The 230686-nt window shown below is 41.1% G+C and carries 162 protein-coding genes (1 of these 162 only partly in view); 115 read left to right on the top strand and 47 right to left on the bottom strand.

The window, feature by feature from the left end; genetic code table 11:
• The 3 genes in view from D1164_RS00585 to D1164_RS00595 are tightly spaced (at most 43 nt apart) and all read left to right on the top strand, a layout consistent with a single transcriptional unit that may run on beyond the window.
• A protein-coding gene (locus D1164_RS00585; RefSeq protein WP_119347988.1) for a CIA30 family protein crosses the window boundary here: on the top strand, nt 1-583 show its end. It extends 2348 nt beyond the left edge of the window; the window shows 583 of its 2931 coding nt (coding positions 2349-2931); its start codon lies beyond the left edge, outside the window; it ends in the stop codon at nt 581-583.
• A 10-nt stretch (nt 584-593) separates the two neighbouring features.
• Entirely contained in the window at nt 594-1802 is a 1209-nt protein-coding gene (locus D1164_RS00590) for a hypothetical protein (protein WP_119347989.1), read from the top strand.
• 43 nt (nt 1803-1845) lie between these two features.
• Nucleotides 1846-4800, top strand: a complete 2955-nt coding sequence (locus D1164_RS00595) for a hypothetical protein (RefSeq protein WP_119347990.1) — start codon at nt 1846-1848, stop codon at nt 4798-4800.
• A gap of 26 nt (nt 4801-4826) precedes the next feature.
• Here D1164_RS00595 and D1164_RS00600 read toward each other — a convergent pair whose 3' ends face one another.
• A complete protein-coding gene (locus D1164_RS00600) occupies nt 4827-5696 on the bottom strand; it encodes an AraC family transcriptional regulator (RefSeq protein WP_119347991.1) in 870 nt (289 codons plus the stop codon).
• Nucleotides 5697-5915: 219 nt separating this feature from the next.
• Here D1164_RS00600 and D1164_RS00605 point away from each other — a divergent pair, with 219 nt between their 5' ends.
• From D1164_RS00605 to D1164_RS00685, 17 genes are all read left to right on the top strand, one after another.
• Complete coding sequence (locus D1164_RS00605; RefSeq protein ID WP_119347992.1) at nt 5916-7502, top strand: hypothetical protein; 1587 nt, start codon at nt 5916-5918, stop codon at nt 7500-7502.
• 21 nt (nt 7503-7523) lie between these two features.
• Nucleotides 7524-8957, top strand: a complete 1434-nt coding sequence (locus tag D1164_RS00610; RefSeq protein WP_119347993.1) for a Gfo/Idh/MocA family oxidoreductase — start codon at nt 7524-7526, stop codon at nt 8955-8957.
• Between the two features lie 21 nt (nt 8958-8978).
• Entirely contained in the window at nt 8979-10469 is a 1491-nt protein-coding gene (locus D1164_RS00615) for a hypothetical protein (protein ID WP_206610883.1), read from the top strand.
• Nucleotides 10470-10515: 46 nt separating this feature from the next.
• Nucleotides 10516-11922 (top strand): twin-arginine translocation signal domain-containing protein, encoded by a 1407-nt coding sequence (locus tag D1164_RS00620; protein WP_119347994.1) that lies wholly within the window; start codon nt 10516-10518, stop codon nt 11920-11922.
• A 45-nt stretch (nt 11923-11967) separates the two neighbouring features.
• Entirely contained in the window at nt 11968-13032 is a 1065-nt protein-coding gene (locus D1164_RS00625) for a twin-arginine translocation signal domain-containing protein (RefSeq protein WP_119347995.1), read from the top strand.
• A gap of 25 nt (nt 13033-13057) precedes the next feature.
• On the top strand, nt 13058-14461 hold the full coding sequence (locus tag D1164_RS00630; RefSeq protein ID WP_119347996.1) for a neutral/alkaline non-lysosomal ceramidase N-terminal domain-containing protein: 1404 nt from the start codon (nt 13058-13060) through the stop codon (nt 14459-14461).
• Between the two features lie 208 nt (nt 14462-14669).
• Nucleotides 14670-15245 (top strand): GNAT family N-acetyltransferase, encoded by a 576-nt coding sequence (locus D1164_RS00635; RefSeq protein ID WP_119347997.1) that lies wholly within the window; start codon nt 14670-14672, stop codon nt 15243-15245.
• 63 nt (nt 15246-15308) lie between these two features.
• Nucleotides 15309-16061 (top strand): PIG-L deacetylase family protein, encoded by a 753-nt coding sequence (locus tag D1164_RS00640; RefSeq protein ID WP_119347998.1) that lies wholly within the window; start codon nt 15309-15311, stop codon nt 16059-16061.
• A gap of 34 nt (nt 16062-16095) precedes the next feature.
• Nucleotides 16096-17028 (top strand): sugar phosphate isomerase family, encoded by a 933-nt coding sequence (locus tag D1164_RS00645; RefSeq protein WP_119347999.1) that lies wholly within the window; start codon nt 16096-16098, stop codon nt 17026-17028.
• Between the two features lie 11 nt (nt 17029-17039).
• On the top strand, nt 17040-18449 hold the full coding sequence (locus tag D1164_RS00650) for an APC family permease (protein WP_119348000.1): 1410 nt from the start codon (nt 17040-17042) through the stop codon (nt 18447-18449).
• Nucleotides 18450-18466: 17 nt separating this feature from the next.
• Nucleotides 18467-19660 carry a carbohydrate kinase family protein gene (locus D1164_RS00655; protein WP_119348001.1) on the top strand — a complete coding sequence of 398 codons (1194 nt, stop codon included), beginning with the start codon at nt 18467-18469 and terminating at the stop codon, nt 19658-19660.
• An 81-nt stretch (nt 19661-19741) separates the two neighbouring features.
• Nucleotides 19742-21004: a Gfo/Idh/MocA family protein gene (locus D1164_RS00660; RefSeq protein WP_119348002.1), complete on the top strand. Its 1263-nt coding sequence runs from the start codon at nt 19742-19744 to the stop codon at nt 21002-21004.
• A 160-nt stretch (nt 21005-21164) separates the two neighbouring features.
• Complete coding sequence (locus tag D1164_RS00665) at nt 21165-22178, top strand: Gfo/Idh/MocA family protein (RefSeq protein WP_119348003.1); 1014 nt, start codon at nt 21165-21167, stop codon at nt 22176-22178.
• Between the two features lie 22 nt (nt 22179-22200).
• A complete protein-coding gene (locus D1164_RS00670) occupies nt 22201-23643 on the top strand; it encodes a neutral/alkaline non-lysosomal ceramidase N-terminal domain-containing protein (protein ID WP_172594281.1) in 1443 nt (480 codons plus the stop codon).
• Nucleotides 23644-23664: 21 nt separating this feature from the next.
• A complete protein-coding gene (locus tag D1164_RS00675; RefSeq protein ID WP_119348005.1) occupies nt 23665-25092 on the top strand; it encodes a sulfatase family protein in 1428 nt (475 codons plus the stop codon).
• Between the two features lie 5 nt (nt 25093-25097).
• Nucleotides 25098-26300, top strand: a complete 1203-nt coding sequence (locus D1164_RS00680) for a mannitol dehydrogenase family protein (protein ID WP_172594282.1) — start codon at nt 25098-25100, stop codon at nt 26298-26300.
• 23 nt (nt 26301-26323) lie between these two features.
• Entirely contained in the window at nt 26324-28516 is a 2193-nt protein-coding gene (locus D1164_RS00685) for an alpha/beta hydrolase (RefSeq protein WP_119348007.1), read from the top strand.
• Nucleotides 28517-28535: 19 nt separating this feature from the next.
• On the opposite strand, the gene D1164_RS00690 is transcribed toward D1164_RS00685, so the two are convergent.
• A complete protein-coding gene (locus D1164_RS00690) occupies nt 28536-32777 on the bottom strand; it encodes a hypothetical protein (protein WP_147371974.1) in 4242 nt (1413 codons plus the stop codon).
• Nucleotides 32778-33191: 414 nt separating this feature from the next.
• Here D1164_RS00690 and D1164_RS00700 point away from each other — a divergent pair, with 414 nt between their 5' ends.
• From D1164_RS00700 to D1164_RS00710, 3 genes are all read left to right on the top strand, one after another.
• Nucleotides 33192-33902 (top strand): ThuA domain-containing protein, encoded by a 711-nt coding sequence (locus tag D1164_RS00700; RefSeq protein WP_119348010.1) that lies wholly within the window; start codon nt 33192-33194, stop codon nt 33900-33902.
• A 46-nt stretch (nt 33903-33948) separates the two neighbouring features.
• The gene (locus tag D1164_RS00705; protein ID WP_119348011.1) at nt 33949-35271 is read left to right on the top strand and encodes an MFS transporter; all 1323 of its coding nucleotides are present in this window, start codon (nt 33949-33951) and stop codon (nt 35269-35271) included.
• Nucleotides 35272-35477: 206 nt separating this feature from the next.
• Entirely contained in the window at nt 35478-35723 is a 246-nt protein-coding gene (locus tag D1164_RS00710) for a GlsB/YeaQ/YmgE family stress response membrane protein (RefSeq protein ID WP_119348012.1), read from the top strand.
• 51 nt (nt 35724-35774) lie between these two features.
• On the opposite strand, the gene D1164_RS23690 is transcribed toward D1164_RS00710, so the two are convergent.
• Together D1164_RS23690 and D1164_RS00715 are read right to left on the bottom strand one after the other, a co-directional pair.
• The gene (locus tag D1164_RS23690; protein WP_172594261.1) at nt 35775-35942 is read right to left on the bottom strand and encodes a hypothetical protein; all 168 of its coding nucleotides are present in this window, start codon (nt 35940-35942) and stop codon (nt 35775-35777) included.
• 33 nt (nt 35943-35975) lie between these two features.
• On the bottom strand, nt 35976-37298 hold the full coding sequence (locus D1164_RS00715) for an MATE family efflux transporter (protein ID WP_119348013.1): 1323 nt from the start codon (nt 37296-37298) through the stop codon (nt 35976-35978).
• A gap of 171 nt (nt 37299-37469) precedes the next feature.
• Here D1164_RS00715 and D1164_RS00720 point away from each other — a divergent pair, with 171 nt between their 5' ends.
• The 10 genes from D1164_RS00720 to D1164_RS00765 all read left to right on the top strand — a co-directional run bounded on the left by D1164_RS00720 (nt 37470) and on the right by D1164_RS00765 (nt 53657).
• Nucleotides 37470-38828, top strand: coding sequence for a sugar porter family MFS transporter (locus tag D1164_RS00720; protein ID WP_119348014.1), 1359 nt, complete (start codon nt 37470-37472; stop codon nt 38826-38828).
• Between the two features lie 12 nt (nt 38829-38840).
• Nucleotides 38841-39737, top strand: coding sequence for a carbohydrate kinase family protein (locus tag D1164_RS00725; protein WP_119348015.1), 897 nt, complete (start codon nt 38841-38843; stop codon nt 39735-39737).
• Between the two features lie 37 nt (nt 39738-39774).
• Entirely contained in the window at nt 39775-42852 is a 3078-nt protein-coding gene (locus D1164_RS00730; RefSeq protein WP_119348016.1) for a SusC/RagA family TonB-linked outer membrane protein, read from the top strand.
• Between the two features lie 12 nt (nt 42853-42864).
• The gene (locus D1164_RS00735; protein WP_119348017.1) at nt 42865-44577 is read left to right on the top strand and encodes a RagB/SusD family nutrient uptake outer membrane protein; all 1713 of its coding nucleotides are present in this window, start codon (nt 42865-42867) and stop codon (nt 44575-44577) included.
• A 16-nt stretch (nt 44578-44593) separates the two neighbouring features.
• Nucleotides 44594-46012, top strand: a complete 1419-nt coding sequence (locus D1164_RS00740; protein ID WP_172594283.1) for a DUF4960 domain-containing protein — start codon at nt 44594-44596, stop codon at nt 46010-46012.
• Nucleotides 46013-46079: 67 nt separating this feature from the next.
• On the top strand, nt 46080-47639 hold the full coding sequence (locus tag D1164_RS00745) for a glycoside hydrolase family 32 protein (protein ID WP_119348019.1): 1560 nt from the start codon (nt 46080-46082) through the stop codon (nt 47637-47639).
• Between the two features lie 14 nt (nt 47640-47653).
• On the top strand, nt 47654-49033 hold the full coding sequence (locus D1164_RS00750; RefSeq protein WP_119348020.1) for a serine hydrolase domain-containing protein: 1380 nt from the start codon (nt 47654-47656) through the stop codon (nt 49031-49033).
• Nucleotides 49034-49105: 72 nt separating this feature from the next.
• Nucleotides 49106-50731 carry a glycoside hydrolase family 32 protein gene (locus tag D1164_RS00755; RefSeq protein ID WP_119348021.1) on the top strand — a complete coding sequence of 542 codons (1626 nt, stop codon included), beginning with the start codon at nt 49106-49108 and terminating at the stop codon, nt 50729-50731.
• A gap of 20 nt (nt 50732-50751) precedes the next feature.
• Nucleotides 50752-51831: an alanine racemase gene (locus tag D1164_RS00760; RefSeq protein ID WP_119348022.1), complete on the top strand. Its 1080-nt coding sequence runs from the start codon at nt 50752-50754 to the stop codon at nt 51829-51831.
• An 8-nt stretch (nt 51832-51839) separates the two neighbouring features.
• Nucleotides 51840-53657 (top strand): serine hydrolase domain-containing protein, encoded by a 1818-nt coding sequence (locus D1164_RS00765; RefSeq protein ID WP_119348023.1) that lies wholly within the window; start codon nt 51840-51842, stop codon nt 53655-53657.
• A gap of 276 nt (nt 53658-53933) precedes the next feature.
• Here the strand turns inward: D1164_RS00765 and D1164_RS00770 are convergent, their stop codons facing one another.
• Nucleotides 53934-56729, bottom strand: coding sequence for a hybrid sensor histidine kinase/response regulator transcription factor (locus D1164_RS00770; RefSeq protein ID WP_147371976.1), 2796 nt, complete (start codon nt 56727-56729; stop codon nt 53934-53936).
• Between the two features lie 208 nt (nt 56730-56937).
• On the opposite strand from D1164_RS00770, the gene D1164_RS00775 reads away from it, so the two are divergent.
• The 3 genes from D1164_RS00775 to D1164_RS00785 all read left to right on the top strand — a co-directional run bounded on the left by D1164_RS00775 (nt 56938) and on the right by D1164_RS00785 (nt 60490).
• Nucleotides 56938-57537 (top strand): superoxide dismutase, encoded by a 600-nt coding sequence (locus D1164_RS00775; protein ID WP_119348025.1) that lies wholly within the window; start codon nt 56938-56940, stop codon nt 57535-57537.
• Between the two features lie 243 nt (nt 57538-57780).
• Nucleotides 57781-59397, top strand: coding sequence for a ribosomal protection-like ABC-F family protein (gene abc-f, locus D1164_RS00780; protein ID WP_119348026.1), 1617 nt, complete (start codon nt 57781-57783; stop codon nt 59395-59397).
• A gap of 100 nt (nt 59398-59497) precedes the next feature.
• On the top strand, nt 59498-60490 hold the full coding sequence (locus D1164_RS00785) for a PAS domain S-box protein (RefSeq protein ID WP_119348027.1): 993 nt from the start codon (nt 59498-59500) through the stop codon (nt 60488-60490).
• 25 nt (nt 60491-60515) lie between these two features.
• Here D1164_RS00785 and D1164_RS00790 read toward each other — a convergent pair whose 3' ends face one another.
• From D1164_RS00790 to D1164_RS00905, 23 genes are all read right to left on the bottom strand, one after another.
• Nucleotides 60516-61553, bottom strand: coding sequence for an SDR family oxidoreductase (locus D1164_RS00790; RefSeq protein ID WP_119348028.1), 1038 nt, complete (start codon nt 61551-61553; stop codon nt 60516-60518).
• Between the two features lie 279 nt (nt 61554-61832).
• Nucleotides 61833-63230: a right-handed parallel beta-helix repeat-containing protein gene (locus D1164_RS00795; protein ID WP_119348029.1), complete on the bottom strand. Its 1398-nt coding sequence runs from the start codon at nt 63228-63230 to the stop codon at nt 61833-61835.
• Nucleotides 63214-63966 carry a hypothetical protein gene (locus D1164_RS00800; RefSeq protein WP_119348030.1) on the bottom strand — a complete coding sequence of 251 codons (753 nt, stop codon included), beginning with the start codon at nt 63964-63966 and terminating at the stop codon, nt 63214-63216. The genes D1164_RS00795 and D1164_RS00800 overlap by 17 nt, the downstream gene beginning before the upstream one ends.
• 14 nt (nt 63967-63980) lie before the next feature.
• Entirely contained in the window at nt 63981-65243 is a 1263-nt protein-coding gene (locus tag D1164_RS00805) for a Gfo/Idh/MocA family protein (RefSeq protein WP_119348031.1), read from the bottom strand.
• A gap of 84 nt (nt 65244-65327) precedes the next feature.
• A complete protein-coding gene (locus D1164_RS00810) occupies nt 65328-66692 on the bottom strand; it encodes a Gfo/Idh/MocA family protein (RefSeq protein WP_119348032.1) in 1365 nt (454 codons plus the stop codon).
• 38 nt (nt 66693-66730) lie between these two features.
• Nucleotides 66731-67648 (bottom strand): bile acid:sodium symporter family protein, encoded by a 918-nt coding sequence (locus tag D1164_RS00815; protein WP_119348033.1) that lies wholly within the window; start codon nt 67646-67648, stop codon nt 66731-66733.
• Between the two features lie 14 nt (nt 67649-67662).
• A complete protein-coding gene (locus tag D1164_RS00820) occupies nt 67663-68934 on the bottom strand; it encodes an Nramp family divalent metal transporter (RefSeq protein WP_119348034.1) in 1272 nt (423 codons plus the stop codon).
• Between the two features lie 32 nt (nt 68935-68966).
• A complete protein-coding gene (gene larA, locus D1164_RS00825; RefSeq protein ID WP_119348035.1) occupies nt 68967-70256 on the bottom strand; it encodes a nickel-dependent lactate racemase in 1290 nt (429 codons plus the stop codon).
• Nucleotides 70257-70301: 45 nt separating this feature from the next.
• Nucleotides 70302-71150, bottom strand: a complete 849-nt coding sequence (locus D1164_RS00830) for a sugar phosphate isomerase/epimerase family protein (RefSeq protein ID WP_119348036.1) — start codon at nt 71148-71150, stop codon at nt 70302-70304.
• Nucleotides 71151-71159: 9 nt separating this feature from the next.
• Entirely contained in the window at nt 71160-72038 is an 879-nt protein-coding gene (locus tag D1164_RS00835; protein WP_119348037.1) for a sugar phosphate isomerase/epimerase family protein, read from the bottom strand.
• A gap of 29 nt (nt 72039-72067) precedes the next feature.
• Nucleotides 72068-73636 (bottom strand): hypothetical protein, encoded by a 1569-nt coding sequence (locus D1164_RS00840; protein WP_119348038.1) that lies wholly within the window; start codon nt 73634-73636, stop codon nt 72068-72070.
• Nucleotides 73637-73645: 9 nt separating this feature from the next.
• On the bottom strand, nt 73646-75130 hold the full coding sequence (locus D1164_RS00845; RefSeq protein ID WP_206610884.1) for a hypothetical protein: 1485 nt from the start codon (nt 75128-75130) through the stop codon (nt 73646-73648).
• A gap of 104 nt (nt 75131-75234) precedes the next feature.
• Nucleotides 75235-76776: a hypothetical protein gene (locus D1164_RS00850; protein WP_119348040.1), complete on the bottom strand. Its 1542-nt coding sequence runs from the start codon at nt 76774-76776 to the stop codon at nt 75235-75237.
• Nucleotides 76777-76845: 69 nt separating this feature from the next.
• Nucleotides 76846-79167 (bottom strand): alpha/beta hydrolase family protein, encoded by a 2322-nt coding sequence (locus D1164_RS00855; protein ID WP_119348041.1) that lies wholly within the window; start codon nt 79165-79167, stop codon nt 76846-76848.
• Nucleotides 79168-79290: 123 nt separating this feature from the next.
• A complete protein-coding gene (locus D1164_RS00860; protein ID WP_119348042.1) occupies nt 79291-80706 on the bottom strand; it encodes a Gfo/Idh/MocA family protein in 1416 nt (471 codons plus the stop codon).
• 39 nt (nt 80707-80745) lie between these two features.
• On the bottom strand, nt 80746-82377 hold the full coding sequence (locus D1164_RS00865; protein WP_119348043.1) for a RagB/SusD family nutrient uptake outer membrane protein: 1632 nt from the start codon (nt 82375-82377) through the stop codon (nt 80746-80748).
• A gap of 11 nt (nt 82378-82388) precedes the next feature.
• Entirely contained in the window at nt 82389-85751 is a 3363-nt protein-coding gene (locus D1164_RS00870) for a TonB-dependent receptor (RefSeq protein WP_119348044.1), read from the bottom strand.
• Between the two features lie 88 nt (nt 85752-85839).
• Entirely contained in the window at nt 85840-86901 is a 1062-nt protein-coding gene (locus tag D1164_RS00875) for a FecR family protein (RefSeq protein ID WP_119348045.1), read from the bottom strand.
• Between the two features lie 465 nt (nt 86902-87366).
• A complete protein-coding gene (locus D1164_RS00880) occupies nt 87367-87954 on the bottom strand; it encodes an RNA polymerase sigma factor (RefSeq protein ID WP_119348046.1) in 588 nt (195 codons plus the stop codon).
• A gap of 299 nt (nt 87955-88253) precedes the next feature.
• Nucleotides 88254-89123 carry a UTP--glucose-1-phosphate uridylyltransferase GalU gene (gene galU, locus D1164_RS00890; RefSeq protein ID WP_119348048.1) on the bottom strand — a complete coding sequence of 290 codons (870 nt, stop codon included), beginning with the start codon at nt 89121-89123 and terminating at the stop codon, nt 88254-88256.
• A gap of 7 nt (nt 89124-89130) precedes the next feature.
• Entirely contained in the window at nt 89131-90129 is a 999-nt protein-coding gene (locus tag D1164_RS00895; RefSeq protein WP_119348049.1) for a mevalonate kinase family protein, read from the bottom strand.
• An 18-nt stretch (nt 90130-90147) separates the two neighbouring features.
• A complete protein-coding gene (locus tag D1164_RS00900; RefSeq protein WP_119348321.1) occupies nt 90148-92052 on the bottom strand; it encodes an AMP-dependent synthetase/ligase in 1905 nt (634 codons plus the stop codon).
• A 507-nt stretch (nt 92053-92559) separates the two neighbouring features.
• Nucleotides 92560-93606: an aldose epimerase family protein gene (locus tag D1164_RS00905; protein WP_172594284.1), complete on the bottom strand. Its 1047-nt coding sequence runs from the start codon at nt 93604-93606 to the stop codon at nt 92560-92562.
• 165 nt (nt 93607-93771) lie between these two features.
• On the opposite strand from D1164_RS00905, the gene D1164_RS00910 reads away from it, so the two are divergent.
• The 3 genes from D1164_RS00910 (at nt 93772) to D1164_RS00920 (ending at nt 97807) form a co-directional block, all read left to right on the top strand.
• Nucleotides 93772-94785 (top strand): GntR family transcriptional regulator, encoded by a 1014-nt coding sequence (locus tag D1164_RS00910; protein WP_119348051.1) that lies wholly within the window; start codon nt 93772-93774, stop codon nt 94783-94785.
• Nucleotides 94786-94912: 127 nt separating this feature from the next.
• Nucleotides 94913-96202 (top strand): galactokinase, encoded by a 1290-nt coding sequence (locus D1164_RS00915; protein ID WP_119348052.1) that lies wholly within the window; start codon nt 94913-94915, stop codon nt 96200-96202.
• Nucleotides 96203-96337: 135 nt separating this feature from the next.
• Nucleotides 96338-97807, top strand: coding sequence for an MFS transporter (locus D1164_RS00920; protein ID WP_119348053.1), 1470 nt, complete (start codon nt 96338-96340; stop codon nt 97805-97807).
• An 87-nt stretch (nt 97808-97894) separates the two neighbouring features.
• On the opposite strand, the gene ettA is transcribed toward D1164_RS00920, so the two are convergent.
• The 3 genes from ettA to D1164_RS00935 are packed head-to-tail and all read right to left on the bottom strand — an operon-like array spanning nt 97895 to nt 103283.
• The gene (gene ettA, locus D1164_RS00925; RefSeq protein ID WP_119348054.1) at nt 97895-99580 is read right to left on the bottom strand and encodes an energy-dependent translational throttle protein EttA; all 1686 of its coding nucleotides are present in this window, start codon (nt 99578-99580) and stop codon (nt 97895-97897) included.
• 42 nt (nt 99581-99622) lie between these two features.
• Nucleotides 99623-101485 carry a chloride channel protein gene (locus tag D1164_RS00930; RefSeq protein WP_241558236.1) on the bottom strand — a complete coding sequence of 621 codons (1863 nt, stop codon included), beginning with the start codon at nt 101483-101485 and terminating at the stop codon, nt 99623-99625.
• Nucleotides 101412-103283: a chloride channel protein gene (locus D1164_RS00935; protein WP_241558237.1), complete on the bottom strand. Its 1872-nt coding sequence runs from the start codon at nt 103281-103283 to the stop codon at nt 101412-101414. Before D1164_RS00935 ends, D1164_RS00930 begins: the two co-directional genes overlap by 74 nt.
• A gap of 73 nt (nt 103284-103356) precedes the next feature.
• On the opposite strand from D1164_RS00935, the gene D1164_RS00940 reads away from it, so the two are divergent.
• Complete coding sequence (locus tag D1164_RS00940; protein ID WP_119348056.1) at nt 103357-103950, top strand: RNA polymerase sigma-70 factor; 594 nt, start codon at nt 103357-103359, stop codon at nt 103948-103950.
• Here the strand turns inward: D1164_RS00940 and D1164_RS00945 are convergent.
• From D1164_RS00945 to D1164_RS00960, 4 genes are all read right to left on the bottom strand, one after another.
• Entirely contained in the window at nt 103937-104932 is a 996-nt protein-coding gene (locus tag D1164_RS00945) for a N(4)-(beta-N-acetylglucosaminyl)-L-asparaginase (protein WP_119348057.1), read from the bottom strand. The genes D1164_RS00940 and D1164_RS00945 overlap by 14 nt on opposite strands.
• Before the next feature lie 145 nt (nt 104933-105077).
• A complete protein-coding gene (locus D1164_RS00950) occupies nt 105078-105710 on the bottom strand; it encodes a hypothetical protein (protein ID WP_119348058.1) in 633 nt (210 codons plus the stop codon).
• A 152-nt stretch (nt 105711-105862) separates the two neighbouring features.
• Nucleotides 105863-106255, bottom strand: a complete 393-nt coding sequence (locus D1164_RS00955; RefSeq protein ID WP_119348059.1) for a response regulator — start codon at nt 106253-106255, stop codon at nt 105863-105865.
• Nucleotides 106256-106273: 18 nt separating this feature from the next.
• The gene (locus tag D1164_RS00960; protein ID WP_119348060.1) at nt 106274-108646 is read right to left on the bottom strand and encodes a PAS domain S-box protein; all 2373 of its coding nucleotides are present in this window, start codon (nt 108644-108646) and stop codon (nt 106274-106276) included.
• A gap of 323 nt (nt 108647-108969) precedes the next feature.
• Here D1164_RS00960 and D1164_RS00965 point away from each other — a divergent pair, with 323 nt between their 5' ends.
• Nucleotides 108970-109560: an RNA polymerase sigma factor gene (locus D1164_RS00965; RefSeq protein WP_172594285.1), complete on the top strand. Its 591-nt coding sequence runs from the start codon at nt 108970-108972 to the stop codon at nt 109558-109560.
• A gap of 24 nt (nt 109561-109584) precedes the next feature.
• Here the strand turns inward: D1164_RS00965 and D1164_RS00970 are convergent, their stop codons facing one another.
• From D1164_RS00970 to D1164_RS00980, 3 genes are all read right to left on the bottom strand, one after another.
• Nucleotides 109585-111267: a dipeptidase gene (locus tag D1164_RS00970; protein WP_119348062.1), complete on the bottom strand. Its 1683-nt coding sequence runs from the start codon at nt 111265-111267 to the stop codon at nt 109585-109587.
• Nucleotides 111268-111357: 90 nt separating this feature from the next.
• Nucleotides 111358-112425, bottom strand: a complete 1068-nt coding sequence (locus tag D1164_RS00975) for an anhydro-N-acetylmuramic acid kinase (protein ID WP_119348063.1) — start codon at nt 112423-112425, stop codon at nt 111358-111360.
• Nucleotides 112403-114106 carry a M23 family metallopeptidase gene (locus tag D1164_RS00980; RefSeq protein WP_119348064.1) on the bottom strand — a complete coding sequence of 568 codons (1704 nt, stop codon included), beginning with the start codon at nt 114104-114106 and terminating at the stop codon, nt 112403-112405. The genes D1164_RS00975 and D1164_RS00980 overlap by 23 nt, the downstream gene beginning before the upstream one ends.
• 375 nt (nt 114107-114481) lie before the next feature.
• Here D1164_RS00980 and D1164_RS00990 point away from each other — a divergent pair, with 375 nt between their 5' ends.
• The 5 genes from D1164_RS00990 to D1164_RS01010 all read left to right on the top strand — a co-directional run bounded on the left by D1164_RS00990 (nt 114482) and on the right by D1164_RS01010 (nt 117592).
• A complete protein-coding gene (locus D1164_RS00990; protein WP_119348066.1) occupies nt 114482-114775 on the top strand; it encodes a hypothetical protein in 294 nt (97 codons plus the stop codon).
• Nucleotides 114775-115083 (top strand): cell division protein ZapA, encoded by a 309-nt coding sequence (locus tag D1164_RS00995; protein WP_119348067.1) that lies wholly within the window; start codon nt 114775-114777, stop codon nt 115081-115083. Before D1164_RS00990 ends, D1164_RS00995 begins: the two co-directional genes overlap by 1 nt.
• A gap of 105 nt (nt 115084-115188) precedes the next feature.
• Nucleotides 115189-116751, top strand: a complete 1563-nt coding sequence (gene rny / locus D1164_RS01000) for a ribonuclease Y (RefSeq protein WP_119348068.1) — start codon at nt 115189-115191, stop codon at nt 116749-116751.
• Between the two features lie 88 nt (nt 116752-116839).
• Entirely contained in the window at nt 116840-117166 is a 327-nt protein-coding gene (locus D1164_RS01005) for a DMT family transporter (protein WP_119348069.1), read from the top strand.
• A gap of 57 nt (nt 117167-117223) precedes the next feature.
• Entirely contained in the window at nt 117224-117592 is a 369-nt protein-coding gene (locus D1164_RS01010) for a YccF domain-containing protein (RefSeq protein ID WP_119348070.1), read from the top strand.
• Between the two features lie 234 nt (nt 117593-117826).
• Here the strand turns inward: D1164_RS01010 and D1164_RS23695 are convergent, their stop codons facing one another.
• Both D1164_RS23695 and D1164_RS01015 read right to left on the bottom strand, forming a co-directional pair.
• Complete coding sequence (locus D1164_RS23695) at nt 117827-117985, bottom strand: hypothetical protein (RefSeq protein WP_172594286.1); 159 nt, start codon at nt 117983-117985, stop codon at nt 117827-117829.
• A gap of 461 nt (nt 117986-118446) precedes the next feature.
• On the bottom strand, nt 118447-119880 hold the full coding sequence (locus tag D1164_RS01015) for a sulfatase family protein (protein ID WP_206610885.1): 1434 nt from the start codon (nt 119878-119880) through the stop codon (nt 118447-118449).
• 137 nt (nt 119881-120017) lie between these two features.
• On the opposite strand from D1164_RS01015, the gene D1164_RS01020 reads away from it, so the two are divergent.
• Nucleotides 120018-122018, top strand: coding sequence for a DUF3078 domain-containing protein (locus tag D1164_RS01020; RefSeq protein ID WP_119348071.1), 2001 nt, complete (start codon nt 120018-120020; stop codon nt 122016-122018).
• 149 nt (nt 122019-122167) lie between these two features.
• Nucleotides 122168-124003, top strand: a complete 1836-nt coding sequence (locus tag D1164_RS01025; RefSeq protein WP_119348072.1) for a right-handed parallel beta-helix repeat-containing protein — start codon at nt 122168-122170, stop codon at nt 124001-124003.
• 30 nt (nt 124004-124033) lie between these two features.
• On the opposite strand, the gene D1164_RS01030 is transcribed toward D1164_RS01025, so the two are convergent.
• Genes D1164_RS01030 through D1164_RS01040 form a run of 3 tightly spaced genes read right to left on the bottom strand, consistent with a single transcriptional unit; the run spans nt 124034 to nt 127212 of the window.
• Entirely contained in the window at nt 124034-125191 is a 1158-nt protein-coding gene (locus tag D1164_RS01030; protein WP_119348073.1) for a hypothetical protein, read from the bottom strand.
• A 57-nt stretch (nt 125192-125248) separates the two neighbouring features.
• A complete protein-coding gene (gene argF / locus D1164_RS01035) occupies nt 125249-126247 on the bottom strand; it encodes an ornithine carbamoyltransferase (protein ID WP_119348074.1) in 999 nt (332 codons plus the stop codon).
• A gap of 11 nt (nt 126248-126258) precedes the next feature.
• Nucleotides 126259-127212, bottom strand: a complete 954-nt coding sequence (locus D1164_RS01040) for a carbamate kinase (protein WP_119348075.1) — start codon at nt 127210-127212, stop codon at nt 126259-126261.
• A 276-nt stretch (nt 127213-127488) separates the two neighbouring features.
• Here D1164_RS01040 and D1164_RS01045 point away from each other — a divergent pair, with 276 nt between their 5' ends.
• Together D1164_RS01045 and D1164_RS01050 are read left to right on the top strand one after the other, a co-directional pair.
• Complete coding sequence (locus D1164_RS01045; RefSeq protein WP_119348076.1) at nt 127489-129879, top strand: FtsK/SpoIIIE family DNA translocase; 2391 nt, start codon at nt 127489-127491, stop codon at nt 129877-129879.
• 9 nt (nt 129880-129888) lie between these two features.
• Nucleotides 129889-130539 carry a LolA family protein gene (locus D1164_RS01050; protein ID WP_119348077.1) on the top strand — a complete coding sequence of 217 codons (651 nt, stop codon included), beginning with the start codon at nt 129889-129891 and terminating at the stop codon, nt 130537-130539.
• Here D1164_RS01050 and aroQ read toward each other — a convergent pair.
• On the bottom strand, nt 130532-130951 hold the full coding sequence (aroQ, locus tag D1164_RS01055) for a type II 3-dehydroquinate dehydratase (protein WP_119348078.1): 420 nt from the start codon (nt 130949-130951) through the stop codon (nt 130532-130534). The two genes, D1164_RS01050 and aroQ, sit on opposite strands and share 8 nt — an antisense overlap.
• A gap of 140 nt (nt 130952-131091) precedes the next feature.
• On the opposite strand from aroQ, the gene xerD reads away from it, so the two are divergent.
• The 32 genes from xerD to D1164_RS01220 all read left to right on the top strand — a co-directional run bounded on the left by xerD (nt 131092) and on the right by D1164_RS01220 (nt 176910).
• Entirely contained in the window at nt 131092-131991 is a 900-nt protein-coding gene (gene xerD / locus D1164_RS01060; protein WP_119348079.1) for a site-specific tyrosine recombinase XerD, read from the top strand.
• Nucleotides 131992-132203: 212 nt separating this feature from the next.
• The gene (pckA, locus tag D1164_RS01065; RefSeq protein ID WP_119348080.1) at nt 132204-133811 is read left to right on the top strand and encodes a phosphoenolpyruvate carboxykinase (ATP); all 1608 of its coding nucleotides are present in this window, start codon (nt 132204-132206) and stop codon (nt 133809-133811) included.
• 193 nt (nt 133812-134004) lie between these two features.
• A complete protein-coding gene (locus tag D1164_RS01070; protein WP_119348081.1) occupies nt 134005-134598 on the top strand; it encodes an RNA polymerase sigma factor in 594 nt (197 codons plus the stop codon).
• A gap of 281 nt (nt 134599-134879) precedes the next feature.
• A complete protein-coding gene (locus D1164_RS01075) occupies nt 134880-135911 on the top strand; it encodes a FecR family protein (RefSeq protein ID WP_119348082.1) in 1032 nt (343 codons plus the stop codon).
• Nucleotides 135912-136079: 168 nt separating this feature from the next.
• Entirely contained in the window at nt 136080-139532 is a 3453-nt protein-coding gene (locus D1164_RS01080) for a TonB-dependent receptor (protein WP_119348324.1), read from the top strand.
• 18 nt (nt 139533-139550) lie between these two features.
• Entirely contained in the window at nt 139551-141038 is a 1488-nt protein-coding gene (locus D1164_RS01085; RefSeq protein ID WP_119348083.1) for a RagB/SusD family nutrient uptake outer membrane protein, read from the top strand.
• Nucleotides 141039-141120: 82 nt separating this feature from the next.
• On the top strand, nt 141121-142569 hold the full coding sequence (locus tag D1164_RS01090; RefSeq protein WP_119348084.1) for a glycoside hydrolase family protein: 1449 nt from the start codon (nt 141121-141123) through the stop codon (nt 142567-142569).
• 11 nt (nt 142570-142580) lie between these two features.
• Nucleotides 142581-144029, top strand: coding sequence for a glycoside hydrolase family protein (locus tag D1164_RS01095; RefSeq protein WP_172594287.1), 1449 nt, complete (start codon nt 142581-142583; stop codon nt 144027-144029).
• Between the two features lie 97 nt (nt 144030-144126).
• A complete protein-coding gene (locus D1164_RS01100) occupies nt 144127-145431 on the top strand; it encodes a sialidase family protein (RefSeq protein ID WP_119348085.1) in 1305 nt (434 codons plus the stop codon).
• Between the two features lie 456 nt (nt 145432-145887).
• Nucleotides 145888-147093, top strand: coding sequence for a sialidase family protein (locus D1164_RS01105; protein WP_206610886.1), 1206 nt, complete (start codon nt 145888-145890; stop codon nt 147091-147093).
• A gap of 113 nt (nt 147094-147206) precedes the next feature.
• Entirely contained in the window at nt 147207-149636 is a 2430-nt protein-coding gene (locus tag D1164_RS01110; protein WP_119348086.1) for a sodium:solute symporter family transporter, read from the top strand.
• Nucleotides 149637-149646: 10 nt separating this feature from the next.
• A complete protein-coding gene (locus D1164_RS01115) occupies nt 149647-150462 on the top strand; it encodes an HpcH/HpaI aldolase family protein (protein WP_119348087.1) in 816 nt (271 codons plus the stop codon).
• Nucleotides 150463-150471: 9 nt separating this feature from the next.
• Nucleotides 150472-151428 (top strand): aldo/keto reductase, encoded by a 957-nt coding sequence (locus D1164_RS01120; protein WP_119348088.1) that lies wholly within the window; start codon nt 150472-150474, stop codon nt 151426-151428.
• A gap of 28 nt (nt 151429-151456) precedes the next feature.
• Nucleotides 151457-152380, top strand: coding sequence for a Gfo/Idh/MocA family protein (locus tag D1164_RS01125; RefSeq protein ID WP_119348089.1), 924 nt, complete (start codon nt 151457-151459; stop codon nt 152378-152380).
• A 20-nt stretch (nt 152381-152400) separates the two neighbouring features.
• Nucleotides 152401-153177, top strand: a complete 777-nt coding sequence (locus tag D1164_RS01130; protein WP_119348090.1) for an SDR family oxidoreductase — start codon at nt 152401-152403, stop codon at nt 153175-153177.
• 91 nt (nt 153178-153268) lie between these two features.
• Nucleotides 153269-155581, top strand: coding sequence for an aminotransferase class III-fold pyridoxal phosphate-dependent enzyme (locus D1164_RS01135; protein ID WP_119348091.1), 2313 nt, complete (start codon nt 153269-153271; stop codon nt 155579-155581).
• Between the two features lie 15 nt (nt 155582-155596).
• The gene (gene nagA / locus D1164_RS01140; RefSeq protein WP_119348092.1) at nt 155597-156766 is read left to right on the top strand and encodes an N-acetylglucosamine-6-phosphate deacetylase; all 1170 of its coding nucleotides are present in this window, start codon (nt 155597-155599) and stop codon (nt 156764-156766) included.
• A gap of 29 nt (nt 156767-156795) precedes the next feature.
• Nucleotides 156796-157740, top strand: coding sequence for a 6-phosphogluconolactonase (locus D1164_RS01145; RefSeq protein ID WP_119348093.1), 945 nt, complete (start codon nt 156796-156798; stop codon nt 157738-157740).
• 169 nt (nt 157741-157909) lie between these two features.
• Complete coding sequence (locus tag D1164_RS01150; RefSeq protein WP_119348094.1) at nt 157910-159100, top strand: cupin domain-containing protein; 1191 nt, start codon at nt 157910-157912, stop codon at nt 159098-159100.
• A 19-nt stretch (nt 159101-159119) separates the two neighbouring features.
• The gene (locus D1164_RS01155; protein WP_147371978.1) at nt 159120-160454 is read left to right on the top strand and encodes a hypothetical protein; all 1335 of its coding nucleotides are present in this window, start codon (nt 159120-159122) and stop codon (nt 160452-160454) included.
• Complete coding sequence (locus tag D1164_RS01160) at nt 160451-161827, top strand: FGGY-family carbohydrate kinase (protein WP_119348096.1); 1377 nt, start codon at nt 160451-160453, stop codon at nt 161825-161827. The genes D1164_RS01155 and D1164_RS01160 overlap by 4 nt, the downstream gene beginning before the upstream one ends.
• Nucleotides 161828-161898: 71 nt before the next feature.
• A complete protein-coding gene (locus tag D1164_RS01165) occupies nt 161899-162684 on the top strand; it encodes a DeoR/GlpR family DNA-binding transcription regulator (RefSeq protein WP_119348097.1) in 786 nt (261 codons plus the stop codon).
• Nucleotides 162685-162755: 71 nt separating this feature from the next.
• The gene (locus D1164_RS01170; protein WP_119348098.1) at nt 162756-163352 is read left to right on the top strand and encodes a KpsF/GutQ family sugar-phosphate isomerase; all 597 of its coding nucleotides are present in this window, start codon (nt 162756-162758) and stop codon (nt 163350-163352) included.
• 33 nt (nt 163353-163385) lie between these two features.
• Nucleotides 163386-164087, top strand: a complete 702-nt coding sequence (locus D1164_RS01175; protein ID WP_119347964.1) for a triose-phosphate isomerase — start codon at nt 163386-163388, stop codon at nt 164085-164087.
• 43 nt (nt 164088-164130) lie between these two features.
• Complete coding sequence (locus D1164_RS01180; RefSeq protein ID WP_119347965.1) at nt 164131-164631, top strand: secondary thiamine-phosphate synthase enzyme YjbQ; 501 nt, start codon at nt 164131-164133, stop codon at nt 164629-164631.
• Between the two features lie 641 nt (nt 164632-165272).
• On the top strand, nt 165273-165824 hold the full coding sequence (locus D1164_RS01190; RefSeq protein WP_172594288.1) for an RNA polymerase sigma-70 factor: 552 nt from the start codon (nt 165273-165275) through the stop codon (nt 165822-165824).
• A 64-nt stretch (nt 165825-165888) separates the two neighbouring features.
• The gene (locus tag D1164_RS01195) at nt 165889-166854 is read left to right on the top strand and encodes a FecR family protein (protein WP_119348101.1); all 966 of its coding nucleotides are present in this window, start codon (nt 165889-165891) and stop codon (nt 166852-166854) included.
• Between the two features lie 228 nt (nt 166855-167082).
• The gene (locus tag D1164_RS01200; protein ID WP_119348102.1) at nt 167083-170520 is read left to right on the top strand and encodes a TonB-dependent receptor; all 3438 of its coding nucleotides are present in this window, start codon (nt 167083-167085) and stop codon (nt 170518-170520) included.
• A gap of 19 nt (nt 170521-170539) precedes the next feature.
• On the top strand, nt 170540-172207 hold the full coding sequence (locus D1164_RS01205) for a RagB/SusD family nutrient uptake outer membrane protein (RefSeq protein ID WP_119348103.1): 1668 nt from the start codon (nt 170540-170542) through the stop codon (nt 172205-172207).
• 220 nt (nt 172208-172427) lie between these two features.
• Nucleotides 172428-173882: an alpha-L-fucosidase gene (locus D1164_RS01210; protein ID WP_119348104.1), complete on the top strand. Its 1455-nt coding sequence runs from the start codon at nt 172428-172430 to the stop codon at nt 173880-173882.
• 126 nt (nt 173883-174008) lie between these two features.
• Nucleotides 174009-175505, top strand: a complete 1497-nt coding sequence (locus D1164_RS01215; RefSeq protein WP_119348105.1) for a glycoside hydrolase family 88 protein — start codon at nt 174009-174011, stop codon at nt 175503-175505.
• A 136-nt stretch (nt 175506-175641) separates the two neighbouring features.
• Complete coding sequence (locus tag D1164_RS01220; protein ID WP_172594289.1) at nt 175642-176910, top strand: FG-GAP repeat domain-containing protein; 1269 nt, start codon at nt 175642-175644, stop codon at nt 176908-176910.
• A gap of 856 nt (nt 176911-177766) precedes the next feature.
• Here D1164_RS01220 and D1164_RS01230 read toward each other — a convergent pair.
• Complete coding sequence (locus D1164_RS01230; RefSeq protein WP_119348108.1) at nt 177767-178792, bottom strand: GntR family transcriptional regulator; 1026 nt, start codon at nt 178790-178792, stop codon at nt 177767-177769.
• 190 nt (nt 178793-178982) lie between these two features.
• Between D1164_RS01230 and D1164_RS01235 the strand changes: the two genes are divergently transcribed.
• From D1164_RS01235 to D1164_RS01270, 8 genes are all read left to right on the top strand, one after another.
• Nucleotides 178983-182039 carry a SusC/RagA family TonB-linked outer membrane protein gene (locus D1164_RS01235; protein WP_119348109.1) on the top strand — a complete coding sequence of 1019 codons (3057 nt, stop codon included), beginning with the start codon at nt 178983-178985 and terminating at the stop codon, nt 182037-182039.
• Between the two features lie 14 nt (nt 182040-182053).
• The gene (locus D1164_RS01240; RefSeq protein ID WP_119348110.1) at nt 182054-183826 is read left to right on the top strand and encodes a RagB/SusD family nutrient uptake outer membrane protein; all 1773 of its coding nucleotides are present in this window, start codon (nt 182054-182056) and stop codon (nt 183824-183826) included.
• Nucleotides 183827-184252: 426 nt separating this feature from the next.
• Complete coding sequence (locus tag D1164_RS01245; protein WP_119348111.1) at nt 184253-186502, top strand: beta-galactosidase; 2250 nt, start codon at nt 184253-184255, stop codon at nt 186500-186502.
• Nucleotides 186503-186742: 240 nt separating this feature from the next.
• A complete protein-coding gene (locus D1164_RS01250) occupies nt 186743-188278 on the top strand; it encodes a glycosyl hydrolase family 28 protein (protein WP_119348112.1) in 1536 nt (511 codons plus the stop codon).
• Between the two features lie 99 nt (nt 188279-188377).
• Complete coding sequence (locus tag D1164_RS01255; protein ID WP_119348113.1) at nt 188378-189130, top strand: fibrobacter succinogenes major paralogous domain-containing protein; 753 nt, start codon at nt 188378-188380, stop codon at nt 189128-189130.
• Nucleotides 189131-189328: 198 nt separating this feature from the next.
• Nucleotides 189329-190633, top strand: coding sequence for a Gfo/Idh/MocA family protein (locus D1164_RS01260; RefSeq protein WP_119348114.1), 1305 nt, complete (start codon nt 189329-189331; stop codon nt 190631-190633).
• 8 nt (nt 190634-190641) lie between these two features.
• The gene (locus D1164_RS01265; protein ID WP_119348115.1) at nt 190642-191556 is read left to right on the top strand and encodes a sugar phosphate isomerase/epimerase family protein; all 915 of its coding nucleotides are present in this window, start codon (nt 190642-190644) and stop codon (nt 191554-191556) included.
• 407 nt (nt 191557-191963) lie between these two features.
• A complete protein-coding gene (locus tag D1164_RS01270) occupies nt 191964-195239 on the top strand; it encodes a glycosyl hydrolase (RefSeq protein ID WP_206610887.1) in 3276 nt (1091 codons plus the stop codon).
• A gap of 47 nt (nt 195240-195286) precedes the next feature.
• Here D1164_RS01270 and D1164_RS01275 read toward each other — a convergent pair whose 3' ends face one another.
• A complete protein-coding gene (locus D1164_RS01275) occupies nt 195287-195961 on the bottom strand; it encodes an HAD family hydrolase (protein ID WP_119348116.1) in 675 nt (224 codons plus the stop codon).
• 327 nt (nt 195962-196288) lie between these two features.
• On the opposite strand from D1164_RS01275, the gene D1164_RS01285 reads away from it, so the two are divergent.
• The 24 genes from D1164_RS01285 to D1164_RS01400 all read left to right on the top strand — a co-directional run bounded on the left by D1164_RS01285 (nt 196289) and on the right by D1164_RS01400 (nt 228411).
• Nucleotides 196289-197527 carry an MFS transporter gene (locus D1164_RS01285; protein ID WP_119348117.1) on the top strand — a complete coding sequence of 413 codons (1239 nt, stop codon included), beginning with the start codon at nt 196289-196291 and terminating at the stop codon, nt 197525-197527.
• Between the two features lie 247 nt (nt 197528-197774).
• On the top strand, nt 197775-199220 hold the full coding sequence (locus tag D1164_RS01290; RefSeq protein ID WP_119348118.1) for a hypothetical protein: 1446 nt from the start codon (nt 197775-197777) through the stop codon (nt 199218-199220).
• A 58-nt stretch (nt 199221-199278) separates the two neighbouring features.
• A complete protein-coding gene (locus D1164_RS01295; protein ID WP_119348328.1) occupies nt 199279-201138 on the top strand; it encodes a class I mannose-6-phosphate isomerase in 1860 nt (619 codons plus the stop codon).
• Nucleotides 201116-202018 carry an ROK family protein gene (locus D1164_RS01300; protein ID WP_172594291.1) on the top strand — a complete coding sequence of 301 codons (903 nt, stop codon included), beginning with the start codon at nt 201116-201118 and terminating at the stop codon, nt 202016-202018. Before D1164_RS01295 ends, D1164_RS01300 begins: the two co-directional genes overlap by 23 nt.
• Nucleotides 202011-202382, top strand: a complete 372-nt coding sequence (locus tag D1164_RS01305; RefSeq protein ID WP_172594292.1) for a (Fe-S)-binding protein — start codon at nt 202011-202013, stop codon at nt 202380-202382. The genes D1164_RS01300 and D1164_RS01305 overlap by 8 nt, the downstream gene beginning before the upstream one ends.
• The gene (locus D1164_RS01310) at nt 202375-202692 is read left to right on the top strand and encodes a heterodisulfide reductase-related iron-sulfur binding cluster (RefSeq protein WP_119348121.1); all 318 of its coding nucleotides are present in this window, start codon (nt 202375-202377) and stop codon (nt 202690-202692) included. Before D1164_RS01305 ends, D1164_RS01310 begins: the two co-directional genes overlap by 8 nt.
• Nucleotides 202692-202991 (top strand): hypothetical protein, encoded by a 300-nt coding sequence (locus D1164_RS01315; RefSeq protein ID WP_119348122.1) that lies wholly within the window; start codon nt 202692-202694, stop codon nt 202989-202991. Before D1164_RS01310 ends, D1164_RS01315 begins: the two co-directional genes overlap by 1 nt.
• A gap of 384 nt (nt 202992-203375) precedes the next feature.
• Nucleotides 203376-203951: an RNA polymerase sigma factor gene (locus D1164_RS01320; RefSeq protein WP_119348123.1), complete on the top strand. Its 576-nt coding sequence runs from the start codon at nt 203376-203378 to the stop codon at nt 203949-203951.
• Nucleotides 203952-204021: 70 nt separating this feature from the next.
• Nucleotides 204022-205056, top strand: coding sequence for a FecR family protein (locus D1164_RS01325; RefSeq protein ID WP_119348124.1), 1035 nt, complete (start codon nt 204022-204024; stop codon nt 205054-205056).
• Between the two features lie 139 nt (nt 205057-205195).
• Nucleotides 205196-208633 (top strand): TonB-dependent receptor, encoded by a 3438-nt coding sequence (locus D1164_RS01330; RefSeq protein ID WP_119348125.1) that lies wholly within the window; start codon nt 205196-205198, stop codon nt 208631-208633.
• Between the two features lie 33 nt (nt 208634-208666).
• Nucleotides 208667-210499: a RagB/SusD family nutrient uptake outer membrane protein gene (locus D1164_RS01335; protein WP_119348126.1), complete on the top strand. Its 1833-nt coding sequence runs from the start codon at nt 208667-208669 to the stop codon at nt 210497-210499.
• Between the two features lie 188 nt (nt 210500-210687).
• Nucleotides 210688-213069 carry a glucosidase family protein gene (locus D1164_RS01340; protein ID WP_119348127.1) on the top strand — a complete coding sequence of 794 codons (2382 nt, stop codon included), beginning with the start codon at nt 210688-210690 and terminating at the stop codon, nt 213067-213069.
• Between the two features lie 34 nt (nt 213070-213103).
• The gene (locus D1164_RS01345) at nt 213104-214735 is read left to right on the top strand and encodes a beta-N-acetylhexosaminidase (protein WP_119348128.1); all 1632 of its coding nucleotides are present in this window, start codon (nt 213104-213106) and stop codon (nt 214733-214735) included.
• Nucleotides 214736-214897: 162 nt separating this feature from the next.
• Entirely contained in the window at nt 214898-217600 is a 2703-nt protein-coding gene (locus D1164_RS01350; RefSeq protein ID WP_206610888.1) for a hypothetical protein, read from the top strand.
• 209 nt (nt 217601-217809) lie between these two features.
• Nucleotides 217810-219975 (top strand): hypothetical protein, encoded by a 2166-nt coding sequence (locus D1164_RS01355; protein ID WP_172594293.1) that lies wholly within the window; start codon nt 217810-217812, stop codon nt 219973-219975.
• Between the two features lie 142 nt (nt 219976-220117).
• Entirely contained in the window at nt 220118-220288 is a 171-nt protein-coding gene (locus D1164_RS23700) for a hypothetical protein (RefSeq protein ID WP_172594294.1), read from the top strand.
• Between the two features lie 36 nt (nt 220289-220324).
• A complete protein-coding gene (locus D1164_RS01365) occupies nt 220325-221227 on the top strand; it encodes an acyltransferase family protein (RefSeq protein ID WP_119348131.1) in 903 nt (300 codons plus the stop codon).
• A gap of 86 nt (nt 221228-221313) precedes the next feature.
• Complete coding sequence (locus D1164_RS01370; protein WP_119348132.1) at nt 221314-222489, top strand: alpha/beta hydrolase family protein; 1176 nt, start codon at nt 221314-221316, stop codon at nt 222487-222489.
• Between the two features lie 69 nt (nt 222490-222558).
• Entirely contained in the window at nt 222559-225429 is a 2871-nt protein-coding gene (locus D1164_RS01375) for a glycoside hydrolase family 2 TIM barrel-domain containing protein (RefSeq protein ID WP_119348133.1), read from the top strand.
• A gap of 43 nt (nt 225430-225472) precedes the next feature.
• Nucleotides 225473-226324, top strand: a complete 852-nt coding sequence (locus D1164_RS01380; RefSeq protein WP_119348134.1) for an RteC domain-containing protein — start codon at nt 225473-225475, stop codon at nt 226322-226324.
• A gap of 313 nt (nt 226325-226637) precedes the next feature.
• A complete protein-coding gene (locus tag D1164_RS01385) occupies nt 226638-226877 on the top strand; it encodes a hypothetical protein (protein ID WP_119348135.1) in 240 nt (79 codons plus the stop codon).
• A gap of 115 nt (nt 226878-226992) precedes the next feature.
• Nucleotides 226993-227289: a helix-turn-helix domain-containing protein gene (locus D1164_RS01390; RefSeq protein ID WP_119348136.1), complete on the top strand. Its 297-nt coding sequence runs from the start codon at nt 226993-226995 to the stop codon at nt 227287-227289.
• On the top strand, nt 227286-227762 hold the full coding sequence (locus D1164_RS01395; RefSeq protein ID WP_119348137.1) for a hypothetical protein: 477 nt from the start codon (nt 227286-227288) through the stop codon (nt 227760-227762). The genes D1164_RS01390 and D1164_RS01395 overlap by 4 nt, the downstream gene beginning before the upstream one ends.
• Nucleotides 227686-228411, top strand: coding sequence for a P-loop NTPase family protein (locus D1164_RS01400; RefSeq protein ID WP_241558238.1), 726 nt, complete (start codon nt 227686-227688; stop codon nt 228409-228411). The genes D1164_RS01395 and D1164_RS01400 overlap by 77 nt, the downstream gene beginning before the upstream one ends.
• 73 nt (nt 228412-228484) lie before the next feature.
• Here the strand turns inward: D1164_RS01400 and D1164_RS01405 are convergent, their stop codons facing one another.
• On the bottom strand, nt 228485-228889 hold the full coding sequence (locus D1164_RS01405) for a DUF4143 domain-containing protein (RefSeq protein ID WP_172594295.1): 405 nt from the start codon (nt 228887-228889) through the stop codon (nt 228485-228487).
• A 125-nt stretch (nt 228890-229014) separates the two neighbouring features.
• Here D1164_RS01405 and D1164_RS01410 point away from each other — a divergent pair, with 125 nt between their 5' ends.
• Nucleotides 229015-230571, top strand: coding sequence for a sulfatase family protein (locus D1164_RS01410; RefSeq protein WP_119348139.1), 1557 nt, complete (start codon nt 229015-229017; stop codon nt 230569-230571).
• Nucleotides 230572-230686 lie beyond the last annotated feature (115 nt).

The following is a 230686-nucleotide window of genomic DNA, read 5'->3' on the forward strand; positions in this document are numbered from 1 at the left end:
TAACCTCAGAACCGGAAATCCAAAACATATTGGATATGCCGGCGTCAGAGGCGATCATTTTATTGATATCGACTTTACTGGCTGGAAGTATTTTGAACTGGTCGAAGTTGAGTCGGAAAGATTTAGTGATTATATATGGGAAACACATGTGGAAACCCGGGAAATTCCTGAAGGTTTTAATGTGTATAACTCCTATAAGGGGACTGTAAAAATGAGCAGTGTCGATAAGCTGCAATTGTGGTATAACAACCTGCCTGCCAACAAGAAAGTTAATTGTATAATTGGCCCGGTTAAAGCGTTACCCATGGTTCCGGTAACTATTGCCAACCCGGCCCTTACCATCAACGGGGAGACAATCGTTTTTCCCGTAGAAATGGAATCGGGAATGTATCTGGAACTGGATTCCGACAATGTTTGCAGGTTATACAGTTCAAAAGGGAAAGTCCTGCAGGAAGTGCAATTACGTGATAAAATACCCGAATTGAAACCGGGGAGCAATAACGTTTCGTTTTCCTGTGAAGGGACAGAAGGGGTCAGTTCGCGGGTGAAGGTTACGGTAATTGGCGAAGGAAAACCATTGTAAATAAACAGATATGAGAGTCAGTCGTCGTGCGTTTTTTCGGAATGCCACAGCCGCAACGGGCGGAATTGTACTGTGCGGACTTCATGGCAACCTGGGGGCTTCAGCAGCTGTACCCAATTTAATAAAAATTGAAACGCCTTTTCATGGCGCTGTTTTAAACTCCCGGCATGGTGTAAAAGCCGGGGAAGGATTAAAAATTGAAGTACAGGGAGAGGCTCCTTTGAACGGAACTGTCACTGTAAATGGGGTACAGGCACGACGCGAGAAGACCAAATTTATGGCCGATGTCATTCTTCGCAATACGGAAACCGAAATTACAGCCATTTCAAACGGAGTGTTTGGAACCAATAAACACACCATAAGAGTGGTATGGGATAAAAATTCATTCCCGCGCTATGGATTTGAAATAGACGACAACATATTCTTTTTTCGCGACATCGCAAAAGAAAAATATCGCTCGCTATTCGATTGTTTTTACCTGAAAGGATTGCGGAAACTGCATCAGAAGTATGGAACAAAAGTGTTGCTGAATATCTATTTTTCAGATGGGCAGGAATATACAAAGTCGCCTGAATTTACACTGGAGCAGTTTTCCGATCGGTATAAAAGTGAATGGGAGGATAATGCCGATTGGCTGAAGCTGACGTTCCATGCCTGGGCTAACCTGCCCGACCGCCCGTATCAGGATGCCCCGGTCCAAAAGTTAACCAGTGACCTGGAGAAGGTGAGCGAGCAGATTATCCGTTTTGCCGGCGAGCAAACCTACACACCTCCCACCATTGTCCACTGGGGTATGATGCCGTCTCATGCCTATAAATCAATGGCTGAGAAAAACGTGAAAGTGTTACGCGGCTATTTTATTTCCAGAGAGAATGGTAAATGGGATGTTAACCATAATATGGATGCTGTACGATCGGAATATATCTCACACCATCATCTCCTGAAAGATTTTGACAGTGGTATTGTGTTCTCGAAAATCCATCTGGTGTGCAATTCTACTCCGGTAGAAAAAATTGTTCCTACCCTGCAGCCCCTGTTAAACCACCCGCAAGGTGCGGAGATTTTGGATCTGATGACCCATGAACAGTATTTCTGGCCTTTTTATGCGAATTATCTGCCCGATCATTTTGAACGGCTCGACAAAACTATCGGATGGGCAGCAGAACACGGTTACAAACCTGTTTTTTGGAACGACGGATTTCTGGGAGCGCCGGCATAAGAACCGTCAGGTTCATTTATCATAACAAGTAAATGCAATAAAAATGAAACAACTTTTCACTATCGGATTATTTATAATTGTTGCAGCCCTTCTGTCAACACACTGTTCTTATAAAACAAAGACTGAGAGTGGCAATGCCGTTGCTTTTGGCGACAGTATCTACATGCAAAGTTTGCCGCCTCAGCCAGACGAAACGGCCTGGAAATTTATTGATGAGCTTAAAGCTCCCATGTGGACAGAGCATGAGTGGGAGTCGAAACTTCCTGCTTCCGGACAAGCCGATCTTTCCGGAGGAGTCATTCTTAAAAAAGAATTCCCGGATCCCAAAGGGTACCTTGAAACAGCCTATGAAGATCTGCGTTTGTTTCTTGCGGCAGGAGATGTGCCAACGGGCAGCGGAGAGTATTTAATTGAATTTTTATCCTCGTCCGACTTAACGGGAGAGGCTTTCCGTTTGGAAGTTAATGCCAGTAATTGCCGGCTATGGGCAGGGGATGTGGAAGGTATCCGTCGCGGTATTTTTTACCTGGAAGATGAAATGCTCCGTTTACGTGCTCCTTTTTTGCCTTTGGGAACAATGGAAAAAGAGCCTGCCATTAAAAGCAGGATATCCCGTTGTTTTTTTGGTCCCATCAAACGGCCACCTGCCATGCGCGATGAATTAATGGATGCGGTGGATTATTATCCTGATAATTACCTGAACCGACTGGCTCACGAGGGGGTCAACGGTTTATGGCTTACCATTGAGTTTCGCGATCTGGTTTCCACCCGGTTCACGCCCGATAATGGGAAAGATGCGGAGCAGCGCCTGAAAAAATTGAGCCGGACAGTAGAAAAATGTTTACGGTACGGAATAAAAACCTATATCTTTTGTATTGAGCCCCGCGCCTGGGAGGCAAACGATCCGGTGTTAACGGATTTTCCGGAGTTGGGAGGGCACAAATCGGGAAACAGGTCGTTTTTTTGTCCGCTGGGTAAAGAAGCGGATGAGTACCTGTATGAATCAGTGAATAAGATTTTTAAAGCTGTTCCTGAACTTGGGGGAATCATAAATATTACCCACGGCGAAAGGGCCACTACCTGCCTGAGTGCCGTCTCCTCATTCAGCGATCATACTGGCCGGATAAACTGTCCGCGATGCAGCGACAAGGAACCGTGGGAAATACTTTACGCGTCCCTGTCGTCTATGCAACGGGGAATGCATGACGTTAATCCCGATGCCGAATTGATAAGTTGGCTGTATATGCCGCAGCCCCAAAGATTTCATCCCGGAGATGTTTATAAATTGGGGAATTGGGTTTATGATCTTCCTGTACATACTCCCAAAGGGGTGGTTCTTCAGTTTAATTTTGAATCCGGAGTGGAAATGGAAGTATTTGGCAAAAAGCTGGTGGGTGGAGATTACTGGATATCAAAACCCGGCCCCAGCGATAGGTTTGAAGATATTGCCCGTATTGCGCGGGAGCATGACACACGGATGTCGGCGAAAATTCAAACCGGAAACTCCCATGAACTGGCAACAGTTCCTTTTGTTCCGGTGCCTTCCCTTTTGTACGAAAAATTTGCTGCCATGCAGAACCTGGGAGTGACCCACACCATGTTATGCTGGTATTTTGGAAATTATCCGGGGTTAATGAACAAAGCGGCAGGGGAGCTTTCTATGAAACCTTTCCCTGAAAATGAAACGGAATTTCTTGGTCAGCTCGCTTCTGTATATTGGAAAAATGAAGATGTACCTAAAGTCGTTGAGGCATGGAAACATTTTAGCAGCGGATATGAAAACTATCCGCTAACCAACCATTTTCAATATTACGGCCCCATGCACGACGGACCGGTATGGCCACTGTTGCTGAAACCTGCCGACGCTCCGCTGGCGCCCACCTGGCAAATTGGCTCAAGTACCACCCTTAAACCCTGGCCTCCCAGCGGCGACAGGGTTGGCGAATGCATCGGTGGTGTTTTGACGCTGGAAGAGGTCGTGGAACTTTGCCGCCGCATGACAACATCATGGGATAAAGGGGTAGAAATATTTAAAGAGATGGAAATGAATTATCTGGGCGAAAGGGAAAGAATGTTGGATATCGGGGTGGCAAAAGCCCTGGGAATTCAATTCAGAAGCGGATACAATATTTTGAATTTTTACTTGTTGCGCGAAAAAATGTTGCGGATGGAAGGCATGGAGCGGCTGGAGATACTAAATCAGTTAACGGATATTATTGAAGAGGAAATAGCGCTGGATGAACAGTTGTTGGCTCTTTGTAAAGAGGATTCAAGACTTGGATTTCATTCGGAGGCAGAAGGATATAAATATTTTCCTGAAAAAATTGAATGGAGAATGGCAGAACTGAAAAAGGTTCTGGAAAATGACGTGCCTGCTTTTGAAAAGATCATTAAAAAAGGGGAACTTTTATTCCCCGAATATACGGGGAAAAGACCGGAGGGAGCTATTGCGAACTGTATCCAAATTTCGGATGTTTCGCCAGATGCAACTATTCAGGTACCTTCCGGGTTGCAGTGGCAAGAGCTGAACGAAGGGGCGGATACAGCTCAATTGCAATGGGCATCGGCCCGGGATTCCGAAGCATTGTATGTCTGGGTAACTGATAAAACACCTTCGAACCAGGCGTCGCTTGAAAATCCGGTTTCCAATGTGCGGATTAAGGTAGAACCCGGGAGACTTTATCCTGCTTTTCATTTTTCTTTCCATAAAATGACAGAAGAGAATGCAGGTGACCCGGTACGAAATTTGGGATACTCATTGGTTTATACCGCTGGTTTCAGAGAAGTGGAAGCAGAGGGGCAGAAATATGTTGTTGCCCGGATACCGTTCCGCATCTTGAGAACAGAGCCGGCAAAAAATAAGCCTTTACGTGTTGACGTAATTGTGCAAAAAAGTGGAGAGGGTAAATGTTCCTGGCGTCCGGATAATCCGCTTACCCCACGGTTAATTCTCGGAAATGATAACCCGGCGGATTTGGGCTGGCTGATTTTCAATTAATTTACAGGAGTTGCCAAAAAAACTTATTAATGGCGAACCACCATGTTTTGTTCCTGGAACCGGGATGGTGTTTCGCCTTTAATTTTTTTAAACTGCCGGTTAAAATTGGAGAGGTTTTCAAATCCGGACTCATAGGCAATTTCTGAAATGTCCTGTGTTGCATCCATTAATAATCTGCATGCGTAGCCAATCCGTACATTCATTAAGTATGATTTAAACGGCATTCGGTATGTATATTTAAAGGTATTGTAAAATGTGGTGTACGACATGTTTGTAATTTGTAGTAAATCACTGATCTGCATCTGTTTTTGAAAATTCTGAAGAATAAATTGTAATGCTTTTTGCATGGGGCTGTTACTATTTAGCCGGAATGTTTCAAGAAAGGCAGGGCTGGCCAGAGGGTTTAGCTCATCCGTGGCTGAGAGTAGTTTAAATATGGAGAACAGCGTATAAAGTTGTTCTGTGTCGTTCATGTTTAACATGTCATACATCCGTGAGATAATATGTCCTTTGCATTGTCCGTAAATTTCAAAACCCCGGGAAGAATCAGATAAAAAATTTTTTAAAGGTTTATTTTCCGGAATTTCAAAAAATTTATCACCAAGAAAGTCATGTGAAAATTGAACAACGATACCTTCGCCCAAAAATTGATCTTCACCCCGGTAATATTCCTGATCGCAAAGCCATTCATGAGGAATATCGGAACCTACAAAAACAAGATCATTTTCTTCAAAGCGATCGATATGGTCTCCAACCATCCGTTTGCCCTTTCCTTTTTTTATAAATACAAGTTCGTATTCCGGATGGTGGTGCCAGGGCGAGAACGGTTTTTCTTCGTGATAAAGGATAAACGATTTGGCTGGTTCTTTAAACAGTCTTATCTCATGTACTTTCATGATTATGGTTCATTTGTAATATAAAATTACTCTTTTTTAGGATAAAATGGATTGAATTGCCCTTTTTTTCTGAAGAAAAGTATCATTAATGTGAAGATTAGTATTACTTTTTATACCATTTATTATATAGGTTCACATGTTCTTAAAAGCCATTTCTTTTGGGCTTTCATTTGTAAGTTATGATGAAGCAAAAATAGAAACGAAATACATCCTTTACCTATGGATAAAAAAGAATCTCGGAGATATTTTATAAAAAAATCGGCCGGAATAGCCGCCGGATTTATGGTTCCCGGCTTTGCTCCTTTTCGTTTACTGGGAAATGATAAAAACGGGAACGCTCCGGGACTTGCCGGAGATAATGAGACGGGCCTGTTTTCAGGATTTGCAGAAAGAGATATTACGCCGGAAATTGGCATGGAACAGCCCGGCGGATACGGAAAATCGTTCCACAAAACGTTTCACGATCCGTGTAAGGTAAGAACAGTTGTTTTTTATGATGGCAAAAAAAAGGTTGCTATTGTGGGTATTGATGCACTAATGGTACATCGGTCGCTGGTTCTTTCGGTAAGAAAAAAAGTAGCGGAGAGTTGTGGAATTCCGGCAGAATCGATTTTAATAGCAGCCTCTCACTCTCATTCATCCGGACCTACAGGAATGATTCAGCCCGGGCAATACGATCATGCGGATCCACTGGCCAAATCGCTGGCCTACGAAAAATCGTCGTGTGCCGATCCCAAATACCTGAAACTGGTGGAAGAAAAAATGGTGGAGGCGATATGTCAGGCCAACAACTCATTGGAGGAATCCCGTTTGGGGGTTGGTACAGGCCGGGAAGAGGAGGTTGCATTTAATCGCCGCTTTCACATGGGAAATGGATTGACCTATACTCACCCTGGTCAGGGAAATCCTGATATTATTAAATCTGCCGGCCCGGTTGACCCAGAGGTGGGTGTGATAGGAGTCTGGAATAATCAGGGCGAATGCAAAGGCTGTATTATCAACTTTGCCTGTCATGCTACCACCAACCCGGGAGGGATATCGGCCAACTGGATATACTATCTTGAGCAGACCATTCGGGGGGCCATGGGACCCGATTGTATTGTTGTTTTCCTGGCAGGTGCCAGCGGCGATGTAACGCAGGTCAATAACCTGAACCCACACCGGAATCGGGCAGGAGAAGATTGGGCGCGTTTTGTGGGTGCCCGTGTGGGAGCCGAAGCCGTGAAAGTACTGCTTAGTATGCCCCGCGGAGAAATGATGCCCCTGGATGCGCGGTCAAAAGTAATGGAGATAAAACGCCGCAACCCTGATCCGGAGCGCGTGAAGCAATGTACTCAACTCGTTCAAAAGTCGCCGGAAGAGGTAGGAAGTACTGAATGGACATTTGCCAAAGAGATTGTTTTGCTGGATGCACTAATAAAAAATGAACCGGTCGAACAGGTCGAAGTGCAGGCACTGCAGGTAGGGCCAGCTGTTTTTATTACCAATCCTGCCGAATATTTTTGCCAGTTTGGACTTGACATAAAAAGTAAAAGTCCGTTTACATTTACTTTTCCAGTTTCATTAGCCAACGGCTCTGTTGGGTATGTTCCCACAGAAGAGGCTTTTGGATCAGATGGAGGGGGGTATGAAACACGTCTTACTTCATACAGTAACCTGAAGATAAATGCAGGCAGTAAAATAGCTGAAACAGGAGTGAAATTGTCGCGCCAAATGATCCCGGGAGTGGCACCCGACTATGAAAAAGCGCCGCCTTTTAGTGGTACCCCCTGGAGGTATGGGAACGTAAAACCTGAATTAAAATAAAATCAAAAAATTTCTAATCCAATGAAGACAAATCGCAGGAACTTTATTAAAGCTGCCGGAGTTGCCGGCACAGGAATGGTAACAGGGGCAATGGCTTCATGTGCCGGTAACCAGGCAAATGGTGCCAATCCAACGGCACCTCATGAGATATCCCAAAAAGAATATAAGCAGAAGTTTAACATGAGTGGTTATGCCGCACCTTCGCTGGACGTTGTCCGGGTGGGTTACATTGGCATTGGAGGAAGAGGTTTGGGAGCTGTCAGAAGGATGCGGCTGATTGAAGGTGTTGAAATAAAGGCGCTGTGTGATATACTGGATGACAGGGTAATGATGGGACAGAAAGCGTTGGAAGAGATGGGAATGCCTCCGGCAAAAACGTATACAGGCGATGAAAACATCTGGAGGCAGATGCTTCAGGAAAATGAGCTTGACTTAATATATATTGCAACACCAAGGCACCTGCATCCCGAAATGTGTATTTTATCGATGGAAACAGGCAAGCACGCAGTGACAGAAATACCTGCCGTGCCCACCGTTGAAGATGCGTGGAGGCTGGTGGAAACCTCAGAGACAACCCGTAAACATTGTTCAATGCTTGAAAACTGCACGTATGATTTTTGGGAGTTGCTGATCCTAAATATGGCCCGGCAGGGGTTTATGGGAGAGGTCGTTCATGTTGATGCCGGATATATACACGATCAGCGGGAACTAAATGTCAGTAAAGCCAAGGCGTGGCGTATCGAAGAATTTATTAATCGAAACGGAAATATATATCCGACCCATGGATTGGGCCCGGCATGTCAGTTATTAAATGTAAACCGGGGAGACCGGCTTGATTACCTCATTTCAATGTCGTCAAACGATTTTACAATGGGGCCCAAAATTGATGAACTGGCCAAAGAAGATGACTACTATAAAAAATATAAAGGTCAGTGGCAGTTGGGCAATGTGAATACTTCGACCATTCGGACGAAAAAGGGAAAAACAATCATGCTACAGTATAATGTGAGCAATCCCAGACCCTATGACCGTCTTCAGCAGGTTATTGGCACAAAGGCAATTTCAAAAAAATATCCTTTCCCTTCCCGGATTTCTGTCGGACACGAATGGCTCAGTGAAGAAGAAACCGGGGAATTGGTTGAAAAATATACCCCGCGCCTTGTGAAGCTGGTAGGAGAAATGGCTAAAAAAGTCGGAGGCCATGGTGGCATGGACTTTTTAATGGAGTGGCGCCTTATTGATTGCTTGAAAAACGGCCTGCCTCTTGATATGGATGTTTATGATGCTGCTGCCTGGAGTTCTGTGGTACCGCTAAGCGAATGGTCAGTGGCTCATTCTTCCTGTCCGGTGAAATTTCCCGATTATACCTGCGGCTCTTTTGAAACAAATACTCCTGTCGATTTAGAAATACTGAAAGGAGGAAATACAGGGATAAAAAATATCCCCGGAAGTTGAACAACATTTAAAACCAGAACGATGAACTGTAAAACGATTATATCATGTTTCCCGGGGCGTGTCCTCCTGTTACTTATGGTTATCATTGTGCACCATTTGCCTGTTGAAGCCAGTACGCAGACAAAGGATAAAGATTCCGCGGAGAAGGTATTTAGGGCGGGAGCAGCTACAAGCAATATAACCCCCCACCTTGGTGGGGGTATTATAGGAGGCTGGGGAATTCCTGAAGCAGATTACATACATGATGAATTACATGCCCGCTGCCTGGTACTTGACGATGGGGCCACAAAACTGGTTTTTATTATTGCAGATGTTTTAGGGCTGCATCAGGATTTAACCGAAGAAGCCAAAAAACTGATATTTGAAGAAACAAATATTCCCCCGGAGAATGTACTCATATCAGCCATTCACACTCATTCAGCCACCAGTGCAATGGGGGTGGGGGATAAACGGAGAAAATGGTCTGAGGGGGAACCATTCGACGATTATCAAAAATTTTTGATGAGGCGTTTTGCCGATGCTGTCAGAATAGCTTTGAAAAACCTGGAGCCTGTGCACATTGGCTGGGGAGTGGGAAACGTTCCCGAACATGTGTTTGTCCGCCGCTGGATGATGAAAGAACCGGTAATAAATCCGTTTGGGGAATATGATAAAGTGATGATGAACCCCGGGGTGGCAAACGACAACAAACTGGAGCCGGCCGGGATACCAGACCCGGAGGTTTCATTTCTATCTGTCCGGTCTTTGGACGGCAGGCCTGTTGCCTTATTGGCAAATTATTCGCTCCATTATGTTGGAGGGGTTCCTTCCGGACACATTTCAGCGGATTACTTCGCCGTGTTTGCCGATCGCATTCAGGAGTTGTTAAAAGCAGACAGGCAGGATCCCCCGTTTGTCGGTATGATGTCAAACGGTACCTCCGGAGATGTTAACAATATCAATTATGGAGGGCCTGCAGAACATAATCCTCCTTATCATAAGATGCGTCGTGTAGCCGAAGATGTCGCACGAGAGGTTTTCCGCGTACATAATTCTGTACAGTACCATAACTGGGTTCCCCTAAAGGCTGCCCGTGAGGAACTTACCCTTGAAGTGCGTAAGCCGGATAAAAAAATGGTTGAACGTGCCAAAAGTATTCTGGCAAGCCCCGATACAGTAAAACCTGTTCACCGGCATGAGGAAACGTATGCCGGGAGGATTCTTAACCTGCTGGACTGGCCGGATCATGTTGACATTGTGTTACAGGTTTTTCGTATCGGAGATTTGGGGGTGGCCGCCATCCCGTTTGAAACGTTTGCTGAAACAGGCATAGAGATAAAAGCGAAGAGTCCCTTCAAAACAACTTTTACCATTGAACTGGCAAACGGGTATTACGGATACCTTCCTACGCCCGGGCAACACAAGTTGGGGGGATATGAAACATGGCTGGGCACAAATAAAGTGGAGAAAGGAGCCTCCGAAAAGATTGTTACCAAGCTGATGGAGCTGTTTGTGTCAATGCAACAAAACTGATATGGATTTGTAAACGGATAAATTTATTCAATTAAAAACTGGAACTATGACTCACCGCAGAAAATTTATCAAACAGGTAGCCGCCGCCGGTATTGCCGGGACTGTCTCTCCTTTTGCTGTATTCCAAAAGCAACAATCTCCAGCTGTTCCGGGGCAGGGATTTAACGAAGAAGAAAATTCGTTATATGTAGGATGGGCTGTGGCAGATATAACCCCGGAAAGGCCTGTGGCACTGATAGGGCAACTGCATAAACGAATCTCTGAATCAGTACAGGATCCTTTGACTGCTACAGTGCTTGCACTGGAAACCCTGGATAGCCAGGGTGGAAAAGAGCAGGCGGTTATGGTTTCCTGCGATGTGATTTATATCCGGGCGCAGACACAAAAAAAACTTCAAAACGCCGTGGCAAAAAGATTGGATGGTTTTGAACCGGCCAAATTATTCCTGAATGCAACCCACACCCACACTGCCCCCGGGTTTATTGATGGGGAGTTTTATGGGTTATACGACACCAGCGATAATGAAAACATAATGAAACCTTCCGAGTTTGAAGCCTTTTTTATTGAAAGAGTGGCAGATGCAGTGGTTTCAGCCTGGGAAAACAGAAAACCCGGCGGCTTCTCCTGGGGGCTCGGAAATGCCATTTTGGGGCATAACCGAAGGACTGTAAAATCGAACGGGACAGCCAGGATGTATGGCGTTAATGACTCCGACTTTGCGCATTATGAAGGGATCAATGATAACCGGGTACAAATGCTGTTCTTCTGGGACAGGAATAAGGAGCTTACCGGAATCGTTCTCAATACCGTTGCAACCGCTCAGGTAACGGATAGTACAAACTATATTTCTGCCGATTTTTACCATGAAGTACGGCAAACCATCAGGAAAAAATATGGGGAGGATATTTTTGTTTTTATACAGATTGGCGCAGCAGGGGATATTACCCCGGTAAGCCATGAATATACTTACAAAAGGGCAGAAGTGGTGATGTTGAAAAGGAAGGGTATTTCTGCCCGTCAGGAATTGGCAAACAGGGTGCTTCAGGCAGTGGATGAGGTGATGCCTGTTGTCAGGGATAATATTGATGAAAAGGTTGTTTTTAAACATACGGTGGCAAAAGTGGAATTGCCGGTAAAAAATCCTCCTTCTCCGCCATTTTATTTTACCGATAGTGTAAAACCGGCAGAGTTTCATGTGTTGCGCCTTGGAGATATTGCCATGGCTACCAATCCGTTTGAATTATTTATCGATTACGGCATCTCAATCAAAGCCCAAAGTAAAGCCATTCTTACTTTTCTCGTTCAGTTGTCATGTCAGCATAGTGGCTATCTGCCCAGCGAGAGGGCCGCACAGGGCGGTGGATACAGTGCTGAAAGATACCTCGTTGGCCCCGAGGGCGGACAGAAACTTGTTGACGAAACTGTTAAACGAATCAATCAAATGTGGGACTAAAAAAATCAATCAAAAAGAATAATCATAAACTATAATTTTAATCAAATGTCAAATCGTAGAAATTTTATCAAACAAGTGGCAGCTGCCGGCGTTGCAAGCAGCATACCTTCTTTCTTAATGGCACAACAACAATCTAATCAGGACAGGATATGGGCAAACCTGTTGCACCTGAGTTACAATATGTGGGAAGACACGGTTCCCCTGAAATACAGGGACGAGAATTATAACTGTGCCAGCTGTCAGGAAGCCAGGGAATGGGCGCATCCTTACAGGCCGTTCCTTACTTTTGACGATCCCACATGGGATACATTGCTAAAGGAAATGGCTGCCGTTGGAATGAACATGGTTATTATCGATCTTGGCGATGCAGTTCAATATGAAAGCCATCCTGAAATTGCTGTCAAAAATGCCTGGACAAAGGAAAAATTGAGATCGGAGCTGGCTAAAATGAGAAAGTTGGGCCTGGAACCTATTCCGAAACTGAATTTTGCAACGACCCACGATATCTGGTTGGGAGAATATTCACGAATGGTTTCAACGAAAAAGTATTACGATGTATGCCGCAATCTGATTAGCGAGGTAATAGATCTGTTTGATTCCCCCCGCTTCTTTCATTTGGGAATGGATGAGGAAACTCCCAGTTACCAGCGAAGGTTTGACTATGCTATAGTACGCCAGAATGACCTGTGGTGGGGAGATCTCTATTTTTATATCGGAGAAGTGGAAAAGAAAGGGGTACGTTCCTGGATATGGTCAGATTATGCCTGGCATCATCCCGAGCTCTTTTTCAAAAAAATGCCCAAATCAGTCCTTCAGAGTAACTGGTACTACGGGACAAACTTTGACCTGAAAAAGCTTGATGAACCGACGAAAAGTTATGTGAAATTATACAATGATTTGGAAGAATATGGATATGACCAGGTACCGACAGGCAGTAATCACTCCAATGAGCTGAACATGGAAGCAACGGTAGATTATTGTAAAAAAGTGATAGATCCTTCCCGTTTGTACGGTTTTATGACAGCTCCCTGGCGGCCGACTATGGCAGAGTGCCTTGACAGGCATAAAGAAGCGATAGCTCAAATTGGGAGAGCCATAAAAAAGTTCTAATTGGAAGTTATTCAAAGCAAGAATAATGAATGTGTTAAAACGTTTTCTTTTAATTGTGTATTCCGGGCTGCTTTTCTGTGTCGGCTGTAGCCAACCAACTAACGGCGGCAGCTTAAATGTTGGCGTGGCAAAAGTGGACATTACTCCGCCTGTCGGATACCCGGTACATAAAGTCACGAGCGAAGGAGTGCTGGATCCTCTTGAAGCCAGGGCAATTGTTTGGAGCGATGGTGATCGTCAGGCTGCCCTGGTAATGGCCGATCTTTTTTACATTCCGTTAAGTCTTTCGGAGGTGGTTCGCAAACGGGCCTCTGAGAAAACCGGTATCCCCGTTTCCAATATTTGCCTGGCCGCTACACATACCCATGCTGATCCAACATGCTATACCGAAGTTGAAGAGTATGCACAATGGCTGGAGTCCGGCAAACCTTTACCTGGGGATAAGTATTCTTATGCCGAACAACTTGTGGAGAGACTGGTAAATTCCATTGCGGAAGCACAGGCGAACCGTAAACAGGCAACTATAAAGTCGGGAGTTGTAAATACGGAGGGAGTGGCCTTTAACCGCCGGCATCTTATGAAAGACGGGACGGTAAAAATGAACGGTGGTTTTTTGAACCCCGACATTATCGGTGCGGTAGGCCCTGTGGATCCGGAACTGGGGATTATTTTATTTACAGCAGAAGGCGATGAAAAACCTTTTTCCTCCTTTTCAACATTTGCCATGCAACTGGCAACAATAGGCGGAACAACAAAGTTTAGCAGTGGCTATCCTCATTTTCTGGAAAAAGGATTACAACGGCATTTTGGTGACGGGTACCTATCCGTTTTTGGCGAGGGACCCTGTGCCGATGTCAACCATTGGGATATATCTAAGCCGGGGCCGCAAATAGGATATGAACTGGCAACCAGGCCCATTGGAGAAAAGCTGGCAGCCGGTTTCCTTGAAAAGTATTCCGGATTAAAAGAAAATAAGGCCGCCCTTGCCGTAAGCAGCAAAGTTGTTGAGGTTCCAATCCAAACTTACAGTGCTATGGATTTGAACTGGGCCAAAAGCTTTAAAGGGAAACCTGCGTCTGCTTTGGTTACTGCCCGTGTGAAAAAGATCCTTGCTCTTGATGAACTTCGCCAAAAGTATGGCGAAACAATGCCGCTCGAAGTCCAGGTTTTTAAGCTGGGAGATGAGACCGCAATTGTTGCATTGCCCGGACAAATTTTTGTTGAACTGGGCCTGGAACTTAAACAATCCTCTCCGTTTGAGACAACCCTGGTTGTTACACTGGCAAATAATCACGAGGAGTGTATCCCGCTAAGAAAAGCTTTCGCGGAAGGAAGTTATGAGATCGTTTACTCGCTGGTCGATTCCGGCGGAGGAGAAATGTTGGTGGAAACAGCCCTCTCTTTATTGAATGAAATTAAAAGAAGATAAAAGAATAGTAAATCAAATATTCAACAAGTAATATTATTTATTGTGAAATAAAAATTAGCGGTAGATGGAGAATAAAAAGTTAGAAGGCTGTGAAAAAGAGTATTGCCTTGAGGATAAGAATGGAAATTCTATTATCCTAACGGATGATTTGAATAGCTAATAATGAACTTTAGTTGAATATTTATTCGAATGAAAAATAAATTTTGGAATGAAATTAAATGAAAAGATTATAGTAACAAGTAGGAATCATAAACAATTTATTATTCGTCGTCTTTTAATAACTGATCGAGTAGTATTACAAAATTTTGGTAATTCTTTATCAGAAAAATCCACTGCTTCTTTTTTTCCCCACTCATATGACGACAAAACTGTCGAAGCAATTCTGTCACGCTCTGAAATCGGAAAAGATCTAACACTTGGCCTTTTCAATAAAGATGAAATGGCAGCATATTTTTTTCTTTGGTATTTTGACGAACCCATTCCTTTGTTAGGAATTGGCATTTTAGATACATTTCAAGGACAGGGTTTGAGCAAAAAAATAATACAGATTCTTATAAATGCAGCTTGTAAAAAAGGTTGTGATGGTATTGAACTCACCACATTACCGGATAATCATATAGCATTTTCTCTTTACGAAAGTATGGGCTTTAGGCATTATGCCGATGTTGAAAACGTTGCTGGTGACGGACGTGTGCTCATGGAACATGCTATGTTTTTACAATTTAATCCGAATGTAGCCCCCTCAACAGATTTACACAAACCACCGGTAGATTTTACAACTTAGTTTTATTTAGCTGTATGCAGGTGAATCAACAGGAAATATAGTTCATTTAAATTATTAAATAGTATGGAAAAAAGAGTATTGGGTTTGTTTGCCCATCCGGATGATGCTGAGTTAATGTGTGCCGGAACCCTTTCGCTGATGCGGAAACTGGGTTGGGAGGTTCATATAGCAACCATGGCCCCCGGTGACAAAGGTACAGTGGAATATAACCGGGCCGAAATAAGCGCTATCCGAAAAGCGGAAGCAAAAAAATCTGCCGAATTAATAGGAGGCACCTATCATTGCCTTGAATTTGAGGATGTTTATATACTGTATGATCGGGAAACCGTTAACGCCGCATCAGCGTTGATCCGGAAGGTTAAGCCAAGCATTGTTTTTACGGCAAGCCCCTCAGATTATATGGTGGATCATGAGATGACCAGTATGGTTGCCCAGACCGCATGTTTCTGCTGCGGAATAAAAAACCTGGAGGTAGAGGAACCCACGTTCGAACCGGTCCCTTACCTGTACTATTGCGATGCCATGGAAGGCAAAGACAAACTGGGACAACCGTTACAACCATCCATGTATGTTGATATTTCAGAAGATATGCCGGTGAAGGAAAAGATGCTGGGATGTCATGAAAGCCAGCGTAACTGGTTGCTGGAGCATCATAAAATGGATGAATACATCCTGGCCATGAAACGGTTTGCTGCCATAAGGGGGAAAGAGATAGGGACAGAATATGCGGAAGGATTCCGGCAGCACCTGGGGCACGGATATCCGCAGGATAATATTCTGCAGGAGATTCTCGGCAAACATATCAGGGTAATATAAACAATCATTTTTAACAAAATAAAAAAAGAATAGAATGGCACGAAAACAAAGTATGCTGGCACCGGGGTGGTGGGATTATACTACCCTCGAAGATGATTTGCTCAAAGATGTGGCAAAGCTAACCCCCAACGATCTTCTTCAGCTATCCCGTCCCGGTTTCAAGGTCGTTTTTTATGACACACTGGAAGATTTTTACCTGGCCGAAGCGCTGGAGTACATCACCGCCTGGAAACAGGCAACGGCATCTGCCCCTGTTGGTATTTGCGGCCCCATTGGCCCAACGGAGCAATTACCGCTGGTTGCCCGTTTGGTAAATGAACTGCAGTTGGATTTATCCAATGCTCATTTCTGGGGTATGGACGAATGGTTTGTTGATGGGAAAGAGATCAGCCCGGACAGTCCCATATCCTTTGAGAGGGCAGACCGTGAGATGTGTTTTGACCGGATGGATAAAAAGTACAGAATCCCGGACTCTAACCTGCATTTTCCCAAGGCAGACACCCGGGAATATATCAGTAGCTGGGACAGTGGCATCCGTTGTGCTGTAATGCAGGGAGGCCAGGGAGATGTAAAACACTGGGCATTTAACGACCCTGCAAAAAGGGAAGGCAAATATGCAGATGCACCCCCCACGCCGGAGGAATTCCGGAAGTTGACAACACGGGTAGTGGATCTTCATCCGGTAACGTGTATGCAAAATGCCCGGACAAGCGCAGGGGGCGTAGTAACAGGTATTCCGGCGCAGGCGATAACTGTTGGCCCGACCGAAACCTGGAAGGCAGAAAAAGTATCGATTTGGCAGGCTGGGGTACACGACAATCCTTTTGGTCAGCGACTGACCGCTTTTATGATTGGAAAAAAGATAATGGATTCATCCGTTCCCATGTCCTTACTGGCCGATCATCCCAATGTGCAGTTTAATTACTACAGAGGAGGGATTGGCGCCTGCGGAACTGAAATGCATTGAACAGTAATTTTATGAGCGATAGTTCGACGGTATTACCGGAGGGGAAAGCCCCTTCGTTACAACGGGTTTTGGGGTTATGGGATTTGGTTTTTTACGGTATTGTTCTGAACCAGCCCGTGGCCGCCGTTGGTTTGTTTGGGTTGGTAGCTGTTTTGTCGGGCGGGCATATGGTTACCACCCTTTTGTTAAGCATGGTGGCCATGCTTTTTACTGCCTCAAGTTACGGGCGCATGGCTGCCCTGTACCCCTCTGCAGGTTCAGCGTATACTTATGTAGGGAGAGGGCTTAATCCATATCTTGGCTTTATGGCCGGGTGGGCTATGGTGTTATGTTATATGGTAATACCTATCATTAATACTGTTTTTGGGGTTTTGTCGCTTCAGCGGTTGTTTCCCGGTATTCCTTTTTCTCTGGGGGTGGTTGCTTTTATATCATTTATAACCATCCTTAATTTGCTTGGGGCCCGCACAAGTATAAATGCCAACAAAACGATGCTTTATATTATGCTCGTTATTATAACGGCTTTTATTATCCTTGCCATACGGTATATTCTTCATAAAACGGGAACAGAAGGGCTGTTTGCCACAAAGCCCGTTTATAACAAGGAAACGTTTAGTGTGAATTCCTTGTTTGCAGGAACAGCCCTGGTTGCGCTTACTTATGTTGGTTTTGATGGTATCACCACACTGGCTGAAGAGGTGAAGAATCCGAAACGGAATATTCTGATGGCTGTTGTAATCGTATGCCTTTTTACCGGTCTTTTCAGCAGTTTGCAAATGTACCTGGCACAGCAGGCAGCGCAGTCAATGTGGTTGGATAATGTGACTCAGGCTGTTCCGTTTTATGAAAGAATACCTTCGGAACACATTGAAACAGCATTTATGACAGTTTGTTTGGAAGTAGGAGGAGTATTATTATTTAATGCTATGACAATCACTATGTTTGTTGCTTGTTTGGGGAGCGGGATGGCCGGCCAGTTAGGAGCGGCCCGGTTGCTTTATGGTATGGGAAAAGAAAACGTTCTGCCCGCACGGTTTTTTTCCTACCTCGATAAAAAACATAATTCTCCTGCTTTAAATATTTTGGTAATCGGTATTTTGTCACTTGTTGGGGCCATGGTACTGAACTACCAGCGAACTGCGGAGCTGATAAATTTTGCCGCCCTTATCGCATTTATGGGAGTGAACATAGCTGCTATCAGACAACTGTATTTTAGAGTGCCCCGAAAAGAACGGAATCTGATAACCGGGTTTATGATGCCTGCTGCCGGATTTCTTTTTTGTCTGTGGATATGGATGAGCTTACCCGGAAGTCCGAAAATATTAGGAGGTATATGGTTACTCATCGGTGTTATTTACCTGGCAGTATCCACCCGGGGATTTCGAAAACAGCCGGTGGCGCTTGATTTTAAAGAGGTATAAAATGAGAGAAAGAAGATATGGAAAAAATTACTGTTTCGGGAGTAGGCTGTTGTCTGGTCGATCGTGTCTATAATAATGTCTCCTTTTCCTCCGGGATTTTTTCCTCCTGTCTTTCGAAGGAAAGGGGCGACGGAGGTTTAGTTCCCGGGCATCTGGTATTTAAAGAAGAGTTTGAGGGGTTTGTAAAAAAAGATTTGCAGGTAACTCTTGGCGAAATTACAGGGAACAAATTGCCGGACAAGCTTAGTATTGGAGGCCCCTGCATTGTGGCGATGATACATGCTGCCCAGATTTTGGATAATAAGAACTGCGACTTTCGTTTTTACGGATGCGGGGGAAAAGATACTGATGGCGAATTTTTAGTGTCAGCGTTGAAGCAGACTCCTCTTGATGTCAGCCAGTATGAGTTAACCGGTTCGGTAACCCCGTCAACAATAGTGCTTTCAGATCCTGATTATGATCAGGGAAACGGGGAGCGCGTTTTTATCAATTCCATCGGAGCTGCCTGGGATTATTCACCGGATAGCCTAAACAATGATTTTTTTTCTTCTGATATTGTTGTGTTTGGAGGGACAGCCCTTGTTCCGCAAATTCATGATCACCTTACCGGGCTGTTGGCAAAAGCCAAAACCAAAGGGTGTATTACCGTCGTAAACACAGTTTACGATTTCAGGAACGAAAAGGCAAACAGCGGGAAGAAATGGCCGCTGGGAGAAAGCGACGAAAGCTACCGGCATATCGATTTATTAATTACTGATTCGGAAGAAGCTTTTCGCCTCAGCGGAAAAAAATCTATACCCGATGCCTTGCAGTTTTTTCGCGACCAGGGAACGGGGGCAGTCGTTGTAACAAATGGCCCCAATAATCTGGCAGGATTTTCGGCAGGGAATGCCCTGTTTGACAAACAGGAGTATTTCGAAATGCCGGTCTCTGCTGCTGTTTCAGAAGAATTACAAAAAGGACGTAAGGGAGACACTACGGGATGCGGCGATAATTTTGCAGGCGGGGTAATGGCCGGTTTGGTACTTCAGCTTCAATCCGGACAATTCCCAGTTGACCTTCGGGAAGCGTGTGCCTGGGGGGTTGTGTCTGGGGGGTATTCCTGCTTCTATGTTGGGGGAACTTATCTTGAGAAATATCCCGGAGAAAAGCGCAAGTTGCTTGCTCCTTATTATGAAAAGTATAAAATGCAAATTCGGGTCGGAGGATAAAATAGGGTATGTATAAAGTAGTATTACGAGAGTAAATGTAGTTGGAAAAAATACAGAAACTTAGTTTTAAAATTTATTCGTATGGAAAATTTATCAAGACGAAAATTTATTAAAAGCAGTGCCATTGTTACATCGGGCGTAGGTGTTTTGCCCAATTCATTAACTATACTGAAAAAGGGGAGGGCCCTGGGAGCCAACGATCGGATTCGCATCGGAATTATTGGATGTGGTTCACGTGGAAATAATGTATTTATGGACGGTGTGTATAAACATGCCGACAAAATGAATGTAGAGATTGTTGCCCTTTGCGACCCCTGGCGTATTGCCCGGGAGGAGGCCAATCAAAAAGTGAAAAAATGGTTTGGACGGGATGCAAGGCAGGTCGTTTCTTACCGGGAACTATTTGAGTTGGACAATGTTGATGCGGTGATGATAGCCTCTCCCGACCACCTGCATACTACGCATCTGGAAGCGGCAGCCAGGGCAGGGAAACATGTTTATGTGGAGAAACCTCTTGCCATGGATATGGATAGACTGATCAAGGCTGTTGATGCGGTTGACGAGGCCGGCGTGGTAGTGCAGGTTGGAACCCAGTTACGCAGTTACCCCGGAATAATGGGGACCCGCGAGCTTTTCCGTCAGGGAAAATTGGGCAAACTGTCGCGGATTGAGGAGTGCCGTAACAGTAAAAGACCATACTGGTATAATTACCTCAGAGATGTTAAGGCAGAGGATGTGGACTGGAAAGAGTTTTTGGGCGATCGCCCGTTCCGGCCTTTCCGGTCTGACCTGTATTCGGCCTGGTATGGTTATTACGATTTTTCGCATGGTCCTATTCCGAATTTAGGAGCTCATTTTATTGATATTGTACATTTTGTTACCGGCGCTAAATTCCCGGAATCATGTGTGTGCCTGGGTGGTACTTTCACATGGAAAGACGAACATGAGTTTACTGCCCCTGATTGTATTCAGGCAACATGGATTTATCCGGAAGGTTTTCTGGTAAGCAGTTCAAATAACCTCGGCAACGGGAAGGGAAGCGTCCGTAACTTTTACGGAGACAAAGGTTCACTCAATATGGCAAGTTGGGGGAGCCCCACTTACAGCGATGAAGACTCGCCCCGCCCGGATGGAACCATAAATGGCGAGAAACCAGTGGTTAAGGTTGAAGGGCCTGATCATTTTCTTGATTGGTTGCAGTGTATCCGTAATGGTCAGAAAACGATTGCACCCATTGAGGCAGGCTACCAGCATGCAGTGGCCGTGTTAATGGCAATGAAATCATACGAAACAGGCCGTAAAGTAATTTATGATGCGAAAAAACGGAAAATTCTCTCTGCGTAATTGTTTCAAAACTTTCTGTTGAGGAAAACCTGTTGGTTTTTTATACAAAAAAAGATAAATCATTCTGTTTGTAACAGATAAAAAACGTAATTTAAATTTTTATTTTTGACTTTAGACCGTTTAGTAACAGTTCTTTTAGTGAATTTCAAAATTATAAATCATGAAGAAATATAATGTAGGTATTATTGGCTATAGTTGGGCTGCAGGAGCCCATATCGAAGCGATTAATCAAACCTCTCTGGCACAGGTTACTGCCATTTGTTCTTCCCGGAATCTTAATTCAAAGGAGATAAGTGCCAAACACGGTGGAACAATTAAATGTTATACCGATTTGGCAGAAATGCTTGCTGATCCGGAACTCCATATCATTTCGATTTGCAGTTATCCGGCCGAACATGCCGAGCAGGCGATTATGGCTGCAAAGGCTGGCAAACATCTTATCATTGAAAAGCCGGTGGCATTGTCATGGGAAGACTGCCTGGCTGTTCAATCAGCTGTGGAAAGTGCCGGGGTTAGAACCTGTGTTTGTTTTGAGTGCCGTTTCTCCAGCCAACTGGAAACCACCAAGGCAATCATTGATAAGGGGCTGTTGGGGAAAATACACTACGGTGAGGTAGATTACTATCACGGAGTTGGCCCCTGGTATGGCCAGTTCAGGTGGAATATAAAGAAGGAAGCCGCCGGAAGTAGTCTGTTGTCTGCCGGATGTCATGCGTTGGATGCCCTGCTGTTTCTCATGGGAAATGATGTGGAGAGCGTGCATAGCCTGGCTACGTATTCTGCAAATGAAGATTTCGCCAAATATGAATATCCCACTACCTCGGTTAGTGTTCTCAAATTTGACGGAGGAAGGATTGGAAAGGTATCTTCAGTAATTGATTGTTTACAACCCTATTATTTCCATATCCATTTGATTGGCAGCGAAGGTAGTCTGCTCGACAATAAATTCTACTCGACCCAAATGGGAGGGCTTAATAAGAATAAATGGAGCGAATTGTCAATGAAAATGCTTGATTCGGGCGATGTTTCCGATCATCCTTACCAGAAACAGTTTGAGACCTTTTTTCAGGCTATTGACGAAAATAAGGAAATGCCGCTTACCAGTCTGACTGATGCTTTGCACACGCATGAAGTGCTGTTTGCAGCGGATCAGTCGGCGGAGCAAAATGGATAGATGCTTCTTCAAAAACAGAAGTATGAATACAAAGGTTTTACTTCTTCTGTTGCTGTTTTTTACATGCTGTGTAAAAGTGAAGAAGGATACTACTCCCTTTCTGATAGGGACGGGAGTAGTTGAAATTACTCCTCCGGAGGGGTTTCCGCTTTATGGGGTACCGGCGGTGAAAAGTACCGGGGTAAAAGACCCGTTGTACGCAAAAGCCATTGTGTTTTCCCAGGGGGAAGCGCAGGGAGTACTGCTTGTGTGTAACTTGTTGGGTATTCCCAGGGATTTGAGCCGGATTGTCAGGGAGCGGGCTTCCGATCAAACCGGCATTCCTTTTCAAAATATCAGTATTTCAGCAACACATACCCATACCAGTCCCGGCATAACAGCGGCGTTTAAAGAATATGCTTTACGTGAATTGTCGGGCCGGTTAACAGAAGAGGATCAAAAAAGTTACTTTACATTCCTGATCAAAGGAATGACCGAAGCCATTGTGTTGGCAACCAAAAATCAACAGGAGGTTGAAATTGTTTCGGGAAAAGGACATGCCCCCGGTATATCTTTTAACCGGCGGTATTTAATGACTGATGGCCGTGTACGTTTTAACCCGGGACATCAAAATCCAGGGATTGTTCGTCCTGCCGGGCCGGTAGACCCGGATGTCCATTTTGTTCTTTTGCAGCCTAAAGATACCGTTGCCAATTCTGCTTCACTTACTGTTTTTGCCAGTCATTATGTGCGGGGAGGTACCGAATTTAGCTCCGATTATCCCTTTTATTTGCAGGAGCAACTCAAAACCATTTTTGGCAGGGAGCATATTTCCGTATTCGGGTTGGGGGCCTGTGGCAACATAAATACCGTAAACCCGGAGGAGGAAGCCGGAGAAGATCCGGATGTAAAAGTGAAAAGAATCGGAAACATACTTGCCCATGCGGTAGAGAACGCGCTTCCTGGCGCAAGACAGGGAGAGCCTGATTTCTGTGTCGTATCCCGGGTATTGTATCTTCCGATGCAGGATTATACCGGGGAAGAACTGCTCTGGTCAAAAGAGGGCACGGAACCTCTTTATCCGGAACGGGATTTTTTAACAAAAAGGCGTAAACTGAAGATTTCTGAATGGGGGGTTCAGCCTCCCCTTGAACAACTGCGTATCCATGAGGCTGTTACTCCTGCCGTTTCAGGAGAACCGTATCGTTTGCCTGTGGAGATACATGTTTTCAGGCTTGATTCGGAAACGGCGATTGTTACTATGCCGGGAGAACTTTTTTCCGAATTGGGGCTCAGTCTTAAGAAACGATCTCCCTTTGCTAATACGATGTTAATTGAGCTGGCAAATGCCGATATCGCTTACATTCCAACTTTGCAGGCATTTAAAGAAGGTGATTACGAGGCTGTTAATTCCCGGCTGGCTCCGGGGGCAGGCGAAGAGATGGTGAATCAGGCATTGGAAATATTGGAAGGTTTTAAAAAGTAATCTTTGCTAAAACATAAAATTATGTTCAAAAAAATAATTCAGCTTAACAGTTGTATCTTATTATTTTGTTGTTGTGTTAGCTGCAATAATAATTCTGCAAAAATAGAAACACCAAACATTATATTTATTTATGCTGATAACCTGGGGTATGGAGACATTGGATGTTTTGGTTCCCAGATACATAAAACGCCTCACATTGATAAAATGGCAAAAGAGGGGATGCGGCTTACTTCGTTGTATTCTTCATCTCCTGTTTGTACACCGTCGCGGGCCAGCCTAATGACCGGCTGCTATGCGCAGCGCGTTGATATGCATTGGGATGACAGGAACGGAGCCGTATTACGCCCTGTTTCCCCCAAAGGGATGAACCCCGAAGAAATAACGATTGCTGAAATCCTCCGGGACAGGGGGTACGCAACGGCATGTATTGGCAAATGGCATTTAGGGGATCAACCGCAATTTCTGCCCGTAAATCAGGGGTTTGATTATTTTTTCGGAATTCCTTACAGTGAAGATATGATTCCCTCCATCTCTTCGGAGTGGCCTGAGTTGCCGCTTCTTAAGAATGATAAGGTAATTGAAGCTCCGGCCGATTTGACAACAACTACCAGCAGATACGTGAGGGAAGCCATCCGGTTTATTTCGGAGAACAAAAACAAACCATTCTTTTTATATTTCCCGGAAAATCTTCCCGGAAGCAGGATGGTGCCGGTGGTAGATGAGCGTTTTTGCGGTAAATCGGTTAACGGAGCCTGGGGAGATGCTGTGGAGGAGATTGATTGGTCTGTTGGGGAGATAATGAAAACATTGGAGGAATATGGGCTTGAAGAGAAGACCATCATTGTATTTACTTCGGATAACGGGGCACCGCAAGGAGGTCGGGAAACCAGAAGTGGTATGGGCAGCAATGAACCGTTCTCCGGTCCAGGATATACTACAACGGAAGGGGGAATGCGTGTTCCCTGCATTGTAAAATGGAAGGGGAAAATTCCGGCCGGCCAATCCAATAATGAATGGTGTACAATGATGGACTGGTTCCCTACATTTGCCGAAGTTTCCGGAGCGAAAATACCCGAAGATCGGATTATCGACGGTAAAAATATCTGGCCGCTCCTTTTGGGAAATAAGGAGGCAAAAACACCCCATAAAATTTTCTATTACTATTATACAGGTGATTTGCAGGCTGTTCGGGAAGGAAAATGGAAACTTTATCTGTCTGCCGGAAAGGAAAGGGATGAGCCGGATGCGAACAGCAAGCTGAAGTTGATTGATTTAAGCAGAGACATTAAAGAGTTGAATAATGTGAGTGAACAATTTCCGGAGGTCGTAAAAAGATTGGAATTGCATGCAAAGCAAATATCCGGAGAACTTGGAAACGGAACAAAAAAAGGAGAGAAAATAAGGCCTGCCGGCTATGTTGAAAACCCGAAGGGTTTGATTATGAAATGAAAACTATGAATGATAAAATAATAATTTTTGGTGCCGGAAAAATCGGACGCTCGTTTATCGGGCAACTTTTCAGTACCGGAGGTTTTGAAGTTGTATTTGCAGATATTGCACTTCCGGTTATTCAGGAGATGAATGCCAGGAAACAGTATGAGGTGGTTATCAAATCGGAGGAGGAAAAGGTGATAACAGTTCGGAACGTGCGGGCGGTAGATGCCCGCAATACAGAGCTGGTAGCAAAAGAGATCAGCGAAGCGCGTATTTTGGCCGTTTCGGTGGGAAAAAATGCCTTACATGCCATTCTTCCGTTAATCGCCAGGGGAATAGAAAGAAGGTACGCCAACAATAAATCCAATGCGATTGATATTATCATTGCCGAGAATATGCTTGATGCTTCTTCCTTTTTCAGGGAGAAGCTACAGCGCTGTTTGCCCCAAGGTTTTCCTATCGACCAGTTTGTTGGGTTGGTAGAAACCAGTATCGGAAAAATGGTGCCTATCGTTCCCCAAAAGCTTGTGGAAGAGGATCCGTTGAGGGTATTTGCCGAACCTTACAATACGTTAATTTTAGACAGGAAAGCATTTCGAAACCCGATTCCTGAGGTAGAGGGATTAGCGCCAAAGGAAAACATAAAAGCCTGGGTGGACAGAAAATTGTTTATTCATAATCTGGGGCATGCCGCTACCGCCTACTGGGGGTACTATTATAATCCCCTTCACCAGTATATTTGGGAAGCGTTGGAAGTGCCGCTGATTTATAAAACGGTGAGAAAGACAATGCTGCAGGCAGCCGATTTGTTGGAGAAAAAGTATCCGGGTGAATTTACCCGGACTGACCTGGCCGATCATGTGGATGATTTACTTGAGAGGTTTCAAAATAAGGCATTGGGGGATACAATTTTCAGGGTTGGGTGCGATTTGAGTAGAAAACTGGGAGCCGACGACCGGCTGGCAGGAGCCATTAAATTGGCTGTTTCGCTAAACCTTCCCTATGATAATATCCTTAATACCCTTGTGGTTGGGTGCCATTTCCGGGCAAAGGATGAGAATGGATTACTGCATCCGGGTGATGAGGCGTTTATGGAAACTTATAAAAACGGAATATCCCGGGTATTAGAGAGCGTGTGTGGTTTTAATGAAAGTAACTATTTTCACATTCTTATCGAAGGACAGCAAATAGAGAAGAAATTGTATTTATTACGTGATTTTTGAAAGTACCATTTTTATATCATAATATGAACCAATACGTTTTTAAAGCAGGTAGAATCCCCTTTTCGATAATTTTTATAACGGTGTTAATACTGTGTTCTTTTGGCAGGGATGCAAATGCACAGGATGAGTATCAGGTGCTGGAGCGCTGGCTTCAATACAGCGATTCCCCGAATGCATTGTACCATCATCTTACAGGTGATGCATACGGTCTGCTGGACTCCCGGGAGGAAAAAATATCCGGACTGGATGCACCAGAGCAATGGCAACAGAGGCAGACAGAAATGAAACAGCTTTTGCGAAAAACCGTGGGGCTGTTTCCTGAAAAAACACCGTTGAATGCCCGGCTTACCGGAGAAGTTAAAAAGGATGGTTACCGGATAGAAAATATTATTTATGAATCGCTACCCGGTTTTTATGTTACGGCATCACTGTTTATACCTGATAATTTAAAAGGCCCTGCGCCGGCAATACTTTTTTGCTCCGGGCACAGCACGGAGGTATACCGGAAACAATCTTACCAGCTTCCTCTTTTAAATCTTGTAAAAAAGGGATTTGTTGTTTTGGCGATTGACCCTCTCGGACAGGGAGAGCGCCTTCAGTATTTCAACCCTGAAACGGGAAAATCCATTTTGGGAGGTTCTACCAGGGAACATTCCTATCCTTCTGTACAAACAGCGCTGATTGGCCAGCCGGTTGCCCGCTATTTTACCTGGGACGGTATTCGGGGCATCGATTACCTCGTCAGCCGGAAGGAAGTGGATGCCCAACGGATAGGAGTACATGGAATATCGGGTGGTGGTACCCAAACGGCCTATATTTCGGCACTGGACGAACGGGTAACGGCATCGGCGCCTGCCTGTTACATCACCAGCTTCCGGCGGTTGATGGAGTCAATTGGGGTGCAGGACGGGGAGCAGAATTTTTACCGTGGAATCCTGAATGGGATTGACCATGGCGATTTTATCGTGGCACGGGCTCCGAAACCTACCCTGATAATGGCTACCACCCATGATTTTTTTAATATTCAGGGAACACGTGAAACCTACGAAGAGGTAAAAAAGGTTTACACTATTTTGGGTAAGGCTGATAATATGGAGTTGGTGGAAGATGATTACGGACATGGTTATACGAAGATAATCAGGGAAGGGATGTACGCCTTTTTCCAAAAGCACCTGAATAATCCGGGGCCTTTTGAGGAAGAGGAGGTGGAATATCTTACCGAAAAAGAGTTGCAAAAGACGCCGACAGGACAGCTTGCTACGTCACTTAAGGGAGAAACTGTTTTTAGCCTGAACCGCAGCGAAGCCGGTAAATACATTGATGAACTGGAGGAATCGAGGAAAGAGTTGGGAGCCCACCTTCAAAAGATTCCTGCACAGGCCCGGCACCTGTCGGGTTATAAAAAACCGTCGTTGTCTGATAATCCGGTGTTTACCGGCAGGATTCAGAAGGAAGGATATGTTGTTGAGAAATATTTTGTAAAAGGGGAAGGAGACTACGTTCTTCCTTACCTGTTATTTATTCCGGAGAAAAAGAATGGGAATGCCGTTATTTATTTGCATCCGGAAGGAAAAGCAGGGATGGTGAAAGAAGAGGATGAAATGGCATTTTTGCTTCACAATGGTTTTACCCTGCTTGCTCCCGATTTGCCGGGTACCGGGGAGTTGGGAGGAGGCGCCCTGAAGGGGGATGCCTACATCGATAATGTCTCTTACAATTTGTGGTATACTGCCATGCTGATCGGAAGGAGCATCGTGGGGGTACAGGCTTCGGATGTGGTAAAACTTTCATATTTATTGCAGCAAAGCCATGGAGTTACAGATATTTATGGTGTTGCCCGGGAAGAGATGTCCCCGTTACTTTTGCATGCAGCGGCATTTGATTCCGTAATTTCCCGCGTAGTGTTGATTAATCCGTATTCCTCTTATCGTTCTTTTGTCGAAAACCGGTTTTATACTCCCCGTTTTGTTTACAGTCTGGTGCCGGGAGCGCTCACCGGTTACGATCTTCCTGATCTGGCTGCAAGCCTGGCACCAACGAAACTTTTGATTACAGGAATGACGGATGCCAATAGTCAGGCGGATGATGAAGCGCTTTCCAAAGATTTGAAAATAGTAAAAGATGCTTATCGACTGTCCGGTAAAGGAGATCAGTTGGAAATTATAAAGCAGACGACTGGGAGTCCGGAAATATTATTCGGAGATTGGATTAAATAGTGGGGGAATATGGGGAAAGTTATTCCGGCTCTTCCAACCCCAACACTTTTTTCGCTCCGGAGTAGATTGATTTCCACCAATAGTTAAGAACAGAGCGCTGTTCATCGCGCACATAGGAGATCTCCACCGGATAGAGTTTGTCGTTTTTAGGGCTTTGGGAGTTGAAAGCCATTTTGTTAGCCAGAAAGGAGGCAAATTTCGCCTTTTGTATTTTGTCGTTACTATAGTCTAACACGGCAATTTTCAGATTGTCGTAATCGAAATAAAGGAATCCGTCTGCCTGGGCTTCGTTGAAAGAGAGCTCGAATTCCAACTGGTTTAGCTGCCCTTCTTCAATGGCTAATGGAGCAGAAGTTGAGATCATGGAATTCAGCGGTACGAGCGACATGGGTTGCAGGAAACCTTTAGCCGTATGCACATATTCCGGGCTGTTCAGGTCGAAGGAAAACCGCACAGAAAGTAGCGACTGTCCGAGAAGTTGTGCCCTGGCATCCAGGGTTAAATTACTGTTTTGCTGCAATACTTTCTTTATGTTTGAAACGCGTCCTCCGTTAAATGCCAGGTTGTTAAACTCGATGGTTCCCGGCTCGTCCGTAATTCCCATCAACTCACTGTATGTGAGGTTTGTTGGGAGGAGTATAACAGAGTCAAAAATAAAGGGTTGCTCAATCCGCTTCAGTAAGTCCTGTGGCCAGGGTGGTCGCTGGTCAGGATCAAGCGGGTAACGTTTATTCCGGAATATACTTATTCTGCCAGGGCCAATTTTCAAGGCCGCGGCATCCAGTATATTCTCCTGCAGCCACCGTTTTTCATTGAGGTTTTTCAACTCGATAAAAGAGATGTGGGCTTTTGCTACATCGGTTTGAAACCCCTTTTGAAGGGGAAACGATTCCGGTTCGATAAGCGGAATAATTCCGATACTTTTCAGAAGCACCTGGTGGCGGGCTGAATTGTAAATAAATGAGTCGGCAGAGAACTGGTACAACCCGTCCGTACTTTTGGTGGCAAGGTGGGTAGTCGAAATTTCAAACTCCCTTGAGTTTAGCAGGTTGGCTGGAGGCTGGTTTTCACCAATCAGAATGTCACTAAACCCAATATTGATTTTTTGGTTGAAGAATTGTTTTTCAAGCCAGTTGAAATGGAGGTCGGCATTGCTGAGCCGGAGGTGATCCACTTTTATTTGATTTACTACATTTTCCACGTAAGGGTAAAGATCCAGCGTTTGTAAAAATTCTAACGTGTCGTCGTTCACCTGCCGGTTTATTTCAATGGATATTTTGGGACTGTCGATGTCAATATTTTTGAGCGCAAAACTGTTGTCATTTAAAACGGCATCTAAATCAAATTCAGAAAGATGAATGGTGGGGGCTGTAATGGAAAAACGGTTTTGTTTCGCGCGGGGCAATAACGGGTTTACTTTCAGGTTTGAAATAGCAATGGATTTTTGTGTGCGGTCCAAATCAATTCGTTCTATTGTAAGGTTATGGTCCCGGTCTATGGGCGCCCTGAAATCAGAAACGGTAAGCTGTATATTATTACTGGTGAGCTGCACCTGGTTTTGTGCATCGTTTTTTACCAGGATGCCGGGCATGGAAAAATCGAACAGGAATCGGGCCTGCGGGTGATGGTCGATTCCCCGGGTTTGGTGTGTGATGGCCTCTCCGTCGGTAATTTTTAGTTCGTTCAAACGGAGCGATTCCACAAAGGAGGGCAGGGGAAAACGGTAAGCATTCAGGTCGAGGGGTTTGGCCATGCCTTCCTGCGTATAAATTTGAAACCGGGGAGAGAGGAGTTCCAGTTTTTTGATTTCTGGCTCTTGCGAATACCAGGCTTTTTGGAAATCGAATCCTTCAATTTTGAGTTCAGGGATGGCTACCTGGTATGTAGTGGCCAGTTCGTGGTATTTCTCCGATGTAATCAGCGGATAAAGCAGTGCATCTTTTACACGCACCGAAGATTGGGCTGAAGACAATCGTATCTCACTTCCTTTCAGTACATGTACGTTGTCTGATAATTCAAACTCCTGATCTTTGATGGTTACATCGAAATTATCTGAAAACAAAAGACGCTCTTTGCCCAGTTCTTCCTTGTTTAACCTGAAGTTCTCGAGCGAGGCCGAAAATTCATTGTCAAACGAAGTCGTCCGGCCGCGCCGGGTGTGGTTTACCCACGTGAGCTTTCCGTCAGGGACAGTGAAATGTTTGATGTCAAAATCTTCCAGATAGTTGAAGATAAGTTGGTAAAACTCGGTGATTTCCACCTTCTTTTTGCCGGCTCTCAATACGCCGAAATTCTCAAAATAAATATCAGGATTGGATATGCTGAACTTCGAAATATATAGTTTTTTGTAAAAAAACGCATCGCGCAGGCTCACTCCGCTGAGGTTAATTTTTGGGATGGAGATATGAAATAGCTCCGATCGGTTGAAGCGTTGCATATCGAGGAGATTTACATCGTCGATGACCGGTTGAAGGTCGAGGTTTTCAATTTGCACCCGCTGGTTGGTGCTCGAAATAGAAACATTTTTTACCCGTAACTTGTGCAAGTCATCTATCAGTCTCATCTGGTAATCAGAGAAATGCAGGTCGAAGTTCGTGGCATAAAAAAATTTGTCGGTGCGCTCCAGGCTGGCTGAGTCGAGACTGAAATCTGTCAGGCTGAAATCGAAACGGGTTTCAAAATATCCCTGTACATTTCCTCTGTAACTGTTTTTTATGTCTAATCTCCCGTCATTTATGTACACCAGGTTGGCATAAACTCCCCTCAGGTAATCGGTCACCAGTTCAAAGAGCAATCCCGCGTCCACCTGCTTTTTTCGCTTTACTTTTTCGAGGTGATACAATAAATGTACATCAGGCTCAATCACTTCAATCCGCGAAGTGGGCAGCGTGCGGGTTTGATACACATTCCGTAAATCTACCTCTTCGATATTCAGCGCCTTACATTCGATGTTTACCTCAGTGCGGGTGGTGGTTTCCTTTATATTTTCCGGGTGAATGTGAATTTCTTTGGCACTCAGCCGGTCAGAAAAGGTGGAAACAAACAGCGAGTCGGCCCTGAAATGGTGTTCATCATCTTCCAGCCGCAGGTGGTAACCGGCAACTTTCATTTCAAGATTATCGGAATGAAGGAGTTTTTCCGGGTTGGCGGCAGAAGTGGAATCCAGCACAAATCCTTCGAGGGTAATGTCAATGGACTCAAATTGTTGCCGGTAGTCCTGGTAATCGGGCTGCCTGAAAATTTTGAGGTGGGCGCCCCGCAGCAAAAATGTGTCCACCTCCAGTTTTCTGAAATGATTTTGAACCAGCGTATATAAGTCGAAATTATCAAAGTCTTCAGGATTCAGTCGATCCGGATTTTCTTTCTGAAAGAATTGTATCTCCGGATTGTCGAACTCAAGAAAACTGATTTTGATGGAATCGTTGAGGGCAAAACGTGTAATGCTCTGGCTTTTAACATATACATTGGGTACTGTTACTTCAAACAGGTTGTTGCCTGTTGTGCGGGAAAGGGGCGAAAGGTTGAATCCGGCTACGCGGATAACGGAAGTTTTGAGTGAATACAACAAGGTGTCGATGGTTAAAACATGCAGACTGTCACCCATTTCGTTTCTAAAGTCGTTCATCCGGATAAAAACGTCATCGGTTTCAAAAAAATGGTCGTCCCTTAAAATCATTGCTGTATCGGTTCTAAACCCAAGTACGTCAATAGAAACTTTTTCGGTGCGTGAGATAAAATTGGCTTTCCCCGCTGCTCCGTATAAATCAAAATCAGCTTCCTCCATTTCGATTTTCCGGATATCGACTTCCCGCACCCATTCAAACAACGGGCGTATCTGGGAAACAATGCCTGCTGCCATTTTTAGCGAATCGTTTTGCAGTAACTCTTCTCCTTCCATTTCGATATCGGGTTTTACGATGCGCATCTTTTGACAGGAAAATTTTTTATCGCGGACTAATGCCCGAAGGTTAATGCCCTCCATAACAATATCGGATGCTCCGAGGGTAAATAGTGTTTTTGAATGAAGATTCTCTCCGATTGTCGCGGCCTCGTCGGGGGTTAATAACAGTTGACTGAATCTGACTGAAAACGGGAAAACCTTCCATTTCATTTCGCCTATGGAAAGGGCATACTGGCCCCCCGATTTTTTATCTGTGAAATCGGTGAGCTTTTTAATGACAAACTGCGGAAAACGGATACCGGCTATTATTATAGTAAATAGCACCAATCCCAGCAGGATGACCGAAAACCACCCTGCCATTTTTTTTATTTTTTCCCTGCGTGCAGTCATTGGATAAAAATGGGATTTTTTTTTAAGATAAACGAATTTCCAAATGGTTGCGTTTGACGGGGAAGTTATGGAACATATTTCCGGTAAAATATCATGTTTAAATTTCTCTGTGCACCGCACCTGCTTTCCCTTCCACGTGCCCGTACTACTGCAAATATTGCCCGGTGTTACTGCTTACATTTCAAATGGTGTCTCATTTATTTTCCTGAAAATGTTGCAGGACACCAAACACCTGTCCGGTAACTTATGGCCTCTCTGAATTTAGTAGATGTTTAAAAATGAGGTGCAAAGCATCAGAATATTAAAGGATATTTTGTTGTAATTTATACTGAAAGTAAATTAAATTTTTATTTTTACTTTCTCTAACAAGTTAAGGCAACAACCATGAGACTGATTTTGACCTTTGCTGTTTCACTTCTGGTTTATTTTTCCCTGAATGCCCGGCCTGTAAAAATAATGTTAGTGACCGGAGGCCATTCATTTGATACCCTTCAGTTTTTTCAATTGTTTGATTCGTTGGAAGATGTTGATTACACACACTTTCCTCAGCCCGAAGCTAACAGGGCCATTGCCCGCGGAGAGGCGCAGCATTTTGATGTGCTGGTTTTTTATGATATGTGGGAGGATATTTCGGAAACGGAAAAACAGGCCTATCTGGATTTGACCAGGGAGGGAAAACCTTTCCTTTTTTTGCACCATGCGTTGGTTTCGTACCAAAACTGGCCCCGGTTTGAAAAGCTTATCGGAGGGAAATATATCCAAAAGGGAAAAGGGGTTGCGGTCTCTGAACAATCAACTTATGAACACGATGTGTGGGTTTTTATTCAGGTGCCACACAACCATTCTGTTACCAAAGGATTTAGTAGTTTGCATTTTTTTGACGAAGTGTACGGAAACTTCCGGGTTTCTGAAAATGTAATACCCCTTTTAACCACTACCCACCCGAAAAGTGAAAAGATAATCGGCTGGGAAAACCATTTTAACGCGTCGAAAATAATTTACCTTCAGCCCGGTCATGATTACCGGACTTATGAAACGGAGGATTACAGGAGGCTGTTGCTTCAGGCTGTTCGGTACCTTACTGACGGGAAGTAGCAGCGAACGATACATTTTTACATCTTAAACCAATGATTACCAAGTTATGAAAGATCTAAATCAAAAAAGGCTTTTTATTGCAAGTTGCCTGGCCCTTCTGGTCACTGCAATTACATTTGCTATCCGGGCAAGGATTGAGGGAGTTTTTACCGGCGATTACGGATTGACAGCCGAGCAGGTTGGGCGTGCTTTTGCGCCTGCATTCTGGGGGTTTGCTGTTGCCATGTTTGCCGGAGGTTATTTTATCGACATTGTAAAAACCAGAACAGTTATCTGGATGGCATTCGGGATGCACCTGGTGGGTATTGTATTGTTGTTACTGGCAAAAGATTACACTTCGTTGTTCATTTCCAATGTATTTATCGGTTTGGGCAACGGAAGTGTGGAGGCAGCGTGTAATCCGCTGGTTACAACCCTCTTCCCCGATAAAAAGTCGAAAATGCTGAACCGGTTCCATGTGTGGTTTCCTGGCGGAATTGTAATCGGAAGCCTGCTGGCTGCCCTGGTAATTGATCAACTGAACTTATCCTGGCAGGTGCTTGTGGCGTTACTGTTTATCCCGTTGGGTATCTACGGATTTTTGTTCCTGGGACAAAAAATTCCGGAAACTGAACGGGTGGCATCGGGTGTAAGTTATAAGGAAATGATGCGTAACGTAGGAGCTCCGGTAACCATAACCCTGGCTGTTGTTTTTATGATTCTGGCTGCCAACGTTCAGTCTATATCTCATGCCATTACCGGCAGTTATTATTTGCCACTTCTTATAATTGGGGTAATTGCCGTTTTGATAATCATAGAAGGCAAAGCAGTCAATAAAATTACGTTGCTGTTTCCGTTTATTTTTGCCTGCATGCTGCTTACTGCTTCCACGGAGTTGGGAACAACGCAGTGGATTAATGCATTATTGGCAAATAAAGGCGTTCATCCCATGATAATTCTGGCTGTGGTAACCGGTTTAATGGCCGTTGGCCGTTACTTTGCGGGAGGGTTGATTCACCGGTTGAACCCTCCGGGAGTTCTTTTGGGATCTGCGATTTTCTCTGTGGCGGGTTTATTGTTGCTAAGTGTGACCAACGGCGCTTTTATGACGGTAGTATCTGCGGCCGTTTTTGCTGTTGGCGTTTGTTATTTCTGGCCCACAATGATTGGTTCCGCAGCTGAGTATGCACCTAAAACCGGGGCTTTGGGAATGTCGATCCTGGGTGGTGCCGGATTTGTTGCTACCTCAATGGTGTTGCCCATTATGGGAGAGTCTATTGAAACGGCCGGTCCGCAGATGACATTGCGGAATATGGCAGTGCTTCCGGCAATTTTGGTACTCGCATTTATTCTCCTTTCTTTTTGGGTGAAAAATAAAAAGAAGGCTTGAGGCAGGTGTTGTATCCTGTATCTAACGGTACATACTTTATGAACGTTTAATCCCCGGGCACAACGCTATGCGCAAGAAAGTTGTGAACACTGTGCAGGGATAAAGGAAAGAATTGTTCCTGATGTGGTTCTGCCGTTTTTTTTTACCACTTCTTTATTTTGCGGGAGTGTTTTTGTAACTTATGAAAGAATTTAAATATTCTTACTATGTTATATGTTTTGTTAGTCGGATTGGTAGCAGGTGCCCTTGCGGGGCTTATTGTTCGCGGAAAAGGGTATGGCTGTCTTTTGAATATAATCGTTGGTGTTATCGGCGCCTGGTTTGGTAACTGGCTGCTACACGAGTTTGGAATTTTTATCGAAAGTGGGTTGATGGGAAATTTGCTAACCGCGGTAATTGGCGCGGTGGCATTGCTTGCCCTGGTTGGCCTAATCCGGAAAATAGCCAATTAACTGATTCTTTTTCCGGCCTGCATTAATTGGTTAAGCCCTTACATTATTTTTTTACGTACCGGTTTCAGGTTTTGCGCCTATTGGTTCGCCCACAATCAGTGTTATCGAAATGAATGCCACAATGAGCAATGCCGATGGCCAAAATACGGGAGCATCCACATCGAAGTACTTCTTGCTGCTTTTTATTGTCGGGTGAATCCCTTTACGCGTATTTCCCAAAATACGAAAATCAGGATGAAAGTCAAAAACAATTTAGTTCTTTCTGTCTGCTCCGCTCCGTATTTTGAGGGAAATAGCTTTTTTGAAAAGGAATGTTTGAATGATTCCTCTTGCAAACATAAAAAGAGACATGGCCAGCCAAAGTGCATGATTCTCCCATACAGGATGAAGAAAATAGTAAACCGGGGCAAAAAAGAGAAAAGTGGAAGCCAGCAGTGTATTGCGCATTGCACGAGAGGCAGTGGCTCCGATATAAATGCCATCCCATATAAACGAACCGAAACTGGCCAACGGAACAAGAATTACCCAAACTAAAAAAGGTTGGGCCTTTTGAAGGACCTCCTCCTGCGAGGTGAGCAGGTGAAGAATAAAATTAACGCCGGCAAAGTAGAAAAGGGTAAACAGCAAAGCCAATCCGGTGCCCCAGATAAAAAGCAGTTTCACTACCTTCAACAGGTGATTCTTTTGTTTCGCTCCGATAAACTTACCCACCAACGCTTCCCCTGCAAACGCAAATCCATCGATAAAAAAGGAAAAAAACAGCAGCAGCTGAATAAGGAGCGAGTTGACGGCCAGTATGGTATCGTTGGAGCTGGCAGACTTGGAAGTGAAAAAGGTAAATACCAGGATAATACAGAAACTCCGGATAAAAATATCGCCATTTACACGGAAAAAAGCCGATAGCCGTTTTAAGTCGAAAACATTTTGAAGCCGGAGGTAGAAGAGGAGGTTCCGGTATTTTTTCAGGAACAGTATGATGGCTAAAGCCATTCCGATGTATTGCGAAAGAGCCGTTCCCAAAGCCACGCCGTCTGATTTCATATTCAGCCCAAAAACAAACAGCACGCTTAGCAAAATATTGGCCACATTGGCTGAAATGGCAATTATCATGGGGTAGCGGGCATTTTGCATTCCCAAAAACCACCCGCTGAAAACAAACTGGGCCAGGGCGGCGGGGGCAGCCCACACCCGGATGAGGAAATATTGACGGGCAAGCGTTTCTACTTCTTCGCTGCCGCCAATCACTTCGAAACTCACCCATACGATGGGTACTTGCAGTGCCAGGATGATTAGCCCGGTGAAAAGTGCAACGGCCAGCGCCCTTACCAGAATGGTGACGGTTTCGGAAATGTTTTTTTCTCCGAAAGCCTGGGCGGCAAAGCCCGAAGTACTCATGCGCAGAAATCCGAATCCCCAGTATATAAAATTGAAAATAACGCCTCCCAGCGCAATGGCGCCTATGTATATCTCCGAGCCAAGATGTCCCATTAAAGCCAGGTCTACCAGCCCCAGCAGCGGGACTGTAATATTGCTGACAATATTTGGAATGGCAAGCCGGAGAATATCGCGGTTCATAACAAACAATTTTGAGGGGCAAAGGTAACATTTGTATTATCGGGGTAACATGTTTTCATCTTTTATTGATTTCCGGCTGAAATGTAACATTCTGAAGTGATTTTGTAACATGGGTGAAAGAGCAGAAGGTATCATGAATCTACATTTGGGGCAAAATGAATCTGTAATTTTATGAAGAAACAAAATGTAATCGCTGTTGCGTTGATAATTGCCCTGGGGGGATTTCTGTTCGGGTATGATATTGCAATGATGTCGGGTACTACTGCACAATTGGAAAAAGTATTTAACCTGAATAATTTTTGGTTGGGTTTTACGGTCGCTGTTGCAATTATCGGAACCATCATTGGCACGTTAATAATAGGTAAACCTGTGGAAAAATTTGGGCGGCGCAAATCTTTAATTGTGCTTTCCGGCCTTTTTATTCTTTCAACTATAGGAAGTACAAATGCGTTAAACTGGGAAATGCTTTTATTTTTCCGTTTTAGTACAGGGGTGCTGTTAGGTTGCATCACCGTGGTTACCCCTATGTTTATTGCCGAGATTTCACCTGCAAAAAGGCGTGGACAATTGGTTTTGCTTAACCAGTTTTTTGTGGTGACGGCCATCTTTTTGGCATTTGTGGTCAATTATTTTCTTTTGAAAATGTTTGGAGATACCTCCTGGCGATGGATGATTGGGGTTGAGTCTATTCCGGCTGCCATCTTTTTTGGATTGCTTTTTTCTGTGCCTGAGAGTCCCCGCTGGCTTATCAATCAGAACCGTGATGATGAAGCTTTGGTCGTTTTTGAAAGAATAAAAGCGGAGAACCCGGAGAAGGAAGTTACAATAGTTAAAGCTTCCGTAGAAAAAGAGATGTACCTGGCCCATGGGAAATTATTTGTAAAGGAGAACAGACTTCCTGTTATGATTGCCATTTTAATGGCGGCGTTTAATCAACTGGCAGGCATTAATGCGATAATGATATATGCTCCGCGGGTATTTGAAATGGCCGGTTTTGGCATAAATTCAGCTTTGTTACAATCTGTTTCAATTGGCGCTACTAATTTGCTGTTTACCATTCTGGCCATATTTCTGATTGATAAGTATGGCAGACGGACCCTTTTAATGATTGGATCTGTGGGAATGGTATTTTTCCTGGGTATGCTTTCGAAGTCGTTTTTCACAGGTAATTTTAGTGAATTGGACGGATATGGTGTGATGGTTTATCTGATGGGCTTTATTGCCTTCTTTGCCTTTTCTCAGGGAGCCGTATTGTGGGTTGTAATTTCTGAAATATTTCCGAATAAGGTACGTTCGAAGGGGCAGGCACTGGGCAGTTTTACACATTGGATATTTGCGGCTGCTTTAATTTGGGGTTTTCCTGTATTTGCGAAAATGCCCAATATTGGAGGCGGTCCTTCATTCGCATTTTTTGCCGTGATGATGTTGCTGCATTTCTTTTTCGCATGGAGAATCCTACCCGAAACCAAAGGGAAATCACTGGAAGAAATTCAGGCTGTATTAATAGAAAAAAGAGAATCATTACAATAAAATCAGTAGTCTATGGAATTTAAAAACAAATATGTTTTATGTATTGGTGAGGTGCTGTGGGACAGATTACCGTCAGGGACAAAGCCTGGTGGAGCTCCTATGAACGCGGCGCTTCATTTAAATGCTATTGGACAGAATGTGTCCATTGCCAGCCGTATCGGGAATGACCAGGCCGGGGATGAACTGAAAACATTCCTGGAAAAATCGGGCATGAGTACTGCATTGATACAGGTTGACAAACAGCTCCCTACCAGCGAGGTATTAGTGCATTTGGATGAAAACAACAACGCCACTTACGAAATTTGCGAGCCCGTTGCCTGGGATAATATAGAGGTAACAGATTCTTTGTTGAAGCATGCGGAAAAATCCGGGATATTGATTTATGGCTCGCTGGCTTCACGTAATCAGGAAACTCGTCATACTATGATGAAATTACTTGAAGGTGAAGCCGTAAAGCTGATTGATGTTAACCTTCGGGCACCATACAATAGCAGGGAGATTGTTGAACCATTACTGCAGAAATCGGACATTATTAAACTCAATGACGATGAATTATTACGGGTTGCAACTTGGTACAACAAACAAAGCATGGACGAACGGGAACTCACCCGATGGTTGTCGGAAAAGTATAATGCAAAAATGGTTTGTGTGACAAAAGGTGAAAAGGGAGCACTGTTGTTTTGCGAAGACTGTTTTTATGAGCATCCGGGTTTTACAGTCAATGCGGTTGATACCGTGGGAGCCGGAGATGCTTTTCTGGCAGGACTAATTGCCTCCCTGTTAAACAATAAATCGTATCCTGACTCCCTGGCTTTTGCCTGTGCAACAGGTGCTTTTGTTGCCTCAAAAGCGGGTGCAACACCTGAATATAACATGCAGGAAATTGAACAAATATTATTATCTAATTAATGAATTTATGATGAATAAAACAGTTAGGTTTCTAAAAATGACCAAAGTATTGTTGGTAATTCTTATGTGTTTGTGTTCATTTGAAATTATTGCCCAGGAAGTGACCGTCGCGGGTAAAGTAATGGATGAAGAAGGCAATTTATTACCGAATGTTTCCATTGTGGAAAAAGGGACCACCAAAGGGACAATCACTAATTTGGAGGGTGAATATTCTATATCGGTTACTCCCGGTGTGACATTACAGTTTTCTTTTTTAGGTATGCGGCAAAAGGAAATTGTTGTTGACGGTCAAACCACAATAAATGTAGTTCTGAAGGAAGAAACTATCGGACTTGAGCAGATTGTTGTTACCGGATATCAGACACAGCGTAAAGCTGATTTAACAGGGGCTGTATCGGTAGCAGAAATAGATGAAATAGAAGATTTGCCTCCGGGCAATATCATGAAAAACCTGCAGGGAAGGCTCCCGGGTATTTCAATATATACGAATGGACATCCCGGCTCCCCGGCAACAATTCGGATAAGGGGTATTGGTACCTTAAATAACAATGATCCGTTGTTTGTCATTGATGGCGTTCCGACTAAAAAAGGAATGCACGAATTAAATCCGAATGATATTGAATCTCTTCAGGTGCTAAAAGATGCATCTGCCGCCAGTATATATGGCTCCCGTGCTGCCAATGGAGTAATTATTATTACGACAAAGAAGGCAAAATCAAACAGGATGAGAATAGATTTTGACTTCAGCGCAACGTATCAGCAATATGAAAATCATTTGGATATGATGAATACAAGGGAACGTGCGGAAGTAGCATGGAGGGCTGCTGTTAATGACGGAATTGAGCCGAACGATCAACTCTATCTTTTTGATACAGGAGTTGATGGGGAAGGTCATCCGGTGTTAAATGGTGTTTTGTTTCCTGAATTTATCGATCCGCAGAGAACTATGAGGCCAGGTGATACGGACTGGTTTGACGAAGTAAGTTCACCTTCTTTGTTGCAGTCTTATAACCTCACAATTTCAAATGGCAATGAAAATGCCAATTTTCTGATTTCGTTGGGGCATATGAATAATGATGGTATCATTAAGGGGTCTAATGTAGAACGGACAAATTTACGCCTGAATTCTGAATTCCGGTTTTTAGATAATAAACTGAGGATTGGCGAAAATTTACAGATATCCCGACAGGCGGAAGTGCTTATTCCTTCAGATGATATTATGTTTCTTGCCCTGGTCCAGCAGCCCATTGTTCCGGTTTATACAACGGATGGTGGTTGGGGAGGACCTGCTCCCGGAATGTCTGACAGGCACAACCCCGTTCGTTTGATAGAGGATAATTTACAGAACAGGGGTACTTATGTAAGACCTTTTGGTAACATTTATGTTGAAGCAGAACCCATTCCCGGATTAAAGTTAAGAAGTAGCTTTGGAATTGATTACGGGATGCATTACAGCCGGACGCTGCAAAAGAGTTATCGTTCGGGTTTTTTGAGCGAACCGAACAACAGAGTTTCAAATAGTATGTGGTTCAACGGCAGTTGGGTGTTTCAGAATACTGTAAACTATGATTTTACCGTTCAAAAACACACGTTTAGTCTATTGGCTGGTATTGAGCAGATTAAACACAATAGTGAAGAGTTTTCTGCCTCTCAGCGCGGGCTTGCAATAGAAAAAATTGATTATGCTTTTTTGAATGCGGCAACCGAACTCCCGGTTAACGGAGGTTCAGGGGGGCGTTATGCGCTGCAATCATTTTTTGGCAAGGTAAATTACAGCTACGACGATAAATACCTTGCCTCCTTTACCATGAGGAGAGATGGATCTTCGCGGTTTGGTGAAAACAACAGGTATGGTAATTTCCCCGCATTTTCTGTTGGCTGGAGGGTTTCAGAGGAAAGTTTTCTTGATAAGGCAGAATTCATCTCTGATCTGAAGGTCAGATTTGGATGGGGACAAAACGGAAATCAGGAAATTTCAAATACAGCAATCCATAATTTATACATTGCCCAGTATGCCACCAATGCAACATGGAGCCCGGATGGTGGAACGGCTTATGATATTGATGGAGCCGACAGGGGAGAATTGCCTTCCGGTTTTCGGCTGACACAACAGGCCAATCCAAATCTAAAATGGGAAACAACTACCCAAACGAATTTTGGTATTGACTTTTCTCTTTTTAATAGTCAGTTATATGGGTTGGCAGACTATTTTATTAAAAAAACCGAGGATATTCTTATTAGTCCGCCTTATTTGGGAGCGATTGGTGAAGGAGGTGGCCGATGGGTTAACGGAGCTTCCATTGAGAATAAAGGAATTGAGATGGTTGTTGGGTATTTGAAGCAGGTTGGAGAAGTCCAGATTGATATTTCTGCCAATGCATCAAATTACAAGAACGAGGTGGTGTATTTGCCCGAAGAAGTGGTCAATGCTTATGGCGGAAACGGAAGGGATAAAAATATTCTGGGCAGATCCATAAATTCGTTGTTTGGGTATGTTCACGACGGTCTTTTTACTACCGAGGAAGAAGTGAATATGCATGTTGATCAACCCGGGAAAGGGTTAGGCCGGATTAAATATGTTGATGTCAGTGAAGATGAGGTAATTAATGATGATGACAGGGACTGGATAGGTATTGGCGACCCACTTTTAGCGTATGGATTGAATGCTGATATTACCTGGAGGCAATTTAACTTAAAGTGTTTTTTCCAGGGAATTACCGGAATCGATGTTTTTAACGATACAAAAATATATACCGATTTTACGACAGTACAGGGAACCAATTATGGAAGAAGAACCTTGAACGCCTGGTCTGAAAGTAATCCGAATTCCACTATTCCGGCGCTTTCATTATCGGATAATAATAACGAAGCACGAACATCTACCTATTTTATGGAGAGCGGATCGTATCTGAAGTTAAGAAACCTTCAGATAGGGTATTCTATTCCTCCGTCTCTGTTAAGCAAATATTCTATTCGGAATATCCGGGTATTTATCCAGGGACAAAACCTTTGGACTATAAAAGATAAAAGTTTTACAGGGCCGGATCCTGAAAATCCCGGAAACGGTTATCCTATTCCAGCAATGTACACTTTAGGTGTTAATATTTCACTTTAAACTATTGAACCAATGAAAAAATTACAGTTTATATTTTTGATTCTATGGAGTGTCTTTCAAACTTCATGTAACAAGGATTTTCTCGATGTACCTCCGTTGGGAACAATCTCTGACGCGCAATTGAATACTCCTGAGAACATTGAAAAATTAATCATTGCAGCTTATTCCAGCCTGGGGAATGATCATTACACGGCTCCAAATTCCCTGTGGCCTTATGGCGATTTAAGAAGTGGTGATGCTTATAAAGGGGGAGCAGGCCCCACTGATTTAGGCGATTTTCACTTCTTTGAAACCTTTGTTTTTTATTCGCCGGACAACGGGCTTGCCGACATCAAATGGTTCAGACAATATGTGGCCATTTCCAGGGTGAATAATGCCTTACGCCGAATTAACGAAATGGACGAAGAAGAGTTTCCGCTAAAAAAGGTTCGTCAGGCCGAGTTAAAGTTTTTGAGAGGTCATTTTTTCTTTGACCTGAAAATTCTGTTTAAACACATCCCTCATTTTGATGAAACAGCTACCGTTGATGATATCAATAAAGCAGGCAATGATTTGTCTAATAATGAACTTTGGGATAGGATTGCAGCCGATTTTAGGTTTGCTGCTGAAAACCTGCCGGAAAGTCAAACACAAATAGGAAGGATCAACAAATTCCAGGCAAAAGCTTATTTGGCAAAGGTTTTATTGTATCAGGCCTATGAACAGGATGAAAACCATAATGTTACCGGAATTAATCAGGACAAGTTAAATGAAGTGGTTACATTGATTGATGAAGTAATTGCTTCAGGGAAATATAAATTGACAGATGATTTTGCTGAACCCTTTTTGTGGGAATTTGAGAATGGCCCGGAATCTGTATTTGCCATTCAGCGTTCAATTGATGACAATACGCCGCAAGGCGGAAGAGTGGATTTTTCTGCCATGCTGAATAATCCTATGAATCCGGAATTCGGATGTTGCTGGTTTCATATCCCTTCACAGAACCTCGTAAATGCTTTTCAAACCAATTCAGAAGGACTGCCCTTATTTGATACATTTAACAATAATGATGTTAAAAATGTGCAGGATTTAAAGAGCGGGAATATAGATCCCCGTTTAAATCATACCGTTGCATTTCCCGGTGTTCCCTGGAAGTACGATCATAATCACATTTATCAAACCAATTGGGCAAGAACTGTAAATATTTATGGTTATTACTCCTCATTAAAAGAGAATGTTTCGCCGGATTGTGATTGTTTTGTAAAACTTCCGCCGTTCATGTCCAGTTCCAAGAATACAATACTTATACGATTTTCAGATGTATTGTTGTGGAAAGCTGAAGCTTTAATAGAGTTGGGCAGGCACGGTGAGGCGTTGCCCATAATAAACCGGATAAGGAGCAGGGCAGCTTCAAGTATTCAGAGACTTACGCTTCCTGATGAAACACTCATTGGAAATTATAATATTTCCATGTATGGGAGTACCGGTTGGACCCAGGACTTTGCAAGGCGGGCCCTGAGATGGGAAAGGCGATTAGAACTTGCCATGGAAGGCCACCGGTTTTTCGATCTGGTTAGATGGGGTATCGCATCGGAGTATATCAATAATTATTTTGAAGAAGAGAAGAGTAAAAGAGAGTATTTGAGAGAGGCATACTTTGAAAAGAACAGAGATGAGTACCTTCCTATCCCACAGCAACAGTTAAATTGGAGTAAAAATCTTTATGAACAAAATGCAGGTTGGTAATATAAAAATGTGTGCCATGAAATATTTAAAATTGAATTATCTGATAGTTTACTTTCTACTGGTCGTTTTTTCTTCGTGTGAGGAATATGTAAGCTCTCTAAAACTCGATGCTGATGTTACAATACATGAGTTTACGATGAATAACAAGCAGGGTGAAATCAGTGAAGAGAATAAAACCATTGTTGTATATGTGCCGGCGGGGACCGATGTGACACAGATGTCCCCCAATATCTCATTGGATACTGACGCGGTATTGCTACCCGATGTTACATCAGGATACGATTTTTCTCAACCTGTTAAATTGAAAGTCATTAATGGAGATGTTTACAGCGAATATACCATTCACGTATTATTTATAGATCTTACCTTTTCTTCATTTTATTTGAATGGAGTAAGAGGTACCATAGATAATAATGCAAATACAGTCACCGTAACACTTCCTGTAAATACAGATTTAACGAACCTGGTTGTAACAGCTGATGTCAATGAGAATGCAGTCATTTCACCTGATATAACGTTAGGTTTGGATTTCACCAATCCGGTGGAGCTGACAGTTTCTAATCAGGGCGAATCCAAAACCTACACCATAATGGTGAAACTTCAGGAAACCTATATGGGTTTTCTGGGTACCTATGCAGACTCTCTTTCTATTACCGAAGATGATGAAAAAGCAGCCGCTGAATGGTTTTTTGACAATTTTGAAAATGGGCGGTACGTCAGTTTTGACGCAATAAAAAGTGGTTCTGTAGATCTCAGCCAATACCAGGTATTATGGTGGTATCATGATGCTTCCCCGGATATACCTGAGATAGCTTTAGATGCAGAAGTGTTGGGTGCCATTACTGATTTTTATAAAGCCGGAGGTGACCTGTTATTGAATACACATGCTGTTGGGTATTTATGGCCCATGGGACGTATAACCAATAATTATGCAAAAGTAGTTGGTTCCGGCGGAGGTTGGGATCTTAATGACAGCTGGTATGTTGGAGTCACCGTTGGAGGGAACCTGCAACCGTACGATAAAAGTTCGCATCCCGTTTACCAGGGGCTTTCTACTGTTGTTCAGGGCAATGGCGATATTTGGATTCCGCTTACCTCTCCGGGATGGGTAGAAGATCACAACCATGTGATTATAGAAATAGCTCCTTTTCACGGATTTGACTATGGAAATGCCGGCGCTTATAATGCATTTAGAAATGCCAATCAGGTAGAGTGGCTGGGCGTTTGGGCCGGTAACCGGGATTATTATATGGCAGGCGTTATGGAGTTCCTGCCGACAGAAGAATTCCAGGGAAGAGTTATTGCACAGGGACTTGGAGCATTTGAGTTTAATAAAAATGCCCAGGGAGAATTAAATCCTGATGGAACAAACTTATACCAGAATAATGTTGAAAGATTTACGAAGAATGCGTTAGAATATCTGTTAACGAATTAGTAATGAAAGAGTATTTCCCGGAATTGTCCGGGAAATACTTTGTTTATGTTTAATCATATAAATAGTAATGATGAAGTTATCAGGGGAGAGAACAGGTTTATTTTTGTTGATATTTTGGGTGTCACTTGTTATGTACTCCTGTAGCTCAGGTGAAGATGATGATCCCATAGATGAGCACAAGAATTTAGAAGTGAGAAGTACACGGCCTTTTTACCATTTAACACCACCAACAGGCTGGATGAATGATCCCAATGGGATGGTTTTTTTTAAAGGGGAGTACCACATTTTTTATCAGCATAACCCAGACGACATAGTATGGGGCCCCATGCACTGGCGACATGCTATCAGTTCCGATCTTTTTCACTGGAAAGATCAGGGGATTAAAATTGAACCGGATGAGATAGGCACCATATTTTCCGGAAGTGCGGTGGTCGACTGGCAAAATACCAGTGGTTTTCAGACAGGGGATGAAGAGGTTTTGGTAGCCATGTTTACTCATGCCGGTAATTTGCAGGTGCAGAGCCTTGCCTACAGTAACGACCGGGGACGTACCTGGGAAAAATACGACAACAACCCGGTACTTTCAAAGGTCGGTGATTTCAGGGACCCTAAAGTATTCTTCTATTCGCCTGAACAAAAGTGGATACAGGTGATTGCCGCAGGGGATCGAATTCAAATTTATTCTTCTTTGAATATGGTTGATTGGGTTTTTGAAAGTGATTTTGGACCAGGTATTGGTTACACAAATGGCGTATGGGAATGCCCGGATCTTTTCCCGCTTAAAAGTGAAGATGGAACAGAAAAGTGGATCATGATAGTGAGCGTGGGGGGAACCTCAGAATATAGCGGAGTGAATGGCGGGAGTGCTACTCAGTATTTTGTAGGAGATTTTGATGGAAATAAGTTTACCCATGAAAATGACGAAATATTATGGGCCGATTATGGTATTGATAATTATGCAGGCATCACCTGGTCTGATATTCCAAATGAAGATGGAAGAAGGATTTTTATCGGATGGATGAATAATTGGCATTATGCCGGACTCATCCCGGCCACAGAATGGAGAGGAGCAATGACTGTCCCAAGGCAACTGGGACTGAAAAAAAACTCAGATAACGAGTATTTCATGACTTTTGAACCAGTAGAGGAATTGCTGGGGGTAGCAGGGAAAAATGAAACCTATAACGAAGCGGTTCAGGAAATAAACATAGAAGATAATGAAATAATACAAAGTGGAAGTTTCAAAATTAAAACCCAAATTAATCTATCCAATAACTCCTTTTTTGAGTTGAAAATATATAACAGCAGGGAGGAGGTCCTGTTGAAATACGATAAGAATCAGGCCGTTTTTAGTATAGATAGAAGTTTTTCAGGAAATACTCATGTTCACAATCTTTTTGTCAAAACAATAAAGTGTGATTACGCCATAAAAGATAATATCCTTCCCCTCGAAATACTTCTCGACCAGTCTTCAATAGAGGTATTTGTCAATAACGGGGAAAAGGTTATGACAGCACTTATCTTTCCGCGTTACGAGTTTAATGATTTGAAAATTACCGGAAGCGGAGGAAGCGAACTGATACAGGGGCTGGAATTGGTGTCCATTAAAAAAACAGTTGATAATTAGTAAAAACGAGAGCGATGAAATATAAGAATATTTATTATTTGTTGGTTTTTATCATTTTTATCGGGGCAGGATGTTCGGATGATGATAACTCTCCTGGAGAAGGTAATCAGGAGAATGAATTGAAAACATTTGCTCTGGATGAGAGCCGAAATAATATCCCTGTAACCTCGGAGGGCTCTATCGATGGTAATATGGTAGAGGTATTTTTACCGCCCGGAACTGATATCTCTGCTTTAGTAGCCGATTTTACACTTTCCGATAATGCAAAAGCTTTTATTGAAAATACGGAAGTTGTTAGCGGAAAGTCGGTTATTGATTTCCGGGAGGTGGTTGAACTAACGGTAATTTCAGAGAGTGGATTATCCCGGGTATACAAAGTTGGTATAAAACAGGATTATGAATCTGTTGACGAGGAAGCAGAGTATATAATGAATAAATATAATATTCCGGGTCTTCAGTTGGCTGTAACTTATAAGGAAAGGCTGGTTTATTTGAAATCATACGGGATAGCCGATAAAGAAACGAATGCACCTGTAACCAATGAATCCTTATTCCGGGTTGCCAGCGTTTCAAAGTCGGTTACTCTTGCTGCCATATTAAAGCTGATTGAAAATAATAAGTTGAGTTTTGACGATAAAGTATTTGGAAGCGAAGGTATTCTTGCTTTCGACTACGGAACACCACCTTATGGTCAGCATGTGGAATCAGTAACCGTTAAACATTTAGTAGAACATAAATCAGGGTGGACCAATTACCCCTTTGATCCTATGTTTGGTTACCCGGGGTATAATAATGAAGAACTTTTAAACGAAATGTTAGACAACAGATCTATCGCCAATACTCCGGGAACCGTTGAGAATTATTTGAATTTTGGCTATTTCGTTTTGGCCAGGGTTATTGAAAAAATAACCGGGCTTCCGTACGAAGAATATGTTCAACAGGCCATACTTGAACCCTGTGGTATTAGTAATATGAAAGTGGGTAAAACGTTGGTCACGGATCGGTTTGAAAAGGAAGTGGTTTATTATGATCAGGAAAACTATAGTCCTTACCTTATTGATGTCGCACGGATGGATGCCGGCGGCGGATGGATAGCCAGTGCAGAAGATCTGACCCGCTTCCTGGTCAGGATGGACAGAAACAATTCGAAGCCGGACATTTTATCCGCCACTAGTCTGAATTACCTCTATCTGTCCTATGGAACATGGGTTTTTAATGGTTCCATGTCAGGTACCGCTTCATCGTTATCCAGAATCAATGACGATTTGGGAGGTTCGGTAGTGGTAAATACCAGAGCTATACCCGATACGGAAATGCTGTCAGCTATAAATAATTTACTCACTGTTCGTATCGCAAGTATAACCAAATGGCCTAAGTATGATCTTTTCGACTGATGACAGAGAGCATGCAGGCATTTGCCAATTAAACGAAAGATTTTAAGAGAAACACTTAATCGAACAAAATATATGAGATATCTGAATTTTGGAATAAAAGGCTATTTACATCGTGCGGGGCTAATGATATTTACGTCATACATCATATTGTCGATTGCAGGATGTACCCGTTCGTCTGAAAAACAGTCCTCATTGGGAGCAGATGAAACCCACAAAGAGAAGTTCCGTCCACAGTACCATTTTACCCCTAAAGAGATGTGGATGAATGATCCCAATGGTATGGTCTATTTTGAAGGAGAATATCACCTTTTTTATCAGCACTATCCTGACAGTGTTGTTTGGGGGCCCATGCATTGGGGGCATGCTGTCAGTAAGGATCTGGTACATTGGGAACATCTTCCCATCGCACTTTACCCCGACAGTTTGGGATACATATTTTCGGGGAGTGCTGTAATAGACTGGAATAATACAAGCGGATTTGGTTCAAAAGATAATCCTCCCATGGTGGCCATTTTTACTCACCGGCACCTGAATGGCAAACCGCGCGGTTTTGAAAGCCAGTCTGTTGCCTTTAGTGTGGATAAGGGAAGAAGCTGGACGAAGTATAAAAATAATCCTGTGTTGGTAGATGAGAACAGCCTGGGTTTTCGGGATCCAAAAGTATTCTGGCACACGAATACCCAAAAATGGATTATGATTCTCTCCGCTGAGGATAAGGTAAGGTTATTTTCTTCAGCAAACCTGATTGACTGGAACCCGGAAAGTAGCTTTGGAGAAAATATCGGAGCTCATGGCGGAGTTTGGGAATGCCCGGATCTGTTTGAACTTCCGGTGGAAGGGACACAGGAGTCAAAATGGGTAATGCTGGTAAGTATTGGCAATGGCGGGCCAAACGGCGGGTCAGCAACGCAATATTTTATTGGCGATTTTGACGGGACACATTTTACTCCGGTGAACGAAGATATAAACTGGCTTGACTACGGCAAGGATAATTATGCCGGAGTTACATGGTCTGATTTGCCCGACAACAGCAGAAGGGTTTTTCTTGGCTGGATGAGCAACTGGCAATATGCAAATGTAGTTCCTACGCATCCCTGGAGAAGTGCCATGACAATTCCCCGGGATCTTTATTTGAAATGTACAGAGGATACATATCGACTGGTATCCTCGCCGGTGCCCGAACTTATTGACTTGAGAAATAATGTAGAAGTAGTTTCCTCGCAGGTAATTTCAACAAATCTTGATTTGAACCTTAAAAATAATCAGCTGTGCCAGTCTGAATATATTTTTGAATTCGAAAATGCAACAGACAATGAGACTTTAAAGGCTGATTCTATAATTGTAGAATGGTCTAATGTGGAGGGAGAAAGGCTGGAGGTTGGCTATTTGTTAAAGAAGAATGTAGTCTTTATAAATCGCACCGTATCTGGACTGACAGATTTTTCAAATGAGTTTCCGGTAAAACAAACCGCTCCTTACAGCAGTGACAGAAGTTTGAAACTTCATGTGTTTATGGATTGGTCATCCACAGAGGTTTTTGTTAATGACGGAGAGGTTGTGATGACTTCGTTGTTTTTCCCTGATAAACCGTATGAAGATGTCCGGATATATTCTAAAGGCGGAGAGATAACGTTAAAAGAAGCGAAGATATGGGAATTAAATTCTGTTTGGAACGAGGATAAACGTCTGGCAGATTAATATAGAATGATACCTTAAGAATGAAAGATCTTACATTGAGTAAACCAACCTTTATTATTGATAAAAAGAAGTCAATAGATAAAATAGAGGCAATGTTTAAGAAGGCTACCCGCCAGGGAGTTCAACTCCGACCACATTTTAAAACACATCAAAACTATGAAATCGGGACATGGTTTAGAGAGGTTGGTGTCCGGGCAATTACTGTTTCTTCCTGTGAAATGGCGGAATATTTTGCATTCGATGGTTGGAATGATATTACCATAGCCTTTTCTGTAAACCTGAATGAAGCAGATAAGATAAATTCGCTATCGTCAAGAATCAATTTGAATATCTTACTGGAAGATATTGAGGTGGTAACTAGTCTGGAAGAAAAGCTTACCAATAAAGTGGGCGTATTTGTAGAAATTGATACAGGCTATAAAAGGGCAGGGCTTAATCCTGCGGATACGGAAACAATTGGGCAACTTTTGAAAAAAATAAGCACGTCAGATAAATTGATTTTTAAGGGCTTCTTAACTTTTGCCGGGCATAGTTATTTTGCGCAAGGGGAAGCGGAAATTCAGCGTGTATTCAATCAATACATGGATGATATGTTACGCCTGAAGGAGAAATTTGGAAGGGCATTTCTCTCCTTAAAACTTTCGGCCGGAGACACTCCTACATGTAGTATTGTCAGTAACTTCAGAGGAGTTGATGAGATACGCCCCGGGAATTTTATATTTTACGATTTGATGCAGGTATTGATAGGTTCCTGCAAAAGAGAACAGGTTTCAGCAATCGTTGCATGTCCGGTAGTTGCCATCCATAAAGAGAGGCAGGAGATCATTATTTTTGGCGGAGCTGTACATTTTTCCAAAGAGATGCTAACAACGCCTGAGAAAGGTGCTTTTTATGGCGATGTGGTGGAGTTGAGCGGGAAAGGTTGGAAGACTGAAGAAACAGGAGCATATGTATCCTGGATGTCGCAGGAGCATGGTGTTGTCAAAGCGCCTGCATCCTTTTTCGAGAGAATAAAAGTTGGGGAATTTATTGGGGTTATACCCGTTCATAGTTGTCTTGTGGCCAACCTGATGAAGGGATCTACCCTGATAATAAATTGACACTATATATGAAGCGACTGAAAATAAGTATTTTGCTATTATTCGTGATATGCTTTGGGTTTCATTGGAATAGTAAGGCCCAGCCAAGTACGGAGAATTTATTTTTAGGGGTGGAGACGTCGAAAGATATTTTTCCGGGACAAAACCATCGGTTCTCAATAGAACTGGACAGCGGTTTACAGGCAAGCGGGCATATTAAACAAAACGGTGTAAACCTGAACATTTCGGTATTCTCACCAACGGGAAAAGTTCTTCTCTCACAGGATTTACAGAAGAATGTCCATTCGGCTGAACCTTTTAGTTTTGAAACCACCGAAAAGGGGAAATACCTTGTTGAGCTTTTGCCTGTACAAGGGAATATTATACATCTGGAAAATGATAAAAACAGGTTTGTTTGGGATGGAGAAAGAAGAGTTCCTTACGAGGCAATAAATCAACAAGGTACTTATTCGATTTTGGTAGAGAAGGCAGATAAAGGGAAAACTTTTTCCGAACGGATAGATGAACTTTTCAGGTTTTATGACCGGAAAGAATACCCGGGAGTGGCAATGGCTATTGTAAAGAATGACGAAGTTATTTATTCTAAAGGCTATGGGGTGGCAAATGTTGAATATGATATCCCGGTAACTGTTTCTACCGTCTTTCATATCGCTTCTGTTTCCAAACAATTTACAGGGTTTGCCCTGGCAACGCTGCATCACGAAGGTATGATTTCCCTGGATGATGCTATTCAGGAATACATTCCTGAGTTGCAAATAGAAAGTAAGATTACCATACGGCAGATGCTTAATCATACAAGTGGATTAAGGGATCAATGGATGTTAATGGCCCTTGCCGGATGGAGGATGGATGATGTGATTACCCAGAATCAATTGTTGAAAATGATTTATAATCAAAAAGACCTGAATTTCAAACCCGGTGAAAAGTATAGTTATTCCAACACCAATTATACGTTGGCAGCACAAATTGTGCACAGGGTAACCGGGAAAACACTGAGAGAGTGGGCCTCAGAGAGGATATTTAAACCTTTGGGAATGGATAATACTTTTTTTTATGATGATCATGAAGAAATTGTAAAAAACAGAGCCTATTCCTATGATGACAGATCCGGAAGCCTCAAAAAAAGTAATCTGAATTTTGCGAATACCGGGGCCACCGGACTTTTTACCACAGCCGGTGATTTTTCCAAATGGCTTATCAATTTTAATGAAGAAAATGTAGGCAACCAGGCTATTTTTGACTTGTTCACAACGAAAGGGATACTCAATAACGGAACAGAAATCCATTATGCCCTTGGGTTGGCATTGGGAGAATACAAGGGGCATCCTGTTATCGATCATTCAGGTGTTGATGCGGGCTATCGGTCATTTATGATGTTTTTCCCCAAAGATACATTGGGTATCATTGTATTGAGCAATATTGCATCGTGCAATACGATTCAACTTGCCATGAAAGTGGCTGATATTTGCTTCGATATTAAGACGAAGCCGGAAGTTGTGTGCCATGAAAGTTCGGAAACAATCGTCCCTTATGCAGATACTAAGGAGATTGATAAAAACATTTTGGAACAATATACAGGGAATTATTATTGTAGCGAGTTGGATACCCGGTATCATTTTTCTATTAAGAATGAAAAACTAGTGGCCAGCCATAAAAGACTGGAGGATATCGAATTTCTGTCCAAAGGAGCTGACATTTTTAAAGGTACCTACTGGATTTTTGACCATGTTGAGTTTGTTCGGGATAAGGAGGGCAAGGTTTATGGTTTTAATGTATCTAATGAGGGGGTTGAAAAAATTACGTTTATTAAAACGGACGGTTTTTAAGGTTGTTTGAACATGTGGGCAGGAAAATGACCAGAAGGAAAATATTCAATTCGGGTTGGCCGAAACGGAGTACGTTAATCTCTTCCGGATGACTTCTTTCAACAAAAAATAATCTTCACAAATAAATTTTAAACAACCCCTGAAATTTACGGTAAATTACTGCATGGTTGTGCCGCTGAAATATCCGCCATTTCCTTTCAATCTTTCTGCACAGAACTTATTTGTACAATGACATATTTTTCCTGGAAACAGGAATAAAATGCAGGGTAATGGAGGCTAATACTCTGTTCTTTGCCGGAATTCGCTTGGCGACATTTTAAACTGATCTTTGAAGCAGCGTGTGAAGTAGGATGGGGAAGAGAACCCTGATTCATACGCAATTTCTGCAATCGATTTGCCACTGTTTTTCAGTAGTTCGAGAGATTTTCGAAGCTTGACAGAATTGGCAAACTCACTGACAGACATGTCCGTCAGTTTTTTAATTTTCCGGTAAAGGTGTACCCGCGACATGCCGGCTCTTTGTCCTAACTCGTCCACACTCAAATCTTCCTTCCCTATGTTTTGTTCGATAATCCGGGTGAGCTCATTAATAAACTTGCGGTCCATGCGGCTTAAGTTCCCAAAATCTTCCCTAAAATCAAGACTGACTTTGTAGTGTTCCCTTATTTTCGACCTCAACTCAAGCAGTTTTTTTACTCTTATTTGCAGGTGTTTGCTGTTGAATGGCTTGGGAATGTATGAATCAGCGCCTTCTTCCAGCCCTTCCAGTTTATGTTCCAGCTCTGCTTTGGCCGTAAGCAGAATAATGGGAATGTGGCAGGTTTTTATATCTGTTTTTAGCAGGCGTGTTAACTCAAGTCCGTCCATTTCCGGCATCATTACATCACTAATGATAAGATCCGGTTCTTCCTTCAGAGCCATTTCAATGCCTGATTTACCATTGGCAGCTTCCACAATCTGATACTTATTCCCCAAACTGAAACGGATGAAATCTCTTACATCTGCCATGTCTTCTACTAATAAAATGAGCGGCTTCTCAGCCTGATTCATTTTATTTTCGATATCACCCGGTGAGGTTACTAATTTGGGAGTAGAAACATGGTAGTTTAGCAGATGCTTCGGTATTGTTTCCTCAGCCACCATCTCTTCCGGTCTCAAATGTTGGTTCCCCAGTGGTAAGTATATATAGAATGTGGTGCCTTTCCCTTCGTCACTTTCCACTTTAATTCGGCCATGGTGTATCTCAATAAATTCTTTTGACAGGCTCAATCCCAAACCAGTTCCGTTAAAGGTTTGCGATTTGCCAACCTGGTAAAAACGATCGAAGATTTTATCCAAATGTTTTGTGGCAATGCCGGTGCCTGTATCAGATATTATTATCTGAACTTCATCCGGATTTATGCCGGGAGTTTGAGAGCGATGTTTTTTTAAGGTTATTGAAATTTCACCTCCATCGGAAGTAAATTTGTAGGCATTGGAAAGAATGTTAAAGAAAACTTTATCCATTTTATCACGGTCAAACCAAACAAATAAGTGTTCTTCTTCCGAGATAAATGAGAACCTTATATTTCGACTTTGTGCCAGGGATGAAAATGATTCTTCAATTTCTTTTAAAAAGAGTATCAAATCGTTTTCTGAGGCTACCAAATCCATCTTTTTGTTTTCCAGTTTTCTAAAATCCATTAACTGGTTGACAAGCCGCATAAGCCTGATGGTATTTTGGTGCATAAGCCGAAACTGGTTTTGGTGCATCTCACTATATTGAGAAGATTCCATCATATTTTCCAGGGGGCCTTTAATGAGAGTTAACGGGGTTCTGAATTCATGCGAAATATTGGTAAAAAAGCGGAGTTTAGCCTGGGTTGCTTCTTCCAGTTGTTCGCTTATTTTTATCAGCTCATCGCGTTGTTTTAAGATGGCGGTATTTTGTTTTTCAATTTCCCGGTTTTGTACCTCCAGTTTTTCGTTGGCCATTTTTTTATTTCTGAAGGCATTGAGAATTACAATGGCCAATATTACAATCATTACGAGCAGGGTAATGGCAAGCAGGAGCATCAGGCGCTGGCTCTGATACCTCGATATTTGAAGATCAAGCACCGAACGTTGAGCTTCTATTTTTTGCTGGAGTGCTTCAATCTGTTCGCTTTGAAGTTTTAAGACCTGTGCATTGTTGGAATCGATTACAATAGTTTGCATCACATTATCGCGTACAAACGGCTGTTGATTTAAAATTTTATACGCAGTTTGAATGGCTTCTTCTCCTCCGGTTGGATAAAGGAATGTGGCATCCAGTTTGCCATTAATTATGGCTTCTATTCCACCTCCCACACCAGGCAGGCCGTCAATTCCCAAAAAGAATAAGTCTTTTTGTATTCCCTGCTCATAAGCAACCTTATACGCTTCCCGTGCCATTACATCATTATGGGCAAACACCAGATCAAAATCCTTTTCTGTTTTAAGCACCTTTTGCATGGCCTCCCTTGCGCCTTCTTCGTTCCATTCTCCTGATGCGGAAAAAACAATATTTATTTCAGGATAATTGGAAATGACATCTTCAAAACCTTTCCTCCTTTCTGTAGCCGGCGACGATCCCTCCAACCCGGAAATTTCCAATATTTTTCCCTTCCCTTTCAGTAATTCCACCGTATATTTCCCTGCCTCTTGTCCGATTCGGTAGTTGTCTCCTCCAATATATGCGGTATATTTGTTCGATTCAATCTTCCTGTCAACAACAATGACCGGGATGCCTGAATCAAAAACTTTTTCTACAATGGGAGTTATGGGTGCCGATTCGTTGGGCGATACAATGAGGAGATCTATACCTTCTTGTAGAAATGATTCGATCTGTTCAATCTGTGTTTGGTTATCCTCTTTGGCATCTTTTATATAAAGCTCCATTTCCGGATGAAAAGAAAGCTCGATCTGCATAAGCCTTTGCTGGGTTTGTCTCCATAAATCAGTAGTGGTGCACTGAGAAAAGCCAATGGTATATTTTTTTGCTCCAACTGAAAATACATTGAATAGCAGCGTAAGAAGAAGAATAAAGGTTAGGAAAGTCTTTCTTTCAGTCAATTGGTATTGTTTTAAAATATTTATTCAAATATGACAAAAATAACAGTAATATGTAAGGGTAAAATAAATTATTACTCTTGTTGGTGAACAATAGAATACTTAAATGTGTTTTTATCTCAAAATATTTGCAAGGACAGAAAATGGAACCTATATTTGCAGATAAGGACAAAAAAGTATTTTAATAATTTTAAAAAAGACACATAAAGATATGGCATTTGAATTACCAAAATTAAGTTACGATTATTCAGCTTTGGAGCCGCATATTGATGCGCGCACGATGGAAATACATCACACAAAACACCACGCAGGTTACACAACTAATCTGAACAATGCAGTTTCAGGAAGTTCTCTTGAAGGAAAAAGCATTGAAGAAATATTGAAAGGTGTTTCGGGGCATTCCACAGCTGTTAGAAATAATGGAGGAGGATATTACAATCATAATTTGTACTGGGAGGTATTAGCTCCGGGTGGACCGGAAGGTCCTCAGGGTGAATTGCTCAGTGCAATAAACGATTCATTTGGTTCAGTACAAAATTTCCAGGAGGCTTTTGTTCAGGCTGCTTTAACGCGGTTTGGATCAGGTTGGGCATGGTTGGTTCTTCAAGATAAAAAACTGGTGGTTTCGTCTACGCCCAACCAGGATAATCCGCTGATGGATGTTGCAGATGTTCAGGGAATGCCCATTCTGGGTATTGACGTGTGGGAACACGCCTATTACCTGAATTATCAAAACAGACGTCCGGATTATGTAAATGCATTTTGGAATCTCATCAACTGGGACGAAGTTACCAGGCGGTTTAAAGGTTAGTTGATTTTTGGTTTTTTTCCCCGGGACGAGGTCCCGGGGTTTTTCTTGCATTTTTGTGTAGTATTATGTTAATTAACGGTGTCGTAAATTGTACTACTATTCATAGGGTAAAATTCTTTTCGGCGTTTTTAAAAAATAGTATCTTTGTAGTTCACTAAAAAACAAGTAAGATGAATACAATAATTTCTTTCGGAAATCTCAAAAACACATTTTTTAATCCGGTAAAAACAAAAGAAAGAAATTATGCTTACTGCTCAAAATATCAGTTATATACATCCCGACAAAGAGTTGTTGTTTGAAAACATCACTTTTTCAATATCCAAACAAGACAAAGTTGCATTAATTGGAAATAATGGTTCAGGCAAATCGACCTTTTTAAAAGTCCTTGCCGGCATTTTGTCGCCCGCAGGCGGAGTCCTTCTTCAGAGTTCCACTCCCTATTATGTTCCGCAGCATTTCGGGCAATTTAATGATCTTACGGTTGCCGGAGCCCTGCAGATTGAGAATAAGCTGGAGGCACTAAGAGAAATTCTGAATGGGAATGTATCTGAGAAATACATGACTTTGCTGAATGAAGACTGGACAATAGAAGAGAGGTGCCAAAAAGCAATGGCCTATTGGGGAATTCAGGATATTCCCCTCATGGAAAAGATGAATAAACTGAGTGGTGGTGAAAAAACAAAGGTTTTTCTGGCCGGTATTTTCATCCATAAGCCCGGCATTGTGTTGCTTGACGAGCCGACAAACCATTTGGATCTGCAAAGCAGGGAGCTGCTATACCATTATGTCAGTTCATGTTCCGAAACGCTGGTTGTTGTGAGTCACGACCGGCTTTTACTCGACCTGGTTCATACGGTGTATGAACTCGAAAAGGGTGGTGTTATCGCCTATGGTGGAAATTTCAGCTTTTACAGGGAGCAAAAAGAAATGGCAGAACAAACTGCTGTTCATCAGGTAAAAGAAAAGGAAAAAACGCTGAGGAAAGAGAAAAAGCTCATGGTAAAGTCTTTGGAAAGACAACAGCGAAAGGAAGTGAGAGGCAGCAAGAAGCATGAAAAGGAAGGCGGTCCCCGTATTCTGGCGCATCTCTTGAAAAATAAGGCAGAAATGACCTCGGCCCGGTTAAAGGATACACATTCAGGCAAAATTGAAATAATCTCAAACGAACTGGCTCAGGCAAGGATGCAACTGCCTGAAATGCGAAGAATAAAAATGGATTTTGAGAATTCATCGCTTCATTTTGGAAAAATACTTGTTACCGCAAAAATGATCAATTTTGGTTATCAGAATCAAATGTTGTGGAATGAACCACTGAGTTTTCAAATCAGAAGCGGGGAACGGATAAGCTTAAAAGGAAAGAATGGCTCGGGGAAAACCACTCTGATAAAGATTATTTTGGGTGAAATTCAACCGTCCTGCGGGATAATCACACGCGCCGGACTGAAGTCAATCTACATCGACCAGGATTATTCACTTATTAAAGACCATCTGACCATTTATGAGCAGGCTTGTCAATATAACTATTCTGCGCTGGAGGAGCATGAGATTAAAATCCGGTTAGCCCGCTACCTGTTTCACCGCGAAGTTTGGGATAAGCCATGTTATACCCTGAGCGGCGGTGAAAAAATGCGGCTGATGCTTTGCTGCCTGATGATAAGCAACAGGGCTCCGGATGTGTTCGTTCTGGATGAACCAACCAATAACCTAGACATTCAAAACACGGAAATGCTTACCTCTGCCATACAGGAATACTCCGGAACATTGCTGGTTGTTTCCCACGACAGTTGGTTTTTGAAAGAAATAAACATTGGACGAACGATTGACCTGGATGCATCTTTAGAAAAGAATGTGTTTATATGATGTCTCTTTTCGGGGTAGTTGGCGGCAAGTATGAATAATTTGGTTTTTGTGCTTTTATTCCGATTGGTTACATTTATACCTTTTAAAGCCAATAATGTAAATGGCAGCAAGCAGCAAAATGGAAGAAATTGACGATCAGCTTCGGGAACTGGAAAGCCAGCTTTCGGATTTGAAATTTAAACTGGAGGAAACCCGGGAATTGCACCGGGAGGAGCACGAAAAGCGTGAGTTTTTCCAGTTGGTGGCCGATTTTACTTTCGGTTGGGAGTTGTGGTTCGACCCTTCCGGAAAGATCAATTATTGCTCTCCTTCCTGCCTCGATTTGACTGGTTTTACAGCTAACCAGGTAATGACAGCTTCTTCGGTTTCAGAGTTGCTTGTTTTTAACCCTGATCGTGAACGGTTCGATGAGTTTCTTACCAACTCTCTCAATCAGTTACTCGTAAATCCCTCGCTTGAATTCCGGATTTTGACACGCACCCGCCAGTTACGCTGGTGTTCGGTAAACGTGCGTGGCGTTTACAACCGTCAGGGACGCTACCTTGGTATCCGTGCTTCCGTTCACGATATTACAAAGCTAAAACAGGCCCTGGGGCACATTAACGATCTTTCGGCGGGGAAACAGCTGGAAAATCGCAACCGGCAGCGACTCCGCTCCGAACTGGAAATAAAAGAACGGGAACTGGTTGCTTTCCTGCTACAGCTTTCCAGGAAAAATGAACTCATTGCCCGCATTACCCAGGAACTGCGCAGTATTGAAGGTGCAAGTGCAAAGAATAGCCGGGAAAAAATCGAAAAGCTTTTGCAACTGCTGGAGAAAACTCCGGTTGCCAATGTTGACTGGGAAATGGTAGAATTACAGCTCGAAAAGTTGCATCCCGGTTTTATGGGGCGACTGCTGCTGAAGCATTCCAAACTCACTCAAAAAGACAGGAAACTTTGTGCCTGTTTGCGGCTGGGCCTTACCAGCAAAGAGATCGCCGGTTTGAATAACCTCACTCCGCAAAGTGTGGAAATTGCCCGAGTGCGACTGCGTAAAAAATTGAAACTACGTCATGAAATCAGGCTGACGAATTACCTTTCCCAGGTTTAACAGGATTGCCGGTCTCTTTCCCGGTTTATTCGGTTAGCCTCAGTTTTATCACACTTTCGGCACAGGAAAGAACGGCTTCGTGGTTGGGCAGGGGCTCCCATCCCAACAGTTTTTTTGCTTTGGAATTATCGACTTTTCGTTCTAGTCCCAAGTCAATTAGAACCGGCTGGACTGATTTGTCAAATGTGGCAAAAAGACGGATCATAAAATTTGGGAGAACTTTTGAAGGAATTTTTTTCTCCGGGTAGGCCTCTTTTAACATTTGGGCCACTGTCCTGAGTTTTAAAAATCCGGCCGAACCAATAAACCTTTCATTGGCAGCTTCCGGCACTTCCATGGCACGGATCAAAAGGTCAGCAACCGAACGTACATCAACGATCTCGAAACCAATGTCGGGAAGAGCGGGAAAGCTACCATCCAACATTTTAATTACAATATTGGCCGAAGTCCCAAAGTCTTTTCCCAAAACCGGCCCCAATATGGCACCCGGGCAAATGGTAGACAATTCAAGCCCGTTTTTCTCCTGGTTCATAAAATCCCAGGCTGCCTTTTCTGCGATAGTCTTACTGCGAAAGTAAGGCGTTGTGTCCTTCTTGTTTGTATCGTTTGTCCAGTGCGATTCATTAAATGTGCCGCTGCGCTGTTTTTTTTCTTTGCCATAAGCAACAGCCGCCATAGAAGATGTAAGAACAACCCTCTTAACATTAGCTGCTGATGCTGCTTCCAGTATGTTTAGCGTACCTTCATATGCAGGAATAATCAGCTCGTTTTCATCTTTGGGAAGTTCCCTTGGAAACGGGGATGCAATGTGCTGTACAAAATCCACATCGGCAGTTAGTTTTTTCCATATGTTCTTGTCTGTTAAATCGGCTTCCTCAAAACTAAGCTTTTGGGTTTCCGGGTAAGTGTGTTTGGTAATGATTTTTTTTATGGTATCTGCCCGGTTTATGTTGCGCAGGGTTCCAACAACCTCATAGTTTTTTTTCAGTAACTGAATGGCTGTATGCAAGCCTACAAAGCCTGTAATGCCTGTGAGTAAAACTTTGCCTTTTGTTTTTTCCATGCCTTTAATTATTCGATGAAGCGTAAAAATAAGTTTCCCGGTTCACATTTCCATAATTAATTGGCAGAAAAGGAAATGTATATTTCGAAGGACTGTCCTTTCCTGAAATAGCTTGACAGATTTAACTTTTATTTCTGATAGATGTAAATGTTTATTCTGCATTTACTGGTTTACAAAACTATTCAATTTTTTATTCCTGCAAATTCTTTCCTGTATACATTTAATTCCTGCCGAAGAGTACGTTTTTCTTTGTTAATCCTGGTTGACGGGACGTTTGTATCAAAGCGATTGATTATTTATAAGGTTAGCAGTGCCAGAAACTACATCGATAACACCATTTGTATAGTTATTAATTATAAGGTTCCCTTTACCACCCTGAATTCTGATAGACACAGGGTTTCTGCTATCAGGACGATCGTCATTAATATAATTACCGGATACCTTACCATTCTCTGAATCTTTTAATAAGATACCTTCCCCGTTGCAATTTAGTATCGTTGAATTCATGAAATTATAATTACGGCATCGCTCCAATATTATATTTGTTGGACTGACTGAATTATTACTGAGATGAAATCCATTTACTGTAATATTACGACTGTCCCTAATTATTACACTGTTATTACTTTCTGTGCCATAATCAGGATTTCTATCTAGTATATTTGTGCCAAAAACTATATGATCACTATGTTCTACTAGAATGTTAGAAGAGAACCCTTCTCCAAATGCGTTGCCAGTAATGATTATTCCCCGGGCATATTTAATATGTAAATTTTGCTGAGTATCACTCAGTATATTGTTGGCAATTGTAAAATAACCCGTTTTGTGTCTGGTCTCTGTTCCATGTCCAATAAATCTTATGTTTGCTGACCCTATCCCATTATGATTATGCTGAATGGTGCATCCGATTATCGAACCCTCCCGCATTGAGCCTTCCGTTATATCTATTAATACATTGGCCGATGGTGGGCCGTTTATGTCTATATTACTTTCAATATCACAACTGCCTATCTGGAAATTTCGAATTTCTCCTTTATGTACTACTATACCTCCGCCTCCATTATAACTAATATGACAATTTGTAATATTTATCTGATGAAGGTTAAGTTCATCAAGAAAGATACCAACTCCTCGATTGTTATACAAATTGCATTCGGAAATAATTATGTTACGGTTTCGTTTAGACAGATGAATGCCATGGAGGGTCTCCCGAACAAGAACTCTGGTAATAATAAGTTGCAATGTTTCAATGGCTTCAATCCCTTTTGATATAGGATGTCTTCCGATAATTTCAATGCCATCGATTATGGGCATTCGTTGATTATGCCACACATTCTGTTTTACGGTGTAGGGATCAGCGGTACCCGTGTGGGTTCCAACAAATTTAAATGCTGGACCGGCTCCGTTCATCATAACCTTAGCAGTACCATTACCAATTATGGCAATAGGCCCTGATTGGTTAAGATCAATCAAGATGGGGGCAGTAAGCCTATATACACCTGAAGGGAAAGAGATTTGTCCAATTCCGGAATCAACTGCTTTCTGAATAGCTTCTGTATCATCTGATATACTATCTCCTTTTGCTCCAAAGTCCTTTACATCCATGGCGTTGCAAACTCCAAAAATAAATAATGAACAAAAGAATAGTACAACTTTATTATTAATAGTCCTTTTCATTTTTATAAACTTTTATTTTTACTTTATCTATTAGTTTAGGCTTTGGACGAATAACTGATATTTGTATGCTGTCAAATATATTTTTTGCTGTTGTAATGCCATCGCCTACCGGTTCAATTTTGTTCTCTCCATCTAACCATTTTGATTGAGCAACAATATCAGGTGTGTAAATCATCCCTTCTGCTGCAATTATTTCAGCTTTATATAGCAATGCAGGTTGGCCGGTGGCAAATTCATCCTCCTCGAATGTTTGAAGATTAAGTTCAGGGAATGCTTCATTATAGTCACCCGCCAAATTCACCTCGATCCAGCAAAACCACTTCGTACCGGGCTTTACTTCAATACGTATAGAAAAATAATCTTTTTTTGGAGTTGCCCCTGTCACTGCCATAAATTTTTCATCTTCAATAATTGTAAAGGGAGTATTTTCTTCCATAAAAAGATCATACCATCTTGGTAAAGCAACAGGAACATGCGTTTTGCCTTCCCAATCGCCAGTACTAGCACGATGAGTTACAAAAACAGTTTTTAGTTCATGTGTCCTGATATTTTCAATCCAGATAGCGAATTGAGGTGGCTCTGCGTAAGTTGAAAGCGCTATTATATCTAAATTTTGGCAAATATCAATCTGAATTTTTGTCCTGTTCAAAGTCTGAAAAATTAGCAATCCTGCCATAATAAGGAGGAAGGCCAGACCTGTAAAGAATACAAATAAAATATTTTTATATTTTATCATTAAATCTATATTTCTTATTCATTAATAACTTCCGCTATTTCATAGCCCTCTCTATAGATTCTGTTATCTAGAAAATTGGCTTCTTCTGAGTTTGTTATTTTTTTTCCGTCAAAGAGAAGATGTTTTTTTCCTGCTCTGTAAGACAAATTGGCAAGATGCACTAAATTTGCACTGCAATGGCCTTGTTTAATATCACCATTTGGTATTTTCCGGGTACGAACTGATTCTAAAAAATTTTGTTGATGGGCTTCATCAGGGAAATATCCATATTCTTCATCCAAAACTTGTGAATCATTCCCTATAACCTGCCAGCCACCACCATGTCTTCCCAGATACATCATCGCTTCGGTACCATAAATTTCAATGCGGGTGCTGTTTAATTGCCAGTTTGGGAATAAGTTCCCATGTCTAATCTCAGTGGAGGTCTTTGAAAGGTAATTTCCGTACTTGGAGCTTTCACAGGTCATAAGAAAATTTCCATAATCAAAAGTTATGGTTTGGTAGTCGGGGACTTCCCTGTTATCATCAAATAAAACCCTACCCCCGGCACAATACACTGAATTAGGAAAATCAGGATCTCCAATTACCATACGTGCCAAGTCTAAAACATGTGAAGCATCACCTGCCAGAACTTGTCCCCCCGAATAAGCCCACCAATCATACCAAGCCTTGTGCCTGCTAACGTTATAGGGAACCATAGAAGCAGGGCCGAGCCAAAGATCCCAGTTTAACCCTTCCGGTATTTCTGAATTAGGTTTTAAAATCCAAGGACTACCCCCTGGGAGCATGCAATAGGTTTTTACCAAAACAATTTTTCCTAATTTACCGCTTTGAATATAATCGCGAGCCGAAAAAGAATAAAGTGCACTGCGGTTTTGTGTTCCACATTGGATAATCCTGTTGTATTTTTTAGCCGCCTCAATCATTTTTTCTCCTTCCGAAATTGAAAGTGATATGTTTTTTTCTACGTACACATCCTTACCTGCCTGGCAAGCCCATACTGTTGCCAATGCATGCCAATGCTCAGGGGTCGCAATTATTACTGCATTAACATCTTTATCATCATAGACATGGCGCATGTCTTCCACATATTTAGGCTTTTTTTTCTGTCTTTTTTTCAATACGCTGATTGCTCTACCCCCACGACCTTTGTCAACATCGCAAACATATTTAACCTCAACGCCAGAACAGTTTTCCTGAGTACTAAGGATTAACTGTGTTCCTCTGGCTCCGGCACCAATAAGCGCTAAAATTATTTTGTCATTTGTATCAGCCATTATATACTTCCTGTAATTATTTTGTTTGAATATTGTTAGAGTAGATAGTTCCTGTTTTTAAATTATTTTTCTTTTAAATAAGAATTAAATTTTATCAGGTATTTTATAGTTCTCTCTGTACGTAGTTTTTATATATTCATTCGCTTTTTTATCGTTTGTAAACTGCTCATTTTTACTATCAAAATACAGTTGTTTGTTTCCTGTACGATATGCAATATTTGCCAGGTGGACGAGGCAGGCACTTAATTGTCCCTGTACAACATCTCCATTTGGTTGTTTGCGACTTCTTATGGATTCGATGAAGTTTTGCTGGTGGTCCATATCAGGCATTGTACCACCATCCTGGGCAATTATTTCCGAATTTTCACCAATAACCTGCCATCCGCTGCCATGAGGGCCAAGGTACATCAAACCTTCCGTACCATATATTTCAATCCTCATTGCATTAATTCTCCAATCAGGGAAAAGATTGGAATTCATTAGGATATTATTAGGTGTTTTCTTCATGTAATTTGTTGCATTTCCACTATCGCATGTCATGGTGAAGCCTTCAAAATCATATGTGATTGAAATAAATTCAGGGGTTTCCTTTTCAGACCCCCAAGGCCAGTTGCCACCATAGGCAAAAACCGATTTTGGTTGCGGAGGATCCCCTATTACAAAACGAGCCAGGTCCATAACGTGGCTTGTCTCGTCCGATAGTACCCCACCTCCGAAAGCCCAAAAATCGAACCAGCCACTACGTTCTTCTGAAGTGGTTATTGCCGGATTGTAAGGACGATAAGGGGCAGGCCCCAGCCATGCGTCCCAATTAATCCACCCGGGAGCTTTCTTGTTGGGTTTTGGTATCCATTTTTTACCACTAAGTAGGTTGAAACATTTTACATGTATTATTTTCCCTAGTTTACCACTCTTTATATAGCTACGTGCGGAAAAAGCTGATGATGCACTGCGGTTTTGAAATCCAATTTGTACTATTCTTTTGTATTTCTCCACTGCTTCAATCATTTTACGCCCTTCCCATATACTTATAGTAGGATTCTTTTCTACATATACATCTTTCCCTGACTGACAGGCCCAAATAGTTGCTAAAGCATGCCAGTGATCAGGAGTAGATATCCACACGGCGTCTATATCTTTATCATTGAAAACCTCCTTCATATTTTTAACAAACACAGGCCTGTATCCCAATTCTTTTTCAATCTCCTTTATGGCCTTGGTCGCTTTTAATTCGTTAACGTCGCAAATTGTTTTTATCTCAACATTTTCATTACATCTGCAGGTGCAAATTATGGAACGAGTACCCCGCGTGCCAGAACCTATAAGACCAAGTATAATCTTGTCGTTAACCATATGACAAGAATGCAATGGGAAAATTGATGCTCCAAGTGATATTCCCGTAATACCAGTAACAGTAGTATTGATGAAATTTCGTCTGTTTATGTTCATCGTTTTTAAGATGGCGTATTAATTTTATATCCTCGAATTCATTGCTTTTGTTGATGAAATTGAATGAATCTTCTAAATATTATTAATAAAGTATTCCATGGGAACTCTGAGAGAATCATCAAAATCAGGACGGTAGGATTAAAATAGATTGAAGCTAGAACGATAGCCATACTATTATTCATATAAGCAGCACTAACTGATATAGCCACTTTGTCTTCCAAATTTTTCTTATGGCCCGCTAAAAATCCTAAAATATGAAGCAGGATAAAAACCACATACAAAAATCCAGCCTGCCAAAGAATATTCATGAAATCATTGAATATGATATTGCGTTGTGATCCGATTACCACATATACCATCAGGGAAAGCATTAAAATATTTAATGATGTAAACAAGTGGGTTCTTTTCTCTATTTCTTTAGGAGAATATCTTTTTATAACCTGAGAAAGAACCATTGGGAGGAATACTATGAGTGCCAGATCTTTAAAGACCAACCCAAGGTCGAATGATATGTTATCAAAATTTATTATCCGGAATAACAGAGGAATAGTAAAAGGAGCAACCAGTGAGGTTAGAATTGCTAGGCTTGCCGATAATGCTGTGTTACCCTTAACAACGTCAGTCAGCGCAGGGGTTGCCACGCCAGCTGGCATTGCTGTAAGTAACAAGACACTAATAGCCAATTCACGGTCAAAAATATTGGTGATCCCAAACAGCAACAACGGTATAACTACCATGAAGGATATGACAAGGAATATCATTTGCCTGTAATTTTTCATTCTTTTAAATACCTGAGCAACATCTATCTTTAAAAAAACGAAGAATAGCATTACCATCAAAAATGGTTTTAGCAGCGACATTAAAAAGACATTAAAAACAGGATAAGTTAGACCGAGTAGAATTCCAGCCATAAAAAAAGCCCAAAAATATTTTTCTATAACTAAATTTTTCTCCATGTAGTTCTTTAAAATCAAAAAATAGAATTAAAGGATGTAATTAGCCCAATAACTGATTGATAAGAGATTATTAATGAGAAAATAAATGTCAACAGAAGTCCGGTGTTTAACCAATAACCAGCTTTATATTCTCCCATCAAATCCTTTCTGTTCAGCAAATAAATGATTGCCAGAACGACAACCGGCAATACAAAAATCTGAAATAACTGGCTAATTAACATAGCAAAAACCGGCCGTACACCTAATAAAGGCACGATTAATCCGAATAAAATAGCAATTCCGGTAAGAATCCGAAACTGGAAACCTTTATAATTAATGGATTTATTTCTGTAGTCTCCAATTAACAACGGTGCCAGCATTGCTATTGGAAATATTGAAGACAATGCGGCACCCAGAATTCCCATAACAAAAATGGAAAGCGCAAAACGACCAAGCAATGGTTCTACTAGTGTAACCATCGTGATTACTTCCTCCACAGGCTTGTTGATAACGTAAAGTGTTCCTGCGGCACATGCCATAATAGCCCCACTCACTAAAAATATTAATATCACGGCAACAATTGCGTCTTTTCTCTGCTGTTTCATCTGTTTTAACTTCCACTTTTTTTCTTTGAGTAAAGTACTACGCACAACAAAGGTTGGGGCAGTCAGGGTGGTGCCGACAAGGGCCGCAATAATCATCGGCGCATTTGTATTATCAGGAATAGTAGGGATAAGCCCTTTTGCCAATTCCCCCGGTTCAGGTAAAACCAGAAACATAGTGAGGATAAAGCTTAGTCCCATGGCGGATACAAAGACAATTAGCACTTTCTCGAAAAATGAGTATTCGCCCAATAAAATCAAGATATATAAGATGATTATAATTGAACCTGCAACCCAAAGAGGATTCCACCCATTTCCCCCAAACAGGAGTACGGACCATTCCTTGATTAGGTTAGCTATTATTCCCATGATCCCAATCAAGGCCAATATTTCAACGATTATTAATCCGACAAGTGTAATTAATGCAAGAAGAGATCCAAATTGCTTAAAATGTTTTTTATAGCTGTACAATGCCCCCTCTCCTGTGACCAGCGCATACCGGCCATAGGCTTCCAGCATTACAAAGCTGAATATACAGGAAAGTGCCAGCGCCCACAGAAAAGACAAGCCAAATCGTGAGCCTGCCGAAGCCATAGCTACCACACTGCCCGTACCAACACTATATCCAACCAGAAAAAAACCAGGCCCCACGGAAACCATAAGGTTCCATAAACGTTTTAAAATAAAGCCTTTATTATTTAACATGTTTCCGGATTTTATATTGACTTTTTAAGATATCAAATGATATCCTCTAACTGAAGGGACGAAGTTTCTTCTTCTATTTCCCATACAGGGAGTATTTCTCCACTGTTATTAACGATTCCTATTTTTAAATTCCTGTCTAGTTCTATACGCTTACTAATGTATTTTTGTAGATCGTCTACCGCTAGGTAGTAAAATCCCATCATGTTGGCCAACATGGGTTGATTCATTGTTAATGTCATTTTATAGTTACGCTTGACATAATTTAGGTACATACATTCAGAAGCAGCGAAGCGATCGCCAATAACATCATCATCCAGCATTTTCCATAAGGTACTGTCATCATGTCTGGCCAAACGACACATTTCTTCTTCGTGGGTAGGGGCAATACCTTCTTCACATGGTGACAATAGGATGATTTCTCCACCTGGTTTTGTGGCTCGTTCAGCAGAGAACATGCCTTTATCTGCCTGGGTAAGATCATAGTCAAACGGAAAAGAACTGCTCAGTGTGATATCTGCTTTTTTGCGGAATTTTACCCCATTAATTGTTAAACCCCATTTAATAATTTCCCTATGTGCATGAATAAAATGACCGGATACTGCTTTTACCAGCTTGTTTTTTTCATTTAATATTACATTTACTATAAAATGTAATCCTACTTCTTTTGCAAAATCTTCCATCTCCTCACGCATGGGCGTTAATACCTTTCCCAGTTGTGCTTCTGTCGCCCCTAACAAATGCATTGCATTGACTGTTTCTGTCCCTGCTACCCCTGGCAGAAGCATCTTGGCCCCACCGCTCCAGCCGGTAGGATGGTGGGGCAGGGATGCACCAACCGCAATCCGTATGTCTGCATCAAGTACGTTTTTATTAACGAGAATCCTGGTTCCTCTTCGCGTCAGACCCTTGTTGACTAAATTACTGTGGCAGTTATGATTTTGGATTTCAACTCTGTTTACAATATCCTCTCCAAACCTTTCCAGTATTTCTTCTTTAGTCATATCCCTGTGTGTTCCGGTGGCAATTACCAGCTTAATTTGACTGTCGTCCACCCCCGCACTGTTTAATTCTTCCAAAACAAATGGGAGTATTAGTTTCTGTGGGGTTTTTCGTGTTCGATCATCAACCATGATTACAACCGATGAACCTTTCTGTACAATTTCTTTTAGCCTTTTTGAACCTACAGGCACCTCGAGAGCCCTTCTTATTTCATCTTCTTCACTCTCTGGAGCTTGAAAATTATTCCTCTTTAGGTTAAAGCAAAGGTTTTCATCAGGGATATCCAACTTAATTATTTTTTTTCCAAAATGGACAGGTATCATTTCTTAATTTATCTTATGAATTTTAATATTTACAGCAGTAAATGGTCAGCCCATAGCAGTCTCAGCTTCCTCCAGTAGTGACAGAACAACTTTTTTACTTTTATAGGCTGCAGCATCAGGATTGGCTGTATAATCAAATCCCAGTTCTACTGTTAAAAATCCTTTATACCCGATTTCAAGTAAAGCACGAAAAAAGGGTACAAAGTCTATTGTTCCTTCACCAGGTATTTTATGCTGATCTCCCATCGTATTGTTATCGTCCAAATGGATATGAATCGGGATTTGTTTTTGGTTTAACAGATAGACTGCATCCACCAACGATTCTTTATTAATATGGCAATGTCCTGTGTCCAATGCAATTCCCATATTGTTATAACCCTGTTCTTCAATTAGCCTTGCACCATCTTCAATGGTTAATATAAGATCGCTTTCTAACATGTGGGCAGGTTCCAACAATAGGAGCACATCTTTTTTAATAGCATAATTAACCAGTGCAGAGAGACTGAAATTTAAATTTTCCATTCCCTGCTTATAACCTTGACCGTATAGCGTCCGTCCAGGACAAAGGCTGACTTTTTTACAGCCCAGAGCAAGGGAGGTATCGATACTTTTTTTTATGTATTCAACACTATTTTTCCTGATATTTTCAATTGGACTGCATAAATTTGTCGGATAACCGAACTGTGCCGGAATGAAACCAGATATTTCTGTACCGGTTTCGTTAATTGCATCTATTATTGATGAGATACTTTCTTTGTCCATGTCTTTGTAATAGGCATGTGGACGGCCACCCCAGATTTCAACTCCAGGGTAGCCTGCTTTTGATGCCCTTCTGATAGTGTCTTCAAGCCTGTAATTATAATACAGCTTTGTTGAATAACTTAATTTCATCATGGCAATAGATTATTCTGCAATTAGTTCCTCTACGAGATTTTTCATCTTCACTGCCTCTTCAAGAATATTATCGATTCCGCTGATATCAACAACAACATGCCCATCAAAATTGACTTTTTTCAGGGTATCAATAATATTTTTGAAATCAATATTCCCTTTTCCGGGCTGGTAATGGTAAGGCCGTGTACCATCATTATCAGAAAGGTGCACCAGTTTAAGATATTTCCCTAACTTGTATATCCCCAGGTCAAGGTATTCGTTGATAGCATTTGCGTGTGCAACATCGTACACCATCCCAATGTTTTTTACATTACAATCATTAAATATGCTGATGATACCGTCAACAGAAGAGATAAAATCCCCGGCACGCATTTCCATGGCAAACTGCAGGCCGTTTTGGCTGGCAATAGCCGATGACTTCTGAAGTTGTTCTATAACAATCCCCCTAAGGTCAGACCACCGGAAACCTTCCGGTACATCAACTGCTACCGAAGGGCCTCCATGATAAATGGAAGTCCTTTCTTTTGGTACCATTTCGGGAGGCAGGTAGAAACAGTTAGTAATCATTTTTGCACCAATCCCAGCGGTCATTTCGCATATTGTGGCAAAATCTTCCAGAGACTTATCACGTTTTGCCTTGTCCAGAGAAAACATCTCGTAGGTTACAGCCATAATGCTTACTACGTCGAGCTTTAGACTCTGGGCATGATTAGTTATTGTATCCCAGTTTGCTTTGTAGTCATCATACTCACCGGCAACGATCTCCATCTCCATAGTATTAAAGCCGGCATCAGTAATTTCACCCATCACTTTCAGGATATTGTTTACACTTGGCGGCAGGCCGTACAATGTTATTGGGATTGTAAACCCACATGTTACTTTCATCATAATAATTTACTTTTGTTGTGAAATCTGTTTTATAGTTTTTGTAATATTTCTATTACTTTTTCTTCGTATATTTTTTGCCATTCAGGAGCCAACAGATTACTATGGTCCTGATAGGCACCGCTTCCGGACTGTTCGGCTGTAGTCGCATAATGGATATAACCATTGGTATAACCCGCAACAAAGGTATTTTCAAATGGCGACATTTTTTTTATATTAAGCCCTACCTGTACAGACACTTCTGCGGGGAAGGTTATAAGAACAAAATCCCCGATTTTCATCACCTGTACTTCAACATCCATAGTACTCTCACCTGCAGATTCATTCTCAACCTTACGATCCTTTTCCAGCCCTAAATTATACTGCAGTCTTGAAAGTTTTTCCATGGCATGAATATTTCTCAGGTATTTATCTATATTCCGCCTGTTTGCAGCATCAAGCTTTTCCATGTCGTTCCTACCAATCATTTTGTCATGAAGATACCTATGGGAATAATAGGAGGGATATTCTTCCCAAAGATTATATTTTATGAACAAGGGCAAAAAAGTTTTAAAGTTCAGGCTTGTGCCCTTTAAGGAGTTAAGAAGTTCTCCCTGCTTCTTCTCCATCTCTGCAATTCTTTCAGCATGATCAGTTCGCCTGGGAAATTTAACTGTTTCATTTATTACTTGCAGTTCGCCACTTTTTTCTGTATTTATATTCTTAAAGGCTTCTATCGCACTTAGACCCAACATGGTTCCCAGCGGTTCTTGATCCCTGACACTATGAACATCCTTATAAAGGCTTGGGATGACATCTCCGCAAAAACCTTGAATAAAAAGCGCCATAGTCCCTTCACCCAGATTTTCTTCAATTAATTTGGATGCAAAACCAGGATATCCAGCTGTTTGTTCTGTAATTGATTGATAGGGATGGCCTGTGAAATTATATACAACTGCAAGTGGATCCCCATTTTTCTTGTCAAGTCTCAATATCCCTATCTCCGGATCAATAGGACCTACACTTTCAATCTCTTCATCTGGTGGTAGCGGATTTGCATGGCGAATAGCCCACCCCTTACCATTTTTTAATTTTAGAATGTGATTTTGAGTAATCCTATCTTCATACCCTGATCCTACTCCTATATTGACCGGTATCATATTTTGAGAGGCTTTTTTTACAGCCTGAAAAGTATAATCCTCAATATTCGGGCTAACGTTATACCCTGCTCCATGCAAATGGCTTGCATTTACAAGAACATTTGTCCGATCTATGCCTAAATCTGCTTTTATTCTCGACCGTATATTCTCTAGGTAATTATCTCCAATTGAACCTATTCTTCCAATTGCAACTGCGTCAACTGAGATAATTATGGCCTTGGTATCTCCATTATCAAGTACCAGGGCTTTAACATATAATGAATCTGTGACATTACTTGTTGGGTCAGGGTTTGTTATATTTACCTTTGATACTCCTGCTTTAAGCTGGGCAGAAACAGTAGAAGCAAGGAGTATGAAGCAGGCAAATACCGATAAAGAAACAATATTATCCAGTTTGAAATTTTTGCTGGTAATCTTGATAACTAACCCAATTATTCTAGTATAAATTGATCTTTTGTACATCTTTTTAATTTAAAAATTGGTTAAAATTTTTTTGACTTTTTGTTCATAGATATATTGCCATTCAGGAGCCATAATGCAATATGTATCTTCCAAGGCATGAGTCTTATACTGTTCTGCTGTGGGTGAATAGCCCACATCTCCGTTGGAATATGCAGTTACAAAGGTATTTGGGAAAGGCGATAACTCCTTAATGTTAAGGCCGATTTGGGCAACAGGTTCACCAGGGAATGTTACTAATACCATATCACCAATTTTTAAACACTGTATCTCAAAATCAATAGTTTTTCCAATTTTTGTAGCCAGTCTTTCTTGCTGTTCCATTAAAATTGAGAGATTGTTCTGAATCCTTGTGAGTTTTTCCATTGCATATATATTTCTCAGATACTTGTCAAGATTTCTGAGGTTTTCTTTGTCAAGATTTTCAAGATCTTTGGAGTCGGTCATTTTTTCTCGAAGATACCTGTGAGAATAATATGAAGGATATTCCTCGAAGATACTGTATGTAATATATAAAGGGAAGAAAGTCTTGAAGTTAAGACTTGTACCCTTCAAAGATCGCAATAGCTTTTCCTGTTCTTTTTCCAATGATGCGATTCTTTCAGAAATATCGGTTCTCGAAGGGATTTCTATTACCTCTCTTATACCTTTTAATTCGCTGTTTTTTGAAGTATTAATGCTCTTTAGTGAGGTTAAAACGCTTATACCTAGTTTGTTCCCTAGTGCTTCTGCATCTCTGGGACTATTTACGTCTTTGTATAAAACAGTTGAAATATCACCAAGGCTACCCTGTAGAAAAATCGCCATTGTTCCTGCTGGAAGATTATTTTCAATTACCCTTGAGGAGAAGGCCGGAACGTCAGCTGTAAGTCCATTATTTGGGACTCCTTGATAGGGGTGCACTGCAAAGTTATAAAGAATAGCAAGAGGGTTACCATTTTTTTTGTCAAGCCTCAGTATCCCAATCTCAGGATCAACAGGGCCTATACCTGCTACTTCCTCATCGGGAGGTAAAGGACTGGCATGCCGGATTGTCCACTCTTTTCCATTGGTTAATTTTAATCTGCGGTTCTCAGTTATCTTATTTTCTTTACCAATTCCAACACCAATATTTACTGGAACCAAATTTTGATAGGCGTTCCTGACCGCATTAAATATACGCTCTTCAATATCCGTACATATAAATTTTTCACCTGATACGCCTGTGGCAGTAATCATTACGTTGTTACCATCAATTTTCAGTTGATTCTGTATTTTGTTACGAAGCCTTTCGGTGAAATTTATTCCAACTCCGCCTTTTTCTCCCATGGCCCTTGTGTCAAGACTTATTATAACTAGACTTTCTAATTTGTTGTCAAGTACCAGTATCCGGGCATATAAAGAATCATTAATTAATCTATTGATATCCTTTCTCGTAATATTAACTTTGGCAATGCCAGCTTTAAGTTGGGCAGCATCTGCTACGATAGTTCCTAGCAGAAGGGATAGTCCTGTCAAAAGTAGTATAAGGTATATTTTGAGCGAGATAAAAATATGCTTACAGGTAAATTTAAAATTCGAACGATAAAATAAACTCATTTCCGCTTCAGATTAATTTGTTATTATATATTGTTTAATATATCTAAAACTTTTTCTTCATATATCTCTTGCCATTCAGGTGCGATAAAGCAATCACAATCCTCCTGTACGCCTCCATTATATTGTTCAATTGTTGGGGCATAGTAGATGTAGCCATTAGTAAATCCTGCTGTGAATGTAAATTTATGAGGTGACATATTTTTAATGTTCAATCCTACTTCTACTGAAACCTCACCCGGAAAAGTTACCATAACAAAATTTCCAATTCTTATACCCTGTATTTCGATATCGATTGTAGGTTCACCTGCATCTTCATTGGATTTTTGATGCTCTTGCAGTAAAGAGATATTAGCAAGAAGGCCTGCCAGTCTGTCCATTGCATAAATATTGCTAAGATATTTATCAATATGACCCCTGTTCTCCTTATCCAGTTGTTTCAGGTCGTTCCTGCCAATACTCTTTTCGTGCAGATATCTGTGTGAATAATAAGACGGATACTCCTCAAAAAGATTATACTTGATATATAGTGGTAGAAAAGTTTTAAAATTGAGACTGGTATTTCTCAGTGATTTAAGAAGCCTGTCTACTTCAACTTCCATAGATTCAATTCGTTTCTGGAAATCTGTCCGGCGGGGTAATTTTATTATTTCATTTACAACTTTCAAACTGCCATTATTGGTGGTTTGAATTGTTTTAAGTGCCGACATTGTGCTAATTCCCAGCTTAGTGCCTAATACTTCAGCATCCCGGGGAGTATTCACATCTTTGTAAAGGATTGTTGAGATATCACCTCCAAACCCCTGAATAAATAAGGCTATTGTACCCTCACTAAGATTATCCTCAATTATCTTTGAGGCAAATCCAGGGAAATCAGCTGTTGCTTCCTTGTTAGGGACTCCTTGGTAAGGATGTCCTGCAAAATTGTAAACAACAGCTAAGGTTTCTCCATTCAACTTATCAAGGCGTAATATACCTATTTCATAATCTTGCGGGCCAAGGTCAATAACCTCTTCGTCAGGTGGCATAGGATAAGCATGCCTGATGTCTGCCTCTTTCCCATTTTTAAGCTTAAATCTTCTGTTTTCAGTGATTCTGTCTTCGTATCCCTTGCCAACACCTGTCCTTACTGGAACCATATTTTGCATTGCTGATTTGACAGCTTTTACTGTTCGCTGTGCAATATCGGGACAGACGTTATAGCCAGCACCATGAAGATGGCTTGCATTGACAAGAATATTTTTACTAATTATATTTAGGTCCCTTTCTATTTCTGACCTTACTCTTTCAAGATAACCATCATCTATTGATCCAATTCCTCCAATAGCCACAGCATCGACAGTTATTATTGCGGCTCTGACCCCATCGTTTTCAAGTACCAGGGCTTTCACATATAATGAATCATTAACAGCAGGATATGAATCTGTATTTGTTATATCTACCTTTGCAACACCTGCTTTTAGCCAGGCAGCCTCAGCGCTGCCTGAATATATAATTCCTGAGATCCCGGGAGAAATAATAGTATATAAAATCAACCTTTTGAGAATTTTCTTTGTCAGTAAAGCCATATATTATTTTTTAGATTATTCGAATTCCCTACATCGTAGAGAAGCATGAAATGTCTAATAGTCAATTTTTTATTTTAGTTTTAAATACTTGTCAAGAAATTGTAATGTTCCTACTCCATGAATCTCATGGGGCCCGTTAAAAAATTCAATCGTAGTACGATCACTAATTCCCAAGTTAGCATATAGTCGCCTAACCTTAGCATATTCATAAGCTACCCACTCATCAGGTGCAACTCCATCCATATGTCCCCGTTCTACCATAAAAGGTTTTGGGGCAATAAGTCCTGCCAATTCTGAATAATTAATAATATTACCAAAATCAAATTCAAATATTTCATATTCACCAACTAGCATGTAACTGGATTTAAAATCTACTGAGGTTGTTTTCCATATCCACTGATTGAAATCACCAGAACAAATCACCACCGAATAATTATTTAAAATAGGAGGTACTCGCATTGCTGTCTTACCTCCATAAGATAAGCCGTAAAACCCAAAATGTTCTTTGTCAACAAATTGGAGTTGTCTTAACCATTTTAGTGTCTGTTCATGCTGGCCTATGATTACTGAGTACAAGGATTTTTTTAGTGGATTGGCCATTCTTTGAATTGTGCGAAAATTTTCAATCCCATAAGGATCTTGTGGAGTGTAAACTATATACCCCTGATCGGCTAAAGTTGATCCAAAAGAATAATAGGCTGATTTAATATTGGGATCTATAAGTGGTTCAGGGCGGCCACCCAAGCCATGTTGAAAAACCACTACAGGACGTTTTTCTCCTGGCTGGATATCTTTTGGAACCAACAGAATTCCTCCGGCTATTATTCCCGGCCATACATCCAATTTTACCCAATAACCACGCCAATTAGGTGTTTCATATGTCAATCTGGTGCGAGGATTAAAAGATTGGGTGGGTGATGGCATCTTTCCAATTATTTCTTCATGAAAATATTTCCTGTATGGTTTTGTTGTTTCTACCCATTGTTCCACTGAGGTGTCATCTGCCTTATCCCAAAACTTTTTCCGCTCATCGCTACTGTGATTAATTACTTTGTCCAAATGCCTCACTAATTCCATAAACTGATTGCGCATACGTAAACCAGAATCAAAATCATGTCGTAACTTAGTGATTTTATTATAAGCTGGAGATTCTTTATTTTCAATACCTAGACCGGAAAAAAGTTTTTCTAATGCACTCTTTGAACCTGGCAATCCTTTCCCATTGCCACTTACCACAACCTGCATTTTTTCGGGGACACCTAAATTTATAAATACTTTTTCAGCTCTACGTGCTTCTGCTTGCACCGATTCGAGAGAGGGAGTTTTTAAGAATCCTGGAGCTGCGACATTTCTGCGCTTTCCCTTAGCTGCTGGTGGACCATCTACCTGTGGCCCTTCGCACGCTTCTATAACTAGTAGTCTTGGTGCTATAAGGCTTGCGATTTCAGCATCTCCAAACTCTTCAAGTAATCCCCATACATTCCTGTAAATTGGCTCTTCCCAAATTTGTTCTCTTTCCTGAAAATATCCGCTGACCAATGTTCCATCAATGCGGGTGTCTATGGCAGCACTATATAAAGCAATTAGTCCTCCTTCTCCGTATCCTGCTACAGCAACAGGTAAATCCGCTGACTGATTTTTAAACCAGTCTACTGCTGCCAATACCTTTTGAACTTCATATCCTATAATATGTCTTCCCACTTCAAATGCCCGACGATAAATAAATTCCCTGTGAGGTTGGTTTGTCATAACAATTTCCGGGTTTCCTGACCAGGTATCCTTCCTATCAATCAAAAGCGGAATAATTAGTCGACATCCCTTTTCTGCTAACCTACGTGCAAACAGAGCTTTTGAAGGTACTTCCGGATTTAATCCCATTAGTTCTTCTGGTGATTGATCTGCATCCGGTACAACTACTATCTGAGCCTGAACTGTTGTATGGGGTTCTATCCACAAACCTGTCCCGGTAACATTTTCCAGAACCTGCCAACTGACACTATATACATTGTAGGCATCAGTTTTGGCTATTAAAGCCTCTAGAGTTGTACTTTTATTTAGAATTAATTCATGTGTGGCTTTTCGCTCGTCCACCACACCTGTGATTTTTTTAATTCGAGTACGATTTGAAGCAACAGATTTAATATAATCTGCTGAAGATGTATAGTTTCGGTGCCAATGTGTTTCACGGTTTTTTACAGAGGTTTTCAGTTCATTAGAAAAATGCTGGCATATGCCCTCAATCATTTGAGGGCGTAAACTTTCCACTTCAGCTACTGACATAAGCTTTGTTCCCCATAAATAACCTGATGGACTTTCCTGTGCCTGTCCTGAAGGTATAATTCCAAAACTGATTAGAAAGCTTAAGCATATGTATTTACATACTAATTTCATCTTTTATACATGTAAGGATTTTTCGAGATTTATCACTCTTGTAAAGGAAGATTGCTGAAAACCTTGCCGAAAAAGGTAGGTTTTCAGCAAAATCTGATATTTATTACTCAGTTTTCTTCAATTCTATACCTGATCTGGTATCTTCCAGGGAGACCGGCCTCCATCTTGTCGTGCCAGTAGCTTATTCGCTTCATTATTATCAATAAATGTTTCTGTTGAACCATCAATTTTTAATAGCTGGTTTCCGGTTCTATATGCAATATAGGCCATATGTGAAATGGCTTGTGAAATATGTGCCCTTTCCACATCTGCATTAGGAGTTTCGCGGGTACGAATACAATCCATAAAGTTGGCTATATGCTTTTTGACCGGATTATTGCCTGTCATAATAGCTATAGTTTCTCCTTTCTCATTAAAAGCCTGCCAGCCTCCACCATGCCGTCCTAAATACATCATCCCGTTAGTTCCATATATCTCAATCCTAGTACCGGTAAATTGCCAGTCAGGGAAGAGTGCTTTGCTGGCTCTGATTTCATGTGGAACTTTTATTAAACTTGTCCACCAGTCAACTTCCAGAGACAAAGTAATGTCTCCATAATCATATATAGCTGTCAGAGAATCAGGAATATCAGCTACATGCTCCGGATATCGTACTTCCCCTTTCCCATATACAGAAACCGGATAATCTATTCCAGTAAGAGCAGACGCTACCCAACGAGCAACATCCAACTGATGTATTGATTCCGAATCACTTCCTGAATATTCCCAAAAATAACGCCATACGCCAGGCCCTGTCTTTTTGGGATTATAGGGTAATTTTGACGCAGGACCGCACCACATATCATAATCGAATTCACTCGGTATAGACACTTCCGGATAAGGCCCAGGATAACCCAGTTGTCCTTTCAGCATGTTTAAGACTTTTATATAGTGTATTTTACCAATATTTCCTGCTTTTAAATACTCAATAGCTTTTTCATGATATTGGCCACTTCTGTTTTGTGATCCCACTTGTACAATTCTTGAATATTTTCGAGCAGCCTCCACCATTTTTCGTCCTTCATAAACATTGGGAGACATAGGTTTTTCTACATAGACATCCTTGCCTGCCTGGCATGCCATAATTGTTGCCAATGGTGCCCAATGGGTACCGGGAGAGATGATCATGGCTGTAACTTCTTTATCTTCTAGAATTTTTCTAAAGTCTTGGGTCGTTTTTGGAATTCTGCTTTGTCCCATGCTTGCTTGTGTTACTTCCCAATCCTGTTCAGTTCTGTGTTGCCAACTTTCTCCGCTACATGCCTTTAGTCCATTTGCTATGCGCCGTTTGTCAACGTCGCAAATGTATGCAATCTCAGCACCTTGCTTTATAAATTCCTCTATGAGATAAAGATTTCTTCCTCCTAATCCCATGACTCCAAGAATGATTTTGTCGTTTGCATTAACTTTTTTAGCAATGGCAGAATTATAAATTCCACTAATAACTACTCCTGATCCTATTAAAGCACTTTTTGCTATAAACCTTCTACGATTTATCATGTCTCGTCTTTTTAAAAGTGTTGAAAGAAATTAATTTCGTTAATTATATCCAGGATTTTGATGTAAATTATCATTAATGTCAAGTTCTGGCAGTGGAATGGGCCACAGGTAATTGTGATCATGAAATTCAATGCTTCCTATTATTAAATGACCATCCTCTGTAATAGCATATAGCCCTTCATATTCATCAGGATTATCAGTGATTTTCATCCCATGAAGTTCCTGACTTGCTTCTTCCTTAAGGGTTCTCCATCTTTTTAAGTCAAAATAGTCTATTCCTCCTTCAAAAGTTAGCTCAATTGCTCTTTCTCTTCGGACAATATCTCTCAGTTTATTCAAATTTGTCTCGGTGACAATAGGCATGTTTATAGCTTCACGTTGCCTAACAAGATTTATAGTATTGTCAAGTAGCTCTTGAGTGATAGAATTTCCCGCTTCCAATTCAGCCTCAAGTCTGCTTAAAAGTATTTCAGCATAACGTATTTGAGGATAATCACCTCCATATTGTCTTGGATTACCTTCATAATCTTTATCCCAGAATTTTTGTAGAATATAACCTGTTATATTAGGACCAGTTTGGCCTGTTTTTGCTATAGTTTCTGGATCTCCCTCAAATATTTTTCCATTTACTTCTGAGTAACCAGTTATTAAAACTGTAGAATACAATCGGGGATCTCTGTTTTGAAAAGGATTCTCTGGATCATAAATTCCCGATACTGAAATTGACTCCCCATCAACCATTGGAAACTTGTCTAGTACATGCTGGAATATATTGCATCCATTAAAACCTCCATATAATGAACTTTTTATTATATGCTGTGTAATTGTTTCTCCAAGTTCATTTTCCATATATTGGTTGGCAAAAATTATTTCATCACTATTTTCTCCTTCATCTTCAAAAAGTTCTTTATACCGTGGGTCAATTATATATCTGTTCAAATCCATTATTTCTTTATATGTTACTGCTGCTTCTGACCATTTTTCCTCAGCTAAAAGTAATCTGCCTTTTAAAGCAAGAGCTGCTCCTTTTTCTACTCTGCCTTTAGCTGATGCGGCTTGTTTCACAGGAAGATTCTGTGCTGCCTCGGTTAATTCAGTTAATATAAAATTCACCAATTCTTCTTTTGATGCTTGGCTTATTGAATTGGCTTGGTCAGCTGTTAATGTAGTTTTTATTAAAGGAACATTTTCCCATAACTGGAGAAGCCAGAAATATGTAAAAGCCCTTAAAAACTTTACTTCACCTTTCATTGCAGTCTTTCTTGTTTCATCCATGTCTACCTTGTCAATATTATCAAGAAAATAATTTGTTCGGGCAATTTTTTTAAATGCATTTCTCCATAAAGTAGTTATAGTTCCATGAATTGGACTTATTTCTCTTTCCCTACCATAGCCAAAATCTCTCCAGCTTGAATATCCAGCCCAATGGGACATATAAATCATAGTTTTGTCTAAATCCAAGAGTCTCTCAGGCCACCCTCCATTATAAGCATAACAACCCATTAATGCTTGATGTGCTTCTTCTTCAGATTGCCAAAAAATTGCTTCACTTAATGATGTCTTTGGATTTTCCACTAAATAATTTTCTTTACATGCTGGAGTTAATAAGATCATTAAAACCAGAATTAAAAGATTTTTTTTCGCTATTCTATTTAAATTTTCGGTAGTCATATCTATAGTTGTTAAAATTGAACACTAATTCCTACACTCCATAAGCCAGTAATGGGATAATAGCTCGGATTTTGTCCGCCTGTAGTTGTCATCTCAGGATCCCATCCAGGATAATAATGATCAAAAGACTTAATATTTTCACCATTTACATATACTCGGAATTGGTCGATAAAAGTTCTTTGTAATAGTTTTGATGTGATATTATATCCGAGTTGGATAGTTTTTACCCTTAGAAAACTAGCATCTCGCGTCCAGTAATCTAAATTTACCTCCCAAGGATATTCATGTAAGGCCATTTCCAATCTAGGATATTTTGCATGCCGATCTGGATTTTTTTCTGTCCACCGGTTATCTATATGCCATTGTTGAATATTACCATTATTGACAAATGCTAATTCTTTTCCTTGAATCAGTTTTTCTAATCCAGCCTGTCCTTGAAGTTGGAGATAGAAATCAAAGCCCTTAAAGTCAGCTGTTATCCCCATTCCAAAAAGATATTTAGGAAATAAATTTCCAATTATTGTTCTGTCATGTGCTGAAGTAATTATTCCATCAGGAACTCCGTCAGGTCCACTTATATCTTTAAAACGGGGGAATCCAGGTTTAGCAGTATAATTTTGGGTAGCGTAGTTGGCTATATCAGTTTCATCAATAAAAAGGCCTTCAGTTTGATATCCATAAATAGAGTTTAATGGATGTCCAATAAATAACCCTTTCCCAATATCTTGCTCCACTTCAGCTAGATCAAGAACTTTATTATGGTTAACTGAAAAATTTGAAAAAATGCTATAGGAAAAATCTTTTATCCTATTTTTATGATTTATTTCAAATTCAAAACCTTTATTTTCTACTGCTCCTGCATTTTGCTCACCCACTGACATACCTAAAACCTGAGAAACAGAAATATTATAAAGAATATTTTCAGTTTTCTTATAGTAGTAGTCTCCAACTATAATTAATTTTCCACCAAATAAACCCAAATCAACTCCCCCATTTGTTATTTTAGTCTCTTCCCATGTAATACCTGAAAAGGGTAAATTAGTTAATTGTATTCCTGGCAGTATGGTTTCTTCTTCTCCAGTAGCATATTTCGAGCTTAAATTAAGCACCTTTTGATATGGGTAATCTCCAATCTGCTGATTCCCTAAGATACCATGAGAACCACGTATTTTTAAATTCTCAACCCAGGGGACTTGAAAGAATTTTTCTTCAGAAATAATCCATGCTGCAGAGAAGGAGGGGAATAATCCAAATCTTTCTCTTGTCGAAAAGCGTGATGACCCATCATAACGAATATTTCCTTCTAATAGATATCTTCCAAGGAGTGAATAGTTTAATCTTCCAAAGTACGATATTAACTTCCAAGTATTGCCATATTCAGAATTTTCGTCATTTGATGGCGATGCAGCATCTAGAAAATGAAGATTATTGCTGGGGAAATTATCTCTATAACCGGTTAACGTTTCTCCATCATAGGATTCATTTGAAAATCCAGCAAGTATTTGTAAACTATGATTCCCGAATGATTTGTCATAGTTTAGTATTATATCATTTAAAAGTTCTCTGCTTAGAGATGAATTAACGTATGCTTGGTTCGGGCCAAAAGACCAATTTGGATCTGCCGTAAATTTTGCACCAAATAATCTATATTTTGAATGGCCATATCGATAACTAAATCTCCCAGCTATTTTTAAAGATTCTACTATTTTCCACTCCAATGAAATATTAGAGCTAAAACTTGTACCTTTTGTTTCACTAAAGGAGCCACTAGCCAAATGGCCTTCAGCAACAGGATGCCCCATAAAAGTCCCGTATGTGCCATCCGATTTTTCCCCAGGAACAGTTGCGTTATATGCATTTGCAGCAGTTATTACACCGACTAAATCACTAGTGCGTGCACCATCGTCAGTAATCCCTGCAGGTCGATTCCTAATTGATTGACTTCCGTTAAATTTTACATTTAAGGTCAAATTATTATTCAATTTACTGTTAACATTTAAAAGCATGTCGTAACGATCGTACTCATTTTGTTCGATAAGACCATTTTGTTTAAGATATCCAGTTGAAAACAGATATTGTGCCCCTTCTGTGCCTCCATTAAAAGTTATATTGTGTTTCATTTGAAGGCCATCGCCTGAATTAAATAAATCTTTAAGATGGTGTTTGTTGGGATAATTATCAGGATCAACACCGGATCTAAATTTTTCAATTTCTTCTTGTGTAAATTCAGGATTTTGTCCCATATTAATCCGTGCTTCATTTTTCATTTCAGCATAAGTCCAAGAATCTACATATTGCGGTAATTCAGTTGCCTGTTGTTTCCCAACATAGGATTCATAATGTACTTGTAACATACCTTCTTTTCCTCTTTTTGTTTGAACTATAATTACACCATTTGCTGCCCTTGAACCGTATATAGCAGCAGATGCAGCATCCTTGAGTACAGATATGCTTTCGACGTTATTAGGGTTTACAGAATTTATGGAGCTTGGAACACCATCTACTAAAACTAAAGGGCCTGTTCCTGCTCTACTAAAAGTTCCGAGACCTCGAATTCTTAATGAAGCTGCGTCCGAGCCAGGTTCCCCTGAGGTTTGGGTGGCTGTTATACCACTCATTACACCTTGTAACAGCTGTGAGGCTTGTGATGCTGCTCTTTTGCTAAGTTGCTCACTACTTACTGAACTTACAGAACCAGTTAAATTTACTTTTTTCTGTGTTCCATAGCCAATTGCAACTACTTCTTTTAGCCCAATTGCCTCTTCTTCCATGACTACATAAATACTCGTTTGGCTGCCCACTGCAATTTCCTGAGCTTTCATTCCCACGAAAGAAAATAGTAATCTGGCATCTAATGGAATATTTACTATTGAGTAACTTCCATTTGCATCGGTAACTGTACCTTGTGTAGTCCCTTTAACCACAACCGTTACACCTGGTAAAGGTTGACCATCGGAATCGGTTACTTTACCGGAAACTGTTTTGGCCTGATCCGGTAGCAATTTTTCATTGAAGGTGGTTAGAACAATTTGACGATCGTAAACAAGGTAGTTGACATTGGTGCCGGAAAAAAGTGTTTGCAGAATATTGTCAATGGTTTTTTGTTCCACGTCAATATCTACTTTCCTTTCAATATCTACTAATTTTTGGTTGAAAAGAAAATAAAAGTCACTCTGGTTTTCAATTTCATCCAATACGTCAATGATTCTTGAATCATTCATTTTGATAGTTAGTTTGGTTTCCTGGGAATATCCGGATAGAGCCCAGGCGTGTGACAAACACACGAACAGAAAAAAAGCACTTAATCGCATAATTTTCCACATTTTAGGTTCGATGCAAAATAGCAATGCATCACGAATCCACTTTTTTTTCATACTTTTGACACATTAAGTAGTTTAACAATTACATAAAAGAATTACACTGCTTGATTTACAGGAGGGTGCCGCAAACACCCTCCTGTTTTCAGTTAAAGGCTTTAAGCCTTTTTTGGTCTAATTTAACTAAGACTATTCGTTTTTGGTATATATTATCATCGCCTGTAGCGCGGGGTAAAATTTTATAGGTATAGGGAGTGGTGAGGGCCATAAATTTTAGTACTTCCTCCAGGGGTTCATCAATAAAGGTGGCATGAAACGAATGCTCCAGCAGCTCTTCATCTTCTATTCTTATCTCTGCATTGTACCACCTGCCCAAACGTTCGGCTACCTGCTGCATATTCTCATTCCGGAAAATTAGTTTTCCTTCAATCCAGCCAATGTACTGGGATGCTTCAACACGGGTCGTTTTATAGATTCTTTTTTCGGTATCCAATACCAGTTTTTGATTCGGCTGAAGTATGTCGAGTTTTGCTCCGTTTTTTGTGGCAATTTCTACTTTCCCGTTGTTAAGAATAACTTCCTCGTTTTTATCATCCTCATAAGCAATAACATTGAATTGAGTGCCCAGGACTTTTACATTTAAATGGGAAGTATGCACCACAAATGGATTTGATGGGTCATGTGTAACGTCAAAATAGGCCTCCCCGGAAACCGTTACGTTACGTTCTCCCGAAAAACGAACCGGGTATTTCAGTGTGGAGCCACTGTTCAGAAATCCGGTGGTCCCGTCGGGAAGCTGAAACCTTGTACGTACTCCTAGTGGACACTGAATCTCGGCATAAGCCGTGTTTTCAACAATGGGTTTCGGCGGGCTTTCTTTCCCGGATTGAAAATAAAAAACGGCCAAAAAAGAGAGCAGCAGCGGGATAATAAGTATGGCCGCCACTCTTTGGAAAACTGTAAGGAAGCTAATCCTGTGTGAAGTGCCTTTTTCAAGACTTATTTTATGATGAATTTTGTCCAATAGGTGTTCCACTGTTTCCGGAGGCATTTCTTCCCTGGAGAAATCATTCCAGTGGCTCTCTACGTATTGTTTCAGTTTTGACCTTGTCTCCAGGTCGCTGAAAACAGATTTTATATTCAGGTAATCTTTGCGGGAGTAAGTTCCTTTGAAAAAGCGGTCTACTATTTTCGGATCAAAATCCATCTATCACGTTTTATTGACTTTCATTTTTATATAAATATATAGGGACGGAAATGAAAAATCCCCCAGTAAAAAATGAAAAAAAATATTATTATTAATGAATGATCTCATGTTGAGGTTTTTACGAGATTCGTTTTTTCAGTCATAGTACAGGAGAAAAATCGTATTTCATTTAAAAATCTTTGAAATTTCAAGTGACCCATCCATGCCTTAACTTTTATATTGGATGGATTAACGGAAGATTTTTGGAAATACCGGTTCATCCTGTTTAACTTTCAAAATGATTTCCCTTCCTATCTTTCTAATATATATCAAAACCACACTAATGTCATGTCAACTTCAAAATGTCATTTCGACCCCCAGGGAGAAATCTGTTGGAGTATTGAGATTTCTCATCTTCGTGCCTCAGATTCGAAATGACTGCACGAGACAATTTATGTTTGATATGACACTCAAAAATATTTCAAATCAAGGTTTTACAAAAAGGGCAAAAAACAGCATGGCCGAAATGTTGTCCTCTCCCAATTTTTTCCGGATAGTTTTTAACGCTTCAGTAAGGTGGTTTTCAACTGTTTTGGGGGCTATTCCCAGTTGTTCTGCAATTTCCTTTACCGGAATATCTTCTTTCCGGCGTTTAATAAGGATTTCTTTCTGACGTGAGGGGAGTTGTTCAATGAGCTGATCTACCTTTTCAAGCAGAAGTTGATAATTCAGCCTGTCTTCATTTCCGGAGGTGAATTGTATGGATTCTTCTATCAGCTGATCTTTATATACCTGTTGCCGGGACGCACGTTCGAAATACTCCAGGATAAAATGCCAGGCAATTTTAAACAGGTAAGCTTTGAACGACAGCTCCGGTTTTATGCTTTTCCGGTTTCGCCAAATACGAAGAAAAACTTCCTGGACAACCTCTTCTGCATCTTCTTTGGACTTCAGATACCCGTAAGTAAAATGGTAAATGCGGATCCCATATTGGGAGAACAGCTCATCAAAAGCTTTGGCATCTCCTTTTTTTAAGGCTTTTAGCAGTAATATTTCATTCTCTCCAGGGTTCAATCAGCTTACAATTAGTTTATATGTCAACCAGCCAAAGGTAGAATTTTTATTATTTCCTTTCAAAGAAATATTTTTTATTCCTTCCTCCCTTTTCGTTTCCAGTTTTAAAAATTTAAATCGGGGGCTCTTTTCTGTCTTTTTACCCGGAGGGTTTGAATGCTTATAGACAATAGAGCAGTGTAATACGGTTCGACTCCGGCCGGAGTCGGATTTCAGCACCCGGTAACGTTTCTATAAGCATGTGATGCTGTTGGCATCTGGGATTTGGAGATTTAGCCGTATTGTAATCCCTCAGTTTTTCAGAGTTCTTTTGCAAACTCCTTTAGCCACTTTCTTAGCGGAACGGCAATCTCTTCGTGTTTCAAACCATAAATGACATTGGTTTTTAAAAAATCGAGTTTATTGCCAATATCGTAACGTGTACCTTTGAATTGCAGGCCGTACATGGCATATTTTTTCACCATATCGCGCATGGCATCAGTCAGTTGAATTTCATTGTTTTTGCCCGGTTGGGTTTTGTCGAGGTAATTAAAAATCTCGGGTGTAAAAATATATCGGCTGGCAATGGCCAGGTTCGACGGCGCCTCTTCCGGTGCCGGTTTTTCAATAAAATCTTCCGCAATCAGCACATTCTTTTCCAGCTTTTTCCCTTTAATCACACCGTAGCGGTGCACATTATCCATGGGTACTTCTTCCAGTGCCACAACCGAACTTTTGTACCGTTCATACACATCAATAAGCTGTTTGGTGATGGGATCTCCTTTCCCGCTGATGAGTGTATCGCCCAATAATACGGCAAACGGCTCGTTACCGACATGATCCCGGGCATAACGGATGGCATCTCCCAATCCGTTCATCTCCTTTTGCCACACAAAGTGAATGTTGGCCAGGTTCGATATTTTTTTGATCTGTTCCAGTAAATCAAACTGTTTTTTCTTCACCAGTGACTCTTCCAGTTGCGGACTCCGGTCAAAATGCTCCTCAATGGCCCGTTTCCCTTTCCCGATAATCATCAGGATGTCAGTAATGCCACTTGCCACAGCTTCTTCTACCACATACTGAATGACAGGCGTGTCCACAATAGGGATCATCTCTTTGGGCTGTGATTTGGTGATGGGTAAAAATCGGGTTCCCCAACCGGCGGCGGGGATGACAGCTTTTTTTATCATTTTGAAATCAGTTTACTATGTTGGGTTTTATTACGTCAATATTTTTTTTAGCCAGCGCTTTTATCAACTTCTGATACATTTCTTCGTTTTCGTATGTGCCAATAATAGCGCCTCCTGAACCGGTAAACTTGGCAGATGCACCCACTGAGCGGGCTGCTTCCACCATCTCAATGTTCCCTGGGGTAATGGCAATTAGGTTGCGTCGCAGATCGAAATTAGCGTTTATCAGTTCGTGCATGGTTTTGTAGTCGTGCGATTTCAGCGCTTCCCTGAAATCTTCTGTGTAACCAGCCCATGTTTTCATTGCTTCAAGAACTTTTTCTTCTCCAATGTTGAAACGTGCCCGCAGGTTATTGTGTAACACTTCGGTCCCTTCCGAAAGGTTTTTGCGAAAGGCGATATACATATTGGGAAACAAAGAGGCATCCAGCACTTCATAATTTCCGAAGCCCTGTTTTTCCATTGTTTTTTTGTTGAAGTCCATGTAAACCGGTTCGCTATATGCTTGTGCCACTCTGTCCTGCAGCCCGGCTGCAATACCGAGTTCTTTATCTTCCACGCTCAGTACCAGGTTGGCTAAAATGGGTTTGGGAATGGCCACGCCGTAGAATGAAATCAATGCTTTCATGCAGGCGGTGATAATGGCACTGCTTCCTGCCAATCCCAGGCGCAGAGGGATATTCGAATCATATCGAATGGTGAAATTTCGATTGTCGAGTTGGATGTTGCATTCCCGGCAGTAGTCATAGAACACCTTGATGGTGGCCTTTAAAAGCCGGATGCCTCCGTAGTAGCCTGAAAGATTTACGTTTTCAACCAACTCCCTGATACTGTGAAAACGGGTATTATCAAGCCTCTGTGGTTGAATGTCAAGTTCCGGTGTTTGGTACAATTGCACTTTCGCCTGAAAGTTGGAGAAAAGAAAAGCAATTGTTTTCCCAAAATAACCATCCGACGGGTTCCCGATAACCGCTGCCCGGGGGTAACTAAACGTTTCAATTATCATAATCCGGGGTCTCTTTTTTTATGTGTTCCATTTTTTTATGGCTTCCAGGTTCATTTCATTTTCAATGTTCCGTGCCTGCGGCAAATATAAAAACTCAAGTTCCTTACTGAAGTATTCGCAAATTTTGCCACGCACTGTTTTCATGGTCGTATTTATTAACCCGTTTTCCTGGTTAAATGTTTCAGGCAGCACCACAAAAGTTGCCGGTAACCAGCGTTCCGGAAACATTTCCCCGTACTCCCCGCCTTTTTTGTAGGCATTTATTTCTGCATTCAGAATCTGCACTGATTCCCTGTTCCCTTCCTCGCTGCCGGGCTCAATACCTCGTTTCTTCAATTCCAGGTTGATGGCACTGATGTCGGGTACAATCATAGCCGAAGTAAAAGGGCTTTGGTTATTGTACAGCATCATTTGCTGAATGTAGGGAGACTGTTCCACAATGGCCTCTTCAATTCCTTCCGGGCTGTATTTTTCGCCGTCATTTCCAATCAACAGGCTTTTAAACCGGCCCAGCACATAAAGGAAGCCGTCTTTATCCATGTACCCCATGTCGCCGGTGTGCAGCCAGTTGTTTTTAATGGTTTCGGCAGTGGCTGCCGGATTGTTCCAGTATCCCAGCATCACATTGTCGCCTTTGACTACAATTTCACCTTTTTGCCCCTGGGGCAGTTCGTTGCCGTCTTCATCCAGAATTTTTAGATCAAGGTGTTTTACGAGGCGGCCTGAAGAACCAAACTTGATGGCGTGCAGGGCATTGGAGGAGATAACCGGCGAGGCTTCGGTAAGCCCGTACCCCTGGCAAACGGGGATGCCAATGGTGTAGAAGAAGCGTTGTAATTCCGTGTCGAGCAATGCACCGCCTCCGATAAAGAACTGTAGCTTCCCACCAAATCCTTCCCGTATTTTTTGGAAAAGGATTTTATCAAATACCCACAACAATGGCTTCAGGATAAACTTCCAGCCTTTGCCTTTGTTGTAGCCCACGCCGTTGTATGTATAACCCACCTTCAAGGCAAACTGAAAAACTTTAAAGAGAGTTTCCCCCTTTTTCCGGATTTGACCTTCAATATTTTGTCTGAATTTTTTGGAAAACGCCGGAACACTCATTAACAGGGTAGGCTGAATTTCTTTAATATTCTGAGGTATATTTTTTAGCGTTTCAAGCGGTGTTTTTCCCACTTCCACCGAAGCAATGCTGGCCCCTTTATACATAAATGCATAGAGGCAGCAGGTGTGGGCAAAGGCGTGGTCCCAGGGAAGGATAGCCAGTGTTCTCCAATCGGAATGGAGCTCCATGAGCGTGTTCGATTGTACCACGTTGGCGGCGTAATTCAGGTGCGATAGCATGATCCCTTTAGGATCGGCTGTGGTCCCTGATGTGTAACTGATATTGGCCAGGTCGTTGGGTTTTATATTTTTCCAGGTGGCCTCCAACTCTATTTCATGTGTTTTCAGGTATTCTTCCCCTTGTTTTATTAATTCCCGGTAATCGACATCGTTTTTGCCTGGATTTTCTTTCCCGTCAAGATAGATCACTTTTTCGAGGTCAGGCAGATTGTCGCGGATGGCTTCCACCTTGGCGGCATGCGCCCCGGAAACAAAAATAAATTTACTTCCACTGTGTTTTAACCTGAACGTCAATTCACTTTCGTGTAACCGGATGGAAAGAGGAACATTCACACCGCCTGCGTAAAGCATTCCCAGTTCGCTGATGATCCAATCGTTTCGGCCATCGGATATCAGCCCTGAGCGGTCTCCCTTTTTCATGCCAATAGAAACCAGCCCGGCTGTGAGGTTCAGCACCTGGGCCCTTGTTTCCTGGTAAGAGGTACCTTGGAATTTACCGTCTTTTTTTTCCCAAAGATAAATATTGTCAGGGTAGTTAGCGACTGCTGTTTCAAAAAGTTCGATTATCGTTTTCATTCTCAAACGGGTTGAATTTTTTTCGTTTTTGATTCCCAAAAGTAAAAAAAAAAGGCAATAAACTGCTTCGGAGGTGAATACCGGGTTTAACCGGAAAAATGGTGGGTGTTGTACGACGGAACTTTAGCCCGGTGAAAAAAGGGACAAATGATTCTGGTACCACTCGTGACACCACACAGAAGTTGAACTGTTTAATCTGTGCTCCTTCATGGTATCAAACATTTGTCGTTAAATTTTTCCCTTCAGCTACTGAAAAACAGACACTGTCTTCCAGAGCGAAAGTTCAAAAGAGATAAAGCAAGGATTGAACGCGGGAATAATTTTGCGTTTTTACCCCGCATTGTTTTCCCCGGGCTTCACGCGGAGCTATTTTTATTTATGTCCTTTGGACATTTCTTTATCCCGAAAGGGATTAAACGATAATAGCCACGGGGTTTTCCCGCGGTAATGAAGTGGATACGAGAAGAACCCCGAAGAGGGTTCAACCCTTGCATTAGTTATCCGTTTTTACTCTGAAGAAAACCGATACACTGTTTTTTCATTGTAAGTTTCCCCGGGTTTGAGCAGGGTGGTGGGGAAGTGCGGATGATGCACCGAGTCGGGGTAGTGCTGGGTTTCCAACGCCACACCAGCATAACTGCCGAATTTTTTCTTCCCGCCTATAGTCAGTTCCGGGATCCAGTATCCGGTATAAAGTTGCATCCCCGGTTGGGTCGTGAATACATCTACCTGTCGGGCACTGCTCTTTTCGCGTAGGGTACCGGTAAATTTCAGCTCGCCTGCTTCATTGTCCAAAACAAAGTTATCGTCATACCCGGTTGGTAATTGATTCAAATCACGGGCAAACGTTTTGAATTCGCTGAAATCGAATGGAGTTCCTTCCACCGGTAATATTTTACCCGTAGGAATCTGTTCCACAAATTCGGTTATTTTCTTAGCGGCAAGTTTGAGTTCGTGGTTAAGGATATTCTCTTTCCCGCCTGTGAGGTTAAAGTAGGTATGGTTCGTAAGGTTCACAACAGTTGCCTGGTCGGTTTCAGCAATATATTCTATTCCCAGTTCATTTTTATTGTTAAGTGAATAGATGCACATCACCTTTAGGTTCCCGGGATAGTTTTCTTCCAGATGAGGACTCAGATAGGAGAGTTCAACTCCAACAGCATCGTCTGTCTGAAATGTTTGAGCTTCCCATAAACGTTTGTCAAACCCGGTTATCCCTCCATGCAGATGATTGGGGCCGTTGTTGACAGCCATCTGGTATGTTTTGCCTTCTACTTCAAGATGCCCGTTGGCAATACGGTTTCCAAACCGCCCGATGATGGTGCCAAAATACGGATAACTGCCAAGATATTCATCGCTGAGATAGTCTTCCAGTTTATCAAAACCACAAACCAAATTATCTGACTCTCCATTTTTGCCAGGCTGTTCAATACTTGTAATAGTACATCCGTAGTTGGTGATTTTTACCGTCAATCCTTTGTCGTTTGTCAGCGTAAAAAGTTGAGTTTCTTTTCCGTTGGGAAGCTTTCCGAAAACTGTTGTACGTGCGTTCATCATGCTTATTTTTATGTTCTGGTATCCTGGCTCAGGCCAGAGTTAAACCTGATACTTTATTCTTATTTGCAAAAATGCATATTTTGATTCAGCAAACTGGTAGGTACTGGTAGTGTTGTAGAACATGTTTCGTTTATGTGGTTTCTGCTATATTTGCCCGAACCAATGACAAATACCTTGAAGAGAGTTATAAAAATCAATGCAAAATCACCAAAGCCGAAATACCGGCAGATTATTGATTCAATTTATAATTCCATTGAAAACGGGGCGCTGAAAAAGGGAGACAAAGTTCCTTCCATCAACCAGGTTTGTGATGCGTTCGGACTTAGCCGCGATACAGTAATGTTGGCCTTTGGAGAGTTAAAATCCAAAGGTGTTCTGATGAGCCAGCCGGGAAAGGGCTACTACATTGCTACCACCGAAATCCGTCGCGACGAACGGGTTTTTGTGTTGTTCGACGAACTGAATGCGTTTAAGGAAGACTTGTACAACTCGTTGGTGAATACCATGAAAGGGAAAGCCAGTGTAGAAGTGTATTTTCATCATTTCAATTATAAGGTTTTTAAGAATCTTATTCAGGAGAGCGTCGGGCACTACACTTCTTATATTATTATGCCTGCCACATTTGATAATACCAGTACCCTGCTTGCCAAACTTCCGCTGGAACGGGTATTTATTCTGGACCGGATGAAAGCCGATTTGAAAGATTATCCGGTTGTTTACCAGGATTTTGAATTGGATTTTTATGAATCATTGAATGAAGGAGCGCCTCTTCTGAGAAAGTATAGAAAACTGGTCTTTGTCCACCCGGGAGGAAAGGAACCCGATGAACGGGTAAAAGGTTTTGAACGGTTTTGTCTCGAGAAAAAATTCAAATATGAGATCATTAAATCGCTCAGTGATATCCGTCCGGGGCTTTATGAAGCATGGTTCCTTATTTCGGATCGCGATTTAGTGCAACTGGTAAAAATTGCCAAAAATTATAAGTTGAAGTTAGGGCGGAAATTTGGGATTGTTTCGTTTAACGATACCATGCTGAAAGAAGTAGTGGCCGGAGGAATTACCACCATCTCAACCGACTTTACTGAAATGGGAAAAACGTTGGGTACGATGTTGCTCAATCATAAAAGCGGACAAGTGCGGAATCCTTCGAAGCTGATTGTCAGAAAGAGTCTTTAGCAGCGGAGTGTTGTAAAACATTTTTTTCAAAGGTTCGTTTTTCAGTTTTTAAAATATATATTTGTGCTTATACCTACTAGTACCTACCAGTCGAAATAGAATGTAAATATTAATCAATGAAATAATTATGACAAAAATTAGCAACTTAATTGAAAAGATCAACGGGGGGAATAATCCGTTGTTTCACGAGTTGTACGGGACTGATGCAAAGGTTCTGAAAGAACAGGCCGACAGGTATGCCGGTTTAATGAATGACTTCCAAACAACCTTCGGTACAGATGATGTTCAGCTTTTTAGTTCACCCGGAAGGACGGAGATTGGCGGAAATCATACCGATCATAACCACGGACGTGTTTTGGCAGGAGCTGTAAACCTCGATAACATTGCGGTTGCGGCTTCCAACGGAAGTAACGTCATCCGGATTAAATCGGCAGGTTACCCGGAATTTCAGGTGGATCTTTCAGATTTGGAAATAGATGAGTCGAATTTCTATACTTCAGGTTCGCTGGTAAAAGGTATTTGTGCGCGAATGAAAGAAAACGGATATCAAACCGGTGGATTTAATGCATGTATTGAAGGCCGTGTACCCAAAGGTTCGGGGCTCAGTTCTTCGGCATCGTTTGAAGTGCTGGTGGGTACTATTGTAAACGAACTGTTTAACGACGGGAAAATGCCGGCAGTGGAAAATGCCATCGTCGGACAGTGGGCCGAGAACAATTATTTTGGAAAACCTTGTGGTTTAATGGATCAGACAGCCTGCTCAGTGGGAGGTTTAATTACCATCGATTTTAAAGATCCTGCCAACCCGGTTGTAAAAGAGGTGGATTTTGATTTTGTTTCTACCGGTTTCTCCCTGGTAATTACCGATGTGGGTGGCGGACATGACGATGCTGCTTCCCAGGCAGAGTATGCTTCGTTACCAACCGAAATGAAGTCGGTAGCAGCCGAGTTGGGGGCAAGTGTGTTGAGAGAAGTCACGCTGGAACAAATTGTGGCGAAAATGCCTGAGATCCGTAAAAAAACAGGGGATAGGGCTCTTCTGCGCGCTATCCATTTTCAGGGCGACAACAAACGGGTTGCAGATCAGGTCGCTGCCCTTGAAAACAACGATTTCCAGGCATTCCTCAAAATGGTTGTGGAGTCCGGCTACAGTTCCTACATGTATAATCAGAATATTTTTGATGTTGTTCATAAACACGAGCAGGTAGTTTCCCTGGCTTTGGCCCTGAGCGAAATGGTTTTGAAAGGTAGCGGCGCCTGGCGTGTTCATGGAGGAGGGTTTGGCGGCACCATTCAGGCATTTGTTCCGCAGAATAAATTGGATGAATATGTAAAAACGCTGGAACATGTTTACGGAGAAGGTACTTGCCACAAATTGTTTATCAGAAATATGGGGTCGGTAAAACTGGAATTTTAATAAGTTTCGGTCTTAAATATTTTTGGAAACAATAATTTAATATTTTTACGGCAAATTAAACTTTTCAGAAGTATTTATAGCGGTAAAACCGACAGTATTATAAAGATGAAGTGAATCAATTTAAATCTATAAATAATGAATAAGAACAAAAGTTATGTCGTGCCAATTATTATGATGATCCTTCTTTTTGGGATGATCTCATTTGTTACGAACCTGGCAGCGCCAATGGGTATTGTATTAAAAAATCAGTTTAATGTTTCCAACTCATTGGGAATGTTGGGTAACCTGGCAAACTTTATTGCTTATGCCGTTATCGGTATTCCCGGAGGAATCCTGCTTCAGAAGGTCGGGTATAAAAAGACTGCTTTGATTGCGGTAGCCGTCGGGTTTGTCGGAGTAGGAATTCAATATCTTTCAGGCCATGCCGAAAGTTTTGGAATTTATCTGTTAGGTGCATTCATTGCAGGTTTCTCTATGTGTTTGTTGAACATTGTTGTAAACCCAATGCTGAATACACTTGGCGGAGGCGGCAACAAAGGAAACCAGCTTATTCAGGTTGGAGGTTCGTTTAATTCAGTAATGGCCACTTTTACTCCGGTTTTTGTTGGTATCCTGATTGGAGAGGCAACAAAAGCCAGAATAAACGATGTTTTTCCCATCATGTATATTGCCATGGGAGTTTTCGCTTTAATATTTTTCATTTTGTTGATTGCTTCGATTCCTGAACCACATGCAGACCAGCCTAAAGAACCGCTGGGTAGCCTTATGTCCGGTGCATTGAAATTTCGCCATTTTGTATTGGGTGCCGTTGCCATATTTGTTTATGTGGGGGTTGAAGTCGGAACACCCGGAATGGCAAACTTATATATGACTACCCCTACAGAGGGTCAGGCACAGGAAATTATTGATAAATACAATAAACAACAGTCGGATGCGGCATACCTTCAGGAAATTACCTCTCTGGATAATCAAAATAAAGATAAAGAAGGATATAAAACACAGGTAATTAGCGAAATCTCATTTGAAAGTGCACAAAAGATTGTGGATGGCAGGGATACCCCGGGATTGGGTATTGGTGCCGGAATTGCAGGTGGAGTAGTTGGTATGTACTGGCTGCTTATGCTCGCCGGCCGTCTGTTTGGTGCATCTTTCGGTGACAGGATTGCCAGTAGTAAAATGTTAAGTACGGCTTCATTTGTTGGGTTGGTTCTTATTCTTTTATCCATTTTCTGGCCGGAAAAAACCTTATTTTCCATGCCCACTTTTAATGTGATAGGAGGAGAGATTAAGTTTGGATTAGTTCCTGTTCCTATCAAATTTTTCTTCATTGCGCTGGTTGGATTGTGTACCTCCATTATGTGGGGAAGTATTTTCAACCTGGCCGTTGAAGGATTAGGTAAATACCTGGCCGCAGCATCCGGTATTTTTATGGTACTGGTAGCCGGTGGGGGGATTCTTCCTGCCATTCAGGGATGGATTGCCGATGTTGCAAACTATCAGATAAGTTACTGGTTGATTGTTGCTGGTTTGGGCTACCTGTTCTTCTATGGTACTATCGGCAGCAAAGTGACGAAAAGAGCCGATGATCTTACTCTTGAAAGTTAATAGAGATAATCTCTATATCAATTCGTTATTATTAAAAAGGCTGTCCGTTTTTCGGACAGCCTTTTTTGTGGTATTTAAGATAAATTTTTACTGAAGTTTTTTGTATTTCACCCTTTTGGGAGCGGCATCGCCCAACCGTTTCTTCCTGTTTTCTTCGTATTCGGTAAATGAACCTTCGAAGAAATAAGCCTGGGCATCTCCTTCAAAAGCCAGAATGTGTGTAGCGATGCGGTCGAGGAACCAGCGGTCATGGGAAATAACCACGGCACAGCCGGCGAAACTATCCAGCCCTTCCTCCAGGGCGCGCAGGGTATTTACATCAATGTCGTTGGTGGGTTCGTCCAGCAGCAGCACATTGCCTTCTGATTTGAGCGCCAGGGCAAGGTGCAGCCGGTTGCGTTCACCACCGGAGAGTACGCCGCATTTTTTTTCCTGGTCAGCGCCTGTGAAGTTGAAGCGTGCCACATAAGCGCGGGCATTCACCTGCCGGTTTCCCAGCATAATGGTTTCCGTTCCCCCGGAAATAACCTGAAATACTGTTTTTTCAGGATTGATGGCCTGGTGGGTTTGGTCCACATAACTGATTTTTACCGAGTCGCCAATTTCAATTTTACCTGAATCTGTTTTCAGCTGATTCATAATCAGTTTGAACAATGTGGTCTTTCCTGCGCCATTGGGGCCTATAACGCCAATGATGCCGGAACGCGGAAGGCTGAAACTCAGGTTTTCAAAAAGCAGGCGGTCGCCAAACCGTTTTGAAACGCCCTCCATGTCAATTACTTTGTCGCCCAGTCTTGGTCCGTTGGGAATAAATATCTCAAGTTTTTCTTCTTTCTGCTTTGCGTCTTCGTTCAGCATTTTATCGTAAGCATTCAAACGGGCTTTTGATTTGGCATGCCTTGCTTTTGGCGCCATTCGTACCCATTCCAGTTCGCGTTCGAGCGTTTTTCGCCGTTTCTGACTGCCTTTTTCTTCCTGCTCCAGTCGTTTGGCTTTTTGTTCCAGCCATGAGCTGTAATTTCCTTTCCACGGAATTCCCTGGCCTCGGTCGAGTTCCAGTATCCAGCCGGCCGCATTGTCCAGGAAATAGCGGTCGTGGGTAATACAAATCACCGTTCCTTTGTACTGTTTCAGGTGCATTTCGAGCCAGAGAATGCTTTCGGCATCGAGGTGGTTGGTGGGTTCGTCGAGCAGCAGTACATCGGGCTCCTGAAGCAGCAGGCGGCACAAGGCTACCCGGCGGCGTTCGCCTCCGGAGAGTTCGCTCACCGGCTGATCGTCGGGCGGGCATTGTAATGCATCCATGGCGCGTTCCAGGCGGCTGTCAATGTTCCAGGCATCCAACTGGTCAATTTTTTCCTGAAGCTTTGCCTGCTCCGTCATCAGCCTCTCCATTTCATCCGGATTTTCATACACTTCCGGCAGTCCGAATTTTTGGTTGATTTCCTCGTATGTGTTCAGGACATCCACCACTTCCTGTACCCCTTCTTTTACCACTTCAATCACGGTTTTACTCTCATCCAGTTGAGGCTCCTGCTCCAGCAATCCCACCGTATAGCCAGGAGCAAAAACAAGTTCGCCGTTGAAGTTTTTATCGGCTCCTGCAATAATTCGTAAAAGCGTTGATTTCCCGGATCCGTTTAAGCCGATGATTCCTATTTTGGCGCCCAGGAAAAAGGAAAGGGAAATATCTTTGATAATGGTTTTATTACTTTGCGGGTAAGTCTTACTCACCTTGTACATCGAGAAAATTATCTTCTTGTCGTCACTCATTTCGCAGATTTTAATTTTGCTCAAAAATACAATCTTATTAGATTACTCATGCGAAAAATCCTGTACTGTTTTGCGGTATTTTGAAAAGGCTACTGCCCGCGAGATGAAACCGAGATACTTACCCTCTTCAATCACGGCAAGATTGTATCTTCCGCAGGTCTCAAACTTTTCGGCCACAATCTCCATGCTGTCGTGGGGCGAAATAAAAAATTCAGGCATATACATTAAATCTTTCACCTTCACTTTGCCGTACAATTCGTGCTCAAAAATCAGGTTTTTTACATCTGAAAGTTTGACCATCCCCTTGAGTATTCCGTTTTCATCTACCACCGGGTAAAGGTTCCGGTGTGAACGGGAAATGGCTTTCACCAGATCGCCGAGTGTTGCATTGGGCGGCAGCACCTCAAAATCGGTTTCAATGAGGTTGCGGACATTCATCATGCGCAGTACCGTTTTGTCTTTATGGTGGGTTAGGAGGTCACCGGTTTGCGCCAGCCGTTTGGTGTAAACGGAATGAGGTTCGAAGCGCATGATGGTAACGTAAGCCACGGTGGAAGTAATGATAAGTGGAATAAAAAGATCGTATCCACCCGTCATTTCAGCCGTTAAAAATATGGCAGTGAGCGGGGCATGCATTACGGCCGCCATCATTCCGGCCATCCCGGCTAAAGCAAAATTATTTCCCGGCAGATCAAACTTTCCGGAGATATTAAAGAGCAGCGCAAAGAAATAACCGGCAATGGCGCCCATAAATAAGGTCGGCGCAAAGATTCCTCCAATCCCTCCCGAACCGGTGGTGGCTACCATGGCAACCACTTTAAAAATCAGGATTCCGGCCAGAAAGATTAAAATCAGGTATTCACTGTCTTTCCAGGAGAAGAACAATGAGTTGTTTAGCAGGTTGAATCCTTTTTCATTAAAAATCAATGCAATCTCGCGGTAACCTTCACCCCAAAGCGGTGGAAAAATGAATACCAGCACGCCCATTAAAAGGCCGCCAATCAGTAACCGCACTGCCCAGGAATGGATGGTTTTAAATTTCTTTTCCAGGTACATGGTCATTCGTGTAAAATAGAGCCCTACCATACCGGTAAACAATCCGAGAAAAATATAGAACCATACTGTATCAACTGAAAAAGGATGTATTTGCATAAAACGCAATAGCACTTCTTCTCCCATGAATAGATAGGAAATTACGGCGGCTGTGACGGAAGAAATAAGGAGTGGTATAAGAAAGGCCATGGTTAAGTCGAGCATCAGTACCTCGAGTGTAAAGACGATTCCGGCAATGGGCGCATTAAAAATTCCGGCAATGGCCCCGGCAGCTCCACAGCCAACCATGAGTGTAATGTATTTGTAGTTTAACCGGAATAAACGTGCCAGGTTAGAGCCAATGGAAGCGCCTGTAAGTACAATGGGGGCTTCGGCTCCAACCGAACCTCCCAATCCAATGGTAAGCGAACTGGCTACCATCGACGACCAGGTATTGTGTGGCTTTATCCTGCTGCTTTGCCGTGAAATAGCATACAGAATTTTTGAGACACCGTGTCCAATGTCATCCTTGATAAAAAAACGTACAAAAAACACAGTAAGAACAATGCCTAAGAACGGATAAATCAGAAAAAGGTAACTGATAGAGTCCACAGCAATCCATTGTGTTAGTCTTTCATCTACAAAATGGATAAGATTTTTCAGGATAAGCGCTGCAAGTCCGCTTACAATTCCCACTACGAAACTCAAAAGATAAAGAAACTGCCGTTCAGAAAAATTGGCAATACGCCAGGCCACCAGCCAGTTTATCCACTGCTTTGAATTTTTTCTCCAAAGTATTTTAAACGTGCGAAACATCGATAATTTGTTTTCGGTAGCGGGTAAAAACCCGTGCCCGTGAAATAAAACCTTCATACCTTCCCTCCTTGTCAATTACGGCAAGGTTATATCGTCCCGAAGATTCAAACTTGTTGGCAACCACCTCCATGCTGTCATCAGGATTAATAAAATACTCGGGCATATACATTAACTCTTTGATAGTTACCTTGTCATACAGTTCCTGTTTGAAGATGAGTTCACGCACATCGTCCATTTTTACCATTCCCAGCATTTTACCATTTTTATCCACTACCGGGAACAGGTCACGGTGGTTGGTCGAAATGGCCACGGTTAAATCGCGTAAAGTTGCGTCGGGTGAGAGTTTCCCAAAATCTTTTTCGATGAGCTCACGTACTTCCATCATCTGCAGTACATTGGCGTCTTTGTCGTGGGTAAGCAGTTCTTTCCGGCGTGCCAGCTGAAAGTGATACACAGAGTTGGGCGTAAACGTACGAACAACGATATAGGCAAAAGTGGCTGTTATCATCAGCGGGACAAACAGTTTGTAGCCTCCTGAGATGTCAGCAATTAGAAAAATACCTGTGAGCGGTGCATGGAGAACCCCGGCAATCAACCCGGCCATTCCAATCAGGGCAAAATTGTTGGCATTGATTTTTTGATTGCTGAAAAGGTTGACTATTTGGGCAAACAACATACCTGTATTTACTCCGATAAAAAGAGTGGGAGCAAAAATTCCCCCAATTCCCCCGGCGCCAAATGTGAGAGAGGTGGCCACTACTTTAAAAAGAATTATCAGTCCGAGTAAAACGAGGATGGCCCAAAATTCTTCCCTGAGATCGTAGAACAGACTGTTGTTGAACAGGTATTCCAGGTTTCCTGCCAGACCGGAATTAATAGATTCGTATCCTTCTCCGTACAAGGCTGGGAACAGGAAAATGATCCCTCCCAGGCCTACACCGCCAATTAGTAAGCGGGTAAACGGACTTTTTAACCGGTCAAAAAAATCACTGAAAAACATATAAACCTTGGTGAAATATACGGAGACAAAACCAGCAACAATTCCCAGCAGAATATAAAAGGGAAGATCATGCAATTCAAAAGTTTGCGTTACCTGAAACGGATAGAGTACATCTTTCCCCAGAAAGAGGTAAGAGACAACTACCGCTGTGGCAGATGAAAGGAGCAACGGAACCAGTGAAAAAACGGTGAGGTCAATCATGATTACCTCCACTGCAAAAACAATGGCGGCAATGGGGGCTTTAAAAATAGCAGCCATTGCCCCTGCGCAGGCACAAGCCAGAATGAGGATGGTATTTTTGTAATTCAGCCTAAAGGTTTTGGCCAGCCAGGATCCCCAGGCTGTACCGGTGGCAACAGTGGGGCCTTCCAGTCCTACCGAACCGCCAAAACCTACAGTGAGCGAGCTGGTAACGACCGATGAAATGAGGTTATGGGAGCTAATTCGTCCTTTCTTTTTGGAGATTCCGTGAAGTACTGTCGGAATTCCATGGGTTACATTCCGGCGGATAACATATTTTATGATGAGGACCGTCAATGTGACACCAATAATCGGAAGGGCGAAGTAGATATAGTTATGCACCTCTTGTGAGACCAGAGAATCGACCAGCCGGTAAGTGATGTTGACTGTATTTTTCAACACCACCGCAGCCATCCCCGAAAACAGTCCAGCAAGGATGCTCATCACTGCGAGAAAAGCGCGCTCGCTCATGTTTCTCTTTCGCCAGCGATGAAACCGGGCCATCATATTTAAAGTAATGCTCATTTTGGCATGTAAAAGTAACAAAACATCGTGGTATGAAACAATAACCGACTCAACTTCCTGGGTTAAATTATTGTTGTCATAATTATACAATTTACAATTTTAATAACTTTGGTACTGGAAATACAGGCAGACCGCTTTTTTGTTAGCATAAAACTACCTGAAAATGAACGAGAAAAATTACGAGGAGTTATTTATTTTTAACCGCATGGCAGAAGGAGATAAGGAGGCTTTTCGGTTCTTTTTTGAAAGATACTACTCCGACCTTTGTAACCTTGTCAATATTTATATTAATGATTCGGTAATTTCAGAAGAAATCGTTCAGGATATGTACATTTATTTTTGGGAAAAGAAAGAGAAAATTGCGATTGAATCATCTGTTAAATCCTATCTTTACCGGGCTACCAAAAACAAAAGCCTCAATTATATTCGTAATGAAAAGGTTCAATTGAGTATCCGGGAGAAACTGTCCAAAGTTACCGAACACAGCGCAGAATTACCTGACAGTATAATGGATGCCTCCCAGCTTCGTGAAATCATTGAACAATCAATAAACAGCCTGCCGGAAAAATGCCGTGAGGTGTATATTCTGGGTAAGGAGAAGAGTCTTTCTTACAAAGAAATTGCAGAGGAGCTGGGAATTTCGGCAAAAACAGTAGAAAACCAAATGGGGAAAGCGTTGAAAAAGCTGAGGGAATTGCTTGAACCTTATTATAAGGATATATTCATTTTTTTTCTGGTGTTCCTCACCATTTCTTAAACCAGGCATCGGCTTCTTTTAAACCGGCAAAATTTTTGGTTTTTAAGGCATATTCAAATCCGGGCTGAATACTAGCAGCACCGGTTTCTCCTGATTTGTGCAAGGCAATAAACCCGACCTGGTGTTCCTGGTAATCGGGTATTTTTTCTGTAATCCGAAGGATTGCAGCATTACAGGCATCAGAGGGCGACATGCCGTTTCGCATAAATTCCACAACGAGAAAAGAGCCCAGGGTTTTCATTACCAGTTCACCTGTTCCGGTGGCAGCAGCACCCCCTATCTCACCATCCACAAACAGGCCTGCACCAATAATGGGTGAGTCGCCCACTCTCCCATGCATTTTAAAGGCCAATCCACTGGTGGTACAGGCTCCGCATAACCGGCCTTCTTTGTCAAGGGCGAGCATGCTGATGGTATCATGATTTTCCAGTCTTTTGTTTTCGATGTTAATTTCCGGACTAAACTGCCGTTCTTCCTTTTTCCATTCTTTCCAGCGTTTTCGCATTTCGGGTGTCAGTAGTTTCTCTTTTCCGAAGCCGTTTTCCAGTGCAAACTGCAGAGCGCCTTTTCCGCTAAGCATCACATGAGGCGTTTTTTCCATAACCAGCCGCGCAACAGAAATTGGATGTTTGATGTGTTGCAGGTAGGCTACGCTTCCGGCACGGCCTTTCTCATCCATAATACAGGCATCAAGGGTCACTTTGCCACTGGCGTCGGGAATGGCACCGTAACCAACTGTCGTTACGTTGGGATCGGCCTCGGAAACCTTAACCCCGGCTTCCACGGCATCGAGCGCGTACCCTCCATTGGCAAGAATTTCCCAGGCAGCTTCATTGGCAGGCAAACCATGCCTCCAGGTGGAAATAACCACAGGAAGCTCATTCTTGCTAAAAAGAGAAACCGGAGCGGCCACTTTTGTCAGGCTTAGCCCGGCTATTCCGAGGGATGTTTTTGCCAGAAAAGAACGTCGGGTAGTTTTCATTGGATTTTTAATTAAAATTTCGTCTCACATACAAGGCATTAGGTATTCTCTTTTTTTCAACGAGTTGAACGTGGCTTTGGCAAATTGCGAAACATCACTGCCTGGTGCAAAGCTGGCAGAGTTGAATTGCAGTGCTTAATCCGGATCACCGCTTTACCGGTTTCCCGTCCACTTCTATCCAGTCGAGGCGCGAACAGGCCGCCGATTTGCCTCCCGGCATCAGGTCGGTAAATCCAATTTCTTCCACATTAGACAGGTCGGGTTTTTCAAGTGGCCCCGTTTCTGTTACCCTTTCAATGTCAAGCCGGTGCCATTTTATATCCTGAATGTTAAACTCTTTGATACGCCAGTCTTTGGATGGGCCGTCAGAAAGGTTGCTGACCAGCCAGGTTCCGTCGGCCAACTTCAGGGCAATGTGCAGGCTCCGCACCCCGGCTTGTTTTGTCCTCCATCTGATTTTGGCAAAGCCAGTTAAATCTACGTTGTTTTGTTTATGCTTTAAAGAAACCAGCCAGTTGCCAAGGCACAAACCCGACCAAACGTAATAGGGATCGTCTGCCGGACGTTCGTGATTACTTTTTTTCAGGCTGTCTTTCCCCGCTCCATATAATTGGACCATCAAATCAGGATTATTTACATGTTTCTGGGAAAGTGGAATTTCTGCCGGTATTTCTTTCCAGTCTTCCCTGAAAAATAAACCCGGTCGGTAATTTGCCTGGGCAAATATAGTGGTGGCCCCTAAAATAAGAAGGAGTGCCAAAGTCATTTTTTTATTCATGCTTTTGTAATTGTTAATTTTCAAAGATATAATACATGGCCGACTAAGCAACCCCATCAAACTGTGAATTTGCATGTATTTTAATCATTCTCCTGGGAGTAACTATTTTACATGCTCTTTTCATAACTTGTTTCCGTTTCTTTTGAAAGAAATTATTTTAGAAGCACCTTAATTTTAGCCAGCAAATCATCTTTTTTGATGGGTTTGGTTATATAGTCGTCACAACCAGCCTCAATAGCTTTTTGGTTGTCGCCTGAAAGGGCATAAGCAGTCTGGGCTATAATGGGGATATTTTTATTGAACTCCCTGATTTTTTGCGAGGCTTCATATCCGTCCATGACAGGCATTTTCAGATCCATGAGGATAAGGTCTGTTTCCGGGTTGTTTTTGAGTAGTTGGATGGCTTGTTTCCCGTTAGTGGCATATAATAGCTCATAATTACCAGAAGCCAGTAAAGCTTCCAGTAACAGAAAGCTGGTTTCGTCGTCTTCCACAATGAGAATGGTTTTTTTTTCTTCTTTTGGGATACTAACTTTTTCGTTCATGACGATTTTTTTGTAAAACTATGAATATTTTACTGAAAAATAAAATGTACTTCCTTTTCCTTCCACCGATTCTACTTTGATAGAACCACCTAACATATTTGCATACGCATGGGCGATGGCAAGTCCCAATCCGGACCCTTCGTAAGGACGCGATATTTCCATATGACCTTGTACAAACCGTTTAAAAATAACATCGAAGCGGCTGGAGGGAATTCCCCTTCCTGTATCTTTAACATAAAAAAGAAGGTCGTTTTTTTTCATGGTATAGCCTAGTTCCACATAGCCATCCGTTGTAAATTTCAATGCATTTTTAATAAAGTTGGATAGAATAGACTCCAGTTTGGTTTTGTCTGTTTTTAGAAAAAATGGTTCGTTTTTAGGATCAAATGAAAGTTTCATCTCAAGTCCTTTTTTTAAGGCTTCGGTTCGAAAAAAATTAAACAGAAAATCCATTGTTTTTTTTATGTTCACATTCGAAATATCCATAGGAATCTGCCCAGACTCAATTTTTGAAATTTCGATGATGTCGTTGATGGTATTAAGCAGCCTGTCGCTGCTTTGTTTTACCAGTTTCAGGTATGCTGATTGCTCTATCCGGGGAAGGTCATTGTTTTGAAGTAAGTCAATAAATCCGAGAATACCGTTCATAGGCGTCCGGATTTCGTGGCTCATATTTGTCAGAAAAGCAGATTTCAGCCGTTCGCTTTCTTCTGCTTTCTCTTTCGCAGCCAGTAATTGTTTCTGGTAGCGCAGGGAGTCCAGCGCACTGGCAATGGCGCTGGCAACCGATTTTAGGATTTCAATAATATGGTTTTCCCATGTTTTTTCTTTTTGTACCGAATCGAACCCCATAAATCCCAGTAGCTCGTCGCCGATGAATATAGGTACTACCAAAACAGAAAGAATATTCTGTGACGCGAGTATTTCTTTTTCAGCTGCTGCTGCAGGTGGCATGTTTTTTATGTTGGAAATACAAATGTATTTTTTCCTGCGAAGTTTTCTCATCCACCAGGGGAATAGTGAAGAAGACAGACCCCGCAGATTCTGTATCTCCGGCTCAATATCGGGGGCACACCATTCGTGGGTGTTATCCATTTTTGTCCCGTTTTCTCTCAAAAGAAATATGTAAGAACGATCAACCTGGGCAAAACGGCCGATTCTGGTAATAGCAGCCTGAATTTTTTTGTCGAAATTTTTAGCGTTAACATCGATCAATTCTGCCGATATTTGGGCAGCGATTGCAGAATATTGTTCTGTTTCTTCGGCGGTCTTTTTTGCTGCAACAATTTGTTGCTCCATACTTTTACGCTCAGAAACATCGAAACAATTGCCAATGTAACCGATGAATTCCCCTTTGTAATTGTAGTTTGGAGAACCAAAGTCCTGAATCCACCTGTAATTTCCATCAGCATGGCGCACCCGGTATTCCATGTTAAAAGATGTCCGTTTATCGAAAGCCTTATAGTAAGTGTTCAGGCAATACTCCAGATCTTCAGGGTGCACCCCTTTTGCCCACCCATTCCCTAGTTCATGCTTTAACGGTCTTCCGGTAAACTTTAACCAGGGGTCGTTAAAATAGTTAACCAGTTTATCTGTTCCGGCAGTCCAAATCATTACCGTTCCTGAATTGGCCAGTGCACGGTATTGAGCCTCTCTTTCGCGCAAGGCATCTTCCGACTTTCTCCTTTCTGTAATGTTACTTATAATATGGACGGCTCCGATTAATTTTTCTTCCGGATCAAAAATAGGATCGACTACAACTTCAAAAACAGAGTCGCCCAAATTTATTTCTTCCCTTTCCTGTTTCCGGCTTTTTAGAACCCGGGTAAATGGACAGTTCTCTACCGGGCATTTTTGGCCGTGAACTATCTCGTAACAGAATTTTTTTTGCAGGTCATTTCCATTTCCTTTTACTAACCTGTGAAAAGATTCATTGTACTGGAGAATACGATTCTCGTTGTCAATCAGTACAATCGCGTCTTTAATCGTGTTAAATACTTTATTCCAGTTTTCCTGGGTTTGTCTTTGTTGAGTCACATCGCGGATGTAGCCTCCAATACCTGTTTCTCCGTTTTTTAGCTTTACGGGAAACTTGCGGGTTTCATATATCCGGTTATCTATTATTTCTTCCGATAAAACGGGTTCTGCTTCATCCAACGTTTGTTGGTCGGTTGCCCTGCAAGTTGTTGCCCCATTATAATCCATCAAATCGAAATCGGTTTTCCCTACAATCTCCTTTTCCTTCTTGTTGAAAAAGGCAGCATAATTTCTGTTGACAAACACATAACGAAATGTTTCATCTTTCAGAAAAGCCATGTCAGAAGTGGCATTTAAAAAAGTATAACATAAATCTTTGCTTTTATCAAGCTTTTGAGAAATTGATTTAGTCATGGCACTCCACTTTTATCTTTTGTAACTGATCTTCACGTCACTGTCAATTTTGGAAAAAAGGTTTGTAAAATATTTTGGATACTAAAAGTAAAAATATTTTTTGACTTTGTATAAACTCTTTAGATGATCTGGTTGCGTTTATTCATTCTTCGGAGGTTGTCATTTTTTGTTCAATATTGAATGTGAACTTTTTCCTGCGGGATTATGTTTTTCTATTTTGAACAGAAGTTTTCTTTAAAAGAATATTTAATAAAAGGAGGCAGGAGTGATTACAAAATTGTTACTTTAGCAGAAGGAATAGAGAATCTAAATAAACCGAAATATTGAATAGAGCGGACGAAAGGGAATACTGGGACCTTATTTGGGAGAAATTCAGGACTGGTGACCGCAGGGCTTTCGAAACCATTTATAATGAATATGTTGATGCTTTGTTTGCCTACGGTTCGAAGATAACAATTCACCGGGATTTGCTGGAAGATGCTATCCAGGATTTGTTTCTCGATGTATATTCTTATGGGAGCCGGTTACGAAAGCCTGAATCACTTGAGTTTTACCTGTATAAAACATTAAAAAGAATCATTTACCGGAAACTGAAAGAAAAATTCCGGTTTACCCATCCTGAACATCTTGTTGAGCAGTTTGATCTGACATTTCCGTTAGAGGAAGCTGATCTGGAGAAGTTGGAAGAACACACTGGAATGCTCCGGAAAGAATTAAAAAGCCTGGATGTCAGAAAAAGGGAACTCCTGTTTTTAAAGTTCAATAGCGGAATGACCTACAATGAAATTGGTAAGTTACTCGACCTGAAGCCTGATACGGTTAAGAAACAGGTTTCCCGTGTTCTGAAATTCCTTCGTGGCAAGCTGGGGGAAAGTTTCCTGGATTTATTTGTAGTCTGTTTCAGGAAATATTAAATGATTTTACGCTGATTTGGTTTTTTACTCCGCTACTTCAAAATGTTTCCCTGTTTGTTTGACAATCATTTTGTACCACCACTCCGGATAGCCGGGGAATAGGGGAGAGGCTGGCATTCCTGTTTCGGTGCGTTCAAACTTCCCGTCCTTTTCCCGTTTTACATTGCCATCCATGTACTTCACCAAAAGGTATTGTCCCAGCTCTTTCCACTGTTTTGTCATGTTGTTGGCTTCGTTAACAGAGTATTGCGTGACAAATTCACGTGCTTTTTCTGTTTCCCCTTTTTGATAAAGTGTTTCCGCAGCTTTGTCAATCACAGGAACATAAGTCACAAATTTGTCTTCCAGGCTTTTTTGTACGCCTTGAACGTCTTTTATCATATCATTGTAACGCAGGTAGGTAAAATTGGCTACAAAATTGAATGTCCAAAAAGCTGACGTTTCGCTGTAGGTAAGCAAATCGCCATTGCCCACTGCAAAGCATTCCGGAATTTCAGTAATGCCGCAATACATGGGGACATAGCAGGTACTGTAGGCATCATCTACACCAAACCAGAGAATTCCGCCAATAGGATCGGGAAGCCAGTTTCGGCTTTGGCTAACAAACGAGAAACCGGTTTGCTGGGTTGAAATAGCTCTTTCATTACAATATTCCACGGAATCGACAGTCCAGGTTAGCCCTCTCCAGCGGTAGGGAAGTTTATAAGGCCCGGCGCCGATATCCTGCGTCATATCCAGTTCCGTTCCTTCAAAATGGTCGCGCATCATATCCATAACATCCTGCACTGTTAGTTTTTTGTCAGGTTTAATCCACAGTGGTAATCTGTTCGAAGCAAAATCATTGGGGTCTTTATGTTCGATGATCCCTTTGGCGTAATCCGTGTATTTATCCATTCCATCAGCCACTTTGTTGAACCCGGCCCACACGCGCGCATCACAAAACCGGGCGCCGCCAAAATCAACCGGTGCATATACATCAGAAAAACTAAAATCCTCGTCTGATCCCTTATACCAACCCTTTTCGCGGGCAAATGAAATCACGTCTTCTGCATACACACAGTTGTCCGGGTCATTTTTCGGGAAAGTGGTAATCCGTGCCTGGTTGGCATGCCCGCTTATATACCCGTCAGGAACCCTTACTGCCACCCAAACAGCCCCTTTTTCGCCTTCTCCTTTTCCAATCATTTCAAGGATCCACACTTCATTGGGGTCGGCAATGGAAAACGATTCGCCCGAGCTATAATACCCGTATTTTTCTGACAGGCCGGTCATCACGCGAATGGCTTCGCGGGCAGTTTTGGCACGCTGGAGTGTAACGTAAATCAAACTTCCATAATCCATTATGGCGCCCTCCTGACTGGAGAGTTCCTTGCGCCCTCCAAACGTAGTCTCGCCAATGGCCAGCTGGAATTCATTCATATTTCCTACCACACTGTATGTGTGACGTGGTTGCGAAATCTGACCCAGGTATTTGCCGGTGTCCCATTCGTAAATATCGCGCATGGAGCCTTCAGGATGGTCCTGTGCCGGCTGGTAGTAAAGTTCTCCGTAAAGAACATGTGAATCAGCTGCGTATGTGATCATTGTCGATCCGTCTGCTGACGCTCCCCTTGTTACCAAAAAGTTGGTACACCCATTTGAAACCTGGTAATTTACCAGGAGAAATACCAACGTCACTATCGCGGTTACTGCACTTGCTTTCTTCATTATATCGAATTTTTTTGTTTGTCAGAAAGAGGCAAATATAGTCAAATTGAGAAACAGAAAGATGATATATGTCGTGCCGGGAAACAGAATTCAGGCCGGATAAATGATGCCTGAACTACTGTCTTTCCGGGAGCCGGTTACCGAAGCGTAACAATTGATTTGACCTAAAAAACGCAGTAACCCAAGGAAAGCAAATACGATCGCTTCCTTAAAGTGGATAAGTTGATCCGTTGGAATTGTAATTTCAGCCTTTGAATGCGTTTTGATGCATTCCATTAAAAAGGAGTTGAAAGTACCACCGCCGGTTACCAGCATTTTTCCACTTCCGGGGACAGTGCCGGAAATTTGTAATGCAATGTGCTCATATACCGTCCGGAGTTTATCCGCGATGGGTATTTGGTAACTGTTTATTACCGGTAGAAAGTATTCGTTCATCCACTCGCGTCCAAGTGATTTGGGAGACGATTGACTGTAAAAATCCAGTTGGTTTAACTGTCTCAGTAGTTTTTCGTCTGTATTACCTGCCCGGCCAAGGTTTCCGTTTTTGTCGAAAGGCAATCCGAGTTTTTCAGCCAGATCATTCAGTATAAAATTTATAGGACAAATATCGAAAGCCACCCGTTTTTCATTTTGCTCAAACGAAATATTGGCAAAACCACCCAGATTTAGGCAGTAGTCATATTCCGGGAAAAGGAGTTTGTCTCCTACTGGTACCAAAGGTGCTCCATGACCGCCCAGCGCCACATCGGTTGATCGAAAATCGGCTACTGTTGTAATCCCGGTTTCGGCGGCAACGCTGGCGCCGCTTCCTGCCTGAAATGTAAATCCATTTTCGGGCTGGTGAAAAACGGTGTGGCCGTGAGACGCAATCAATTCAACAACGAGATTGTTTTGTCGCAGAAAACGGTTTGCTTCCTGCCCGATAAACCGCCCGTATTCGTTGTGCAGTGCTACCAGTTTTTCTCCCGGCAGTTCCGGGGCATTTTTTAATTTTTGATACCATTCACCGGAGTATTGGGCAGTTTCTGCGGAGATTATCGAAAAATTCCAGCGGTTTTGTTTGTAACTGAAATCAACCACTGCCAAATCGATTCCATCGAGCGAAGTACCGGACATTATTCCAATCACCCGGTATTTATTTCCAGAATGAGGCTTCATAAATATTGATATTATTGTTGTTGTCGGTAACTGTTAAAATGAGGTGGTGACGTTTGCCCAACTCAAATCGTTCAGCATCAAAATAGTGCGTTATAATCTCTGACTTGGCATCGTACTCAAACAACGCCCACTTTCTGTTGAGCGTACCTTCGTATCTTTTTATCCCCGACAAATCATCTGAAATACGAAACCGGATACGCGAAGTTTCGGTAATGGCTGATTTGTCGCGAATGCTGAGCGGTACAATTTGTGGCGGAATGGTATCCAGTGTAACGGCATAATTTCCCAATTCTTGTATGTGTGCGGTAACCCAGCCGTTGCCAAAAGTTCCCCCCACAGCAGAAAGCTTCCCTGAAACGGTATCAACCCTAACCAGCAGCGCTTTTTCACGGAGAATTTTTTCCGGTACTTCAGCTTTTATGGAGAGTTGGGCGCTATGGTGCAGCGGTACCGTGTTTTTATGAACCACATGAATATCGGAAAGAAATGCTCCTGCTGACGGGATCTTTTCCCAGATGAATTCTACATCATCGTAAAATGTTCCCTCCCCAAAATCGATCCGGATGCCATCCTTGCTGAAATGATTTTCCCGGTCATACTTCATTAAGCGGTTGAACTTAGTTTTTTCACGTTTTACCTTTTGTGACTTGCTTTCCACATTAAAATCGAGTGTGGATGTATTGCCATATAAATCAGTCAGTTCAAATCGAACGTGATGAATGTTGCCATCGGTTATCCGCAAGGTGCCTTCGTTTCGTACATAGTCATAAATTTTTAGCCGGTTGCCGGGATCGAGCCATGCCTTTTGGTATCTGTGCCGGGAAAGAATATATTCTTCGTAATCGATATGACTGTTCAGGTAGCGTGTTTCGTTAAACGAAAAGCGATCCATACGAAAAGAATAGTACAATTCGCCGTCAAAGAACATCCGCATGGAGTACACACCGCACTTGTTGTTCGAACCATCAAAATAATCGTTGGCTCTGATGGCAAACCCGATTTTACCATACACCGGGATGATGGGGTTATTTTGCAGGAAATATTTTCCTTCGGAATAACTCACGGGAAAAGATTTTTTTTCTGCCTGAAAATCTACGTGTCCAAATTCGTTGAGAGGGACTATCAGCAACGAAAAAATACGGGGGGCGATGTTGTCTTTTACCGGAAAATCAAATTGAAGCGGATTTAAAGGTTCTTCCGTTTCTGTGTCCCTTATTTCGAAATGAAGGTGAGGGCCGCCCGAACTGCCGCTGTTTCCGCTTTTTGCAATAAAGTCGTCTTTTTTTACTGGGAAAAGATTTTTTTCTGCCGGAAAATCTGTTCTGAATGATTCTTTGGCGTACTGAATGTTTTTTACATGCCGTGCAATGTCTTCCCGGAAGCTTTCCAGGTGGCCGTAAACGGAAGTTGTGCCGTTCGGATGACGGATATAAAGCGCCCGTCCGAACCCCGTTGGCGAAACCACAATGCGCGAAATGTATCCGTCATTTATCGCATAAACCGGTGTCCCGGTAACTCCACGCGTCTTAATATCGATGCCTGAATGAAAATGGTTGCTGCGGAGTTCGGCAAAACTTCCGCTCAACAAAATGGGAATTTTGACAGGCGGGGAATATACGGGAGCCTGCCCGAAAACAACCATCGAACAGAATGTCAGAAGAATTATTATGAAGTATTTCATCTTAACGTAATTAATTTTAAAAGTGTAGCTTGTCTCATTCTATCTAATATTCTATTGCATCCAGATAGAATTTGTAAGCCTGATTCGATGTAACGCTCGTTATAATGGTTCTTCTGTGTGGAATAATTTTGCCGTGTTCGTTTCATTTGAAATTTACTAAAACTGACAAATTTATAAATAAAATTTCATGTGCCTGTCATTGTTTGGTTTCAATGGCAGCACATGTAACTCCTGCGAAAATTATAATCATTTTTTGTGTGAATGGCTTTGTTCATGCTTGTTTCAAGCGGGTGGATGCATTATTTTTTGCATAATTTTGCAAACGTTTTCTCAATAGGGTAAAAATATTAACTTTGTGCCTGAATTGCAGTAACAATGACCGACGAAGATCGTTTGCTTCTGAATGAGTTGAGAGCCAATGTGCAACGGTTATTTCAGGAATATGAAAAACTGAAAGCCGATAAGGAAATGCTCGAAGGCAAAATAGCTGTTTTAACAGGTGAGATTGCCCGGCTTGAACAGGAAAAGAACAATCTTGGCCGGCAGAACGAAAAAATAAGACTTGCCAACCAGTTTCTTGCAGGAAAAGATCAGGACGGGGAGGCAAAAAAGAAAATAAATAGTATAGTACGGGAAATTGATAAATGTATCGCATTACTCAATAAGTAATGAACGGTGACAACGAACAACTTAGAATAAATATCAGGATCGAAGGGAGAGCTTACCCGCTGAACATCGATCGAAAGGATGAAGAGAGACACCGGATTGCTGCAAAAACGGTAAATGAGACGGTGAACAAATACAAGGAACTGTTTCAAAATAAAGATTCGCAGGACATACTGGCTATGGCAGCATTTCAGATTGCGCTGAACTATGTGGAGTTGAAAGAGCGTGACGACAAGTCACTTTTCATTGATGGACTGAAGGATTTGAATGATGATATTTCAGACTTTTTGAAAGAGAAGACGAAAGTATAAGGAACTAAGGTTAATAAAATTATCGATGACCCGTATTGAATTACTTTGAATGTTCAGAGTGATTTTTTGCGGGTTTTTTTATGTGAATAAATTAAAATAATTGTAATGGATTGGATACAAATACTGATAGGTGCCGCTGCCGGTTTTATGGGTGGAGGAACCTTGGCTTATTACATCTGGGACAAGGCTTTGAAAAATAAGAAGCGAAAAATCATCAGTGAAGCCAAAAGCGAAGGGGAGGTGATCAAAAAAGATAAAATCCTCCAGGCAAAAGAGAAATTTCTGCAATTGAAAGCGGAGCACGAAAAATTCATTCAGGAGAAAAGTTCGAAAATAGGTCAACTGGAGAACAAACTGAACCAACGCGAAAGCAACATTAACCAGCGGCGGGAAGAATTGCAAAAGAAAACCAAGGAGTTTGAGATTACCCGCAAAGAGGTGGAAGCTGTTCGTGAAAACCTGAATATTCAGCTTCAACGCGTGGAGAACAAAACAGAGGAACTGGACAAGATTCACCGGCAAACTCTGGAGAAGCTGGAGCAACTGTCGGGCTTGTCGGCAGAAGATGCCAAAGCCCAGTTGGTTGAATCGCTGAAAGATGAAGCAAAATCGGAAGCAATAGCTTACGTGAACGAGATTATAGAAGAAGCCAGGCAAACAGCCAATAAAGAGGCGAAAAAGATAGTGGTGAAATCCATTCAGCGGGTGGCAACCGAAACGGCTGTTGAAAATGCCGTGACTATTTTTCATATTGAAAGTGATGAAATTAAAGGCCGTATCATTGGCCGTGAGGGAAGAAACATTCGTGCTCTTGAAGCTGCTACCGGCGTGGAGATTGTGGTGGACGATACCCCCGAGGCCATTGTCCTTTCGGCATTCGACCCGGTGCGCCGCGAAATTGCCCGCCTGGCGCTGCATCAACTGGTAACCGACGGACGTATTCACCCGGCACGTATTGAAGAAGTAGTGGAAAAGGTGAAAAAGCAGGTGGAAGAAGAGGTGATTGAAACCGGTAAGCGTACTGCTATTGACCTGGGAATTCACGGATTACATCCTGAGTTGATTCGGCTGATCGGAAAAATGAAATACCGCTCATCCTACGGGCAAAACTTGTTGCAGCACTCTCGTGAGGTGGCCAATCTTTGTTCCATTATGGCCTCTGAATTGGGATTGAATCCTAAAAAGGCGAAACGCGCAGGGCTGTTGCACGATATTGGTAAAGTCCCCGATGATGAACCGGAATTGCCACACGCTGTATTCGGGATGAAGCTGGCCGAGAAATTCAAGGAAAAACCAGATATCGCGAATGCAATTGGTGCACACCACGATGAGGTGGAAATGGAAACACTGCTGGCGCCAATCGTTCAGGTGTGCGATGCCATTTCAGGAGCCCGTCCGGGAGCCCGCCGCGAAGTGGTAGAGTCATACATTAAACGGTTGAAAGACCTTGAGGATTTGGCCCTTTCGTATCCTGGTGTTACCAAAACTTATGCTATTCAGGCCGGACGTGAACTTCGTGTAATTGTTGGTTCCGACAAAATGAGTGATCAGGAAGCCGAACAGCTTTCCTATGACATTTCAAAACGGATTCAGGATGAAATGACTTATCCTGGACAGATAAAAATTACGGTTATCCGCGAAACCCGTGTTGTAAGTTACGCGAAGTAAAAGTCAAAGATATTTATGGGGATGTTTGCATTAATGGTAAAACAAATGATTCTGAATTTATTATAAGGAAGACATTGAATCGAAAACAGTGAATTGGATTCTATTAATCATAGCAGGATTATTTGAAGTGGCCTTTGCTGCATGCCTCGGAAAAGCAAAAGAAGCAACTGGAATTGAAGCAACATACTGGTATGCCGGGTTTTTAATATGTCTGGCAATCAGTATGTTCCTTCTTGTAAAAGTAACTCAGCAATTACCCATAGGAACGGCTTATGCTGTATGGACAGGAATTGGCGCCGTAGGAACAGTTCTCATTGGAATTGTGCTGTTTAAAGAACCAGCTACATTTTGGAGAATGTTTTTTCTAACCACATTAATTGCTTCGATTGTTGGTCTTAAAGTAGTTTCCAATTGACGACTCATCATAAGCAATATCCGGTTTTAACTGAAGAACTTAACTGAAGAAAAGGATATGAAAATTCTGGGCAACCTTATCTGGCTTGTTTTTGGCGGATTTGCCATATTTCTGGAGTACATACTGGCTGGTTTGGCTTTATGTATCACCATTGTAGGTATCCCTTTTGGGATTCAGTCTTTTAAGCTTGGGTTACTGGCGTTATGGCCTTTTGGTCAGCGCATAGAATACATGGATTACGCGCCCGGCTGCCTTTCAACAATTATGAATATTTTGTGGCTGATTATAGGGGGTATTTGGATTGCACTTACGCATCTGTTTTTTGGGATTCTTCTGTTCATTACCATCATTGGAATTCCCTGGGGCAAGCAACACTTTAAAATGGTTTCTCTGGCGCTGACTCCGTTTGGAAGGAGGCTGGTTTAACGTCTGGCGCCTTTGAAGTTTCGCTAGGTGTTCCTGTTTCTATCGCAAGCAGCAGTTCAATATACTAAAAGAGGTGTCTCTATATGACTGGTTTCCATCCTGGGAAAAGCAACCTCACATTGCTTTTAACGCTACATTTCAATTGTTTTTGGAACATGCTGGGAGGTCAGAGAATAAACAGAATGAAAAAATAAGTTTGTGCATGGAGGTAAAAACAAGAAGGTCCTGAGTGTATCAGGGCCTTCTTGCTTCCAGACGCTCGAGATAGCGTTCTTTCGCTTCTTCCGGATCCTGACCTTCTTCAATATAAATGCGGGTCCTGGAATTTATAATTACTTCCTGCATTTTGTGCAAATCGGGTGAATTGAAACTGTTGTGTTTTTTGTCGAACATGATTAATATCCTTTCATTTAAGTTAATATTAAAGTATGCATTGAACCCAATGCAGCTTTATTTTCGTTCAGATATGAATTGATAGATTTTATGTCAGATTCCCGGTAAATTTCCGGAATTTGGTGCAAAGATACATTAAATATTTGATAAACAGTAATTTTCACATTTATTAATAGGCTACTAGTTTGGATAATTAAAGTTTTTTTTATTTACAAAGAAGTAGCTGGGTTTTTTAAGAGGCTAAGTGACTGGATATTATTAAAAAGAAATCGGCTTTTCGTATGAGTATTGTATTCCATCAGATGAATTAAGGAAATACTACCTGTGGAGATGAAAATCGATTTGTACTCCGGGAAAGGGGCAATGCTGTGAATACAAAACTGGTTTGAAACGGTTTAGTTGGAAAATCTAAACCGTTTCAAATGCACCACTTCTGCCAAGTGAAATATTTTTGTCTCAGGCTAATCTATTTTCCCTGGTTCCCGGCGGTTTTTACCGGGATTTTCTGTCAGGTCATCGCCTAAATCTTCGCGGGCTTCGGCAGCAATTTTTTCCAATCTTTCTGCTATTTTCGGATGATATTCCAGCAAATTGTATCGTTCGCCGGGGTCACGTCGCAGATCGTACAGTCCGGCCCCGAAGGGATAATTCTCGTCGACGGTGCCTGGTTGTCCGTCTTTTCCCGGTTCAAAGCCGGTGTAGGTACGTCCGGGATGCGGAAAAACCAATTTCCACCTGCCGTCCTGAACGGCTTCTAAGCTATTGCGACGGTAATAATACCAGAACGATTTTCGGGGTGGTTCCGCGGTCTCTCCTTTTATTAAGGGCAGAATGCTTACTCCGTCAATTTTCTTTTCCGGAAGCGGGGCATCTGCAATTTCTGCCAGCGTAGGAAGTATGTCAATGCCAGAGATCAGATTGTTGTCGACGGTTCCGGGAGAAATAACCCCCTTCCAGTACATGAGGCAGGGCACGCGTTGTCCTCCTTCAAAAGAGGTGCCTTTCCCTTCGCGCAGTCCACCGGTACTTCCGGCATGGTTACCGTAATTAATCCATGGTCCGTTATCTGAAGTGAAAACGACCAGTGTGTTTTCATCGAGCCCGGTTTCTTTCAGGGTTTGAATGATTTGTCCCACGCTCCAGTCGATTTCCATCAACACATCGCCGTATAATCCTTGCTGCGACTTTCCTTTAAATTTGTCCGAAACATACAGCGGGACATGCGGCATGGGATGGGCAAGGTAAACAAAAAAAGAATTTTCACGGTTTTCCTGAATAAAAGATACCGCACGCTCGGTAAAAGCAGTGGTAAACTGTGCCTGGTCTTCAGGGCCCACAGCCGGGTTAACGATGGTTTCGTTTTCAAAAAGGGGAAGGTCAGGGAATGAGCCAGGCCCACGTGGATGGAGTGGCCACATATCATTTGAGTAGGGGATACCGTAAAACTCGTCGAACCCGTGACGGGTAGGCAAAAATTTATCCTGGACACCCAAATGCCATTTTCCGAAAATAGCGGTAGAGTAGCCTTTCTTTTTCAATACTTCGGCAATGGTTTCTTCCTCCGCAGAAATTCCGGTTTTTGATCGATGGCTTAATGCGCCGGCAAAACCAATCCGGTTTGGATAACAGCCGGTTAGCAGCCCGGCACGCGAGGCGCTGCAAACAGCCTGAGGGGCGTAGTAGTGAGAGAAGAACATTCCTTGTGCAGCCATTTGATCGAGGTTGGGGGTGCGGTACCCAATGGCGCCGGTCTGGGTAAGATCGCCATATCCCATATCATCCAGGTAGATGACAACAAAGTTGACTGGCTTTTTTACTTTTTCCGGTTGACTACATGCAGTTAACAAGATCATCAGTGTTGCAAGGAGAAAAGAAGAAGTGGCAATTGATTTCATAATTATAATCTATTTTTACCCAAAGATTTGATAAGTTACAAGCAAATTTAGTACTTTTTTTAGGATTAATTTTTCGGGCAGGATAACATAAATACTATTTTTGCGTTTTGAGAAAAAAGCTGTAAATACAATAAACTATGTTTTCAGGAAAAAGTAAACTTTTTGTTTTGCTCCTCCTTCTTTTATCTGTTGTTAACCCGATCGAAGCCCAGAACAGAATCGAAAATGATGAGAAAGCACGGGCGCTTGAACTTGGAATCGGATTACTTGAAAGGTATTTTGAGAAGGATGATGCCTGGAAGGTTACAGATACGGAAACCGGCGAATCGGTACGCGGACTCATGCGTTTCATCGAAAAGAAACCGCTTGATTCAATTCTGAATGTACTCAATGGTTCCTTGGGAGACAGTACTTTCCGGTATGTTTACCGCTTACCCGAGTATGTTCCGGATAGTTTGGAGGTTCCCGGCTATTATCCGGTGGTATCTGTTCATCGTGATTTGGAAAAATTGGGAAGGCATCTTAGGAAAAAATATTTTGAGGATGAATTATCGGTTCCGGTAAGCCTGATTTCTGATTTGGAAGGAAAGGCCGGAGTAATAAAGCCGGGAGAAGGAAGAAAACTGCTGGAAGCCGGGATTTACGAATTGCCCGACAGCTTGCAATTGCCCGATATAATTCCGGACTCTATGATGCATTCTTCTTATGATTTCAGACGATTTTTGCGACTCGACAGCATTCGCAACAGTTTTATTGAAGAGAAAAGAATGGCATACAATGATTCCATAATGAATGCCTACCGCGATTCGGTAATTGATAATTACAGGCGGCAGCGGTATGCGTGGGAATATGAATCACGACGGCAGCATTTGATTGACTCCGTTGAGTTTAATAATTATCAAATTCTGAAAAACTACAACGATTCGGTGGTGCGGGCTGTTAACGATTCTATTTCATTCGTGGTGGAAGAACTTGCAGAATATGCTGATTTTATTGATACCACACGCGTTACCATAACAAATCTTGTGGGGGATGAATCGTCCATCCTTCTTCAGAAGAATAATACGTATTATTCTCGCTTATGGCTGAAGAATGAACAAAACGATTCCCTCAGGATGATGGTGAAAAATACCGGAAAGCGTTCTATGCAGATGCTTATTGACGACGGGGTAACGTTTAGCCGCTTTAAACCCAGGGAAACCAAAGATTTCGATTTTAGTTCGCTGAACAGGGGGGTAACCGGGTTGACCGGGGTCTCTCAAAAGTACCAGGCGTATGTTCCCTGGCGTATTGGAGGCGATGGCTCAGTGGGCTTTACTCAAACTTATCTTGAAAACTGGAAGAAGGGGGGACAAAGCGCTTTGTCTCTTCAGATAATTCTGAAAGGATATGTCAATTATTCGCGTCACGACGGAAAAGTAAAGTGGGAAAATTCGGGAGAAATCCGAAATGGCTATATCAGGCCGGGGGGTGATAATCCGGAGTGGCAAAAAAATGACGATAAATTTGAAATTACTTCGAGGTTCGGGGTCAGCGCATTCAAAAAATGGTTTTACGGGGCGGAGTTTAACTTTGAAACCCAGTTTTTTAACGGGTACAAGTATCCCAAATCTACCAATCCCGACCCTATTTCAGCTTTTATGGCGCCCTCCCGTACTTTCTTTAAAGTGGGTCTCGATTATAAACCAAATAATAACTTTTCGCTTTTCCTTTCCCCGTTAACAGCAAAGAATGTTTTTGTAAAGGATACGGTAAAAGTGGACCAGACGAAATTTGGAATTGATGCTGGCAAACGTGGTTCCTGGGAGCCGGGTCTTAATACCGATATAAAATACAAAACGCAGATTACCCCAGACATTACGTATGAAACCAAATACAAGATGTTTATTAACTATAAAGGTTTCGACAACCTGGATATTAACTGGGAAAACCTGATGGTGATGCGCTTGACCGAACACATCAATATGCGTATGTTGGTTCACCTGATTTATGACTCTAAAGTCCTTTTCCCGGTTGTTGATGCCAACAATCAACCCACAGGGGAGGTGAAACCAAAATTACAGGTAAGGGAATTTATATCGATTGGTTTTTCATATAAAATAAACCGGAATATTACACGGGCACGGAGAAAGAACTGAAACTATTTTACAGGCGTGATGCGGGTAAAAACCCTTAGATGTTCCCTTTAGATTAAGTTGAAGGTTTATTTTTTGAACCGGTAAAATTGCGAAAAGCAGGTATTTACTATTTATTCTGCTTTTTATGGAATAATCAAATCTTAAACGATATGAAAATATTTTTGAAATTGTTTGTTATTGCCTTGTTGGCATCTTTTCAGGTTCATTCTGCCGAGTTTTACGTTTCTTCAAAGGGATTGGATGATAATCCCGGAACGCGCAGTCAACCTTTTGCCACACTCAAAAGAGCCAGGCAAGCTGCAGAGAAGGTTTTTCAGGAAAACAGGGATGAAAACTGTACTGTTTGGCTGGCTGGTGGAAAATACGAAATAAGGGAACCGCTTACTTTTGAGGCATCCGGAATGAAGAACCAAAAAGGTGTGTTGGCTTTTAAGGCAATTCCCGGAGAACATCCTTTGATTTCCGGAGGTTTTGAAATAACAGGTTGGCACAAACAATCGGATGGAACATGGCGGGCGAAACTGCCCAACGTTTTCAAAAAGGAACCTGCGCCCCGCGAGCTTTTTGTGGGTAACCAACGGGGCATCCGCGCCCGTTTCCCAAACGAAGGATACCTGCGGGTGAAACAAGCGGGAGCAGATCGCAGAACTCATTTCTTTTTTGCAGAAGGTGATTTCCCGATTCCGGAAAAAACGAGTGGGACAGAGCTGGTTTTTTTGCATGACTGGTCCATCACCCGCATTCCGGTGAAAGAAATTAACCCGGCAGAAAATAAGCTTACTGCTGTGGACTCGGTCGGAAACAAGAGTCTGGCATTTTTCAATATCGACAACTGGGAGCCAAACCCACGGTATTTTCTTGAAAATGCCCGCGAATTTCTGGATGCAGATTACGAATGGTTTTATGATTCAAAAGGAGGGGAGATATATCTGATACTGCCAGAAGCTGTTCACCCCGAAGAAATGGAAATTGTGGTTCCGGTTTCGGAAGGCTTGATTATTCTGGAAGGAGAAGCAAACAACCTGGTTAAAAATATACGTTTTGAGGAGATTGCATTTAAACATTGTGCCTGGCAAATTCCGGAGAAAGGGTATTGCGGGATTCAGGCCTGTCATTTTGATCCCATCCGGGAAAGAGGGAATTGGGTTGCCGTGCCGGCGGCAGTAAAAGCCGAATGGGCAGAAAACTGTGTACTTGCCCGTTGTTCCTTTGGAAATCTGGGTGGATCGGGGGTTTGGCTGGGGACCGGCTGCCGGAGATGTACTATTTCCGATTCGGAATTCACAGATATTTCGGGAAACGGAATAATGATAGGTGAAGGGCAGGGGCGCGAAGTGAACGGGGACACCTGGTGGAAAACAGCACCCGAACAGGTTGCGTTGGGAAATACGGTTGAAGGCAGCACTGTTACTGAATGCGGAAAACAACTTTTTGGAGCTGTGGGTATCTGGTGCGGATTAACGGCTGAAACAACCATCAGAAACAATAATATTTTCGGGTTGCCGTACTCCGGCATCTCCATTGGCTGGATGTGGAACCCAACTCCTACACCGTGCCGCGAAAATGTGATTGAAGGAAATCATATCCACCACATCATGCAGGTTTTAAGCGATGGAGGAGGTATTTATATGTTGGGACTCCAGCCCGGCAGTAAAATACTGAATAACCATATACACGATGTAAGTGTCAATGCGGGGAGGGCCGAAAGCAATGGCATGTTTCTCGATGAAGGAACCACCGATGTTGTTGTTGCCAATAACCTCATTTACAACATTGCTAAATCACCGTTGCGCTTTCATCGGGCTACTATCAACCTCGTTAAGGGGAATTACCTTTTCTGCACCGATGATAATCCTCCCATTCGTTATAATAGCACGAAGGAAGAAGATATTAAAAAGGTAGATAACCATATTTATTCAGAACAGGACCAAGGGTTTGAAGAAGCCCTCCGGGAGGCCGTTGAAACCTGGAATGAAAAGCACTGATCTTATCTGCAAAAGACTTCGGGATTCTTCCTAATAAAACGCCCCCAGACTTACACCAAGGGAGAGGGTGAAATGAAAATCATACCCTTTTGATATTTTCTTGTTTGAAAAAAACTGATCGTATCCGATTCCGGGGCGCAGGAACAGGGCGCCGGAAGGTTCGTAAAAATTTTTGGATTGCCAGCGTTTTAATACAATGTCGCTTGCAGCTCCAAAACCTGCGAAAAATGCTCCGGAAAGATTATTTTTAGGATTGGACGAATCATCGTTGTCAAACTCGGAAGATTGTGAATTCATTTCATATCCGCCCAACGAAATATAGGGATATACATTTACTGATCGGTTAGAATAAACGGACCTGCCAATTTTTATCCCGTATTTCAGGCTGCTAACTTTTTCTTCTTTAGTGTGAACCAGATCTTTCTTTTTTACCGGAAGATCGATATTTGACCTTACTTTACTCACGCTGCCTCCAATAAAAAGCGATAAATACAGTTGATTTATAAAACCATCAATTTCCATATTCAGAATGTGCAGGTGGTCGGTAAAAACATCTGTAATATCGCCTGCAAGAAATTCATTTCCGTAGCCAAAGCAAAAATTCATTCTGCCGGTAGAGGTCAGCCCTTTTATTTCACTGGCAAAATATTCGTATTCTGAGTCGGGATATGATTTTTTAAAATTTTTGATGGTTTTGTTAAGCTCCGTCATATTTTCATTCATGTAGTAGCGAATGTAGATTTGTATGATCTCCTTATCTTCATCGGGCATCTGCATTTCTTCAAGATCCTCTGAAACAAAGGGTATTTCCAGTGCAAGGTATTCGCGGAGCTTGTCCATTGTTCCATCGTAGGGAACTGCTTTTGTTTTTCCTTCGAGTAACGAGTTGTAATTTTTAGCATTGTAGAGGAAAAGCGGAAAATTTCTGGAGGCAAGCGAAAGCAGCAGTTCCTCTCCGGGGTAAAAAATAACGTAACTTTCATCCACGTTATTTTTCAGGAAGTTCAGGGTGTTTATGGCTCCCTTGTGATCGCCCGAAACCGTTTTGTCAATTACCAGTTTTCTGCCGTTCCTAATAATAATTTCGGAGCTGTCGGCATAGGAGAGTATTTCGTTTTTTATGTTTTCCTGCGCCAGAAGGATGAGTCCGGACATTACAAGTGCGACTGTGAGCAGAAGTTTTTTCATTGTATATATTTTTGTTTTTATTGTTTCAATTTTTAATGTTGTAGCAGATAGCATTTGTTACCCCAGCGTGGCAACCATTACGGCTTTGATTGTGTGCAGGCGGTTTTCTGCCTGATCAAACACGATGGAGGCAGGGCCTTCAAATACCTCTTCCGTCACCTCCAGTGCCCCGAGACCAAATTTTTGGAAGATTTCTTCCCCTATTTTTGTGCTACGGTTATGAAAAGCCGGAAGGCAGTGTAAAAATTTTATATCAGGATTTCCGGTAAGTTCCATGGTTTTTTTGTTTACCTGGTAAGGTTTTAGCAGGTTAATCCGCTCCCCCCACACCTCGGCCGGCTCTCCCATGGAGACCCACACATCGGTGTAAAGGTAATCGCAATCTTTAACCGCTTCTTCTACATTATCGGTTATCCTGATTGTTGCTCCTGTTTTACTTGCAATCGTATGGCATTGCTGCTGCAAATCGGACGATGGCTGGCATTGTCCAGGAGCCGCTGCCCGGAAATCCATACCCAGCTTGGCAGCCCCTACCATCAGCGAGTTTCCCATGTTGTTTCGCGCATCGCCGAGGTAGCAAAATTTTATTTGAGAGAGGGGCTTGTTTGAATGTTCCTTCATGGTAAGGAAATCGGCCAGGATTTGTGTAGGGTGGAACTCATCGGTTAATCCATTCCATACAGGCACTCCGGCAAATTGCCCCAGCTCTTCCACAATGTCCTGTCCAAATCCGCGGTATTCAATTCCATCGTACATTCTTCCCAGTACCCGGGCGGTATCCTTTATGGTCTCTTTGTGCCCGATTTGTGATCCGGAAGGCCCAAGGTAGGTGACGTGTGCCCCCTGGTCATAAGCTGCCACTTCAAATGCACCTCTGGTGCGGGTGGAAGCCTTTTCAAAAATCAGGGCAATATTCTTGCCTTTCAGGAATTGTTGTTCGGTTCCAGCATATTTTGCTTCTTTCAGTGACTGGGATAACTCCAGCAAATACAATATCTCTTTGGGCTGGAAATCCAGCAGCTTCAGAAAATTCCGGTTTTTCAGATGAATAGTCATATTTATTCTTTTTATTCATATTCCAGGGTAATCTTTGAGCCGAATGATTTGTCTTCCAGCTTTTTTGCCTCGGTAATCACGCTTTTTTTTCCGCCGTTTTTAATAAAATCGAGGCAGGCCCTGATTTTCGGTTCCATTGTTCCCTCGGCAAAGGTACCTATTTCAAGGTATTTCAGCGCATCGGCATAATTTAAAAATTCCAGTTTTTCCTGGGTGGGAAAACCAAAGTCTTTGTAAATAAACGGGACATCGGTTAAAATGTAAAGTTCGTCGGCTCCTATGTTGTGAGCCAGCAGTCCGGAGGCCCTGTCTTTGTCAATTACGGCGTCAAGAGTACGCATGTTTTCCTCTTCATCGTAATAAACAGGTATCCCGCCACCGCCGGCAGCAATCACAATATTTCCGTTGTTCACCAGTAGTTCAATGGTTTCTTTGTTGATGATATTGACGGGAGCAGGCGATGGAACTACTCTGCGGAAGCCATTTTTTGTTTTAGCTGATGGTTTGAATACCCATTTTTTTTCTTGATGCAGCTTGTCCGCTTCTTCTACATTATATGTTTTTCCAATGCGTTTCGAGGGATTGTCAAATGCCGGGTCTTTTTGGTTGACCTCCACAAGGGTTACCATCGTAATCACATTTTTGCGGATTCCGTGTTTGTTCAATACGTTTCGGATGATTCGCTCCACCATATAGCCAATACCGCCTTGTGAGTCGGCCACGCAAATATCCAATGGCATGGGAGCAATGTGGTACATTTTTTCGCCGGCATCATTTTGCATCAGTATATTGCCCACCTGCGGACCATTGCCATGGGTAATTACCAGTCCATAATCGTCTTTAATGAGGTGCACGAGGTTTTCAACGGTTTCGGTTGCATTCAGTTCCTGTTGTTCAATGGTTCCTTCTTCGTTGTCGCGCAAGAGGGCGTTTCCGCCCAGAGCAACCACAGCAAGCTTTTTCATCGTTTCAAATTTAGGTTGCAACAAACATAAAAAAAACACGGAGAAAAAGAAATGAATTTGCCTTGGTGTTCGTTGTTTATATATTGTTATAAAACAGTATTTTATGAAGAAGTTACACATTGTTGCAAAATATATAATATCTGGTTTTAAAATGAAAGAAATACCGGGGCAGAATAATTATTTTTTATTTCCCCTCTTCCTGTTTTTTGAACCGGAAAGAAACGGGCAACCTCATTTTTTTGTTAAATTTGCGGATTATTAAACAAGCGAAGCAGAATGGCATTTAAACCCAAGAGGACTGGAAAAGCGAAACAGAAGACAAAAAATCCACGCAAACCTTTTTTTCGGAATGAGAAATTCAGGTTTATCCTGGGTATATTTGTTTTGTTGGTTTCGGCCTATTTGCTTATTGCTTTTATCTCTTTTCTGTTTTATGGTGCGGCGGATCAAAGCCGGCTCGATTTACCCTGGAAAGATTTGGTGTTAAACTCAGACGTTAAGGTGGAAAACAAAGCAGGAAAAACCGGCGCATACCTTTCGGAGATGATTATAAACCAGGGGTTTGGTTTGGCTTCGTTTGTGTTTATTTTTTTATTTGCTGTGACAGGATTTAAAATATTGGGACACAATCTGGTAAAATACAGGCGTGCCCTTATTTTTAACCTGGTACTTATTCTTTGGATTTCGGTTACACTGGGATTTTTTTTCCAAAAAACAAGCGCAACATCTTTTATTTATCCCGGAGGGCATTACGGAATGGTGTTAAGTAACTGGTTTAGCTCACTTGTAGGTAAAACAGGGCTGGTTTTTTTACTGCTCATTTCAATACTGGCCATTCTTGTTATTCGGTTTGAAAAAGTGTATGAGTTCCTGAAAGGATTATTCCGAAGAAAGCCCAGGAAAAAAGCAGAGCAGGAATCTTTGGTGGTAAATGAAGAGGAAGAAGAAATAGAAAATGAAACGGTAGCAGAGGATACATTTTCTAAAGTGATAGACGACGATGTGGTGAAGGCCGTTTTTGAACCAGATTTGGAAGAAGAACCAGTAGAAGTGAAAATACCTGAAAAGGAAGAAGATAGTGAAACGGATGAATTGGAGTTGACCGTTCAGGAAAAGAAAGAGGAGGAAGAGATAGACAAAGAGCATTCAGGGGAAGAAATGGAAGATTATGATCCAACCCTGGAACTTTCGGGTTTTAAGTTTCCCACGCTCGAACTGCTGGAAGACCACAGTTATGGAAATGCCGAGGTAAGTAATGAAGAGTTGATTGCCAATAAAAACAGGATTGTGGAAACCCTGCGGCACTATAAAATTGAGATTACCAAAATCAGGGCAACCATTGGGCCTACTATCACTCTTTATGAAATTGTGCCGGCGCCGGGAATCCGGATTGCCAAGATTAAAAACCTGGAAGACGATATTGCCTTAAGTCTGGCGGCACTCGGCATTCGTATTATTGCTCCTATTCCCGGGCGCGGAACCATTGGTATTGAGGTTCCCAACCAGAACCCGGAAACAGTTTCCATGCGTTCTATTTTGAGTTCGCGTAAGTTCCAGGAAAGTACTGCCGACCTTCCGGTGGCGCTGGGAAAAACCATTTCGAATGAAACCTTTATGTTCGATCTGGTCAAAATGCCGCATATTTTGGTGGCAGGAGCTACCGGGCAGGGGAAATCGGTGGGAATCAATGTGATTATTAGTTCGCTGCTTTACAAAAAACATCCATCGCAACTTAAGTTCGTTTTTGTCGATCCCAAAAAGGTGGAATTAAATCTTTATTCGGTTCTGGAAAAGCATTACCTGGCGAAACTCCCCAACGAGGAAGAACCGGTTATTACCGATATTCAGAAAGTAAAATACACGCTCAATTCCATCAATGTGGAAATGGACCAGCGTTATGATTTGCTGAAGAAGGCGCACGCCCGGAATATAAAAGAGTATAATAAAAAGTTTATCAGCCGCAGGCTGAACCCTGAAAAGGGACATCGTTTTCTGCCGTATATTGTGGTGGTGATTGATGAATTTGCCGATTTGATAATGACTGCCGGTAAAGAAATTGAACTGCCTATTGCGCGTATCGCCCAGCTGGCCAGGGCAGTGGGTATTCACATGATTATTGCCACCCAGCGTCCTTCTACCAATATTATTACGGGGGTTATCAAGGCCAACTTCCCGGCACGTATTGCATTCAAAGTAGCCTCGATGATAGACTCACGCACCATTCTTGATACTCCCGGCGCTAACCAGCTTATCGGAAAAGGGGACATGCTCATTGCATCGGGTAGTAGTATGACACGGGTTCAATGTGCATTTATTGATACGCCTGAAGTGGAAAAGATTTGTTCTTTTATTTCGGAACAGAGGGGATTCCCCAGCGCCTTTTTACTTCCGGAATACGAGGATGGAGAAGATGCCGGGCCTGGCGAGGTAGACCTCAACAACCGCGATGAACTGTTTGAGGATGCCGCGCGGATTGTCGTGTTAAATCAAATGGGCTCCACTTCCATGATTCAGCGTAAATTTTCTATTGGCTACAACCGGGCCGGTCGTATTATGGACCAACTGGAAGCTGCCGGAGTGGTGGGACCCAGTGAAGGAAGTAAGGCCAGGCAGGTGCTTATGCAGGATGAGTACACTTTGGAACAATTGTTGAATAGTTTTAACTAAAATTTTAAAATGAAGAGTATTTTTCTATTGGGTTTGTTGCTGGCTTCCGTTTTTTTTGCAATCGCTCAACAAGATCCAAAGGCCAAACAGATTTTGGATGAAATGAGCGAAAAAACACGTTCGTATGAGTCCATTGCCGCTGATTTTGTTTTTTCTTTGGAAAATAAGGAAATGGATATCAGTGAAAAAAATGAAGGTTCTATCAAACTGAAAGATCAAAAATATGTTGTTGATCTTCCTGCTCTTGGAGTGAAAGTTTTTTCTGACGGGGAAACGTTATGGAATTACATGAAAGACGGAAACCAGGTAACCATTTCAAATATAGAGGACGGAGGGAATGAATTAATGGACCCTTCATCGATTTTTACCATTTATGAAAAAGGTTTCCAGTCAAAATTCATGGGAGAAAAAGTTTCGGGGAATAGTACTGCGTACCAAATCGAACTTTATCCTGATTCCGGAGAGTACGATGTAAGTAAAATCCTGCTTTCCATTGGGAAGTCGGATAAAATGATAAAATCGGCTTTACTGTATGGCACCGATGGGAATGTGTATGGTATTATAGTAAAAAAGATGGATACCGATACCAACCTTCCCGATTCCTTTTTTGTGTTTAATACAAATGATTATGGTGATTTGGAGGTAATCGATTTCAGGTAGAAGCGAAGCTAAACACGGCCAGCTTGTAGGAATCGAGCCCGAAACCCATAATGCAGCCCTTGCATACCGGCCCTATAATAGACTTATGCCTGAAATCTTCGCGGGTCAGTGTATTTGAAATGTGTACCTCCACAACAGGGATGGTTATGCCTGCAATGGCATCGCGAATGGCTACTGAGGTATGTGTGTAGGCTCCGGCATTTATGATAATACCATCGGCCGAAAAACCATGCTCATGAAGCTTGTCAACCAATTCCCCCTCCACATTCGACTGAAAGTAGCTAAATTTGATTTCAGTGAAGGCCGCACTCAGCTTTTCAAAATAGTCTTCAAAGCGTTCTGCACCATAGATGTTTTGTTCCCTTTTTCCCAGCAGATTTAAGTTCGGCCCGTTGATGATCACTAAATTCATTATATTGCAATTTTAATTATTTTTATAGTAACTTTATCGTCGTCGAAACGTAGTAAATATCATAATTATTTGGTATAATCTCAAGGAATAGTGTTACAAATATTTAAATCATTTGATTTAATAATTAAAATGGAAGAGTTATGAAATGGGAGGAAAGCAAAAAAGGATATGAAAATTACCTGAAATTGGAAAAGTCGCTATCGCAAAATTCCATAGCAGCGTATATTAATGACATTAACAAATTGATTGAATTTCTGGGTAAAAATGTAAAGAAAACAAGCCCGGATAAAGTCAAACTACAGCACCTTAAAAAATTTGTGGAATGGTTGAACGAACGGGGGGTTAGTCCACGTACACAAGCGCGGACCATTTCCGGGATTAAATCATTTTATAAATACCTTTTGATTGAAGGGAAAATTACAAGTGATCCGACTGCCTTGCTTGAGTCACCTAAAATTGGCAGGAAGCTTCCGGATATTTTGACGATGGAGGAAATTGACGAACTGATTGATGCCATCGATCTGGAAAAGGCGGAAGGACAACGTAACAAGGCTATGTTGGAAACGCTTTACAGTTGTGGCCTCCGGGTTTCGGAGCTGGTAAGTTTGAAGATTACAAACCTGTTTTTCGATCAGGGTTTTGTAAAAATTGAAGGGAAGGCAGACAAAGAACGTCTCGTTCCTGTAAGCAGCCGGGCGGTGAAAGAAATTCAAAAGTATATGGATGGTTACCGTAAAAACCTCAAGATTCAAAAAGAAAGTGAAAATATTCTTTTCCTGAACAGGAGGGGGAAGAAACTGAGCCGGGTAATGGTATTTACCATTATTAAGAATCTGGCAGATAAGATTCAGCTGAACAAGAAGATCAGTCCGCATACTTTCAGGCATTCGTTCGCTACCCATTTAATAAATGGTGGCGCCGATTTGAGAGCGGTTCAGGAAATGTTGGGACACGAATCAATTTTAACCACCGAGATTTATACCCACCTGGATCGGGATTACCTGAAGAATACCATTCACCAATATCATCCAAGGTCTTAGTTTATCATAATTATAATTTATGGGGCTGTTAAATAAACAGCCCTTTTTTGTCTGTTTTTACCTGTTCTCGAAATTGTTAAGATAACGTTTAATCAGCCCCTAAAACCCTTCAAATAACCAGTGTGCTCGCCTTCAAGCGGAAAAATATTCTATTTTTGTCCTATCGACTAGCAAATAAGAATCAGTATTATAAAGTTAATTATTAGGTAGTTATGGAAAATTTAGATTTAGTGAAGTACGGAATTAAAGACGTACAGGAAGTTGTGCACAATCCCTCTTACGATCAGCTTTACGAGGAAGAATTGCGAACCGATTTGGAAGGTTATGAAAAGGGGCAATTAACTGAACTCGGAGCTGTCAACGTGATGACCGGCGTATTTACCGGACGCTCCCCCAAAGACAAATTTATCGTTGAAGACGATATAACCAGGGACACCATCTGGTGGACAACCCCCGAATCACCCAACGACAATAAGCCCGTATCTGCTGAGGCTTGGAATGAGTTGAAAGAGATTACGGTTAAACAGCTTTCAGGAAAACGTTTGTTTGTAGTGGACACCTTTTGTGGTGCAAATCCCGACTCAAGGCTGAAAGTCCGCTTTATTATGGAAGTGGCATGGCAGGCTCATTTCGTAAAAAATATGTTCATCCGTCCAACCGAGGAAGAACTTAAAAATTACGGAGAACCTGATTTTGTGTCTTTGAATGCATCAAAAACTACCAACCCGAATTGGAAAGAACATGGCCTGAATTCAGAAGTTTATACCGTATTCAACCTGACTGAAAAGATGCATGTTGTAGGTGGTTCATGGTATGGCGGCGAAATGAAAAAAGGAATGTTCGCGATGATGAACTACTACCTTCCTCTCAGGGGCATGGCATCGATGCACTGCTCTGCCAACGTTGGAGAGAAAGGCGATGTAGCTATTTTCTTTGGACTTTCCGGTACCGGAAAAACAACACTTTCCACAGACCCAAAACGTAAATTGATTGGCGACGACGAACACGGTTGGGATGATGACGGCGTATTCAACTTTGAAGGGGGATGTTATGCAAAAACCATTAACCTCGATGCTGAAGCTGAACCGGATATTTACAACGCCATTAAGAAGGATGCCCTGCTTGAAAACGTGACTGTTGACGCGAATGGCAAAATTGATTTCTGCGATAAATCGGTTACTGAAAATACACGTGTTTCATACCCGATTTACCATATCGATAATATTGTAAAACCAGTATCGAAAGCAGGACATGCCAACAAGGTAATTTTCCTTACTGCAGATGCATTTGGTGTAATGCCTCCCGTGTCGAAACTGACTCCGGAGCAAACCAAGTACCATTTCCTTTCAGGTTTTACTGCAAAACTGGCCGGAACCGAGCGTGGTATTACCAGCCCGCAACCTACTTTCTCCGCTTGTTTTGGAGCTGCTTTCCTTTCACTCCATCCAACAAAATACGGTGAAGAGTTAGTGAAAAAAATGGAAGAACATGGCGCTGAGGCATATTTGGTGAACACTGGCTGGAATGGCACCGGTAAACGTATTTCTATTAAAGATACCCGTGCTATTATCGATGCTATCCTTGATGGATCCATCGAAAGTGCTGAAACCAAAAATATACCGGTTTTCAACCTTGAGGTTCCTACTTCATTGCCGAATGTGGACTCAGGAATTCTTGATCCACGTGATACTTACAGCGATCAGAACGAGTGGCAGGAAAAGGCGAATGATTTGGCCAGCCGCTTTATCAAGAACTTCGTAAAATACACAGATAACGAAGAGGGTAAAGCATTGGTTGCTGCCGGTCCGCAACTGGGATAAAAGATTATCCGCTACAATAGAAAAAGGGGTTATCAATTTCAATTTTGATAACCCCTTTTCGCTTATCTGACTTAACAACTTATCCTTTGTTTAACTGAACCAGCCCTCTTTCAAAATAAAAAAATAGAAATAGTCTTTTCTCCGGATGTGTTAATTTTTCCTTTCTTTGTGAAAGGAAGATAAAGCTAATCCTTTGTTTCAAAAAAAAATAAATACTGAAACTGCCTTGCTGAAAGGACTGAAGAATGGCGATCACGCATGTTTTCGTCAATTGTTTAATCGGTACAGTAAATCTTTGTATCGTTTTTCCTACAGTTACCTGAAGTTAAATGAAACTGCTGAGGATGTCGTTCAGGAGGTTTTTATAAAAATTTGGAAAAGAAGGAAAGATATTGATACGGAAAAATCTTTTCAATCCTATTTATTCACCATTGCACTCAATGTGGTGAGGAAACACTTTAATAAGCTGGCAGAGTCCAATCAGCTAAAACACGATATTCTGGTATCTTTTTCTGATAACCCGAAAAAACTGGACGAACAGGAAGATTATGAAAACCTGGTGCTCAAACTGGAATCCCTGATCGAACAAATGCCTGAAAGACGACGGGCCATTTTCAGAGCAAAAAAAATAGAGGGAAAGTCGCAGAAAGAGATTGCCGAAGAATTTAATATTACTACCAAAACTGTGGAATACCATATTTCCGAAGCCATGCGATCCCTTAAAAAAGAGTTTGAAAAGTTACGATCAAAGGGACTGGTTTTTTTCTATTTGTTTTTGAGAGGATAAAAACTGTCTTTTCTGTTGTGCCGCGTTTCAAGATAATGAGACTTTCCCGGTATTACGGTGGTTTTGGGATGATCATGCAGGCGATTTAATCCCTCCTTTTTATCGGGGTAATTTGTAGCTATTTAGATAGAGTCTAAAAAAAACATTATTTGTACTGGGGATTTTTCCGGATCAGGGATATAACCATTGAAAAGGACAGAAGAATTTGTTTTTTTTAATTAGTTAGTTTAGTTAGAAAAAGAAGGAGGTATTGCATTGCACTCCTTCTTTTAAAAAGGAAAATGAAGAAAGTAGTAACATATAGAACCCTTGAAAATTTTTCCAAAGGGAAATATTCCTGGAACGATTACCTGCAAGTTCGGGACTGGTTTAGCAATATCCACGATTTTAAAGAGGTTAAAACTTTTTTGTATGAGCAGTGGAAGGGATTGAATAAAAAGGGTATTCCGGATGATAATTCCTTAAAGCATATTTATGAGCAGATTGAATACCACATTTTGCTCGAAGAAAGGCAAGAATTGAAAAGGAAAGGCTTGTGGAGTTTTTATCGTCAGGCTGCAGCCATTCTTCTTATTCCGGTTTTGGCCTTTTCCCTGTGGCATTTCCTGATGAATAAACAAGCAGGTAATATGAATCTGGCCTGGGTAGAAATTAATTCCCCGCCAGGAGCCCGCACTCAGTTTTTATTGCCCGATGGTTCAAGCGGTTGGCTCAACAGTGGCTCTACCTTAAAATACAATCCGGTTTTTTCAAACAAACGGGAGGTTGAATTGTCGGGTGAGGCCTACTTTGAAGTGATTCCTGACAATTCGGTTTTTACGGTAAATGCTGCCGATCTCAATGTGCGTGTATTGGGTACAAAGTTTAATGTGTCGGCCTATCCCGATGATGATTTTACCGAAGTGGTTTTGGCGTCGGGAAAGGTTGCCGTGGAGGGTGAAGATAAGTTTTTCGAAAAGATTTTGTTGCCGAACGAAAAACTGACTTTTTTGCCGGGTGAGAATAAATATACTGTAAAGCAGGTTGATACAAACTCCTATGTTGCCTGGAAAGATGGCTTTTTACTCCTCGATAACGAGCCACTTGAAGAGGCAATTAACCGGATCGAGCGGTGGTACAATGTGGTGATTGAGGTGGAAGACGAGACGTTGAAAAGGTACCGGTTTAAGGCCACTTTTCAGGATGAACCGCTTGAGGAAGTGTTAAAGTTGCTGGCGGTTTCAACTCCCATGGAATATACATTTGAAAAAAGAGTGGTGGATGACAAAAATTTTTATCAGAAGAAAAAAGTGACAATAAAACTAAAACAATAAAATGCAAAGCAGGAAAGTGGTGCGAACACTTTCCTGCAAGAGTTGCAGAGCGTTTAATCAATTATTTATTAACTCTACAAAGTGTGTAAATTTATGAAAAAGTTTCTAAAACTAATGTTGTTGTGTGGTTTTGTCATAAGAAGCCGCACCATGTTAAAAATTTTTAAAATGGCACGACTAACTGCTTTTTTCATTTTGGTAGGAATGGTGCAGGTGTTTGCGTCGGAATCCTATTCACAGGAAACGAAACTGACGCTGAGGTTTACGAATATTGAACTCGAAAAAGTGCTGGGGGCTATTGAAGACAAATCAGAGTTCTTTTTTCTTTACAACAAAGATCTGATTGATGTGGAACAGAAGGTGAACGTCAATTTGGAGAATAAAAAAATTACTGAAATTCTGGATGTTTTGTTAGAGGGGAAAAACATCCGGTATTTTCTTTTTGACCGTCAGATTGTACTTTCTAATCAGCAAGGAGAAACGGGCGTTTCCGGACATGGTTCCCTGGTGCAGCAACAGCGAACCGTTTCCGGAAAGGTAACCGACTCAGGAGGACAGCCTCTGCCCGGTGTAACAGTGGTGGTAAAAGGAACTACCCAGGGTACAGTCACAGGGGCCGATGGTGAATATACAATTACCAATATTCCTGAAAATGCTACTCTGGTGTTATCGTTTGTGGGAATGAAGACACAAGAGGTGGCTGTTGGAACCCAAACCAATATTGATATAAAAATGGAGGAAGAAACGATTGGGCTGGATGAAGTGGTTGCTGTGGGGTACGGAACACAGTCGAAGCACACCGTGACAACTGCTATATCGAAACTGGATAATAAGGTGCTGGAGAATATTCCTTATACCAATGCTGCCAATGCTCTGAAAGGCACCATCCCGGGCATGAGAGTTCAGACGGTCTCCGGTCAGCCCGGCGCCTCTCCCAGGATTATTATCAGGGGTGGAAGTTCTATCCGGAATCCCGACAGTGCCACTCCGTTGTATGTAATTGATGGGGTTACCCGCAGTAACATGAACGACATAAACCAGGCAGATATCGAATCAATCCAGATTCTTAAAGATGCCGCATCTACTGCCATTTATGGTGCCCTCGGATCGAACGGGGTAGTTATTATCCAAACAAAATCGGGCAAAGCAGGGAAAATGCAGGTGAATTACAAGTATGACCTGACATTATCTGAAACGAGCAGAAGGTACGATTTGCTGGGGGCCAAAGATTTTGTCTATTATTCAAGGATTGGAATGCACGCCACAGGGCAGATTCTTCCCGCGATTATGGCACAGCTTGAAGGTTCCACTTATGCTGGTGGGGCAGGGAATGATTTAACCCGGAATTCTTATTCAAGTTTACAATATTTATCTTCCGAAAATCAGCATAAATTAAATGAAGGGTGGTTGAGCATCCCTGATCCCCTGGATCCTTCTAAAACCCTGATTTTTGAAGACAATGATTACCAGGATTTATTATTCCGGACTGGGATTTCTCATAATCATTCCTTCTCTATTACCGGAGGAAGTGAAAGGGCTACCTTCCATTTGGGGATTGGGTATTCTGATAATGAGGGTATTGCCATTCGAACAGATTACAAACGAGCTACGTTGAATTTTAGCGGAGACATACAGGTTTCTGATAATGTAAGGGCATTTGCAAGGATAATGTATTCTAACAGAAAAGACAGGCAGGTACATACCAATGATGTATTTAAAAGCGGATTGATTATGCCTCCTACAAACAAACTTTACTACGAAGATGGTACCCTGGCCATTGGACGAAATTTTGGATATTCAAATCCAATGTATACGACATCCGTTTACCGGCCCAGAAATCTGGCAAATGATTTAACTTTAATAATCGGGGGACAGGTGGATATTTTGCCCGGATTAGTATTCGAACCACAGTTTTCCTGGAATCAAATTACACGGTATAACCGGAATTTCCGAACAGGATACTGGAATGGCTTTGCATCGTTTGATACTTCCCGCAATGCAAGCGCCTCTTTTTCCCAGAATTTTAGTCCTCAGTTTAACGGGGTTTTTAATTATACAAAGGAGTTTAAGGATCATGACTTAAACCTCATGGGTGGTTTTTCCTATTTTGCAAGGAATAACGATAGTTTTCGCGGAGCTGGTAATGGCGCTGCCACAGATCTTATTCCAACATTAAATGCATCTGCCTTACCAACTTCTGTCTCAGGTGAAGAGGTTCAGCATTTATTGTTAGGGTATTTTTCGAGGGTGACATACAGTTATAAGCAGAAATATCTTTTTAATGCAAGTTTAAGATACGATGGCGCTTCAAATTTGGGTGAAAGTAATAAATGGGGTGTTTTTCCCGGAGTTTCTTTGGGATGGCATGTGGATAAAGAGAACTTTTGGAGTGCTTTGCCCAAAGATTTACTTCAGCTAAAGGTAAGAGGAAGCTATGGCGTAACGGGTAATATCAGTGGTTTAGGTTGGTATCAGGCCCAGGGGGAATATAGTTCAAACCAAAAATATGATGACAATTCTGCTTTACAGATTTCTGTTTTACCCAACCAGGAGTTGAGATGGGAGCAATCCAAAACCCTGGATTTTGGTTTTGATATAGGCCTTTTTAACCGGAGAATCGATCTGGTATTCGATTATTACAGAAGGGTAACCGATAATTTGTTGACTCCTCTGGATATGCCGCCTTCAACCGGATTCTCCAGTATTATTACAAACTACGGGTCTTTGGAAAATAAAGGATATGAAATTGGAATAAATGCACATGTAATGCCTCCATCATCAGAGTTTCAATGGAACTTGTCCTTTAATGTTGCCAAGGTCAATACAAAAATCCTGAAGCTTCCGCCAAATGGAATTGAAAATAATCGGGTAGGCGGTGTGTATGTTTGGGATGCAAAACTCGGTGATTATGCCTGGAAGGCAGGATTGCAGGAGGGCGGAAGAATCGGAGACCTGTACGGGTTTAAGCAAGTCGGTATTTATGCTACCGATGAAGAAGCGGCCGCCGGCCCGGTAGATATGCTCATCCCAAGAGAAGACAAAACAAAACACGGAGGTGACGTAAACTGGTTAGATGCGGATGAAAATGGAATTATTGATACACGGGATAAAGTGTATATGGGAAATCTTTATCCGGATTTGACCGGCGGGTTTTTGAGTGCCATTGAATATAAAAATTTTGGGTTGAATATTCGCATGGATTATACGTTAGGCGGAACACTTTATTACGAGACCGGAGCAAGGCTGGAAGGTAATTTTTCGGGCGCAAATGCAATAAGTAGTAAGGTATTAAGGTCATGGGAAAATCCCGGAGATGTAACTGACATTCCCAAATATTACTGGGCAGATCAGAATGCAAACTGGAACGTATGGAATAACCGCGGGAGTTCAAGGTACTATCAAAAAACTGATTTTTTGAGTTTGAGGGAGGTCACATTGTCTTATCAACTACCGAATAAAATTCTAAATAACATAAGATTGTCAGATTTGAGATTCCATGTAACCGGAAGTAATTTATACTATTTCACCGATTATGAAGGATTAAATCCTGAACAATCGAGTTCGGATACCGCTTATCCGGTACCACGGGAATTTATATTTGGCTTATCTGTTAATTTTTAATACATTAAATCTAACAAAATGAAAAAATATCATTTAATAATTATCATATTATCACTGGCCTTACTGCCATCTATTTCTTGTAACAATATGTTAGATTTGGAACCTGTCAGCAGCATTTCCAGTGCTTCTTTCTGGAAAACAGAAGGTGATGCTGAAGGGGCAGTTTATGGAATGTATGAAAGATTTAGAGATGTAACAAGTGGTAATCTGTTTCTTTGGGGGGAGGCACGTAGCCAAAATATGAAACAGTCTGTCGGGAATGATTTTTCAAACATGCGAATTTTCCAAAACACATTGGATGCTACAGAACCCGGGCCCGGATGGAATACATTGTACCGCGTTGTAAACGATGCAAATTTAATTTTAAAATATGTCCCGGACATTGAGTTTGTGAATGATGAGAATAAGAATCACATTTTGGCAGAAGCACATGCCATGAGGGCTTTCTGTTATTTTGTGTTGGTGAAAACGTGGGGTGGAGTTATAATTTTTACAGAACCAACCGAAGGATATGTCCCGGAAAAAATGTACAAAGAGCGTTCTTCAGTAGAGGCAGTATTCGATTTAATTAAAAAGGATATTGATGACGCACTGGCTCTTTTCGCAAATGATAATTTCCCTTCAGGCAGGAACCGGTGGTCCAAACCGGCTACCAATGCGCTGAAAGGGGACGTTTATTTGTGGACCGGAAAAGTTTTGAATGGTGGTAACTCCGATTTGTCAACGGCTTTGAACGCTTTAACTGACATTGAAGCCAGCAACGTTTCTCTGTTGCCTGAATTTGGGAGAGTGTTTGATTATGATAATAAGGGAAATGAAGAAATTCTTTTTGCCAGCAAATTTCAGTTATATGAGTCAAGCAATACGTTTTATTACCGCATGTATATCGATCAGCTTCCGCCAAATCCTCTTCCGGGAGCTGCTGAAATTATTGGGGTGCCACGCGATGGTAATTACTGGACGCTAACAGATGAAAGCCTTGCTCTTTTTACGGAGGATGATAAAAGGAAAGATGAAACGTTTTATGAGTTGTATTCCCTGAATGAAAATACGGGAGAGTATTCCACCTTTTACGGTTGTATTCAGCTTAAATTTAACGGAGTTGTTGACGGCGGAAGCAGGTATTTTTTGGACGATGTTATTATTTACAGGTATGCTGATGTTTTATTAATGAGAGCGGAGGCAGAAAATGCGTTGGGAGAAGATCCCTCGGAGTCAATTAATAAAGTTCGCCAACGCGCTTACGGAGATAATTATGAAGATCATATTTTCGTTAATGGTTCCAAAGAAGAGAATGATATTGAGATTCTTAATGAACGGTTACTGGAGTTATTTTATGAGGGGAAAAGATGGTGGGACTTAATCCGGTTTGATAAAGTATTCGAAAAAGTTCCCTATTTTGAAAACCATCCGGAAGATGAGTATAAATTACTTTGGCCTATAGGTTTAAATGTTTTGAGCATGGAGCCCAAGGTTGTTCAGAATCCCGGGTATCAGGAAAAATAAGTGTTGTTTAGGTTTTAATCAAAATTCATGTTTCGTATTGGATAAAATATTCAATGCGAAACATGAATAAAAAAGTTTGAAAATGAAGAAATTATCTGTTTGTATCGTATTAAGTATTTGTTTTACTTTTTCCGTATTAGGACAATCAGCGATTGAGTTAGGTGACAAACGCGAAATATTTGTTGATAAATTTTTAATTGAAGAACTTAAAGGCGTTGAAATTATTAAACATACTCCCAAAGACGAAGGGGCAGTGTTGCTTTTCGACCACCCCTGGGAAGGGAATTTTAGTGGTTATTCTACCATTATAAAAGATGGAGGTTTGTACCGGGCCTATTACAGGGGAGTGAGGGAAGCGGGAAAAGATGGAAACGAGAATGAGGTTACCTGCTATGCGGAGTCAAAAGATGGTATTCATTGGGAAAAACCAAAGCTGGGACTTTTCGAAATAAATGGTACGAAGGAGAACAATATTATATTGGCCAATGCAGCTCCGGTAACCCATAACTTTAGCCCTTTTCTGGATGCCAACCCGAATGTCGATAAAAACCAGAAGTATAAAGCATTGGGGGGAACAAGTAAAACCGGTCTGATTGCGTATGTTTCAGCCGATGGGATTCGTTGGAAAAAATTAAAGGAAGATGCGGTTTTTAAAAAAGGAGTATTTGATTCTCAGAATGTTGCCTTTTGGTCTGAAAGTGAAAATCAATATGTTTGCTACTTCCGGATATGGTCAGACGGCGGTTTTTCTGAATACAAAGGATACAGAACTGTGGGGCGGACCACCTCAAAAGATTTTGTAAATTGGACAGAGCCGGTTAAAATGACTTTCGGAAATACACCCATGGAACATTTGTATACCCAGCAAACCAGCCCCTATTTTCGCGCCCCGCATATTTATGTGGCCATTGGTGGCCGGTTTATGCCCGGTCGGCAAGTGTTGACGGAAGAACAGGCAAAATCGTTTAATGTAGATCCCGGCTATTTTAAGGATTGTTCCGACGCTGTTTTTATGACTTCCCGCGGAGGAAGTGTTTATGATCGTACCTTTATGGAAGCATTTATCCGTCCTGGAATTGGGCTGGACAACTGGGTGTCGCGCTCCAATTATCCGGCGTTAAATGTGGTGCAGACAGGTCCGGAGGAAATGTCAATATATGTCAATCAGGATTATGCGCAGCCAACAGCCCACCTGCATCGTTATTCTTTACGTATTGATGGTTTTGCTTCACTAAGCGCGCCCTACAAAGGGGGAGAGTTTGTTACAAAACCCTTCACTTTCTCAGGCGATGAGTTAGAGATTAATTATTCAACTTCTGCTGCAGGTGAAATTAAATTTGAAATTCAGGATCAGGATGGCAAGCCTATCCCGGGCTACACATTGGAAGATTCCCAGGTAATTATAGGAAACGAAATTTCGAGGATTGTTTCCTGGAAAAATTCAGGTAATCTGAAAAAACTGAATTCTAAAATTGTGCGTTTACGTGTGTATATGAAAGATGCTGATTTGTTTTCGATACGATTTAAATAGACATTATTCCAATGAAATTAATATATCTTTTTTTTGTTTTTCTGGTAAGCTTGGGCTGTAAGAATAAGGAAGTATCAAATAGTGAGGTTATTCAATTGGAAGACAAAAGAGAAATTTTTGTTGACCATTACCTGATTGATAAACTGGAAAATGCATCGATACAGTTGCATCATCCAAATGATGAGGGGATTGTGATGTATTTCGATAAACCATGGGAGGGCGTTTTTTGTACGTACAGCACCGTTATTAATGATAACGGCCTTTACCGGGCATATTACCGGGGCGGATTATCTGTTGACAATGAACCTTACTCCAATGAAGAGTTTACCTGTTATGCCGAATCAAAAGATGGTATCCACTGGTATAAACCGGATTTAGGACTTTATGAGATTAACGGGACATTGGAAAATAATGTGGTATTGGCAAATGAAGCGCCGGTACACCATAATTTTAGTCCGTTCCTCGATGAAAATCCCAATGCCCTGCCCGATCAGAAGTTTAAAGCGCTTGGCGGAACGATCCGGGAAAAAATAGGGCTGATTCCTTATACTTCTCCTGATGGGATTCATTGGAAAAAACTAACGGATGGAGGCGTGATTAAAGAAGGAGCTTTTGATTCGCAAAATGTTTCATTCTGGTCAGAAAGCGAACAGTGTTATGTGTGTTACTTCCGGACGTTTAGTAATGGCTACCGGACAGTTAGCAGGGCCACTTCCACCGATTTTATAAATTGGTCGGAGCCGGTTGAAATGACCTATGGGGATACCCCTCCCGAGCATTTGTATACTCAACAAACAAGTCCTTATTTTCGTGCGCCGCATATTTATGTGGCCATCGGAGGCCGGTTTATGCCGGGGCGACAGGTATTAACAAAGGAACAAGCTGAAGAATTGAATGTAAATCCTGGCTATTTTAAAGATTGTTCCGATGCCTTTTTTATGACTTCCCGCGGAGGGAATGAGTATGATCGGACTTTTATGGAAGCTTTTATCCGACCGGGCATTGGACTGGACAACTGGGTTTCGCGTTCCAATTATCCGGCGTTAAATGTGGTGCAGACAGGCCCGGAGGAAATGTCAATATATGTCAATCAGGACTACGCGCAACCAACGGCCCATTTGCGCCGCTATTCCATGAGGTTGGACGGTTTTACATCTGTTTCTGCGCCGTATAGCGGCGGTGAAATGATAACCAAACCTTTTTCATTTACCGGCAATCAACTGGAGATAAATTATTCTACCTCCGCCGCCGGTGAAATCAGGGTTGAAATACAGGATGAGAAGGGGGTGCCTTTATCCGGTTATACACTGGAGGATTCGCAGGAAATAATTGGGAACGAAATTTCAAGAATTGTTCATTGGAATCATACAAAAGATTTAACTGAATTGAGGGGAAAAACAGTCCGGCTGCGTATCTCAATGAAAGATGCCGATTTGTATTCCATCCGGTTTAAAAATTGAAAGACAGTTCCTTTGCCGGCTGGATATCCAAAAGGAGGAAGATATGGAGTTTTTATTGAATGTCCCTGTTGTTTTAAACGAAATAGTTTAGTTGTATATGAGAGCAAAAATGATGTTGAACCTATTGTTTGTTTTTATTTTGTTTCAAAGTATTGCTAGTAATGTCAATAATCCAAAAACCATAATGCCTGATTTGCCTAAGGAGCTGAAATCAAACAAAAATAAGGTACCTTATCAGGTAATCTCAAAAAAGGGGATTACGCGGGAGTATCAGGCAGTTCCGGATGCTTGCCGACTGGATAATGGCGATATCTTGGTTGTTTTTTACGATGGGAACGACCATGTTACTTATCCCACACCGGAATATCCCAATGCCGGCCGTATTTGTTTAACCCGGTCGGAAGATGAAGGCAAAACCTGGAGTAACCCCGTTGTAATATATGACGATGTAAATGATAACAGGGATCCGCATATTAATCAGATGAATGATGGAACGGTGGTGCTCAGCTTTTTTTCGTTGGAGTTTGAAGTTTCAGAGGCATCAGGTTCTGATGAAAATACACCGGTTTATACCAAAGAGCAGGTTGCTAAGTATGGCAATAATCCGGATCTTTTACATGAACAACAACCAGAGAATCTAAAAAAGAAGGTTCGTCCAACTGGTTCGGGTAAGTGGGAAACCAAAGGGCCCTATGTTTTAAAATCTTTTGATAATGGAAAAACATGGGAAAATGAAGGTAAATTTATTGCCACCTCAAAACCGGGTTGGAACTGTTCTGCAAAGGTGAAGGAAATGCCTGATGGTACATGGTTGTTACCGGTTTATCGCTCAGAACCATCCATTTCGGCTGCCTGGGGTGGCGTAATTCCTTCATCCGACAGAGGGAAAACCTGGGATGCAGTAATCCCTGTCGGGAAGGAAGCGAACCTGGTTCTTGCCGCCGAAACTGACATTATTCTGTTAAAGGATAAAACACTGTATGCCGCATTGCGCGGAGATCGTTCGGTTGTTAACATGCATTATGCCACCAGTAAGGATTTTGGCAAAACCTGGACGCCTGCAAGCGATATCGGGTTTGTGGGGCACGCACCTTCATTTACCCGGCTTAAAAGTGGGGCGATTTTGCTGTCGTACAGGGCTTTTTGCGAAGAAAATGGCTACTATACAGGCCTGCGGATAAGTCGCGATGAAGCTCAAACCTGGGAAGGGCCCTATCTGGCAGATAAAACACCGGGCGCTTATCCGTCTACAGTTGAGTTGAAAGATGGTACCATATTGATTATTTACTATGAAGAAGGCGCCCAAAGTTCCATTCGGGCTTTGCGGTTTAAAATGCCGCAATTAACACATGAAAAAGAGTTTCCTGAGCCAAGGCCATTAAAAACCCTTCCGCTAAACTGACTGTAACTGCTATAGAGTTTGGTGGTTTGGGGGGAGGGTTTTCCCATTGTTTTTAATCTCTCCTGCGTTTAAATTTATGGTTTATGCAAACCTGAACTTTCTGTCGCTTTGAAAAATTTTGAGCGGCGGAAATAAAATTTTGCAATGACAGATCTGTGCTGCTTTTTGATGGATATCAGGAGTTATTTAATTTTTTAAAAAGATTTAATTTGATTGAATTTGTTCGAAATTATCATTATTTTTTTAGTGTGTTACTAATTTGTCTGTCAGTGTTTTATTCCTTATTTTGTTGTTTCTGTGTAATTTTTATTTGATATTTTTTGCTTTTTGTATTGTTTTTTTTGTTTACATTTGGTTCTTGTTGATTGATGGTGACAAATCACCTGCAATCGGAAACGGGTGAAGATTGAAAAGTTTACAAGAAGTAATTGAAAGCAGTTATTAATAAGATAAAAAATGAATAAACTTATGAACCAGCTTAACCATTTTGGATGTATTCTTATTCTTTTTACAGCCGTCACTTCTTTGTCTGGAAAATTGCCTGTGGAAAAAGGGAAAGACAACCCAGTAGAAAAAATAAGGGATTTTGTTATTTATAAAGACTCGCAGTTTCATTGTGCTTTCCCTTCGGTTATAAAAAATGAAGATGGAGAAATAATAGTGGCATTCCGCCGGGCCCCGGATCGGAAAATTTTTCAGGAAAAAGGGACAAGCCACGTCGACCCCAACAGTTACCTGGTTTATGTACGGTCGAGAGACAATGGTTTATCCTGGTCGCCGGAGCCTGAGTTGCTTTATGCCCACCCGGTAGGTGGTTCGCAGGATCCCTGTTTACTTAAGTTAAAAGACGGCACCATTCTCTGTACCAGTTATGGCTGGGCATTTGTTCGCGAGGAAGGACTTGCAAATTTAAAACAACCGGTTTTTCAAAACAGGGAAGGCTCTGTTTTTCTGGGCGGTTATGTCTTGCGTTCAACAGATAACGGCAATTCATGGGATGGCCCCTTTTACCCGCCACATATTCCGCCTGAGGTAAAATACTCTGCATTGGGAAATCCTTTGCCTGCATACAACCGGGGAGCTTTGTGGGAAGGAAAAGACGGTAGAATTTTTTGGGTGGTAGCAGCCGGGAATGATTCTTCGGCTCTTAGAAAAACGGCCAACTATTTACTGATTTCCGAAGACAAAGGTTTAACATGGGAATACTCCTGCCCGGTGGCTGAAGACGATAAAGCGGCTTTTAATGAAACTTCGGTTTATGAAACCCCTAAAGGTGATTTGGTGGCTTTTTTACGGACGGCCTATTTGGAAGATCAGGCGTGTATTGCACGTTCAACGGATGGGGGAAAATCGTTTGGCCCGTGGAAAAAAATGGGATTTCAGGGACATCCTTTACAGGCTTTACGCTTGCCGGATGACCGGGTATTTTTGGTTTATGGATACCGGCATGAACCATATGGGATAAGGGCCCGCATCTTAAATGCAGAATGTACCGACTATGAAACCGCAGAAGAGATAATCATCCGGACAGACGGAGGAAGCGGAGATATCGGATATCCATGGGCGGTTATGCTGGATGAGAAACATGTGCTGGTAACTTATTACTTTAATATTGAAAACGGAACAAGGCATATTGCCGGTTCTGTTTTGGAAATTGAATAAACATTAAAAGATAATTTTTCTAATGCAGTATATATTTTGCTTTGAAGATTTAATCCGGATGAAAAATTAACGAGCGAATGATTACTGCAAAACTATTCATGAAATAACCTAAAATGAAAAACTGTAGACAAATTACTATTCTTGCTTCTTTATTCTTTTTACTGACCACTGCTGTGAAGGCTAAGTCAGAGAGTGCTGGGTATTCTGAGTTTCTAAAAAACAGGGTAGAAACAGATGCCAGCTTTTGGATCCGGATTCATGCCGCCGAAGCATTAATCTCGAACAATTTTGAAATAGATGCAGACCAGCTTTTCAAAGAGGCGCTTGAAAAAAATGGGGCGGAGAAAATAGGAGCTTTAAGGGTAATGGCCCGTGGCAGCAGAGGTGATAGTATTAAAACTGATTCCATTGCAAAGGAGATATTATATCAGTTTCAGACGGCTCAAAATGAACATGCAAAGTTGGTGGCCCTGGAAACCCTGGGCAAGCTTGGAATGTATCTTCCCAATGAACAAATTTCCGACCTGGCCCAAAACGGGGAAGGAGGAATAAAGGCACTGGCCCTTTGGGTGCTGGCCAATTCAGGAAATGAACAGGATATGAATGCGTTATCGGATTTGTTATTTTCAAAAGATTCGACACAATTTCGTTATGCTGCTTATGCATTAAGATTCCTTCCCAATGTCTCTTCTCATGCTTATTTAAAAATGAAAGAGAAGCTAAATAGCTTGAACAGGGAGCATCCGTTCAGGGTATATTTAGTGAGTGCATTGTATGTTCATGCACCAGATGAGGATCTTGATTTATTCAGGGAACAATTGTTTAACTACCTGAAGGGAGATGTTTATGAGCGGTATGAAGTGTATGAAGTGTTGGCCCAAAGAGGTACAGAAGAAGACATTGCGGGAATCAGTGAAGCATTCAAAGCCGAAACAAATAACGACGTCAAAGTGGCGGCTTCAAATGCTTATCTTGCCAACGAGCATTATTTACAAAGTCATATTGTTTGGGTTGACTGGCTGATCCTGTTTTTGTACGGATTGTTGCTCATTGGAATAGGTTGGTTTTATTCTTCCCGGCAAAAAAATAAAGAAGATTATTTTTTGGGGGGGAGGTCTATTCATCCCTTCTTTGCCGGTATTTCTTTATATGTATCTTTTTTTAGTGCCATTTCATACCTTGCTGTTCCCGGAGAAGTAATAAAATACGGGCCATTGTTTGCCCTGGCCTTAATAGCCGGGGTGCCGGTTATCATTTTTTTGGCGAACTATTATCTGATTCCTTTTTTTATGAATTTAAAAATAACCAGTGCGTATGAAATACTTGAAAAACCATTAGGGAAGGGAATGCGTCAGGTTGGTTCAATTATTTTTATCATTACGCGCTTTTTATGGATGGCCCTGCTGTTATACCTGGCTTCCAAAGCGATGGTGGTGATGATGGGGTGGAATGAAAAGGCAATATTGATAGTTATATTGATTTTGGGATTAATAACTATCTTTTATACTTCAATGGGGGGCCTGAAGGCAGTATTGATGACCGATGTGATCCAGTTTTTTATTTTGCTTCTGGGTGCCATTCTGACTATCGGAATTGTTGCGTTTAAATTTGATGGCGTGGGTACACTTATTCCTTCATCGTGGTCAGACAACTGGGAGACGGTTGATTTTATCAGTCTGAACCCTTACCTGCGGCTAACCATATTCTTTGCGTTTATCAACAATATTACCTGGTGGTTGTGTACCACGGGATCAGATCAAATGGCAATCCAGCGGTTTTTATCGACAAAAGACCTGAAATCTGCCCGCCGGACTTTTGTCCACACACAATCGGGTATGGTGGTAATTACAGTATTGTTACTGTTTGTGGGGTTTGCCGTTATGGGCTTTTATAATATTCATCCGAATTTATTGCCGTCTGGAGACAATGCCACGGTTGAGGCAGACTTTTTATTTCCCCATTTTATAGCCAATCAGTTTCCTCCGGGAATGTCCGGACTGGTTATTGCCGCCTTGTTTTCAGCTTCCATGTCAAGTTTGTCTTCGGGCGTAAACTCGGTTGGCTCTATTATTTCGGCTGATATTTTGCCGGCTATATTAAAAAATCGCAAGAATCTTGATACGATACGAAACATTCGTATCATTAGTATATTCATTGGTGTATTGGCTATTGTTCTGAGCCTGGGGATTCAGTTTGTGCCGGGTAATATTATCGAAGTAACGGCTAAAACCAACGGCCTTTTTATTGCTCCGTTATTCAACCTTTTTGTCAATGCCCTTTTTATTAAAAAGGCAAAACCTTTTGGTGTGTTAATGGGGTCGATATATGGTTTTATGGTCGCCTTTCTTATCGGATTTTGGGATGTATTAACGGGCAATCCGCCTTTATCGTTTTTATGGATTGCCTTTGTATCCTTGATCGTATCTTTAGTAAGCAGCTTGCTTTTCAATTATATTTTCCCTTCAACGCGGGGGAAAAAGGCTGTGTTGTTGGGAATTATATTGGTAATTCCATGGGTTATTTTATTCTCTGTAATCATTTAATAACAAAATCATGAGAAGAAGTCGTGTTTTGGAGAAGTTAAGGGCAGGTGAAACTGCCAGTTGTTTCAAGGTGAACCTCAGTGATCCTAAAATCTCAGAGATTGTTGCCATGTCCGGGTTTGATTGTGTCTGGCTCGATCAGGAACATATCGGACAGGATTGGTCGGAGCTGAATGCCGGAATCTGGGCCGCCAAAGCGCACGATAAGGATGTAATGGTACGAATTCCACGGGGAAGCTACAGCGATTATATCCGGCCACTTGAGATGGATGCGGCGGGAATTCTTGTTCCGCATATTATGAGCCTCGAAGATGCCCGGAAAGTGGTTAACATGGTCCGGTTTCATCCCGTTGGCAGGCGGCCTCTTGATGGGGGGAATGCGGATGGTGCTTATGCTACACTCGATTTTAATGAGTACCTGGAACAGGCGAACCAGCAGCGTTTTGTTGTTCTACAGATTGAAGACCCTGAACCGCTTGATGATTTGGAAGCTATTGCAGCCCTGGAGGGGTACGACATGCTGTTTTTTGGCCCGGGAGATTTCAGCCAGGGTATTGGCGCCCCCGGTCAGTGGGATCATCCGAAGTTGATTGAAACCCGCAAGAAGGTAGCAGAAATGGCGAATAAGTATGGTAAATATGCTGCCACGGTTGGCAGTCCGGATAATCTGGACGAATTAGTTGAAATGGGATACAAATTTATCAATATGGGAGCCGATGTTATTGGGTTGTCATCTTATTGCCGTAACCTGGTCAAAAGGTTCGAAACGGGTGCCGAAAACAAAACCGGGGAGAAAAAGAAAAGAACAGACAGTCCTTACAAATAACTTTTAACAATGAAAAAACGACCTTTGGGAAATACAGGTATTCATGTTTCTGAAATCGCTTTTGGTGGGGTAGAAATAGGAATGCCTTACGGAATAGGGGTTGAAAACGCTGCCGATATGCTTTCGGAAAGTGAAGCCATCGAGCTGCTTCACGCAGCTCTGGATGCAGGAATCAATTTTTTTGATACCGCGCGTATGTACGGCGAAAGCGAAGCAATTATGGGTAAGGCTTTTAAGCACCGGAGGGATGAGGTGGTGCTTTGTACAAAGTGCCGCCACCTGATTGATGATAAAGGGAAAATTCCTTCCGGTTCAGCGTTGAAGGAGTTCATTGAAGGCTCTTTAAATGAGAGTCTCAGGGCGCTTCAAACTGATTCTGTGGATGTGTTTATGTTGCATCAGGTTAATTTCGAAATTTTGGAAAACGAAGAAATTGCATCCATATTTCTAAACCTGAAAAAGGAAGGGAAAATTAAGGCAACAGGAGCTTCTGTGTATACTCCTGAAGAAACACAAAAAGCCATTGCAACAGGAGTGTGGGATGTGTTGCAGATTCCATTTAACCTGATGGATCAGCGGCAGGAGACATTTTTTTCACAGGCTAAGGAAAAAGGAGTCGGCCTGGTGGTGCGCTCGGTTTTGATGAAAGGACTTTTAAGCGATCGCGGGAAAAACCTTCATCCGGCGCTGAAAAAAGTAGAACAACACATTGCGGGCTACGGGGAGTTAATGCAACGTACTTCATTCGACCTTCCGATGCTTGCTACAAAATTTGCACTTTCATTCCCTGAGGTTTCTTCCATTTTGGTAGGTATCGATCGTAAAGAGTATTTGGAGCAGTCGCTTGAAGCAGCCGATGGGAGCTACCTGGAAGAGGAGACAATGCAAAGGGCAAAACAGATGGCTTTTCCCGAGCCGGATTTTCTGAATTTGCACCACTGGAGTAAAATGAATTGGTTGAAATAAGTTTCAAAATAAAAGAAAGGGAAACAAAATGATTCGAACAGGTATAATCGGCATGAGTCCGGGAAATGCACATCCCTATTCCTGGTCGGCCATAATAAATGGCTGTTTCAATGCGGAAGAGATTAACCGGGTAGGTTATCCGGCAGTTTCTGACTATCTGAAAGCCAATGAAGATACACTGGGTATTAACGGGGCAAAAGTTACCTGTGTCTGGACGCAGGATAAGGAAATTTCGGAGAGCATTGCAAAAACAACGCAGATAGAAACCATTGTCAACAACATGGAAGAAATGATCGGCCTGGTAGATGCGGTGATACTGGCGCGGGATGATCCTAAAAATCATGTTGCCATGGCGAAACCGTTTATCGACGCAGGCATTCCCGTTTTTATTGATAAACCACTTGCGGTAACCAAAGAAGACCTGCATTACTTCTCGGAGCAGGTTGCAAAGGGTAAATTTATCATGTCTTGTTCATCCATGCGTTACGCGAATGAGGGCAGGATTGTGAAACAGGAATTGGCATCTTTGGGAAAACTGGAACTGGCCACCGCCGTTGGAAAAAAAGACTGGATCAAATACGGTGTGCATCTTTTGGAGGCTTTGTTTGCGCTCTTGGATGATCCGAAACCGGTTTCTGTAAAGCATGTGGGAGAGTCAGGAAAGGACATTGTTTATGTTGAGTTTGAAAACGGATTCCGGGCAACATTACACCTGTTTATGGAAATCTCTCCCACCTTTCAGCTATCGTTGTTCGGGCAGAAGGGGTGGAGACTCATCGATGTCAAAAATTCCTATTCTATGTTCCGGGATAATATCATTGAGTTTATCCGTTCGGTAGAAGAAGGAGAACCAAGACTTTCTTTTGAAAAAACCAGGGCAATAATAAATACGCTTATGGGCGCTATGGAGAGCCTCAAAAAAGGAGGCGAAACAATTCATCTGGCAGAGTAATCCATTTAAAATTTATTGAAATGAACGTAAAAGATTTATTGAATTTAAAAGGAAAAATAATATTGGTAACCGGTGGCGCAGGGTTGTATGGAAAGAGCATTGTGGAAGGATTGGCCGAAGCCGGTGGTACGGTTATAACCGCTTCCCGGAACTTAAAAAACGGACAGGCTGTAGCCGACGCTCTTCACAGTAAAGGCCTCGATGTACATGCCATGGTGGTAGACCAGGCAGATCATTCATCTGTAATGGCCCTGAAAAATGAGATTCTGAAATCATTCGGAAAGCTGGATGTTTTTGTGAATAACGCTGTGGCAAGGCCCATGAAAGGTTATGATGATTCGTTGGATCATTTTGCTGAGTCCATGCGGATTAACGCGACCGGAATGATGGATATTTTGCGTGAGATGTGCGATTTAATGGCGGAAAACGGAGGGGGTAGTGTCATCAATATCAGTTCCATGATGGGCATGTTTGGCCCCGACCTGTCAAACTATGAAGGTACAAATATGGGAAATCCTCCGCCGGATTATTTTTTTCATAATGCAGGGGTTATCAATCTCACCAGGTATCTGGCCAGGGTATTGGCCGATAAAAATATCCGGGTAAACTGCGTTAGTCCCGGAGGGTTGTTTAGTAATCAGCCTGAACAGTTTGTTAAAAACTACAACAAGAAAGTTCCGGTGGGCAGAATGGCCAACAACGATGACATTAAAGGTTTGATGGTTCTCCTGGCATCGGATGCCGGAGCCTATATCAATGGTGAGAACATTTTGATGGATGGCGGAATGCATGCCTGACAGAGGTGAAATGGAGTTTAATTCGATGGTTCGATTCAAAAGATAGTACGTTCATAATTCAAGGGTTAATATTTTTTATAAAAATGTTAGGATGAATAACAGTTGGACATATAATGAAACGGATAAAAAAGTGGGAACGCAATTGAGCGAATTCCTTCCGGACAGGATATTTGATATCCATGCCCATATTTATCGAAATTCTGATTTGAATTCATTGGAAGCCTCCGGAGAAAAAAATGAACATGCTGAGTTTTCAGTTGATATGTGGAAAACTCATGTGACAGATTTTTTAAATGGAGTGACACCCGAAGGAGGACTGTTCTTTCCTTTCCCCAGGACAAAGTTGGATATAGAGGGGGCGAATAATTACCTGTTGTCGCAAATTAAGGAAGAGAAATTGTCAAGGGGACTGGTTGTGGTTTCCCCGGACATGGGCCGTGAAAAATTGTCCCATTTGTTTAAGCAGCCTGGTATTGTGGGAATGAAGCCTTACCATGTATTCAGTAAGGAAACCCCAACCTGGGAATCTTCCCTGGCAGGTTTTTTGCCGGATTGGCAACTGGAGTTAGCCGATGCCCATGGTTCCATTGTGATGCTTCATATTGTAAAAAGCGGGTCCATCACCGATGCTGGTAATATTAAGGAGATCCGCGAAATGTGTACCCGCTACCCCGGAATGAAACTTATCCTGGCCCATTCAGCAAGGAGCTTTCATGCCCCGCATGCTGCTGAGGGGATAAAAAAATTACGGGGTATCGAAAATATTTGGTTTGACAACTCCGCCATATGCGAACCTGAATCATTAATGGTTATCCTGAAAGAATTCGGTCCGCGTAAATTAATGTGGGGGAGCGACTTCCCGGTTTCCCAGCTAAGAGGCAAATCTGTTACTGTGGGGGACGGTTTTGTGTGGCTTGATGAAAATTTCTGCGATTGGAAGAAAGTCCCTTTTGCCCATCCTGTTTTGGTTGGAATTGAATCATTGCGGGCATTAAAAGTGGCTGCCGGTGAGTTTGGGTTAAATAAAGCAGATATCCGGGACATCTTTTTTGAGAATGCCCATCGTTTATTGTTCGAAGACAAGCATCCCAAAAATGTGACGCAGGAATTATATGACCGTGCCAAAAAACGTATTCCCGGCGGTACCCAACTTCTGAGCAAAAAACCTGAACTGATGGCTCCCGGTCGCTGGCCCGCCTATTACCGGGAAGCGCGCGGTTGCGAGGTATGGGATTTGGATGGCAGGCATTACTACGATATGGTAACCAATGGAATTGGGAGCTGTTTGCTCGGTTTCAGTGACCCGGATGTTAATGCGGCAGTTAGGCGCCGTATCAACCTGGGGAGTATGTCCTCGCTCAATTCTCCGGATGAAGTGGAGCTGGCTGATCTGCTCTGTGATATTCATCCCTGGGCCGAACAGGCACGTTTTACCCGTACAGGGGGTGAAGCATGTGCCGTGGCAGTCCGGATTGCCCGGGCAACCACCAACCGCTCTTTGGTGGCCATTTGTGGCTATCACGGGTGGCACGATTGGTACCTGGCTGCAAACCTCGGTGAGAACGATGCGTTGAAAGGGCACCTTCTTCCGGGATTGAACCCTTCCGGCGTCCCCGACCAGTTACGGGGCACCGCTGTTACTTTTGTGAACAACGACAGGCAAAGTTTTCAAAAAGTGATAGATGAGTATGGTCCGCGGCTTGCCGCTGTAATAATGGAACCATGCAGAAGTGTTGATCCGGAGCCCGGATTTTTGGAGTTTGTCAGAGATGAAGCGCACCGAAGCGGTGCTTTGCTCATTTTTGATGAGATAACCATTGGCTGGCGGCTTCATTTTGGCGGTGCCCACCTGCACTTTGGCGTTTCTCCTGATTTGGCTGTTTTGGCCAAAGCGCTGGGAAACGGATTCCCCATCGGGGCAGTAATCGGGACTCAGGAGGCTATGTCAGGCGGCAGTTCATCCTTTATAAGCAGTACCTACTGGACGGAAGGAATTGGCCCTGCAGCAGCATTGGCTACCGTACAAAAAATGGGCACAACAAATGTCGTTCAGCATATTGCAGGGGTGGGTGAAAAAATCAAATTTGAGTGGGCCCGGCTCGGCAAGAAATACGGATTACCTGTGGAAACAAGTGGATACCCGTGTCTTGCCCATTTTAGCTTTCAACATGAAGATTCGGAAAAACTTCGCACAGTGTACACCCAGATGATGCTTAAACGTGGATTCCTGGCCGGTTTGTCGATCTATCCGACCATGGCGCACACCGATGAAGTTTTATCACTATATATTCAGGCCATCGAAAATGTGTTTTCCCATATTGGCAAAGCGCTTAAGAATGGCTCAGTCAACAATTTACTGGATGGGGAAGTCGCTCACAGCGGTTTTGCCCGTTTAACAAAATAATAAAGAATGTAACAGATGAAAACAAAGACTTATTCGATTATTAAAGGCAATATAATTACTGATTCCGGAATTCAGAAGAACAGTTTTATTTCGGTGGAAGACGGAAAGATTAAATCTATAAGCGATGTTGCTCCTGAAGGTGAAGTGCTGGATGCGGGTGATTCTTATATTGTTCCCGGGTTTATTGATCTGCACATGCACGGTATCCAATATGCCCTGGTTGATAACGGCCCGGATGACTTGTTGGAAATATGCCGGAATTTACCACAATACGGGGTGACTGGCTTTTTGCCGACCGTTGCCCCCCGCCGGAAGGGTGAAGATGCTGCATTTTTATCCGAACTTTCTGCAACCAAAAGGGAAGGCGCTGAAATTCTTGGTTTTCACCTTGAAGGTCCGTTTTTGAAAATAACAGGTTCCCTGCCATCTGAAGCCATTTCACAATCAGATACTTCGAGGGTTGAAGCACTTATTCAGGCAGCAAAACCTTACCGCGCTATTTTTAGTGTATCGCCTGATGTGGAAGGCATTGACAAATTACTGCCGTTAATGACCCGGGATAACACCCCTGCATTTATGACCCACACAGCTGCTACGGTTAAAGAAACGCAGGCTGCCATTGAGATGGGTGTGCGTCATGCCACGCATTTTTATGATGTTTTTCCTTGTCCTGCAGTAACCGAACCGGGAGTAAGACCTTGTGGGGCGGTAGAGGCCGTGCTGGCTGACAAAAGGGTCAGTGTTGATTTTATTCTGGATGGGGTTCATGTGGACCCGGTGGCCGTAAAAATGGCGCTGGCCTGCAAATCAGAAGGTCCGGGGAAAGTATGCCTGATTACCGATTCAAACGTAGGAGCGGGGCTTGAACCGGGGCGTTTTACTTTTGGGGGCAGTGGCGAAATTGAGTTTGCGTACAAAGGAGCGCCCGCAAGGTTGGTAAAAGGTAACGTATTGGCCGGAAGTGGTCTGACTATGGATCAGGCCGTAAGAAATGCAGTAGAATGGCTGGATATTGATGTGGCAGAAGCCGCAAAAATGGCCGGTACTTATCCGGCAGAAGCTATTGGATTGGGGCACAGAAAAGGAAAACTGACGGCCGGTTACGATGCCGATTTTGTCATTCTGGACAAACAGCTAAATGTAGTTCAAACCTGGGTTGCCGGGAAACAATATTTCAAATCATAACAAACCGAATCTTTATAAAAAGTAAAAAGATGAAGAACGAGAAAAAAGCATTCGAATTCAGCCCTTCGTTATCGGTTCCTTTTAGAGATAAAAAGGAAATTGAACGGGCGCTGCAAATAAAAAGAGAGGACATTGAAAAACATGATAATCCCGATTTTAAAATACGGGTTGTTCCGGATAGTGATACTGAATTTATTTGGGTTACTGATTTATTCAAAAGGATAAAACATTCTGCAGAAACCGGCGAAAAGTTGGTGATGATCCTTCCCAACCCAGCGCCTTCCTACCGGCATGTGGCACGTTTAATTAATGCCTGCAATATCGATTGCCGGAATGTATTTGGATTTGCCATGGATGAATATGCCGATGAAGACGGAAATATTGCCCCGGAAGAGTGGAAATTTGGGTTTACGCATGCCATGATGAAATACTTTTATTATGAAATCGATGAAAAACTTAGGCCGCCCAAAAATCAAATTGTCGGTTTTACCAATAAGAATATAAACGACTACAGTAAAATGATTGAAGATGCCGGTGGTGCCGATATTTGTTACAGTGGTCCGGGCTGGACGGGTCACCTGGCATTTATTGAGCCGGATGCACCGGAATTCCGGGCGCCACTGGAAGAATGGAAACAGATGGGGGCCCGGATTTGTACGTTGAGCCCGTATACCCTCGCCCAAAATTCCCTTCATGGCAGTTTCGGGAAAAGCGGGAACCTGGCTGCTGTACCTCCAAAGGCCGCAACTATCGGCCCACGCGATGTTATTCATTCGAAGAATCGGTTTGATATGCATGCCATAACAGTTCACGGAACCACTACGGCATGGCAACGTTCTATCTCACGGCTCGTGTTGCACGGTCCGGTAACCCCACTGGTACCGGAGTCTATTCTGCAAACGTTAAGGACCGATGTGTTTGTTTCTGAAACCATTGCGCAAAATATTGAACCTGACTGGAATAAAGGATATTGATTGCTTCTGGCAGATAATGAGGAAATAATTTATGGTGTCCTTCATACGAAAAAAATATTCAGGAATAATTATCCATACAGAAAAATGGTTGTCTGGTTCATTGCGTTTTTAATCGATTCAGAAAATGTAATGGACGGTTTTCATAAATGATTAACGATTTTTTTCAGCAATGAAGATTAAAGAAACATTTGAAAAAGGGGAAGGGGTTCTGCGGTTAATACCTGTTTTTATGCCGATACCGTTTAGTAAGGCAGGATTCCGCCTGCGCCTTCATCCGGATGATTATTATGCCCTGGGCACCAGGCGCGGTTCAATAAAGGAGCGTTGGCTTTCATCGGTAATGCCTCACCGAAATGATCCGCTGGCAAAACCAGATGAAGGACTGAGTTATGTTTTGCCGTTCAACGAAAAAGCAGAAGAAAAATTTACTTTGAAAGAAGCCGTGGATGTATTGGGGAAAGAGATTGTGGGAGAGGAATTGATGCAAAAATATGGAGGATGGCCCATGCTCTCCAAATTTATCGATTACGGGGCGCCCCTGTTTCATCACTTGCATTTTGGTTTTAATGCGGCGGCAGAAGTAGGTCGATTGGGCAAACCCGAAGCCTATTATTATCCTCCGGAAATGAATAACCATGAAGGGGAATTCCCGGTAACATACTTTGGCTTTGACCCGGATGTTACAAAAGAGATGGTGAAGGAACGAATGTTGAGGTACGAAGAAGGAGATACCCGGATTACCGAACTTTCCCGCGCATATCGTATTGAACTTGGTACCGGTTGGTACACTCCGCCCGGCGTATTACACGCTCCCGGTTCGCTTTTAGCTTACGAACCGCAATGGAATGGCGATGCAAATGCGGTATATGAAAATATCGCTTCTGGTGAAGTCATTCCTTACGAATACCTCGCGGGTAATTGCCCGGAAGATCGGAAAAGAAGCATGGATTATATTTTAAGTCTGCTGGATTGGGAGAAAAACATTGATCCGCATTACAAAAAACATTATTTCCGTCGTCCGCTTCTGTGTGAAGGTTCCAATGAAAAATATACCGAAAAATGGATTACTTATGGCAACGATTATCTGGGGGCAAAAGAGCTAAGAATTAATCCGGGCCAAACAGTTACTGTAAAAGATGGTGCAGCGTACGGTTGCATTGTAATACAGGGTTTTGGAAAGTTTGGTGTTTACGATGCGGAGGCACCGGTAATAGTAAGATTTGGGCAGCCGGGCAACGATGAATATTTTGTAAGCGAAGCCGCGGCCCAAAGAGGGGTTACAATTACGAATAACAGCAGGTTTCAACCCATGGTAATTTTAAAGCATTTTGGACCAAACCATCCCCAAATGCCTGTATAAATTTTAAATAAATAATGAAATGATGAAAAACAATAGTGATAAGTTGATGGCTGGAGCAGCCACAACAGATATTACCCCGCAAGGTTCACAATTCCTTTTTGGGTATCCATTTGTGGAAAGGATGAGCGAGGGGGTAAACGACCCGTTACAAAGTTCAGCGCTGTACCTTTCAGATGGCACAAACCAGGCTATGTTTATCTCGAATGACATCATATTTATAAGCAAAGCATCAGCCCAACGCATCAGGAGGGTAATTTCTGAAGAAACAGGCATCCCTGCCTCAGTAATAATGGTTGCGGCAACGCATACCCATTCAGGACCGGTTACTGTCGATTATATCAGCAGCTCAAATGACCCAATAGTGCCGAAAGTTGACATGGAATATGTGCGCTATATGGAAGATAAGATTATTCAAACGGGCTGCACTGCCTTTCAGAATACGGAACCTGCCAGGGCCGGATTCCTGCTGGCTGATGGTACGGGGATAGGCACCAACCGTCACGATCCTTCCGGGCCGGCAGACCTGGATATTCCCGTGGTGTTGGTGAAAAATGAGAAAGATGAATACATTGCCGGGATGCTGGTTTGCAACATGCACCCGACCATATTGCACGAAGATTCAAAACTGTACAGCGGTGATTATCCCGCTTTTACCAGAGAGATATTGCAGGAGAAATATCTGAAAAATGAATGTCCGGTATTGTATTTTACCGGAGCCTCCGGAAATCAGAGCCCACGGCATGTGACAAAGGAAAATACTTTTGAAGAAGCCCGCCGGATCGGTGGAATTCTGGCCGATGCTATCGGGGCAAAGATGGAGGAAGGAGTTGAATTTTCATCCGACGTTCCTGTGGGATGCCTGCAGAAGTCAGTTGATTTGCCCCGGCGCCGGTTTCCGGAAGTGGAATGGGCAGAATCTCACCAGCAAAAATCGCTGGAACGATTTGAGTACTTAAAAAAGACTTCGGATAACGCACAGGAAATACGCACTGCCGAAGTGGATTGGTTTGGGGCGGAAGAATTACTGCATCTTTCCAGGCTAAATGCAAAAGGAGAACTTGAGGAGGTTTACAAGTCCTGCCTGCCTGCAGAAATACAGGTAATTGCAGTAGGACCATGGAATTTTGCCGCCTGGCCGGGCGAGATATTTATCGAATATTCCCTGGCATTAAAAGAGGAAGTGAAAAATACGTTCCTGATTACCCTGACCAACGGTGAATTACAGGGATATGTCGCTACAGAAGAAGCGGAAGCCAAAGGGTTTTATGAAGCATCGAATTCAATTTTCCATTATGCTTCGGGACAGATTTTGGTAGATGAAACAGCAACATTAATTAAATCAAAAGGAGAATGAGATTTTTTCTTGGGATAGATTTGGGTACCAGCTATTTTAAAGCCGGCATTTTTGATGAGGACGGCCGGCTTAAAGGACTGGGCCGCCGGTTTGTCAAAAAAGAAACAGGAGACGGCACCCTTTGCGAATTACCTGTTCCTGTTTTTTGGGGGACCCTGCGTGCCTGCATCGGCAGCGCAGTAAATGAGGCCGGCATCATTCCGGAAGAAATAAGCGCTGTTTCCTACTCTTCCCAGGCCAATAGTTTTATTTTACTCGATGAGAATGACAATCCGTTAACTCCGTTGATTTTATGGCCGGATGAAAGGGCGAAAGAAGTTTTCCCTTCCGGTTCAAAAATGTTTGATGAAATTGATTTTTTGGAAAAAACCGGGTTGGGAATCGATTTTAGTGCCGCGTTTGCTGTTGCTAAAATGACCTGGTTTCAGAAAAAACAACCTGAATCGTGGGAGCGGGTAAAAAGTGTACTTTCCATATCGGATTACCTGACTTTTAGCCTGACAAGAAAAAAAGTGGCTGATTTGAGTACTGCGTCGATGACCGGCCTGCTTGATGTCACCCAATGCCGGTGGTGGAAGGAATCGTTGAATCTGTTTTCTCTGAATAAGAGCATGCTGCCGACCCTCCGAAGAACAGGCAGCTTTGTCGGGACGCTGACAAAACCGGGAGCAGAACATACCGGACTTGCCGCGGGCATCCCTTTTTATCTCGGTGGCCTTGATCATCATTGCGCGGCTGTTGGCAGTGGAATCATTCAAAATGAAAACATTTGCGAATCCACCGGAACGGTGCTGGCTAGTGTTGGCTATTCCAATAAATATTCTGCTGATGCAGGTTGTTGCTCCGCTCCGGGAATGGATGCCGGTCATTATTTCCGGATGGCTTTTGACGACAACGGGGCGCTTGCTTTGGAATGGTACCGGAGAAATTTTGCCCCGGAGACGGATATTCCGGAATTGTTGGAAATGGCAAAAGAAGTGGAAGAGGGGAGTGAAGGATTGATTGCCAAACCGTGTGCAAATAAATATCAGGGGCTGAATGGATTTGAAAATGTTCAGCCGTTTCACGGACACGGCCATTTTGTGCGGGCCATTCTGGAGTCAACATCTGCAAGTTTGGAAAAGTTGATAAGCATTTTAAACCGCCATTTTTCAGGAAAGGTAATTTCTACGGGTGGAGGAGCACAAAGTAGTCTTTGGATACAGATTAAAGCGAATAAACTTAAAACCGATTTTTTAATCCCGGAATGCAGTGAAACAGCCTGTATGGGAGCGGCTATGATTGCGGCTGCGGGGTTCGAACAGACTAGCTCCCGGAAAGAATTGGCAGAAAAGTGGGTGAGGTACAGAAAAATAGTGAGGCCTGAATCATAGGGATTGAAACGCCTTGGGGAATCAAAGGATATTTGGATATTCAGCGTTGAAAGTTAGAAAAAAGAGATATAATGAAAAGTAAAAGAGTTAAAACGACAACACCGGAAATAAGGAAAAGAATCATTCTGAATCTTTTGAAGGATAACGATGTTGTTTCAATTCAGGAAATTTTTAAGGAGTGTAATGCTTCTGAGATTACGATTCGCCGCGATTTGTCGGAACTGGAGGAGAAAGGATTGCTCATCAGAACCCATGGCGGGGCAATTAAAAAGGACGCAGCGGAACACCTTTTTACCTTTAATAATAAAATGAGGCAGAATCAGGAAAACAAAGAATACATATGCAAGGTTGCCTCAAATTATATTAATGATAATGATATTATTTTTATTGATTGTGGTTCCACCCTTTCGTTTTTGTCAAAGTATATCTCGAAAAAAGAATCATTAACAGTCATTACCAATTCTCTTCCAATCGTTTCTGAACTTATTAATCATGTGAATATAAAGCTGATACTGGTAGGAGGAGAAGTGGTTAATGAGCGAAAAGCGGTTTATGGTCCGGCAACAGAAAGAAGCATCCTGCAATATCATGCAGACAAAGCTTTTATTGGTGCCGATGGAATTTCATTGTCGAAAGGTTTAACTTCTTATGACGAAAAAGAAGCGGCCATTACATTGAAAATGGCTGAAAATTCGGATGAAGTATTTTTGCTTTGTGATTCCACAAAAGTGGAAAAAAATTCATTTGTCAGGTTTGCTCCGCATACTGTATTAGACTATGTTATTACCGACAAAAATCTGGATTCCCGCTATATATCAAAATACCAAAAGAATAACATTAAGCTTATTAATGAATAAAATTCGGGGGAAGGTACTGTCTGCCAAAAGGCAGGCATTTGTGGCCCATAGGAATTAAAAAGAATATACAGATGAAAGAAAAATCACTAACACTTGCGAGAGAGTCTTTAAAGACGGAGGCCCGGGCGATATCCGATATTGAGGATTACCTGGACGAGAAAAGTTTTGAAAAAGCAGTTGATGTCTTGAGTGCCTGTGCGAAAACAATTACCTGCGCGAGCGGTTCGTCGGGCATTGCGGCAAAGAAGTTTGCCCACTCATTGTGCTGTATCGAACGGAATGCACAGTTTCTTAGTCCTGCCGAAGCGTTGCATGGCGGCATGGGGTGTATCAAAAAAGGAGATGCTGTTGTAATGGTTTCGCGTGGGGGCAAAACAGCCGAACTGCTCCCGATTGTTGATGTATGCAACAAAAAGGAGGCAATACTGATTGCCGTTACAGAAAATCTAAATTCGCCCCTGGCCGAAAAAGCACAGGTTGTTGTGCCCCTTAAAATTGAAAAAGAAAGCGATAAATACAATGTGATGGCTACAGCCAGCTTTATTGCCACTGTAGCTGTTTTTGATGCCATGCTGGTCGCCATTATGGAAGAAACAGGTTACCAGCTGGAACAATTTTCTCTCATCCACCCCGGAGGGGCGGTGGGTAACAGACTGAACCAGCCATAATTTTAATGAAATGAATATTTTAAAAAGTAAAGTATGTACAAAGGATTAACGATAAAGCCGCCATTTTTCGAGATCGGCCCCAAAGCTTTTATGTACGGGGAGCGGATACTGAAGCTGGCGCTGGCTGCCGACAAAGCCTCGGAAAAATATGATGTGCGCATCATTTTTACCCCGCAATATACCGATATCCAAATGCTGGCGGAAGCCACGCAGCACCTGCTGGTGTTTGCCCAGCACATGGACCCTCTGCCCGTTGGCAGGGGACTGGGCTCAGTACTTCCCGAAGCGGTAAAGGCAGCAGGGGCAGTGGGGGTAATGCTCAACCACGCCGAGCGTCCCATGACGGTTTCGGATTTAAACAAAGCTATCAAACGGGCCGACGAGGTTGGCCTGGTCTCCATTGTTTGTGCCGACACGATTGAGGAAGCAGAAGCGATTGCCCGTTTTTCGCCCAACATCATAGTGGCGGAGCCGACCGAACTGATTGGTACGGGCCAGCCCAGCGACAGGAAATACATCATGGAAACCACGGCTGCCATCAAAAAAGTCAACCCGGAAATACAGGTTTTGCAGGGCGCGGGCATATCCAACGGCCAGGATGTGTATAACGTGATAAAAGCCGGGGCAGATGCTACCGGCACCACCAGCGGTATTATGAAAGCAAAAGACCCGGAGGCCATGCTGGATGAAATGATCCGGGCAGTGCGAATGGCATGGGATGAAGTTCATAACTAAAAAACATAAAGTATAACGTAAAAACTAAAAGGAGGAATAAAAAATGAAAGTTTACAGAGGAACCATTGAAGTACAATCAAAAGACCACCGTCCGGATTTTCATAACGTAACGGAAGAGGTAAAAAAAGTCATTGAAGACTCAGGTGTAAAAAACGGGATATGCGTGGTGTATTCGCATCACACTACCTGCTCGGTGATGACGCAGGAGTGTTCCCACGACCTGAATTACTTTGGCCGTGAATTTTTGCAGCAGGATTTGAACAATATCATGGAGCGGTTAATCCCAACGTGCAGGACAGAAGGACAGTATCTGCATCCGGGCCCGAAACACATTGATTTTGCCCTTTCTATTCCGGGAGAAGAGGCCAAAGGCAGCCTGAACACGGATGCACATTTGCGTTCGGTGTTTTTCGGACGTTCAGAAACAATCCCCATTGTAGAGGGAGAATTATCGCTGGGTGATTTTGGGTACATCTATTTTATTGACTGGGACCAGGTTCGCGAACGTAAAAGGGTTTGTGAAGTACAGATTTTGGGAGAATAACAAGAACTATTTCCGGAGGGGACAAATCATCGCAATGTGTTGATACATTGTTTTTCCGGCAATCCGGGGAGTTGTTAAAAAAACCGATGGAAGCTCTCTTAAAAGCTGGAAATCAATCAGCCACTTGTTCGTTCCTTCCGGCCAAAGCCAAAAATCAAAAAAAGAATTTGCCGGAGTGTTACATAACATTCCGGCGTCTTTATTTTTACGGTTTATTAGCCCTGTTCAAAAACACAAATTTTCAATCCCATTTTACATTGACCTTCATTTGAAAAGTATAAAATGAAAAGCTGTATGCCACATTCTTATTTTTTTAGGAAAACGCACTTACGCGGATTGTCATCTGCGTGGAACCCTAAAATCGTTTTCCCCTTTAAGTTTGTTGAACGTACTTCAGGGTTTTAGAAGTAAATAGAAAATCAGTTTCATAGGAGCAAAGAGAAACGGTCTTTTACATAAAAAATGAGCTCATAGAATTTTATCATTCTTTGTTTTTTATAGCTTTGGCAACATAATGGTAGATGTATTTAAAATCTGAATTTGTTTATGTTTGTTCCGGAGATATCTGAAACAGCTTATAAATTTATGAACTTAACCAGTACTTATCTGAGAATATGAATTCTGAAGAAAGCATATATAAAATGATAAGAGGATTGATTGACGATGATAAAAAGTCATTCGACGATTTATACTTTTATTACTATCCGAAATTATATGCCTTTTCAAAAACTTTTTTGAAGGTAGAAGATGATATAAATGACATTCTTCAGGAAGTTTTTATTAAAACGTGGGATAATCGGAAAAAGATTAAAGATGTAGAGACGTTTAATGCCTGGATATTCACCATTACAAAAAATTCAGTGGTTACTTATTTTCGGGAAAAAATACGGCAAAAGGATTTCGAAAGCAGGGTGAGGAAGATGGCTGTCGGAGAGTTGGTTTTTAATGATAGCCTGGAGTACAAGGATTTGAAGGAAAGGGTAGATCAGCTTGTCGAACAACTTCCTGAAAAACGTAAAATGATTTTTAAACTCAGCCGGGAAAAAGGTCTGTCGAATCGGGAAATAGCAAAAAAATTGGAGATATCCATCAAAACGGTTGAAGACCACATGTTGTACTCACTCAGGTTCTTACGGAATAATTTAAAGGATTTTGAGGTTTTAACTCTTCTGTATATTTCGCTTTTTCTGTAATTTTTTTAGTTGGGAGCAAGGGTAACAACTTGTTTTGGCGTATACCTGTTGTAAAAGTACATTCATGTATCGTTTATTGGAAAAATATTTTAGTGGAAAATGTACCGGGGAAGAATACCAGGAGGTAGTTTCCTGGATAAAGGATCCTGCCAATGATTTATTTCTTGGCGGCGCCCTGAAAGAAAAATGGAAAGAGAGTCTTGAAAAGGATAATAAGATACAGCCTGACGAGCAGTTGCTCGATTCTATTCATCATCGCATTGCGTTAAAAGAGCAATCCAAACGGTTAAGGCATATTCGTATTTACAGGCAATTATTAGTGGCTGCAGCTGTGTTAATAATTGGGTTGGTTATTCATATTTTATTTTTTAGCGGCCCTTCATCGCCACGGGATATTATCACCCACAATGTGACCGTTCCTTATGGCGGTAAAACAAACATTTCCCTTCCGGACGGTTCTGTGGTTTGGATAAATTCCGGTTCTACATTCAGTTATCCAACAGAATTCAAAGATGAACGAGTGGTGGAAATAAATGGGGAGGCCTTTTTTAATGTGGTGTCCATGGCTGAACCTTTTATTGTAAAAAGCAGTTTTGGAGAAGTAAAAGTGCTGGGCACGGAATTTAATATGAAGGCCTATGAAAACGAACCTTTTGAAACTACTCTTGTGAAAGGGGCAGTTCTTTTTACCGGTAAAAATGGGAAAGAGATAAAATTGAAACCGGGAATGCAGGTGGTGGTCGCAGGAGGTATTTTTGAATCCGGGAGTGTGGATACGGAGTTATTTACTTCCTGGAAGGAGGGAAAACTTATATTTAAGGATGAACCGCTGCAAAATGTTATTGCCCGTTTGGAGAGATGGTATAATGTGGACATTGAACTTAAAGACGATCAGATAAAAAATCTAAAATTTAACGGTACCATTGAGATGGAGACATTCAGCGAAGTACTGGAGCTGATCAAGGTAACAACGTCTATCAAATACTCTTTTGACAGGGAAACACGTGTACTGACAATTGCTTCAGATTAAATAAAATATTGAGAATGAAATTTATTATGTCATGAGATGCACGTATGATGGATGCTAAGTTTCATCCGATACTTATTAAAAATGAACAACCAAAATTAGATAAACTATGAAAACTAAAATATTCTTTTTTGATTCTTCCTAAAAATGAAAAAAGGTGGAAACTGCCATTTCCACCTTTTAAAGACCCATTCTTAAAATAAGTATAAGTCTAATTTCTAAAACAAATGTATGAAAAATATTAAAATTTGGTATGGTGAGAATTCATACTACCAATTGGTGAGAAAAATGAAGATAACCGGTTTTTTGCTTTTTGTCACAGTTGCCTCCTTATTCGCAACAGAAACATATGCACAGATAACCAAACTGAATCTGAGGGCAGAGAATGCTGAAATAGCCGAAGTTCTGCAAAAGGTAGAGAAACAAAGTGAATTTCGTTTCTTTTACAATGAAAGAGTAGATGTCGGGAAAAGAGTTACGATTCATGTAATAAATAAGACTGTCATTGATATACTTGACGAAGTGCTGGAGGGTACTGGAATCAATTATAAAATTATGGGACAGCAGATCGCATTGTTCAACAGGGATAATCCTTTTAACTGGATATCGCAGCAACAACAACGAACTGTTTCCGGTAAAGTTACTGACTCTGATGGCTTGCCTTTACCCGGTGTTACAGTAGTAATTAAAGGTACTACCCAGGGCACGGTAACCAACGCTGACGGGGAGTATTCGCTATCCAATGTTTCTGAAAATGCTGCACTGGTGTTTTCGTTTGTGGGAATGCGGAGACAGGAAGTGGTTGTTGGGAGCCAAACGAGCATTGATGTTGAAATGATGGTTGATGCCATTGGAATTGAAGAGGTTGTAGCAATTGGCTATGGAACGAAAGAAAAAGGGGCAGTAACAGGAGCTATATCTACTGTATCTAACGACTATTTTGAAAAAAGACCAATAACTAATACCCTCACTGCGCTGCAAGGAGCTTTACCTGGTGTAACAGTTCTTCGGGGAAGCGGTAGACCCGGAAGTGATAATTATTCACTTCAGATTAGAGGGATATCGTCAATAGGAGGAAATAAGCCCCTCATATTAATTGATGGAGTTCCCGGAGATTTTAATTTGCTTAATTCAAACGATATTTTAAATATTTCTGTATTAAAAGATGCTGCTGCCTCTATTTATGGAGCACGTGCTGCAGATGGTGTTGTGCTGGTAACAACAAAAAAAGGAAAGAAGGGAAAACCAACCATCTCTTATTCGGGAAATGTTGGCGTTAAAACACCAGAATTCTTGAAACGAATGGCAAATACTATGCAACTGGTTGAAATGTATGACGAAGGAATGGAAAATATTAATGGAGTACGGGTTCCTGAATCAGTATTTGAAAAAATTAGGGCCAACGCAGAGCCTGACCCTGTAGGGTGGTTATGGCCCACTAATCCAGGTTTTTACCAGAACACTGACTGGACTGATGAGATTTATGGAAATGGATTTCAACAGATGCATAATGTAAATATTTCAGGAGGAGGAGAAAATAATACCTATCTCTTTTCTGCGGGATATAATAGTGATGGAGGAATTATGAACTACGGAGAAAATGTATCTGACAGATATAATCTTCGTATGAACTATGATTTCAGAATCTTTGACTGGTTGAATTTGGAAACAAAAAATAGTTTTGACAACAGGCACATTTCTGAACCAACTGCTTTACCCAGAGCACTGCATACAACTCCAAGAATTTGGAGTTTTATCCCTGTTTATAATTCAAAAGGTCAGTATTATCAATTTCGCGGATGGGCAAACCCCGTGCAGCAATTGGCAGAAGCTGGTAATTCAAAAAATAATTATTCTAAGTTTTCAACTAACATTAAGGCGGATACACGGATAACAAAAGATTTGAAATTGATTACTCAAATGGGGATTATTCTGGGTAACGGCGATGCCTCTACTACAAATCCTACTTATCCCTACTATGATTGGGATGGAAATATCACAAATTATAACAATAATCCTAATTATGCTTCTTACCACAATTCAAAAAACTATTACGGGCTTTATAATGCATACTTGGAATATACTCGATTTTTGTTTGAAGAGCATAGGCTGAATGTGATGGTGGGTGCATCACATGAAGAAAATAGGTATAGTTCTCAGTCAGTTGAAGGATCAAATTTTTCCAGTAATGAATTGTTTACACTAAATCTTGCCGATAAAACAAAAGCTGAATATATAAGTCTGAATGGGAGTGATTCACAATGGACTTTAAAGTCATATTTTGCAAGGTTAAGTTATGAACTCCAAAGAAAACTTTTTATTGATTTTACCTTAAGGATTGATGGGAGTTCCAAGTTTGCTCCCCAAAAAAGGTGGAGCTCTGTTTTTCCTGCTGCATCGGTGGCCTGGAGTTTGTCTGAAGAAGATTTTATTAAAAATTTGGGGATTTTCAATAGCCTGAAGTTGAGGGGATCATGGGGACAAACAGGGAACCAGGAATTAAGTTTTGGTAATTATGACTATATCCCATTGGTAACTTTAACAGGGGTCTATCCTTTTGGAGTACCTAATGTTGGACAGACTAGTGCAGTATCTTCAATAGCATCCGAATCTCGAACATGGGAGACAATAGAAACTTCAAATGTAGGCCTTGATTTTGCTTTTATACAATCAAAATTGACTGGAAGTTTTGATTATTTTATCAAGTCAAACAATAAAATGTTGGTAAACATAAAATTACCCGCAGTACTAGGAGGGACAGCTCCAACACAAAACCAAGGGAAACTTCTGACTAAGGGGTGGGATCTTTCATTGAGTTGGCATGATACTATTGGAAAATTCAAATATAGTATTACGACAATCATAAGTGATAACAAAAATAAACTGATAGAACTCGGAGGTAATGATACGTATTCTGAAGGTCTTGTCAAATTGCGCCAAGGGTATTCCCTTAATTCCTATTTTGGTTATGTCGACGGTGGTATAATCCATGACGAGATTGAGTTAGCTAACTATCAGAAGTTAGGTAATATCCCCGCAAATATTGGGATTGGAGATATGATGTACAAGGATATTGATGGTGATGGTAAGATTACTGCATTTGGTGATCCAGCGCAGGGTACTAAAGGGGATATGGTTTATTTGGGTAATATGATGCCACGTTATACCTATTCGTCTAATATTAATTTGTCGTATAAGAATTTTGATTTTAGTGTCATTTTTCAGGGAGTTGGCAAAAGACAAGGAGTTAGGTCGGGAGATTTTTCTGCTCCATTTAAGTACTGGTGGTATCAACCAATGGAATATTTTTATGGAAAAACATGGACTGTTGACAGGCCAAATGCTCCTTATCCAAGAATAATACCAGGTGGTAAGGGCTCTGATGAATTGCGTAACTGGAATTGGTTCAGAGTATCCGAGCGAAGAGTTGTTGACCTTTCATACCTGAGAGTAAAAGTTTTGACACTTGCATATAATTTACCTGAAGCAGTTTGCAATAAATTAAAAATGCAGAATGTAAGGATTTATGCGAGTGGTCAGGATTTGTTTACCTTTTCAAAAGGAACATGGGGCAGGTCATTTGATCCTGAGGAAACATGGGAGCGCTCAGATGAGCAAACGTATCCGTTTACCAAGATTATGTCATTAGGGTTGGATATAACATTTTGAATATTAAAAAAATAAAAATATGAAATACAAAATGATTTATAGAAGTCTTATAGCATTCATACTTTTTACTGGGTGTTCGCAAAACTTGGATTTAGCACCATTAGATACAATTTCTGATGCTACTTTTTGGAAAACAGCTTCAGATTTTAAACTAGGGACAAATAATTTATATTTGTCATTACCCGTTTTCGATAGGGCAGATTTGGAATCAGATATAGCATTTACTTACTCGAATCCAATTAGTAATGGAACTTATCAGACCACAGAAACCAGTGGCCTGTGGAGTACACCTTATGTTTATATTCGTCGTTGTAATAACATTATAGAAAAGGCAGATTTGTTTTCAGATGATGCAGAAATACAGCGATTTGTTGCTGAAGCTAAGTTTTTCAGGGCTTTTAACTATTGGAATCTTTTTAGGTTGTATGGAGGAGTCCCTATAATTACCAAGGTTCTTGATACAGACAGTGAAGAATTATATACCGAAAGAGCCGGGAGAAAAGAAACCGTTGATTATATTTTAAAAGATTTAAAAGAGGCGATTGAATTTCTTCCGGAACAAAGTTCATTGTCCGCTACCGATATTGGCAGAATTACTAAAGGAGCTGCCAATTCATTACGAGCCAGAATTTCTTTATTTGAGGGAACATGGAATAAATATCACAATGAATCAGGTGCAAATGAGTACCTCGATATTGCAATTAGTGCGTCTCAAAGTGTTATCAATAGCTCTCAATATGAACTTTATTCCGGCAAAGGGAATGAAAGTTATCGTTATCTTTTTATTGAAGAGGGGGATGAATCAGAAGAAGCAATTTTAGATCGTCGTTATCAAGTTGATGTCTTTGCTCATCAATTTCCTTATGTGCTTGATCAGTCGTGTTATCCTCCTACAAAAAAGTTGGCCGATATGTATCTGTGCAAAGATGGATTACCCATAACGAAATCTGAATTGTTTAATGGATATGGGACCATGACTTCTGAGTATGAGAATCGTGATCCAAGAATGTCAATGACCATGATTATTCCGGGAACGAAAACGAATCGACCACTTTACACTGACCCCGTAATAAACTATCCCTTTTTCCCGCAAAGAGTTGGTAATACCGGTTACATTTGCTATAAATACATGTCAGAATTGAAATATGACAGGCCGAGAGATAATAGTAATGATTACGACCTTCATGTGATAAGATATGCTGAGGTACTCTTAATTTATGCAGAGGCAGTGTTTGAAAAAAATGGAGCAATTTCTGATGCTGATCTCGATAAATCTATAAATATAGTTCGAAACAGGGTTGATATGCCTCCTTTAACAAACCAGTTTATTATGGACAATGGACTTGATATGAGAGAGGAAATTAGGAGAGAACGAACAATTGAATTGGCATTGGAAGGTTTTAGATATGATGATCTAAGACGATGGAAAATAGCAGAAACTGAGATGCCACAGACAATTAAAGGAATTAATATTAAGGTGCCAGATTGGCAACAGGCGTTTCTTGATGACGGTGTGAAGAATCTTTATGCAGATGAAGCCTGGCAAAGTAATACAGATGAAAATGGATTTATGATATCTGAAAAAGCATCGGGAAGATATTTTGATCCGGAAAAACACTACCTTAGACCTATACCAACTAAAGAAGTGTTAATAAATCCAAATCTGGAACAAAATCCAGGATGGTAGATTATAGATTATATCAAGACCGTGTGTTGAACTTCAAATGAAATTGATGTTTATCCCGGTCTTGATTTTGGTTCGCAAAAATATTTTGTAATCATAGTAGCAAATGTACCTCAAAATAGCCTGTTCTATCTTTCTTCCTGAACAAGGTCTCTGTAGGTAAATTTCTAATGATTTGATGATTATGTGTTTTGTAATAACTAATTATTAAGATATACAGGTCATGAGGAACTTCATTCTTCTACTGTTTTTATTCTCTTCTGCATGTAGCAAGATTAATATACTCCCTCCTTCGCCAGTTTATCCTTTACCTTCAGTACATCAATTAGAATGGCAGGAAAAAGAATTGTGTGCTTTTGTTCACTTTACAGTAAATACTTTTACCGATAAAGAATGGGGATATGGAGATGAGGATCCGAACATATTCAATCCAACTGAATACAATCCTTATCAATGGGCAGAGGTGCTGAAACAAGCTGGTTTTAAGGGAGTCATTCTTACCGCTAAGCACCATGATGGCTTTTGCCTTTGGCCTAGTAAATATACTAACCATTCTGTAAAGAATATAAGTTGGAAAGAGGGGAATGGGGATGTGGTACGAGATTTAAGAGATGCATGTATAATGAATAATTTGGAGTTTGGTGTATATCTTTCACCTTGGGACCGTAACCATAAAGATTATGGTACCCCTGCATATATCAATTATTATCGAAAACAATTATATGAACTGTTATCTCAATACGGACCTTTCTTCGAAGTTTGGTTTGACGGTGCTAATGGAGGAGATGGATTCTATGGAGGAGCATATGAAACGAGAAAGATTAATGACCAGGATTATTATGATTGGTCGTCAACTTTTTCAGTGGTGAGAGGGTTCAACCCAAAAACAATTATTTTCGGAGATGCCCGGGCTGAAAGTGATGTTCGTTGGTGTGGCAATGAAAAAGGATTTGTTGGCGAAACAAATTGGAATATGATTTCTCCTGATAGCCTCAAGGTTATAGGAAAAGAATTCAAACAACGGGCACAGCTTTTAAATGTTGGAGAAGAAAACGGTACTGCTTGGATTCCGGCAGAAGTGGATGTTTCAATTCGCCCAGGATGGTTTTATCATGAAAAGGAAAATAAGCAGGTGAAAACGGCTGACGAGCTATTCGATATTTTTTTGTCTTCAGTTGGGCGGGGGGCTAATTTATTACTAAATGTTGCACCTGATAAAAGAGGACTTATTCCTGAACCAGATGTTCGGTCTTTGCTCCTCTGGAAGAAAAAGATTGATGAAACATTCTCAAAAAACCTTGTGTCTGTGGCAAAGGTGGAGGTGGATTCGTATCGTGGAAAGTCAAATCAATTTGCGGCAATAAATCTTGCTGATGGGAATAAGGAAACCTATTGGGCTACTGATGATAAAATTACATCCGGTTCAATCGAATTGGATTTCAATGGGCCACAACTGATTCAGTATGTGCTAGTCCAAGAATATATTAGATTAGGGCAACGAGTAAAGTCATTTAGTATTGAAGTGTTTGCGAACGGGCAATGGGAAGAGGTTGCAAACGCTACTACCATTGGATACAAGCGAATTGTAAGGTTTGAGCCTGTTGAAACTGAGAGGCTAAGGGTGAACATTAAAGATTCGAAAGCTTGTCTGGCTATTTCAAATATAGAAGTGTATTAAAAATTGGATCAATAATTATTGAAGATTTCGAGGCCGTAGAAATGGATAACTTGTCTGTTTGAGAAGAAAGAGGAATGGCAAGTTGTTGGTCCTCATTATAAAATAGAATGATAATAAATATAAAAAATGGAAAGAAGGACTTTTGTTAAATGGTTTTCGTTATGCAGTGCCGGTATGCTGATGACCCCGTTACATGGATATCCACTGATTGAATCTAAGGGAGATGGCAGTTTTAAGCGAGTGATTACCAAAGTTATTTCCTCAGACAGGATAATGCCCCCGGAAGGGAAGAGAGTTCCATTTGGATGGCCTGCTGTTGGTATTGCCCCCGGAGCATCTGTTATCTTGAAACCGGAGAAAAAGTTAGCCGGAAAACATTTTTGGTTGCGACTGTCTGTTGCGATGGAAATTTGGGACATCAATCTTTTGAAGGTAAGTATTCCTGAAGTGGGAATCTGTTTAGGGACAATGGACATTCGTTTCTCTTCTGTTCTTGTCCCTTATGAACTGAAAATTGATGCAAAACACATTGAACACATTAACCGTTATGGATTGAAAATTACGCTGGATAGTCCCTCGCCGCTTTGGGTATTCAGCGAAAAAGCCCGGGATGCTGATAACAGGGCATTTCTTCCCTATATTCTTGTGTCAGATGAAGAATCTGGCACAGAGGAAGATTTTTTCCAGTGCATGGAATCACTTAACACAGTGCAGGCTTTTGGCTGGCGCGAAGGCACAGTACTTGATGGCTTGTGGCAATTGTATGCACAAAAAGGTCATAATAAAGCATTGGAAACCATCAAACAACATCTGAACCTCTTTTTTGAAGGGGGCAACCTTCATTATGAGACAGGGGCAAGCAAGCCAAAGTTAAATGAGGTGGACGGGATTGAATCGACCATCCCCTTTGCCACAGTGGCGCGGCTGGATGCAGGGCATCCAATCCTCAAAACAGTTGTGGAAGGATGGACAAAGCTAAAGAAGTCCAATGGAATGATTGTTGATGGTTCAACGATTTCAGCAGAAGGTTGTTATACGGTAGCTTACCCAATGGCCGTTATTGGTAAAGCCTGGAACGATAAAAAGTTAATGAAGGATGCCTTGGAGCAATTAAAGCATCGTTTTGCGCTATATACCGACAATATTTTATATCTCCGGTATCATAATACTTCAGGTAAATATACTTTTCCGAACTGGGCACGTGGCGCTGCCTGGAATTTACTGGGTTTTGCACGCACAATGAGTGAATTAAATGGAGCAATGGAAGATAAGGAAGTAATTCAAAAGTTTCAGGAAGGAATAAAACTTGCCCTTTCCATGCAGCGTAGCAATGGACTGTGGGGATGTTTTATGCACAAGCCAGATAGCCTGCCTGATACTTCCGGATCGGCAGGCATTGCCGCCGCTATTTTGATAGGCATAAGGAATGGACATCTTCCTGAGGAGTATCGACAATACGCAAATAATTGCTGGAATGCGCTTCAGCAATATATTACTCCCGATGGATTTTTGAAATCTGTAGCACAGGACAACCGGGGTGGGATTGAAGTTCAGGAGAGTGACTACCGGGTGATTGCGCAGATGGGAATGGGACTTATGGCACAATTGTATGCAGCCATGTAAGGTTGTATGGAAATGGAAAAGTAGCATTATTGCACAATCGCACTTTGTTAGACATTGGATCAAGTATTGTGGCGATTTGTTTTACTCCTTTTTTTAGCTGCTAATATTGTTGATGAGGTATTTAAAATTTGGAAAGATGAAAAAAGTAATTGAATTGAAATATTTAGTTTTTGGATTAGTCGTTCTGACGTTTCTGGTTTCATGCAGCCAGAAGAATGTTCAGCCCGAATTTTCCTTTCGGCATCATTATATAAACAATAATCTTCCTACCGGTTGGGTGAATGGTGTCCAGTCTCTCGCTGACTATGATAATGACGGTGATCTTGATATGACGGTTGGTTCAAAACATCGTGGTCTTTTTTTATTTATAAATAATGGTACATCATGGGATACAATAACTATTGGTCGCGTTCCATTTACCAGTTTAGCCACCGCTTCAATGGATGTGGATGATGACGGGATGATTGATTTAATCAGTGCCGGTGTCTGGTACAAGAATGAAGGGAAACATAATTTTTCAATGTATTTCTATGACCCGGACTTTATCCAGGGAGAGAAGCCGGAAAAGCCGTTAACCATCCATGATATGGTGGTGGCAGATATTAACGGAGATGGGAAAAATGATGTTGTAGCAGAAAGTGAAGATGCCGGTTTCTTTTGGTATAGCACAAACCCACTACCTAGTGAACTTTGGAAACGAACAGTGATTGATCCGGACCATACAAAGTATAAACCAACCATACACGGTGGTTTTTCTCCGGGAGGGATTGGAGATCTGGATGGCGATGGTGACCTTGATATTTTTAATGCTGTTGCATGGTTTGAGAACCAGAACAAGGGGAAAAACTGGGTGAAACATCCCATGGAATTCCCGGAGCTTTTTGGTGGCGATTTACCTTACGGGAAATCAACCCGCAGTGTTGTTATCGATTCAGATGGTGATGGAGACAATGATATTATTTTTAGCGAATGTGATGACATTCATGCTAAAATTGGCATTATTGAAAATGTGAATGGTGATGGAACAGAGTGGGAACTTAATTTGTTCCCGTTAAAGGCAGAGGGAAAAAGGTGTTCTTTGCATTCGCTCGGCGTTGCTGATTTTAATAATGACGGATTCCTTGATGTTATAACTGTTGACCAGGAAGATATGATGCCCAAAGATACAACGCTACATCCACCGCGCTGGTATGTTTTTTCAAATGTTGGCAATGGCTGGGAGGAACAGGTATTGTTTGACATTGGACTTGGAGGCCATGATATCATTTCAGGTGATGTAGATGGCGATGGGGACCTGGATCTGGTCAGCAAGGTCTGGAATCCATGGAAGAAAAGTGCAAACAAGGGGCGCTCTCATGCTGACTTTATTGAAAACCTGACTGTAGATAAAGTATTAACAAAATAATTATAGCAAGAGAGGGGATTAGACTATCCGGGAATGCATAAGTTTCCCAAAAACCTTTATTTCGTTTAAAAAAACAGATTATCCTTTTGGTGTATGACGGATAAATAAGATTACATAAGATCTACGTAATAAAAAACCTGTAAATCAATTAATCTACAGGTTTTCTTGTTTTTTGCTATTTTTTCTGTCGGGGTGAGAAGATTACATTTCAATCCCTAATATGCCTTTATATCAATGATTTACAACGTTGTCAAAAATGTGGTTCACCGTTTAGTTCACATCTGTTAAAAAGAACGAATTATTGCCCACAAAGTTAATAAGAATTTACAGATCGAGAAATTATTACCATATGTTTATTTTTCCATGCGCCATGAAGGGCATAGGCAGTAAAGCATATCCACGGTTTTGCATCAGAATACCTAATGTCATGGTTCCCAGAGTTAGGGAGTTACCAAGCGTTCAGTAACAGGTTGAACAGGCTGGGAGGAGCTTTTACCGGGCTTGTTGAAACCCTGCTTTCAAATTTTCAGCCTGATGATTGCCTGTTTGACCAAAGCTTATTGGACTCCATGCCAATCATAACCTGTTCAGACAAGGTTTCAAGGGAGATAACAGACAAGAGATATTGCTCAACCAAAAAAAATGTATTACTACTGGCTAATGTTGCACCAGCTGGGCTTTCGGCGTATTGGAAAACTGACTCATTCGAAACACTTGTTACAAGTTCTATCTAGTTTGTCCTTTAACGACAATATGTGCACAATATTTCAGTAGTTTCATCAGGGAGGAAGCTGTCAGATAATAAATCCAAGGAATGAAGGTTTTGAATTGTTTGACGTTTAACTGTTGGACAGATTTAAAAAGTAGTTCGGCGGATAAGATGAAAATCACACCTTATTTTTTTGAATGATTTTGTTTTGATCATTTCGGCCGCCAGTTCCCCCATCTTTTTAAAATCGGTTGAGAGGACGGTTAGACCGTTCAAAACAATTTCGTTGACAGGGGATTCATTATAGGAAATAATTCCGATATCTTTACCTATGACACATCCTTTCAGTCTAGCAGCTCTTGCAAGTTCTATCAGTTCAATATCCAGCTGGCTGTTTAATATCAGGTACACCTCTTGTGTATGTATTTTTTTGATGTCAATCTTTTTGTGAATTTTAAACGGGATATTGTTATCGGTACTGAATTTTTTAATTCCCTGTTCAATCAAAGGGGCATACATACTTCCCGGCATGGAAATAATATTGAGCTTTTTGAATTTTTTTAAATCATCAATTCCCTGCGAAAGCCCTTCGTATATATCTTTCTCAAAATCCTGGTAAATGGCTCCAAAATTTCCGGAGAGTTTGTCAATATATCTGTCCAGTAAAATTAGTTTCCGGTTAGGAATTTTTTTCAGGATTTTAATTACCTTTTTTTGAATTTCCGGGTTTAAGGGGAAATGGGGGGTAACAATATAGTAATCGAAATTGTCCAGATTCTCTTCGATGAAATCCCGAAATAACTCGAAATCCTGGTTGTGCAGGCGGATGGTTATCTCTGCAGTATCGCCAGCAGTAGAAAGGAACGAGCTATATAATATCTGTTTGTAAGTGCTGATTTTATCAAAAAGGAGCAATATTTTTATTTTGTTTTCACCATTGTTCGTCACATAAAAGCCTTTCCCCTGGGTTGATTCAATAAATCCTTTTTTTCTGAGGATGGAATACGCTTTTTTTACTGTCTCTTTTGAAATATGAAGATCATCGGCCAACGCATTCATCGAAGGTAAAAAATCTCCTTTTTTGTATTGATTTGTATTGATCAATTCTTGAATAACGTCAATAATCTGCTTGTAGACAGGAATTTGTGAGTTCAGGTTAATTTTTATTTCCATATAATATTATTTTAAATTCCATTGAATTATTTGGAATGATTGTAAATAACACAATATTATTTAATTGCCTTCTAGCTATCTAAAAAACTTCTTATCTTTGCACCACACTACACCACACTATAATTTTGTTAGGTTTGATGTGGTGTGGTTTTAAATGCAAATATAGTTAAATCTTAAAACTAAAAAATGTATGAAAAAAGAATCTAAGCTAAATGATTTAAGACGGTCAATGTATCAACTGATGGTCGTCATTATTTTAACATTGGCAGGCAGCTTTTGTCTGACTGCTAATGCCCAAAATGTAACGGTTTCCGGAAGTGTTAAGAACACGGAGGGGGAACCTATTCCGGGAACAACTGTTGTTGTTAAAGGGACAACCACAGGCACAATAACCGATTCAGACGGAAATTATTCCATCAACAGTGTTCCTGATGATGCAACGCTGCAGTTTTCATTTGTAGGGATGAAAACTCAGGAAGTTGTGGCTGCCGGAAAAACAAATATTGATGTGGTAATGGAAGAAGAAGCGATAGGGATAGAAGAAGTGGTTGCTGTAGGTTATGGTTCTATGAGAAAAATGGATGTGACAGGGGCTATCGCTTCAGTCGGGAGGGAAGATATTTTATCAAATCCTTCAATGAATGCAGTTCAATCCATTCAAGGAAAAATTCCCGGGGTAGATATTTATTCTACTGGACATAAACCTGGAGATGCACCTTCTATCAGGATAAGGGGTAATCGTTCAATAAATGCATCAAATAGCCCATTGTATGTGGTTGATGGAATTGCTTTTGAAGGAGATCTAAGAGATATTAATTCATCAGATATTGTATCCATAGATATTTTGAAAGACGCTTCTGCTACTGCGATTTATGGTTCAAGAGGAGCAAACGGAGTTGTTCTAGTAACAACAAGAAGAGGAAAGGAGGGAGTGGCAAAAGTAAGTTACGATGGATATTATGGTATAGAAATAGATAATAAGTTGAATATGATGACAGGGGCTGAAATTGCAGAATTTAGAAGAGAGTCTCGGCGTAATGCGGGGAGATACGATTCAGATAGTCCTGTTTTAGAACTTGATGAGAATATGTTTTATTATCCTGATAAATATGTTATTGAGTCGGTGTCTGCAGGTTATGACGAGAATGGTACCTATAACCCGAGTAAAGTTAAATCATATGACTGGATCGACGCTATTACACGACTGGGAAAAATTCAAGATCATCAAGTAAGTATTCTTGGGGGCAATAGTAAAACGAAAACATCCTTTTCTGCTGGGTATTTCGAAAATGAAGGTGTGGTTAGAGGATATGGATACTCTAAATATTCATTACGTTTAACAATCGATCAGAATGTGAAAAGTTGGTTTAAGTTTGGTGGTTCTATTGCGAGTTCCTTTAACTTAAAAAAGGAACCAAATGGCGCTCCATTTTCTGTCGCATCAATTACGAATCCGCTAAATCCTTTCTATGATGAAAAAGGAGTTCTGCAACTGACTCCTGGGGGGGAAATTATGCCTAATGCTTTACGTATGGCACAACATGATGTAGCAGAACATAAGGCTAAACGATTTTATGGAAGCTATTTTGCAGAATTTAGGATACTGGAAAGCTTAAAATATAGAATAAATTTTGGGCCAGATTACAAGACAGGACGAAGTGGGTATTTCAATAGTTCAAAGGGTTCTTTGATGGGGGCAGACCCTAGAGCTTCGCAGTCAACTTTTAATCAGTTTCATTTCACTTTAGATAATTTGATTTATTTTGATAAGACATTTAAGAACATTCATAAGATAGGGATAACTGTCTTGCAAAGTATTGAAGAATTTAAATTTGAGAGTATGAATGGTGCTGTCATCGGTCTGCCATATGAATATCAAAAATGGTTTAATTTAGGTACCGCAACATCTATAACAGGATTAGGCTCGAATTATAGTCAATGGAGATTGTCTTCATTTATGGGGAGAATAAATTATAATTTCAAAGAAAAGTACTTGATTACATTAACAGGAAGATATGATGGTTCTTCTCGATTAGCTGAAGGTCATAAATATACATTCTTCCCTTCTACCGCAATATCTTGGCGAATCAACGAAGAGCCTTTTATGAAAAGTATAAATTTGTTTGATAACTTAAAATTAAGGCTTGGATACGGGGTGACAGGGAATACTGCTATTAGCCCTTATGCAACACTTGGGTCTTTATCACGAGTTGTTTATGCCAGCGGGGACAATGGTTTTTTGGGATATGCCCCAAATGCTTTAAGCAACACAAAATTGGGGTGGGAAAAAACTTCTCAATATAATTTAGGACTGGACTTTAGCGTATTTAGTAGTAGATTTTCTGGATCTGTAGACATATATAGACAAAACACAAATGATCTATTGTTGTCTAGGGCGTTGCCGATTGCTTCCGGCTTTTCGAGTGTTATGGAAAACATTGGTTCAACGAGAAATTCCGGACTCGAAATTTCATTAGCCGGCATCATATTAAATTCGCCTAGTGGATTTAAATGGAGTACAGAAATAGTGTTTTTTGCTAATAAAGAAGAAATAGTTGAACTGTATAGTGGAAAAGAGGACGATATTGGAAATAAGTGGTTTATAGGACATCCAATAAATACTTTTTATGACTACAAATTTGATGGGATTTGGCAAGATACGGATGCAGATAAAGCACTAATGGCAAAATATAATGAGAATGGAAGTAATTATGCGCCTGGAGAGATTAGAATATATGATAGAGATGATAATGAGACAATTAATGCAGAAGACCGAATTATATTGGGGACAGCAGTCCCTAAATGGACGGGGAGCTTAAATAGTAGAATAGAATATGGAGGGTTTGATTTTTCATTTTATGCTTATACACGGCAAGGACAAATGGTAATCAACACAATTAATGCGCAATATGAAGGGCGTTACAATTTTTTAGATGTTGATTATTGGACTCCTGATAATCCTAGTAATTCATATCCTAAACCAGTTGACGGTAGAGCAACACCATTGAACTATAGTGCGAAGTTGTATGAAGATGGATCGTTTATTAAGTTGAAAACGGTAACACTTGGTTATACACTTCCTGTCAATGTAATTTCCAAAATTAATATGAGTAATTTTAGAATCTATATTACTGCGCAAAATCCTCTCATGTATACAAAATTTACTGGTATTGATCCTGAAGGGGCTTCAGGCACCATTTATCCTAGTACAAAAGCGTTTATGTTTGGTGTTTCAACGTCATTTTAATAAATAATTGAATTATGAAAAAACAAGTATTAAGAATAACAATATTATCTGTTTTAGTCCTACTTATAACTTCTTCATGTGAAAAATTTTTAAAGGAGGAATATGTCTCAGGTATTGGTTTTTCCTACTATGATAGCGAAAGTGGTATTGAAGACTTAGTTAAGTCAGCTTATGTTCCATTGAGGGCTTGGGGAGGTACACAGGAAGGATTAAAATTGAGTAACCATGGAACTGATATATGGGAATATACTAATGTTTCAGACGGAAATGAATTTCATATGTATACCTCATCGCTTAATCCATCTAATGGAAATTTCTATTCAATATGGGGCGCTTTTTATCAAGGAATTAGCAGGTGTAATATTGCTATAAGCAGAATCCCCAAAATTGAAGATGTCATGGATGTATTAAGTACAGAAAGTGGAAAGAACCAGCGAATGGGAGAAGTAAAATTTTTACGGGGCTATTATTATTTTATGTTGGTGCAAATGTTCGGTAAGATACCGTTACTAATAGAAGAAAATATTGGTGTTATGACTGAGATGTCAAGGGCAGAAGTTTCCGATATTTATGGGGCAATCATTTCGGATTTGCGATTTGCTGCCAAATACCTTCCTGAAACGCAGGATCAAAAGGCTCGCCCAACACGATCAGCGGCACAGCACCTTTTGGCAAAAGTTTATCTGACAAGAGGTAGTGCTGTATCCGAAGAACGCGGACAAAAATCTACGGATATGGATAGCGCTGCTTACTACGCAGATAAAGTGATTGAGTATAAGGGGGAATTGTTGGATGATTTCAACGATGCTAGGCGGGTAGATAACGAAGACAACAAAGAAAACTTGTTTTCTGTACAATACACGTCTAATAAGCTTTATGATGGCCTTGGCAACAGAATGCATTTATTTTATACGATGCAGTATATGACAGTGGGGGGGCTTGGATTAAGCCTGGATTACGGTGAAGCGTGGGTGCGTTTACGCCCTACCGACTATCTATATGATCTTTTCGAACTTAAATACGATAGCAGATTCTATAAATCTTTTAAAACAATTTATTTTTGCAATTTAGAATCTACGATACCGAAATGGACGTCGAATAATGCACCAAGTGTTGATTTGGTGGGACAGTCCAAATTTGGGATAGGAGATACTGCTCTGCTTTTTTCTATGAATGTAAATGCAAAAGACTCTGAAATTGAATCAAAGTCATATACATGGAGGCCGAGGAATAAATTTACGAATCGTGTTTTTCCTTGTTATCAATATCATCTGGATCCTTTTAGAACCGCAGCAACTGACAAATATGGTACTTTGGATTTCAAATTAATGTGGTTAAGTGAAACATATTTAATAGCAGCGGAAGCATATGGGAGGCAAGGAAATTATAGCAAGGCTGTAGACTATATAAATGTTGTAAGAAGGAGAGCTGCTTATAAAGAGGGAGAAGCAAAACCCTTTCAGTACGTTTTAGATGGGGGAGAGCCAAGTGAGCTAACAAGCAGTGCTGTAACTGATATGGAAATTTCAGAAGATCAGATCAATAGCCTTGATAAGCTTCGTGATTTTATTCTTGAAGAACGAGCAAGAGAATTATGTGGGGATAATGAACGTTGGTTTGATTTGGTTAGAACCGAAACATTTTTCGATAGAGTCGTTAAATACAATAAGGAATGCTCTAATGCGGTACGACCTTATCATAAATTGCGACCTATTCCGCAAAATCATATTGACAGACTTACCAATGTTGGTACTATCCAAGAGGAACAAAATGAAGGATACTATTAATATTAATAGAAGTCAGAATGCTATTCTGGCTTCTTGTTTTTTTGTATGTCACAAAGTCTATTGTTTCGGGTAAAAAGAAAATATTGTTTGTTGCTTTGAAAACGTTTTAGTGTAAGGGTTTGTTTGTGAATAGTTTTAGCAATTCAGCATTTCTTTGGGCCATTGAAGTATGTGGTAAGAGTACATTCCTATAGCAATTTTTCGGAGAAACTGAAACGATGAGTTTTTGGAAGTAGATCAGTTGTGCAAAACGAATACTTTCGATTATGTTTCTATTTATTGGACCAGGATACTTTAATATTAACCTACAATTTTTTTGAAACCTGGCGTGGATGCTTTGGGAAAAGTTCTTATGACTAAATTCATGAAGATTTAGGTGTTTTGTTAGAATTTATATTGACTTGATAGTAAATTTAAATTGATAATATGTTGCGACGAAAATTCATTAAGCATTTTGGCAATGCGGGAGGAGTAGTTTTTATCTCTCCACTTGTTGTTGATGGAGAGCATGTGGTTTCCTCTCAACAAAAAACTACTGATACAGAATCTCAGGAAACCAATAAAGGGTTCCCAAATTCCGAGATAAAACAATACAATGGGAAACCAACTGTTTTTGTTAATGGGAAAGCATATTTCCCTATGGCATATTTATCTTATTATCCTAGACAGTTCATGTACAAAGATGTGGGGCAATCTGGCGTACGCTTTTTTAGTTTGAGTATAACATTGGGAGGTCGTTTTGTTTCATCCGGTAGACAAGGTAAAGTAAGATTAGCAAGAAAAGGAATTTGGGATGCACCTGGTAGCATTGATTTTGCTCTTCTTGATAAATATGTAAGAGAAATACTTGATGTTGCTCCTAATTCTTTTATTTTTCCAAGAATATATTGTGACAGCCCTGAATGGTGGGACAGTTTTCATCCTCGGGAAACGAACCGTTCTTATAGCGGATTTCCTCAGCGTCAGTCTTTTTCTTCAATAGCCTGGAGGAATGAAACAGCTAATGTGATAAAGAAAATAGTTATTCATTTTCGTAATTCTTTATATTCTGAAAAAATAATTGGTCTTCATATTACAGCGGGAGAGACAGAGGAAGGAGTTCATCATAGGTTTATGGGAGAAAGTGATTATGGGATTGCTGCACAAAACGAATTCAAAAACTGGATATTGAGGCAGTATGATAACAATGAACATCAGATATTAAAAGCTTTCGGAAAAAATATTCATGAGATTTGCATTCCTACACCAGAAGAACGTAAAAAATCAAAAATAGGTGATTTCATAAATCCTTCTGAATCGAGACTGGTTGCTGAATATAATCTTTTTAGTTGTGAGGAAATTGTTGACAGTCTGGATTTTTTATGTAAAGCAGTAAAAGAAGAGAGTAATGGGAAGCTGTTGACAGGAGTTTTTTACGGCTATACCCTAGTTGGTTGGAGAGATCATTCTGCCTTAGCCTATTTACTTAAATCGCCAAATATAGATTTTTTATCAAATACAAACGGAGCTGGAAGAAATACTATAATAGGTGAACACGACATGCATTTTCTTTCTGAAACTGATTCCATCCATAAAGCCAATAAACTTTTTTATTATGAAGCTGATACGAGAACTTGCATGAGTAAATGGATATCAGAAATTCAACCTGAAATTGACCCTTTCCATCTATATGATTCGGAAGGCTGGAAAGGACCTAAAACAATGGAAAAGACGATTAATCTTTTAAAAGCAGTTTTTTCTCGAGTCATCTGCTCTGGGTCTACGCATTGGTGGTTTGATCTCTGGGGAGGATGGTACGACAATAAAGAAATATTGGAACTTTTTAATAAGATGCAAAAAATTGGAGAAGAGAGTATACATTTGCCTCGCAATTCTGTTTCAGAAGTTTGTGTAATTGTAGAAGAGGAGTCTTTTCTGTATTATGCATCTACTTCTGGACGGGTCTCTACTTGGATCGGCGCACAAATGAATCAAATTGGGAGAATTGGTGCTCCTTACGATGTGTATCTGGCAGACGATCTGAACGATATTGATGTATCAAAGTATAAACTATTTATTTTTTTAAATTCAATTTTTTTGTCCTCCCAAAAAATGCAGATAATTCGACAGAAGTGTATGAATAACAGTCGGACTTTGATATGGTTGTATGCACCTGGATTAATTGGTGAAGAATTAGCTGTGTCCAATGTTTCGTCAAATATTAACATGGATGTTGATCTTTTAGAGAAACGACAGGGAACAAAAGTATTTGTTGATATTAATAAGAAAAAGTTGAATTATGAAGGAGCCAAAGTTTCACCTTTCCTGTATGTAAAAGGCGGCATGAATCAAATACACGGGAGAACGGAAGACGGGCTAATTGTTCTTGCCTCGAAGAAAGAGAAAAGTTATCTAACAGTTTTTGCGTCGGTTCCTCCATTACCATGGCAGGCAATTATGCATTTTGCCAAAGAATCTGGGGTGCATATATATAGTGACTTAGGCGATGTAATATATGCAAATCAAAGTTACCTATCTATCTCTACATCAAAATCGGGGAAAAGACGAATCAAGCTTCCGAAAAATTACGGGTTACGAGAATTACTAGGTGAAACTATCGTACATGAGTCAAATAGTAGTAATCATGAAATCTATTTTTCTGAGACAAGTTGTCGCTTTTTTCGCCTGCTTACATAGAATATGTTGTGTGTATTAATAATCTTAGTATGAACAATAAAAGATCTGAATAGAAATGATAAAACCAATGTTTTGTATATTCTTGCTTCTTGAAATTATTCCATTTGTTAAACTTTAAGAAATGATTAGAGTTCCTAAGTGCATGAACAGGAGGTAAAATGAGTTATAGATATATCGGAAATAGAGAAATAAATTGAGTTCACTAGAACGCTCAAGCAGCTCACTTAATAAATAATTGAAATGGAAATAAATCAAGCAAATAGTTTCGACATGTTTTTTTACGTTAAAAGCTTTTACCTCTTTATTGTTTTAATCTTGATATTAGCTGGTTGTGAGAATGTGATTATCTACTCTGCTCCACAAAGTGAAGCAAAGGTGGACACTTACGAGTTGTTTGTTGATAGAAAACATGTTGATGTCTATAAGTGTCGTGTCTCTAAGTATCCTATTAATCAATGGTGGAAAGGGTATCAACGATCGCTTGATCAAACAGAGCCAGCAGGATTTGCATATTGGGATATGGAGGGGAATGTGGAGGTTGAGATAATATCTAAAGAGAAGGTAAAAGCTGCAATTATCCGCCCACAGTCATTAGGAATTGAAATTCGAATAAATAATAATAAAATATCTTTTGCCTTGGATAGTATTATTCCTGTAGTAGTTGAAATAAATGGTTGCCATAATGCATTACATCTTTTCCCTAATCGTAAAAGTAAAGGACAGCCAACTCCTACATCTCCTAATATGTATTATTTTGGACCTGGAGTCCACGATATCGGAAGGTTGCAGCTACAGAGTAACGATACCGTTTGTATTGCCGGAGGTGCTGTAGTTTATGGATATATTACTGCGGTAAATGCTAGCAATATATTAGTCTATGGAAAGGGGATTCTAGATGGTAGTCGAATTCCGCGTTCTAATCTTCCTTATATTGGTCCCGGGTGTATGACCTTATTTGGGTGTCGTAATATTTCTATAAAAGGAATTATCATGCGTGATCCAAATAGATGGTGTCTTAATTTGTTCGGCTGCCAAAATGCCACTATTTCAAATGTAAAGTTGATTGGATTGTGGAGGTATAATACAGATGGTTTAAATGTAAGTAACTCACAAAATATTTCCGTAAAAAATTGTTTTGTTCGTTCATTTGACGATGCATTAGAAGTAAAAGGAGTAAAAGCATGGAGCTCGATGCCTGTAGAAAATGTCCAATTTAGAAATTGTGTAATATGGTGCGACTGGGGGAGATCTATAGGGATTACAAGTGAAACTAAAGCCCCATATATTAAAGATGTAAAGTTTGAAAATTGCGATATTATAAAAAGTACCCACAATGCTATTGCCGTTAATAGAATGGACAATGCAAGTATAAGTAATATTACTTTTTCTAATATTAACATAGAGTTGGATGAATGGATGAAGCCTAAATTACAGGAGCTCAAAGATGACAAATATAATCCAAACATTGACGACAATTATTCTCCAACATTACTTAGTATTTTAGTATCTAAAAACCATCTTAATAATGAAGTATACATTAAAGATAACACTGGAGGTATTGATTCAGTATTATTAGAAAACATAAAGGTGTTAGGAAATTGTAGTGCAAAGTCGCAGATGACAGGTTTGAGTAGTACCCAATCGGTCAACAATGTTCAGATAAGAAATCTTCAGTTTAATGATGAAATAGTTAGCTGTCTGGAGCAGGCAAATATTACGATCGGCCCTTTCGTGGAAGGAGTTAAATTGGAGTATAGGGGAAATCCTTCTAAATAACAGGTTAATAAAAACAACAAAAGTTACTAGTATTGTTTATAAAGCTTTTTGCCAATCAACTCAGAATAGTATATGTTATTAACATAAAATTTAAAAACAATGATTAAACGTGAATATATATATTCTATACAAAAATGGGTTTTTAATCTATGGAATTTTTTGATTAACATCAGGAGAAGTTATGAATTAAGTAATTACATATATGTGAAAGTTATTATTGTATTACTTATACTTCTAAAACTAGCTAGCGTATCAATAGCTCAGGATACAGTAACAGATATAGATGGGAATATTTATCATACCGTACAGATAGGAGATCAAATTTGGATGAAAGAAAACCTACGGACAACCAGATACAAAAATGGAGATATTATCGAAACAACAGTTCCTGAAAATAAAGACATAAATGAAGAAAATAATCCTAAATATGTATGGGTATTTGCAGGCAAAGAAAAAAACGTTAATACATATGGGCGTCTTTACACATGGTACTCTATTACTGACTCGCGAGGCTTATGCCCTTGTGGATGGCATATTCCAGATGAGTCAGAATGGCTAAAGCTTGCTAATTTTCTGGGAGGAGAGTCTGTTGCCGGTGGTAAACTAAAAAAAGAAGGAATTATTGATTGGTATTCTCCAAATATTGGGGCAACAAATGAATCAGGTTTTTCTGCCTTGCCTGGAGGAGGACGCCTTAGTAACGGTGTGTTCAACGATTATGGAAATGGGGCTATCTGGTGGAATATGGAAGGGAGTGGTTATTATTTAAATTATAGCGATGCTTATATACACAAGTGGGATTTTGTGAAAAAGTCAGGTCTATCGGTTCGATGTGTTAAAGATGATGATTGAGCTTTTATATATTATTTGAAAAATCGATACAATCAAGCAGGCAGCTCACCCGGAGAAATAAGACCCCAAATAAGTTATACCAATCTTTAATTCTAATAAATGTTTTACTCTAAAACAATTGATTGAATGGGTATTCAATTTTATTTTACATCTTAAATCGTAGAAATGCATTGAAAATAAACTAAAAACAAAAATATTATGGGCTTATCAAGGAGACAATTTTCGAAGATTGCCGGACTGGCAACTGTTGGAACAGTAATTTCATCCAATTCAGTATGGGCATCAAATAGCAACACATTAAAGGTAGGGTTAATTGGATGTGGTGGTCGTGGAACAGGTGCCGCCGAACAAGCATTAAATGCGGATCCTAATGTAGTTCTTTCCGCAATGGGCGATGCTTTTTCTGACCATCTGGAAAAATCATACAACTCGTTAAAACAAAAATTCGGAGAAAAGGTACAGGTAGCCGACAATAAAAAATTTGTCGGGCTCGATGCCTATCAAAAGCTAATTGATTCAGATGTTGATGTAGTTCTGCTAGCCACACCGCCTGCTTTCAGGCCAGAACATCTGGAAACAGCAATAAACGCTGGCAAACATATCTTTTGCGAAAAACCTTTTGCTGTTGATGCACCTGGATTACGTAGGGTAATGATGGCAGCAAAAAAAGCAAAAGAAAAACAACTGTCGCTTGTTTCCGGGTTCTGCTGGAGATACCACATCCCCAAGCGTGAAACATTTAACCGGGTATTAGATGGTCAGATAGGAGATATACTGGCTGCCGAAGCATCTTACAACACCGCCGAACTTTGGTACAAAGAACGCCAGAAAGGATGGTCGGACATGGAATACAAACTTCGTAACTGGCTGTACTATAACTGGCTTTCGGGTGACCATATTATTGAGCAGGCCATTCACAGCATTGACATGCTTTCATGGGCCATGGGTGACGAAGCCCCTGTGAAAGTAAGCGGTACTGGTGGGCGGCAAAAGCGTATAGACAAAAAATACGGCAATATTTACGACCACTTTGCGGCTACTTATGAATATGCCAATGGAACAAAAGCCTATTTCTTCTGTCGTCAGCAATCGGGCACGAGTCCTTCATATGCGGTTGAACTTACCGGCTCGGATGGTAAATGCCTGGTAGATTGCCGGACAGGGGTACACGAAATAAAAGGCAAAAATCCCTGGGAATACGATGACGATACTAAGTTTACTGACGAAAATGCCTACAAAAAATCGAAAGTAAAAAATATGTACCAGCAGGAACATGATGAATTGTTTGCTTCCATCAGAAACGGAAAGCCTATGAACGATGGCGAATGGATGACACGTTCCAACCTGTTAGCCATGGCAGGCCGGATTGCTGCATACACAGGAGAAACCATCTCATATGAACAGGCACTCTCTTCGATGGAAGAATTATTCCCGGAGAACATCTCCTGGAATACAAAATATGACATTCCGGTTGCCGTTCCTGGCATTACAAAATTCAAATAATAAGGAACATGAATAGGAAGAATTTTATTAAATCGGCAGCCTTGGTGGCAGGTACAGCAACTGTTGCCCCAACATTATCGGCTAGTACTTCGTCCAAGACAAAAATCACCCAAAAAGTAACTCTAAAGAAAAGCCTCGGCTTTGGGATGATTAAGGAAGATTTGTCGCTAACAGACAAGTTTAAGCTGGTCAAAGATTTGGGCTTTGATGGAATTGAAATGAACAGTCCCTTTGACCTGAATAAATCTGAAATACTGGAAGCCAAAGCAAAATCGGGTATTGAACTTCCCAGTGTTGTAAACAGCGATCATTGGAAAAAAACGCTTTCTGATCCCGATCCGGAGGTTCGTAAACACTGCATTAAATCGCTAGCTCAATCGCTGCAGGATGTAAAGGATTTTGGCGGCGATACGGTTTTGGTGGTGCCGGGAGTGGTCAACGAAAAGGTGAGCTACGAACAGGCTTATAACACGGCCCTTTACTCTATCCGGGAACTGATTCCTTATGCTGAAAAGACCGGGATGCAGATTGCCCTCGAAAATGTGTGGAACAATTTCCTGCTCAGCCCGGTGGAAGCCAAACGTTTTGTCGATGAAATCAACCACCCGCTGGTGGGCTGGTATTTCGACGTTGGCAATATCTTGCGGTATGGCTGGCCCGAACACTGGATAAAAACACTTAATTCGCGCATTATGAAACTCCATATCAAAGAATTCAGCCGCAAACTGATGAATGAAGAAGGATTGTGGAAAGGATTTGAGGTAAATCTGCTGGAAGGCGACAACAACTGGCCCGTGGTAATGAAAGCCATAAGCGAAATAAACCACCAGGGGGGATGGCTAACAGCCGAAGTCGGCGGGGGCGACCGTACGCGTCTGAAGGACATTTCAGAAAGGATGGATAAAATTATCGCCTATTTGTAAACTTTTTATTCGGTTCAATACTTTTCGTATTAGTTTCCTTTCCTTCTAAACCAATTAAATATACCACCACCGGGTGGTCTTCACACATCCCGGTGGTTAAATAAAAAAAGAGGGCTAAAATCCTTATTCTGTGCGGCTTTTGGTAGGTTTTACCTTTGGGATAGAACGATCATCTTCCATCAGATAGCCATCATTTTATGCCAGCGAGCGGCTGTTTGGCGGGGTAGAATGATTTTCTGGTTTGTGATTTTGAAGAGAACGGTTCTCTTTTTGAATTGGATTTTACGGGACTTCGACTTTCCCAAGTAGAAGAAATATTACACTGATTCTACAGGATGCAGTGTTTCAAGCCTTTTTGTTACTTGCGGTTAAATTATACCAATATGTATTTTTAACAAATTAAACCAATGACCAAATTATTAATTGTTCTGTTTGCTTGTGTCGTTTTGAGTTTTCCGATGTTGAAAGCAGTTTCGCAACCACAGCAAGTTCCCGTGGTGCCATCTGCCGGGGAGTTGAATGCGCCTTTCAGTAACAGGGATTTAACTGCGTTTAAAAATCCCCCCAAAGTTTACTATCCCGAAACCTGGTTTCATTTCATAGGTGGGAACGTGGGCAGGGCAGGAATTACTGCCGATTTGGAAGCCATTGCCGGCGCAGGGCTTTCGGGTATCCACCTCTTTCACGGGCAATTTGGCGGCCCCTGGCCTGGCGTGTCACCGCAGATTACCTGTTTAAGCAAGTCATGGGATGATGTAGTTCGCTTTACTGCCGAAGAATGCCGCCGGTTGGGATTGCGTTTCTCCATGCAAAATTGTCCCGGATGGGCCATGTCGGGTGGCCCATGGATAGAACCCTCCAATGCCATGCGTAATTTAGTTTGGAGCCGCGTGGATGTCAGCGGTAGCCAGATAAATGAAGTGCTGCCCCTTCCACAGCCAAGCGTTGAAGAGTGGCGTGATTACAATGATATTACCGTGCTTGCTTTTCCAACACCTCTTGACGATACCGGAGAGAATTTAAAACCGCTGTCGGTGAAAAGCGATACCCCACTGCCATGGAAAGATTTCATATCAGGAGCAAACAAAGATGCTCTCAGGCTGGAGCCTTCCATGGAGGAAAATCCACACCGGCTGGAAGTAACTTTTGCGAACCCCGTCGTTTTGCGCACGGTTGAATTTTCCGATGTCCAGGGGTTCAATCATGCCTGGTGCTATACGCCGGGAGTTAAGGTAAAAGTAACTGCTGTTTTGCCTCATGGCGCTACGCAGGAAGTTTTGAACACCCCTATCCCAATGGCTTCCTGGCAATCCAGCCATCCAATTTCATTGGCATGCGATGAAACGCAAGGCACTGGCATTTATCGCATCGAAATCGTGAATAAGCACGATATGAACCTCCGGTCTTTTCGCTTATTTTCGGCTGCCCGCAAAAATAATTGGGAGTCGGAAGCTGCCTGGACATTGCGGAGCATTGTTCGCCACAGTGAACATCCGCAACAATCAACGGGGGCTTTTATCAATCCAGAAAGCGTCCTTGATATATCAGCGTTTATGGATAAATCAGGAGATTTGAACTGGCAGGCTCCTGAAGGGGAATGGACGATTCTGCGCATCGGGCATGTAAATGCAGGACGTAAAAATGCCCCGGCGCCACCCGAAGGCACGGGGTGGGAATGCGACAAACTTTCGGAATCGGGTCCAAAGGCTCATTTTGCAGGCTATATCGGGCGTTTAAATAATGGCCCTTTAAAAGGTGGATTGTTGAACGGAATGTTGCTGGATAGCTGGGAGTGTTACACCCAGACCTGGACAAACGAAATGGAACCGGAATTCAAAAATATAACCGGTTATGAACTGAAAAAATGGCTTCCTGCTGTTTTGGGTTATGTTATCAGCGATCAGGAAACAACGAGCCGTTTTTTGCGCGACTGGCGGGGTGTTATCGGCGATTTGTTTGCAAACCGGTTTTATGGGAGTATGAGTAAATTAGCCCGGGAAAACGGGCTGAATATCATTTATGAAACAGCCGGCGGAGATGTTTTTCCGGCTGATATAATGGAGTATTTCAAATATGCCGATGTGCCGATGTGCGAATTTTGGCATCCGTATTCCGATTCTTTCGTAGGATCGATCAATTTTAAACCAATTAAGCCAACAGCTTCGGCTGCGCGGTTGTACGGCAAGCCGCGTGTGTCGGCTGAAGCTTTCACCTCGTTCGACCTGAACTGGGATGAGCATCTTAGCATGTTGAAAGAAGTGGCGAATCATAATTTTGTTGAAGGCGTTACACATCTGGTTTTTCATACCTATACACATAATCCCCGCACCGATTGGCTGCCCCCGGGAACTTCATTTGGTTCCGGCATTGGAACTCCCTTTCTGCGTGGACAAACCTGGTGGAAGCACATGCCTGAATTCACTTCTTATTTGTCGCGTTTGAATTATCTTTTTGAACGAGGGAAACCCATTTCCGATGTGCTTTGGTATCTGGGCGACGAGATAAACCACAAACCCGATCAGGAAGCGCCCTTCCCAAAAGGGTTTAAATACGATTACTGTAATCCCGATGTTTTGCTGAATCGTCTTTCGGTTCGCGATGGGAAAATCGTAACACCGGAAGGTATCAGTTACCGCGTGATGTGGCTCCCTGACAATGAACGAATGTTACCTGAAACATTGGAAAAAATTTTATTGCTGGTACGTGAGGGCGCTACAGTAATCGGAAATGCCCCACAAGGGCTTGCTACCTTAAAAGGAGGGAAAAACGCACAACAACGTTTTGAGGCAGCAGTAAAAGAGCTTTGGGGAAATAGCGGAGAGAATATCCGTATAATCGGAAAAGGAAAAGTACTGGCCGGTTTTACGATTGATGGGGCCATAGCCCAACTCAGCTTGGCTCCTGATGTAACTGGCGGTGATGCTTTATGGTTGCACCGCCAAACCGAAGGTGCCGATTGGTATTATATATGTGCACCTTATGGTCGTGGATTTCAGGGGGAGCTCAGCTTTAACAACATGGGTAATCCGGCGATTTGGAATCCGGTAAGCGGAGAAACGGAGCCGGCAAAAGTCGTTGGATGTGACGAAGGCCGTACTTCCATCCGTTTTGATTTGGCACGAGCCGGTTCCTGTTTTGTTGTTTTTCGGAAAGCCTTGGGGAAAGTACCTGTTCAGCCAGCTCCGTCAGAAAAACGAACCGAAACTTTAAGGCTTTCCGCACCCTGGAAGCTATCATTTCCGGCAAGCTGGGGAGCGTCGACCTCGGTTAAAACCACAGAATTGAAGCCATGGAAAGACCTTGAGATGTCGGCCGAAGGCAAAGCTTTTTCGGGTACGGTAACTTATACAACAAGTTTCGACGCCGGGGAGTTGAAAAAGGATGGGAATTACTCTCTCGATTTAGGCCGCGTGGAAATGATAGCTGTGGTGACGCTTAACGGGAAAAAACTCAGAACCTTGTGGACGCCTCCTTATTGCCTCGATATTACGGATGTTTTAAAACCCGGTAAAAATAGCTTGCAGGTTGAAGTTACAAGTACGTGGTTCAACCGTTTGGTTTACGATGCCGGTCAACCCGAAGAACAGCGGAAAACCTGGGTGATTAGCGGGCCTTCAAAAGATGAAGCTCTGAGGGAGAGTGGATTGCTGGGGCCTGTTGTTATAAGGCATTATTCCAAATGACGAGTAAGGTCTCTGATATTAAGAATCACATACGATATCTAATTATTTTAAATTTGAAAGCGAGTGTCTAATTCATTTAGGGAATGAATCAAATTACAGTCTAAAAGTTTCCCTGATTTTTTTCGATCAATACAGATGGCTTTCATCCCAGCATTTGTTGCTCCACAATAATCTAGTTCGTAAGAATCTCCAATGTGAATACAATCATTTATTTGTTCATCGGAACGCTCTGCTGCTATATCAAAATTTTTTTTTTGTGGTTTCGAGTAGCCAACTTCCTCAGATATAATGATTGGTTTAAAATAGTGAATTAATCCTGACTTTTTTAGTTTGTTTGTTTGGTCTGCGATAGGTCCGTTTGTTATGATACCAAATTTATTTTTCTTATTTTTTTCAAAAAAAGAAATTGTTTCGGGAAAAGGGAAACACATTTGCAAAAAGTATTGATGATATTCTTGATAGTTAAGGAGAGCTTCTTTATCAGTAATTTGTTGTCCAGCTATTGTCCATAGTTCTTTAATTCTTGATATACGTTGTTGGGAGTTTGTTATCTTTTTATGAAAAAATAATTTCAGGTATTTATCGGAAATATAGAGCCATTCTGTAATAGCATGATTGATGTTTATGTTTAATGAGTGTTTAGATATTATTCGCTGAATTGCTTTTTTATGTGCAGTCTCACTATCTAATAATGTATCATCAAGATCGAAAAAAATTATCATGCTTCTAATTTATTCTGTTTTAATAAAATTAATACTTATCCTGTTGTAAAAGTAATAAAATTGAAATATATTTGCACTACACTACACCACACTACACGATTGTGAATGTAGAATATGAGAAGAGATCAAATTTGCTTTGTAAACGAACTGAAACAGTACATAGAAGAATATTAAAACTCTGAAATGCTTGCACCTGTTAAGGCCGTAAAAGGAATGCCTGAAGTAATAAAACAAAGGTTGAAAGCAGCCTGTGACTTATTTCCAACTGCCGTTTCCAAAGTCAGGCAACCAGTTGAAGCAATTAAATTATTAAATGAGTGATATTGAATGAAAAAAAATAATAGATATAAATGGGAAGTCCTTTTTTTACTTTGGTTTGCCTTCTTGCTAAATCAGGCCGATCGACAAGCCTTTAATGTGGTTCTTCCTTTAATTCGAGAGGATTTGCATCTTTCTGATGCACAGGTTGGCTCCATTGCCACTATTTTTAACCTTGTTTATGCCCTGCTTGTTCCCTTGGCAGGTTTTATGGGTGATTTGTTTAGCCGTAAATGGCTTGTCGTGTTAAGTGTCCTTTTTTTTAGTATTGCAACTATGTTTACAGGTTTCAGCAATAGTATGTTGATGCTTATAATGATCCGTAGTATTGCAACAGGAGGGGGGGAGGCTTTTTATGGTCCGGCAAATTATGCTTTATTGGCAAGTTACCATAAAAGTACACGGGCCTTTGCGATGTCGATTCACCAGACATCCTATTATATCGGGATTATTTTAAGTGGTTTTGTTGCTGGTTATATCGGAGAGCACTGGGGATGGAGGAGCGCTTTTTATGTATTTGGTGCGGTAGGCCTTATTCATGGAATGATTTTGATATTCAGGTTAAAGGACAAGAAGGAGGAACAGCGATCCCGGTCGGTTGAAAAGGTGAAAATTAGCGAAGGTTTAAAAATTTTGTTTAAAACCCCTACTGCATTAATACTTACCATTGGTTTTAGCGGGTTAATTTTTGTCTTAACCGGTTACCTGACCTGGATGCCTACCTATCTCTACGAAAATTTTAACATGAGTTTGTCCCGCGCCGGATTTCATTCTATGTTTTATACTCATTTATTTGCATTTATCGGGATAATCATTGCCGGGAAGTATTCAGATATGGTTAGCAAAAAGAACCCCGGGGCTCGATTATTGCTGCAAGGTTTCGGGTTGCTGGCAGCAGTCCCTTTTATAGTAATGATGGGGTATTCCAATATACTTCTTACCGTTTATATCGGATTTGCCGGTTTTGGGTTTACTCGCGCTTTTTTCGACGCAAATACCTATACCCTATTATATGATGTAATCCCGGAGAAATATCATTCATCTGCATCAGGAGTTATGCTTACAATTGGCTTTGGTGTCGGTTCGTTGGCACCGGTAGTGTTAGGTGTCATTAAACCCGTGGTTGGCCTTTCTTTAGGTATATCATCCCTGGCTGTAATTTGGATTATTTGCGGTTTATTGCTGCTTGCGGCCTATAGATTTTATTTTAGAAAGGATTATGAAAAAGTTCATCCATCTTTATCATAGATAAGCAAGTCAGCAGAAAATATAAAGAATGGGATGTAAGGATATTCGGGGATGAATGGGAAAAAGCTTGTTAAGAGAGGTTTTATTATCGTGGAGTTTTTATTTGGGACAATTATTTAGTCGAAAAATAGATGAAACGAACATGTAAATTAAAATTTTTATACAGAAGTATGATTAAATAAAAGCGGGTTCCATGGGGATCCCTTAATCAATAAACAAATTAAACGAGTAAAATACAGATACAAAAATGAGAAGTAAGAAATTTGAAAAGGCAAAGGCAGGATTACTGCTGATTGCTTCCCCCCGGTTTAAAAATCTCGGGGAAGGATTGTCCCGTGGAACGTATCATGAAAGGAAGTTAAAAGAGGTAGAGGAGATTGTCGAATCGCTTCAGGAATCGCTTTGCCTGGTTAATCCCGAAATTATTTATGAAAGGGAAGAGATGGAACAAGCTATGAAACTCTTTTACGATGAAAAAGTTGATTTTATTATAGCGAATTTTCTATCCTGGTCCGAAGACTTTGCATGGATCCGCTTTCTGCGCGACATGCCTGAAATCCCCATTCTGTTTGTGAATATTGCCAAAGGAAAGGTTTCTTTTGAAGATACCCTTGACGAAGACGATTTTATTGATTACCTGTGTGCCGGAACGCTGGTTGGTTCGCTGGAAGGCTCAGGTTCAATTCCCCGTACCAATAGAAAGAACATGAAAGTGGTGATGGGCAACAAAGCCGAAATTCAAGGCGAAATAATTTCTTTCGCAAAAGTTGCCTGGGTACGTAGCATCCTTCGTAATTCAACACTGGGATTACTGGCTAACTATAACGAAGCTATGTGGTCCACATACATTGATCCATATAACCTCTTTACACGCATTGGGCCGGAACTTCGTTTTATTACCTATACCGCACTCAACGACGAAATAAACAAGGTTACTGATGCAGAAGTTAAAGCATACAAAGCTGAACTGGAGGCTAAATATCCGGTAATGGATGATGTGGAAGATGAAAAATTTTATGCAGCCGTACGTGGTTCGTTGGGGCTTGCCCGGCTGACCGAGCGTCTGGGAATCGACATCATGGTATTCAACGATATTGATGTTGCCATGTTTGAACTGATTGGCCACCGACCGAGTTTTTATCCCGAAACCTACGAACGTATAAAGTCGGTTTTGGTACCTGAAGCCGACATGGGAGCCGGAATCATCACTTTTATCCTGAAAATGATAAGTGGCAAACGCGTTAATTTTATTGAACCCTTCCATATTGAAGCTGAAAAAGGAACTTTTGCTGCGGGGCATGCCGGGCCGAATGACCATACTGACCCTGATTTTCAGGAAAATATCGTTATTTCAAGGGATGTCCGCTTTGCAAAAACAAACTATAAATATGCCGGGGCCCCATTTGCTTGGTACCGAATTTCTGCCGGCCGCAAAACAATGGCCCAGCTGGTGGAGGACAAGGGTAAATACAAGTTGGTTTGCACCCTTGTTGATTCACTGGAAGGTAAACACCTGTTTGCAACCTATTCGCACAGTATTTTTCGCCCGGTAGTTCCGGTAAAAGAACTTTTTGAACAAATCCTGAAGATTGGGACAACCCAGCATTTTGCCATTGTAGATGGCGACTACCTGAAAGAACTTTCCATGCTTGCCGAAATGATGGGATTCGAATATTATGAGATTTTAAAGTAATAAATTCAATTGATTATCAATTAAATAAAATTAAGAAGGAGAGACAAAAATGAGTTTTATGTTTAACCCGTACCCCTACGACGATCCAGCAGCTATTAACAGGCCGGAACTTTCATCCGAAACAATTAATTCAATTATATCGGGAACAAAAGAAACTGCCAGCTACATAAGTGATTTATTAATTGAGAAATTAAAGAGTAAAACAAAAAATCCGGTTATAGCATTGGAGGGTTATATCAGTACCCAATGGGAACAAACGGTAAATCTAATATCGCAAAATCTTAGACAGAAATCTGTAAAAGTTAAGGCGATCAACTTTGCGAAAATTTACAAATCGGGTTCACAACTTGACGAGGAGCTTTCCTCTTATTTAAAAGAAAACAGGGAAAAGGATCCGGTTTTGCTTTTTGGGAAATTGTTTAAAGGGAGTTACGAAGATTTGCTGGATAATATCAAATTAGGACAGCTCGAAACCCTGTTAAAAGAAACAAAAGACAGCGATACAGGTGAAGTAACCATTATTTATGGATGTGGGTGTGCCATTCAACGCCTTCGCCCATTGTATGACTGGGTATGTTATTTTGATGTCACTCCTAAAGAAGTGATGTTACGGGCAAGAAAAGGCCTGTTTGCCAACTTAGGCGATAACCTGGCAAAACCGATTAAAGCCCTGTTACGCCGGTGCTACTATGTCGATTTTGAAGTAGCAATGTATTTGCGCGGGGACTTAATTAAAAAGAGAGATATCGACTACTATATTGCAAGCACCAATTCCGATAACCTGCAACTTATTCCGTGGACATCATTTGATAAAGTAATGTCTTCACTGGTAAAATATCCGATGCGCTGTAAGCCTGTTTACCTCGAAGGAGTTTGGGGGGGGCACTATATCAAAAGATTGCGAAACCTTCCCGCCGAGATGCGTAATTGTGCCTGGGTTTTTGATATGATTCCCCTTGAGGTTAGTATCGTTGTTGAAGCAGGAAAACAATTGCTGGAATTCCCTTTCTTTACTTTTGTGCAAACAGAGGGACCTGAACTTATGGGGCAAGATTGTGTAAATGAATTTGGGGGATATTTCCCCATCCGTTTTAATTACGACGATTCGTACCATAGCAGCGGCAATATGTCAATCCAGTTGCATTCCGACCATAAATACAATGTCGAAAATTACGGAGAGCACTGCCGCCAGGATGAAAGTTATTATGTTATAACCACTGGACATGGAGCCAAAACGTATATTGGGTTTAACGAAGATGCCGACCCCGATGAATTCATTCGCGAAGCAAAAAAATCGGAGAAAGAGTTTACTCCTGTCGATTATCAAAAATACATCAATCATGTAGAATCAAAACCGGGCACACAGGTAATGATACCTGCCGGGACAATCCACTCATCAGGGCGCAACCAGGTGGTTTTAGAGATTGGTAGTTTAACTGTTGGCTCGTACACCTACAAAATGTACGATTATTTGCGTGCCGATTTCGACGGAAAACCGCGTCCAATCCATACCTACCATGGCGAACGCCAATTAAGAAAAGAAAGGAAAACCCAATGGGTGAAAGAAAATCTGGTACAGGATCCGCAACTGGTGAGGAGCGGAAACGGTTGGGCAGAATATATTGTTGGTGAGCACGATCTGTTGTATTTCAGTTTGCGAAGGTTTGAATTTGAAAATTCCATTGAAGATAATACCAACGGAAAATTTCATGTACTGAACCTGGTTGATGGAGAAAAAGTAGTTATCCGGTCATTGGATAATCCGGAACTAAGCTATACCCAGAATTATCTTGATATGGTTATTGTTCCTGCCAACGTGGGGAGGTATGTCGTAAAAAATCTTGGGAATCAACCGGTATGTGTCCATAAAACAATGCTAAAAGATGGTTTTTCCAATGAAGAGTTATTTATCGATTGATGCCGGAGGTACTTTCCTGAAATCCGCTATTCTCAGTTCGCAGGGAGAAGTATTTAAGGAATCTGTATTTTTAACAGAATCATTTTCTGAAAGCTCGAAAGAACAAATATTTCGAGCTTTCAGAAATGTTATGGACAATGCATTAAGCTTTGTTGCAACCAATAAAATGGAGTTGAGTGGAGTGGGTGTTGCCTTTCCCGGTCCGTTTGATATAGAAAAGGCCACTCCGTTGATGCAACATAAATTTCAGAATCTTTATGGAATTAATCTGCGTGATGTTTTTTCTTCAATGCCAGGCTTTCCTTCCAATATTCCTATAAAATTTGTACACGATGCTAATGCTGTTTTAATTGGTGAACTATGGAAGGGAAATGCGCAGGGATATAGTAATGCAGCAGTCATTACACTCGGGACAGGGCTTGGATTTGCTATTTCGGAAGAGGGAACTGTATTACAGAATAAGATTGGCGGACCGTATTTGTCTATTTTCCAGCTCCCTTACAGAGAAGGAATCTTGGAAGATTATGCTTCCAAACGCGGATTCATAAGAATTTATCAGCAACTTACCTCTAAAATCAGCTGCAATGGGATAAAAGTATCAGATATTGGAGAATGGGCTGCAAATGGAGACAGAAATAGCCTTCTTACTTTTCTGAAAGTTGGGGAGATATTGGGTGATTCGTTAAAAAATATTTTAAATGAAAGGAAAATTGAATGCCTGCTTTTTGGTGGTCAAATTTCCAAGTCGTTCCACTTTATGGAAGAGGGCTTGAGAACCAAATTAAAAAATACCACTTGCCTGCAAAAAATTGACGTTGTAAAAAACATCGATTATGCTGCTTTTTGGGGAGCAGTAAGTAATGTATTGCAGAATGATTGAAATACTGAGTAACAAAAATATCGGCCTCTTCATTCCCTGCTACATCGACCAATTCTATCCGCAGGTGGGCATTGCCACACTGGAACTGTTACAGAAACTGGGACTGGACGTCCACTACCCTTTGGAGCAAACCTGTTGCGGCCAGCCCCTGGCCAACAGTGGTTCGGAAAAAGAAGCCATTCCGGTCTACAAAAACTTTGTAGGGAACTTTAGCCGGTTCGACTACGTGGTTTCCCCTTCGGGCAGTTGTGTGGACCATGTCCGGGAACATTGCAATATCCTGGAACAGAGTGATGAAGTGGAAAGAGTGAGAAAGAACACGTTTGAACTCTGCGAATTTATCGTGGATATTTTAAATGGATGACCTGAAAATCGAATATCCGCATAAAGTAGATATCCACCAGAGCTGTCACGGGCTGAGAGGCCTGAAGCTGGGCACCCCTTCGGAACTGGTGACCGAACGTTCTTCCAAAGTACACCGGTTACTAAAAAAAGCAAAGGGAATTGAAATCATTGGCCTCGACCGGGAAGATGAATGTTGTGGTTTTGGCGGCACATTCTCAGTTTTTGAGCCCGATGTTTCTGTCAAAATGGGAAAAGACAGGCTGGAAGACCACCTGCATAACGGCGTGGAAATTATCACCGCTACCGACATGTCGTTGCCCCTGAAATAATGACAAGTAATGGTCATTGTTCTTATCTTCCAATCTCTGGCAATGAATGGATACTGAATGATACATACCCGGATGAAAAACGGTTGCAAAATATTTATTTATACCATGTCAAAAGAGAAGTAAAGGTTCTTTTAGCGAATTTATACCTTTCACCTGACTTTAAATTTGATAATGAGTTACGAGTCGACACCCATCCACGTTACAGCCGTGATGGAAGAATGGTAGTAGTCGATTCTCCTCACGAAGGATATGGTAGGCAAATGTATTTATTGGATATTAGCAGAATTTTAGAAAATTAAAATTTCAAAAAAACATAGTTTTACCATTCAAACTCAAACATCATGGATGTTAATGACCCACATCGTATTATTGAAAAATTTAAAAATACATTAGACAAGTTACAACATACAAAAAAAATCCGCTTGCCTTAGTGGAAAAGATAGTTACTCTCTGTTCTCTGGCTCTCCTGGATTTGTTCGAGATTTTTATAACCAATGGATTTAAAAGCCGGGAGGAAGAAATTTATTTTTTCAAACCCATAGGCAGAGTTAAGCATACATTAGCTGCTTAATTCCGCCAATGTACTATATGATATTTACATCTATGGTTCTATGGGATTTAAAAAATTAAATCAAGAAATATATATCTTTGTTTCGTTTTCAAAAAAACTAAAATTAACCTAATTGAATCCAAAAGAAAGTGAAATAGAATTAATAAAAGCTTTTAAAAAAGGTGATACTAAGGCTTTTGAAAAACTTTTTCAAAAATATCATAAAAAGTTGTTTTCCTTTTTATTTAACTTGTTAAATTCGAAAGAAGACACTGAAGAAATCATTCAGGAAACATTCTTAAGGATATGGGAAACAAGGGAACATTTTTGGGAAGAATATCCCTTTGAATCTTTACTTTACAGGATTGCAAGGAATACCTCATTAAATTATAACCGGAAAAGGGTAAACCGTGCAATTTTTGAGAAAAATTTTAGTTTTATTGCTAATCTTTCAGCAGAATCAGCCGATCAGTACCTCCTGTTTAAAGAAACACAAAGCATAATCGAAACCATATTGAATGGATTACCTCCAAAAAGAAAAGAAATTTTTTTGTTGCAAAAAGTTGAAGGACTTTCCAGACAGGAAATAGCCGAAAAATTACAAATCTCTGTTATTACTGTTGATCACCAGTTGTTTAAGGCAAATAAGTACGTAAAAGATGAATTCAAAAAATTTAGCCTCTTGATGTTCAACATTCTTTTTTTATAATTTTTTTCAATTTCGAGTGGCAGTTTTTTTTAAGTCGGGTGTATTTACTATATGAATTAAAAGCCATTTTATGCCGACTGAAAGTAAAATACAACTACTGCATAAATTTTATAAAGACAGTATAACTGATCAGGAACTAAAAGAACTCTTTTTCTGGCTGAACAGTGAGAAAGGAAGTCAGGAATACGAAAAGCTATCAAATAAAAAATGGTTATTCAGTGAATTTAAGACCATTGAGGATATTGATTCTAATATCCTTTTTTCCCGGATTGAAACAAAAATGAAGGAAAAACATATCCTGAGAAGAAAGCATTACTTGATTAGGATACGAAATGCTGCTGCTATTTTTATTTTAGGGTTGCTACTTCCAATTATTTATTACTTCGCTAATACTCCGAAAGAAACCAAGCAGCTAGTGTACCTTAAAGAATCTATTTCAAATGAAAAAGTAAAAAAACTTATTTTACCTGACAGCACGGCCGTATGGTTAATGTCGGGAAGTACTATTAGTTATCCATCTGACTTTACTGGCAACAAAACAAGAAATGTTAAAATATCTGGTGAAGCTTTTTTCGATGTTACCAAAGATCCTTCACATCCTTTTATTGTAAACCTTGGCGAAATAGGGGTAAAAGTTGTGGGGACAAGTTTTAATGTTATGAATTTTGGAGATGAAGAGCAAATTCAGGTGGTTTTAGAATCAGGGAAAGTTGATCTTTTTAAGGGAAAGTACAAGCCTGATAATCAATTTGTGCATCTGATCCCAGGTCAATTGGTAGCTTATAAAAAAGATAACCCGGAATTCTTGATTAGCAATGTAGATGTTACCAAATATACCTCGTGGACTGAAGGAATCCTTCTGTTTCATGATGATCCTTTAGTTGATGTCCTTAAAAAAATTGGGAGATGGTATAATATCGATGTTGAAATTAATGATCCGGCAGTTTCTAATTTCCCGTTTACGGCAACCATAAAAAATGAAAATCTAGATCAAATAATAGACCTCCTTCAGTATTCAACTCCTTTTAAATATTCAGTTTCCAGATCAAATGGAGCAATCAAAAAGCTTGTAATTGAAAAAAATAATATATCAAAACCTAATTAAAATTAAATGCCTATGAAATATTACTAAACTGAAAAAAGGAGATGAAACCATCTCCCTTCTTGTAATTCATGCCTTTCCTAATTACCAGTCAGCGAAAGGCACAAATAATTCGAACAATAATTCAAATCGTTACAAAATTATGAAAAAAAACAATTGTTTAATTGTTTCTATGCTCTTTTGGGCTTGGAAACGCAAATTAGTATTTGTTATGAGATTGACCTTTTCGATATGTTTGCTTTCTGTATTGCAATCATTTGCGATTAGCACCTTCTCGCAAAATTCTAAGTTGAGCATCAAACAGGAAAATATTAGTGTTGAAAGTGTAATACAGTTAATTCAAGACCAAACAGACTATCACTTCATGTATAGTGGTTTGGTAGTAGATGTTAAGAGAACTGTTGATCTGAACATAAAAAGGAAATCAGTTCCTGAAATTCTTGAAGTAGTTTTTAAAAATACAGATGTTACTTACAAAATTAATGGGCAATTAATAGCCCTAAATACTGTTAGGAAGAATTCTTCAGCGTTTTTTCAAAAACAAAATGTTAAAATTTCCGGTCGCGTATCTGACTCTTCCGGCTCTCCCCTCCCCGGTGTAACCGTTGTAATTAAAGGTACCACCAATGGTACGGTAACGAATGTAGATGGGGAGTATTCACTTACAAATGTTTCTGAGGATGCTACGCTGGTGTTTTCGTTTGTGGGGATGAAGCCACAGGAAATACCTGTGGCTGGAAAAGCATCAATCAATGTAGTGATGGCAGAAGAGACATTTGGTATTGATGAAGTGGTTGCCATTGGATATGGAACCCAGAAAAAAGTAAATGTGATAGGTTCTGTTGCTCAAGTGGAAAGTGATGCTTTAACAGCAGCTCCTGTCTCTAATGTCTCTAATAGTTTGGCTGCCAGGATGCCTGGGGTTATTGTTCAACAAAGAAGTGGTGAACCTGGTAATAACAGTGCCGGAATTTTAATTAGGGGAAAAAGTACTTTAGGAAACAACAGCCCTTTGATAATTGTAGACGGAATTCAGGGACGGGATATTAATTCTTTAAATGCAGAAGATATTCAAAGTATATCGGTCCTTAAAGATGCTTCGGCGGCAATATACGGAGCGAGAGCAGCTAATGGGGTTATCCTTGTAACGACAAAAGAAGGTCAGATTAATAAGCCAATATCTTTAACATATGGATTTTATCAGGGATATAATACACCCACTATGTTGCCAGAAATGGCCGATGCATCAACATATGCTCAAATGGTTCGCGAAGCACAAGGTTATTTGGGCACAAATGAAGAAAATATGTTATTTTCCGAATCAGATATAGAAAAATTTAAATCAGGAGAGTATATCTGGACACATCCCAATACAGATGCTTATAAAGAAGCCCTTGCTAAATTTAGTGGAATAGATCATCATTCTTTAATAATTCAAGGGGGGACAAATGTAGTGGAGTATTATGGTTCATTGGGGACACAACACGAAGACGGGATCTATAAAAATAATGCTACCTCTTTTAATAGGTATAACTATAAAATGAATTTAGATTTCAAGGTTAATGAATATATAAATATTGGCCTTTATACAAATGGCATAAAAGAAAATAAGGTATATCCGACAATGGATACATGGACGATATTTTCATCAATACAGAATTTTCGCCCTACAGATTTTATGGAATGGCCAAATGGGTTTCCTGGTCCTGATGTTGGACATGGTTACCAACCCAAGGTAATGACAGGCTTTGAATATGGGAGTAATAAAAATGAAATGCATAGAAGCTACAATACTCTTTCTGCAAATGTTAAGGTTCCATGGATAGATGGTTTGTCTTTATCTGGTACTTATTCGTATGACAAGCGCTATAGTAAAAACAAAAAATTTGAAACTCCATATACTCTTTATAGTTTAGATAAGGTTGCATATTTTGCTGCAGGATATACAGGGAAAGAAGATGGAGCAGATTTTCTTGTGCCTACAGTTGCAAATATACCGGAACCCAGGTTAACAGATTCCTTTAACGATTATAAAAATATATCAACTTTTTTAAAGGTTGATTATACAAAAACTTTTAATGATGTTCATAATTTTAGTGCTTTTATCGCATATGAAAGTTTTGAGACCGACAATGAAGGAATTAGTGCATTTCGCAGGTATTTTATTTCTGACCAAATTCCATACCTGTTCGCCGGGGGAACCGACCAGCAAAATATATCTAGTTCTGTTGGGCTCGATGCCTCTGTTAATTATTTTGGACGCTTAAGTTATAATTATAACGATACTTACTTACTCCAGTTTACATTTCGTAGAGATGGTTCACTTAGGTTCTCTGAAGAAAGTGGCAGATGGGGCAACTTCCCGAGTATAATTGTTGGCTATAGGCCATCTAATCAAGATTGGTGGAAAGATAATATTGGATTCATCAATTATTTCAAACTTAAAGCTTCGTATGGCCAATTAGGGAACGATTTAATTTCTCCTTTTCAGTATTTAGCTTCATATAAATTTTCAGGAGGTTGGGTGCAGGACGGAAGCAGGAATTATATTCCGGGGTTAGTTCAAACTGGCGTGCCAAATCCTTTAATAACTTGGGAAGTTGCTAATATGTATAATATTGGATGGGAATCTCAGTTTTTAAACAGCAAAATGACCTTTGATACTGATTTTTTTTATGAAAGGCGAAGTAATATTTTGGTAAAAAGACAGGCATCTGTACCAGATTATTCAGGAATAACACTTCCGGATGAAAATTTTGGTATTGTCGATAATAAGGGGGTCGAATTAAATCTTGGATATAGAGATAAAATTGGGGATCTGTATTACAACATCAATGGTAATTTTTCCTTTGCAAGGAATAAGATTATAGAATATGATGAGCCTAAGCGCAATGTCTCCTGGCAACAAAGAACCGGATATCCCCAAGGAGCTGAATTGGTTTATCATGCAATAGGTGTTTTTAAAGATGAGGCCCATGTAAATTCTTATCCACATGTGGAGGGGGCTATTCCCGGAGATCTGATACTCGAAGACTTTGATGAGGATGGTAAGATAACAGCTGATGACCAGATTTTACTTAATATGACAAGAGATCCTGAGATTACATATGGTGCTTCCTTTGATGTTGAATATAAAAACTGGAAATTGGATGGCCTTTTGCAAGGAGTCGGAAGGTGCCAGAATAAAATATATTTTCACCTCCAGGGGCTACTTACAAATTACTTCCAACATGAAGCAGAAGGAAGATGGACAGTGGACAATATTAATGCAGATAAACCAAGGACGGTTGAGAGGGAATCAGCCTATTGGAGATCTGATTATATGTCTGATTATTACTATCATCGAATGGATTACCTGCGCTTGAAAAACCTTAGGCTTTCTTATACTATCCCTAAAAAAGTTGTAGATACTTTAAAAATGAAAAATGCTCAAATATATGTTAGTGGACAAAATTTACTACTCATTTATTCTGCAAATGACATAATGGATCCTGAAACTGGATTTTCCGGAAGTGAAGGAGGCGTTTCAAGTTATCCTGTAATGAAAACCTATTCTCTTGGTGTCCAAGTTACTTTTTAAACCGTCATTCTAATTAAATTAAATAATAATATTATGAAAAATTTTAAAAATCATATTTTAATATTATTGTCCTTTTTACTTCTATTTTACTCATGTGAAGAGCAAATACTGGACAAAAAACCTTTGGATAGATATTCCGATGCCGTTGTTTGGGCTGATATTAAACTTGCTGACAGGTATTTGAAAAGTTTGTATTACAAATTATATATTGGTTGGAAATGTGAAAATATTGTTACTCAAATAACAGACGATACTCATAATAGAGTTCTTCGCGGGACAGATGTTTATCTCCAAGGACGAGTAACTCCAAGCGATCTGGGGCCTATTAGTAATCGCTATGGATATATTTTTTTGCGGTGGGATGTCCTCTTCTCAAATATTCAGGATATTAATGTTTTTCTTGATAATATTGATAAAGTCCCGGAAAATTACGAAGGTATCAAAAAGAATGAAATAGAGGAGAAAGTTAATGTATTAAAAGGAGAAGCATTCTTTTTGAGAGCATTTTGTTATACGAATTTGGTTCGTATTTATGGAGGAGTCCCTCTTTTCGATAAACCAAATAAGCAAGATGATGATTTGCTTTCATATACAAGGGCCTCTTTTGAGGAAACCATTCAGTTTATCTCAGATGACTGCGATGCAGCCGCAGCTCTATTGCTATCTAATAGCCAAACTGTTATGGGGAATGCAAGTAAAGGTGCTGCATTAGCGCTTAAGTCAAGAATATGGTTGTTTGCAGCAAGTGATCTTACTGCTGACGGCAATGCTGCTAATAAATATGTTGGCTATGAAAATCCCAACCGTAATGAATTGTGGACTAAAGCTAAAAATGCAGCTAAAGCTGTGATCGATCTGGGAGAATATAGCCTCGATAATTTTGGTGCACCAAATAAGGCCTCTGTATCTGAAAATTATTATCAATTCTTCAGACAAAAAGATTTGTCCAGTGAGGAAATCATTTTTGGAAGGATGTATTCTATCCCAGAATACTATCATAAAATTAATGTTTTGAATGGACCAAATGGTACATTGAATTGGGGCGTGACCGGAGTTACCCAGGAATTAGTCGATGTTTACCAAATGAACGACGGATCAGATTTTTCTAATCATTTTACACTAGATGAAAATGATTTTTATAAAAATGCTTCATCCAAATATACAAGTCAGAATCCTTATCATAATCGTGATCCGCGGTTTACCGGGACAATTCTCTACGATAGTGCTGTTTGGCAACCACGTTTTTCAGATCTTGCGGAGAGAGATCCTCTTGGAATTTATGAAAGACGCACACGAATAAAAATTGTTAATGGAGAAGAAGTTAGTAGAGTACCTGGAATAGATACGCATGAAGGCCCTGTTTATCCTTCTGAAGCCACATATACAGGATATTGTATGAGGAAATTTTTAGATGATGAAGTTCAGGGGGCATATGAGGGATGTGAGCAGATTTGGGTAGAGATTCGATACCCGGAAATTTTATTGAACTATGCTGAAGCTTGTCTGGAGTTAGGCGAAAATAATGAAGCTGAACACTACATTAACATGGTAAGGAATCGTGCTGCTATGCCCGATTTTACGAATGATATTAAAGAAGCTCTTAAATATGAGAGACGAGTTGAAATGGCATTGGAAGAAGGAAGATTCTATGATATCAGAAGATGGAAAATACTGGAAGATGTATTTAATAGCCATGCTCATGGAATAAAGATTGAAGAGATTAATGATGATGGAGTTATTACTACAACATGGCAGCGGATATTAGTGCAAGAAAGAGGACCGGTGGTCCAAAGTATGTATTGGTTTCCTATTCCAACTGTTGAAAGGAATAAAGCTCCTCAATTAGAACAAAACCCTAGTTATTAAACAGCAATTACTAAATTGAGAAGGCTATTAAAAGAATTTTAGCCTTCTCAATCTATTTCCTAATAATCCTCATTACTCTGAAAATTCAGAGTGTAAATATTATAGACATGGAATATAAAAGTTTAAACTTTGTATATATTATACTATTAGTTTTGTTTTCGAATACAGTGTGTGCAAGAATCGACTCTTTGAAAACAAAAACCTACACAGAGAAAGGCTCAACTGTATATAATGAGAATTCAACCTATTCAAATATCAATAATAAATCCTGGGATCAGATTTTAATAGAAAACAAATTTCGATGGCGTCCTCCTTATACTGTTAATTTGCCTATTCAGCCTGCCCATTCACCAGATTGGGTACATGTTGATGCTGCACTTAATGTTTGCCGGAGGCATGTAACGCCCAACGTTCGGGTTCCGGGAGGACCAACACGAGAGGAGGCGACAACCCAGGAAACCTGGATCGTTCAATTTGCTTTTGAAGATCCACCTGTTGTTCCTGATTTTCATCTTAGCACATTATCATTGGCAGAAAACAAATACCCGGTAGTCACTGGTGATTATTATTCGCGTGACCTTTATTACCAGGTTGAATATATGTGTACCGGGATCAGTGAAGGTCAGAGCTTATTATGGATTAATATTACAGTGACCAATGAAGAAGAAAAAGCACACCAGGCTCATGTCAGGGTAAAGGTAAATTTCCAGAGGGAAAATGATCTTTTTAATTATCATTACATACCATTTTACTGGGATGCATCCAGGTGGTTGCCATGTGACAAAGTGAAATTTGAAGGTAGTTCTATCCTTAAAGACAGCCAGGTTATAGGTAAGGTTGTTCCTGGTTCTATGGAAGTTAATTGGGAAGAGGAAGCTGAATTTCAGAATGAGAATTATAATGTCAATTACAGAAGTACCAGGATGTCAGGTTTTGTTTTACCAAATATGCGATTAAAGGAGGTTAAGGATGTTATCCATGCACGGGGAGATATAAATCCGGGGGAAACAAAAGGGTTCTCCTTAGCATTGTTAGTTAATGATGAGAATATTACAAATGATCATTTGACTTACCTTCAAAAGTCTTCATCAAATGAATGCCGTAAAGAAGCCTTAAGTCACTTTAAAAGCCTGTTGACAGAAGAAAATACAAAAATGGCATTTAGCTTCGGGAACTGGCAGGATATTTTTACTGAATTACAAACATCTACCTTGCAGCTTTCAGTAAAACATTCTGGCAGGGAGAGTTTAATGCCCACCCAGGGGGGTAGTTCCGAGCGATTTTATGTATGGGTATGGGAAGCAGTACATATGCTTCGCCCGATGCTTCGTTTAGGACATTTTGAATCGGTAAAGAAAGGGCTTGATTTTATATTCAGCCTTCAGGATGCAGGTGTCCCTCCGGAAGGGAAATTCACTACTACAAAAGGGTCAATAGGTACAACCGGTCCGCGGTGGGCGAATTCGACGGGGTCTGCACTCGGTCTTGCCAGCGATTATTACCTTTACTCAAATGACAAGGAATTTTTGGCTCAATACCTGCCAAAAATAATGAATGCGGCTCGATGGATTGTTGGCGAGTTGCGTGCAACAAGGAAATTCAATCCTGATGGTACAAGGCCGTTATATTACGGTTTGATGCCTTTTGCAGTAGCAACGGACGGGGATGAAGGTTATGTCGTATCGGCAACTGATGCCTATACCTTTGAGGGCCTTGAGAAAACAGTCCGGTTACTGGAGAGGATAGGTCATGAAGACGCAGCTGAATTTCGTAATGATTTGGAGTTGTACCGTGATGATTTAGCCGTTACAATAGAGAAACTAAGTCATCCAAACGGATTTATTGACCGAAAAATATTAACCGGAGATAAGGCTACACGATCTGCACGTAAGTTTGAAAATGTTGTTAGCTCAGCAATGCTTGGAGCAACCGGATCAATCAATCCAGGGTCAGATACTTTTCAACGTTTTATTGAATATTATGAAAACAACAGGGCTGCTGGTTATTTTATGGGCAACATGGACAAGGAGATAGCTTATATAGGTACAGCAGAATATATTTGGCAAAAAATTTACCTGGCTACCGGTCAATGGAAGAAGGCATTTGCTGCTACACAGGCAAATCTTAAATATGGAATAACCCAGGACACCTATCAAACCCAGGAGCGTTTTTCAAGACGTGATCCGGCTTTTACATGCTGGCAACCCAATGGAAGTGGCAATGGCAGGATGATAGACATGATGCTCAATTCATTATACTTTGAATCTGATGAAGAAATTACCCTCCTTGGAGGAATCCCGTTTGACTGGCTTCAAGCTAATCAAACGACTCTATTAAAAAACTTGTATACAACATCTGGTATTATTAATCTTGAAATACGAGCAATCGGGCCTAAATTATGCTCCGTCTCTTTATCTGCTACCGATAGCAATGCATTACCCGGAACAATAATCATTCCTGAACATTTTAATGCTAAACCAATAAATCCATCGGTAATAACTACAGGGAATGGGTATTTTAGGGTTCCTAATGGACAAACCAAACTTGTGTTCATAATATCGAAAGGGTAACAGCCTTATATTAACCCTATCATAAAAATTTGAAATGAAAAAGATATTACAACTGATATTTTTAATAGTCACATGTTATAAATTAACATCAGCAATAGAAATAATACCGTGTCCGGTACATATTCTTGAAAAGCCTGGAACTTTTGTGCTTTCAAGCAGAACCATAATAAATTATTCAGAAAAAGCGTCAAATGAAGCGGAATTATTTCAAGAGGTATTAAAAAAGGAGTTTGATGTTGTACTTACTCCTTATTCCAAAGTATCTCAAAATAATATTGTAATGGAAATTAATCCATTACTAAAAGATCGAGTTGGTCTGGAAGGTTATGAACTAAAAGTAACTGAGAATTTTATTAAAATAACAGGTGCTACCAATACTGGCATTTTCTATGGAATCCAAACTTTACGACAATTGTTAAGAAAAATCTCAGATGATAATTTAATTTATTCCAGGTATTCTATCCCTTGCGTTGAAATCATTGATTACCCCCGATTTAAATGGAGAGGTTTTATGCTTGATGTAAGTCGGTATTTTCATGGAGTTGATGTCGTAAAAGGCATATTAGACGAAATGGCTTTGCTAAAAATGAATGTATTCCATTGGCATCTAACCGATGATCAGGGATGGCGAATACCGATTGATAAATATCCCAGGTTAATTTCGGTTGGATCAAAAAGAGATTCGTCAATGATTTCAAAACAAAAAGATTCTAATAATAAGTGGGTGTTTACTTTTGATGGAGTTCCACACGAAGGATATTATACAAAAGAAGAGATTAAAGAAATAATAGAGTATGCTTCAATACGTCATATTACAGTTGTCCCGGAAATTGACATGCCCAGCCACAACCAGGCTGCCATGGCGGCTTATCCATGGCTGGGGACAAGGAATAGCGAGGTTAAAGTACCCACTACATTCGGCGGAGAGCCATATTTGAGGAATCCATCAGAAATAAATCTGGCTAATCCCAAAGTGGTTAAATTTTTCAAAAATGTTTTAGATGAAGTAATTGAGCTTTTCCCATCGGGCATAATTCATACAGGGGGTGATGAGGTTTGGGTTAATTTATGGAAGGAATCTTCGGAAATAAATGAATTCATGAAAAAAAATGGATTCAGGACTTATGCTGATTTACAAATGTGGTTTACAAGTGAGATATCAGATTATTTAAAGAGTAAAGGGAAAAGGATGATGGGGTGGAATGACATCACCGGAGACCATACAAACAGAGATTTAAATGCGGATGATTTTCAAATTACAATAGATAAGCAACCAGCTTCAGGAACTATCATTGGTTTTTGGAGGGGAGATCTGGATTTAATTTTTAAAGCAGCATCAAAAGGTTATGATATTGTAAACTCTAATAGTAGTTTTACATATTTGAACTATAACCCTGCTGATCTTACATTGGAAAAGGCCTACTCGTTTGAACCTATTCCTGAAGGATTGGATATTAAGTATCATGATAGAATTTTGGGATTAACCTGCCCTTTGTGGACAGAATGGGTTCCTAATGAAGCAGTATTAGATTATCAAATATTCCCTAGATTGGCTGCTTATTCTGAAGTTGGATGGACTCAAAAAGAACATAAAAATTTTAATGATTTTAATAATGCTTTGAATTTGTTAGTAGTTCATTGGAATAGAATGGGTGTTAATTACTAATAAAGAAATAGCTCGTTCTCATATGGTGAGAGCATGAAGTCTAAGATATTTTTTATGTTGAGTGCATCAAAACCTGGCTATAGCTTTAATTCTACATTATAAATATGAAATTGGTCAACACCCTTTAAAAGTATTTGTATTTTTTAAATAAGAAAGATTATTATGATAACAAAAACAGTTTTTTGTATAATAATATATATGTTATTCGTCCTGAATGGTTTAATAGCTTTTTCTGCCAATATAGAGCCAATATGTAAATTTCATATTGTGTGGAGTAAAAAAAACGTTAGCGGCTCCATAAAAATAAATCGGGGAAATATTACGAGTTTGCATGTAGAAAAAGGAGAAACAAGTGGTAATAGTTTTTATTTAACTGGTGAGGAAGAGGCAAGGTTAACTGTTGAAGTTACTGGATTTAATAATGCATATGGCCCATCGCCTACGGTAATTTCGGTAAAAACACCAGACCATCCCTTTTCTTTTTTTCTCCGCGATGTAAATGCAGGCTATCCTATATATATTCCGGCATACAAAGTTGCGGTAGTAGTTGATAAAGATAATCGTTCTTATGCAGAATTAGAAAAAGACATATTATCTCGTAATCTCCAAACTAAAATCCAGCGAATTGAATCGGAAGAAGAAACTTCGTTCGGTTCTGTAGCACAAACCAATAGGGATATGAGTGTTCCTATATGGTTGGGCATAGGACGAGATATGAGGTTGTTTGAAATTTCTGAGGAGCTGGAAGATATGGCCCAAGAGGGGAAAATAATACGTCCTAAATATGCTTCTAGTAACATTAAACTTGCTGATACAAATTATGATGGATACATTTATGCATTAGGAAGAGGGGTTGGCGTAAAAAATAACATTACCAGACGACTTGATGAAGGTATTTTGCCTATCTATCATTCAAAACTTGTGGATGACGATATTATCTATCATACTATTTCTTTTGTGTCTTTTGCCGAAATACCTCTAAACGCTTCAACAAATAGAGGTACAAATTATATTGTTTCGGACAAACATAGTTCAGGAAGAACATTTAAGGAAGAACACCTGAAAGAACTAGGTGAACAAATGAAAAACGCCTTTGATTTTCAAGATGATATGGTATTGTATTCCCGTACAACAATAGAAAATACAGGAACAGTACCGAGGTATGCATGGATTAAGTGTCCAAGACCAGGAAATGGGTGGTGGTGTCAAAAGATTCATGAATATGACGAAAACACAGGTTTTTCTTCCTTCGGAGGAGATAGTGTATTTTGTATATCACAACTCAATGGAGAAGCATTGGCAAATGAAGAAATCTCCATTTTACTCCTGCCTGGAGAGAAAGCTGAATTTGATTTTTTCTTGCCACATACACCAGTGTCAAAGAAAAGGGCTTATGTTATTGTAAATCAATCATTTGAAAAAAGACTTAATGCCGCGAGAAGCTACTGGAAGGAAAAATTGGACCAGGCAGCTTCAATCAGTGTTCCAGAAAAAAGAATTCAGGAAATGTTTCAGGCAGGGCTATTACATCTAGATTTGGTTACGTACGGTAATGGTTATAAGGATGTTGTGTCTACTAATGTAGGTGTGTATTCCCCAATAGGAACCGAAAGTTCACCTATCATTCAGTTCTATCTCTCTGTGGGATGGCATGAACTGGCAAAGAAAGCCTTGAATTATTTTCTGGAGACACAGTTAAGTAATGGGTGTATCCAAAACTACGGGGATTATACCGTCGAAACCGGAGCAGCTTTATGGAGTATAGGAGAATACATTCGGTACACGAATGATTTTAATTGGTTAACCCTCTCTCGGGAAAAGATTATAAAATCTTGTGACTATTTAATCGAATGGCGTAACAGAAATAAGCGGGATAAGCTAATTGGCAGAGGGTATGGAATGATTGAAGGGCAAGTAGCTGATCCGGAAGATTCTTATCGTTCTTTTATGTTGAATGGATATGCTTATCTTGGGTTGTCCAGAGTTGCAGAGGCATTGATGAAGATAGATCCGAAAAATGCCTATCGCATTCAAAAAGAAGCCAATGATTGGAAACATGATATACGCCGAACGGTAAAAACATTATTTGGCATCTCTCCGGTAGTCTCATTGGGAGATGGAAGTTGGGTTCCGACACTCCCTGCCTGGCCTGAAGCAGATGGTCCTAGGGGACTTCTTCAGGAAAAAGAAACTTTTTGGACACATGGGACCTTTACTGCAACAGATGTTTTGTTAGGTCCGTTATACTTGGTGTTTTGTGAAGTTGTTGAGCCTGCGTCAGTAGAAGCTAAAATGCTATTGGATTATAACAGTGAACTATTTTTTCAGGGAAATGCAGCTTTTAGTCAGCCTTACTATAGTAGACATAATTGGTTACAAGCAAGATATGGGATGACTAAACCATTCTTAAATACCTATTATAATACAATTGCTGCACATGCCGACAGGGAGACGTATACCTTTTGGGAACATATGTACAGGGTGAGCCAACATAAAACACATGAAGAAGCTTGGTTCTTAATGGAAACTCGTTGGATGCTATATATGGAAGAAGGTAGTACTTTAAGACTTTTTAAGGTGATACCCAGAAATTGGCTAAATGATGGGCAGGTAATAGAGCTAAAAAATGTTAAAAGCTATTTTGGCAATTTAAACGTTAAGGTTGTGTCATTAATAGAAAGTGGAACTATTGAGGCGCTAATTGAGGTAGATATGGACAGAAAGCCGGAACAGATAACTATAAGATTACCTCATCCCAGTAACTTGTATCCGAAGAGAGTGGTTGGAGGAACTTATGACAAAAAAACAGAGACCGTAACAATTGATAATATTAGTTCGCGCACAAAAGTCAAATTGGAATTCTGACCCGGTTATACGTGATAAAAACACTGGGATAAAGTTGGAATCAACTATTGGGATGATAACAAAGCCTTTAATTAACGCTAATGGGCTTTGCAGGAAAAAAAATATATAATCATTTAATTATGGAGAAACAAAGCACAAACAATAATAATCATTTATCTCGTCGCGATTTTGTTCGTACAGCTACCGTGGCATCAGGTGCTGCAATTGCATTGAGTACATACAGCTGCCAATCTGGAAATAAAAATGCAGAAAAGGGAATAAACAAAATTCCTGCTCCCAAAAAACACGACGTAGGACCATTGGTGGGGCATTGCAAAGCCTACTTCCCTATGATATTGGGGAACGGAGTAGAACATGTACTCATTGGCTATTCAGGAGCAATGGGAGCATGTGCCGGGCATGAACACTGGACATACAATGAGACACATACTGGTTGGTACAGACCAGATACGAGGAAAAGTCCGTCTATGGGTGTATTAAATATGTTACAGTGTAGTTATATTGTGCGACGTGGGTTTCATGCTGAAGGGATTGACATGTCTGAACAAAAATTTGATGCTAAATCAGGCATTTTGGAAACTCAATGTCATTACTTGAACGCTGATATCCGGGTAAAGACCTTTCTTACCAAAAATCATATTCTGGTTCACCGGTTTGCTGTAAAAACAAGAGCGGAAAAGATGGCAATGCAGTTCTTTGTCAGGACTGCTCCTGGTCCATTAAAGATTGTCAATAAAAATGGCAGCCAGGATAAATCTTCTGACCAGGAAACGATGGATTTTATTATTGAAGGTGAACGATGGCCGGATACTCCCGTACGACTCTTCTGTGATCACCCCCGTGCCCAAAAGGTAGAATGCTACAACAGATTGACGGGGCTAGAAGTATCCCTTCAGGAAGGATGTGAATTTACCTTTGCAGTTCAATGCTCTCAGGTTGATAAAGTGCATGGAGATAATGTATCAAATGAACTACTTGATTATTTTGACTATGAAGAAACATTAAGGAATCATTGTGCTGAATGGGAAAGATTCGATTCTAATTCGTCAATAAACCTTCCTTATGGAGATATTGATAATATTTACCGTACAAGCCTCTATGTTGCCCGGGCACATCAACATCCAGTCTTAGGAGGGATAACGGTAGGCTCTTACCCTGGTATGTGGAGGAGCGTAGTTTACTCCTGGGATATGGTCTTTAGTATGATGGCATTATTGGGTGCAAACCGGATGAAAGAGGCAGAATTGGGTGTCCGTTTTTGGCAAAATATCCTTCCCAATTTAGCTAAACGAAATAGGGATGCAGGCCTACCAGGTGTTTCAGTCCCCGGGGATTTATCGTTTACTGGAAAAATAGATTCAAGCTCACGAGAGAAAATCCTTGGTCAACGATTAGCCATGACAGCCGATATCTCAATCATGGTTTGGCAACTCTACCAGTATTCCGGACATCTTTCAATTTTGAATGATTATTGGGATTGCTTATTTCAGCCGTTGGAATTTTTGATGGGGAGTTGTGTCATTGAATTTGAGGATCACGCTGAGATTATTACCAGCCCGGGAACAAATGGTAAAGAAAGGATTGATGGGAAAATAGTATATTATCCCAATCCCACAATATCATTGGTAACAACGATTGAAGCCTTGCGTGGGTTATGCAATGCAGCAGATCTTATGGGGCGAGAGATTGATCCTGATTGGCGGCGTTTATTACCCAAGCTGGAGCGGGGGATCAATGCAAACAGATACGACGGAGTGATACATTCTTGCCAAAACCCAAGGAGTGATCTTACCAAGGTAGCTCATGAAGTAGGATTATTTAATGCCATAATGGATGAAAAGTCCATTTTGGCGTCAGCCGAAGTAAACACAGGGCCAGATGGCTTCATGAGGTGGTATGATCACGGCTATCGGGCTCAGCCATGGATAAATTGTTATTTCAGTTCTGCATTTTCTCGAATGGGTATAGAAGGAGCTCCAGACCATGTAGAAATGGCGTCGAAATTAACTACTACATTAGGTGGCTTCCCGGAGGCTATCCGTCCAGATGGTGTTTTTTATAAAACGTGGTACCCAACAGTACACGGTGCATTCATACATGCAGTAAATCTTCTATTGGTAAACCGACGCAATGAGGTAGTTGAAATTTTTTCAGGAGTACCTGATAGCTGGGGAGATATCTCTTTTGATTCTCTTAGGGTCCCAGTAGGCCTCATCGTGAGTGCAACCAGAACTAATATGGAGGTCACTGTAAAGGTGACCAATAGTTCTGATCATTATCAGGAATTTAAAATACAGGCTTTTGGTAAAAAAATATGGAATGAAGTATGTGCTTTAAAGTCCGGTGAAACAATATCTTTATCTGCTATGAGATAAAAAAACTAAGTCTTTTTTAAAAAAGAGATAAAGAGAAAGAATGGAGGTATACTCAATTGGGTACAAAAAATGGTTTTTATTTTATTTATATAATTCAAACGGGCTTAAAAAATCAAGTTTAAAGTATAAGTTAAATTTTCCAATGTCTACAAAATTTTTACGGAGAGAAACTCAAAAACGTCTTCATTCACTAGATGTCCTCAGGGGATTTGACATGTTTTGGATAACCGGAGGAGGAATTTTGGCCATCACCTTTTCAAAACTAACAGGCGCCTATTGGATTGAAGACCAGATGCACCATGTGAAATGGTAAGGGTTTCATTTTTACGATCTTATTTTCCCGCTTTTTATGTTTATCTCAGGTGTAGCTATTCCCTTTTCAGTGCAATCGAAACTGGAAAAAAAAGTACCGGGGCGGCACCTGATTGCAAAAGCTTTTAAACGTCTCGCATTTCTTATTTTACTGGGAATTCTTTATAACGGCACATTCATGAATGGATTTCAGGATGGTAGAATTGCCAGTGTACTGGGACAAATTGGTATCGCCTACTTTTTGACGGTGGTTATTGTCATCAACTTTCCGGACTTCAGGCACAAATTGATTTGGCTGGGGGTTATACTTACCAGCGTTGGAATTATCCAGCTACTTGTTCCCGTTCCAGGTATTGGTGCAGGGGTTCTAACTCCTGAAGGATGTATCAATGGTTATATTGACCAGGCCTTGTTACCAGGAAGGTTAATTGGCGATTCTTTTGACCCGGAAGGAATTTTATGCAGTTATTCAGCCACCGCTATAACGCTAATGGGAACAATTGCAGGTAGTATCCTTCATAACAGGAAAACTGGAGACTGGCAAAAGTTGGCGTATCTGACGACTGCCGGTGTTTTAGGAATTGTGTTTGCTATTCTTTTATCATCATTTTATCCCATTATAAAAAGTTGCTGGACTTCTACCTTTAACCTTTTAGCTGGAGGCATAAGCTTCATTTTAATGGCTTTTTTTTATCTGTTAATTGATCATTGGGGATTTAAAACATGGGCTTTTTATTTTCGCATAATAGGTAAGAACTCAATTTTTGTTTACCTATTTAACCGTATAGTGGATGTATACCGTATTTCTGGATTTTTTTTAGGATGGCTGACAAATTCATTGGGTGAAAACGGAGAACTACTACTTTTAGTAGGAAACTTAATATTTACATGGCTACTTCTTTATTATATGTTCAGAAAAAAAATTTTTCTACGGGTTTAAAGAAGCTTTTCCAAATAAAGAAAAAACATCATTTTTTAAATTGGATGACTAGTATATATTAAACTAATAATTGCAACTTAAAAAAAATGAAACAAATATTTTTGTCTAAACTGTATGTAGTTCTTATGGCTACACTATTCACCGTTCATTCTGTTGCCCAGGATAACATGCTATGTGTCGGCCGTCACTGGACAGAAGACGAAGCCAACCTGAAAATGAAAGGGTTTGCTGCTGAGTGGAACAATCTTGAATCGTGGGAGCAGCGGGCCGCCACCATTAAAGAGGGCATCATAAAAGGGATGAAGCTGGATCAGATGCCAAAAATAGAAGGCAACTTCAATACCCAAATTACCAACACCCGGAAGTTTGACGGATATATTGTGGAGAATATTCGGGTTGAAAGTTTTCCCGGGTTTTACATCACAGGAAATCTTTACCGGCCTGTAAATGCAAAAGAAAAGAATGCCGCCGTTCTTTCTCCTCACGGGCACCTAAAAGATAAGCGTTTGACCCACTATGTGCAAAAACGTTGCGCAGTACTCGCCCGAATGGGAGCTATTGTATTTGCTTATGATATGGTGGGGCACGGGGATTCACATCAGGTTGATTCCCATAATATTCCAATCGCATTGCTCCTTCAAACATGGAATAGCAAACGGGTGCTTGAGTATTTATTGTCGCGTCCGGATGTTGATCCGGAAAGGACTGGAATAACCGGCGGTTCTGGTGGAGGAACGCAGACATTTATTCTTGCCGCCATTGACGACAGGATAAAGGTTTCTGTGCCATGTGTTCAGGTTTCAGCCCATTTTTTTGGAGGTTGTGTCTGTGAAAGCGGCATGCCAATTCATAAAAGCGAAAACCATCAAACAAATAATGTTGAAATTGCGGCCCTTTGCGCTCCAAGGCCTATGTTGCTTATTTCAAACGGAAATGACTGGACAAGGAATACGCCAAGGATTGAATATCCTTATATTCAAAAAGTCTATGCACTTTATGATGCAGAACACAAAGTAGAGAATGTTCACCTTCCGGCAGAAAAACATGATTACGGCTATTCTAAACGTTCGGTGATGTACAATTTCTTTGCCTATCATCTTAAGTTGAATACGGGAGCGGTAAGCTGGGCTCCATCGGTGAATGAAGACTTTGTTACCATTCTGCCCGAGGAACAATTAAAAGTGTATACCAGTGATAATCCGATGCCTGCCGATGCACTGAAAGGGAACAAAGCTATTATGGACTATCTGAATTTATATTGATATGGAAATGCGTTATTCCAGGATAACTCAGTTCTTGTTTTGTATTATAATCGAAATAAAAAATTTTCAATGAAAGTACTTTCTATTTTTATATTTTTGTTAATCAGTTTTGACCTGATTTCGCAGCCAGTTTCTACTACTTTCGAACTACGGCATTTTACCAGCGATCCTGCAGCCAATGGCGAAACAGATTTCAAGGGAGAAACCGAATGGTTTAACACTGAAGGTAGGGTTCAATTTTTAAATGAATATGCAAATTTTGCCTCCCGTTATTTCGATAATCCAGAGTTAGACAAGGAGATAGTTACGGATGAAGAGATTGGTGATCTGGTAAGAAAAATGAAACCCCAACCAGTAACCAAAATCCGGCATACAATTCCATTGAACGGATGGAAAACTTACGGCTATAAAAAAGGGCAGGACATTCAAAACGAAAAAGAACTTGAATCCTGGAATAAAATTCCCGGGGCACGAATTATTAACGATAAGCTGGAATTACGTAATACCACCATCAAAAAAGAATTTGGGTCTTTAAACTGGCGGTTTAAACTGGAATGCAAGGTAATGGTTGCAGGGAACAGCCAGGTTACATTTAACCTGAAAGGAGAAGATAAAACGGCTGTCTCCCTGGTTTTAAACAAGGAAGAATTAAATACAGAAGGTTCTGAATTGGTTATCGAAGGGGACATGACCCAAAAAAGATTTAATTGTTACGTGAATGGCAAGCTGATTCATGACTTTGCATTAATGACTGACACTACAATTACAGCCATATCTGCTTTTTCAGTTTCAGTATCCGGTAATGGTTTTATTGATGACCTTTTTTTGTTCAATCACGTTTTGCAGGATAACGCCAATTATCCCTACTATTCGCAGGTTATTTTGGATGAGGATTTTGAAGAAAAACCTGCAATTACAGGATGGCAATCCGTCTATTTCGACGATAGCCACTGGAAGAAGTCCGATTTGCCTGCCGTACACGGAGGCCTTCGTGAAAAGGAAGAATCTTTTTATTTAAGGAAAAAGCAGTATGTCGGAGAATTTGAAAGGGCTTTTTTGCAAATAGAAACCCTCGACCCGGGTGGAGAAGTTTGGGTCAATAACGAAGTGGTGGCTGTTGTTAATAACCGGCATCCCCGGGAAATAGAAGTTACCCGCTTTCTGAATAAGAATCAGGAGAACTTGTTTGCGGTTAAAGTAAACCCATACAAATTGAATTTTCCGATGCCGCATACCCCAACAGACCATCACATCGGATGGTTTTTGGGACGCACAAAGCTGGAGCTTACCTCGAAATGCAGAATCAAAAGTGTGGTTGCTACTACCCGCGAGTTGGGAGAGGAGGCGGTACAGGCACATAAAGTTACGTTGCAATATCCCACACGGAATTTTTTTGAGGGTAGCATTGAAATCAATTACTATCCCTGGTTCCCGGAGGAAGGCGAAAGGGTTGCATCTTTCTCCCGCGAAATAAAAGTACGCCCAAGGATAGATCATGAATTCCATTTCGATATTCCCGTACCTTCCCCCCGCCTGTGGAGCCCGGAATCACCGAACCTGTACAGGGTTGAGACAATTTTAAAAGACAAAGAAGGGAACCCTGTGGACGACTTTGTAACCACTACCGGAATAAGGACGGTAAAGCAGGCAAACGGTCATCTGTATATCAACGGGAAACCCGAGATGTTAAATGGTGCACAAATTATGGGATTTCGCACTCCCATTGAAACAACCTCAAAGTATAACAGATGTGCACCTCTGGAAACCGTGGCAGAAGAGATGCTCATGATAAAAAAAATGAATGCAAACCTGCTTCGTGTGCATGTACATGCCGAAAAAGATACAGTAGATGGGATAAATGATCCGCGATATGCTGAATTTGCCGATCAGATGGGCATTTACCTGATATGGTCCACAGCCGGATTTATCAGGGAAGGTGAGGCCTGGAATGTGGACTTTGAAGGTTATCCCAAATTTATGAAACAAGTAATCAATCATCCGAGCATTGTTCTTTGGGAGGCCTCCAATCACCCCAACCGTTTTAAACTTCACGATATTTCCGAAACGCATGACTATATAAAGAAAATATATCAAACTATTTCCGATACCGATCAAAGCCGTTTGATTTCACCAACCTCTTTTTGGCAACATACCCACTATGCAAATTATGATGGCACCCTGGATTACCAGGGCAATTCCATTACAGCAGTCCCAGAATACATGGCTGTCCTTAATACGCGGGGAAGTCAGGATGCTTATACCGGATATGGCGCCGATTGGTCCAGGCTCCGGAATGCCCCGAACGATTGGGCGGCCTTCTGCCTTGCTGCGAATGATAAGGCCTATTTTAATTTCGAACACGAAGAGTCGGCAGGGCAGCCCAACTGGGAATTATGTAAAGGGAAACCCTGGTATTTAATCCATTCTTATGAATGGGATTATGATAAAGGTAGTGTAGGGAGGCGTTTAACATTGGACGAATGGCGGGCAAGTCAGGCATGGCAGGCCTTTTCAGCCTGGGAGTCGATGAAAAAACAGATATTGCTGGGGTACGATGGTTTTTCGTGGTGCTGCCTTCGGGGAGGAGCCAACATGGGAACGTACCAGAAACCGTTAATCGACAATCTGCGTCACCCTAAACTGGCATATTATTCAAATAAGATGGTTTTTCAAAAAACATGGGCTGCCAGCAATAATGTGGATGTGGTTTACGGACCGGATGACGGGATAACTCCCGTTATTCATCATTTAGGGAAAAAAAAGCAGGTTGACCTTTTTGTTGAACTTCAAACCCCTGAAGGAAAAACTATACAAAAGAAATCATTCAAAAGAATTCAACTCCATGTAGGTAGGGGAATTGTCCAGTTGGAAAAATTCAGGTTTAAAAAGATGGGAGATGGGGTTTATGTAATAAAATACGAATTGAAAAATTCAAAATAAAAATTTCTAAAAAACATAGTTTCACCATTCAAACTCAAACATCATGGATGTTAATAACCCTCACCGTATTATTGAAGAATTTGAAAATGCTTTGTGCAAGTTACAACATACAAAAGAAAATCAGTTTGCCTTAGTGGAAAAGATGGTTTCTCTCTGTTCTCTGGCTCTCCTGGATTTGCGCGAGATTGTTATAACCAATGGATTTAAAAGCCGGGAGGAAGAAATTTACTTTTTCAAATATTTGAAACCTAAGGTTTACAGCAAGTTTATATATTATGCCAAACTTTTCAAAATTATATGTCGCCGTCCATTGAGTACAAAAGAAATTCAGAAAAGGTATTTTCATGAACATTTGGAAAATATTGAAAAATACTACAATGACAATTTTGAATTTTACCAGTACCACAAAAGAGGATTGACATTTCTGGATGATAAATTTTATATCAGGGAAAGCGCTGAGATCCCTCCGAATATGGATAACCTGCATTTTTTGATTGATAAAAAATTTTCTACAATGCAGGATTATACCTTGTCCACATTGTTAGCAAATGAAATGCTGACGAAGTATATTAAAACAGAATTGGAAAAGTTGGAGCAAACTGGTCCGGCCCAAGGCCAGTTGGAAAATGAGATTCCTGCTGACCTTACCTGGACAGAAAGTAAAACAGCGTTAACCGAACTAATCTATGCCCTTCACAGTTGCGGGGCAATAAATAAGGGAGTAATAGATATAAAAGAACTGGCAACAATTTTTGAAAAAGTATTTCATATCAGCCTGGGAGATTTTTACCGGACTTTTTTGGAAATCAGGAACCGAAAAATTGACCGGACAAAATTTATCGATATGCTGAAACAGTCATTGTTAAACCGGATGGATGATGCTGATGCCAAATAAGAATTTTAAAAAGAAGTGACAAGCTTTGCCCTGATTAAGGGAAAAACATACTAATTTTGTAAAGAATGAATCGTTTTAAAAAACGAAGATAAAGACATAAAAATACAAGAGCGTTAGCTTTTATTCTTGATCTGAAAATCCGCTAAATTTTAAAGTATCACAAGAATACAAGTATGACGCCCACGTTCTGCGTGGGCTGTACTTATTTGTGATACGGGTGCTTAGCGGTTCCTCAGATCAGATAATGCTACTGTCCCACGCTTTTTTTTGTAATACATCCAAAAGGGACTGACGGATACTTAAAACAACCAAAATGTACCTTACTAAAAAAAACATTAAAAATGCGGAAATATTAGGTGCCATGATGCGCTGCCCGTTTGATGAAACAGTGAGTAATTGTCCGTTTAAAATATATCACGGGTTAAACAATCCTGTCAAACAAATAGAGACTTTTTATACTCTTCCGGAAGAAGAGGTAAAGTCATTGCAGCAGTTTCACCGGAATTGCATCAGGGAAAGATGCGAAAAAGAAAAGTACTCCGAAGACATTTAAACGAAACCAAAAAACTAAAAATATCACCCAACTTGGGTGCGCCTTGGGGTAAAATACAAACAAGGTTTTACAATTTTGGCAAAACGCAACATGTATTCATTAAAAACAAAACGTTATGCCAACAGAAATTGTTACTACCGATGATTTGCGGGAATTCAAAATCGAATTACTTAAAGAAATCAGGCAGCTTTTTGCTGTCAACAGGGGACAGCCTTCCAAAAAATGGTTAAAATCCTGTGAAGTCCGTAAGCTTCTTGGAATTTCCCCGGGCACCCTGCAAAACCTGCGTGTAAACGGAACTTTACCTTTTTCCAAAATTGGCGGGGTCATTTTTTACGACTACGAAGATATTCAAAAGATGATGGGAGAGAACCAGCAGAAAAATAACTTCCCGTTTCAATGTTCCCGATGAACTACATCAAACACCTTAACGGCTTTTTTGAAAAATCAGGTGATGATAAGAATTTGTCAGCGTACCATATCAGTTTATATATGAGCCTGTTTCAGCTTTGGAATTTAAACCGGTTTAAAAACCCTTTCCCGGTCGACCGGGAAGAGCTGATGCAGCTATCTCGCATTGGCTCCAAAAACACGTATGCCCGGTGTATGAAAGAATTACATCAGTGGGGATATATCGATTATTCCCCTTCCGGAAATTTTCATACGGGCAGAAAGGTTTCATGTACCAGGTTTGATACGCGAACAGGGACACGATATGAGACGAGAACTGGTATACGAAGTGGGACAGTATTAAAGAATACAAACAATACAAACGGGGATAAACAGGGAACCCCCAAAATTTTTGAAAATGGAAGAGGAAAAAAAGTCAACAGAAAAAGCCCGCACTATGTGGAAACCGATAAAGATTATTCCGAACCCCTATGAAGAAATTGCCGAATTTAAAAATGGCCAGTTTCATTTTAATTTCTCCGGTTGCTGCCGCTGGCTCGAAAGCCAGGGTAGAAAGATGTTTGGCCCGCACTTCCTGATTTACCCGGAAGATCATGACCTCATCCTGACCCTGCTGGTATATGCCATTGCAGACCTGGAAAACTGTCAAAAACGTAATCTGAACCTGAAAAAAGGAATTTTGCTGACAGGCCCTGTTGGCTGTGGTAAAACATCACTGATAACATTGGTCGGGTTCTTTTTCCCGAATGCGCAACAATACACCGTGAAATCGACCCGTGAAATTGCTTTCGAATTTGAAAAAGAGGGGTACACAGTCATCAACCGCTTTGGAAAGGGAACAGTAAGTGCAACGGGTAACTCCCCGCCGCCAGGAATTTACTGTTTCGACGATCTCGGTATTGAACAACCCCAAAAATACTTTGGAAATGAATGCAATGTAATGGCCGAAATTCTACTCAGCCGTTACGATTTGTTTATTTCGAATGGGGTTCCTACCCATGTAACCACCAACCTTTCCGCTTCGGAACTGGAGGAAAAATACGGCAACCGCATTCGCAGCCGTATGCGTGAAATGTTTAACCTGGTGGCCTTCAATAAAAACTCTAGGGATAAACGAACCTGAACCCAGTAAAGACTGGATAAAAAGTGAAGTATGTGGAAGTGTTTGTCTGAGTTTGGCTTAGGTGGGGACGTTTTTAATAAGAGTTGTTGTTCTGGTTCTTGTATGTTAATGAAGAGACTGATTTAATAATACTACCTTCCTGTGTAAAAGAGTATATCTGTACTTCCAGTACGTTCCTGCAGGATAAAATAAACCAGATATATAAAAACCGTCGCTGTCTACAAACTCCCTTCCCAATAGCATACAACGGAACATTTGTTATCCACTGTTCTTCCTTATAATCGGTTAATGAAGTGCGAATTGCTTTTGAAGGTTTGTATTTCTCGCAGAACAGCCGGAAACTTTTTGATTTCAGGTTTTCGCCCGATTTCACTTCGACCGGGATAACCTTTCCTTCTTCCTGGATAACAAAATCAACCTCGGAAGTACTCCGTTCATTTGTCCAGTAGCCGATATAGCGTTCGCTATTCAACCGCACAACAGGTATATTATACCAAATAAGTATGAGGAATGATAAAATGAAAAATGTAATTTTGATATAATTTAAAAATAGATAGGGTTGTGATTCCCCTACGACGATTTAAGTGTAAAAATCTATAAGATATGAGGCAGCTTAAATTTATTATTTTACTTCTCCTTTTATTTTTTGATATTGTATCTAACGCGGAGAATAAAAGATTTCCCAATATAGTTTATATACTTGCCGACGACCTTGGCTATGGCGATGTTTCCTGTTTAAATGAAGACTCAAAACTACATACGCCTAACATCGACAAGTTAGCAAGCGAAGGTATTTTGTTTACTGATGTGCATACCAGTTCGTCGGTATGCACACCGACACGTTACGGGATACTTACGGGGCGCTACAATTGGAGGTCAAGGTTGAAAAAAGGGGTGTTAAGCGGCTACTCCAAATCTTTGATTGAGCAGGACAGGCTGACAGTTGCCGAATTACTTAAAGAAAAAGGCTACTTGACAGCCTATATCGGAAAGTGGCACCTGGGATGGGACTGGCATTTTAAAGGAGGTGTTACCGAAGATATTAATTCATTAAAAAGTACCCCGGAAGTTGATTTTTCAAAGCCAATTGAGAACGGACCAATGTCCCATGGGTTCGATTACTCGTATGGCTTTTGCGGGTCGCTCGATATGCCACCGTATGTTTACGTAGAGAACGGAGTGCCTACCATGGTTCCGACAAAAACAACCGTATCCGTTGACGATAAAGGTTTTTGGCGCGAAGGGCTTACTTCCGATGATTTCAACCATGCCGGAGTGTTGCAACATGTCACAGATAAGGCTGTTCGTTACATTGAAGAGCAGGCAGGAAAAACTTCACCATTCTTTTTGTATCTCCCTTTACCGGCGCCGCATACGCCCATATTGCCTTCTTCTGAGTTTATAGGTAAAAGCAATACCAATTTCTACGGAGATTTTGTTTTGCAGGTTGACGATGTAGTAGGCCAGGTTATCGGGGCACTCGAAAAAAACGGACTCAAAGGCAATACACTTATTTTCTTTACAAGCGACAATGGCTGTTCGCCAAAAGCCAATTTTAATGAATTGGCAAGGGTGGGGCATGACCCGAGTTATATTTTCCGGGGCCATAAAGCTGATATTTATGAAGGGGGGCATCGTGTCCCATTTATCGTTGCCTGCCCATCAATATTTAAAGGCGGGCGTATTTCAAATGAAGTAATATGCACCACCGACTTTATGGCAACCTGTGCCGAATTGGTAGGTTATGCTATACCGGATGATATCGCAGAAGACAGTTACAGCATGGTTCCGGTATTAAAAGGGGAAAGATTGAATAATCCATTGCGCGAAGCAACCGTCCACCATTCAATCTATGGTGAATTTGCCATCAGGCAGGGTAAGTGGAAATTAATCATGTGTCCCGGGTCTGGTGGATGGAGTGATCCCAAGCCGGGGAAAGAAAGTGAAGGTTTTCCTGATGTTCAATTATATGACCTCGAATCAGATCCTGGAGAAGAAAATAACCTGCAAACTCAGTTCCCTGGTAAGCTGAAAGAATTGAAACAATTGCTTTCATCCTATATTATTAATGGGCGGAGTACTCCCGGCGAGAAACAAAATAATGAATCAGCAGGTGGATGGGATCAAATACACTGGATTGATCTTTCTGATAAAAACTGATCAACAATTACATTTAAAATAGCTCAGGCCGGCTTTCCAATAATCCATGTAGTTGGCGATAAAGTAGTGCCAGTGAAAGAAAATACCGAACTTTTTGAAAAGAGAATTAGAGAGG

It is taken from the genome of Mariniphaga sediminis (genome assembly GCF_003573545.1).
GTDB lineage: Bacteria > Bacteroidota > Bacteroidia > Bacteroidales > Prolixibacteraceae > Mariniphaga > Mariniphaga sediminis.

Excerpts from the sequence above, each read along its gene's own strand:
- D1164_RS00660 (WP_119348002.1), top strand. The coding sequence starts at position 19,742 with ATGGAAAATTTATCAAGACGAAAATTTATTAAAAGCAGTGCCATTGTT.
- argF (WP_119348074.1), bottom strand. The coding sequence starts at position 126,247 with ATGACTATTCATCTGAAAAACCGGAATTTTCTGAAGCTGCTGGATTTC.
- D1164_RS01310 (WP_119348121.1), top strand. The coding sequence starts at position 202,375 with ATGGATGACCTGAAAATCGAATATCCGCATAAAGTAGATATCCACCAG.
- D1164_RS01190 (WP_172594288.1), top strand. The coding sequence starts at position 165,273 with ATGATAAGAGGATTGATTGACGATGATAAAAAGTCATTCGACGATTTA.
- D1164_RS01160 (WP_119348096.1), top strand. The coding sequence starts at position 160,451 with ATGAGATTTTTTCTTGGGATAGATTTGGGTACCAGCTATTTTAAAGCC.
- D1164_RS01215 (WP_119348105.1), top strand. The coding sequence starts at position 174,009 with ATGGAAAGAAGGACTTTTGTTAAATGGTTTTCGTTATGCAGTGCCGGT.
- D1164_RS00930 (WP_241558236.1), bottom strand. The coding sequence starts at position 101,485 with ATGAAGGTTTTATTTCACGGGCACGGGTTTTTACCCGCTACCGAAAAC.
- D1164_RS00850 (WP_119348040.1), bottom strand. The coding sequence starts at position 76,776 with ATGGCTTTACTGACAAAGAAAATTCTCAAAAGGTTGATTTTATATACT.
- D1164_RS00680 (WP_172594282.1), top strand. The coding sequence starts at position 25,098 with ATGAATGATAAAATAATAATTTTTGGTGCCGGAAAAATCGGACGCTCG.
- D1164_RS00795 (WP_119348029.1), bottom strand. The coding sequence starts at position 63,230 with ATGAAAAGGACTATTAATAATAAAGTTGTACTATTCTTTTGTTCATTA.
- D1164_RS01285 (WP_119348117.1), top strand. The coding sequence starts at position 196,289 with ATGAAAAAAAATAATAGATATAAATGGGAAGTCCTTTTTTTACTTTGG.
- D1164_RS01370 (WP_119348132.1), top strand. The coding sequence starts at position 221,314 with ATGAAACAAATATTTTTGTCTAAACTGTATGTAGTTCTTATGGCTACA.
- D1164_RS01025 (WP_119348072.1), top strand. The coding sequence starts at position 122,168 with ATGAAAATATTTTTGAAATTGTTTGTTATTGCCTTGTTGGCATCTTTT.
- D1164_RS00640 (WP_119347998.1), top strand. The coding sequence starts at position 15,309 with ATGGAAAAAAGAGTATTGGGTTTGTTTGCCCATCCGGATGATGCTGAG.
- D1164_RS01180 (WP_119347965.1), top strand. The coding sequence starts at position 164,131 with ATGAAAGTTTACAGAGGAACCATTGAAGTACAATCAAAAGACCACCGT.
- D1164_RS00740 (WP_172594283.1), top strand. The coding sequence starts at position 44,594 with ATGAAATATTTAAAATTGAATTATCTGATAGTTTACTTTCTACTGGTC.
- D1164_RS00630 (WP_119347996.1), top strand. The coding sequence starts at position 13,058 with ATGAATGTGTTAAAACGTTTTCTTTTAATTGTGTATTCCGGGCTGCTT.
- D1164_RS01315 (WP_119348122.1), top strand. The coding sequence starts at position 202,692 with ATGACAAGTAATGGTCATTGTTCTTATCTTCCAATCTCTGGCAATGAA.
- D1164_RS01345 (WP_119348128.1), top strand. The coding sequence starts at position 213,104 with ATGAAAAAGATATTACAACTGATATTTTTAATAGTCACATGTTATAAA.
- D1164_RS01335 (WP_119348126.1), top strand. The coding sequence starts at position 208,667 with ATGAAAAATTTTAAAAATCATATTTTAATATTATTGTCCTTTTTACTT.
- D1164_RS00670 (WP_172594281.1), top strand. The coding sequence starts at position 22,201 with ATGAATACAAAGGTTTTACTTCTTCTGTTGCTGTTTTTTACATGCTGT.
- D1164_RS01125 (WP_119348089.1), top strand. The coding sequence starts at position 151,457 with ATGATTCGAACAGGTATAATCGGCATGAGTCCGGGAAATGCACATCCC.
- D1164_RS00665 (WP_119348003.1), top strand. The coding sequence starts at position 21,165 with ATGAAGAAATATAATGTAGGTATTATTGGCTATAGTTGGGCTGCAGGA.
- D1164_RS01170 (WP_119348098.1), top strand. The coding sequence starts at position 162,756 with ATGAAAGAAAAATCACTAACACTTGCGAGAGAGTCTTTAAAGACGGAG.
- D1164_RS00870 (WP_119348044.1), bottom strand. The coding sequence starts at position 85,751 with ATGAAAAAAAAGTGGATTCGTGATGCATTGCTATTTTGCATCGAACCT.
- D1164_RS00690 (WP_147371974.1), bottom strand. The coding sequence starts at position 32,777 with ATGGCAGGGTGGTTTTCGGTCATCCTGCTGGGATTGGTGCTATTTACT.
- xerD (WP_119348079.1), top strand. The coding sequence starts at position 131,092 with ATGAAATGGGAGGAAAGCAAAAAAGGATATGAAAATTACCTGAAATTG.
- D1164_RS00705 (WP_119348011.1), top strand. The coding sequence starts at position 33,949 with ATGAAAGATCTAAATCAAAAAAGGCTTTTTATTGCAAGTTGCCTGGCC.
- D1164_RS00655 (WP_119348001.1), top strand. The coding sequence starts at position 18,467 with ATGGAAAAAATTACTGTTTCGGGAGTAGGCTGTTGTCTGGTCGATCGT.
- D1164_RS01385 (WP_119348135.1), top strand. The coding sequence starts at position 226,638 with ATGTACCTTACTAAAAAAAACATTAAAAATGCGGAAATATTAGGTGCC.
- D1164_RS01205 (WP_119348103.1), top strand. The coding sequence starts at position 170,540 with ATGAAATACAAAATGATTTATAGAAGTCTTATAGCATTCATACTTTTT.
- D1164_RS01130 (WP_119348090.1), top strand. The coding sequence starts at position 152,401 with ATGAACGTAAAAGATTTATTGAATTTAAAAGGAAAAATAATATTGGTA.
- D1164_RS01325 (WP_119348124.1), top strand. The coding sequence starts at position 204,022 with ATGCCGACTGAAAGTAAAATACAACTACTGCATAAATTTTATAAAGAC.
- D1164_RS00735 (WP_119348017.1), top strand. The coding sequence starts at position 42,865 with ATGAAAAAATTACAGTTTATATTTTTGATTCTATGGAGTGTCTTTCAA.
- D1164_RS00635 (WP_119347997.1), top strand. The coding sequence starts at position 14,670 with ATGAAATTAAATGAAAAGATTATAGTAACAAGTAGGAATCATAAACAA.
- D1164_RS01375 (WP_119348133.1), top strand. The coding sequence starts at position 222,559 with ATGAAAGTACTTTCTATTTTTATATTTTTGTTAATCAGTTTTGACCTG.
- D1164_RS00920 (WP_119348053.1), top strand. The coding sequence starts at position 96,338 with ATGAATAAGAACAAAAGTTATGTCGTGCCAATTATTATGATGATCCTT.
- D1164_RS01250 (WP_119348112.1), top strand. The coding sequence starts at position 186,743 with ATGGAAATAAATCAAGCAAATAGTTTCGACATGTTTTTTTACGTTAAA.
- D1164_RS01105 (WP_206610886.1), top strand. The coding sequence starts at position 145,888 with ATGAATAAACTTATGAACCAGCTTAACCATTTTGGATGTATTCTTATT.
- D1164_RS01150 (WP_119348094.1), top strand. The coding sequence starts at position 157,910 with ATGAAGATTAAAGAAACATTTGAAAAAGGGGAAGGGGTTCTGCGGTTA.
- D1164_RS00950 (WP_119348058.1), bottom strand. The coding sequence starts at position 105,710 with ATGAATAAAAAAATGACTTTGGCACTCCTTCTTATTTTAGGGGCCACC.
- D1164_RS00610 (WP_119347993.1), top strand. The coding sequence starts at position 7,524 with ATGAAGACAAATCGCAGGAACTTTATTAAAGCTGCCGGAGTTGCCGGC.
- D1164_RS01175 (WP_119347964.1), top strand. The coding sequence starts at position 163,386 with ATGTACAAAGGATTAACGATAAAGCCGCCATTTTTCGAGATCGGCCCC.
- ettA (WP_119348054.1), bottom strand. The coding sequence starts at position 99,580 with ATGAGTGACGACAAGAAGATAATTTTCTCGATGTACAAGGTGAGTAAG.
- D1164_RS01390 (WP_119348136.1), top strand. The coding sequence starts at position 226,993 with ATGCCAACAGAAATTGTTACTACCGATGATTTGCGGGAATTCAAAATC.
- D1164_RS01090 (WP_119348084.1), top strand. The coding sequence starts at position 141,121 with ATGAAGAAATTATCTGTTTGTATCGTATTAAGTATTTGTTTTACTTTT.
- D1164_RS23695 (WP_172594286.1), bottom strand. The coding sequence starts at position 117,985 with ATGTTCGACAAAAAACACAACAGTTTCAATTCACCCGATTTGCACAAA.
- D1164_RS01260 (WP_119348114.1), top strand. The coding sequence starts at position 189,329 with ATGGGCTTATCAAGGAGACAATTTTCGAAGATTGCCGGACTGGCAACT.
- D1164_RS01255 (WP_119348113.1), top strand. The coding sequence starts at position 188,378 with ATGATTAAACGTGAATATATATATTCTATACAAAAATGGGTTTTTAAT.
- D1164_RS01050 (WP_119348077.1), top strand. The coding sequence starts at position 129,889 with ATGAAGAGTATTTTTCTATTGGGTTTGTTGCTGGCTTCCGTTTTTTTT.
- D1164_RS01380 (WP_119348134.1), top strand. The coding sequence starts at position 225,473 with ATGGATGTTAATAACCCTCACCGTATTATTGAAGAATTTGAAAATGCT.
- D1164_RS01365 (WP_119348131.1), top strand. The coding sequence starts at position 220,325 with ATGTTTATCTCAGGTGTAGCTATTCCCTTTTCAGTGCAATCGAAACTG.
- D1164_RS00865 (WP_119348043.1), bottom strand. The coding sequence starts at position 82,377 with ATGACTACCGAAAATTTAAATAGAATAGCGAAAAAAAATCTTTTAATT.
- D1164_RS01115 (WP_119348087.1), top strand. The coding sequence starts at position 149,647 with ATGAGAAGAAGTCGTGTTTTGGAGAAGTTAAGGGCAGGTGAAACTGCC.
- D1164_RS01015 (WP_206610885.1), bottom strand. The coding sequence starts at position 119,880 with ATGAAATCAATTGCCACTTCTTCTTTTCTCCTTGCAACACTGATGATC.
- D1164_RS00910 (WP_119348051.1), top strand. The coding sequence starts at position 93,772 with ATGACAAATACCTTGAAGAGAGTTATAAAAATCAATGCAAAATCACCA.
- D1164_RS00805 (WP_119348031.1), bottom strand. The coding sequence starts at position 65,243 with ATGGCTGATACAAATGACAAAATAATTTTAGCGCTTATTGGTGCCGGA.
- D1164_RS01230 (WP_119348108.1), bottom strand. The coding sequence starts at position 178,792 with ATGGAAATAAAAATTAACCTGAACTCACAAATTCCTGTCTACAAGCAG.
- D1164_RS01270 (WP_206610887.1), top strand. The coding sequence starts at position 191,964 with ATGACCAAATTATTAATTGTTCTGTTTGCTTGTGTCGTTTTGAGTTTT.
- D1164_RS00645 (WP_119347999.1), top strand. The coding sequence starts at position 16,096 with ATGGCACGAAAACAAAGTATGCTGGCACCGGGGTGGTGGGATTATACT.
- D1164_RS00945 (WP_119348057.1), bottom strand. The coding sequence starts at position 104,932 with ATGAAAACTACCCGACGTTCTTTTCTGGCAAAAACATCCCTCGGAATA.
- D1164_RS00955 (WP_119348059.1), bottom strand. The coding sequence starts at position 106,255 with ATGAACGAAAAAGTTAGTATCCCAAAAGAAGAAAAAAAAACCATTCTC.
- D1164_RS00970 (WP_119348062.1), bottom strand. The coding sequence starts at position 111,267 with ATGAAGAAAGCAAGTGCAGTAACCGCGATAGTGACGTTGGTATTTCTC.
- D1164_RS00720 (WP_119348014.1), top strand. The coding sequence starts at position 37,470 with ATGAAGAAACAAAATGTAATCGCTGTTGCGTTGATAATTGCCCTGGGG.
- D1164_RS00715 (WP_119348013.1), bottom strand. The coding sequence starts at position 37,298 with ATGAACCGCGATATTCTCCGGCTTGCCATTCCAAATATTGTCAGCAAT.
- D1164_RS01300 (WP_172594291.1), top strand. The coding sequence starts at position 201,116 with ATGAAGAGTTATTTATCGATTGATGCCGGAGGTACTTTCCTGAAATCC.
- nagA (WP_119348092.1), top strand. The coding sequence starts at position 155,597 with ATGAAAACAAAGACTTATTCGATTATTAAAGGCAATATAATTACTGAT.
- D1164_RS01220 (WP_172594289.1), top strand. The coding sequence starts at position 175,642 with ATGAAAAAAGTAATTGAATTGAAATATTTAGTTTTTGGATTAGTCGTT.
- D1164_RS01410 (WP_119348139.1), top strand. The coding sequence starts at position 229,015 with ATGAGGCAGCTTAAATTTATTATTTTACTTCTCCTTTTATTTTTTGAT.
- D1164_RS01235 (WP_119348109.1), top strand. The coding sequence starts at position 178,983 with ATGAAAAAAGAATCTAAGCTAAATGATTTAAGACGGTCAATGTATCAA.
- D1164_RS00595 (WP_119347990.1), top strand. The coding sequence starts at position 1,846 with ATGAAACAACTTTTCACTATCGGATTATTTATAATTGTTGCAGCCCTT.
- D1164_RS00875 (WP_119348045.1), bottom strand. The coding sequence starts at position 86,901 with ATGGATTTTGATCCGAAAATAGTAGACCGCTTTTTCAAAGGAACTTAC.
- D1164_RS00675 (WP_119348005.1), top strand. The coding sequence starts at position 23,665 with ATGTTCAAAAAAATAATTCAGCTTAACAGTTGTATCTTATTATTTTGT.
- D1164_RS01030 (WP_119348073.1), bottom strand. The coding sequence starts at position 125,191 with ATGAAAAAACTTCTGCTCACAGTCGCACTTGTAATGTCCGGACTCATC.
- D1164_RS00915 (WP_119348052.1), top strand. The coding sequence starts at position 94,913 with ATGACAAAAATTAGCAACTTAATTGAAAAGATCAACGGGGGGAATAAT.
- D1164_RS01210 (WP_119348104.1), top strand. The coding sequence starts at position 172,428 with ATGAGGAACTTCATTCTTCTACTGTTTTTATTCTCTTCTGCATGTAGC.
- D1164_RS00785 (WP_119348027.1), top strand. The coding sequence starts at position 59,498 with ATGGCAGCAAGCAGCAAAATGGAAGAAATTGACGATCAGCTTCGGGAA.
- D1164_RS00625 (WP_119347995.1), top strand. The coding sequence starts at position 11,968 with ATGTCAAATCGTAGAAATTTTATCAAACAAGTGGCAGCTGCCGGCGTT.
- D1164_RS00730 (WP_119348016.1), top strand. The coding sequence starts at position 39,775 with ATGACCAAAGTATTGTTGGTAATTCTTATGTGTTTGTGTTCATTTGAA.
- D1164_RS01085 (WP_119348083.1), top strand. The coding sequence starts at position 139,551 with ATGAAAAAATATCATTTAATAATTATCATATTATCACTGGCCTTACTG.
- D1164_RS01100 (WP_119348085.1), top strand. The coding sequence starts at position 144,127 with ATGAGAGCAAAAATGATGTTGAACCTATTGTTTGTTTTTATTTTGTTT.
- D1164_RS01020 (WP_119348071.1), top strand. The coding sequence starts at position 120,018 with ATGTTTTCAGGAAAAAGTAAACTTTTTGTTTTGCTCCTCCTTCTTTTA.
- D1164_RS00605 (WP_119347992.1), top strand. The coding sequence starts at position 5,916 with ATGGATAAAAAAGAATCTCGGAGATATTTTATAAAAAAATCGGCCGGA.
- D1164_RS01195 (WP_119348101.1), top strand. The coding sequence starts at position 165,889 with ATGTATCGTTTATTGGAAAAATATTTTAGTGGAAAATGTACCGGGGAA.
- D1164_RS00820 (WP_119348034.1), bottom strand. The coding sequence starts at position 68,934 with ATGTTAAATAATAAAGGCTTTATTTTAAAACGTTTATGGAACCTTATG.
- D1164_RS00590 (WP_119347989.1), top strand. The coding sequence starts at position 594 with ATGAGAGTCAGTCGTCGTGCGTTTTTTCGGAATGCCACAGCCGCAACG.
- D1164_RS00895 (WP_119348049.1), bottom strand. The coding sequence starts at position 90,129 with ATGATAATTGAAACGTTTAGTTACCCCCGGGCAGCGGTTATCGGGAAC.
- D1164_RS00900 (WP_119348321.1), bottom strand. The coding sequence starts at position 92,052 with ATGAAAACGATAATCGAACTTTTTGAAACAGCAGTCGCTAACTACCCT.
- aroQ (WP_119348078.1), bottom strand. The coding sequence starts at position 130,951 with ATGAATTTAGTGATCATCAACGGGCCGAACTTAAATCTGCTGGGAAAA.
- D1164_RS00710 (WP_119348012.1), top strand. The coding sequence starts at position 35,478 with ATGTTATATGTTTTGTTAGTCGGATTGGTAGCAGGTGCCCTTGCGGGG.
- D1164_RS00980 (WP_119348064.1), bottom strand. The coding sequence starts at position 114,106 with ATGAAATACTTCATAATAATTCTTCTGACATTCTGTTCGATGGTTGTT.
- D1164_RS00975 (WP_119348063.1), bottom strand. The coding sequence starts at position 112,425 with ATGAAGCCTCATTCTGGAAATAAATACCGGGTGATTGGAATAATGTCC.
- D1164_RS01275 (WP_119348116.1), bottom strand. The coding sequence starts at position 195,961 with ATGATAATTTTTTTCGATCTTGATGATACATTATTAGATAGTGAGACT.
- pckA (WP_119348080.1), top strand. The coding sequence starts at position 132,204 with ATGGAAAATTTAGATTTAGTGAAGTACGGAATTAAAGACGTACAGGAA.
- D1164_RS00990 (WP_119348066.1), top strand. The coding sequence starts at position 114,482 with ATGACCGACGAAGATCGTTTGCTTCTGAATGAGTTGAGAGCCAATGTG.
- D1164_RS01245 (WP_119348111.1), top strand. The coding sequence starts at position 184,253 with ATGTTGCGACGAAAATTCATTAAGCATTTTGGCAATGCGGGAGGAGTA.
- D1164_RS01295 (WP_119348328.1), top strand. The coding sequence starts at position 199,279 with ATGTTTAACCCGTACCCCTACGACGATCCAGCAGCTATTAACAGGCCG.
- D1164_RS00760 (WP_119348022.1), top strand. The coding sequence starts at position 50,752 with ATGAAAGATCTTACATTGAGTAAACCAACCTTTATTATTGATAAAAAG.
- D1164_RS01200 (WP_119348102.1), top strand. The coding sequence starts at position 167,083 with ATGAAAAATATTAAAATTTGGTATGGTGAGAATTCATACTACCAATTG.
- D1164_RS00835 (WP_119348037.1), bottom strand. The coding sequence starts at position 72,038 with ATGATGAAAGTAACATGTGGGTTTACAATCCCAATAACATTGTACGGC.
- D1164_RS00995 (WP_119348067.1), top strand. The coding sequence starts at position 114,775 with ATGAACGGTGACAACGAACAACTTAGAATAAATATCAGGATCGAAGGG.
- D1164_RS00800 (WP_119348030.1), bottom strand. The coding sequence starts at position 63,966 with ATGATAAAATATAAAAATATTTTATTTGTATTCTTTACAGGTCTGGCC.
- D1164_RS01350 (WP_206610888.1), top strand. The coding sequence starts at position 214,898 with ATGATAACAAAAACAGTTTTTTGTATAATAATATATATGTTATTCGTC.
- D1164_RS01120 (WP_119348088.1), top strand. The coding sequence starts at position 150,472 with ATGAAAAAACGACCTTTGGGAAATACAGGTATTCATGTTTCTGAAATC.
- D1164_RS00940 (WP_119348056.1), top strand. The coding sequence starts at position 103,357 with ATGAACGAGAAAAATTACGAGGAGTTATTTATTTTTAACCGCATGGCA.
- D1164_RS01095 (WP_172594287.1), top strand. The coding sequence starts at position 142,581 with ATGAAATTAATATATCTTTTTTTTGTTTTTCTGGTAAGCTTGGGCTGT.
- D1164_RS00855 (WP_119348041.1), bottom strand. The coding sequence starts at position 79,167 with ATGAAATTAGTATGTAAATACATATGCTTAAGCTTTCTAATCAGTTTT.
- D1164_RS00745 (WP_119348019.1), top strand. The coding sequence starts at position 46,080 with ATGATGAAGTTATCAGGGGAGAGAACAGGTTTATTTTTGTTGATATTT.
- D1164_RS00860 (WP_119348042.1), bottom strand. The coding sequence starts at position 80,706 with ATGATAAATCGTAGAAGGTTTATAGCAAAAAGTGCTTTAATAGGATCA.
- galU (WP_119348048.1), bottom strand. The coding sequence starts at position 89,123 with ATGATAAAAAAAGCTGTCATCCCCGCCGCCGGTTGGGGAACCCGATTT.
- D1164_RS01110 (WP_119348086.1), top strand. The coding sequence starts at position 147,207 with ATGAAAAACTGTAGACAAATTACTATTCTTGCTTCTTTATTCTTTTTA.
- D1164_RS01265 (WP_119348115.1), top strand. The coding sequence starts at position 190,642 with ATGAATAGGAAGAATTTTATTAAATCGGCAGCCTTGGTGGCAGGTACA.
- larA (WP_119348035.1), bottom strand. The coding sequence starts at position 70,256 with ATGATACCTGTCCATTTTGGAAAAAAAATAATTAAGTTGGATATCCCT.
- D1164_RS01400 (WP_241558238.1), top strand. The coding sequence starts at position 227,686 with ATGGAAGAGGAAAAAAAGTCAACAGAAAAAGCCCGCACTATGTGGAAA.
- abc-f (WP_119348026.1), top strand. The coding sequence starts at position 57,781 with ATGCTTACTGCTCAAAATATCAGTTATATACATCCCGACAAAGAGTTG.
- D1164_RS00725 (WP_119348015.1), top strand. The coding sequence starts at position 38,841 with ATGGAATTTAAAAACAAATATGTTTTATGTATTGGTGAGGTGCTGTGG.
- D1164_RS00750 (WP_119348020.1), top strand. The coding sequence starts at position 47,654 with ATGAAATATAAGAATATTTATTATTTGTTGGTTTTTATCATTTTTATC.
- D1164_RS01010 (WP_119348070.1), top strand. The coding sequence starts at position 117,224 with ATGAAAATTCTGGGCAACCTTATCTGGCTTGTTTTTGGCGGATTTGCC.
- D1164_RS00775 (WP_119348025.1), top strand. The coding sequence starts at position 56,938 with ATGGCATTTGAATTACCAAAATTAAGTTACGATTATTCAGCTTTGGAG.
- D1164_RS00790 (WP_119348028.1), bottom strand. The coding sequence starts at position 61,553 with ATGGAAAAAACAAAAGGCAAAGTTTTACTCACAGGCATTACAGGCTTT.
- D1164_RS00810 (WP_119348032.1), bottom strand. The coding sequence starts at position 66,692 with ATGAACATAAACAGACGAAATTTCATCAATACTACTGTTACTGGTATT.
- D1164_RS01080 (WP_119348324.1), top strand. The coding sequence starts at position 136,080 with ATGGCACGACTAACTGCTTTTTTCATTTTGGTAGGAATGGTGCAGGTG.
- D1164_RS01040 (WP_119348075.1), bottom strand. The coding sequence starts at position 127,212 with ATGAAAAAGCTTGCTGTGGTTGCTCTGGGCGGAAACGCCCTCTTGCGC.
- D1164_RS00765 (WP_119348023.1), top strand. The coding sequence starts at position 51,840 with ATGAAGCGACTGAAAATAAGTATTTTGCTATTATTCGTGATATGCTTT.
- D1164_RS01395 (WP_119348137.1), top strand. The coding sequence starts at position 227,286 with ATGAACTACATCAAACACCTTAACGGCTTTTTTGAAAAATCAGGTGAT.
- D1164_RS00650 (WP_119348000.1), top strand. The coding sequence starts at position 17,040 with ATGAGCGATAGTTCGACGGTATTACCGGAGGGGAAAGCCCCTTCGTTA.
- rny (WP_119348068.1), top strand. The coding sequence starts at position 115,189 with ATGGATTGGATACAAATACTGATAGGTGCCGCTGCCGGTTTTATGGGT.
- D1164_RS00755 (WP_119348021.1), top strand. The coding sequence starts at position 49,106 with ATGAGATATCTGAATTTTGGAATAAAAGGCTATTTACATCGTGCGGGG.
- D1164_RS01155 (WP_147371978.1), top strand. The coding sequence starts at position 159,120 with ATGATGAAAAACAATAGTGATAAGTTGATGGCTGGAGCAGCCACAACA.
- D1164_RS00815 (WP_119348033.1), bottom strand. The coding sequence starts at position 67,648 with ATGGAGAAAAATTTAGTTATAGAAAAATATTTTTGGGCTTTTTTTATG.
- D1164_RS01165 (WP_119348097.1), top strand. The coding sequence starts at position 161,899 with ATGAAAAGTAAAAGAGTTAAAACGACAACACCGGAAATAAGGAAAAGA.
- D1164_RS00685 (WP_119348007.1), top strand. The coding sequence starts at position 26,324 with ATGAACCAATACGTTTTTAAAGCAGGTAGAATCCCCTTTTCGATAATT.
- D1164_RS01075 (WP_119348082.1), top strand. The coding sequence starts at position 134,880 with ATGAAGAAAGTAGTAACATATAGAACCCTTGAAAATTTTTCCAAAGGG.
- D1164_RS01330 (WP_119348125.1), top strand. The coding sequence starts at position 205,196 with ATGAAAAAAAACAATTGTTTAATTGTTTCTATGCTCTTTTGGGCTTGG.
- D1164_RS23700 (WP_172594294.1), top strand. The coding sequence starts at position 220,118 with ATGTCTACAAAATTTTTACGGAGAGAAACTCAAAAACGTCTTCATTCA.
- D1164_RS00700 (WP_119348010.1), top strand. The coding sequence starts at position 33,192 with ATGAGACTGATTTTGACCTTTGCTGTTTCACTTCTGGTTTATTTTTCC.
- D1164_RS01240 (WP_119348110.1), top strand. The coding sequence starts at position 182,054 with ATGAAAAAACAAGTATTAAGAATAACAATATTATCTGTTTTAGTCCTA.
- D1164_RS00905 (WP_172594284.1), bottom strand. The coding sequence starts at position 93,606 with ATGAACGCACGTACAACAGTTTTCGGAAAGCTTCCCAACGGAAAAGAA.
- D1164_RS01045 (WP_119348076.1), top strand. The coding sequence starts at position 127,489 with ATGGCATTTAAACCCAAGAGGACTGGAAAAGCGAAACAGAAGACAAAA.
- D1164_RS01135 (WP_119348091.1), top strand. The coding sequence starts at position 153,269 with ATGAATAACAGTTGGACATATAATGAAACGGATAAAAAAGTGGGAACG.
- D1164_RS01290 (WP_119348118.1), top strand. The coding sequence starts at position 197,775 with ATGAGAAGTAAGAAATTTGAAAAGGCAAAGGCAGGATTACTGCTGATT.
- D1164_RS00960 (WP_119348060.1), bottom strand. The coding sequence starts at position 108,646 with ATGACTAAATCAATTTCTCAAAAGCTTGATAAAAGCAAAGATTTATGT.
- D1164_RS00830 (WP_119348036.1), bottom strand. The coding sequence starts at position 71,150 with ATGATGAAATTAAGTTATTCAACAAAGCTGTATTATAATTACAGGCTT.
- D1164_RS01145 (WP_119348093.1), top strand. The coding sequence starts at position 156,796 with ATGAAGAACGAGAAAAAAGCATTCGAATTCAGCCCTTCGTTATCGGTT.
- D1164_RS00600 (WP_119347991.1), bottom strand. The coding sequence starts at position 5,696 with ATGAAAGTACATGAGATAAGACTGTTTAAAGAACCAGCCAAATCGTTT.
- D1164_RS00840 (WP_119348038.1), bottom strand. The coding sequence starts at position 73,636 with ATGTACAAAAGATCAATTTATACTAGAATAATTGGGTTAGTTATCAAG.
- D1164_RS00620 (WP_119347994.1), top strand. The coding sequence starts at position 10,516 with ATGACTCACCGCAGAAAATTTATCAAACAGGTAGCCGCCGCCGGTATT.
- D1164_RS01305 (WP_172594292.1), top strand. The coding sequence starts at position 202,011 with ATGATTGAAATACTGAGTAACAAAAATATCGGCCTCTTCATTCCCTGC.
- D1164_RS00615 (WP_206610883.1), top strand. The coding sequence starts at position 8,979 with ATGAACTGTAAAACGATTATATCATGTTTCCCGGGGCGTGTCCTCCTG.